Raw genomic sequence first — 225,866 nt, forward strand, 5'->3', positions numbered from 1 at the left:
AACTCTCCACCGCCGAGTTCAACCTCACCTCCAGCGTCATGCCCTACTTCGAGTCCTACGGCGACGTCGCCGCCATTCCGTTCCCCACCGCTTCGTCCAGCGCCCCCCTGGGACTGACCGTGGGCGCGGGAATGATGTGCGTACGTCAAAGCAGCAAGCGCAAGCAGGAAGCCGCCCTGCTGCTCGACTTCCTGCTGAACGACCCGGAAGCCGGCGCCATCCTTGGCGTGGTGCGGGGACTGCCGCCGAACAGGCACATCATGAACCGGATCGCTTCCGGCCTCAGTGGCGGCAACCGGATGGTGTACGAGTACGTGAGCGCACTGGAGAAGAAGTTTGCCTCGTCTCCCATGCCCCCGTCCGGTTCCGACGAGGACAAGGCAGGGTTCAAGCGGGTCAACGAGGACGTGCTGTTCGGCAAGAAGAGCGTGCGGGAGGCGGCGGCCGAGATGTTCGAGAAGTACAACACGACCGTCCCGCAGGGCTGAGGCCTGCGCCCGAGACTGCCGGAAGGCTTTCGCACATGATCATCCAGGAAGTGCGCATCACACCTGTCGCCTTCGCCGACCCCCCGCTGCTCAACGCCGACGGCGTGCACCAACCCCATGTCCTGCGCGCCATCGTCGAACTGGTCGTGGCCGACGGCAGGGGCGGCGAGGTGACCGGCCTCGGGGAATGCGCCGGGCACGCCTGGCAGCTGGACTGGCTGGAGCTGGTCGGCTCGCGGCTGCCCGGCACCAGCGTGTACGAGACGGGAAAGCTGGCCCTGCTGGTACGGGAGCTGCTGGCCGGGCGCGCGAGCGGCGTGGAGTACGGGCCCGACGCGCCCTGGCGACGCTGGGCCGACCGTGTCGACCCGCCCGAGTCGCGCGGACCGGCACCGGTTCCCGCGCCCGCCTTCGACGTGCGGCGCGTGTACGCGGCGCTGGAGGTGGCGTGCCTGGACGCGCAGGGGCGGTTGGCGGGTGTACCGGTCGTGGACCTGCTGGGCGGCCGGGTGCGGGATGCGGTGCCGTACAGCGGCTACCTGTTCTACAAGTGGGCCGGACACCCGGGCTCGGGCGCGGACGAGTGGGGCGCGGCCCTGACCCCGGACGGCGTCACGGCCCAGGCGAAGAGCATGGTGGACCGCTACGGCTTCCGATCGCTGAAGCTCAAGGGCGGGGTGTTCCCGCCGGACGAGGAGATCGCCGCCATCCGCGCGCTGCGGGCCGAATTCCCCGACCACCCCCTCCGCCTCGATCCCAACGCCGCCTGGACCCTGGCGACCGCCCTTGCGGCGGTCGGCGAGTTGGCGGACGTCCTGGAATACCTGGAGGACCCGGTGGCCGGGGTCGAGGACATGGCCGCCGTCGCCTCGCGGACACCACTCCCGCTCGCCACCAACATGTGCGTGACCTCGTTGGAGAACGTACGCCCCGCCGTGGAGCGCGGCGCCGTACGGATCGTGCTCGGCGACCACCACATCTGGGGCGGCCTCCGGGCCACCGTCGCGCTCGGGGACGTCTGCCGGGCCGTCGGCTGGGGGCTGTCCATGCACTCCAACTCCCACCTCGGGATCAGCCTGGCCGCGATGACCCACGCGGCGGCGGCCACGGCGGGCCTCGACCACGCCTGCGACACGCACTACCCGTGGAACGCGGCGGAGGACGTCGTGGTACCCGGCGCGCTGCCGTTCATCGACGGCTCGGTCCCGGTGCCGCGCGGCCCCGGCCTCGGCGTCGAACTCGACCGCGCCGCCGTGGACCGGCTGCACGCCGTGTACCTGACCCTGGGACGCGAGCACCGGAACGACAAGGCGTACCTGCGGAGTGTGCAGCCGGAGTTCGATCCGGCGCTGCCCCGCTGGTAAGCGCAGCTTTCTCTCGGCGTGTCCCGCACCGGGCACAGCCGTGGCCAGTGAGGGGCACTCGCCTACTGCCGCTCGATCACAGCCGTGGACCCCCGTACCACCAGGTGCGTCGGCAGCACGCGCTGCAGCGGCTGCGCGTCCTCCTCGGCGGGCGTCCCCAGCATACGGAACAGCAGGTCGACCGCCGCCCGCGCGGCGTGCGCCTTGGGGACGTTAACGGTGGTCAGCGGCGGGGCGGCCATCCCGGAAAGGGCGATGTCATCGCAGCCGACCACGCTCATCTCGTCCGGCACCCGGACCCCGCGGGCGATGAAGCGGCTGATCAGGCCGAAGGCGACGATGTCGTTGAAGGCGACCACCGCGCTGGCGCCGCTGGCCAGCACCACGTCGGCGGCGCCTGTGATGCCGCCGTCGAAGTGCGGGGCGACGCTGCCGACCTGGACGATCTCGACCTCGCTGGAGGCCGCCATGGCCTCGATCCCGGCGGCCCGCTCCTGGGCGGTCCAGGTGCTGCGGGGGCCGCCGACGTAGGCGATCCGGCGGTGGCCGAGGGCGTGGAGGTGGGTGAGGGCGTCGGTCATGCCCTCGACCATGTCGGCGGTGACGCTGGCGAAGCCGGGCTCCTTGCGGTGCAGCAGCACGACCGGCTTGTGGGTGAGTCGGTCCAGGGAGCGCAATTCCTCGCTGCTCAGGTGCGGAGCGCACAGCACGATGCCGTCCACCTCCGGCGCCATCGTACGGATCGCGTCCAGCTCCAGGCCCTCGTCCCGCTCGGCGTCGCTGACGAATACGGCGTGGCCGAGGCCCCGGGCGCGGGCCTGCACGCCCTTGCAGATCTCCGCGAAGAAGGGGTTGAGCAGGTCCGGGACGATCACCCCCAGGTGGCCCGTACGGCCGGTGATGAGGCCGCGGGCAGCACGGTTCGGCTGGTAGCCGAGCTGGTCGGCGACGGCCTGGACCCGGTCCCGGGTGACCGCGCTGACCGTCCCGCCCAGCGCCAGCGCCCGGGACACCGTGGACGGGGAGACCCCGGCCGCCTTCGCAACTTCTCGAATCGTCACCTGCACGTGCCGAGGTTGACACCCCCGTCCACGAGCGTCAATGCAAAGGCTCGGCGAGCACGCTCGTCGCTTCCTGCGCGCGGTCCTGCTCGCGGCCGCGTCGGCGGCGGCCACGGGGCGGCCGGTGGTGCGGCGGTCGGACCAGCGACCAGCGGAGCCCTGGCTGATCTCGTCTATGCCCCGTCGTTTCACGCTTTCCCCCGAACGCGTTACTCAACTCTTCTGTTGTCACCATCGTTGAACGGCATGATGTCGATGCGGCCGAGCGGGCCGGGGGGAGATCCGGTGGAGACGGTGCGAGTGGGCGCGGGCGGCGTTCCCGAAGGGAAGCCTGGCAAAGGAGACGTCATTGAGTGAGCGCCTCAGGATCGTGCTGTTCTCGCACTCCGCCGACGGCTTCGCCCTCGCGCACAGCGCATGCGAGGCGGCTGGCCATCAGCCGGTCGCGTACGTGTACGCGCGTGCGTCGCGGCCTGGACGCCGCAGTGGTCCGGGGGCGCCGGCCGCGGTGGCCGGCATCGTGGAGTCCCTGCCTCCGGGGGTCGACCTGCTGTTACCTCGCAGCGCCGGGAGCGTGTCCCAGGCAACGCCCATCCGTCCCTGCTGCCGCGCCACCGCGGCCCCATCCCGATCAGGTGGACGGCCGCTGGGTGTCGGTGCTGCGGACGCGTACCGGGCCGGATGAAGGGGGCGTACGGATCGAGTGCGCGGACGGTCCGCTGTGGATCGTCGAGTGCCAGGTTGTGGAGCCAGCGGAGTAGCCAGTCATGGCCTCTCGAGGGCTCGACTGATCCGGGTATGGCGTTCAGCGGCTCGCGCGTCCTCGTATCCGGCTGTCAGGGTCAGCGCCTCGGACCAGTGCGCGCGCGCCTCGTCGGACCGGCCCGCCGCGTCAAGCGCGCCGGCGAGCCCGTCGAGGGCCAAGGCCAACTGCCAGCCGTCGTTCAGGTCGCGATGCGTGGCCGCCGCGCTGCGGTGGAAGTCGGCCGCCTCGTCGAACCGCTCGAGCTGCTGGTACGCCTCTCCGGCGCCCTGCCAGGCTCGCGCCTCGCGTGAGCGGTCACCGAGCCGCCGCTGGATGACGGCGGCCCTCTGGTACGAGGCCAGGGCGTCCTCGGCGTGGCCGGTCGCCTGCTGGGCCCGCCCCAGGGTGAGCAGCCAGTACCCCTCCCACATGGTGTTGCGATGGCTCAGCGCGATGTCCACCGCCTGCCGCGCGTATCCGAGGGCCTCCTGTGGCTCTCCCCGGTCGGCGCAGGCGGCGCTGAGCAGCCGAAGGACGTTGCCCTGGCCCCCCTTGTTGTCCAGCGCGCGGAACATCTCCAGGGCGCTCCGGGCGAGGTCGCGGGCCTGCTCCGCCGCTCCGCGTTCGTACGCCACCTCGGCGGCGTTCGCCCTCGCGACGGCCTCCCACTGGGCGGCGCCGATCTCCCGGAAGAGCGTCAAAGCCTCGTCGAAGCAGCTCTTCGCGTCGCTCAACCGCCGTTCCCTGAGGCGGATCAGGCCAATGTCGTTGAGGGAGAGCGACTCGCCCAGCCGGTCTCCGCGCTCGCGGCGGATGGCCAGGGCGGCCTGGTGGAAGTTCGCCGCTTCGGGCAGTCGGTGAGACTGGGTGCAGGCCATGCCCAGGCTTTCCAGGATCTCGGCCTCGGCGCCACGGTCACCGAGCCGCCGCGCGGCCCGCAGCCCGATGTGTCCCATGGCCAGCCAGTCCTCGAACGGGTTGAGCAGCATGTGCACGCTGCGCAGCACGGCCGCCAGCTGCCAGGCGATCTGGTCCAGTCCGGCCGCCTCCGCCTCGCGAGCGACGGCCATCAGGTTCGCCGACTCCAGCTCGTACCAGGACATGGCCTGCTCGTAGCTGTCGAAGGTCAGGGCGGCGACACCAGCGTCCAGAGGGCTGAGCGGGATGTGGGCCTCTCCCGGGTTGAGCTGCCCCTGGGCCGCGTCGGCGGCGTGTACGTACCAGGTGAGGATCCGGCGCACCGCGGCCGCTCGGGTCTCGGGCGTCTCCTCGTACTGGGCCTGGTCGGTCGCATACGCGCGCAGCAGGTCATGGAACTCGTAGCGGTCGGGAGCGGTCTGCTCCAGCAGATGGGCCCCGGCGAGAGAGTCCAGCAGGCGGTGGGCTCGGGCGGTGCTGACGCCGGCGATCGCGGCGGCGGCGGGCACTCCGAAGGCCGGTCCCGGATGCAGGCCGAGCAGTCGGAACAGCGTCGCGGCCTCGGCGGTCAGCGCCCGGTAGGACCACGCGAACACCGTTCGTACGGCGTCGGCTTCCGGCTCGTCGCGCGGGGGGCGGGGTGGCCGGATGGCCACCACCCAAGCCAGGAATCGAGCGATAAGGTTTAGCAAGGTCCACAGCCCTTTCTGTTGGCCGCCCCGGGACGGCCTGCCTGCTGTCCTGGGGCGTTTCTGTACTGGGACGCAGGGGCTCCGCCTGCGGAGGTGCGGGGCCTCTGCGCCTCTTGCGCCGATTACGCGGTGAGGTCCTGCCGCGTAACGAGGATCTGTGGGGCGTGGCGGGCTGGGCGCGGCGGGAGCGGGTCGATGGCGAACACGCGCCGCACACCGGCGACGGACACCCGCAGTTCGTATCTGCTACCCCGGTACAGGGCGAGCGCCACCGAGCGGTAATTGTGGTGCGTGTACCAGAACTTGAACGCGCGGCGTTCGGCAACGGTTAACGGCATGTCCTGGATCGCTCCGGCCATGGCCCGTATCGCCTCTGTCCTGGCGCGGTAGGTCTCTTCGTTTCCGTCGTACGTCAGTCGGTGCACGTGACCTCTTCTGCGATCACGAAACGCGCCCAGACGCATTTGCTGTGTTCCTCGTGCCTGTGGCCCCACGTTTCCGCCAGCTGCGAGACGAGGTACAGCCCGCGTCCGCTCTCTTCGTCCGAGTCGGGGGTCCGGAGTTGGGGGATCTTGTCTCTGTCGGGGTCGGAAACCTCAAGGAGTAGGGCTCCGCCCTCAACAGAGACGGTGATCTCGATCAGAGCGAACGTCACGCGGCAGTGGCGGATGGCGTTGGACACCAGTTCGTCAACCGACAGGGTGACGTCGTCGGCGAGAGTGCCGCTGATCCCCCAATCCGCGAGGGTCTTCCGTATGCGGGTCCGTACACCCGGGACGCTGCGCTTGTGTTTGGAGACACGAAAGGTGTCCCGGCGGTCCGCCGTGGCGGTGGGCATGCGTGCTACCCCCTGACTCATCGTCAAGCTCGCGCTCTGTAGTGGCGCGTGTTCAAGAGGTTAGGGTCGTGTGCATGCGTTGCGCAACTCCTAGTTATGCATGCTTGCATGGCGGGGGCTGTCGTGTTGTCGAGCCGTACAGTGGGCTCATAGTCGCGCTGGGTAGTCAGCAGAGAGGTGGGGAACCCATGCCCGCAGGGGGAAAGCCGACCGTGCGCAGCAGGCGACTCGGTGCAGCGCTCAAGCGGTACCGACTTGCCGCAAAGCTGGATCAGCAGCAAGCCGCGGCAGTGCTCGAAGCCTCGGCAGCCAAGATCAGTCGCGTTGAGTCTGGCCACGTAACCGCTCGCGTTGTCGACATTCGCCTACTGCTGGACGCTTACGGCGTCAAAGACGGTGAAGTGCGGGCGAAGCTTGAGAACTTGGCCAGGAACGCCAACCGTCGCGGTTGGTGGCTCGAGCATGCGGCGCACTTGCGCGAGGACTATCTCGATCACATCGCGATTGAGGATGACGCTACCTTCATCCGGGAATGGCAACCGGTTATGGTTCCGGGCCTCCTGCAAACCCCTGCCTACGCGGAGGCGACTATTGCGGCGGGCCCAAATTGTGTTGATCCCGAACGGGCGGCGCATCTGGTGAAGGCGCGCGAGATGCGACAGGTGAAAATTGAGCCCGGAGGGGCCATGTATACGGCCATCCTTTGGGAACCTGTAATCATTCATCCGCTGGTCGGCGCTGCGGTCCACCGTGAACAGTTGTCCGCCGTACTTGAGGTAGGCGGGAGGCGGAATGTCACCGTTCAAGTCCTGCCATTTACTGCTGGTTTGCTTGCGGGGATTTCTGCGTTTTCTTCGTTCAGCTTCGACTCCGATGCTGCGGTTGAAGCGGTGACCATGGAAAACCTGCGTGGCACCTCTGTGCTTGAGGATCCCGACGACCTCGGCGCTTACGCCAACGCTTTTGACCAACTACGATCGGCGGCACTGGGCCCGGATGCGAGTGCGCGACTCATTCGGGGCGCACTGCGGAGCAGCGAGGAAGAGAGATGACCCCAGAGGTTATTGGACCGTACCGTAAGTCTTCTTACTCCATGCAAGAGGGCAATTGCGTAGAAATCGCCCCAACGGTCATCGGTGGCCGTTCCGTACGGGACAGCAAGGACCGGAGCGGCCCGCGGCTGACGTTCACGGGAGGGGCGTGGCAGGCGTTCCTCCTGGGCGTCAAGACGCGGGAGTTCGACCGCTAGGCAGCTCAGGCGCGCGCGAAGGGCCCCGGCAGGCCGTTGCCGGGGCCTCGTTCCGTGCTCTCGTTGCTCTGGTGGCGAAGTCATGGGTGGGCGGGACAAAAGACGGAGACCCGCGCCGCCCGGGAGGCCGTGGTGGCCGTCAGCCTCCGCTGTGCCGGGGACGAGGGGTGTCTGCCTCGTTCACTGGCGATCGTCCTGCTGTGCCGGGCACGCGGCACCTGGCCCACCTGGACGGTGGGAGTACGGGCCCGCCTGCCGTTCGGCGCCCATGCGTGGGCGGAGGCTGAGGGGCGCATGGTCGAGGAGAGGGCGGACCCCTCCTACTTCCGCCCCCTGTTCTCGGTGCCGGCGGAAGGTGCCTAGTGTCCTGAGGCGGGGATTCGGATGGGTCGGCAGCACTGCTTGATCGCCGGTGTCTTGTGGGTGACGTGTAGCTGTCCAGATCAAGCTGCTCGCCGCGCGACGTCTGGAGGCGGAGACCGTCAGGGCTGAGCGTCGGGAATATCCGGTTTCGCCGAGCTCAGCATCGCACCCGGCAGGATCACCAGCCGCTCGTCCGCGGCGATCTTGACGTCCTCGGGCAACCGGGCCGCGTACGTCTCCGTGAGGTCCCGGCCGATCACCGCGATGTCGCCGTTGTCCAACTGCCAGATGTCGGGGCAGCCGTCGCGGCCACCGGTGGCGTTCAGCTCCTTGGCGGACTTCCCCAACCGCCGCTCGAACGAGGCCGCGGGGTTGGCCTCCCAGGCTCGCTCCATGAGTTCTCCCATCCCGTACCGCAGAAGACAACGGCTACTCACTGTATGTGTGCATGACACTCATGGCAATGGATCGTCTACTCCGGCCGGACCAGCCGGGTGTCGTACGCGAAGATCACCGCCTGGACCCGGTCCCGGGCGCCGATCTTCGCGAGGATGCGGCCCACATGCGTCTTGACGGTGGACTCCGCGACCACCAGCCGCTCCGCGATCTCGCCGTTCGTCCAGCCCCGGCCGATCGCCGTAAGCACCTCGCGCTCGCGGCCGGTGAGGGCCGTCAGCCGGGGGTCGGCCCCGTCGGCCGCTCCGGCCACCGGCAGCTGGTGGGCGTAGCGGTCGAGGAGGCGGCGGGTCAGGGCCGGGGCGACGACCGCGTCGCCGCTCGCCACGGCCCGGATGCCCGCGAGCAGTTCCTCCGGGCGGGCGTCCTTGACGAGGAAGCCGCTGGCCCCGGCCCGCAGCCCGGCGTGGGCGTACTCGTCGAGGTCGAAGGTGGTGAGGATCAGCACGCGGGTGCGGCCGCCGGACGCGACGATACGGCGGGTGGCCTCGATGCCGTCGAGGCCGGGCATCCGGACGTCCATCAGCACCACGTCCGGCTGCAACTCGGCGCACAGCCGCACCGCCGCGGAGCCGGTCTCGGCCTCGCCGACCAGCGCCATGTCGTCCTGGCTCTCCAACAGCATCCGGAAGCCGAAGCGCTGCATGGCCTGGTCGTCCGCGATCGCCACCGTGGTCACTGCTGCTTGCTCCGCTCGGCCGGTAGATGTACGTGTACGCGCCAGCCGCCCGAGGGCAGCGGGCCCGCGTCGAGTGTGCCGCCGTACAGCGCGGCGCGCTGCCGCATACCGGGGATGCCCTGGCCGCCGTCCGGGCTGCCGTCCGGGCCGTTCGAGGCGGTGCCGGAGCCCGTGTCCGTGATGCCGAGGTCGACGCCGTGCGGCGCGTATCCGATGGTCACCTCGGCGTTCGCGCCGGGCCCGGCGTGCTTGAGGGTGTTGGTGAGGGCTTCCTGGACGATGCGGTAGACGGCGAGCTGCAGACCGGGGGAGAGTTCGCCGCCCCGGCCCGAGGTGGTCACCCGCACCGGCAGCCCCGCCTCGCGGACCCGGCCCAGCAGTTGGTCGAGGTCCGCGAGCGCGGGCTGCGGGGCCAGATCGGCGGTCGCGTCCCGCAACATGCCCAGCAGCTTGCGCAGTTCGCCCAGGGCCTCGCGGCTGGTGTCGCCGATGGCCTCCAGGGCCTGTGTCGCGCGCTCGGGGTTCTTGCGGGCCGCGTACGAGCCGCCGTCGGCCAGGCCGGTGATGACGGACAGGTGGTGGCCGATGATGTCGTGCATCTCCCGGGCGATCCGGGCCCGTTCGGCCGCGGCGGCGAGCCGCGCCTGCTGGTCCCGCTCCACCTCCAGCTGTCTGGCCCGCTCCAGCAGCGAGGCCGTGTAGTCGCGGCGGGTGCGGACCGCGATGCCGGCGAGCACCATGACCGCGCACGTCATCAGGTTCGGCACGAGCTGCCGGTCGAAGTCGCCCTCCGGCCACCGCACGGCGGAGACGGTGATCTGGGCGGCGGCGAGCGCGCTCGCCCAGACCAGCTCGGGCCAGGGCCGCCGCACCGCGATCCCGTACAGGACCGCCATCCGGATCGCCCCGGCCTCCAGAGCGATCCCGGTCCAGCTGTCGACGAACCCCGGCACCGCCAGCACGCACATGACGGCGAGGGGCTTGCGCCGCCGCCAGGCCGCCGGCAGTACGAATCCGGCGCTCACCAGCCATGGCAGCCAGCCCGGCACATCCGTCCCGTGCGCCGTCAGCTTCCACCGCGCACCGATGAGGTCGGCCAGCGCGGCCAGGGCGAGTACGCCCGTCAGCAGCAGGTCCCACACCAGCGGCCGGCGGGCGTCGAAGTCCCGTACGCGCCGCACGGCCAGGTGGAAGCGGCGGGTCAGCGACAGGGTGCCGGGGGACCACTCGGAGGTCATGGGCTGTCGCTGGGTCACACGTCGCGGCGCCGCAGCAGCAGCCCCGCCGCGCCGAGCGCGACCGCCACCCAGGCGCACAGCGCCACGAACGCCGCCCCGGGGGAGAGCAGGTCCGCCTCGGAGCCCGTCGTCATCAGGGCCTCCAAGGTCCGGGACGGGAAGTAGGCGACGGCGTCCTCCGCCGCCCCGAACGGCAGCATGCCCACCACCTCAGGGAGGATCAGCACCCCGCCGATGTACGCGCCGATCCCGGCCGGGACGCCGCGCAGCGCGGCGCCCAGCGCGAGCGAGATCACCCCGATGAGGGCGATCCCGGCCGCCGCGCCGACCAGGGCGCGGGCGATCCCCGGGTCGGTCAGCGCGGCCTCCTGGTCGGTGCTGTTGAGGAACGTCTGGGCGAGCATGAAGGTGGCGAAGGTGGTCACCAGCAGCGTGACGAAGGCGGTGGCGCCGAAGACGGCGGCCTTGGCCCACAGCACCGGCAGTCGGCGCGGAACGGCCGCCATGGTGGCGCGGACCATGCCGGTCGAGTACTCACCGGCCGTCACCATGACCCCGAGAACGGCGACGATCAGTTGGCTGAACTGGATGCCGAGGAGGGTGAATTGCACCGGCCCGGTGATCCCGTCCCCGTTTCCCGAGCTGTAGTTCGCCCCGATGAGCGCGCCGATGACGATGGTCAGCAGTGCGGTGGCACCGAGCGCGATCCCCGTGGAGCGCACCGACCACAGCTTGGACCACTCCGAGCGCAGCACGCGCACGCGGGTGACGCGGTATGCGGCCGTGGCGGTCACGCGGCGGCCCCCTCGCGGTACTCGACGGCGTCGCGGGTGAGTTCCATGAAGGCTTCCTCCAGGGAGGCGGTGTGCGGGGTGAGTTCGTGGACGGGGATGCCGTGGCGCGCGGCGGCGCTCCCGATGTGCTCGCCGTCCGCGCCGGTGACGCGGAGCGTGCCGGGCCCGTCCGAGGTGATTTCGACGCCGGGTGCGGCCAGCAGGTCGCGCAGCCGCGCCGCCTCGGGGCTGACGACCTTGACCTCGCCCACCCCCGCGCTCCGGACGAACTGCTCCACGGTGGTGTCGGCCAGCAGCCTGCCGCGCCCGATGATGATCAGGTGCTCGGCGGTGACGGCCATTTCGCTCATCAGGTGGGAGGAGACGAAGACGGTACGGCCCTCGGCCGCCAGCTCCTTGAGGAGTGTACGGATCCACCGCACGCCCTCCGGGTCGAGGCCGTTGACCGGCTCGTCCAGGATGACCGTGGAGGGGTCGCCGAGCAGCGCGGCTGCGATGCCCAGCCGCTGGCCCATCCCGAGCGAGAAGCCGCCCACCCGCCTGCCCGCCACCTCGCGCAGCCCGACCTGGTCGAGGACCTGCTCGACGCGGCGGCGGGGGATGCCGTGGGTGTGCGCGAGGGCCATCAGATGGCCGAGCGCCGACCGCCCCTTGTGGATGGACTTCGCCTCCAGGAGGGCGCCGGCCACGGTGAGCGGGGCGGGGTGCTCCGCGTACGGGCGGCCGGCCACGGTGACCCGGCCGCGGGTGGGGGCGTCCAGGCCGAGGATCATGCGCATGGTCGTGGACTTGCCCGCGCCATTGGGCCCCAGAAAGCCGGTGACCCTGCCGGGCTGGACCGTAAAGGTCAGGTCCTCGACCGCCGTTCTGTCCCCGTACCGCTTGGTGAGCCCTCGTGCCTCGATCACGCCTGCCGCCTCTCGCCGCTGGGTTTCTCCTACGGCTCTTGAACCTAGGCAGCGAGCTGGCCTGACCCGTCCCCCCGCGGACGGAAGTTCCCGGGCCCCGTACGACCGTGGGGGGACGGCCCTTAAGGGGCGGGATCCTTAGGGGGCGGGATGCCTTAAGGGGCGGGGCTTTCTAGCGCACCACCAGGAACGCGTCGGCGTCCCGCGGCGGCCGGGCCGAGGGCGGCGCCGCCGCGCGGCCCACCGCGACCGCCCCCATCGGGTCCCATTCCTCGGGCAGTCCCAGCATCTGACGCACCACCGGACGGCAGAACATCGTCGACGACACCCACGCCGACCCCAGGCCCTCACCCGCCAGCGCGACCAGCAGGTTCTGCACGCCGGCGCCCGCCGCCACCACGAACATCTCGCGCTCGGCGGTGCTCCGCCGGGCGTCGGGGTAGTCATGGGCGCCGTCCGCGACCAGGCAGGGCACGACCAGGTAGGGCGCCTTGCGCAGCACATCCCCGCGCCGCACCCGCTTGGCGATGCTCTCCTCGGAGAAGCCGTCGCCGCGCAGATCCTCGATCCATGCCTCGCGCATCGCGTCGAGCAGCCGCAGCCGCGATTCCTCCGACTCCAGGAGGACGAACCGCCAGGGCGTGGTGTGGTGCGGGGCCGGAGCGGTGATCGCGGCGGCCACGGCCCGGCGCACCGCGGCGCCGTCCACCGGCTCGTCGGTGAACTCCCGCACCGTACGGCGCAGCGTGACGGCCTCCCGGACGGCCTCGGAGGTCCCGAGCCGGAACATGTCGTCGGCGGCCCCGCGGATCAGGGGCCGCGCGCCCAGGTCGGGGTCGGCGGGGGCACTGGTGCTGACAGGGCTTTCGGGGCTGCTGGAGTTGTCCGTGCCGTCAGGGCGCTCTCCTGCGGTGCCTCCCGTACGTACGACATGCGGCAAACCCCGCACCACCGCCACCGGCAGCCCGCCCGCCTTCCCCTTGACCAGGTCGCCCGCCGCGGCCAGTTCGTCGGCCGTGGCGACCACGGTGGCGCTCAGCGGGTTGCCATGGGCGTCGGTGCCGCCGCGCAGATCCTCCAGCACCCGCACCCCCGCCGCCCCGATGGCGACGTCGGTCACCCCGCTGCGCCACGGCCGCCCGAAGGTGTCGGTCACCACCACCCCCACCTCGACCCCGAGCGCGTCCCGCAGCCCGGCCTGGATGCGCCGCGCGGAGGCGTCGGAGTCCTCGGGGAGCAACAGGACGGTCCCGGCCGGGGTGTTGGAGGCGTCGACCCCGGCCGCGGCCATCACCAGGCCGTGCCGGGTCTCGACGATGCGGGTGCGCCCGCGCCTGGCGACGACCCGGACCGCCTCGGCGTCTATGGCGGCCTCGCGGTCCGCGGCCTGGACGACGCGCCCCTCCGCCTTGCTGACGATCTTGGAGGTGACGAGCAGGACATCGCCGTCCGCGAGCCCCGGCAGGCCCTCGGCGGTCGCGGCGTCGGCGATGAGCTTGGTGAGGTCGTCTCCGGGGCGCACCTCGGGGACGCCGGGGAGCGCCCACACCCGGTACATCGGGGCCTGCGTCATGCCCGTACCTCCTCGGCCAGCGCCAGGGCCTCCGCGACCATCCGGGCCGTGGCCTCGACGTCGGTCATCATCAGCGGGACGGCGCGGCAGCGGATCCCGGCCGCCTCGACCTCGTCCACGGCCGCGGCGTCCACGGTGTCCACGAGCCAGCCGTCGAGCAGCCCGGAGCCGTAGTGGCGGGCGACGGCCGAGGCGGTGGACTCCACGCCCACGGCGGCCAGCACCTTGTCGGCCATGCCGCGCACGGGCGCGTCGCCGACGATGGGGGACAGGCCCACCACGGGCACCCCGGCGTCGGCGATGGCCTCCCGGACGCCGGGCACGGCCAGGATGGTGCCGATGCTGACGACGGGGTTGGAGGGCGGGAAGAGGACGACGTCGGCCCCGGCGATGGCCTCCAGCACCCCGGGCGCGGGCTTGGCCTGATCGGCGCCGACGGGGATGACGGCGTGGGCGGGCACGGAGGCGCGCAGCCGCACCCAGTACTCCTGGAAGTGCACGGCCTTGCGGCCGGGACGGCCCTCGGCGGCCCCCTCGGCAGCCTGGGCGTCGGGGTCGTCGATCAGGACGTGTGTCTCGACCCGGTCGTCGGTCATCGGCAGCAGCCGCACGCCGGGCTGCCAGCGCGCGCACAGGGCCTCGGTGACGGCGCTCAGCGGATAGCCGGCGCCGATCATCTGCGTCCGGACGATGTGGGTGGCGAAGTCCCGGTCGCCGAGGCCGAACCACTCGGGCCCGACGCCGTACGCCGCCAGCTCCTCCTTGACGGCGAAGGTCTCATCCGCCCGGCCCCAGCCCTGGTCCTCGTGGATGCCGCCGCCGAGGGTGTACATGACCGTGTCGAGGTCGGGGCAGACCTTCAGCCCGAAGAGGTGGATGTCGTCGCCGGTGTTCCCGATGACGGTGATGTCGGCGTCCGGCGCCGCCGACTTCAGACCGCGGAGGAAACGGGCGCCGCCGATGCCACCTGCCAGAACCACAATGCGCATGCGGACATACTGTCAGCCGCCTAGGACATCCAATGTGTCCGGGGCGTCCGGAACGCGGCCTTCCGCCTGCTCTCGCACCGCGTCCTGCGAGGGGTGCATCGGCATGTCGGTCAACCCGGGGAAGTAGATGTGCAGGCTGACGGCCGGTTCGAGCGCGTCGTTGACGACATCGTGGACATAGCCCGGCGCGAAGACGCGCTGCGCGCCCGCCGTCAGGGTGTGCCGCCCGCCGTGCCCCACCCGCTCGGTCAGCTCGCCTTCGAGGACGGTCAGCACGCCCGAGGACGCGCCGTGGTCATGGGCCCCGCTGCCCTGCCCGGGGACCCAGCTGAGCAGCCACACCTCGTAGCCGGGGCCGGTGCGCAGCCGGTGGTACCAGCGGCTGGTGGCGTCGTACTGGACCAGGGGCGCCCAGCTGTCGCGGTCGGCCGCGATGGAGCGGGCCAGTCCGGCGAAGGCGGAGACGGTGGAGGGGTGTGCGGGGGCGGGCGGCAGCAGATGCGGGATGGCGAGCGGGTCACCGGCGATCTGGACGTCGCTGTTCATGGGGGGTTCCTCGGCGGAAGGCGCGGTGCTTGGCGGGCGCGGGGGCGGCTGCGTAAGACGGCTGCGTAAGGGGGCCGCGAGGGGCGGCGGCCACGAGGGCGGCTGTCGAGATGGCTGGAGCTCAGGGGCTATCGACAGGCATCAACAGCTGGAACAGCGACAGCGAGCCTGCACAGCGCAGCGGAACCCGTGGTCACGGGTCGGCCGGGGCGCGGGGGTCACTGACATGCGGACAAGGAGACCGGGTCGCCGACCCCTGTGTCAACTTGACGTCCGGATGGTGGGCGATGTTTCACCTCATCCGGTTACCGGAGCGGCAGAAAGGTTTGTGCCGGCCGGGAACGGGTCAGATGGCGCAGCACCTGGAATCCCCCTGGGGCGCAACGGGATCGGCCTTCATGACGTCCTCCTGTGTGAGCAAGAGGAGGGGCAGGGGTGACGGTCGGGGAAGCTGTCAGCTTTAGGCCGATTTGAACACTTTCTGCGTCACCTTGGTTCCGCAGAGTGAATAAGGGGCTCAATAGCAGATCTCGGCTTGACTGGCCCGGATCGGCACACTTGTAATTTCACTCGTGTCGTTTTGCCGCAGGACCGACGGCAGCAGGCGCGGGGACGCAATGACAGACGAGGGGCGCACATGACCGAGTTGTTCCAGCAACTGCTGGTCGAAGAGGCGGACGAGGAGCTCGGTTGGCAGGAGCGCGCGTTGTGCGCCCAGACCGATCCCGAGTCGTTCTTCCCGGAAAAGGGCGGATCCACCCGAGAGGCGAAGAAGGTCTGCCTCGCCTGCGAGGTCCGTTCCGAATGCCTCGAGTACGCCCTCGCCAACGACGAACGCTTCGGCATCTGGGGCGGTCTGTCCGAGCGGGAGCGCCGCCGTCTGAAGAAGGCCGCCGTCTGACATCACGCACTACGCGCGCAGAACGCACGGTCCGCCCCCCGCTCCTTGGCGCCGGGAGGCGGACCGCCGTGTACACAGCCGTTAGTGTGGGGCCCCGTCCGAGACGCGCGGGCGCCGCCAAGGGCGCGCACGTCCACTGCAGTCCAGCGAACCGGGGCCCGTACCTCGATGTCCGTGCACAGCCACCAGGCGGCCCGATACCCGGCCGCCAACGCCGAGTTTGCGCCCGCTCAAAGCGCCGTGCCCGCTCCCGCCCACGCTCCCACGCACCTACCCGAGTTTCCCCGGCATGTCGTCACCGCCGTGCTCGTCGCCCACGACGGCGCCCGCTGGCTGCCCGACGCGCTGGCCGGGCTGCTCGGCCAGGAGCGGCCCGTCCAGAGCGTCATCGCCGCCGACACCGGCAGCGCCGACAACTCGGCGCAGCTGCTGACCGACGCCCTCGGCCCCGACCGGGTGCTCCACCTCGCCCGCCGCAGCGGCTTCGGCACGGCCGTCGCCGAGGTGGTCCGCGGCGCCGAGGTGCTGGGCCCCGACGAGCTGCCGTACCTCAAGCGCCCCAGCGGCTGGGACCCCGTCAACCGCGCCTGGCGCGACGACGCGTACGACATGCCGGAGCTGCCCCACGGCGAGCCCGTCCAGTGGCTGTGGCTGCTGCATGACGACTGCGCCCCCGCCCCGGACGCCCTCGCCGAGCTGCTGCGGGTCGCCGACGACCACCCGCGCGCCGCGATCGTCGGGCCCAAGCTGCGCAGCTGGTACGACAGCAGGCAACTGCTCGAAGTCGGCGTCAGCATCGCCCGCAGCGGCCGCCGCTGGACCGGCCTGGAGCGGCGCGAGCAGGACCAGGGCCAGCACGACCAGGTGCGGCCGGTGCTGTCGGTCTCCAGCGCCGGCATGCTGGTGCGCCGCGACGTCTGGGAGGAGCTCGGCGGCTTCGACCCCCGGCTGCCCCTCATGCGCGACGACGTGGACCTGTGCTGGCGCGCCCAGGCCGCCGGCCACCAGGTGCTGATCGCGCCGGACGCCGCGCTGCGCCACGCCGAGGCCGCCGCCCGCGAGCGGCGCCCCATCGACTGCGTGGGCCGCTCCGTCGCCGGCCCGCACCGCGTCGACAAGGCCGGCGCGGCCTACACCCTGCTGGTCAACAGCCGCGGGGCGGCGCTTCCGTACGTCATGCTGCGGCTGGTGCTCGGCACGCTGCTGCGCACCCTCGCGTATCTGGTGGGCAAGGTGCCCGGACAGGCGCTGGACGAGGTCGCCGGGCTCTTCGGCACGCTGCTGCGCCCCGAGAAGATCCTCGCCGCGCGCAAGCGGCGCGGGCGGCCCGTGGCCGAGAAGGGCGAGCTGCGGCCGCTGTTCCCGCCGCCCGGCGCCACCGTGCGGGCCACCGCCGAGCAGATCGCGAGCAACTTCGGCGGACGGTCGGAGCCCGAGCTGTCCTCCGGCGGGCGGCACGGGGCCGTGGAGTCCGGGCCGGGCGGCGACGACGCCGACTTCCTGGAGGTCGAGCAGTTCGCCCGGCTGAAGCGGATCGCGCGCAAGCCCGGGCCGATGCTCTTCGTCGTGCTGCTGCTCGTCTCGCTCGTCGCCTGCCGCGACCTGCTCGGCGGCGGGGCGCTGTCGGGCGGCGCGCTGCTGCCCGCGCCCGACAGCGTCTCCGAGCTGTGGGCACGCTATCTGGACGGCTGGCACCCGGTGGGGACCGGCGGGACGCAGAGCGCCCCGCCGTATCTGGCCGTGCTCGCCTCGGTCGCCACGCTCTTCCTGGGCAGCACCGGCTTCACGCTCACGCTGCTGCTGGTCTGCTCGGTGCCGCTGGCCGGCTTCACCGCGTACTTCGCCTCCCGGCCGCTCGTCGAGTCCCGGCTGCTGCGCGCCTGGGGAAGCGTCGCGTACGCCTTCCTGCCGGCCGCGACCGGGGCGCTGGCGAGCGGGCGGCTCGGCACCGCCGTACTCGCCGTCCTGCTGCCGCTGATGGCCCGCGCCGCGGTCGCGGCGAGCGGGCTCGGGCTCGGCGAGCGGGCGCGCCGCGGCGAACGGCCGAGCTGGCGCGCCACCTGGGCGTACGCCCTGCTGCTGACCTTCACCATGGCGTTCACGCCGATCGTCTGGCCGATCGCGCTGATCCTGGGCCTCGGGGTGCTGGCGGTGCGGTTCGCGGAGAGCCGCACCGAGCAGCTGACGGCGTACGGGCTGCGCTTCCTCGCCGTCGTCCTCACCCCGCTCGCCGTGCTCGCGCCCTGGTCGGCCGATCTGCTGACCGACCCGGGCCGGTTCCTGGACGAGGCGGGTCTCGGCTACACCACCGGCTCCGCGTCCGCCCTGAACCTGCTCGCGCTGAGCCCCGGCGGCCCCAAGGCCGGCGGAACGCTTCTGCTGCTCGGCTTCGTGCTGGCGGCCCTCGGCGCCCTGATGCGCGGCGAGCGGCAGTCGGCGGTCCGTACGGCATGGGCCGTGGCCCTCACCGGCTTCCTCTTCGCGGCGCTCGCGAACGGCTCCGGCTGGGCCGGGCCCGCGACCCTCGTCTACGGGCTGGCGCTGCTGAGCGCCGGCGTGGTGGGCGCGGAGGGCGCGCGGGAGCGCGTCGCGGCGCAGAGCTTCGGCTGGCGCCAGCCGCTCGCGCTGCTGATCGCCGCGGCCGCGGCCGCCGCCCCCCTGTGGGCCGCCGCGGGCTGGATGCTGAGCGGCGCGGACGGCCCGGTCGGGCGGCGCGACTCCGACCAGGTCCCGGCCTTCGTCGCGGCCGAGAGCGGCACCCGCGACCAGGCGCGCACCCTCGTCCTCGACGGCGACGCCGCCCGCGCCGACTACGTCCTGGTGCGCGGCTCCGGCGCCCGGCTCGGCGATGCCGAGCTCGCCGGCGCGGCCGGCGGCGACAGTCGGCTCGACCGGGTCGTGGCCAACCTGATCGCGGGCTCCGGCGCCGACCAGACCAGCCAGCTCGGCGGCTACGCCATTCGGTATGTGGTGGTGCGCGACAGCGCGCCGCGCCAGATGAGCCGGGTGCTGGACGCCACACCGGGGCTCACCCGGCTCAGCCAGGAGGACGGCAGCGCCCTGTGGCGGGTCGACCAGCGGATCTCGCGGGTCGCCATCGTCCCCGGCGCCCAGGCGGGCGAGGCGGGCGGGCAGGGCTCGACGGCCGGGGCCCGGACGGCCCCGGTGAATGTCCCCTCCGGCGCTGTCGAGGCGCACACCACCGTCCCGGCCGGCCCGGCGGGGCGGGTGCTGCGGATCGCCGACAAGGCGACGCCCGGCTGGCAGGCCACGCTCGACGGCAAGCCGCTGAAGGCGACGACCGTGGACGGCTGGGCGCAGGGCTTCGAACTGCCGGCGAACGGCGGACGGCTGGACCTGAGCTACGACACTCCCGTCACGCACACCGCCTGGGTGTGGGCCCAGGGGCTGCTCGCGCTGGTCCTGGTGGTGCTGGCGCTGCCGGGCCGCCGCCGTACGGTCGACGACGACCTGCCGGAGGCGGAGGCCGCGGCGGTCACGGCCGAGGACCTGGCGGGCGACGGGCGCCGGGCGCGGCGGCTGCGGGCCGCCGCGGAGGCGGAGGCGGAGGCGGCGGCGCAGGCCGCGCAGCAGCAGACGGCTGACGAGCAGACGCCCGACGCGCCGGTGGCGGCGCCGCCGGCGGATCAGGCGAGCCAGGCGGCCCAGGAGGCCGCCGCCGACCCGTACGCGGCGGTGCCGCAGCAGCAGTACGGCGAGTGGGAGGCCCAGCCGTACGCGGGCGCGGGCTACGGCCAGTACGCAGGCGGCCAGTACGCAGGCGACCAGCACCAGGGCGGCCAGTACCAGGGCGAGCAGTACCCCGGCGGTGACTACTCCGGCGCCGGCTACCAGGGCACCGGTTATCAGGGCGACCAGTACCAGGGCGGCGAGTACCAGGGCGCGGGCACCGGCTATCAGGGCGACCAGTACAGCCAGGACCAGTACAGCCAGGATCAGTACGGCCAGGACCAGTACGGGCAAGGGCAGTACGCCCAAGGCCAGGGCCAGTACCCGGCGGACCCGTACGCGAGCGGCCAGTACGCCGATCCGTACGCCTACGACCAGCAGCAGCCTTACCCCGACGGCGGCACGTACCCCCCGCAGGGCGACACGACCCCCTCGCAGGGCGACACGACGTACGGCGGCGCCGAGCCCGAGGACCGCCGCGACGGGAGCGAGCAGCAGCGATGAACCGCACCATCCTGTCCCTGATCGGCGCCGCCACGGCGCTCGCCGCCGTCACCGGCGTCGCCTCGCTGACCGCGGGGTCGTCCGACGGCACGGCACCGGCGGCCAAGGCGGCCACGAGGCTGCCCGTCGAGCGCTCCACGCTCCTGTGCCCGACGCCCACCTCCTCGGACGTGGGCAGCACCACCTACACCGCGTTCACCCCCAAGGGGGCGGGCGCGCAGGGCACGAAGAACACGAAGAAGGGGACCGCCGGGCTGCTGCCCGCCCAGGGCCCGCAGGACGACTCCCGGAAAGGCACTCGGAAAGACAAGGCGAGCAAGCCCGTCGTGCCCCTGAAGGAACCGGGGAAGCCGGTCACCGCCGAGACCGACCGCTCGGACGCCCCCGCGCTCATCGGCACCGCCGACGGCGCCCTCGCCCCCGGCTGGACCGTGCAGCAGACCACCACGGTGGCCGCGGGCAGCGGGCGCGGCGTGCTGGGCACCGCGTGCACCGCGCCCGACACGGACTTCTGGTTTCCCGGCGCGAGCACCGCGAAGGACCGGCAGGACTATGTGCACCTGACCAACCCGGACGACAGCGCGGCGGAGGTGGACCTCAAGCTCTACGGCGAGAACGGCCGGCTCAAGCCCTCGACCGACGAGGCGATCACGATCCCGGGGCGGTCCACCGTCCCGGTGCTGCTCTCCACCCTGACGGACGTGCAGGCGGCCGACGCGACCCTCAGGGTGTCGGCGCGCACCGGCCGGGTCGGGGCGACCGTACAGGCGGTGGACGAGTCGTTCGGCAGCGACTGGCTCCCGGCCTCGGCCGAGCCGTCGACCAGCCTGGTGCTGCCCGGCATCCCGGCGGACGCGACCTCGGTGCGCCTGGTCGTCTTCGCGCCCGGCTCGGACGACGCGGACCTGAAGGTGCGGCTGGCCGGGCGCAGCAGTTCGATCACCCCGGCCGGGCATGAGTCGCTGCACGTCAAGAGCGGGATGACGGCGTGGGTCGACTTCGGGGACGTCACCAGGGGCGAGCCGGGCTCCCTCGTGCTCACCCCGGAGGGCGGGGAGGGCCGGGCGGCCCCGGTCGTGGCCGCGCTGCGGGTGACCCGCGGCAAGGGGAGCAGCCAGGAGACGGCCTTCATCCCCGCCACCACGAGCATCGAGCGGAGCGCCACCGCCGCCGACAACCGCGCCAAGGGCTCGACGCTGTCCCTGGCGGCGCCGAGCGCGGCGGCGAAGGTGCGGGTCACCGCGTCGGCCGGGAGCGGCGGCGGCAGCCCCGTCACCAAGACCTACGACGTCAAGCGCGGCACCACCATGGCCGTGGAGCCGCCGCACCCGGCCTCGGGCAAGGGCGGATACGCCGTGACGGTCGAGCGGGTCTCGGGTGGACCGGTGTACGCGTCCCGGATGCTGGCGCTGCCCCAGGGCGGCGTTCCGATGTTCACGATCCAGGCGCTGCCCGACGACCGGGGCACGGTCGCGGTCCCGGCGGCGCGCCAGGACCTGTCCCTGCTCAATGACGGGAAGCAGTGAGCGCTCTGCGACGGGAGGCAGCGAGCGCCGCTCAGTCCTGCCCGTAGCGCGGGTCCACCAGCTCCGGGGCGAGCCCGAGCAGCTCGGCGACCTGCTCGACGACGACCTCGTGGACGAGCAGCGCGCGCTCGTCCCGGGTCTTGGCGCGGATCTCGACCGGGCGGCGGTAGATCACGATGCGGTCCGGGCTGTCGCCGCGTGCGGCGATGAACCGGCCGAGCGGCACGGATTCGCCGTCCCAGCCGTCCCAGCCGTCCCGGCCGCCGTGTCCGCTCAGGGTCGGCACATCGAGCACGGCGAAGTCGACGGCGGACAGCTGGGGCCAGCGTCTCTCCAGCCGTTCCGCGGACTCCTGGACGAGGTCCACGAAGGACTCCGCGCGGCTGACCGAGAGCGGCACCTGTGGCGGCGCGATCGGACCGCGCATCCCACGCCCGTGCCGATCGCGGCGGCGCGGGCGCGGCTCGGACTGGTGGGGTGGTACGGGCCTGGTCATCACTCATGAGGGTAGCCGTCACCGCCCCCTGGGCACGCGCTTACCGGACAGTGCGTCCGTTGCCCGCGCCCTCGTCGAGCCGAGGCCGCTCTCGTGCCGCCATGAACGCCGCCATGAACGCCGACATGAACGCCTCCATGAACGCCGCCACTCCTGTCGCCGTTCATGTCGCCGAATGAACATTCCGGCCATGCTTCCGCCCAAAAACAGTCGCCTCTTGAGACGGCTTTCTGACGCAAGATGATCTATATCGGATCGAGCCGTGACCGGATTCGTTCCCGCCGGTCATCGCCCCCCGTCGGAGTCCGCGCTGGTCAGCGCCGATGTTCACGTATGGGACGCACGGGGCGAATCGTGACGACACGGCGGAGTGAGCTGGTGGAGAGTCGTCGCGGCCCGCTCAAGAGTGCGGTACCGTCCAACGTCGTGAGCCCTGTACGTCGCTGTTCGCGCACCGCGTGCGGCCGCCCCGCCGTCGCGACGCTGACGTACGTCTACGCGGACTCGACCGCAGTCCTCGGGCCGCTCGCCACCTATGCCGAGCCGCACTGCTACGACCTGTGCTCCGAGCACTCCGAGCGGCTGACCGCTCCGCGCGGCTGGGAAGTCGTCAGGCTCGCCGTCGACACCGGCCCGCCCCGCCCCAGCGGTGACGACCTGGAGGCGCTCGCCAACGCCGTGCGCGAGGCGGCCCGCCCCCATGAGCGCCCGCCCGGCGGGCCGTCGGGCCCGGGGTCGAGCGGCCGGGAGGGCGACCCGAGAGAGGTCTCCCGCCGTGGCCACCTGAGGGTCCTGCGCTCGCCCGACTCCTGAGCCCCTGTCCGGCGGCTCTCCCACGCGCTTCCGGCCGCATGCCACCCTGAGCGCGCCGCGCGACGGGCTTCACAGTTGTCCCCCAGGCCATGCGGGTAGGTTTTGAAGTCCAGAAGCCTCCGAGAGGCTCTGAGCGCCCAAAACGCAGAGACCTCCAGAAGTAGAGACCTCGAGAAGGGACTGCTGTGACCGACTTGTCGCAGATCGTGAAGGCGTACGACGTGCGCGGTGTGGTCCCGGACCAGTTGAACGAGCCGCTCGCCGAGCTGTTCGGCGCCGCCTTCGCCCGGGTGACCGGCGCGCGTGCGATCGTCGTCGGCCATGACATGCGCCCCTCCTCGCCGGGCCTGTCGCGGGCCTTCGCGACCGGGGCCGCCGCCCTCGGCGCGGATGTGACCGAGATCGGCCTGTGTTCGACCGACCAGCTCTACTTCGCCAGCGGTCACCTCGGCCTGCCCGGCGCGATGTTCACGGCCAGCCACAACCCCGCCCAGTACAACGGCATCAAGATGTGCCGCGCGGGCGCCGCCCCCATCGGCCAGGACACCGGGCTCACGGAGATCCGCGCCCTGGTCGAGGAGTGGTCCGCGGGCGGCGCGCCCGACCCGGTCGCCGACCGCGGCACGATCACCCAGCGGGACGTACTCGACGACTACAGCGCCCACCTGCGCTCGCTCGTCGACCTCACCGGCATCCGCCCCCTCAAGGCCGTCGTCGACGCGGGCAACGGCATGGGCGGCCACACCGTCCCCACCGTCTTCGACGGGCTCCCCGTCGAGCTGGACCCGATGTACTTCGAGCTGGACGGCACCTTCCCCAACCACGAGGCCAACCCGCTCGACCCCAAGAACATCGTCGACCTCCAGGCGCGCGTCCGCGAGACCGGCGCCGACATCGGCCTCGCCTTCGACGGCGACGCCGACCGCTGCTTCGTCGTCGACGAGCGCGGCGAGCCGGTCTCCCCGTCCGCGATCACCGCCCTGGTGGCCGCCCGCGAGCTGGCCAAGCACCCGGGCGGGACGGTCATCCACAACTGCATCACCTCGTGGTCGGTACCCGAGGTCGTCAAGGAGCACGGCGGCACCCCGGTCCGCACCCGCGTCGGGCACTCCTTCATCAAGGCCGAGATGGCCCGCACCGGCGCGATCTTCGGCGGCGAGCACTCCGCGCACTACTACTTCCGCGACTTCTGGAACGCCGACACCGGCATGCTGGCCGCCCTCCACGTCCTGGCCGCCCTCGGCGAGCAGGACCGCCCGCTGTCGCAGCTGGTCGCCGCGTACGACCGGTACGCCGCCTCCGGCGAGATCAACAGCGTCGTGGACGACCAGGCCGGGCGCATGGCCGCGGTCAAGACCGCGCACGAGGGGCGCGACGACGTCGAGCTCGACGAGCTGGACGGGCTGACCGTGACGGCCGCCGACTGGTGGTTCAACCTCCGCCCCTCCAACACCGAGCCGCTGCTGCGCCTCAACGTGGAGGCGCGCGACTCGGCAACCGTGGCCCGCGTCCGCGACGAGGTCCTGGCCATCGTCCGCGCCTGAGCGCCCTTTTCCCCGGGCTCGGTTCGCCGGCGGGCCGGGCCCGATTCAATCTAAAAGAAGCTGGTTCAGCCTAAAGAGGGGGAGGGGGCGCGCTGCCGCGCCGCTCCCTCCCCGGCGGTACGCTGACTGCGCTGGACTCAAACCGAAGGGACGACACCCCATGCCGCTCGAAGCCGGTCTGCTGGACATCCTCGCCTGCCCGGCGTGCCACGCGGCGCTGCGCGAGGAACAGGGGCCGGAGACACCCGAGCTGGTGTGCACGGGCAAGGGGTGCGGCCTCGCCTACCCGGTCCGGGACGACATCCCGGTGCTGCTCGTCGACGAGGCGCGCCGCCCGGCCTGACGGGCATCCCGCGCAGTTCCCGCACCGCACCGCCCCGCCCACGGTGATCGGAGGCCGAAGCACCATGCTCGACGAATCCCTCCTCGACGCCCCCGAAGCCCTCGCCCGCGCAGACACCCGCGGGCTGCTGCGCGGGGCGGCGGGATCCGGCGCCCGGGTGCGCACCGCGGCCCGGTACGCCGCCGAGTCAGGGGTCGCCAACCTCAAGCCGGACGGCCGGCCGCGCGCCGTCCTGGTCGCGGGCCCGGGCGCGGCGGGGAGCTGCACCGCCGACCTCCTCGGCGCCCTCAGCGGGAACAACTGCCCGGTCAGCCTGATCGCGCCGATGGGCGTGGCGCCCGCCCCGGGCGCGCTGCGCTGGACGCTGCCCGGCTGGGCGGGCCCGCTCGACCTGCTGCTGCTCGTCACGCCGGACGGTGCGGAGCCGGGGCTGCCGCCGCTGGTCGAGCAGGCGTACCGGCGGGGCTGCTCGATCGTCGCGGTCGCGCCCGCGCACTCCCCGCTGTCCGCCGCCGTCGAACAGGCGCGCGGGCTGACGGTCCCGCTGGCCACCGGCCCGGACAACAACTCGGCGCCGTACGACACGGCGCCGCCCGCCCCCGCCGGGTCCCCGCAGACCGAAGGGCAGCACACGGAACCGACGGGCACGGCGCCGGACGAGGTGACGGGGCCCGCCCTGCCGGGCACCCTGTGGGCGCTGCTCACCCCGCTGCTGGTCCTCGTCGACCGCATCGGCCTGGTGGCCGCCCCGCCCAGCGTGCTCCAGCAGGTGGCTGACCGGCTGGACCAGGTCGCCGAGCGCTGCGGCCCGGCCATCGCCACCTACACCAACCCCGCCAAGGCCCTCGCCGCCGAGCTCGCCGGCTCGCTGCCGCTGCTGTGGACCGAGGGGCCGGTCGCGGCTGCCGCCGGGCGGCGCTTCGCGAGCCTGCTCGCGCTGCTCGCCGGGCGCCCCGCGCTCGTCGCCGAGCTGCCCGGGGCGCTCGCCGCCCACAGCACGCTGCTGGCCGGGTCGCTCGCCGGCGGCGCCGACCCCGACGACTTCTTCCGCGACCGGGTGGAGGAGGCCGAGGCGCTGCGGGCCAGGGTTGTGCTCTTGTACGACGAAAAGGTGGGCGCGCTCTCGGCCGTGCCGACCGCCCGGGAGCTCGCGCTCGCCCACGACACGGCGCTCAGCGAGCTCGAACCGGGCGGGGGCGGCGTGCTGGAGAACGCGGCGGAGCTTCTCGCCATCACGGATTTCACCGCCGTTTACCTGGCGCTCGCCTCAGCGGAGAGACCATGACGGAGTAATCCCGTCCTTCCGTACGTACAGTCAGGAACCGCACCGCATGGACCGCCTCGTCAACACCATCCGCCCCTACGCCTGGGGCTCCGCCACCGCCATCCCCGAGCTGCTGGGCACGGAGCCGACGGGCGAGCCGCAGGCCGAGCTGTGGATGGGGGCGCATCCCGGGGCGCCGTCCCGCGTGGACCGCGGCGAGGGCCCGGTGGCCCTCTCCGACGTGATCGCCGCCGACCCGGAGAGCGAGCTCGGCCCGGACGCCGTACGCCACTTCGGGCCGCGGCTGCCGTTCCTGCTCAAGGTGCTCGCCGCCGCCTCGCCGCTCTCGCTCCAGGTGCACCCCGACCTGGCCCAGGCCGAGGCGGGCTTCGCGGACGAGGAGGCGCGCGGCGTCCCCATCGACGCCGCCCACCGCAACTACAAGGACGGCAACCACAAGCCCGAACTCATATGCGCGCTCACCCCCTTCGCCGGGCTGTGCGGCTTCCGCGACGCTGACGAGGCCGCCGGGCTGCTGGCCGCCCTTGAGGTGAACTCGCTCAAGCCGTACGTGGACATCCTGCACGCCCACCCGGAGTCGCACGCGCTGCGCGAGGTGCTCACCGCCGTACTGTCCGCCGACCGCGAGGCGATGGCGGACACCGTCCACCTGGCCGCTGCCGCCGCCGAACGGCTCGGCGCGCAGGGCGGAACGCACGCCCCCGCGTACCGCGCGTACGCCTCCATCGCCCGGCACTACCCGGGCGACCCCGGCGTGATCGCCGCGATGCTGCTCAACTACGTACAGCTTCAGCCGGGCGAGGCGCTCTACCTCGGCGCGGGTGTGCCGCACGCCTATCTCGACGGCCTCGGCGTCGAGATCATGGCCAACTCCGACAACGTGCTGCGATGCGGCCTGACCCCCAAGCACATCGACGTCCCCGAACTGCTGCGCATCGTCCGCTTCGAGAGCGAGGCGCCCGGTGTGCTCCGTCCTGAGGCGGATTCCTCGGGCGAGGAGGTGTACACCACCCCGATCGACGAGTTCCGGCTCTCGCGCTACGTCCTGGCCGAGGGGACCGGCCCGCGCCCACTGCCCTCCCGTACCCCCCAGATCCTGCTGTGCGCCTCGGGCACGGCGGTGCTGCACGGGAACGGCGCAGACGGTGGCGACGGCGGAGACGGCGGCGAGGCGGCCGAACTGCGGCTGGCGCAGGGGGAGTCGGCCTTCGTGTCGGCGGGTGAGGCCGTGGCGCTGTCCGGGCCCGGCACTGTGTTCCGGGCCACAGTCGCCGCCTGACGCACCGCCGTTTGGCGGGGCTGCAACAATGGCCCGCCGTGACGCAGTAAAGCAACGGCAAAGCTGCCGTGCGACGGAAGGGACATTCGGCACAAAATGAGTGCATCGGGCGGAACCAAGGCGATTGTTGCCGCGCTGGGCGCCAACCTGGCCATCGCCGTAGCCAAGTTCGTGGCGTTCGCGTTCAGCGGCTCGTCGTCGATGCTCGCCGAGGGCGTGCACTCGCTCGCCGACTCGGGCAACCAGGGCCTGCTGCTGCTCGGCGGCAAGAAGGCCAAGCGCGAGGCGACCCCGGAGCACCCCTTCGGCTATGGCCGGGAGCGCTACATCTACGGCTTCCTGGTCTCCATCATCCTTTTCTCCATCGGCGGCGTCTTCGCCCTCTACGAGGGCTACGAGAAGATCAAGAACCCGCACGACCTGGAGCACTGGTACTGGCCGGTCGGTGTGCTCGTCTTCGCGATCATCGCGGAGGGCTTCTCCTTCCGTACCGCGATCAAGGAATCGAACGAGATCCGCGGCAAGCTGTCCTGGTCGCAGTTCGTACGCCGGGCCAAGGCCCCCGAGCTGCCGGTCGTCCTGCTGGAGGACCTCGGCGCCCTGGTCGGCCTGGTCCTCGCGCTCGGTGGCGTCGGCCTCGCGGTGATCACCGGCGACGGCGTGTGGGACGGTATCGGTACGGTCTGCATCGGCGTGCTCCTGGTCGTGATCGCCCTCGTGCTTGCGGCCGAGACGAAGTCCCTGCTGCTCGGCGAGGCCGCGGACGTGGACCAGGTCGCCAAGATCCGCGAGGCCGTCGTGGACGGTGAGACGGTCACCGGCCTGATCCACATGCGCACGCTCCACCTGGGCCCGGAGGAGCTGCTGGTCGCCGCCAAGGTCGCGGTCCAGCACGACGACACGGCGGCAGAGGTCGCCCGCGCGATCGACGCGGCGGAGGCCCGCATCCGCGAGGCGGTCCCCATCGCCCGCGTGATCTACCTGGAGCCGGACATCCTGCGCACCACCTCCGCGTAAGCGCCTCGCGGCGCCCGCTCCCCACAGACGACGTCGGCCTTCGCCCCCGCACCGCGGGCGCGAAGGCCGACGTCGTCTCCGGCCGGGGCGAGCGGATCCGCGAGCTACTCGATCTCGCCGAGCACCCGCAGAATCGCCGCCTCGTCCGCCGCCCCCAGCAACCGCTCCCGGAACTCCGCACTCATCAGCTTCCGCGAGAGCAGCGCCAAGATCCGCAAGTGCTCATCTCCGGCCGCCGCCTCCGGCACCGCGATCATGAACACCAGCTTGGCTTTCGTGCCGTCCAGCGCGCCCCACTCGATGCCCTCCGGCGACCGCGCGAAGCCGATGACGGGCTCGGTCACCGCGTCCGTCTTGGCGTGCGGGATCGCGATCTCCTCGCCGAGGCCGGTCGTGCCCTGCTCCTCGCGGGCCAGCGCCGCCCGGACCAGCTCCGCCACATCGGCGACCTTGCCGGAGGTGGCGAGCAGCTCGGCCATCTCGCGTATGGCGGCCTCCTTGCCGTCCGCCGCCAGCCGCTCCCGTACGGTCTGCCCGGTCAGATATCCGGACAGCACCTGATCCGCCCGTTCCGCCGGATCCACCTCGGACGCTGCGGCAGGAGCGGCAGAAGCGGCAGGAGCGGCAGGAGCGGCAGGAGCGGCCGCAGGCGCCCCCGCGGCCGACCCCTCCGCCGCGACCCCCACCAGCGCCGGCTCAGGCGCAGGCGTGGGCGCCGGCGCGGGAACGCCGGCGCCGCCGGCCGCGCCCGGCCGCGAAGTCTCGTCGTCGCCCTGGGCGGCACCCCTGCCGAGCGACATCAGCGCGATGGTCGTGACCGCCGTGGCCGCCGTACCGATCACGACGGCGACGAAGAACATCGGCACCCCGCCGACCGCCCCGAGCAGGGCCACGATCGGACCGCCGTGCGGCACGTTGTCCTCGACCGACGCCAGCCCCGCCACCGCACCGGCGACCGCGCCGCCGAGCATGTTCGCCGGGATGACCCGCGCCGGGCGCGCCGCGGCGAACGGGATGGCGCCCTCGGTGATTCCGAAGAAGCCCATGAACAGCGCGGCCAGGCCGGTCTCCCGCTCCTGGTCGTCGAACATCCGGCGGCGGATGAGCGTGGCCAGCCCCTGACCCAGCGGCGGGACCGGAATGGCCGCCGCGCACATCCCCATGACCTCGGGGTTTTTGGAGACCAGGCCGGCGCCGAAGAGGAAGGCGGTCTTGTTGACCGGACCGCCCATGTCGAACGCGATCATCAGGCCGAGGATCGTGCCGAGCAGCGCCGCGCTGGTGCCGGTCAGCCCGCCGAGCCAGTCGGTGAGGTTTTCGAAAACCCACGAGATCGGCTCGCCGAGCACATAGATGAAGAACAGGCCGAGCGCCGAGGTCGCCACGATCGGGATCACGATGATCGGCATGATCGGCTGGACGAACTTGGGCACCTTGACCATCTTGATCCAGCGCACCAGATACCCGGCCAGGAAGCCGGTGACGATCGCGCCGATGAACCCGGCGCCCGCCTCGCTGTCGTACAGCTCGCCGTGCGCCGCGATCCAGCCGCCGACCATGCCGGGCACCAGCGCCGGCCGGTCGGCGATCGCATAGGCGATATAGCCGGAGAGCACCGGGATCATCAGCTGGAAGCCGATCACGCCGATGTCGTTGACGGACTTCCAGAAGGAGTCGTCGGGGATGACGATCCCCTTGGGCGTCGTGTCGCCGCCCAGCGCGAGCGAGACCGCGATCAGCAGCCCGCCGACCACGACGAACGGGATCATGTACGAGACCCCGTTCATCAGGGCCTTGTACGTGATGCCGCGCCCCTTGCCGCCGGCGGAGCCCCCCGCGCCACCGCTGCCCGCCGAGCCCGCACCCGCGGCGGAGCCGTCCCCGCCGTACACCGGCGCGCCGCGGACCTGCTCGATCAGCCGCTCGGGGTGGTGAATGCCCTCCGCGACGCCGACGACAAGCACCCTCTTGCCGACGAACCGGCTGCGGTCGACGTCCTTGTCCGCGGCGATGATGATGCCGTCCGCATCTCTGACATCGTTGTCAGAGAGTACGTTCTCGGCCCCGATCGAGCCTTGTGTCTCCACCTTCATGGCGTGCCCGAGCGACTCCGCGGCCTGGGCCAGCTTTTCCGCGGCCATATAGGTATGCGCGATGCCGGTCGGGCAGGCGGTCACGGCGAGCAGCTTGAGCCCTGGTCCGCTGGCCCCCGCGCCGTTGGGGGGATCGGCTGGACTGGTCACGTGGTTCTCCTTTGAAGCGCGTTGAGCGAGCGCGGGAAGGTGCAAGGGTCCCCGCGCCGAACGCATCCTGCAAGAGGTGCGGACCGGATCAGAACCCGGGTCGGCAATCCGCCGGAACCCCGGCCTCCGTGATCGTGCCCGAGAACCGGCCGAAGAAAGCGTCCACGGATTGAAGAAAGCGGCCATGGACTGGGGCTCGCTGCGCCGATCGGTGTAGATTCGTGACCGAGCCAGACGTCGCTGCTGATGGCGGTCGGGCGGTCCGCTCCGCGGACCGGCCGAGGGAGAGAGGGCCTCCGACGGACTGCGCACTGCGAGCAGGGGACCCGTGTGTCCGGCCCGTGCCCATGTGTCCATGGTGCCGGGGGATCGCTGTCGCATGCCCAGCCGAAACCACTCTCGCTCGACACCGATCGATGAGGAGCAGCACATGACGAATGCCGTCTCCGGTCAGGACTTCAAGGTCGCTGACCTGTCCCTGGCCGCCTTCGGCCGCAAGGAGATCACCCTCGCCGAGCACGAGATGCCCGGTCTGATGGCGATCCGCCGGGAGTACGCCGCCGACCAGCCGCTCGCGGGCGCCCGGATCACCGGCTCGCTGCACATGACGGTGCAGACCGCGGTCCTGATCGAGACCCTGGCCGCGCTCGGCGCGCAGGTCCGCTGGGCCTCCTGCAACATCTTCTCCACCCAGGACCACGCGGCGGCCGCGATCGCCGTCGGTCCGAACGGCACCTCCGAGGACCCGCAGGGCATCCCGGTCTTCGCCTGGAAGGGCGAGACCCTGGAGGAGTACTGGTGGTGCACGGAGCAGGCGCTGACCTGGCCGGGCACCGCCACCGGCGGCCCGAACATGATCCTGGACGACGGCGGTGACGCCACTCTCCTGGTCCACAAGGGCGTCGAGTACGAGAAGGCCGGCGCCGCCCCGGACGTCTCCACCGCGGAGAACGAGGAGCACCGCGTCATCCTGGAGCTGCTGAACCGCACCCTCGCGGAGAGCCCGCAGAAGTGGACGCAGCTCGCCTCGGAGATCCGCGGCGTGACCGAGGAGACCACCACGGGCGTCCACCGCCTGTACGAGATGCACCGGGACGGAACGCTGCTCTTCCCGGCGATCAACGTGAACGACGCCGTCACCAAGTCGAAGTTCGACAACAAGTACGGCTGCCGCCACTCCCTGGTCGACGGCATCAACCGTGCCACCGACGTGCTGATCGGCGGCAAGGTCGCGGTCATCTGCGGCTACGGCGACGTGGGCAAGGGCTGCGCCGAGTCGCTGCGCGGCCAGGGCGCCCGGGTCATCATCACCGAGATCGACCCCATCTGCGCACTGCAGGCGGCGATGGACGGCTACCAGGTCGCCACCCTGGACGACGTGGTGGAGACCGCGGACATCTTCATCACCACGACCGGCAACAAGGACATCATCATGGCCTCCGACATGGCCAAGATGAAGCACCAGGCGATCGTCGGGAACATCGGCCACTTCGACAACGAGATCGACATGGCCGGTCTCGCCGCGATCCCCGGCGTCGTCAAGGACGAGGTCAAGCCGCAGGTCCACACCTGGACGTTCGCCGACGGCAAGACGATCATCGTGCTGTCCGAGGGCCGTCTGCTGAACCTGGGCAACGCGACCGGTCACCCGTCGTTCGTGATGTCCAACTCCTTCGCGAACCAGACCATCGCCCAGATCGAGCTCTTCACCAAGCCGGAGTCCTACCCGACCGACGTCTATGTGCTGCCCAAGCACCTGGACGAGAAGGTCGCCCGGCTCCACCTGGACGCCCTCGGCGCCAAGCTGACCACGCTCCGCCCGGAGCAGGCCGCCTACATCGGCGTCCCGGTCGAGGGCCCGTACAAGCCCGACCACTACCGCTACTGATCACCTACTGATCGCCTGCCGATCAGCTACTGATCACACCAGCAGCCGGTAGCCGGCCCCCGCCTCGGCGGGGGCCCAGGGCCCGCCCGGGCCGGTTCGGCCGGGGCGGGCTCTTCGCACGTCAGTCAAGGACCAAGACCATGCCCCGCGGCCGTTACTCCCTCCACGACCCGCACGATCACACCCCGCTCGGCGAGGAGCACTTCCACTGCGCGACCGGACCCTCCGGCTGGCGCTATGTCTCACAGCTCACCACCCCCTCCGGCGATCACGGCGGCTCCGTGGACCTCACCCTCGACGAGCTCGGCCGCCCCCTCCGCCTGGAGCTGAACGCCGCGAGCTGGCGTGTCCGCGGCGCGGCGCTGGACGGCGTCACCTGGGTCCGTACCGACCCGGCCGGAGAGCAAGCGGCGGAGGGCAATGTCGCCGCCCATGCCTTCACCGGCACCTCGCCGGCCTTCCTGATCGCCACGGCCCGCCTGCTGCACCTCGCCCCGGGCGCCCCCGCCACCCGCGTCCGCCTCGTCGCCTTCACCGCCCCCGTCCTCGCGCCCCGTACCCTCGACCAGTCCTGGGCCCTGCTGGACAGGGCGGCACACCCGACCGACACCGGCCTGCTGACCGTGGACGAGTACCAGGTCACCGCCCTCGACACGGGTGAGCGGCACTCGGTCCACATCGCGGGTGACGTGGTGCTGGCGGCGCCGGGAATCGAGCTCGAAGATCTCGAGAACCCACCGTCGTCCTTCTCTGAACCCCTCCCTGAACCGGACGCTTGACCCCCGGCTCCTGCGGAGTTACAAAGACAGTCGCTGGTTGCTTCATATGGATGGTCGAGACGTCTGGATGGTCGAGACGTCGCGCAGACGTCGAGACACCGGGTCGACGCACCGCCCACTACGCGTGGCGCGTTGTGCATGGACCCCCTCTGACCTGCTACTGTGCTCATCTCGCCCAGGCCCCTTGACGGGGGCTGTCGGGGGAGGTAGGTTTTAACGGTTGCGGCGTGCAGGGTTTGCGCGTAGGCAACCGTTAGCACCAAGATCGCCTGGGCTCTGAATTCCGATTCGAGCGAGGCACTTTCGATCCCGTAGGAATCGCGAAGCCGATTAGGTCGGCCGATGCGAGTCTGCTAAAGTCGAAACAGCCGAAAGGCAAAGGCCACTCCAATCGGCCACCAGAAATGGAAATCCGGACCGGGAACGGAACGGAAAACGGATCTGGTAAGGTTGGAAACACCGAAGGGAAGCGCCCGGAGAAACCGGTGAAACGGTTTCGAAGGAAGCGTCCGTTCCTTGAGAACTCAACAGCGTGCCAAAAGTCAACGCCAGATATGTTGATACCCCGTACGATCGGCCGGTTCAATCCGGATCGGTTTGGTCGGACGAGGTTCCTTTGAAGAAAACACACAGCGAGGACGCTGTGAGCGGGCTGGATTATTCCTCCGGTTCCGCTCCGCTCTCGTGGTGTTGCCGGGATAGCCCGGAAGCATTCACGGAGAGTTTGATCCTGGCTCAGGACGAACGCTGGCGGCGTGCTTAACACATGCAAGTCGAACGATGAACCGGCTTCGGCTGGGGATTAGTGGCGAACGGGTGAGTAACACGTGGGCAATCTGCCCTGCACTCTGGGACAAGCCCTGGAAACGGGGTCTAATACCGGATATTACCTGGTGAGGCATCTTACTGGGTGGAAAGCTCCGGCGGTGCAGGATGAGCCCGCGGCCTATCAGCTTGTTGGTGGGGTGATGGCCTACCAAGGCGACGACGGGTAGCCGGCCTGAGAGGGCGACCGGCCACACTGGGACTGAGACACGGCCCAGACTCCTACGGGAGGCAGCAGTGGGGAATATTGCACAATGGGCGAAAGCCTGATGCAGCGACGCCGCGTGAGGGATGACGGCCTTCGGGTTGTAAACCTCTTTCAGCAGGGAAGAAGCGAAAGTGACGGTACCTGCAGAAGAAGCGCCGGCTAACTACGTGCCAGCAGCCGCGGTAATACGTAGGGCGCAAGCGTTGTCCGGAATTATTGGGCGTAAAGAGCTCGTAGGCGGCTTGTCACGTCGGATGTGAAAGCCCGGGGCTTAACCCCGGGTCTGCATTCGATACGGGCAGGCTAGAGTTCGGTAGGGGAGATCGGAATTCCTGGTGTAGCGGTGAAATGCGCAGATATCAGGAGGAACACCGGTGGCGAAGGCGGATCTCTGGGCCGATACTGACGCTGAGGAGCGAAAGCGTGGGGAGCGAACAGGATTAGATACCCTGGTAGTCCACGCCGTAAACGTTGGGAACTAGGTGTGGGCGACATTCCACGTCGTCCGTGCCGCAGCTAACGCATTAAGTTCCCCGCCTGGGGAGTACGGCCGCAAGGCTAAAACTCAAAGGAATTGACGGGGGCCCGCACAAGCGGCGGAGCATGTGGCTTAATTCGACGCAACGCGAAGAACCTTACCAAGGCTTGACATACGCCGGAAACATCCAGAGATGGGTGCCCCCTTGTGGTCGGTGTACAGGTGGTGCATGGCTGTCGTCAGCTCGTGTCGTGAGATGTTGGGTTAAGTCCCGCAACGAGCGCAACCCTTGTTCTGTGTTGCCAGCATGCCTTTCGGGGTGATGGGGACTCACAGGAGACTGCCGGGGTCAACTCGGAGGAAGGTGGGGACGACGTCAAGTCATCATGCCCCTTATGTCTTGGGCTGCACACGTGCTACAATGGCCGGTACAATGAGCTGCGATACCGTGAGGTGGAGCGAATCTCAAAAAGCCGGTCTCAGTTCGGATTGGGGTCTGCAACTCGACCCCATGAAGTCGGAGTCGCTAGTAATCGCAGATCAGCATTGCTGCGGTGAATACGTTCCCGGGCCTTGTACACACCGCCCGTCACGTCACGAAAGTCGGTAACACCCGAAGCCGGTGGCCCAACCCCTTGTGGGAGGGAGTCGTCGAAGGTGGGACTGGCGATTGGGACGAAGTCGTAACAAGGTAGCCGTACCGGAAGGTGCGGCTGGATCACCTCCTTTCTAAGGAGCACATAGCCGACTGCGAGCGCATGACTCGCACGGTTGCTCATGGGTGGAACGTTGACTACTCGGCACAGTCAGGTGTGAAAGCCTCTAGTACTGCTCCTTCGGGGGCGTGGAACAGGGTTTTGATCATCGGGTTGTGTCGGGCACGCTGTTGGGTGTCTGAGGGCACGGGCGAGAGCCTGCTTCCTCATTGACGCCGGTCCCGGTGAACTGCCCTGATTGTGGGTGGGTGACGGGTGGCTGGTCGTTGCTTGAGAACTGCACAGTGGACGCGAGCATCTGTGGCCAAGTTTTTAAGGGCGCACGGTGGATGCCTTGGCACCAGGAACCGATGAAGGACGTGGGAGGCCGCGATAGGCCCCGGGGAGCTGTCAACCGAGCTTTGATCCGGGGGTGTCCGAATGGGGAAACCCGGCAGTCGTCATGGGCTGTCACCCATACCTGAACACATAGGGTATGTGGAGGGAACGCGGGGAAGTGAAACATCTCAGTACCCGCAGGAAGAGAAAACAACCGTGATTCCGGGAGTAGTGGCGAGCGAAACCGGATGAGGCTAAACCGTATGTGTGTGATACCCGGCAGGGGTTGCGCATACGGGGTTGTGGGAGTGTGCTTGATCAGTCTGCCGGCTGGTCGGAGAGTCAGAAACCGTTGTGATAGGCGAAGGGCATGCGAAAGGCCCGGCGTAGAGGGTAAGACCCCCGTAGCTGAAATCATGACGGCTCTCTTGTGTATTTCCCAAGTAGCACGGGGCCCGAGAAATCCCGTGTGAATCTGGCGGGACCACCCGCTAAGCCTAAATATTCCCTGGTGACCGATAGCGGATAGTACCGTGAGGGAATGGTGAAAAGTACCGCGGGAGCGGAGTGAAATAGTACCTGAAACCGTGTGCCTACAAGCCGTGGGAGCGTCGCGCAAGGACTTTGTTCTTGCGTCGTGACTGCGTGCCTTTTGAAGAATGAGCCTGCGAGTTTGCGGTGTGTTGCGAGGTTAACCCGTGTGGGGTAGCCGTAGCGAAAGCGAGTCCGAATAGGGCGGTTGAGTAGCGCGCCCAAGACCCGAAGCGGAGTGATCTAGCCATGGGCAGGTTGAAGCGGAGGTAAGACTTCGTGGAGGACCGAACCCACCAGGGTTGAAAACCTGGGGGATGACCTGTGGTTAGGGGTGAAAGGCCAATCAAACTCCGTGATAGCTGGTTCTCCCCGAAATGCATTTAGGTGCAGCGTCGTGTGTTTCTTGCCGGAGGTAGAGCACTGGATAGGCGATGGGCCCTACCGGGTTACTGACCTTAGCCAAACTCCGAATGCCGGTAAGTGAGAGCGCGGCAGTGAGACTGTGGGGGATAAGCTCCATGGTCGAGAGGGAAACAGCCCAGAGCATCGACTAAGGCCCCTAAGCGTGCGCTAAGTGGGAAAGGATGTGGAGTCGCAGAGACAACCAGGAGGTTGGCTTAGAAGCAGCCATCCTTGAAAGAGTGCGTAATAGCTCACTGGTCAAGTGATTCCGCGCCGACAATGTAGCGGGGCTCAAGCGTACCGCCGAAGTCGTGTCATTGCAGCATAAGGCCTAACGGCTGTTGTGATGGGTAGGGGAGCGTCGTGTGCCGGGTGAAGCAGCCGCGGAAGCGAGTTGTGGACGGTTCACGAGTGAGAATGCAGGCATGAGTAGCGATTCACACGTGGGAAACGTGTGCGCCGATTGACTAAGGGTTCCTGGGTCAAGCTGATCTGCCCAGGGTAAGTCGGGACCTAAGGCGAGGCCGACAGGCGTAGTCGATGGACAACCGGTTGATATTCCGGTACCCGCTTTGAAGCGCCAGCGCTGAACCAGGCGATGCTAAGTCCGTGAAGCCGCCCTGGATCCTTCGGGTGAAGGGGAGTGGTGGAGCCGACGGACCAGACCTGTATTAGGTGAGTGATGGGGTGACGCAGGAAGGTAGTCCAGCCCGGGCGGTGGTTGTCCCGGGGTAAGGGTGTAGCCCGAGGGGTAGGTAAATCCGTCCCTCATAAGGGGTGAGACCTGATGCCGAGCCGATTGTGGTGAAGTGGATGATCCTATGCTGTCGAGAAAAGCCTCTAGCGAGTTTCATGGCGGCCCGTACCCTAAACCGACTCAGGTGGTCAGGTAGAGAATACCGAGGCGTTCGGGTGAACTATGGTTAAGGAACTCGGCAAAATGCCCCCGTAACTTCGGGAGAAGGGGGGCCATTGCTGGTGATGAGCTTTGCGCTCGGAGCTGGTGGTGGCCGCAGAGACCAGCGAGAAGCGACTGTTTACTAAAAACACAGGTCCGTGCGAAGCCGTAAGGCGATGTATACGGACTGACGCCTGCCCGGTGCTGGAACGTTAAGGGGACCGGTTAGTCACATTTCGGTGTGGCGAAGCTGAGAACTTAAGCGCCAGTAAACGGCGGTGGTAACTATAACCATCCTAAGGTAGCGAAATTCCTTGTCGGGTAAGTTCCGACCTGCACGAATGGCGTAACGACTTCTCGACTGTCTCAACCATAGGCCCGGTGAAATTGCATTACGAGTAAAGATGCTCGTTTCGCGCAGCAGGACGGAAAGACCCCGGGACCTTTACTATAGCTTGATATTGGTGTTCGGTTCGGCTTGTGTAGGATAGGTGGGAGACTGTGAAGCTGTGACGCCAGTCATGGTGGAGTCATTGTTGAAATACCACTCTGGTCGTGCTGGATGTCTAACCTGGGTCCGTGATCCGGATCAGGGACAGTGTCTGGTGGGTAGTTTAACTGGGGCGGTTGCCTCCTAAAGAGTAACGGAGGCGCCCAAAGGTTCCCTCAGCCTGGTTGGCAATCAGGTGTTGAGTGTAAGTGCACAAGGGAGCTTGACTGTGAGACCGACGGGTCGAGCAGGGACGAAAGTCGGGACTAGTGATCCGGCGGTGGCTTGTGGAAGCGCCGTCGCTCAACGGATAAAAGGTACCCCGGGGATAACAGGCTGATCTTCCCCAAGAGTCCATATCGACGGGATGGTTTGGCACCTCGATGTCGGCTCGTCGCATCCTGGGGCTGGAGTCGGTCCCAAGGGTTGGGCTGTTCGCCCATTAAAGCGGTACGCGAGCTGGGTTTAGAACGTCGTGAGACAGTTCGGTCCCTATCCGCTGTGCGCGTAGGAGTCTTGAGAAGGGCTGTCCCTAGTACGAGAGGACCGGGACGGACGAACCTCTGGTGTGCCAGTTGTCCTGCCAAGGGCATGGCTGGTTGGCTACGTTCGGGAGGGATAACCGCTGAAAGCATCTAAGCGGGAAGCCTGCTTCGAGATGAGGGCTCCCACCCACTTGATGGGGTAAGGCTCCCAGTAGACGACTGGGTTGATAGGCCAGATATGGAAGCCGGGTGACCGGTGGAGTTGACTGGTACTAATAGGCCGAGGGCTTGTCCTCAGTTGCTCGCGTCCACTGTGTTGTTCTGAAGTAACGACCATTGAGCCCTGCGAGGGTTCTGGTTGTTTTCTTCATAGTGTTTCGGTGGTTATTGCGTTAGGGAAACGCCCGGTTACATTTCGAACCCGGAAGCTAAGCCTTTCAGCGCCGATGGTACTGCAGGGGGGACCCTGTGGGAGAGTAGGACGCCGCCGAACAATTTTTAGCCTCGGTCCCGAGTATCGAAAGATACTCGGGACCGAGGCTTTTTTATTTGTCGTGGTCCGGGCCCCCGGCGGTACGGGCGAGCTCCAGGTCGAGGGCCTCATGGCGGATGCGCTGATCCACGTAAAGGAGCGCAGTGACACCCGCGCTGATCGGCAAGGTGATGGTCGAGGCGATGACCCCGCCGATTCCGATGGTCACCAGAAATGTCCAGCTGACGGAGACGGACTCGCCGGACAGCCAGTCCATCGCATTGTCGCCGCCGACGGCCATGCCGACGATGCTGGTCGGGATCTCGACGACGGCGGAGACGACAAAGGCGATGAGAAGCGCGAGGAGCTGGATGCCGAGCATGCGCCACCATGCGCCACGTACGAGTTTGGCGGAGCGGCGCATGGCCGCGCTGAGGCCCCGCTTCTCCAGCATCAGGGCGGGCGCGGCGAGGCTGTAGCGGATCCAGAGCCACAGGGCGGCGGCCATTGCACCGAGCCCGCCCAGCAGGGCCAGCGCCGCGCCCTCGCTGTCCGCTCCGGCGGCGACGAGCAGAAGTCCCGGCGCCAGGCCGGCGGCGAAGGCGGCGGCCACGAGTGCGGGCAACAGGAGCAGCAGGCCGCACAGCTGGAGCAGGCGCGGGCGGGCGTCGCGCCACACCTCGCCGGGCGACACCGACCGCCCCAGCACGGCCCGGCCGACCACGATCGTCAGCAAGGCCGTGGTGACGATGGTGCCGAGGACTCCGGCCGCCAAGGGGACCGCGCTGCCCTCCAGGGTGTGGCCGAGGGTGCCCAGTGCCTCTCGCGCGGTCGGGCTCGGGTCGTTGTCGAGCGCGTCGAGCCCGTTCGAGTCCCGGAACCACAGTCCGGTGGCGGCCGTGGCCACGGCCTGGGTGACGAGGGCGACGACGAGGGAGACGCCGAGCGCCGGCCGCCAGTGGGCGCGCAGGGTGGACACCGCCCCGTCGAGGACCTCGCCGACGCCCAGGGGCCGTAGCGGGATCACCCCGGGCCGGGGCGCGGGCGGCGGCTGTGTCCAGCCGGCCCCCCAATGTCCGTACGAGGCAGGGCCGGCAGGACCGCCGCCCGGACCCGCCGGACCCGCCGGGCCTGTCGGCGGGGCGGGTGGCGGCGTGGGGGCGCCGCCGGAGTGCGCCCCCCAGCGCCCCGCGGGCGGTTGCCGCTCCGCCCACTTCGCGCCCCACAAGGGTCGGTCCGTCGTCCCTTGGCCGGCCACAGGGCGGTTGTCCGGCCCGGGCTGGTCGGGCAGGACGGGGTCCGGGCTCGGTTCGGCCGGGCTCTGTGCGGTCTGGTCGGCCGGGGCGCCTGGCGGCTGGGGGTGCTGGTGCGGTTCGTCGGTGGGGGACGGTCCGGGCGGTGCCCAGCCCGGAGAGTCGTTCATCGTCGCTCCGTAAGGTCGGCCCGTAAGGGCGGTCGTCGGGCTGTCGCGGGTGTGGCGGCGGCCAGTTGCCAGTCATCGTGCCACGGGGTACCCGGCCGGACGGTGGGCGTCCGGCGTGGCGAACCACTTCAATACTTGGGGTCACAGAGGGCAGACTGGACGAATGGCTGATCAGGACTCAGGGGACCGGGACACCGTCGTATCGTCCGCCGCCCTCGCCTTGCGCTGGGAGGAACCGCCGGAAGGTCCCGTGCTGGTGATCCTGGACCAGACGCGACTTCCCGCCGAAGAGGTCGAGTTGGTGTGCACCGATGTGCCGGTGCTGGTGGAGGCGATCCGCTCGCTCGCCGTCCGGGGTGCCCCGCTGCTCGGTATCGCCGGGGCCTACGGCGTCGCCCTCGCCGCGGTGCGCGGCTTCGATGTGGACGAGGCCGCCGAGTCGCTCGCGCACGCCCGGCCCACGGCCGTCAACCTCGGCTACGGGGTGCGCCGCGCCGCCGCCGCGTACCACGCGGCGGCCAAGGGCGGGGCGGACGCCGAGGGGGCCGCGGCCGCGGCCCTCGCCGAGGCTCGCGCGCTGCACCGGGAGGACGCCGAGGCCAGCGAGCGGATGGCCGAGCACGGTCTGGCCCTCCTCGGCGAACTGCTGCCCGCGGGCGGCTACCGCATCCTGACCCACTGCAACACCGGTGCGCTGGTCTCCGGCGGCGGGGGGACCGCCCTGGCCGTGGCCGCGGCGGTGCACCGCGCCGGGCAGCTGCGGCGGCTGTGGGTGGACGAGACCCGCCCGCTGCTACAGGGCGCGCGGCTGACCGCGTACGAGGCGGCCCGCGCGGGCATGGCGTACACGCTGCTCACCGACAACGCGGCGGGCTCGCTGTTCGCGGCGGGAGAGGTGGACGCGGTCCTGATCGGCGCGGACCGGATAGCCGCGGACGGCTCGGTGGCCAACAAGGTCGGCAGCTATCCGCTCGCGGTGCTGGCCCGCTACCACCATGTGCCGTTCGTCGTGGTGGCCCCGACCACCACGCTGGACCTGGCCACCCCGGACGGCGCGTCGATCGAGGTCGAGCAGCGCCCCGGGCATGAAGTGACGGACATCACAGTCCCCTATGCTCCGGCCGCGGGGGCGCAAGCGGGCACCGGGATACCGGTCGCGCCGCTGGGCACACAGGCCTACAACCCGGCTTTCGACGTCACGCCACCGGAGTTGGTGACGGCCATCGTCACCGAGGCAGGGGCCGTCTCGCCCGTCACCGCGGACGCCATCGCGGAGCTGTGCGCCAGGTCACGATCGGGTAATGGGATGATGTCGATATGAAGGGACGCGTCCTTGTCGTCGACGACGACACCGCACTGGCAGAGATGCTTGGCATCGTGCTGCGCGGCGAAGGCTTTGAACCGTCGTTCGTGTCGGACGGCGACAAGGCTCTCGCCGCTTTCCGCGAGACCAAGCCGGATCTGGTACTGCTCGACCTCATGCTCCCCGGGAGGGACGGCATCGAGGTGTGCCGGCTGATCCGGGCCGAGTCCGGGGTGCCGATCGTCATGCTGACCGCCAAGAGCGACACGGTCGATGTGGTGGTCGGGCTGGAGTCAGGAGCGGATGACTACATCGTCAAGCCGTTCAAACCGAAGGAGTTGGTGGCACGGATCCGCGCGCGGCTGCGGCGGTCGGAGGAACCGGCGCCGGAGCAGCTGGCCATCGGCGATCTGGTGATCGACGTGGCCGGCCACTCGGTGAAGCGGGACGGCCAGTCGATAGCGCTGACGCCGCTGGAGTTCGATCTGCTGGTCGCGCTGGCGCGCAAGCCGTGGCAGGTCTTCACCCGTGAGGTGCTGCTCGAGCAGGTGTGGGGCTATCGGCATGCCGCCGACACCCGGCTGGTCAATGTGCATGTGCAGCGGCTGCGCTCGAAGGTCGAGAAGGACCCGGAGCGGCCGGAGATCGTGGTGACCGTGCGCGGCGTCGGCTACAAGGCCGGGCCCAGCTGAGATGCCGGAGGTCGGCTCGGCTCCGCCCGGCGGCAGACCGGCGGGCGGAGCCCCGGAGGGCGCGCGTCCGGGGCGGCCCGTCGACCCGACGGGTGAGATTCCGCTGTTGCGGCGGTTGTGGAGCGGTGGGCATCTGCTGCCCGACGGGGCGTCGGGCGGGCCCGCGCATCCGCTGATCCGGCTGTTCGGGCGGTGGGTGCGCCGTCCGCTGCTGCCCGCTGCCCGGCTGTGGCGGCGCAATATCCAGCTGCGGGTGGTCGCGACCACCCTGCTGATGTCGCTCGGTGTGGTGCTTCTGCTCGGCCTCGTCGTCATCGGGCAGGTGCGCAACGGGCTGCTGGACGCCAAGCGTCATGCGGCGCAGGGGCAGGCCACCGGCGGGTTCCAGGTCGCCGAGCAGATGGCGGACCGCACCAGCGACAGCCGTAACGGGGACGGGGCCGACGCCGGTAGCCGCGGCGGCCAGGACGCCGGAAGCTGGCTGAACAAGCTGGTGGAGCAGCTGGCCAGTGGCGGCAAGGGCGCGTACTCGGTGGTGGCGCTCAGCTCCGCCTCGGGCGACACGCCGCGCGTCGTCAGCCGTGGGCCGCGCGTCTCCGGCGACGTCAAGCCGGACAGCGTCCCGGACGAGCTGCGCGAGAAGGTGGACGAGGGACGGACCACGACGTACGAGCGGTACGGCCGGATCCTGCACAAGGGGTCCAAGAAGTCCGAGGCCGCGCTGATCATCGGCAAGCGGCTCGACGACAACCGCGGCGATCCGTACCAGCTCTACTACCTCTTCCCGTTCACGCAGGAGGAGAAGTCGCTGAGCCTGGTGACGGGGACGCTGGCGACGGCCGGGGTGTTCGTGGTGGTGCTGCTCGGCGCCATCGCCTGGGTGGTGGTCCGGCAGGTGGTCACGCCGGTGCGGATGGCCGCCGGGATCTCCGAGCGGCTGGCAGCCGGTCTGCTGCAGGAGCGGATGAAGATCACCGGGGAGGACGACATCGCGCGCCTCGGCGAGTCGTTCAACAAGATGGCGCAGACCCTCCAGGTCAAGATCCAGCAGCTGGAGGAGCTGTCCCGGATGCAGCGCCGGTTCGTCTCGGACGTCTCCCATGAGCTGCGGACGCCGCTGACGACGGTACGGATGGCGGCGGACATCATCCATGACGCGCGCGAGGACTTCGACCCGGTCACCGCGCGCTCCGCCGAGTTGTTGTGGGGCCAGGTCGACCGGTTCGAGTCGCTGCTGTCGGACCTGCTGGAGATCAGCCGGTTCGACGCGGGCGCGGCCGCTCTGGAGGCCGAGCCGATCGATCTGCGCGATGTGGTGACCCGGGTGGTCGACGGGGCCGAACCGCTCGCCGAGGCCAAGGGCACCCGGGTCGTGGTGCGGGGTGCCGAGCAGCCGGTGATGGCGGAGGCGGACGCCCGGCGGGTGGAGCGGGTGCTGCGCAACCTCGTGGTCAACGCCGTGGAGCACGGCGAGGGCCGGGGTGTGGTCGTGCGGCTGGCCGCGGCGGGCGGGGCGGTGGCGGTCGCGGTGCGCGACTACGGCGTCGGGCTCAAGCCGGGCGAGGCGACTCGCGTCTTCAACCGCTTCTGGCGGGCCGATCCGGCGCGTGCCCGTACGACGGGTGGCACGGGCCTCGGCCTGTCGATCGCGGTGGAGGACGCGCGGCTGCACGGCGGCTGGCTACAGGCGTGGGGCGAGCCCGGCGGCGGCTCGCAGTTCCGGCTGACCCTGCCGCGTACGGCGGGCGACACGCTGCGCGGCTCGCCCATCCCGCTGGAGCCCGAGGACTCCCGGCGCAACCGGGCGTCGGGGCAGGGCGCGGCGGGGCAGGGCACGGGGGCTCAGGGCACTGGGGCTCCAGGGGCGGCTTCGCAGGGCGCGGCTTCGCGGGGCTCGGAGGAGCGGCTGGCGGCCGTACCGGCGCAGCCGAAGTCCGCGCTGTCCGGCGCCGACCTGCCGCTGCCCCCCAGCGGCAAAGGCCTCCCCACGCCGACGGCCGACCCCACGGCGCTGCCCGGCAACGGCGCCCGCGTGGTGCCCCGGGGCGCCGCGCAGGGCGGCCCGCAGCGCCAGCCGAGCCCGCAGGGCCCGCGGCCGGGTGCGGCCGATACGGCGGCCGACGCGGCACACACGACACCGACCGAACGGGAGGGCCGCCCTCGTGGGCGCTGACCGCTACCGCTTCCGCCGTACCCGCCGGCTGGGCGCGCCCGCGTTGCTCGCCTGCGGCGCGCTGCTGCTCTCCGGCTGCGCCTCGATGCCCGACAGCGGGGATGTGCGCCGGGTGGACTCCTCGCCGCGTACGGACGTCGATACGCAGGTGCGGGTGTACGGGGTGAGCCCGGGCAAGGGCGAGCAGCCCGCCGAGCTCGTCAACGGCTTCCTGGAGGCGACGACCAGCGGCGAGGAGAACCTGGCCACGGCCAAGGAGTACCTGAGCAAGGGCGCCTCCCGGCAGTGGGACCCCTTCGCCGCGACCACGGTGCTCGCACAGGCCCCGGAGGTGCGGGTGGAGGCCGATCCGGGGGACCGGGACGGCGACGGGAGGACCGTGGTGCTCTCGGGTAAGCGGATCGCCACGGTGGACGCCACGCACGCGTACCGGCCCTCTGAGGGCGACTACGTGGAGCGCGTCCATCTGTCGAAGGTGGGGTCGGAGTGGCGGATCGACCGCCTGCCGCGCGGCCTGGTGCTGGGCGAGCCGGACTTCCAGCGCATCTATGAGTCGGTCAACAAGTACTACTTTGCCGAGCTGGGCCCGGACGCCGGGAACTCGCGGGCGGGGCAGGGCGTCCTGGTCGCCGACCCGGTCTATCTGCGGCAGGGCGGCGACCCGGTCACCGCGGCCGTGAACGCCCTCCTGGACGGCCCGACGAGCTGGCTGGACCCGGTGGTCAGCACCTCTTTCCCCTCCGGTACGGAGCTGGGCCGCCGGGACGAGAAGATGACGCCGGACGACTCGAACGCGCTGAAGGTGCGGCTGAGCGACCGCGCGGCGCACGTGGGCCAGGCGCGCTGCGCCCGTATGGCGGCCCAGCTGCTGTTCACGGTCCAGGCGCTGGGGCAGTCGGCGTCGGAGGTCGGCAGCGTACGGCTGGAGCGGCAGGACGGCTCGGAGCTGTGCACGCTGTCCCGCGACGCCGCGCGCTCGTTCGCTCCGGAAGGGGTCAACGGCCGGGGGGACCATCAGTACTTCGTGGACGCCGACCACCGGGTGGTTCGGCTGTCCGACGACGCGCGGGAGCCGCAGGCCGTGCCGGGGCCGTTCGGCGAGGACGGCATCGGTCTCGGGTCGGTGGCGGTGTCCCGGGACGAGCGGCTCGCCGCGGGGGTCACCGAGGACGGCCGCTCGCTGTATGTGACCGAGCTGAACTCCGGCGTCCAGCTCGGCAAGGCGAGGCTGCGCAGTCAGGGCGGCAGCGCGGAGCACGGGCTGTCGGCGCCGAGCTGGGACGGCCTCGGCGGCCTGTGGGTGGCCGACCGCAATCCGCAGCGGCCCAAGCTGCTGCGGCTGCGCGAGGGCGAGGAGAAGGCGGACGAGGTCCAGCTGCCGGATCTGAAGGGCGGCGTGATCACGGCGCTGCGGATGTCCGCGGACGGCACCCGGATCGCGATGCTGGTCAAGCGCGCCGGGCATACGACGCTGCAGCTCGGCCGCGTCGAGCGGTGGGGCGGCGAGGCCGCCCCCGAGCTGTCGGTGCGGGGGCTGCACTCGGTCTCCCCGCGGCTGGAGGACGTGGACGCCGTGTCGTGGGCCGGGGGCAGCCGACTGGTGGTCGCGGGCCGTGAGTCGCGCGGGGTGCAGCAGCTGCAGTACGTCGGGACGGACGGCTCGCCGGCGGATGTCCCGGCCGTGCCCGGGCCGAACGGGGTGGAGGCGGTCGCGGCCTTCGAGGGCCAGAACCGGGCGTTGATCGCCGAGACGACGAACGACGGGATCGTGCGGCTGCTGCCGAACACGGACTGGACGACCGTGGCCAAGGAGGGGTCGCTTCCGGTGTATCCGGGATAACTGTCCGCGATAAACCCGACTGTCACCCGGATGGGTGTCCGTTCACCCGGATGGGCGTCGGCCACAGCGTGGTCATCCCGCAGTTATCCACAGGGTTGTCCACAGGGGTGGCGGGTCCGTGAGGGTGACGGGACAGTGGGCCCATGTGGATCTGGTGGCGGGAGATCGCCGGGCTGGTGCTGCCGGCCGGCTGCGCGGGATGCGGCCGGGCAGGCGGCGCGCTGTGCGGGCGGTGTCGCGCGGCGCTGTGCGGGGCCGGGGCGCGGCCGGTGCGGCCGAGCCCGCCCCCGCCGGGGTTGCCGCGCGTCCATGCGGCGGTGGCCTACGAGGACGAGGCCAGGGCGGTGCTGCTCGCGCACAAGGAGCGGGGGGAGCTGCGGCTGGCGGCGGCGTTGGGCGAGGCGCTGGCGGGGGCGGTGAGCGCGGCCTGTCCCTGTCCTCGCCCCCCTTCTCGGGCCTGGCCCGGCGGCGGGCGGCCGCTGCTGCTGGTGCCGGTGCCCTCGGCGCGGCGGGCGGTCGCGGCGCGCGGCCATGACCCGGCCCGGCGCATCGCGCTGACGGCAGCGGGGGTACTGCGGCGCGGCGGGCGGCCCGCGCGGGTGCTGCCGGTCCTGCGGCAGCTGCGGGCGGTGACCGATCAGGCCGGGCTGGACGCGCGGCGGCGGCTGGAGAATCTCACCGGGGCGCTGGGCGCGGCGCCCGGCTGCGGGCGGCTGCTGGCCGAGGGTCCCGTGGTGCTGGTGGACGATCTGATGACCACGGGGGCGTCGCTCGCGGAGGCGGCGCGGGCGGTGCGGGCGGCGGGCGGCCTGGTCGCCGGGGCCGCCGTCGTGGCGGCCGCGACCCGCGCGTTCCCCACGGCGGCGACGCGCGCGTTCACGACGGCCGCGGCGCCCTCGCCAAGTGGAACTGATTACGAACGCGCATCGTTGCTGATGATAAGAGGACGTAAACACCTGATCGGAGGTACGTGCCGGTAGGGGGTGCCGACTTCGGGCCGGGCGAGCTATGTTCGGTTGTGAGGAAGGGCGAGCGCTATGGCTCGCATTATCCGCTTGGCGTGCTTCGTGTGCCTTTTCGCTTTTATTGACAAGAAGGAATGGCGATCTTGGCCATCGGGGAGGAGGGGGTGAAAGCCGCCAGGCAGCAAGCTCCGGAGAAATTCCGGAGCCCAGTGCACAACGGATGAGCTCCGACTTTGACGGAGCGACCCGGGAACGGAGTTCTGCGTGGACATCGTCGTCAAGGGCCGTAAAACAGAGGTGCCCGAGCGGTTCCGGAAGCACGTGGCCGAGAAGCTGAAGCTGGACAAGATCCAGAAGCTCGACGGCAAGGTGATCAGCCTCGACGTCGAGGTGTCCAAGGAGCACAACCCCCGGCAGGCCGACCGTTGCGATCGAGTGGAGATCACCCTCCGCTCCCGCGGTCCGGTGATCCGGGCGGAGGCCGCGGCTGCCGATCCGTACGCAGCGCTTGACCTGGCAGCCGGCAAGCTGGAGGCGCGCATGCGCAAGCAGCACGACAAGCGGCACACGCGTCGTGGCAACGGCCGCATCCCCGCCAGCGACGTGGCCGTGACGGTGCCGAACGCGGCCCGCATCAACGGCTATGGGGAAATCGCCGCCCAGCGCACGCCGGAAGCCGTCCCCACCACCAGGATGGGGCCGCTGGAGGTCCAGGGCGAAGGTCCCCTGGTGGTCCGGGAGAAGACCCACGCCGCCGCCCCCATGACGCTCGACCAGGCGCTCTACGAGATGGAGCTGGTCGGGCATGACTTCTATCTGTTCGTCGACTCCGACACCGGCCAGCCCAGCGTCGTCTACCGGCGCCATGGCTATGACTACGGGGTCATCCACCTCAAGCCCGAGGCGTTCGTCGGGGAGGAGCCCGGCGGCGCCGGTGGCGCTCTGGGAGGCTGATCAGAACGGGCGGGACCGTGTGGTGGGCGTACCGCGCGGTCCCGCTGTGGTGGGGGGTCGCACCTGGGGTGATGCCCCGGTGCGTGGTCGCACCTGGCGTGATGCCCCTGAGCACCCATGCGCCCCCGGGGCACCACCGTGCGACCACGGCGGCACCACAGCGTCCTCCAGGCATGAAATCATGGCTCAGCGGCCAACCCTCGTATCGAGAAGACCGGTTGACGCCGCCGTATAGGACCATGCACAGCCAAGTGCGGACAGCAGGGGCCATGGCCTTCAGGGGGAGGAACGATGGCGGACAGCTTCGGGCCCGCGACCGATGGCGATGACCACGGTGTCGGGTCGGACAGGGGCGAGCCGCGCAAGGAGCCGATCCGGGTCCTCGTGGTGGACGACCATGCGCTCTTCCGGCGCGGCCTGGAGATCGTCCTGGCCCAGGAGGAGGACATCCAGGTCGTCGGCGAGGCGGGGGACGGCGCCGAGGCCGTGGACAAGGCGGCCGATCTGTTGCCGGACATCGTGCTGATGGATGTGCGGATGCCCAAGCGCGGCGGGATCGAGGCGTGCACCTCTATCAAGGAGGTGGCGCCGAGCGCGAAGATCATCATGCTGACGATCAGCGATGAGGAGGCGGACCTCTACGACGCGATCAAGGCGGGCGCCACCGGCTATCTGCTCAAGGAGATCTCGACCGACGAGGTGTCCACCGCGATCCGGGCGGTCGCCGACGGGCAGTCGCAGATAAGCCCGTCGATGGCGTCCAAGCTCCTCACCGAGTTCAAGTCGATGATCCAGCGCACCGACGAGCGGCGGCTGGTGCCCGCGCCCCGGCTCACCGACCGGGAGCTGGAGGTGCTCAAGCTCGTGGCCACGGGCATGAACAACCGCGACATCGCCAAGGAGCTGTTCATCAGCGAGAACACCGTGAAGAACCACGTCCGCAACATCCTGGAGAAGCTTCAGCTGCACTCCCGGATGGAGGCCGTGGTCTACGCGATGCGGGAGAAGATCCTCGAGATCAGGTGAGCGGTCGGGGCACGGTCAGGTGAGCGGTCAGACGACGGTCAGCAGACGCTGAGCCAGGCGACCGCCGCCGTGAGCGCGGCGGCGAGCTCCGGGTGGTCGACGCGTTCGATCCGCACGGACTCGCACCCCACCCACCCGGCCGCCTCCAGCAGCGCCTGGGCCATGGGCGCCACGGCCTTGGGCCCCTCCAGCGACACCTGCCGGGCCACCAGGGTCTTCCCCTCGCGGGCCGGGTCGACGCGGCCGAGCAGCCGCCCGCCCGACAGCAGCGGCATGGCGAAATAGCCGTGGATCCGCTTGGGCTTGGGCACATACGCCTCGAGCCGATGGGCGAAGCCGAAGATCCGCTCGGTGCGGGCGCGGTCCCATATGAGGGAGTCGAAGGGCGACAGCAGGGTTGTGCGATGGCGGCCGCGCACCGGGGCGGCCAGCGCCTCCGGGTCCGCCCAGGCCGCCTTGTCCCAGCCGGCCACCGCCACCGGCACCAGGCCCGAGTCCGCGATCACCGCGTCCACCTGCTCGGCCTTCAGCCGGTGGTAGTCGGCGATGTCCGCGCGGGTGCCGACCCCCAGGGCCCGCCCGGCGAGCCCCACCAGCCGCCGCAGGCACTCCGCGTCGTCCAGGTCGTCATGGCGCAGGGTGCCCGGCACGGCGCGCTCGGCCAGGTCGTACACCCGCTTCCAGCCGCGCCGCTCGACGCACACCACCTCGCCGTACATCAGCGCGCGCTCCACGGCGACCTTGGCCGCCGACCAGTCCCACCACGGGCCGCCGTTCTTGGCCCCGCCCAGCTCCGTCGCGGTCAGCGGGCCGTCCTCGCGCAGCCGCTTCACGACCGTCTCGTACACCCCGTCCGGCAGGTCGTGGTACCAGTGCGGGCGGGAGCGGTAGGCGCGGCGCCGGAAGGCGAAGTAAGGCCACTCCTCGATCGGCAGCACACAGGCGGCGTGCGACCAGTACTCGAAGGCATGGGTCCCGGTCCAGTACGCCGACTCGACCGCGGTCCGGCCGACCGCGCCGAGCCGCGCGTACGGAATGAGCTCGTGGGAGCGGGCCAGCACCGAGATGGTGTCCAGCTGCACCGCCCCCAGATGGCGCAGCACCCCCCGCACCCCGGCCCGCCGGTCCGGCGCGCCGAGCAGTCCCTGGGCGCGCAGCGCGATCCGGCGCGCCTCATCGGCGGACAGTGCGACCTCGGGCTTGGGGCCGGACGCGGACTTGGACGCTGCAATCGTCATGCCGGACACCGTAGAGGGCGCCACTGACAGCGAGGGCCGACTGGAGCCGGGCGGGACCGGCTGGAGGCGGGCGAGGTCGGGGCTCAGGGCTCAGGCAGGGTCCGCGACGGCCGTCCGCTCGTGGGCCGGCGGGTTCTGTGCGGGCGGATTCTGTTCGGGCGCGGGCAGGTACGGCGTCGTCGACGGCAGCCCCCAGTCCGAGGGCAGGACCGCGGCCCGCCAGGCGTCCCGCCGGGTCCCGTTGTGGATGATCCGCGCCCGGTCGATCCCCTCCATCCTGAACCCCGCCGCCAGGGCCACCGCCCGCGAGCCCTCGTTGCCGACCTGGGCGCACCACTCCAGGCGCTCCACCCCCAGCCCCGTGAAGGCCCACTCGACCACCGCCCGCGCCGCCTCGCCGGTGTACCCGCGCCGCCGGTGCTCCCGCACCGTCCAGTAGCCCAGCTCCGCCTGGCGCTCCTCGGTGCGCAGCCAGGCCAGGCGTACCAGGGCCATGGCGCCGACCAGCGCGCCGCCGTCCCGGGTCACCACGGCGAAGCGGTAGCCGATGTCGTCCCGCCATTCCTCCTGGCAGATCCGCCGGACGAATTCCTCGGCGTCCGCATGCCTGTACGGAGTGGGCACGGGGGTCCAGCGCTGGATGTCCGGATCCTGGCAGGCGGCGTGGACCGCGTCGGTGTCGGAGAGCTCGAAGGGGCGCAGCAGCAGGCGCTCGGTGGTGAGGGTGACAGGTTCCATGGCCCGAGTCTGAGCCGCCGGCGAGGGGGTCGCAGCAGTTTTGCCGGTTCAGGGGCACGTGGGGCGCGCCTCGTACGTTGACACAGAGAGGTGACACCGGTTCCTCGTAGTGACGGACCTCCCGGCGTGGTGGGGTCCTGTCTTACGATGGCCGTTGCGGCGGGGCCTGTGCCCCTTGATAATGCCGCGCCAGCGCACCCGACCGTGCCAGGCCCGACCGGCAAGGAGTCAGCCTACGTGTCCGTCCTCAACAAGCTCATGCGTGCAGGCGAAGGAAAGATCCTGCGCAAGCTGCACCGCATCGCGGACCAGGTCAATTCCATCGAAGAGGACTTCGTCAACCTCTCCGACGCCGAGCTCCGCGCCCTGACCGACGAATACAAGGAGCGGTTCGCCGACGGCGAGACCCTTGACGACCTGATGCCCGAGGCCTTCGCCACTGTGCGCGAGGCGGCCAAGCGGGTGCTCGGGCAGCGCCACTACGACGTCCAGCTGATGGGCGGCGCGGCGCTGCACCTGGGGTATGTGGCCGAGATGAAGACCGGTGAGGGCAAGACCCTCGTCGGCACGCTCCCCGCGTATCTGAACGCGCTGTCCGGCAAGGGCGTCCACCTGATCACGGTGAACGACTACCTGGCCGAGCGCGACTCGGAGTGGATGGGCCGGGTGCACAAGTTCCTCGGCCTCGAGGTCGGCTGCATCCTGGCCAATATGACGCCCGCGCAGCGCCGTGAGCAGTACGCGTGCGACATCACCTACGGCACCAACAACGAGTTCGGCTTCGACTATCTGCGCGACAACATGGCGTGGTCGAAGGACGAGCTGGTGCAGCGCGGCCACAACTTCGCCGTCGTCGACGAGGTGGACTCGATCCTCGTCGACGAGGCCCGCACGCCGCTGATCATCTCCGGCCCGGCCGACCAGGCCACCAAGTGGTACGGCGACTTCGCGAAGCTGGTCACCCGCCTGACCAGGGGCGAGGCCGCGAACCCGCAGAAGGGCGAGGAAGAGACCGGGGACTACGAGGTCGACGAGAAGAAGCGCACCGTCGGCATCCACGAGTCGGGCGTCACGAAGGTCGAGGACTGGCTGGGGATCGACAATCTGTACGAGTCGGTCAACACCCCGCTGGTCGGCTACCTGAACAACGCGATCAAGGCCAAGGAGCTCTTCAAGAAGGACAAGGACTACGTCGTCATGGACGGCGAAGTCATGATCGTCGACGAGCACACCGGCCGTATCCTCGCCGGCCGCCGCTACAACGAGGGCATGCACCAGGCGATCGAGGCGAAGGAAGCGGTGGAGATCAAGGACGAGAACCAGACCCTCGCCACGATCACCCTCCAGAACTTCTTCCGCCTCTACGACAAGCTCTCCGGCATGACCGGTACGGCGATGACCGAGGCCGCCGAGTTCCACCAGATCTACAAGCTCGGCGTCGTCCCGATCCCGACCCACCGCGCGCTCGCCCGCCTCGACCAGTCCGATCTGATCTACCGCACCGAGGTGGCGAAGTTCGACGCGGTCGTCGAGGACATCGTCGAGAAGCACGAGAAGGGCCAGCCGGTCCTGGTCGGCACCACCTCCGTGGAGAAGTCCGAGTACCTCTCCCAGCAGCTCGCCAAGCGCGGCGTGCCCCACGAGGTGCTCAACGCCAAGCAGCACGACCGTGAGGCTTCGATCGTCGCCCAGGCCGGGCGCAGGGGCGCGGTCACCGTCGCCACGAACATGGCCGGCCGCGGCACCGACATCAAGCTCGGCGGCAACCCCGACGACCTCGCCGAGGCGGAGCTGCGCCAGCGCGGCCTCGACCCGGTGGAGCACGCCGAGGAGTGGGCGGCCGGGCTGCCCGCCGCTCTGGAGAAGGCCGAGGCCGCGGTCAAGGCCGAGTTCGAGGAGGTCAAGGAGCTCGGCGGGCTGTATGTGCTGGGCACCGAGCGCCACGAGTCCCGCCGTATCGACAACCAGCTACGCGGCCGCTCCGGCCGCCAGGGCGACCCCGGCGAGTCCCGCTTCTACCTCTCGCTCGGCGACGACCTGATGCGGCTGTTCAAGGCGCAGATGGTCGAGCGCGTCATGGCCATGGCCAACGTCCCCGACGACGTCCCGATCGAGAACAAGATGGTCACCCGCGCGATCGCCTCCGCGCAGTCGCAGGTCGAGCAGCAGAACTTCGAGACCCGTAAGAACGTTCTGAAGTACGACGAGGTGCTCAACCGCCAGCGCGAGGTCATCTACGGCGAGCGCCGCCGCGTCCTGGAGGGCGAGGACCTGCACGAGCAGGTGCGCCACTTCATGGACGACACCATCGACGACTACATCAAGGCCGAGACCTCCGAGGGCTTCGCGGAGGAGTGGGACCTGGACCGGCTGTGGGGCGCGTTCAAGCAGCTCTACCCGGTGAAGGTCACCATTGATGAGCTGGAGGAGGCGGCCGGCGACCGCGCCGGGCTGACCGACGAGTTCATCGCCGAGGCGGTCAAGGACGACATCCACGAGCAGTACGACGCCCGCGAGGAGCAGCTGGGCTCCGACATCATGCGGGAGCTCGAGCGGCGCGTGGTGCTGTCCGTACTGGACCGCAAGTGGCGCGAGCACCTCTACGAGATGGACTACCTCCAGGAGGGCATCGGCCTGCGCGCGATGGCCCAGAAGGACCCGCTGGTCGAGTACCAGCGCGAGGGCTTCGACATGTTCCAGGCGATGATGGACGGCATCAAGGAGGAGTCCGTCGGCTACCTGTTCAACCTGGAGGTCCAGGTCGAGCAGCAGGTCGAGGAGGTCCCGGTCGAGGAGGGCGAGAAGGAGGCCGTGACGGCCGGCGAGGGCGTCCAGGACGCGGTCCCCGCGGCCGTGACGGCCGGATCGCCCAACGGTCGCCCCGAGATCCGCGCCAAGGGCCTGGAGGCCCCGCAGCGCCCCGACCGGCTGCACTTCTCCGCCCCGACGGTGGACGGCGAGGGCGGCATCGTCGAGGGCGACTTCTCCAACGGCGACACGCCCCCCGCGCCCCGCTCCGAGTCGGACGGCATGACGCGCGCGGAGCGGCGCAAGGCGAACAAGGGCGGTCGTCGCCGGAAGAAGTGACCCGGTCGGCCCGGCAGCACGACTTGGGCTGATACGGGAGGCTGATACGGCTGCGGACGGGCCGGGACTCGCGCGGATGGCGTGGGTCCCGGCCCGTCGGCGTGTGTGCGGGGCTGCTCGCCGCGGTGGTGCACGCGGCGGACAGCGGAGCGCGGTGGGCGGCTCTCCCGGCCGCCTGCCGCGCGCTCAGGGACCAGAGGCGGTACTGGGCCACTCCGGGGCCCCAGGGCGTAGCTGCGGCCCTCGGGGGCTGCCGCAGGCCCCTCCCGGCCGAAGGGTGGGGCGGGCGCTGCTCGGCTTTCGGCCAACGCAGCGAGAGGAGGCACCTCCCAGCGGTGGCTGGGGGCGCGTGCCGGGGCGGCGAGCGGGGCAAACCTTGGCTGCTGACGCTAGGCGGTCGGGCCGATGTCGACGGCGGCACAGCGCCAGCGGGCGTCGGGGCCGAGCTCCAGGCGGAAGGCCAGCGCCCGCAGCCGGTCGCCGCAGGCGATCCGGGCGAACACCTCGATGACCCCCTGCCGCGGCTGGTACTCGCCGCAGCGCTGTACGACGGGGGCGCTGTCGCGGGCTCCGGACGGCCGCAGCGGCGCCTGGGGCGCGAGCTCGATCAGCCGGTCGTACGCCGCCGGGAGGGTGTGGCCGAGCAGCGTGTGGACGGGGCGCTGGCCGCTCAGGGTGAGCAGCAGCTGGTTGGCGAACCAGTAGCGGGGAAGCCGCTCGCGTTCCCTGCGCCGCGCGGCGACGGCCGCCGTACGCGAAACGGACCCGGGCGCATGCGAGACGGGCCCGGGGCCCGTCGGCCGCCGCGAGTCACGGCGCCGCGGCGGCCCGCTCTGGACCGGCCCGCTGCGCGCCGGTCCACTCCGTGCCGGCTTGTCTGGCCCCGGTCCGTTCAGCGGCGTCCCGTTCCGCCCCGACCGGTTCGGCCCTGGCCCGCTGTGCGCTGGCCCGTTGCGCGCCGGTCCACTCCGTGCTGGTGCGTTCTGTGCCGCTCCGCTGTGCACCGACCCGGTGGGCGCCGACCCGCTCCGCGTCGGCCCGCTGAAGGCTGGTCCGGTGTGCGCTGGTCCGCTGCGTGCTTGTCCGTTCGGTCCTGGCCCGCTGAGGGCTGGTCCGCTCCGTGCCGTTCCGCTGCGCGCCGGCCCGCTGACGGCCGGCCCGTTGAACGGCGGCCCATTCCGTGCCGCTCCGCTGTGCGCTCGTCCGGTGTGCGCCGGCCCGTTGAGCGTCGGCCCGTTCGTCCCTGGTCCGGTGTGCGCTGGCCCGCTCTGCGCGGGTCCGTTCGTCCCTGGCCCGCTCCCCGTCGGCCCGCTTCGCGCCTCGTCGCTGCCGGGGTGGGTGTTCTCGTCGCTCGTGGGTGTCGTGCCGCGCGTCGGGGCGCTTTCCGTGGCGGCTCCGGTTGGGGGCGTCGTTCGGGTGGTCCTGTGCATGTGCCTCGCCGCTCTCCCGGGCCCGGTGAAGATACCGGGCAGTAGCTTGGGTTGGCAGTCTTCTATCGGCGCCGTTCCGGCACCGGCAAGGAGCGTCGGTCCGCGCGCGGCCGGGTCTGCGGGATTCACCTATCCGGGTGGCCCGGCATCCGGAGCCGGGTCCGGCTACCGCCGCGCCCCGCCCGTACGGGCCCCTGGCGGACCGTTCAGTGCCCCCTGGCCAGGGCGGACTCGCTCCCGGCCCCGGTGTGGCCGGCGGGCGGCCGGCGCTCGCCGTGCGGGGCGCCGTGGGGCCGCGTGGGCGGCGGGTCGGGGTCGGGATTACCCCCAATGGGGGACCGTATGGGGGCTGGGCGCGGGTGCCGGCCCACAGGGCACCAGCGCCCCCGGGTTGGGCCCGGGGGAGGGGGCGGCGAACGTATGCTGGCTGGCAGCTACAGGAAACTTCAGGAACTCCAGGAAGCGGCAGCCATGCGCGTCTACGTCCCCCTGACCCTCCCCGGTCTCGCCGAGGCGCACAAGGCGGGGGAACTGGGCCCGGCCCCGCTGATCGCCTACGGGGTCACTCCCGCGCTGCGCGAGTGGTATGTCTCCGACGACATCGAGGAGCTGGAGTACGCCGCGCTGAGCCGCGCCGCGCAGGCGTCGCTGCGGCATCTGGCGGTCGACCGGCAGGCGCCCCGGCGGCGGGTCGTGGTGGCGGTGGACGTGCCCGACGCGGATGCGGTGGCGGACCCGGACCGCGGGCTTGACCACTCCTCGCTGGGGGAGGTGCGGATCGCGTTCCCCGTGCCGCTGGCCAAGGCCGCCGCGGTGCACGTGGACTCCGACGACGCCGAGCGGGACGTCGCCGCCGCGGCCGAGGCGCTGGGCGCGGCGGACGTCGGGGACGACGACGCGCAGTTCACGGTGGACGGCGCGGACGATCATGAACTGCTCTGGTACGACGCCAAGGAGATTCCCGATCTCGTCGGGTGAGGGTGAGGGTGAGGCAGGGCGAGGCAATCGGATGAGGCGGTCGGCGGCCCGGCCCCCGCGCCGGGACCGTCATCCCTGTCGGACCCTTTGGGTACGGTCGTGAGGTGGGGAAGAACGTGACGCACATCGTCTGGGACTGGAACGGCACCCTCCTGCACGACAACGACGCCGTGATCTCGGCGACGAACGCGTCGTTCGCCGAGCTCGGTCTCCCCCCGATCACCCTGGAGCGCTACCGCGAGCTGTACTGCGTCCCGGTGCCGCGCTTCTACGAGCGGCTGATAGGGCGGCTGCCCACCGACGCCGAGTGGCAGGTCATGGACGAGGCGTTCCACCGTCACTACTGGGTCCTGGCGGAGGGCGCCGGACTGGCGCTCGGGGCCAAGCAGCTGCTCGCCGAGTGGCAGGCGGCCGGGCTCACCCAGTCGCTGTGCTCGCTGGCCGAACACGAGCGGCTGATCCCCCTGGTGCGTACACACGGCATCGAGCCGCACTTCATGCGCGTGGACGGGCGCACCGGCCAGAGCGACACGGGCAAGGCGGAGCAGATGGTGCGCCATGTGGCCGCGCTGGAGGGCGTGCCGCCGGAGCGCATCGTGGTGATCGGGGACGCGCTCGACGACGCCGTCGCGGCGCAGCACGCGGGCGCCCGTGCTGTGCTGTACACGGGGGGCTCGCACAGCCGGGCCAGCCTGCTGGCCGCGGGCGTGCCGGTCGTGGACACCCTGGAGGAGGCCGTCGCCGAGGCCGGCCGGCTGGTCGACTGACCGGCAAGGCCGGCGGGGCCGGCCGTACGGATCACGCATCCGCACCGCGCCGGCCGTACGGACCCGTGAGCCCGAGCCCGAGCCCGGGCTCGGATCAGCAGCGGCCTCAGATCACCGGCGCCTTCGCCCGCAGCACCGCCAGGAACTCCCGCATCCACGCCGGGTGGTCCGGCCACGCCCGCGAGGACACCAGCGTTCCGTCGACCACCACCTCCGCGTCCTGGAACTCCGCCCCCGCCGACTGCATGTCCGGCTCCAGCGCCGGATACGCGGTGACCCGCCGCCCGCCGAGCCCTCCGACCGCCGCCGTCAGCAGTGGCCCGTGGCAGATCTGGGCCACTGGCTTGTCCGCGTCGAAGAAGGCCTTGAGGATCTTGCGTAGCTCGGGGTCGTTGCGCAGATATTCGGGGGCCCGCCCGCCGGGGATCACCAAGGCGGCGTACTCCCCGGGGTCGACCTCGGAGAAGGCGAGGTCGGCGGGCCAGGTGTAGCCGGGTTTCTCGGTGTACGTGTCGAAGCCGTCCTCGAAGTCGTGCACCACGAACCGCAGCGTTTTGCGGGTCGGGGCCGCCACATGGACCTCGTAGCCCTCCTCGCGCAGCCGCTGGAGCGGGTAGAGCACCTCCAGGGATTCGGCCGCGTCGCCGGTCACGAGCAGGATCTTCGCAGGCAAGCCGCCCACCTCCACAGGTCACGTCGACCGCCGGACGTCACGCCGGGCGCCGGATGCGGCACACCGCGTGCCGGGTGCGACACGCCGACAGCCGAACAAGCCTCGCCAATCACCGTAAAGGCCACAGTGCATCCGCGGCCGAGCTTTGCCAAGAGGCCGCGCGGGACCTGCGTCGCTGTCCATAACGTCAAACTTCAGGGCCCGGTTTTGTACACGAACGGCTCATGACGCTCCCCTGGGGCGGGGCGATAGCCTTACTGCGTGATCAGCGCGATAGGCCGTGGGGGCGATGAGGCCCCCGCACCGATCCCGGGCTCCCACCGGGCTCGGGCCGCCGCTGACCTGTGCCGCTTGGGGCGTTGGTCACTTCCGGCCGTGTTCGCCCCGGCCATCCCCCACACGGGCATATCGTCGTCCCAGACCGGATATCCCGCGTCGCGACGTCATGCCACCGCTATCGATGTCACGCAACGGCGCGCGACAGGAGCCAGAGGACATGCAGACCAAGCTGGACGAAGCCAAGGCCGAGCTGCTCACACGGGCCGCCCGGGTAGCTGAGAACAGTCCTGCCGGGGGACAGCAACCGGTACAGGGACCAGGGCCCGAGACCCTGACCGCCTACCTTCAGCACTACTACCAGCACACGCCGCCGGAGGACCTCGCGGGCCGCGACCCGGTCGATGTCTTCGGCGCCGCGCTCTCCCACTACCGCCTGGCCGAGTCGCGCCCGCAGGGCACCGCGAACGTCCGGGTGCACACCCCGACCGTCGAGGAGCACGGCTGGACCTGCAGCCACTCCGTGGTCGAGGTGGTCACCGACGACATGCCGTTCCTGGTCGACTCCGTCACCAATGAGCTGACGCGCCAGGGCCGCGGCATCCATGTCGTCGTCCACCCGCAGATCCTGGTCCGCCGCGACATCACCGGGAAGCTGATCGAGCTCCTGGACGTCTCCCCTGACGGCCGGCCCGAGAAGCTGCCGCACGACGCGGTCATCGAGTCCTGGATCCATGTCGAGATCGACCGCGAGACCGACCGCGGCGACCTCAAGCAGATCACCGCCGACCTGCTGCGCGTGCTCTCCGACGTCCGCGAGGCCGTCGAGGACTGGGAGAAGATGCGCGAGACGGCGCTGCGCATGGCCGAGGGCCTGCCCGAGGAGCCCACGGCCGGCGAGGTGCGCCCCCAGGAGATCGAGGAGGCCCGCGAGCTGCTGCGCTGGCTGGCCGACGATCACTTCACCTTCATCGGCTACCGCGAGTACGAGCTGACGCAGGCGCCCGCCGAGTCCGGTGGCGAGGAGGACGTGCTGAGCGCCGTGCCCGGCACCGGCCTCGGCATTCTGCGCTCCGATCCGCACCACCGGGACACCGGCGAGAGCGCGCACGCCGGTCTGCCGGAGCCCGCCGACGGCACCGCCCAACGCCCCGTCTCGCCGTCGTTCAACCGGCTGCCGGCCGACGCCCGCGCCAAGGCGCGCGAGCACAAGCTGCTGGTCCTCACCAAGGCCAACAGCCGCGCCACCGTCCACCGCCCCTCGTACCTGGACTACATCGGCGTCAAGAAGTTCGACGCCAAGGGCAATGTGATCGGCGAGCGGCGCTTCCTCGGCCTGTTCTCCTCCGCCGCGTACACCGAGTCCGTGCGCCGGGTCCCGGTGATCCGCCGGAAGGTCGAAGAGGTCCTGGAGGGCGCCGGGTTCCTGCCCAACAGCCACGACGGCCGGGATCTGCTCCAGATTCTGGAGACCTACCCGCGCGACGAGCTGTTCCAGACCCCGGTCGACCAGCTGCGGTCCATCGCGACCAGCGTGCTGTATCTGCAGGAGCGCCGCCGGCTGCGGCTGTTCCTGCGTCAGGACGAGTACGGGCGCTACTACTCCGCCCTGGTCTACCTGCCGCGCGACCGCTTCACCACCGAGGTGCGGCTGCGCCTGACCGACATCCTGCTGGAGGAGCTGAGCGGCCGGGTGCCGGTCGACTTCACCGCCCTGCACACCGAATCGGTGCTCTCCCGGCTGCACTTCGTGGTCCGCGTCCAGCCCGGCACCGAGCTGCCGGACCTCACCGACGCCGATGTCGAGCGCATCGAGGCCCGGTTGGTGGAGGCCGCCCGCTCCTGGGCCGACGGCTTCGCCGAGGCGCTGACCTCCGAGGTCGGCGAGGAGCGCGCCGCCGAGCTGCTGCGCCGCTACCAGCACGCCTTCCCCGAGGGCTACAAGGCCGACCACTCGCCGCGCGGCGCCGTCGCCGACCTTCAGCACCTGGAGCGGCTGAAGGAAAGCGAGCAGGACTTCGCGGTCAGCCTGTACGAGCCGGTGGGGGCGGCCCCCGCCGAGCGTCGCTTCAAGATCTACCGCGTCGGCGAGCAGGTCTCGCTCTCCGCGGTGCTGCCGGTGCTCACCCGGCTCGGCGTCGAGGTCGTCGACGAGCGCCCGTACGAGCTGCGCTGCTCGGACCGCACCAGCGCCTGGATCTACGACTTCGGGCTGCGGCTGCCGCGCCACGACGGCGACGGCCTCGCCGACGACGCCCGCGAGCGCTTCCAGAACGCGTTCGCCGCGGTGTGGACCGGCCGGGCGGAGAACGACAACTTCAACGAGCTCGTGCTGGGCGCCGGACTGACCTGGCGCCAGGCGATGGTGCTGCGCGCGTACGCCAAGTACCTGCGCCAGGCCGGGTCCACCTTCAGCCAGTCGTACATGGAGGACACCCTCCGGACGAATGTGCACACCACCCGGCTGCTGGTGAGCCTGTTCGAGGCGCGCATGTCGCCGGAGCGGCAGCGGGCCGGCACGGAGCTGACCGACGCCCTGCTGGAGGAGCTGGACGCGGCGCTGGACCAGGTGGCCTCGCTGGACGAGGACCGCATCCTGCGCTCCTTCCTCACCCTCATCAAGGCCACCCTGCGCACCAACCACTTCCAGAAGGACCAGGACGGGCAGCCGCACGCGTACCTGTCCATGAAGCTGGACCCGCAGGCCATCCCGGATCTGCCCGCGCCGCGCCCGGCGTACGAGATCTGGGTGTACTCCCCGCGGGTGGAGGGTGTGCATCTGCGGTTCGGCAAGGTCGCGCGCGGCGGTCTGCGCTGGTCGGACCGGCGTGAGGACTTCCGTACCGAGATCCTGGGCCTGGTCAAGGCGCAGATGGTGAAGAACACGGTCATCGTGCCGGTGGGCGCCAAGGGCGGCTTCGTCGGCAAGCGGCTGCCCGACCCGGCGGTCGACCGGGACGCCTGGCTGGCCGAGGGCATCGCCAGCTACAAGACCTTCATCTCCGGTCTGCTCGACATCACCGACAACATGGTCGGCGGCCAGGTCAAGCCGCCCAAGGACGTCGTCCGCCACGACGGTGACGACACCTATCTGGTCGTCGCCGCCGACAAGGGCACCGCGACCTTCTCCGACATCGCCAACGAGGTCGCCCAGGCGTACGGGTTCTGGCTCGGAGACGCCTTCGCCTCCGGCGGTTCGGCCGGCTACGACCACAAGGGCATGGGCATCACGGCCCGCGGCGCCTGGGAGTCCGTCAAGCGGCACTTCCGCGAGCTCGGCCACGACACCCAGACCCAGGACTTCACCGTGGTCGGCGTCGGCGACATGTCCGGCGACGTGTTCGGCAACGGCATGCTGCTCAGCGAGCACATCCGGCTGGTGGCCGCCTTCGACCACCGGCACATCGTCCTCGACCCCAACCCGGACAGCGCGGTCTCCTACGCCGAGCGCCGCCGCCTGTTCGAGCTGCCGCGCTCCTCGTGGGCCGACTACGACACCTCGCTGCTCTCGCAGGGCGGCGGCATCCACCCGCGTACCGCCAAGGCCATCCCGATCACCGCACAGGTGCGGAAGGCCCTCGGCATCGAGACGCGGGTCGCCAAGATGACCCCGGCCGACCTGATGAAGGCGATCCTCAAGGCCCCGGTCGACCTGCTGTGGAACGGCGGCATCGGCACCTACGTTAAGGCCTCCACCGAGTCGCACGCCGATGCGGGCGACAAGGCGAATGACGCCATCCGGGTGGACGGCCAGGACCTGCGGGTCAAGGTCGTCGGCGAGGGCGGCAACCTGGGCCTGACCCAGCTGGGCCGGATCGAGTTCGCCCTGAACGGCGGGCGGATCAACACCGACGCGATCGACAACAGCGCCGGTGTGGACACCTCCGACCACGAGGTGAACATCAAGATCCTGTTCAACGAGCTGGTCCGCGAGGGCGATATGACGGTCAAGCAGCGCAACAAGCTGCTGGCCGCGATGACCGACGAGGTCGGCGCGCTGGTGCTGCGCAACAACTACGCCCAGAACGTCGCGCTCGCCAACTCCGTCGCCCAGGCCCCCAGCCTGCTCCACGCCCACCAGCGGGTGATGCGCCGACTGGCGCGCGAGGGGCGGCTGGACCGCTCGCTGGAGTTCCTGCCCACCGACCGCCAGATCCGGGAGCGGCTGGCCGCCGGGCGCGGGCTGAGCCAGCCCGAGCTGGCCGTGCTGCTCGCCTACATCAAGATCACGGTGGCCGAGGAGCTGATCGCCACCAGCCTGCCGGACGACCCGTATCTCCAGCGGCTGCTGCACGCGTACTTCCCGCAGGCGCTGCGCCAGAAGTTCGCCGAGCACGTCGACGGCCACGCGCTGCGCCGGGAGATCGTCACCACAGTGCTGGTCAACGACACCGTCAACACCGCCGGTTCGACCTTCCTGCACCGCATGCGCGAGGAGAGCGGCGCCTCCACCGAAGAGGTGGTGCGCGCCCAGACCTCGGCCCGGGTGATCTTCGAGCTGGGCGGGGTGTGGGACGAGGTCGAGGCCCTCGACAACATCGTCCCCGCCGATGTCCAGACCCGGATGCGGCTGCACTCCCGGCGCCTGGTCGAGCGCGGCACCCGCTGGCTGCTCGGCAACCGCCCGCAGCCGCTGGAGCTGGCCGAGACCATCGAGTTCTTCGGCGAGCGGGTCGCGGCGGTCCGCTCCCAGCTGCCCAAGCTGCTGCGCGGCGCGGATGTGGAGTGGTACCAGAAGATCCACGACGAGCTGACCGCCGCCGGGGTGCCGGAGGAGCTGGCCACGCGGGTGGCGGGCTTCTCCTCCGCCTTCCCGACGCTGGACATCGTCGCCATCGCCGACCGGGTGGGCAAGGATCCGCTGTCCGTCGCCGAGGTGTACTACGACCTCGCCGACCGGCTGCGGATCAGCCAGCTGATGGACCGGATCATCGAGCTGCCGCGCGCCGACCGGTGGCAGTCCATGGCCCGCGCCTCCATCCGCGAGGAGCTGTACGCGGCGCACGCCGCCCTCACCTCCGATGTGCTGTCGGTGGGCGACGGGGGTGCCACGCCCGAGCAGCGCTTCAAGGCCTGGGAGGAGAAGAACGCGTCGATCCTGCAGCGGGCGCGCACCACGCTGGACGAGATCCAGGGGTCGGAGACCTTCGACCTGGCGAATCTGTCCGTCGCCATGCGCACCATGCGTACGCTGCTGCGCAGCCAGCGCTGACCGGAGCCGCCAAGCGCCGTGAAGCGCTGATCGGCACAGGTACGCGTTGAGCCATTTGCCGCGCCGCCCGGGGCCCGCCCCGGGCGGCGCGGCGTGCTGTGCGGCGGGCTCCTGTCGGCGGGTTCGCGATCTTTTCACCCCAAATATGGTTCTATCGGGCCTATCGGGACACATCACCCTATAGTGGGCAGACGGTGAGCGCTGTTCTCTCCTGTCCGGAGGTGTCCCATGCCCCGATTCAGCATCGTCATCGCCGCCTATCGAGTGCAGGGTTTTCTGAGCAGCTGCCTGGACTCGGCGCTGACCCAGTCGTTCGGTGACATCGAGGTGGTGGCGGTCGACGACTGCTCTCCGGACCACTGCGGCACGATCGTCGAGGAGTACGCGGCGCGGGACAGCCGGGTCGTCCCCGTCCACCAGCCGGTCAACTCCGGGCCCGGCCACGCCCGTAACGCCGGAGTCGACCGGGCCACCGGCGACTATCTGCTCTTCCTGGACGGCGACGACACCCTCGCCCCCGGCACCCTGGAGGGCCTCGCCGACCGGCTGGCCCTCTGCGAGGACCCGGACATCCTCTACTTCAACCACGTCCGCACGTACTGGTGGGACCGCGCGGAACCCAGCCTCTTCGGCGGGCTGCTGGCCTCGGCGGGGACCGATGTCTTCGCCATCCTGGAGCGCCCGGAATTCCTGCGGATATTCGCGATGTCGTCCAATCGCGTCTACAACCGCGCCTTCTACACCCGCCACGGCTTCGCGTTCAGCGAGGGCATCTACGAGGACGCCCTGCTCTCGTACAAGACGATGCTGACGGCCGAACGAATAGCCTGCGTGGACCTGGTGGGCCTGGAATACCGCCAGCGGCGCGTCGGCGCCAGCACCGGCAGCCCCGGCGAGAAACACTTCGCCATCTTCAAGCAGTACTCCCGCCTCTTCGAATTCCTCGACGGCAAGCCGCATCTCGAGCCGCTGCGCCCGCAGCTCTTCGAACGGGCCGTCTCGCACTTCCTGTTCTGCCTGGGACGCCGCTCCCGGGTGGCGGCCGAAGACCGGCCCCGCTTCTTCGACCGGGCCGCCACGTGGTACCGGAGCCACATACCCGACGGATTCACCCCGCCCGCCGACGCCGAGTGGCGCTTCGAGGCGCTGGCGCGCGGCTCCTTCGTCCGTTACCGGGAGCACGAGCTGTCGGAGCGGGCGGCGGCCGGGGCCCGCAAGCTCAAGCGGATGACCCGGCGGCCCCTGGCCGCCCGGGCCAAGCGGAGCCTGTACCGGGTCCACCGGCGCCGGCCCGTCGACCCGAACCTGGCCGTGTACTCCGCGTACTGGGGCCGTGGAGTGCTGTGCAACCCGGCGGCGATCTACTACAAGGCCAAGGAGCTGGCCCCGCATGTGCACGGCCTGTGGGTGGTGCGCAAGGCGGCGGTCGACTCGCTCCCCGAAGGCGTCGACTACGTCATCTCGGGAACCCGGGACTTCTACTGGGCGATGGCCCGCGCCAAGTACCTCATCAACAACGTCAATTTCCCCAACGACGTGGTCAAGCGGCCCGGAACCGTGCATCTCCAGACCTTCCACGGCACGCCGCTCAAGTGCATGGGCCTCGACCAGCAGCGCTATCCCGCCGCGGCGTCGGGGATGAGCTTCGGTAATCTCCTCAAGCGCGTCGACCGCTGGGACTGCGCGCTCTCCTCCAACCGGCATTCGAGCGAGGTGTGGGAGCGCGTCTACCCCGCCTCGTACCGGCTGCTGGAGTACGGATATCCGCGCAACGACGTCTTCTTCTCGGCCTCCGCCGAGGAGGTCCGGCGCATTCGCAAAGAACTCGAGATCCCGGACGGATCCCTCGCGGTCCTCTACGCCCCCACGATCCGCGACTACCAGAAGGGCTTCACGCCCCGGCTGGACCTCGAGCGCTTCAGCCGTGCCCTGGGCCCGGACGCGGTGCTGCTGGTGCGGGCCCACTACTCGTACCAGCCGCAGGCCGGGCTGCGGCAGCTCCAGGAGGAGGGGCTGGTGGTCGACGTCTCACGCCACCCGTCGGTGGAGGAGCTCTGCCTGGCCGCCGACGTGCTGATCACGGACTACTCGTCGATCATGTTCGACTACGCCAACCTCGACCGGCCCATCGTCGTCTACGCGGACGACTGGGACGTCTACCAGGCCACCCGCGGCGTCTACTTCGACCTGCTCTCGGGGCGGCCGGGCGACACGCCGGGGCCCGTCGCCCGTACGGAGGACGAGCTGATCGCCGTCTTCCGCGAGGGCCGCTGGCGCGACGACGACGCGACCGCGCTGCGCGCCGCCTTCCGGGCCCGCTTCTGCCAGTTCGACGACGGCCACGCGGCCGAGCGGGTGGTACGGACCCTCATGCTGGGCCAGGACGCCGCCGATGCCGCCGACGCAGCTCATGCCGCCGATGCCGCACAGCCGTCGCAGCCGCCGGTGTCCCAGCGCGATGACTTCCCCGTCAAGCGAGGCCTGATCACCGGCGTGCCGCCGCACGCGGCGCGGCCCACACCGCTGTCTCCCGATCACAACTGATCCCGTAGCTGATCCCGCAGCTGATCCCGTCAACCCCGGATCCCGGAGCCCCCATGCCCTCTGCGCCCCCTCCCCGTGTCAGCGTGATCGTTCCCGCCTACAACGCCATGCCGGAGCTGACCCGCGCCATCACCTCCGCGCTGGACCAGACGCTCGGCCTGGACCGGCTCGAGATCATCGCGGTGGACGACGGCTCGACCGACGGCACCGGCGCGGAGCTGGAGCGCCTCGCCCAGGGGTGCCCCGCGCTCCGCGTCGTCCACCAGGAGAACTCCGGGTGCGCGGGCGGCCCGCGCAACACCGGCCTGGACCTCGCGCGCGGCGACTTCGTCTTCTTCCTCGACTCCGACGACTACCTGGGGCCGGACGCGCTGCGCCGCATGGTCGCCATGGCCGACGAGAACGGCACCGACGTCGTCCTGGGCAGGATCGCCTCGGTCGGCGGGCGCGCCGTCCCCCGGGCCGTCTTCAGCCACAACCAGCCCCGCACCGACGTCTTCTCCTCGGCCGCCTATCTGACCCTGGGCCCGTGGAAGCTGTTCCGCCGCTCCCTCATCGAACGGCTGCGGCTGCGCTTTCCGCTCTACCGCAACTGCGAGGACAAGCCGTTCAGCGCGGCCGCCTACCTCAACGCCTCCGGTATCTCCGTGGTCGCCGACTACGACTGCTACTACGTCCGCTACCGCGAGGACCGCAGCAACCTCACCCTCACCGCCGGCGACCTCGTCCACCGCATGGACGGCATCGGGCTGTGCTTCGAGACCGTGGCCCGCTATCTGGAACCCGGCCCGCGCCGCGACCGCATCATGCGCCGCCACGTCGAGTGGGAGCTGTGCGGCCCGCTGCGCGGACTGCTGCCCCGCGAGAGCGAGCAGGACGCGCGCGAGCGCTTCTATCCGCGGTTCCGGCACTGGGCGCGGACCTGGGCGAGCGACGTGATCTGCCGGCAGATCGACGCACCCGACCGGCTTCTGATCCATCTGCTGCGCGCCGACCGCTTCGAGGACGTCATGACGGTCGCGCGGAACGCCAAGGAGGACGCGCGGCGCGGCCATGTCATCGACAAGGGCCGCGTCTACTGGGCGCACCCCTTCTTCCGCGACCCGGCCGCGGCCGTCCCCGACGACTGCTTCGACGTCACCGACCGGCTGCCGGTCCACCACCGCCTCGACGCGGCGCGATGGCGCGACGGCGGCGTGCTCCGGCTGACCGGCCATGCCTACATCGAGCATGTCGCCGCCCTCGACCCGCGCACCGAAGTGGTCCTGCGCAGGTACCAGTCCGACCGCCCCGAGGTCCGGGTGCCCGTCACCCCCCGCGCCGTCACCGGTCTGCCCGGCGACGGCGCGTACGGGAACGCGGGCTTCACCGCCGAGATCGACCCGGCCACCGCCGACGGCGGGGCACCGCTGGAGCGCGGCCTGTGGAACATCTACCTGGACGTGTGCGCGCAGGGCGTCAGCCGGACCGTGCGGTTCGGCGGCAACCGCGAGGGCGACGAGGCCACCCGCCCGAAGCCGCGGAGCGTCACGGCGGGGTCCGACGGGCGGACCACCGTCGTCACGCCGTACTTCACCCCGTACGGCAACTTCTCCCTCGACGTCGGCGGGGTCGCGCACCATCTCGACGCGCCGTGCGAGGTCACCGAGGCCTCATGGCACGGGACGAGGAGCGGCGTCCTGGCCGTCAGCGGGCGGCTGACCGGCGCGGACCCGGGGGAGGGCGGCGTGAGGCTGCTGCTGCGCGCGGAGAACGGAAGGGGCGCGGTGCGCGAGGTGCCGGTGCGGTACGCCGAGCTGTCATGTGTTTTCACGGTCCGGCTGCCCGTCAGAAGGCTCTCGCGGGGCCTGTGGACGCTGAGCTTGGTGATGACGGGCGACGATGACGATGTCCGCGAGCCGTGCCGCGCCGCGGTCCTGCCCCGCTTCGGCCACCTGGCCGGGACCCGCTGGTTCCGCTTCGGCCGCCCGTACTACGCCAAGCCGCTGTCCTGGGGGCCGGCCATGGCGCTCGCCTTCGAGGTGGCGCCGGTCAGGGTAGCCACGGCCGCGCGGCGGCGACTGCGGCGACTGCTGCGTCGTCCCTGTGGTGTCGCCGTCGGGACCGACGGGACAGGCGGATCGCCCGTACGAGGTACGGGGTGAGCGCCAGCAGGGTGAGCAGGCAGGCCCCGGTGGCGGCCGTCAGCCCCGCCACCACCCACCGGGCGTCGCCGGTGGCCAGCGTTCCGGTGAGGCCGAGCAGGGCGGTCAGCTCGTACACGAGCAGGCGCTGTCCCGGCCATTCGGTGAGCGACCGCAGCGGCCGGTCGGCGATGCCCGGAAGGCGCGGGGCGATGTCGCAGGCCGCGAGCGGAAAGCGGAGCCGCCGCCGGATCATCGTGCGCATCGCGGAGTGCAGCGCCTGGCCGCCCAGCAGGCACATGACCAGCGTGATGGCGGCGGTCAGGCCCGTGTGGCCCGCCAGGTCCAGCCGGGCGAGCAGCATCAGCAGCACGACGCTGCGCACCTCGAAGCGGTGGGTCTCGCCGACGTGCAGCCGGCTCAGCCGGTCCATCAGCCCGGGTTCGGTGCGGTGCAGGAACAGGTCGCACCCCACGCCGAGCAGCGCGGCCGCGGCGAAGGGCCAGCCCGCGCCGCACAGGGCGGTGAAGGGTATCGCCGCGAGGCAGCCGGTCATCACGAGGAAGGCCGCGAGGCCGAGGGTGGTTCGTATGCCAAGGCGCTCCATGGTGCTGTGCCCTTCGCTGTGGATCAGGCGTACTCACGGAAACTTTAGGTGAATGATCTGCTCTATACCTTTTATGTAGCTCTAGAGGGGTATGGGGTTGCAGCATTGGTGTGACAAGCACTGGCCCTACGGCCCCGGCGCGCGGCGGGCCAGGGCCGCCAGGCTCGCCACGCCCGCGCGGAGCCTCCGTGCGGCGTACCGGCGGTACGGGCCCGGCCCGCGGGCGGGGCGGCGGCCGGGCGGCGGGTACGGGGCGTTCCAGCCGCCGGGGAAGGGCGAGCCGGCGGGGGTGAGGAGGTTCGTCGTCTCGTCGCAGGCCAGGATCGCGATCAGCCACCGCCGTACGGCCCGGTGGAAGCCCGGGGTCAGCGGGGCGGGGGCGAGCAGCCAGTCGCGGCACTGGCCGCTGACGGCGTGCCGGTAGCCGCTCTCGTCGTAGCGGAGCCAGGGCGCCTCGGGGGTGATGGGGTGCAGACCGTACCCCCGCGCGACCAGCGGGGCCAGGGCCCGGCGCAGCGCGTCGTGGTCGGCGCTGGGCAGCAGCTCGCAGACGATCCAGGGGCGGTGGCGGTCGACGGTGCGCAGCGCGCCCTCCAGCACGGCCGCCTCGAAGGTCTCCACGTCGATCTTGACGAGGTACGGGGCGGCGCCCCGCTCCGCCGTGAAGGCGTCGACCGTGGTGACCGGGACCCGTACCGAGCTGCTGTGCTTGCGGTGCGCGCTGTTCAGCGAGTTCGAGGACTCCGTCTTCTCGGACAGATACAGCTCGGCGGTCCCGGGTGCCGAGGAGACCGCGGACTCCACCACCTCGTAGGACAGCCGGTTGCAGGCGCGGATGCGGCGGCACAGCCCGGCGGTGTCCGGCGTCGGCTCGAAGGCGTACGTCCGCAGCCTGCCGTGCCCGTAGACCGCGCTGATCAGCGCCGAGTACAGCCCGATGTGCGCGCCGATGTCGTACACCGCGCTGCCCGTCGGCGCCCGCTGGGCCAGGGCCAGCAGCGTGGCCTGCGTGGTCGGCTCGTACCCGGCGAGACCCGCCCGGCGCAACTGCCGCTGCACCGCCGTCTGTTTGCGGCTGAGCACGTTCAGCGCCCGCGGGTAGGGGCCCTCGGCGGCGATGACGTCCGGATTCAGCGGGAGGGTGATGGCGAGGGGCATGGCTGACGGGCCTCCTGACGGGCGATGGCCCGCTCCAGCGGGCTGGGGACCGGGAAGTAGGCGTCGAGGAAGGGGCGGAGCAGCGCCAGCTGGTCCGCGAGATCCCGCTCGCACGAGACCGTGTCGTTGAGGCAGAACGCCTGGCAGTGCCGGGACCGCAGCAGCCGGGCCAGCCGGGCCGGGATGCCGGGCTGGGCCAGGTCGAAGTAGTCGTAGCGCAGCGGCGCGGGGACGGCCCGGCCGGTCAGGAAGGCGTAGTAGTGGTGGAGCGCGGAGGTCAGGGAGATGTCCGAGGCGCTGCGCACCCGGCTGGCCATGGTGGCGCGGTACGGGTCGGGGAACTCGCGCTCGATCTCGGCGAGGACGCTTCTGCGCAGCGCGTGCGGCGTGTGCTTCAGCTTCTGGGTCACCGTCGCCCCGAACCGCCCCTCCAGCAGCGCCCGGTTGTTCTTCCCGGCGGCCGAGACCGGGACGTCGCCGGGGTGGGCCGGGCCGAGCGGGATCAGCGCGCGGGAGAGGAAGAACTTCGTCATGCCGTTGGCCAGGAAGAAGTCCTGCGGGGTCACCGGCGAGCCGAGGAACACGTCGTCGTTGAAGTACAGGAAGTGCTCGGCCAGCCCGTCGATGTGGTGCAGCCGGGTCTCGATGGCCTGGGAGTTGAAGGTGGGCAGGACCCGCGGGTCGTCGAAGATGTCGCGGTGGTCGACGACGGTGATCCCGGGGTGCGAGCTCACCAGCCACGGCGGCACCTGGTCGTCGGTCACCAGGTAGATATGGCGCACCCAGGGGGCGTACATGTGCAGGGAGCGCAGGGAGTAGCGCAGCTCGTCCCGGTTGGCGTAGCGGGCCTCGTTGGCCGCCTGCTCGTGGTACGGCTCGCCTGCCTCGACGCCCGTCCACTCGGCGCGGCGGCTGCGCCACGCCGGGTCGGCGCCGTCGACCCAGGTGTAGACGACGTCGATGGGGAAGCGGACCTCGTCGGGCAGGCGGGTGGTGAACTCGGGGCGGGTGCGCACCAGCGGCCCGGCCTGCCAGCCCTCGGCCGGGGCCAGCCGGGTGAACAGGTGGCCCGGGGCGTGCACGGCCGTGCACGCGGCGGGCACGAAGGCGGTGGTGCGGTTGGGGCGCGGCGCGAGCAGCAGGTCGCCGTCCCCGCCCCCGCCCCCGCCCTGGCCCTCGGCCCCGTCGTCGGCCGTGCCCCGCCGCCAGAACTCGATGTCGCAGCCGTGCGCCACGCCGAGCACCAGGCCCGCGCCGCTGCCGGGGCCCGCGCCCGGGCCCGTCCCGAGGCCCGCGCCAGGGCTTGCCCCGGGGCTCGCGTAAAAGCGCGTGAAGCGGACGACGGGGGCGGTGGACAGCCGCCGCCAGGCCCGGGCGGTCCGGCCGGGCCGCGGCACGGACCCGGAGCGCTTGCCGCGCGCGGGCAGCGACACATAGCCCGCCTCCCGGGCGCACAGCTCGGTGAGCGCCGCGACCACCCGGGGCCGCTCCTCGGCGGGCACCCCGACGGCGGAGGAGACATTGCCGTACGCGCGGACCACGAAGTGGTCGATCCCCGCCTGCTCCAGCGCCTCGCACACCAGCCGCAGATTCTCGGCGCGCGCGTGCAGCGGGGTGGGCACGGTGGTGACCTGGGCGACCCGCGGGCCGTGCCGGTCGACGACCACGATCCGGTCCGGCGCGGACAGCAGCCCCGCCCGGCGCAGCCGTCGCCGTCCCCACCGCAGCCGCAGCGCGCCGGACGCCGCCGAGAGGCGGCCCAGGCCCCGCATGGCCGCCCGGCGCAGCCCGGCGCCGGTCACCGCGACGAGTGCGCGGCGGATGCGGAGCGGGACCCGGCGCCGGTAGCCGCGCACCAGGGGCGGGACGTCGGCGTGCCAGGGCAGGTGGGGGGCGGGCGGTGCGGTACGGGGCATCCTGGGTCCTGGTTCTTGCGTCAGGGATGGCGGCGGGGGGTGCGGATACGGCCTGGGGCGGCCGGGCGGGTCACGAGGGCACCTGGGCCGAGGCCGATGCGGATGCCGGTGCCGGGCGGCACGCGGCGGGGACGGGGCGGCGGTCGGCGAGCGGGACGACGGGCGGCAGGGCCTCGGACGCCGCGCCGAGGAAGATCCGCCGCACCACGCGCTCGGCGGCCCGCCCGTCGTCGTGCGGGCAGAAGCGCGCCCGGAAGGCGGCGCGCGGGGCGTCGTAGCGGGGATCGCACCAGGCGGAGGTGGCGAAGACGTCGATCAGCTCGTCCTCGGAGCGGGAGACCGGGCCGGGCGGGGCGGTGGTGATGTCGAAGTAGGTGCCGCGGGCGGCGCGGTAGACGTCCCAGTCGTCGGCGTGGACGACGATCGGGCGGTCGAGGTTGGCGTAGTCGAACATGATCGACGAGTAGTCGGTGAGCAGCGCGTCGGCGGCCAGGCACAGCTCCTCGACGCCGGCGTGCCCCGAGACGTCGATGACCCGTCCGCTGCCCGCGCCGTCCCCGGCGCAGTACGTGTCGTAGAAGTAGTGCGGCCGCACCAGGAAGGTGAAGCCGGGGCCCAGCGCGCGAGCCACCCGCTCCAGGTCCAGGCGCGGCAGATAGCCGCGCTGGTAGTCGCGGTGCGTGGGCGCGTACAGCACGGCCGTGGTGCCCTCCGGGACGCCGAGCCGCTCCCGCAGCCGCGCCACGTCCTCGGGGGTGGCGCGCTGGAAGACGTCGTTGCGCGGAAAGCCGTACTCGAGCGTGGCGTAGCCGGACGGGTAGACCCGCTCCCACACCAGGGTGGAGTGGCGGTTGGCGGAGAGGCTGTAGTCCCAGCGGTCCACCCGCTCCAGCAGCTCATTGAAATCAATGGAGCGGGACGCGGCCGGGCGGTCGAGCAGGTCCAGGCCCATGTGCTTGAGCGGGGTGCCGTGGTGGGTCTGGAGATGGATCTGCCCGGGCCGCTTGCGCAGCCGGGACGTGAAGTTGACGTTGTTGATCAGGTACGCGGCGCGCGCGAGCGCGGTCCAGTACGCGGGCGAGCCGGGGTGCAGGCGGCGCACGCCGGGCGGCAGGGTGTGCGCGTACTCGCGGGTGGTGACCCAGGCGGTACGGATATCCGGCGCGAGCTCGCGGACCTTCGCCTCGATGGCCGCCGGATTGCAGGCGTAGCCCTTGTGCCAGTACGCCGCGAACACCGCGAGCCTGCGGTCGAGCGGGCGCAGCCGCTGGAGCCGGTAGTGCGCCCGCAGCGCCACCGTGCGCAGCCGCACATACGCGGCCGCCCCCAGCTCCCCCGCCCGCCGCCGCAGGCGGTCGGCGCCGCGCAGAAACTGGAACACCCGGCGGGCCCCGATCCGCAGCAGCAGCCCCCGCCACCAGGCGCGCCCCGGCGGGCTGGTCGCGCCGCCGGGACGGTAGCGCCGGTGGTGTGCCCCGGCCCGGCGGAAGAACTCGGCACGCGCCCCGCGCGGCAGCCGCCCGGGCGCGGTGAACACGGCGGCGAGGTGGTCCAGCATCCGCTGGAACAGCGCGGGCCGCCAGTGCGCCAGGTCCGGGCGGCTGTCCAGAAACCGGAAGACCCGGTCGTACTGGTCGAAGACGTCCAGGTGGCGGCGGCTCGGGGTACGCAGGATGCCACCGCGCCGCCGCTGCCGGTAGTGCACACACACCCGGTCCAGCACGGCGAGCGAACGGGCGGTCAGCAGCACGGGGTAGGTCCAGGGCGTGTCCTCGTAGTACCCCGGCGGGAAGGTGAACTCCTCCCGCTCCAGGAAGTCCCGCCGGTACGCCTTGTTCCACGCCACCATCAGCAGCCGCAGCAACTCGGGCCGGTCATCCAGCCGGAACGTCTCGGGCCCGCTCTGGCGCAGCAACTCCGCCCGCACATTCCGCACCGCCCGCCCCGTCCAGTACACCCGCGCATAGTCGAACAGCAGCAGCTCCGGATCCCCCGCCGCCGCCAACCGCTCGGCCACGGCCCGTAGCGCCCCGGGCGCGAGCGTGTCATCGCCGTCGAGAAACAGCACGTAGTCCCCGGTGGCCCGCCCCATCCCGGCGTTACGGGCCGGTCCGAGCCCCACGTTGTCGCTCAGATGCACGGGCCGCACCCGCGGATCCCGCGCCGCGGCGTCGTCGATGATCGAGCCACAGGCGTCGGGCGAGCGGTCGTCGACCGCGATCAGCTCGAAGTCGGTGAAGTCCTGCGTGAGCACCGACCGGAGGCAGTCATGGAGGTAGGGCTGGACCTGGTACGCGGGCACGATGACGCTGAACCGGGGCAAAGCGCATCCCATCGGTCGAGGCGGTGTGGATGTGGTTTATCAGCATCATCGGAACGTACGCACAATGCGGGGCGACGCGTGCCGGGGAGGCGCGGAAAGCAACCCGTTCGGCGCAGCAGTCGTCGGCCTTGGTGGGCGACAGCCGACGGCGAGGGGACGTGGCGATACAGACGCGATCGCGTGCCGGCATGACCAGGCGTTTGGGGTTGGGTGAGTGCCCGTACCAGCGCAGCCGGCGCGATCGAGGGACTACTGGCCAGGAACCGACACCGGCAGCGGACGCAATGGCACCGGCGTCGACACCACAATCGACGTGGTCGTCTGCCCGAAGAGCAGGAACTTGTCGAGGGTGTCCTCCAGGCCCTCGATCGACGGGGCGTGGATTTTGAGGTGGAAGCAGTCTTCCCCGGTGATCCGGTAGCACTCGACGACCTGCGGGGTGCTGCGGGCGGCCTCGGTGACGTTCGGCAGCTGGCCCGGCCCCGGGCGGATGCGGACGAGAGCGGTCACCGGCATGCCGAGCGCGGCCGGGTCCACGTTCATCCGGTAACCGGTGATGACGCCGAGCCGCTCCAGGCGCTGCACCCGTTCGGTGACCGCGGGCGCGGACATCCCGACGCGGCGGGCCAGCTCCGACATCGACAGGCGCGGATCGCCGTGGAGTTCGGAGAGGAGACGCACATTGACCGCGTCCAGCAGCCTGGCCCGCTCGCTGAAGGCATTCTGGCCGTTCGGCCTTATTTCTCCAGGCATCTGACGCCTCCCAGCTTCAAAGACCCATTCAACTTGGCTATTCAGCCCTGCAAGATACCCCGCATGGCCCGCATGACAGCGATTCCGGTCCCAGCACCGGCGTACTTCGGGGTCAGCGCGGTCTTCCACTACCTCGGCCCGGCGCTGGCCGTACTCCTGTTCCCCCACGTGGGCGTACTCGGCGTCGCCTGGCTCAGGATCGTCAGCGCGGCCGTCGTCTTCGCGGTGTGGCGCAGGCCGTGGCGGCTGACGAGGCAACTCACGCGGACGCAGGCCCGGGACCTGGTCGGGCTCGGCGCGGTTCTGGCCGCGATGAACACGGTGTTCTACCTGGCCGTGGCGCGACTCCCGCTGTCCACGGTGGGCGCGATCGAGTTCCTCGGGACGATCGTGCTGGCCGCCGTTGGCGCGCGGACGAGACGCAATGTGCTCGCGCTGTGCCTCGCCGTCAGCGGCGTGCTCATCCTCACCGACATCCGGCTCGCCAGGGAGCCGTTGGGGTTCGTCTTCGCGTTCGCGAACTGCGCGTTGTTCGTGCTGTACGTGGTCCTCGGTCACCGTATCGCCAACGCGGGCACCCGTCGGCAGCCGGGCGGGATCGACCGGCTCGGCGGCGCCATGCTGATCGCGGCGGCCGTCGCGACACCCGCGGGGATCGGCCAGGCCTGGACGGCGTTCACCCATCCCGCCTGGCTCCTGGCCGGTGTCGGCGTGGGCGTATGTTCCTCGGTCGTCCCCTACGTGGCCGACCAACTCACCATGGCCCGGCTGCGCCGGTCCACGTTCGCACTCATGCTCGCCATCCTGCCGGCGACCGCCACCATCATCGGCCTGGTCGTGCTCGCCCAGCGTCCCACCGTCTCGGACCTGGTGGGCATCGCGCTGGTCGCCGCCGGAATAGCGTTCCACCAGCAAGCAGCCCCACCAGGGCAGCAGTAAGCAAGATCGGGAGAAGCAACGACATGAAGTACACCAGGCTGGGCTCGACAGGGCTGAAGATCTCGCGGGTCTGTCTCGGCATGATGAGCTACGGCGATCCCGCCCAGTGGGCGTGGTTCCTGGACGAGGAGGCGGCCGAGCCCATCGTCCGGCGGGCGGCGGAGGCAGGGGTGACGTTCTTCGACACCGCGGACATGTACTCGCGCGGCGTGAGCGAGGAGATCACCGGGCGGCTGCTCGACAAGCTCTTCCGCAACCGTGACGACTACGTGCTCGCCACGAAGGTCTACTTCCCGATGGGCTCCGGACCCAACGACGGCGGCCTGTCGCGCAAGCACATCCTGTCCGGCATCGATGCCTCGCTGCGCCGGCTGGGGACCGACCATGTGGATCTGTACCAGATCCACCGGTGGGACTATGAGACGCCGATCGAGGAGACCATGGAGGCGCTGCACGACGTGGTGCGCTCCGGCAAGGTGCGCTACATCGGCGCGTCCTCCATGTTCGCCTGGCAGTTCGCCAAGGCACAGCACGTCGCGGAGACGCACGGCTGGACGAAGTTCGTGTCGATGCAGAACCACTACAACCTCGCCTACCGCGAGGAGGAGCGCGAGATGATCCCGCTCTGCCTCGACCAGGGAGTGGGCTGCATCCCGTGGAGCCCGCTGGCGCGCGGGCTGCTCGCCGGTTCGCGCGAACGCGGCGGCAAGCAGCTCACCGTCCGCGCGGGCAGCGACCAGCGCGCCGAGGAAATGTACGGGGACGCCGACTTCGACGTGGTCGACGCGGTGCGCGAGGTCGCCGGTGAGCGGGGGCTGCCACCCGCGCGGATAGCCCTGGCGTGGCTGCTCGGCAAGTCTGCGATCAGCGCACCGATCGTGGGTGCGACCAAGCTGAACCACCTGGACGACGCGGTCGCGGCGGTGGAGGTGTCCCTGAGCGAGGAAGAGATCGCCCGCCTGGAGGCCCCGTACCGGCCCCACCGGGTCCTCGGGCACTCCTGAAGTGACCGCCGTCAGCGTGAGTCACCCGTCGACGGGGCGCCAGACGGGGCCGTCTCCGCCGGGGCGGACCTGGCCGAACACCACGTCGGCGAAGTGGATGCCGAAGCCGATGGTGTCGGGCTCCTGGAGCTCGGCGACGAGTCGGCGGCGGAAGTCGGTGGACTGGGTGGAGTCGTGGTCGACGACCGAGGACCATTCCGGGTGGCCGACCTGGATCGGCGAGTGCAGGGCGTCGCCGAAGGCGATCAGCCGCTTTCCGCCCGCGGTGATGACGTAGGCGGCGTGGCCGGGCGTATGGCCGGGGATGAACCGGACGCGCACGCCGGGGAAGATCTCCTGGCCGTCCGAGGTGGTCCTGACATACGGCTCCAGCGCGGCAAGTGTCTCCTTGCCGGTGCCGTGGGCCTCGAGGAGGTGGCGCTGGGTCCATTCGGGCTCGGCCACCAGATAGTCGGCGTGGGCGAAGGCGGGGCGATCGCCGCCCGGGGCGGGGTGCCAGGCCCAGCCGAGGTGGTCGGTGTGCAGGTGGGTGAAGGCCAGCGCTTCGATGTCCTCGGGGCGGCGGCCGAGTTCGGCCAGGTTGTCCAGGAGCGCGCCGCCCTGGATGGCGCCGATCGGGCTGCCGGGCTCGGCCGGAAACGACTGCGGCCCGAAGCCGGCGTCGATCAGCAGCGCCCGGCCGCCGGTCTCCACCAGGAGGCCGCCGATGCCCGCCGCGAGATGGCCGGAGCCGTCCAGGTACTCGGGGTGGGCGGTCCACACCGCGTCGGTGGTGTCCGGGAGCCAGCCGCGCGGCGTGAGTTGCACCGCCCCGTCCGGTACGTACGTCACCTTGGTCTCCCCGAGCCGCAGTGACCGGATGATCGACGGCCGGTGCAGCCGCTCGTTCTCGCTCATGGTTGTTCGTTCCTCCCCGATGGCGATGTGGGTCATGACCGCAACCATAAGCATCAAGTTAGAACTATTCAAGCTTGTAATATCCAGGCTTTAGGTACTTGCTAGGATGGGCCGCATGACGAACCCGGAAGCACAGGCCATCGCGGAACGGCAGCTGTGCGGCCTCGTGAACGGGATGGCCGACCGGATCGCGGACCATCTACGTCGGCGCGCGGCCACGCTGGGGCTCACCGCGCCCCAGGCGACCGCGCTGCGCGAGCTGAGCGGGCCGATGACGATGAAAGAGCTCGCAGAACGCATGAGCTGCGAGCCCTCCAACGCCACCTTCGTCGTCGACAAGCTCGAGAAGCAGAGCCTGATCGAACGCCGCCCGCACCCGACCGACCGGCGCGCCAAGCAACTGGTGCTCACCCCGGAGGGCACCGCGCTCCGGGAGCGGCTCCTTGAACTTCTCGGTGGGGACTCCCCCCTCGGGGGTCTCACCCAAGAGGAGCAGCGCACCCTGCACCAACTGCTCGAGCGGGCCATCGCACAACCCGTCACGCAACCCGTCACACAGCACTGAGCCGGCCGGCCCTCGGCGGGCCGACCGGCTCAGTGGTTCTGGCTCAGCGGTTCGGGTCAGTGCGTTCGGGTCACTTCACCGCGCCCGCCATCACCCCGGCGACGAACTGCCGCTGGAAGGCGAAGAAGACGGCCAGTGGGATCACCATCGAGATGAAGGCGCCCGGGCCCAGGATGTCGATGTTGTTGCCGAACTGCCGCACCTGCTGCTGCAACGCCACCGTGATGGGCGGGTTGCCGCTGTCCGCGAAGATCAGCGCGATCAGCATGTCATTCCATACCCACAGGAACTGGAAGATGCCGAGCGAGGCGATGGCCGGCCCGCCCAGCGGCATGACGACCCGTACGAACAGCCGCAGCTCGCCCGCCCCGTCCAGCCGCGCCGCCTCCAGCAGCTCGCGCGGGATCTCCGCGAAGAAGTTCCGCAGCAGGAAGATCGCGAAGGGCAGGCCGAAGGCGGTGTGGAAGAGCACCACGCCCGTCGTCGTCTGGAAGACGCCGATCTCGCCGAAGAGCTTGGCGACCGGGATCAGCGCGACCTGCACGGGGACGACGAGGAGGCCGACGACGATCAGGAACCACCAGTCGCGGCCGGGGAAGTCCATCCACGCGAAGGCGTAGCCCGCCAGCGCGCCGAGCACCACCACCAGGACCGTGGCCGGGACGGTGATCGCGAGGGTGGTCCACAGCGAGTCGGTGATCTGCTGGTTGGACAGCAGATCGTCGTACGCGCTGAAGCTGAGCTGCCCCGGATCGGTGAAGACCTTCCACCAGCCCGAGACGGCCACCTCGGAGGGGTCGCGCAGCGAGGAGAGCAGCAGGCCGAGCGTGGGCATCAGCCAGAACAGCCCGATCAGGATGAGGAAGACCCGCATCACCCCGCCGCCGGCCCGGGCCGCGATCCGCGCGGCAAGCGACTGCTTGGCTCGTACGACCGTGTCCGCGCTGGTCATCGGCGGCTCTCCCTTCGGATCCGGCGGATGTTGAAGAACATGATGGGCAACACGAACACCAGCAGGAACACGGCGATCGCGCTGCCGAGACCCTGGTTGACGTCGGTCCCGAAGGAGGACTGATACAGCTGGAGGGCGAGCACATTGGCCTCGTCCTGGCTGGGCCCCGACGCGATGATGTACACCAGGTCGAAGATCTTCAGGACGTTGATCATGAGGGTGACGACGACCACCGACAGCACCGGCGCCAGCAGCGGCACCGTCACCCGCCGGAAGACCTGCCACTCATTGGCGCCGTCCATCCGCGCCGCCTCCAGCAGCTCGCGCGGCACACCCGCGAGCCCCGCCGCGATCAGCACCATCGCGAACCCGGCCCATATCCATACATAGGAGCCGATGATGGCCGGGGTGACCAGCGACGGGCCGAGCCAGTCAACCCCGTTGTACGGCTGGCCGAAGTTCCAGGCGGGCAGCCGCAGCTCGGCGCCGTCCGCCTTGGCCGGGAGGGTGTACGTACCGTCGGCGCGGGACGTGGTCGTCGCGACGACCTTGCCGTCCTTGACCGCCTCGATCTTGACGTCGGCGAGCGCCTTCTCGCCCTTGTCGAGCACATTGTGCTTGCCGCGGTCGCCCTTGGTGAAGTCGAACCAGACCGTGCCGGTGACCTTCCCCGCCTCCGGCTTCGCGGCCTTGGCGTCCTGCGCGCCGCTCACGTCGTCGCGCTTGGCGGCGACCAGCGGCAACGAGACGGGGCTGTCTGCCTTCGCCGTCGCCTCGGTGGTGAACGACCCGTTCGAGGACTCGGTCATCCCGGCTCCGGGCCGTGGATGGGCGCCGGGGAAGGGTGGCGACTCGTTGAAGGTGTCGTGCACGCTCACCCAGACGGCGTTGGCCACACCCCGGTCCGGGTCGGCCTCGTACACCAGCCGGAAGATGATGCCCGCCGCCAGCATCGAGATCGCCATCGGCATGAAGACGACCAGTTTGAAGGCCGTGCCCCAGCGCACGCGCTCGGTGAGCACGGCGAAGATCAGGCCGAGGGCGGTGGCCACGGAGGGGGCGACGATGACCCAGATGATGTTGTTCTTGATCGCCGTCAGGGTCGCGTCGTCGCTGAACATCTCCTGGTAGTTGTCCAGCCCGACGAATCCGTCGCCCGACGCGTCGAAGAGACTGCGGTAGACGGAGAAGCCGATCGGGTAGACGACGAGCGCGCCGAGCAGCACCAGCGCGGGCAGCAGGAAGATCCCCGCCACCCACAGGCGGGTGCCCGTGATGCTTTTCTTCTTCTTGTTCTTTTCCTGCGCAGGCGTTACGCGGCCCGGTGCTGCCGCGCCGCCCGCTGTCGCGGTCGACATGATGTGGATCTCCCGGTCGCGTCGTCAGTTCCCGTACGCCTTGGCGGCATCGCGTTCCAGTTGGCGCTGAGTGCCCTCGACGTCCTTGGGGTTCTTCAGGAAGTCCTGGAGCGCTTTCCACTCGCCCTGGGCCGGCTTGCCGCCGAACGAGGCCGGGGCCTGGTCGGACATGTCGAAGCGGAAGTTGTCGCCCGCGCCTATCACGGCCTTGGCGATCTTGCGCAGCGGCTCGTTGGGGTAGACGCTCAGGTCGAGCTTCTTGTTCGCCGAGATGAAGCCGCCCGCCTGGGCCCAGATGTGGGCGGCGTCGGGCGAGGCCAGGAAGGTCAGCAGCGCCTGCGAGGCCTCACTGTCCTTCAGCGCCACGGCCACATCGCCGCCGGTGACCACCGGGGCGGTGTCGCCCACGGCCGGGAACGGGAAGACCTTCGCCTCCGAGCCCAGCTTCGCGCCCGCGTCGGAGACGTTGGCCGCGGCGAAGTCCCCCTCGAAGACCATCGCGGCGTCCGGCTCGGCGGCGTTCGAGAAAGCCTTGACGACCGAGTCCGGGAACGCCGTCTGCAGCGCCCCCGACCTGCCCCCCGCGAGCAGCCCCTTGGCGCCCCACAGCTCGGCCAGCGTGGTGAGCGCCTGCTTCACCGAGGGATCGGTCCACTTGATCTTGTGCTGGGCCAGCAGATCGTACTTCTCCGGCCCCGCCTGGGAGAGATAGACGTTCTCGAACCAGTCGGTGAGCGTCCAGCCGTCCGCGCCGCCGACCGAGACCGGGTCGGTCCCGGAGTCGGAGATCAGCTGCGCCTGGGCGAGGAAGTCCTTCCAGGTCTTCGCCTCCTTGGCGCCCGCGTACTCGAACGCGGAGGTGTTGTACCAGATCAGCGACTTGTTGCTGACCTTGAAGTAGACGCCGTACTGCTTGCCCTTGTACGAGCTGAGCTCCTGCCAGCCCTTCGAGAAGTTCTTGCTCAGCTGCGCCTTGGTGGCGGCGTTGACCGGTTTGGCCCAGCCCTTCTGCGCGAACTCGCGCAACACGCCGACCTGACCGACCAGCGCCACGTCGGGCGGCTGGCCGCCCGCCATCTTCGAGCCGACGAAGCCCGCCATGTCGTCGCCGCTCGGCACGAATGACACCTTGGCGCCGGTGCGCTTCTCGAATTCGTTGAGCACCTTGGTGAAGTTCTTCTGCTCGGTGCCCGTCCACACGGCCGTGACCTCGAGCTGCTTGCCCTTGAGGTTGGGCAGCTTGACGGTCACGGGTGGCGGGCTGCCGCTGTCGGCCTCCCCGTTGTCGGTGCCGCAGCCCGCGACGGTGAGCATGAGCGCCCCCGCCGAACAGAGGGCCAGCGCGGCTCGCGCCGAACGCTTCGTGCGTTTCGTGCGCTTCCTGCGAAGCGGTGTGAGCATCCCCGTTGTCCTCCCAAATCGGCCGTCCCCCGCCGCGGCCGTGTCCCGTGCCGACAGTCCTACGCCCGGTCACGGTCCGTCGCAATACCGTTTTCTGCGGTAACTCTCTGATTGTGACCGGGCCGTGATGAACAGTCAGGAAGGAACGGGGCAGGGCGGTCAGACAGGAGGATGGGACGATCGACTCCGAAAGTCGGACGGGTCGGATGGGGGAGGGGCGTTCTGGCCGGGCTTGGACGGTGAGGTTTGGACGGTGAAACTGGACCCCTGCGGTTTGGACCGTAGCGGGTCAGATCAGCGCGGGCGCGGTCGGCGCGCCCGCCGACTGCGCCGCGCGCTGAAGCGCGCTGGCGAGCAGGGCCAGGTCCGTGGGCCCGTTGCCCAGTTCCCGCACCGGGCGCCGGGCGGGCGGGTCGCCCATCCGCTCCCAGTCGACCGCCACGACGGTGGGACGCTGCGTCGCCGTACGCGGTATCCGCCCGGTCACCCGGCCCGCCTGGAACGGCGTGGAGGGGCTGGACGCGCCCTCGCACCGCCGGTACAGCTGCCCGCGGCCGGGGGCGGGCGCGGGGTGGGCGGCGGCCTCCGCCGCCCCGGAGCCGCCGCCTGATTCCGCGGGGCCGGTGGGCGCCGCAAGCGACTGGGGGTGGGCCTCCAGCGTGATCCACAGACCGGCGTGCTCGGCCGCCGCCGTGCCCGCCGTACGGTCCGGGCGGCCGGACGCCGCGACCAGGTGCACCCCGAGGCGCGCGCCGTCGCGGGCGACCGCCTCCAGCGCCCGCACGACCGAACCGGCCGCAGGCCGGCCGGTGCTGCCCAGGGAGGGGGCGACCAGCGCGTCGAAGTCGTCGACGAGAACGACGAGCCGGGGCAGCGAGGCCGCTGCCGCCGCCTGCGCGTCCTCCCTGCCGGGCTGAGTGCGCAGCCGCAGGGTGCCGCTGGAGGCGGAGTCGAGGTCACCGGCCCGCCGCGGCGCGACCACCCGCGCGCCGCCGCTGTCGCCGCCCGCGCTCACGCCCCCGGCCGAGCCTCCCGCCGGGCCGCCGCCCAGGTGCCGCGCCGGTGCGCTGCCGGGGCCGCCGCTGCTGCCCGGGTGCCCGCCGCCGGCGCCGCGGGCCGTGCCGCCGGTGTGTCGGGCCGCGGTGGTGTCGGCGCTCGCGTCCGCGGGGCCGCCCAGTCGTCCGCTGGCGCTCCGCGCCGAGGTGTCGCCGGCGCCGCTGCCCGGGTGCCCGCCGCCGGCGCCGCGGGCCGTGCCGCCGGTGTGTCGGGCCGCGGTGGTGTCGGCGCCCGCGTCCGCGGCGCCGCCCAGCCGTCCGCTGGTGCTCCGCGCCGAGGTGTCGCCGGCGCCGCTGCCCGGGTGCCCGCCGGCGCCGCGGGCCGTGCCGCCGGTGTGTCGGGCCGCGGTGGTGTCGGCGCTCGCGTCCGTGGCGCCGCCCATTCGTCCGCTGGCGCTCCGCGCCGAGGTGTCGCCGCCGGTGCCCGCGTGCCCGCTGACGCCGCTCGTGCCGCCGCCCACGCTCCGGTCCGGGGCGTCAGGGTGTCGGGCCGGGCCGCCGTCGGCCCCCGCGTACGCGCCGGCGCCCGTGCTCCGGGCCTGGGTGTCGGGACGTCGGGCCGTACCGCTGTCGGCGGCGGAGCCCGCGGCGCCACCCGAGCGCGTGCCCTCGGTCAGGTGCCCGCCGACGCCGCTCGCGCTCCGCGCCGAGGCGGCGCTCACGCCCGCGCTCCCCGCGCCGCCGCCCGCGTGCCAGGTGAGGAAGTCCTCGTCGCCCAGCAGCTCGGCGCGGTGCTTGAGCTCCGAGCTGAGCGCTTGGGCGAACTCCCGCATCCGTACCGGGTCGGAGGCCGCCAGATACGTCGAGACCTGCGGCAGGTCCGTGCACACCCGCAGCCCCTCGCCGCGCTCCGCGCCGCCGCCGTCGACGAGCACGAGTCCGAGGCGGTCCGGGCGCTCGGCGGCCGCGAGCGAGGCGGCGAGCGACCGCATCAGCTCTGTCTTGCCGGTGCCGGGCCCACCGCCGATCAGCAGATGCGGGCCGTCGGCCACCAGGTCGACGGCGAGCGGGCCGCGCGGGCCCGCGCCCAGCACGGCCAGGGCCCGGCCGCCGGCCGGGACCTCGTCCGCGGCGGCCGCCCAGCGGGCCAGCAGCGAGGCGGGCGTGGCCCGCGCCAGCCCCAGTTCGTCCAGCAGCCGCGACGCCCGCGGCAGCGGGGCGGCCGCCGGACGGCCGGAGCCGGGGCCGCCGCCCTCCAGGGCGGAGTCGGCCGGGCGCAGGGGCGCCAGGGCCCGCGCGAACCGCTCGGCCCACGCCGCCGACACCGCGTCCACGGTCGCCGCCGCGCCCGCCGCCCCGTCGTGGCCGCCGCGGCGCACGACCTGAAGCCCCGTCGCCACATCGCCGCTGAGCAGCGCCGCCATCCCGCACGCGGCGAACACCGGAGACGCGGAACGGGCGGCCCCATAGCTCGCCGACAGCGGAGACGCAGGGGACGCGGCGGGCGCCTCCACCAGGGACAGGAGGTGGATCCCGGCCGCCGGACCGCCCAGCGCCAGGGCCGCGAGCGTTTCGCGCAGGGCCGCGGGGCCGGGGTCGCCGTCCACGATCACCAGGGTGTACGGGCCGGAGTGCCGGGCCGCGGCGGCGGCCACGGCCGCCGGGGACGCGGTCGCCCAGCCCGGGCCGGGCCGCCCGTCCTCCAGCCTCCGCACCAGCTCGTTCGTACGGGCCGTGGCCTGCTCCGGGTCGTAGGCCAGAAGCAGTCGGCAGTCCTGCCCGCGCAGCGGCTGAAGGTGCGGCAGCCAGCCGAGCCACGACCACTCCGCGAGCCGCTCGGCGATGGCGCGCCGGTGGTCCGTGCTCACCAGGATGATCTCCAGCGCGGCGGGCGAGTGCAGGGCCGCCAGCTGCGCCACGACGGAGCGGGCGAGCCCGGCCAGGCGGGCGCGCGGGCCCGCCAGGCCCAGCGAGCCGGCCTCCCGCACATCGACGGTCACGGGTGCGGCGGGCAGCAGCCCGCCGCCCGCGGTGGGCCGGTCGGCCGACCCCAACCGCACGCTCAGCGCGTCCGGGTGCCCCGGGCCGCGCTCCCACAGGCGCGGGCCCGGACCGAGCGCCGTCATCAGGACGGCGGCCGGGTCCGGCCACCGCAGGTGCAGCGCGGCGGCCTCGGCGGCCGCCTGCCCCGCGGCGTCCCTGCCCGGCCCCTCGCCGCACGCCTCGTCCCGCTCGCCGGCGGCGAGCCCCGAGGCGAGCCGCCGCGCCCAGGCCCCTATGCCGCCCCGCCGCCGCACCTGCGCCCCGGCGACGTCATAGCCGCCCGGCCGTCCGCCACGTGCTCCGGCGCCCCGGTCGTCCTGCGCGGCGCCGCCCGGGTGGGTACGGGGCAGGCCCGTGTGCGAACGGCCTGCGTCGCTGCCTGTGGTCTGTCCGCCGGACGTTCCCCCGCCAGAGGTTCCCCCGCCCGGCCGCGCCGGATCGTCGGCCCGGTCGTGCCCCGGAGCGGACTCCGCCCACGCCGCGCCTCCGCCGGTGGCGGCCCACGGCCCCTGGCTCATCCCGGCGGCGCCGAAGTGCGTCGGGCTCTCGTCCGTCCCCGGCAGGGCGCGGTCGTCGGCGCGCCACCCGCCGTCGCCGCGCTGACCGGCGCGGCCTTGGCCGCCCGGGTCGGCGCTGGCATACGGCTCGCCGTGTGTCGGCGTCGTGCCCCGGCCTCCGGGCGCGGCTGGACCGCCGCCGGGCCGGCCGGGCGGGTTGCCGCCCGGCGCGGGATGGCCGTGTGCGGCGGCTCCGCCCACGGACGCCTGCCGGCCTCGGCCGCCGTGTCCTCGGTCGCCCTGGCCATGCGCAGGCCCGCCCGCGCCCCCGCCCGTCGCCGGGTGGCCCGGCATGCCGCCGTATGCGGCCGCTCCGCCCGGGGACGGCTGCCGGCCGGCGGGGAGCCAGTCGCCCTGGCCCCTTGTGGTGGCGGCCGGGGCGGGGCCGGAGGCGGGGGGTTGGGGGGTGACCTGTAGGTGGCCCTCGCCGTCCGGGTGGGCCGGGAGCCGCTCGGGCGGGGCGGGGGAGGGGGACGGGGTGCGCAGGCGCAGGGCGGATTCGCCGATGCGCAGGAGGGCGCCCGGAGGCAGGGGGACGGCGCGGGGGCCGACGGGCGCGCCGTCGACCTCCGTGCCGTTCGTCGAGCCGAGGTCGGTGATGGTGACCCGGCCGTCGTCGGCGACCGTCACCGCGCAGTGCAGGCGGGACACGTCGGGGTCGTCGAGGGGGACGTCCGCGTCGGCGGAGCGGCCGATGCGGACCTGGCCGCCGTGCAGCAGGTGGACGCCGCCCGCGTCGGGCCCCGCCACCACGTCGAGCCGGACGGCCGCGTCCGGCGCGGCGGCCTCCGGCAGGCCCGGGTAGCCGGGGTAGCGGTCGGGGTCGGCCGGGGCGTTCAGCGCGAGGATCGCGCCGTCCACCAGGGGCGGCTCGCCGAGCGCGCAGCGCTGCGCGTCGAGCCGCTCGGCCCCCGCGTACAGCACGGCGGCGCCGCTGCCGCCCGTGTCGCAGCCGGCGGCGGCGAGGGCCGTGGCCAGGCCGCCGGTCACCGAAGCGAGGGCGGTGCCGGCCGGGGCGGTCACCAGCACGTCCACGGCGCAGGGTCCGGTGTGAGCGTGGCCGGGCGCGGGCTGGCCCGGACGGCCCGGGTGGGCGCTGCGCGGCCCGAGGACGGTCAGCCGAATCTGCATAGCCGTCAACGGTCCCTTCTGTCCGGGGGGCCGGGCAGGGGCGCCGTTTCCCCCACCGCCCCCAGGCGCGTCGGCACGTACAAGCTCCGTACGGGCGCACGGGCACGGGCGTACGGGCACGGCGCGCGCGGGTCCCCCCGGCTCCCCACCGCATCCGTGCTGCGTGCATCCTCGCACCTGCCGCTGACATTCCGCCCGCCGACCGTCGCTTCATGATCTTGATTGGTCGACTGACTGGCCGAAACTGGTTGATTGTGACCGGGTCGGGTGTTCGTCGGGTGTCCTTTGTGGCGTCGGGTGGAGTGGATCCGTCCGTCCCTTGGCAACCATCTGTCCGGATGGTGCGTCTTCCCGCAAGCCACAGACGCCGCGGCTCATCCGCGGCTCGTACGGAGATCAGTACGGCATGTCGTACGGCCCCACTACAGTGGGGCCGACGCAGGCGATGCCGGCGACGCGAACCAGCCGTCGGCGGAAGCAGACACCGTAGAAAACAAGGACCACGACCAGGGAGCGCATGACGTGCGGCCGGTAGGCAGCAAGTACCTGCTCGAGGAGCCGCTCGGACGCGGAGCCACGGGCACCGTCTGGCGAGCCCGCCAGCGGGAGGCGGCGGGCGCTGAGGCCGCCGTGGCCGGGCAGGCCGGCGAGACCGTCGCGATCAAGGTCCTCAAGGAGGAGCTCGCGAACGACGCGGAGATCGTGATGCGCTTCCTGCGCGAGCGCTCCGTGCTGCTCCGGCTCACCCACCCCAACATCGTCCGCACCCGCGACCTGGTCGTCGAGGGCGATCTGCTCGCCCTGGTCATGGACCTGATCGACGGCCCGGACCTGCACAACTACCTGCGCCGCAACGGCCCGTTCACGCCCGTGGCCGCAGCCCTGCTGATGGCCCAGATCGCCGACGCGCTCGCCGCCAGCCACGCGGACGGCATCGTGCACCGCGACCTCAAACCCGCCAACGTGCTGCTGGCCGGCACGGGCGAGGGCGAGGAGATGCACCCGATGCTGACCGACTTCGGCATCGCGCGCCTCGCGGACTCGCCCGGTCTCACCCGCACCCATGAGTTCGTCGGCACGCCCGCCTATGTGGCGCCCGAGTCGGCCGAGGGCCGCCCGCAGACCTCCGCGGTGGACATGTACGGCGCCGGGATCATGCTGTACGAGCTGGTCACCGGCCGACCGCCGTTCGCGGGCAACACCGCGCTCGAGGTGCTGCACCGGCACCTGAGCGAGGAGCCGCGCCGCCCCACCACCGTGCCCGAGCCGATGTGGACGGTCATAGAGCGCTGTCTGCGCAAGAGCCCGGAGGAGCGGCCCAGCGCCGAGAACCTGGCCCGCGCGCTGCGCGTGGTCGCCGCGGGCGTCGGGGTGCACGCCACGCCCGCGCAGGCCGAGGCCGCGCTCGGCGTCGGCGCGCTGCTCGCCCCGGACCCGGCGCCCGCCCCGGTGCCGGGCGCCGACCCGGCAGGCGCCGCCGACCCGACCCAGGTGCTCCCCTCCAACGCCGCGGGCGGCCCCGGCGCCGCGTACGACCCCGCCGCGGCCACCAGCGTGCTGCCCCAGACCGGCGGCCCCGGCGGCGGCCCGAACGCCGACCCCACCCAGGTGCTGCCCGCGGGCTCCGGCCCGGCCGCCGGCGCCGACCCGACCCGTGCGATGCCGCCCGTGCCGCCCGGCGGCCAGGGCCCGGGGCAGGACGACCCGCACCCCTGGCAGAACCAGCTGCGCGCGGCGCGGGACCGCAACGAGCAGACGCAGGTCCAGTACCTCGACCCGAGCCAGGACCCGCTGCGCCGCCGCCCGCAGCGCCGCCCCGCCCCGCAGCAGCCGCAGCAGTACCAGCAGCCCCAGCAGTACCAGCCTCAGCAGCCGCAGCAACCCCAGCAGCCGCCGCGCCGGCAGCAGAGGCGCCAGCAGCAGCCGCCGCCCCCGTACGCCCAGCAGCAGCCCCAGAACTACGCCCCGGCGCCGCACCACCCCCAGCAGCCGCAGCCCCAGCACTACGCGCCGCCGCCCCAGCAGCCGCAGCAGCCCGAGCCGCGCCAGCCCCGGCAGCGCAGCTCCAGCCCGATGAAGATCCCCGGCATGGGGTGCCTCAAGGGCTGTCTGTTCGTGATCGTGATCCTGATCGTGGGTTCCTGGCTGATCTGGGAGCTGACCCCGCTCAAGGACTGGATCGCCGAGGGCAAGAGCTACTGGGACGCGGTCACCGACTGGATCACCGAGGTGAAGGACTGGATCTCCAAGCTCGGCGGCCCCAGCTGACCCAGCCGCTCGACGACGCGGGGCACCGCGCCCAAGAGCCCCGCCACTAAGGGGATTTGTCGACATCTGAAGGGTGTTTTCCGCGCAGAAGCGACAGTTGACGCTGTCCGTGGCCCCCAACGCGCCGGTAGCCGCGTAGCTTTGTCGCCAACGCGCCCCTGTCGGAGGAGTCGGAGCAGTCTTGTCACGGAAGATCGGCAGCCGGTACACCGCCAACCAGGTCCTGGGCCGCGGCAGTGCCGGCACGGTGTGGCTGGGCGAGGGCCCCGAGGGCCCGGTCGCCATCAAGCTCCTGCACGAGGAGCTCTCCTCCGACCAGGAGCTCGTCGGCCGCTTCGTACAGGAGCGCACCGCGCTGCTGAGCCTGGACCACCCCCGGGTGGTCGGCGTGCGCGACCTCGTGGTCGACGGAAACGACCTGGCCCTGGTCATGGACCTGGTGCGCGGCACGGATCTGCGCACCCGACTCGACCGCGAGCGGCGGCTGGCCCCCGAGGCGGCGGTCGCCATCGCCACGGACATCGCCGACGCCCTGGCCGCGGCCCACGCGGCCGGGATCGTGCACCGCGACGTCAAGCCGGAGAACGTCCTGCTGGACATGCAGGGCCCACTGGGCCCCGGCGGCTCCCACCCGGCCCTGCTCACCGACTTCGGCGTGGCCCGCCTCGTGGACGCGCCGCGCCGGGCGCGCCCGCAGTCCAACGCCCAGGGGCGGGTCCAGAACCCGCGCAGCGTCATCGGCACCCCGGACTACCTCGCTCCCGAGATCGTCGAGGGGCTGCCGCCGCGGGCGAGCGTGGATGTGTACGCCCTCGCCACGGTCCTGTACGAGCTCCTGGCGGGCTTCACCCCCTTCGGCGGCGGCCACCCCGGCGCGATCCTGCGCCGCCATGTGACGGAGACCGTCGCGCCGCTGCCCGGCATCCCCGACGAGCTGTGGCAGCTGCTGCTCCAGTGCCTCGCCAAGGCGCCCGCCTCCCGGCTGCGCGCCTCCGAGCTGGCGGCGCGGCTGCGCGAGCTGCTGCCGTCGCTGGCCGGCTACCCGCCCCTGGACATCGACGAGCCCGACGAACCCGGGGCCGAGCCGGAGGGCCGGTACGACGAGGCGCCGGCGCCGCGCCGCGCCCCGGCCGCCGAGGAGCAGCCGCGGCGCCGCGGTGCGGTGCCGCTGGTGCCCGGGGCGGTGCCCGACTCCAGCCGGGAGACGCACACCAGCATGCGGGTGCCCAGCGCGGACGAGCTGGCCGGGGGCCCGCACGGCACCGCGCGCGCCCCCCGGGTCAGCGGCCAGCGCCGCGCGGGCTCGGCCCGCAACCGGCCGGTCTCGGAAGCGGTGCGCCGCCGCCGGGTCAGGCTCGCGGTGGTCGCGGGCGCGCTGCTGGCCGCGGTGGGGATCGGCGGCTGGCTCGCGTCGGGCGGCGACGACGACGGCGGTGAGACGCCGAAGGGCGGCGAACACTCGGCCCCCGCGGACCCCGGCGCCCCCTGAAAAGGGGCGCCGGTCGCCCGTGCGCCCGGTCGCCCGTCCGGCCGGTTACGCTGGTGCCGTGGCAGTCGTCGATGTATCCGAAGAGCTGAAGTCCCTCTCCTCGACCATGGGGTCGATCGAGGTCGTCCTGGACCTCGACAAGATGAGGGCCGACATCGCCGTGCTCGAGGAGCAGGCGGCGGCCCCCTCCCTCTGGGACGACCCGGAGAGCGCGCAGAAGATCACCAGTCGGCTCTCCTATCTGCAGGGGCAGCTGCGCAAGGCGGAGGAGCTCCGCGGCCGCATCGACGACCTCGAAGTGCTCTTCGAGCTCGCTGAAGCCGAGGACGACGCCGACACGCGTGCCGAGGCCGAGGCCGAGCTGGAGTCGGTGCGCAAGGCGGTCGACGAGATGGAGGTGCGTACCCTCCTGTCCGGCGAGTACGACTCCCGCGAGGCGCTCGTGAACATCCGCGCCGAGGCCGGTGGCGTGGACGCCGCCGACTTCGCCGAGCAGCTCCAGCGGATGTATCTGCGCTGGGCCGAGCGCCATGGCTACAAGACCGAGGTGTACGACACCTCGTACGCGGAAGAGGCCGGCATCAAGTCGACCACCTTCGCCGTCCAGATCCCGTACGCGTACGGCACCCTCTCCGTCGAGCAGGGCACCCACCGCCTGGTGCGCATCTCGCCGTTCGACAACCAGGGCCGCCGCCAGACGTCCTTCGCGGGCGTCGAGGTGCTGCCCGTCGTCGAGAAGACCGACCACATCGAGATCGACGAGTCCGAGCTGCGCATCGACGTCTACCGCTCCTCGGGCCCCGGTGGCCAGGGTGTCAACACCACCGACTCCGCGGTGCGCTTGACCCACATCCCGACCGGCATCGTGGTCTCCTGCCAGAACGAGCGCTCGCAGATCCAGAACAAGGCGTCCGCGATGAACGTCCTCCAGGCCAAGCTGCTCGAGCGGCGCCGCCAGGAGGAGCAGGCCAAGATGGACGCGCTCAAGGGCGACGGCGGAAACTCCTGGGGCAACCAGATGCGTTCGTACGTCCTGCACCCGTACCAGATGGTCAAGGACCTGCGGACGGAGTTCGAGGTCGGCAACCCCCAGGCGGTGCTCGACGGCGAGCTGGACGGTTTCCTGGAGGCGGGGATCCGCTGGCGTAAGCAGCAGGAGCAGCAGAAGTAACGCCAGTTGGTCACAGTCCTGTACCCATGCATCCGCCAACCACCTCCATAGCGGACATGTCGTGCGCAATGACCTTGACGGTCATATGAAAAATGGGAAAGCTGACGCGCGGCATGCGTATGACTGGGGCGCGTGTGAACGGGGCTAGCGGACCGCCTTGTGTGGCCGGTCCCGCGGATCAGAACTCCCCGCAGATCGTTGCTCCGTGCATAGCTGCTCCATTGACGAGTACAGCTACTGGGGGTAGCAGGCAGATGACGAAGAAGACGCGGCTCCGCGTCGCGCGGATCGCGGCCGGCGCCGTGATAGCCGCCGGCGCGTCGCTGACGGCGGCGGGCGCCGCATCGGCCGTAGGCATCGACGTCGGCATCGGCGGCGTGGAGGCTTCGGTCAACGCGGACGACAAGGGCGTGGACATCGGCGTCGGTGTCAAGAACCCGACCGACGACCCGACGGTGATCCCGACGGGCGACCCGACTCCGACGGACGAGCCGACGGACCCGCCGACCACCAACCCGCCGACGGACGACCCCACCACCAACCCGCCCACGACGAACCCGCCGACCGGCGACCCGACGAAGCCGCCGACCGGCGAGCCGACGGGCAAGCCCACCGGCAAGCCCACCGGCAAGCCGACCGCCGAGCCGACCAAGTCGCCCGGCACCGGCGGTGGCGGCGGCAGCGACGACTCCAACACCTGCACGGTGGAGCTCGACGGCACCGCCTGCGAGGACAACACCGACACCGACAGCGCCGGCGCCAAGCCGGTCGAGCAGAGCAAGCCCAAGGAGGAGCTGGCCAAGAAGGAGGAGCTGGCCGAGACCGGTGCCTCCGAGACCACCTTCCTGCTGGTCGGCGCCGCGACGATGATCGCGGGCGGCATCGGCTTCCGCCTCATGCCGCGTCTGGTCAACCGCAAGACCGCGGCCTGATCGCGCACCCGGCCGGACCGGGTGCGGCGCAGCGACGCGAAGGGGCCCGGAGTGCGGCGTCACTCCGGGCCCCTCGTACGTGTTAGGTCAAACACACAGCTGAAAACACACAGCTGAAAACGCACCTCTGAAACGCACCGCGCTCAGCCGTGAGGGTGCCTAGCGCACCCGAGCCGCTACAGTCAGTTACACCGTGGCGACCTGGTGGGCGAGCAGGGCCACGGCGATCAGCGTCACCAGCAGCGCTATCAGGGCGGCCGGCGTCAGCCCGCCGAATCCGCCGGCCTGCTGCAGACGCTCCCTGTTGGCCCGGCAGACCGGGCAGCGGCCCTCGCTGACGGGGCTCGCGCAGCTGGCGCAGACAAGCCTGTCATACGTCATGCGCTCTTCTCCTCCCGCGCGGCGATGCCGCAGTAGACATGGGGCCAACGCTCTGGGAAATGTGTTGGTTCCCCTTCCACTGTGCCAGCTTCCGCCCGGTTCGGCGCGCCCCGCACGATTCCGCACCGCATCCGTACCGGTTCCGTAGCTGTTTCGGACAGCCCAGCGGGAGGGTTGTCAACCGTTTGCCCCCAATAGTGCCGTGAATAAGCGCACCAACCCCCGAACGGCGACTGCAAGCTCGCGCGCGGTTCGCGTATGGTCACGCTCACCGACGGGAGCCGCCGCGCGGCCACCCGTACCCCTACCCAGGTCGACCGTGGTGCTTCAGTGATCCGATTCGACAACGTAACCAAGACCTACCCCAAGCAGAACCGTCCCGCACTCCGGGATGTCTCTCTCGAGATCGAGAAGGGGGAGTTCGTCTTTTTGGTGGGCTCCTCGGGGTCGGGCAAATCCACCTTTCTGCGCCTGTTGCTGCGCGAGGAGCGCGCCAGCCATGGCGCGGTCCATGTGCTGGGCAAGGACCTGGCGCGGCTGTCCAACTGGAAGGTGCCGCAGATGCGCCGCCAGCTGGGCACGGTTTTCCAGGACTTCCGGCTGCTCCCCAACAAGACGGTGGGGGAGAATGTGGCCTTCGCGCTGGAGGTGATCGGCAAGCCCCGCGTCGCCATCCGTAAAACCGTCCCCGAAGTGCTGGACCTGGTGGGACTGGGCGGAAAACAGGACCGTATGCCCGGCGAGCTCTCCGGCGGTGAGCAGCAGCGGGTCGCGATCGCCCGCGCGTTCGTCAACCGGCCGATGCTGCTGATCGCCGACGAGCCGACCGGAAACCTGGACCCGCAGACCTCCGTCGGCATCATGAAGCTGCTGGACCGGATCAACCGGACCGGGACCACGGTCGTGATGGCCACGCACGATCAGCAGATCGTCGACCAGATGCGCAAGCGCGTGATCGAACTTGAAAAGGGCCGTCTCGTGCGCGACCAGTCCCGCGGCGTTTACGGCTACCAGCACTGAAAGGACGCCATGCGCGCCCAGTTCGTCCTGTCGGAGATCGGCGTCGGTCTCCGCCGCAATCTGACCATGACCTTCGCGGTGATCGTCTCCGTCGCGCTCTCGCTCGCCCTGTTCGGCGGGTCCCTGCTCATGCGCGAGCAGGTGAGCACGATGAAGGGTTACTGGTACGACAAGGTCAACGTCTCCATCTTCCTGTGCAACAAGCAGGACAAGGAGACCTCGCCCAACTGCTCGAAGGGCGCCGTCACCGACGCGCAGAAGAACGAGATCCGCTCCGAGCTCAAGCAGATGAACATTGTCGAGAGCGTCCAGTTCGAGACCGCGGAGCAGGCGTACAAGCACTACAAGGAGCAGTTCGGCGACTCGCCGCTGGCCGACTCGCTGACCCCGGACCAGATGCAGGAGTCCTTCCGGATCAAGCTCAAGGACCCCGAGAAGTACAAGGTGATCTCCACCGCCTTCGCCGGCCGCCCCGGAGTGCAGGAGGTCCAGGACCAGAAGGAGCTGGTCGACGACCTCTTCAACCTCCTCAACGGCATGAACTACGCGGCGCTGGGGGTGATGTCGCTCATGCTGATCGTCGCGCTGATGCTGATCGTCAACACGGTGCGGGTGTCGGCGTTCTCCCGCCGCCGGGAGACCGGGATCATGCGGCTGGTCGGCGCGTCCAGCTTCTATATCCAGATGCCGTTCATCATGGAGGCCGCCATCGCGGGCCTGCTGGGCGCGGGCTTCGCCTGTGTGCTGCTGGTGAGCGGACAGTACTTCCTGGTCAACAACTGGCTGGTGAACCGGATCGACGTGATCAACTTCATCGGCTGGGACGCGGTGCTGGCCAAGCTGCCGCTGGTGCTGGCGATCGGGCTGCTGATGCCCGCCCTCGCGGCGTTCTTCGCGCTCCGCAAGTACCTCAAGGTGTGACATTCGTCCAGGGCGCCGTACCTCACAACCGCCGGTACGGCGCCCCGTGTTGCCCTACACTCACCGGCATGTCGGGCCCGTGTTTGTTCGTCCGGCCCCGCCGCATTCGCCGTGGGGCCACCCTGACGGTGGTCTTCGTGAGCGTGCTGGCCACGGGGGCCGCCGTCGGCTCCTGGGGTGCCGAGGCCGAGGACGGCCGGGACCCGGCCGCCGCCCGGATACCGTCCCGCTCCGTGTCGAGCACCGTCGAGAGCGACGAGGTCAAGGCGGCCGCGGCGGAGGCCGAGGAGGACGGCAAGTCCGGCTCCAAGGCCGCCAGGGAGGTGGTCAGCCGCAGCGGGGACCGATGGGGCGCGGTCTACAGCGCCCGCGAGTACGAGGGCTTCCGCCGCAATCTGGACGGCGAGTACGTGGGCGTGGGGATCTCCGCCCGCCTGGGCCCCGCCGGCCGGATCGTGGTGGACCGCGTCCAGCCCGGCAGCCCCGCCCAGAAGGTCGGCATCCGGGCCGGTGACCGGCTGCGCACCGTCGACGGCCGGCCGGCGACCGGCCGCCCGGTCACCGAGGTGGTGTCCTGGCTGCGCGGCGGCGCGGGCGAGGCCGTGGGCAGCCGGGTCGAGGTCGGGTTGCAGCGCGGCGAGCGCGGCTGGCAGCAGACGCTGCGGCGGGCGCGGCTGGCCACCGAGCCGGTGACCGTCGACCGCCTCGCCGATCAGCGTCCCGCCGCCGTCCGGATCAAGGTCGAGGCCTTCACCAGGGGCGCGGGCGATCAGGTCCGTCGCGCGGTGCGGGCCATCCCCGAGGGCGAGGGGATCCTGCTCGACCTGCGCGGCAACTCCGGCGGCCTGGTCTCCGAGGCCGTCACCACCGCCTCCTCCTTCCTCGACGGCGGGCTGGTCGCCACCTACGACGTACGGGGGGAGCAGCGGGTGCTGGAGGCCCGGCGGGGCGGCGACACCGGCTCCCCCCTCGTCGTCCTCGTCGACGGCGGCACCATGAGCGCCGCCGAGCTGCTCACCGGCGCGCTCCAGGACCGCCGCCGCGCCGTGGTCGTCGGCTCCCGGACCTTCGGCAAGGGCTCCGTACAGATGCCCAGCGAGCTCCCCGACGGCTCGGTCGCCGAGCTCACCGTCGGCCACTACCGCACCCCCACCGGGCGCGGCGTCGACGGCAAGGGGATCACCCCCGACCTGTCCGTCCGCGGCGACGACGAGAAGAGCGCCGAAACGCGCGCGCGGACAGTATTGAGTGGCCTCGGGGGCGGGTCATAGTGCGAGAATGACAGCGCTATGGCTAAAGAGACGGGGCGCAAGCTGATCGCGCAGAACAAGAAGGCGCGGCACGACTACCACATCCTTGACACCTACGAGGCCGGCCTGATGCTGACCGGCACCGAGGTCAAGTCGCTGCGGCAGGGTCGGGCCTCGCTGGTGGACGGCTTCGCGCAGCTCGACGGCGGCGAGGCGTGGCTGCACAACGTGCACATTCCGGAGTACAGCCAGGGCACGTGGACCAACCACGCGGCCCGCCGCAAGCGCAAGCTGCTGCTCCACCGCGCGGAGATCGACAAGCTGATCGTGAAGACCCAGGAGAGCGGGCACACCCTGGTCCCGCTGGCGCTGTACTTCAAGGACGGCCGGGCCAAGGTCGAGATCGCCCTGGCCAGGGGCAAGAAGGAGTACGACAAGCGGCAGACCCTACGGGAGAAGCAGGACCGGCGCGAGTCCGACCGGGCGATCTCCGCGGCGCGGCGGCGGCAGCGGGCCTGACCGGGGGGAATACGCTGGCATGGTCGTGCGTTGTTCGCGTACGATGAGGCTGCACCCCCGGTAGAGGAGTGCGGCAACACCTTGAAAAAAACACATGGGGATGATCGGTTTCGACAGCGGCTGTCGAAGCAGGGGAAGCGAGCCGAGGAAGCGGCAATGATCTCGTTAACCATATGCCGAAACCTATAATCGCCAACACCAAGCGCGATTCCTTCGCCCTCGCTGCCTAAGTAGCGACTTGCGAAGTGTCAGCCCGGGGCTGTTCCCGACCCGGATCCTGGCATCAGCTAGGGGACTAAACCACTAGGTCCGGCCACGGGGCCTGGTGGGAAATCAAACAGTGGCTGAGCCCGTCGGAGACTTGTCCGCGTGATCTCCGGGGCTGAGAAAAGCACAGCGGACTGCGCTCGGAGAAGCCCTGGTTCCGCACCGTTGGACGCGGGTTCGATTCCCGCCATCTCCACTCATCCCATGTACGACGAGGGCCCCGCGGTCAGCAGACCGCGGGGCCCTCGTCGCGTTGTCTCGCCGCTCTACTGCGGTTCAGCCGGTCGGGCGGCTCGTATCCCGCCTACCGGCGTGTGTGCGAACTGTTCGTGGTGACCCGAGGGCCGGCGATCGCGGCGAGCTGCAGCTTGGTCTCGTCCGCGCTGCCGGGCACGGCAGTCATGACCACAATCTTGAGCTCGGAATCACCGTCGGTCAGCACATCGCAGTCCACTGTGACCGGCCCCACCGAGGGGTGCTCGATTGTCTTATGGTCCTCACGGTGAGCGGCCACCGTACCGTTCGCCCACAGTTCGGCGAATCGCTGGTTGCCCGCACTCAATACGCGAATCAGCTCTGCCAGGCGCGTGTCGTGAGGGAAGCGGCCGGTGGCGCGGCGCAGGTCGGACACGACGGCGGCGTCGGTGGCGTCCCTGTCCAGTTCGGTCACAGGCCATAGGCCGAGGCGAACAGGACCTGTAGCTACCGGGAACCTCTCACGGGCGAAATTGCGCAGCTGCGGCGGCACCGACGAGGGATCGCCGAACAGCGCGGCCCAACTGCGGTTCCACCAGATCAGCTGCCAGTCCGCCGCGAACACGGCGACCGCGACGTCCCCGAGCCGGGTGAGCACGCGGTGAACGCCGGGTGGGATGTGGCCGGAGATCGCGCCGTCCGCCGGCGGGACGAGCTGGGCCAGCCGGTACAGATGATCCCGCTCAGCGGTGGACAGCTGCAGGGCGCGGGCCACAGACGCCACCACCTGTGCCGAGGGCGTCGTGGCCCGCCCCTGCTCCAGGCGTACGACATAGTCGACCGACACGCCGGCGAGTTCGGCGAGCTCCTCGCGGCGCAGCCCGACCGCGCGGCGTGCCGGGCCCACCGGCAGCGCCGCGGCCGACGGGGGCAGCCGATTCCGCCACGTACGGATCATTGCCCCCAGCCCGGCCCCGGGTGTCGTCGTCATGATGTCCATCTTCCTGCGTCTCGGTCATCGAGGGTGGTGCCGATGGTGGTACTGCTGTTCCTACCGTTGAGGCGTCCCTGGCCGGGTGCCACGGGTGGACGAACACTGGATGCATGACGATCACCTTCATTACAGGAGCGAACAAGGGGCTTGGTCGCGAGACCGCCCGCCGCCTGATCGAACTCGGTCACACCGTGCTTGTCGGAGCCCGCAACCCCGAACAGGGCGCGGAAGCCGCCGCCGCGCTCGGCGCGCGGTTCGTCCCCATCGACGTGACCGACGACGCATCCGTCACCGCCGCGGCCGCGGATGTCGCCGAGCACGAGGGCTCGATCGACGTTCTGATCAACAACGCCGGCATCCACGGCCCCGCCGGTGATCCCAGGACCCTGACCGGTGCCGACGCCCTCGGTGTCCTCGACGTCAACCTCGCCGGTGTGGTCCGAACGACCACCGCGTTCCTGCCGCTGCTACGCCGATCATCAGACCCGGTCATCGTCAATGTCAGCAGCGGAATGGGCTCGCTCGCCTTCACCCACGACCCGTCGCGGGTCGAGTCTGTTGCCATCGCGCCGCTCTACAGCGCCTCGAAAGCGGCGCTCACGATGCTGACCACCCAATACGCCAAAGCGCTGACAGACATCCGCATCAATGCCGCCGATCCCGGCTACACGGCGACCGACCTCAATGGCCACAGCGGCCCCCAGACCGTCACCGAAGGGACGGACGCGATCGTCGGCCTCGCAACCGAAAAGCCCGGCGCCGGCTCCGGGCGCTTCGTCGATCGAACCGGTGAGATCGCCTGGTCGTGAACCCGGAAGACATGTTGCTCGGCGGGCCTCGGTGTCGTAGTGGTTATCAGCCCGGATCGCCCGCCCAGAACTCGAGCCGACGATTGCGGGGACTTCCACGGTCGCGGTGAAACCGGGTCGGCGGTTGGCCGACCGAGGCCAGGGCCACGTTCTGTGTTTGTGACCTTCGGTGTACCCAGTATTGCAGTTCGTGTATGACGAGGGCCCCGGTCAGCCGACCGCGGGGCGCTCGTCGCGTTGAGCTCAGCTGAGGCGGTGTTCCCAGCGCAGCGTGGGCTTGTCACCGATCCAGTATGTGTGGGAGCGGGGGGTGACGCGGAGCCGCACGGTGCTGATGTCCGGGCATCCGGCGTCCTGCCAGGCGAGGAGCGCCTGCTCGATGTCGTCCCACAGCGCCACCGGTCCGCCCTGCCGGACGGTCCAGCCGGAGCCGTTCTCGATGAACGCGGCGAAGGATTCACGGTCGGCGTCGAACACGTAGAGCCGCTGGGTGCCATCGCCCCGGGCGGCGCGGACGAGCTGGGCGCCGGGCGCGGCGAGCTGGGTGAGGAAGGCGGGCATCCATTCCTCCAGCAGCGTCGGCGGCACCTTCGCCTCGCGCTCGCTGTCGGCGTAGGCAGTACGCGCCGACAGGTCTCCCGCGAGAGGTGCGGTGGCCTGGGAGCGGGCCTGCATGAACGACGACTCCCCGATGATCTGCCCCTCGGCCGTGCCGTCCTCGTTCACGGTGACCTTGGCGAGGCCGGTGCCGTACGCCCACGCACTGGGGGCGAGGGTGGTGAGGATGATGCCGCCCGGTTTGGTCTGGCGTACCCAGGTGTGGGGGACGCGGCGCACCGCGCACGTGGCGATGATGCGGTCGTAGGGCGCCCGGCGAGGGTGGCCGAGGAGCCCGTCACCGATGATCGTCCATGTGGAGTATCCGGCGGCTTCCAGGGCGGCATCGGCACGGGCAGCCACGCTCGGGTCCACCTCGACCGTGGTGACGCTGTCTTCTCCGAGCCGGTGGCACATCAGGGCGGTGGAGTAGCCGGTGCCGGTGCCGATCTCCAGGGCGGTGTGACCGTCCTCGACGTCCAGGGCCTCGATCATGCCGACGACCGTCACGGGCGTGGTGGACGACGACGTAGGCACGCCGGGGACGGGCTCGGCGGCCTGGTCGGCGGTGAGGTGCCCGTCCAACTGCGTCACGAGGGACTCGTCGCGGTAGGCGATCTCGGCCCATTCCTTCGGGTCGGTACCGAGCGCGGTCACGGGCCGCCAGCGCCCGCCGTCGACGGGCAGGAACACGCCGGGCTGGAGGAACAGCTCACGGGGCACGGCCTCGACCGTCGCGCGCCACTTCGGGTGGGTGAGCACTCCGGCCTCCTGGAGCCGGGCGGCAAGGGCGCGCCGTTCAGGGGCAGTCTCGGGCGTCATCGGGATTGTCTCCTTGATCGAGTAGGTCAGCGAAGGCGGCGGCCATCGGCAGGCCGGTCTTCTCCTCCAGCCACCCCCATTGGCCGTTCGGGTTCAGCTCCAGCCAGTGGGGTTCGCCGTCGCGGTCGAGGGCGAGATCAAAGCTCCCGGACGGGAGGCCGAAGTGGTCGAGGCAGGCGAACAGCGCCTTCTCCAGCCGACCCGGCAGGTCCACCACGCTGTACGACAGGGCGGAGTAGTCCTTGCGCCAGTCCAACAGGCTGGAGTCGATGCGGACGGCGAACGACCGCCGGCCGACGACCAGCACCCGCAGGTCCGCCGCCTTGTCCACACGGGCCTGGAACAGGTGCGGCGCCACGGCCACGGTGTCGTCCACTTCGTCGGCGGTGACCGGCTCGGCCCAGCTCGTAAGGCCGACGCCGTCTCGCTCGTACGGGGTCCATCGCAGCGTCTTGGTGATCACATGCCCGTGCGCGATGAACCGTTCTACCTCGCCAGGGTCGTTGGTGACCAGGGTTGCGGGCACGGTGAGGCCTAACCGTACGGCTACGGCGAGTTGGGCGGGTTTGTAGTCGGCTGCCGCGATCCGGGCGGGGTGGTTGACCCACAGGGGACCGTCGAGGGCGTAGAGGGCGCCCGCGAGCCCGTAGCGGACCTGCGCGGCGGCATAGCGCGCGTCGCCCGCATCCAAGTGCTCGAAGGCGGGCCAGACGGGGCGGCGCCAGTACACCGCTCGTACGTGCTCCAAGTCGGCGGTCCTCGACGGGGTACGGAACCGCCCGGCCACTGGGGAGGAGGCCGGGCGGCCACCGAACCGAGCCGAGACCGTCAGCTCCCCGGCCGGGAGGTCTGCGGGGTTGAAGCGGACCACCGGAACACCGCGCTCGTTGAGGTGAGTGATCACCATGTCGGCAGTGATGTCGAGCGGTTCCGTGACCACCAGGACCGGGCTCGTGTCGGCCATCGGGGTCAGTCCTGCTGGGAGTCCTGGTCGTGGCCCGCGTCGTTGCGGGAGTCCAGGTTCGTCACGGTCGATGTCGATGTGGCGGAGCTGGTGCCGTGCTTGCCCATCTCGACCACTAGGCCGTCGCCGTCGCGGAACACGCCGGTCTGGGTGTCCGGGTCGATGGTGACAGTGGTGAACGGCATGTGCGCCGATGTGGGGTACGGGCCGAGGCGACGCAGGCCCCAGGGGCGGATGGAGGCGGGGTGGCTGGGAGCGGTGCACGTGGTCATCGCTTCTCCGATCGGGTGGATTGGATGTGGCGTGCGTGGGTGGATCGTGGCGGCGGTGGGCGCGGTGGCGCACTCGGCCCATACGCCTTTGCCCCATGGTCTGGTGACGACGCCCCACCGGCTGGAGAGGGCTTCCACCACAGCCATGCCGCGCCCGGACTCGGCCGTCTCACTCGCCTGGCTGACGCGGGGGACGGTGCGGGACCGGTCGAACGTCGAGATGCGGACCAGGTGATCGCCGGGGCGTTCGACCTTGAGGCGGAAGCAGCCGCGCTGCTCGGGATCGGGGATGGAGCGGGTGGCGTGTCGGATGGCATTGGTGGCCAGCTCGGAGGCGATCAAGCGGGCGTCGTCCACAAGGTCCTCCAGCCCCCATGCGCGCACGGTTGCAGCGACAGAAAGGCGTGCGATGCCCACGGACCTCTCGGTGCACGGGAGCGACTGGGAGTAGGCCGGATGGCCTGTACCGGTGTGGGCGAGCGGTGGGGGATTCCTGGTCATTGTCGCGGTCATTTCGTGGGTCTTCTGGTGAGTGGGTGCTGCGTAACACTCAGTAAATGCACGGGAGCGCACCGCGTTTAGGGCATGGCCAAACCCCCCGCCCGCACGCACCCGGACTTTTTTGTCAGCCCTTGACCCGGTTTCTTGGCGGGCTGTGCGCGCCTGTCTACCGTGGGGGCATGGGAAACCAGGCGCTTCAAATGGCCATGGATGATGCTGGATTAACACAGGAGAAGCTGGCCGAGGCGGTCAACAAGGCCATCGAGGCGATGACCGGCAGACCCGGCCGGATCAGTGACCGGGTGGTGCGGCGGTGGCTGAGCGGCCAAACCCGCTGGCCCCACGAACTCCAACGCCGCGCCCTCGCAGCGACACTGGGCCGGGAACCGGTGGACTTGGGGTTCGTTCCCCCGCCGGGCCGTTGCCCTGTCGCCCCTCGGGAGGACAACGTGAACCGCCGCCAAGCCCTCGCCACAGGAGTCGTCCTGGGCGCAGTTGTAGCCGCACCGGCAACTGCCACCCCCTACCGCGTCGGCATGAGCGACGTACGGGCCCTGCAAGGCCGGTTCGCCAAGCTCGTCGCCGCCGACCACAAGAAGGGCGGGGACAAGGAGACTGAGGCCGCTGCCCTGACCTTGGCGGATGAAGCCCTTGCCCTGCGGCAGCGCGGCTCGTGCTCCCAGCGCGTCAGGCGCGTCCTGTACGCCACGGCCGCCGCCTGTGTGTCCAGCGCCATGTGGGCCGCCACCGATGGACGTCGTTTCGACGCGGCCCTACGGCATCACGAGCGGGCGGCCAGCCTTGCCCAGGAGTCCGGCGACCAGGCCATCCTGTTCCGCATCTGGTCCCACAAGGGCAGTCTCTACCGCCACCTGGGCCGACCCGCCGATGCCCTGGACGCCAAGGACGTTGCCCGCCGCCTGTCCATCACCCGCCGCGACCCGCTGTTCGCGTCCCTCGGCCATGCTCGGCACGCCGCGATCCTCGGCCTGGCGCGGGACAAGGCGGGCCTGGACCGTGCCTTGGGCCGTGCCCGGGATGCGATGCTTCGGGCTGACCCCGGCGAGTGGCGACCCCTTTGGTTGACCGCTTTCTACGACGAAGCCGAAGTGCACAGCCTGGCTGCTACCGCGTACCTGGCCGCCGGCCGGGGGGCCGAAGCCGAGGCGCACGCCCATGCCTCTCTCACCTTGTTCCGCCCCCATCTCGTCCGCTCCCGGTCCATCACGACCGCCCGCCTGGCCCGCGCCCAGCTCGGGCAGGGGGAGGCGGAGCGCGCCGTGGCCACTGCCGCATCCATCGACGCGGAGCACCCTCGGGTGCGGGCCATGCTCGACTCGTTCACCTGTGACCTCCGCCGGGTCGCTCCCGGCCCCCTTTACGACTCGTGGGAGCAGCGGTGGAAAGCAGCGTGAGCCTCGTCCGCATCGGCGACGCCGAGTCCGTGTGGGATGACCTGGTAGGCATCTACAAGGAGTGCTGGGCGCACAAGCTCCACCTACCGCACTACGCCCCCGAGACGTTCGGAGAGCGGCTGCGCCGACACGCCGCCGAACCGGGTTGGGAGGCCGTGGTGGCGTACGACTCGGGCGAGCCCATCGGCTACCTTTACGCCAACCGGCTCGTCGGAGCGGATGACCGCTGGTGGCGCCGCACCCGCCCGGAGCCCGAGCCGACCGTTACGGGGGCTTTTACGGTCGCGGTGAAAGAGATGATGGTCCGCCAGCAGTGGCGCAGGCAGGGGCTCGCCCGCAGGCTGCATGACGAGCTTCTGGCCGGGCGGCTCGAGACGCAGGTGTCCTTGATGGTGAACCCGCTGAACCAGGGAGGGAAGGTGCAGACCCTCTACGTGTCGTGGGGATACCGAGCGGTGGGCGCTGCGCGGTCTTCGCCGGAGGCGCCGGTCCTGACGGTGATGGTGCGCCCTGTGCGGCCCGAGGTGGCCTCCGGGTAGTACGGAGGCCTGTCCCCGCAGCACATCTTCCATCTCGTGGTCCTCGCAACACCCCGGTTCAAGGGATGTGATGGACTTCAATATCCGGGAGATCCGGCATAGGGCCAGGTGTCGCGGGTCATTTGAACGCCGCGATGTTGCGTGTCGCCCATTCGGCGAAGGCTCGGGGCGGGCGGCCGAGGAGCCGCTCGACGTCGGGGCTGGCGCGCTGCTCGGCGGCGGATGGTGCGCCGAGGGCACCGAGGGTGGCCTCCACGACCGGCTCGGGCATGTATCCCAGCATCTGGTTCCGCGCCTCCGCGCGGCTCTGCTCAACGAACCGCACCGGCTCGCCCAGGGCGTCCCCGATCGCCGCGGCCTGCTGCCGGGGTGAGATCGGTACCGGTCCGGTCAGCGTGTAGATGTTGCCCCCGTGGCCTGGCTCTCGCAGTGCGACGGCGGCGACTTCGGCGATGTCGGCCGGGTCGATGGCCGGCAGCGCGACGGCGCCGAACGGCGCCGCGACCACCCTTTGTGTGCGGACGGAATCGGCCCATTGGAGCGTGTTGGAATTGAAGTTGCCCGGCCGCAGCATCGTCCATTCCAGCCCCGACCGCTTGACGGCGTCTTCCAGAACCGAGGGGTGGCGTTGCGTGCCCACGCCCTGGGAGGACAGCAACACGACCCGCCGGGCGCCGACCTCCCGTACGACGGTCATGACGTCGCTGAGATCGCCGTTCGCCATGAAGTCGGGGGAGGTCAACAGGAACAGCGCTTCGGCTCCATGGAGGGCGGGCTTGAGGCTCTCCGGCTCGGCCAGGTCGGCCTGGTGGCACCGAACCCCCGCCGGTACTTCGCTCACCTTCCGAGAGACGGCCGTCACTTGCTCGCCCGCTTCGACGAGGGCCTGTACGAGCGGCCGCCCGACATTCCCCGTAGCTCCCGTCACCACAATCATGTTCGCTCTCCTGTCCCGAGTTCCGTGCTGTGCCGGACTCGGCGAGGCTACTGTCGAAGAGCTAGTAGGTACCTATAGGAAAGTGAGGGTGGCGTGATCAAGAACACAGCAGAGGTCCCTCCGGAGCAGGCCTGCCCGATCACTCCCGTGGTCGATATCGTCTTCAGCCGGTGGACCACGCCGATCCTGTGGGTGCTCAACGCGTACGGGCGGCAAAGGTTCGTGGAACTGGAGCGCCGCATCACCACGATCACGCCCAAGGTGCTGACCCAGCGGCTACGACGGCTGGAACGCGACGGGCTTGTCGTGCGTACCTATTACCCCGAGGTCCCACCCCGGGTGGAGTACGAGATCAGCGACCTGGGGCGCAGCCTGGCACCACTGTTCGCGACACTCGCCGAATGGTCCGTCAACCTGGACAAGGTCGAGCAGGCACGCCTGAACTACGACGCCAAGCAACAGTAGGCCGACTCGAGCACGGGGCGTTCCTCCCCGCCGAGCCTTTGGTCAGCGGACCGCGGGGCCCTCGTCGCGTTGTGGGACGGCGTACAGCCTCGCCATCAGCAGGGCGACGCACTGCTCGGCGAGGTCGCCGGACCGGCCGTCGCCGGGATCGCCGGGGTCGGGGAGGCTGGGGTCCGGGAGGACGACGCAGACGGGTCCGGCCGGGCCGGTGGTGTCCCCGGCGTTCAGGGAGCCGACGAGGACGCAGGGCCGCCCCCGGCCGCGCAGCAGTGGCAGCTGGGCGTCGTGGGGGCGGGCGTCGGTGATGATGAAGCCGTCCGCCATGGCGCTGTCCGCGACCCGGCGCAGCCCCTCCTCGCCCTCCTCCTGGGTGAGCAGCAGGACGTCGTGGTCGTGGCGGCGGGCGGCGGTGACGACCTGGGCGGCGAACCGCATCGCACCCGCGATGTCGCCGCCCTCGCGCAGCGGGGTGACCAGCGCCAGCACCCGGGTGCGGCTGCCGGCCAGGGCGCGGGCTCCGGCGTGGGGGCGGTAGCCGAGCTCGCGGATGCTGGCGTGGATCCGCCGCCGGGTGGCCTCGGAGATGGGCCGCTTGCCGCTGAGGGCGTAGCTGACGGTGCTGGGCGAGACCCCGGCGTGCCTGGCCACGTCCGTTGCCCCGCCGGAATCGCCATGTGGCCTTCGTCTCGTTTCGGGGTCTCGGCGCGTTCGTCGGCATCTCGTCCGCCGGTGACGACAGCGGCGCGTACAAGCCGTTGGAGGAGGTCACAGCGCTGTGAGCGGAAAGGCTCGACGGCAACACCGCACCCCGGAAAACAATATCTGTGGTTGCGAAGTGAGAAACCGACGCGGCGCGCGAGAAATATTCCTGAGGCGGCAGGCGGTGTGGAATTTTTCACCGCGCAGGGCCGATGTCGACGTGCTACTGTCCACATGAGTTGCAGGTGTGGTTGCCAGAAGATTTTTCCGACGGCTGATCATCACGGCGACACGGAATCCGCACAGGGCGTATTCCTGACACCGCCTCCGAAGGAGAAACAAATGGCTACTGGCACCGTGAAGTGGTTCAACGCGGAAAAGGGCTTTGGCTTCATCGAGCAGGACGGCGGCGGCGCCGATGTCTTCGCCCACTACTCGAACATCGCCGCCCAGGGCTTCCGCGAGCTGCAGGAAGGCCAGAAGGTGTCGTTCGACATCGCGCAGGGCCAGAAGGGCCCGACGGCCGAGAACATCGTTCCCGCCTGACGCACCGGCACTGACGCTTACTTCGCCGTTGGGGCCCGCACCTTGGGGTGCGGGCCCCAGCTCGCTTTATTTTCAGGGTGATTCACCCCTGCCATTTCCGGCTCGTTCTCGCGATTCTCTGCGCCGCTCAGTTTGCTGCGGGAATTCCTTGATACGTGCCCACGTCGAGGAAGGTTCCGCATGAACCGCACCCGCACCGCTCGCGCACGCACAACTCGCACATATGGCCGCTTCGGAGGAAGTACTGTCGCAGGCCGCTCCGGCGTTCCGCGCCGTTCCAACGGTTACGGAAACCGACAGGCCGCGCAGGGCGAGTTCGCGCTGCCGAAGACGGTCACGCCCGCGTTGCCCGCTGTCGAGTCGTTCGCCGATCTCGTCATGCCGGCGCCGTTGCTGACCACGCTCGGCCACGAAGGCGTGACCGTACCGTTCCCGATCCAGGCGGCGACCCTGCCGAACTCCCTGGCCGGCCGTGACGTACTCGGTCGCGGCCGCACCGGGTCGGGCAAGACCCTCGCCTTCGGCCTCGCGGTACTGGCCCGTACGGCGGGTCGGCGCGCCGAGCCGCGCCGGCCACTGGCCCTGGTCCTCGTCCCCACCCGTGAGCTGGCCCAGCAGGTCACCGACGCGCTCGCTCCGTACGCCCGCTCCGTGAGCGTGCGGCTCGCCACCGTCGTCGGCGGAATGTCCATCGGCAGGCAGGCCGGTGCGCTGCGCGCCGGTGCGGAGGTGGTCGTCGCGACGCCCGGTCGGCTCAAGGACCTCATCGACCGGGGCGACTGCCGGCTCGTCGACGTCGGCATCACGGTTCTCGACGAGGCCGACCAGATGACCGACATGGGCTTCATGCCCCAGGTCACCGCCCTGCTCGACCAGGTGCGCCCCGAGGGTCAGCGGCTGCTCTTCTCGGCCACCCTGGACCGCAACGTCGACCTGCTGGTCCGCCGCTACCTGACCGACCCGGTGGTCCACTCCGTCGACCCGTCGGCCGGTGCCGTCACCACGATGGAGCACCACGTACTCCACGTGCACGACGCGGACAAGCACCGCACGACCACCGAAATCGCGGCCCGGGACGGCCGGGTCATCATGTTCCTGGACACCAAGCACGCCGTGGATCGGCTGGCCAAGCACCTGCTGAACAGCGGTGTCCGCGCCGCGGCCCTGCACGGTGGCAGGTCCCAGCCGCAGCGCACCCGGACCCTGGCGCAGTTCAAGGACGGTCACGTCACGGTCCTGGTGGCCACCAATGTCGCGGCCCGCGGCATCCACGTCGACAGCCTCGACCTGGTCGTCAACGTGGATCCGCCCAGCGACCACAAGGATTACCTGCACCGTGGCGGCCGTACGGCCCGCGCCGGCGAGTCCGGCAGCGTCGTCACCCTCGTGACCCCCGGCCAGCGCCGCGCCATGAGCCGGCTGCTGGCTTCGGCCGGAATTACCCCGCACATCACCCCGGTCCGCTCGGGCGAGGCGGAGCTGAGCCGCATCACAGGTGCCCAGGCGCCCTCCGGCGTCCCGGTGGTCATTGCCGCGCCGGTCGTGGAACGCCCCCGCCGCACGTCTTCGCCCTCTCGAGACCACCGGGGCCGCACCGGCAAGGGCCGACCCGTCGGCGCGGGGGTGCGCCGCAGGGCACAGCGGCGGCCCGGCAACGACTCGGCTGCCTAGGCCCGGCGCGGTCCCCGGGGCCACGGTGGCCTCCCTGGAGCCGCAATGGTCACCAAGCCGATCAGCCTTTACCGTGGGAGCACTCTTGACGCCAGCTCAGACGCAGTACCGCATGCCGGACCCCGCCCCCGCGACCGTGGTCGACGACATCGAAGCGTACGGGCCTCGGGTTTGTGACGACATGACCGTCGAGGTGGCTCTGGCCGTCATGGCGGGTGCCCGTGTCGAGTACCTGACCGTGTGCGACAGGGACGACCAGAGCACGGGCTTGATCACCCTGGTCCGGCTCACCGTTCTCCGCGACAGTTCCTCGTACACGGACCGGATCCGTCTGCGGGACGTCCTCGACGGATCGCTGCCCTCGCCCGGCGCCCGCCCCGGCGGCGTTGGTGAAGTACGGCCGAGTTCCGGGCGTCTCCTCGCCCTCTTCCACTGATCCGCCCCGCCCCGGACAGCCCGTTCGCCTTCTCTCCGCGACTTCTCCCCTGTGAGGCATCATGCGCTGTGTCATCGCCCGGTACCCGTTCGACCTGACCAAGACGGGGGTGCTGGCCTTGATGAAGGGCGTCAGGCCCGAGCTCGTCACGGGTGAGTCCGTGACTATCGGCCGCCGCCGCTACCCCGTCAAGCAGGTGGGCCACGTCATCACGCGACAGGACCGCCGTGACTTCACCGTCCGCGAAGTCACCCGGGCCATGGCGCGCCTCGGCTTCACCTGCCACGACCGCCCCGATGCCGCGCCCGTGGGCGTGGGCGTTCCCACTCCGCTCCGGACCGCGTCGGCACTGCTCGGCGGCGCCGGCCCCGTGGGCGTATGAGGACGGGCGGGAAACCGCCCTCAGGATCCCGGTGGGGCCCTGCCGACGCGCGTCGGCAGGGCCCCACCGCTGTGTCGTCGTCCGCTCGGAAACTCCTGGCCGGGCAACGGGGCAAAGACAGCATCTCACCGGTCGAAGTAGCTGAGATCGCCCACGGTCCATGCGCTGACGTCCTTGATCGCGACTCTGTACATGCCGCCCGTCTCTGGGATCCCGAGGCTGCCCTGCAGGATCCGGGCGAGATGAAAGTGCAGATACGTGGGCGCCTCGCCGCGACCGGGCCGGTTCTCTCGCGGCCCGCGGGCGAAGACGTCGGAGAACGGGCCGAGACGGTCCGAGTCCTCGAGGACCTCCGCCACCCGCTCCCTCCACACGGCCTCGGGAGCCAGCCGACCGGTGATGACAGCACCACCGACGACCACGGTCAGCGACATCTGATTGCTTCGTTCGGACTCCACCGCGGCGGAGATGGCGACGAGCAGCTCATCAGGGTTCGACATGACAGCACAGCTTATTCAGCCGACTGTCCCCGAACCGCCCCGCGGGCGTGAAGCGGTTGCGCGGGCGACAGAAGGCGGCTCCTGATCAAGCGGTGAGGGCCGATCCGCCGCCGTATCGCCGAGCGCGACGACTTGCGTGAGTCATTGTGGCAGGTGGCAGGGTTCTTCTCCCACCGGGATAGCAAAACCTACTCTTGGCAGAGTAGACATTCGGCCCTGTCGTGGTTACGCTTCATCTCGTAGACAGACACGGTCGAATGAGACCCGCCAGACACGAACTGGCGGGTGGCTGAACACGAAGTTCGCAGGTCAGTGCGGCTCTCGAGCCTCGAAGCCAAGGTGTTCCCAGAACGGTGACGGGACTGGGAGCCGTACTGGGCGGCTCGCACGTCGAGGAGCTGCCAACAGCAGTACCGGTTCACGCAGTGGTTGGTTCGGAGAGGAACGGAGGAGCAGACGCCATCAGGATCGCCCGGCCCGAGAAGCACTCGGCCCGGGTACCGCAAGACCCCGGAATGGATGGTGGTCCCCGGTCACGCAGCTGCGATCCCCCGCTCCCTCCCCCTCTGTCGGGCCGGGTAGCGGAAACAGAAGGTCGGCACAGCAGTAGGGCCGACAGATGGTGTTGAATTCCCTTCGGGGCCCTGGTGCCGTACGGCACCAGGGCCCCTCGACGCGTTGCACAGCGAGGTGACATGACAGCGGACAACCCTCTTGGTGATCGTCTGGACGACGACGACTACCCCGCATACACGATGGGCCGGGCAGCCGAGATGCTCGGCACCACCCCGGGCTTCCTCCGAGCCATCGGTGAGGCTCGTCTGATCACTCCGCTCCGCTCGGAGGGAGGACATCGCCGGTACTCCCGCTACCAACTGCGGATCGCCGCTCGCGCCCGCGAGCTCGTCGACAGGGGGACCCCGATCGAGGCTGCCTGCCGCATCGTCATCCTTGAGGACCAGCTCGAGGAAGCTCAGCGCATCAACGCCGAGTACCGCCGTGCCGCGAGCGAGGCGGCGGGCGGTTCCGGTTCCGGCTGATCACGTGGTCGCGGGCCGTATCGAGACGGCGGCCTTGTCGGTCACGTCCATCTCGAGCGGGAGCACCACGTCGCCGTAGGTGGCGGCCAGCTCGTCAAGGCTTCCGGTGTTCCGGGCGGTCGCGGCCACCTTGTCGCCGCGAGACAGGGCGGCCCCGACGAAGCGGCGGCCCAGGCCGCGCGACGAACCGGTGACGAACCAGATCTTGCTCACGATGTCTTTCCGCTCTGTCGTTGCCGGCTGTTGCGCCAGGTACCTGATCGACCACGAGACACCGGCGACGGATCCCCGTGACAGCGCACCTATGTGACGCGCGCCATACACAGGCGCCGACGGCCAGCCGGGTGTTCGGTCAGCTGGCCGCGGCGTCCTCGTCGCGTTGGGGAGCTCGGAGGGCGGGGGCCAGCCCGGCCATCAGCAGGGCGACGCACCGCTCGGCGAGATCACCGGGCTCGGGCGGCCCGGGCCGGGCCCCAAGGCGGCCGTCGCCGGGGTCGTGGGGGGCGCCGGGGTCGTCGAGGCCGACGCAGACGGGTCCGGTCGGGCCGGTGGTGTCCCCGGCGTCCAAGGAGCCGACGAGGACGCAGGGCCGCCCCAGGCCGCGCAGCAGTGGCAGCTGGGCGTCGTGGGGGCGGGCGTCGGTGATGATGAAGCCGTCCGCCATGGCGCTGTCCGCGACCCGGCGCAGCCCCTCCTCGCCCTCCTCCTGGGTGAGCAGCAGGACGTCGTGGTCGTGCCGCCGGGCGGCGGTGACGACCTGGGCGGCGAACCGCATCGCCCCCGCGACGTCGCCGCCCTCGCGCAGCGGGGTGACCAGCGCCAGCACCCGGGTGCGGCTGCTGGCCAGGGCGCGGGCTCCGGCGTGGGGGCGGTAGCCGAGCTCGCGGATGCTGGCGTGGATCCGCCGCCGGGCGGCCTCGGAGATCGGCCGCTTGCCGCTGAGGGCGTAGCTGACGGTGCTGGGCGAGACCCCGGCGTGCCTGGCCACGTCCGTGATCCTGACCATGGAGCCCCCTCCTCGGCGGGGTCACTTCACCGCGCCCACGGCGATGCCGCGGGTCAGCGTCCGCTGGAAGATCAGGAAGAACAGGAACGCGGGCAGCACTCCGAGCAGGGCGGCCGCGTTGGTCATGGTGGCGTCCATCAGCCGCTGGCCCTGGAGAACGCCGAGCGCCACCGACACCGTCTGGTTGTCGTTGGAGATCAGCATGACCAGGGGCAGCAGGAACTCGTTCCAGGTCCAGATGAAGAAGAAGACCAGCAGCACCCCGATCGTGGGCCGGCTGACCGGGACCACGACCCGCCACAGCACCTGCCACTTGTTCGCGCCGTCGATCCGGGCCGCCTCGATGACCTCCTTGGGGAAGGCGCCGAGGACGGAGGAGAGCAGATAGGTGCCGAAGGCCGACTGGATGACGGTGAACACCAGGATGACGCTGAGCCGGGTGTCGTACAGGCCCACCTCCTTCAACAGGTAGTACATGGGGTAGACCAGCGCCTCCTGCGGCAGCATGTTCGCCAGCACGAAGAAGGCCAGCACCCAGGGGCGGCCCTTGATCCGGCCGATGCCGATCGCGTACGCGTTGAGCACCGACAGCACCACCGCGAGCACCGCCACCGAGCCGGAGATCAGCACGGAGTTGACCAGCTTCTGGCCGAAGTCCACCCGCTCCCAGAAGTCCTTCAGCCCGTCGAGATACAGCCCGTCGGGCAGGCTGAGCGGCCCGCCCGCGGAGTACTCGGCGGGCGACTTGACCGCGTTGAGCCCGACGATCAAGAACGGCGCGACCATGAAGAGGGCCGCCACGACCAGCGCGGCCAGTATTGGGTATCGCGTGACGGCCTTCACCGGTCCTGGTCCTCCGCCCGGGTCTGCAAGCGCAGCGCCACCAGGGCCAGCGCCAGGATGAGTACGGTCAGCACGGTCGACACCGCGGAGCCGTAGCCGACCTGCGTCTTCTCGAAGAAGCTCTGGAAGGAGAAGTACGAGGGCACATTGGTGGCCCCGCCGGGCCCGCCCTTGGTCAGTACGTACACCGCGCCGAAGACCTTGAGCGCGGCGATGGTGCACCACAGCAGCACGACGTAGATCTCCGGGCGAATCTGCGGCAGCGTCACATGCCACAGCCGCCGCCACCAGGAGGCCCCGTCCAGCTCGGCGGCCTCGTGCAGGGCCGGGTCGGCGCGCTGCATCCCGGCCATGAAGACCACCAGCGGAAAGCCGAGCTGGACCCACACCATCACGCCCATCACGCTGTAGAGCGCGAAGTCCGGGTCGCCCAGCCAGTCGTGGCGCAGCGAGCCGAGCCCGGCCGCGTCCAGCAGCTCGTTCAGCGCGCCGTTGTCGGGGGCGAGGATCCAGCTCCATACGATGCCGGCCACAGCGATCGGCAGCACCTGCGGCAGATAGAAGCAGGCGCGCAGCACGGTCGCGATACGGGTGCCGATGTGCTTGGCGATGTAGTCGAAGAGCGCGGCGGCCAGGACCAGGCCGAGGGCGGTGGGGATCACCGCCATCGCCAGGACCATCGCGAGGCTGTGCCGGAAGGACTCCCAGAAGGCGGAGTCGTCGAGCAGCGTGCGGTAGTTGTCGAGCCCGGCCCAGGAGGGGGTGCCGACCCCCTGCCAGTGGGTGAAGCTCAGCCCCGTGTTCATCAGGAACGGGACAACGATGACGGCGAGGAAGGCGAGGGCGCCGGGGATCAGGAAGAGCGCGTACGGGTACTCGCGCGGCGGCCGTCCCGCGCTCTTCACGGCGTCGGCGGGTTTGGTGGTTCCGGCTGTTTTCATGCCTCCGGCGCGTTTCACGCTTTCGGCGGGTTTCATGTCTTCGGCGCGCCCGACTCGTACGCTTTCTTCAGCGCGTCCAGATAGTCGTCGGGATCCGTGCTGTCGGTGATCAGCTTCTGTGTCTCGGAGACGAGGGTGTCGTAGAAGCCGGAGACCGGCCAGTCCGGGTAGAAGGCGAGCCCGTCGTTCTTGGCGAGCTTGTCGAAGTTCTCGATCAGGCTCTTGGACTGCTTGTCGGTGATCGCCGAGGAATCGGCGGCCACGGGCACGCCGCCTTTGTCGCCGAGCAGGTTCTGGATGCCCTTCTTCATCGTGATGTCGATGAAGTCGTAGGCGAGCTTCTTGTTCTTGGCGCCCTTGGGGACCACCCACAGATTGCCGCCGGAGCCGAGCGTCAGCTTGGAGCCGGGCCACAGGAAGGTGCCCCACTGGTCCTTCATCTCCGCCTTGAAGCGGCCGAACCACCAGCTGCCGGAGAAGAACATCGGGTACTTGCCCGAGATGAACGCCGTCCCCGCGTCCTCGGCCTTGGCGCCGCTGGAGCTCTTGGCGATGTAGCCCTTCTTCACCCAGTCGGCGAAGGTCTCGGCGCCGTAGGTCCACGCCGTGTCATGGAAGTCGGGCTTGCCCTTGTAGAGCTCGTAGGAGTCCACCCAGGAGCGGTCGGCCTTGCTCAGGGCCAGCTGGTAGACGTACTGGTGGGCGGGGTATTCGGCGCCCGCGTTCGCCAGCGGGGTGACGCCCTTGGAGGTGAAGGTGTCCAGGGCCGCGGTGAATTCCTCGAAGGTGGTCGGGACCTTCACCTTGTACTTGTCGAAGAGGTCCTTGTTGTAGAAGACCATCGTGTACTCGGCGTAATTGGGCACCCCGTACCACTTGCCGGAGCCCATCGCGCCCTGCGCGTCGTACCGGCTGGTGGTCTGGACCCCGGCGTTGAGGGGCTTGTCCCAGCCACGCTTGGTGACCTCGGGCGTGAGGTCGGTGAGCAGGCCCTGTTTGGCGGCCAGACCGGCTGTGGCGTTGCCCTTGTTGTACTCCAGGACGTCCGGGGCGTCATTGGAGTTGAGCACCATCGAGGCCGTCTTCTGGATCTGTTCGAAGCCCTTCTCCTCGAACTTCACCGTGACGCCCGGGTGGCTCTTCTTGAACTCCTCGATCGCCTGTTTCCAGGCCACGCCCATCGCGCTGTTGGGGGCCTCGTAGTGCCAGAGCTTGAGCGTCTTGCCGTCGCCGTCCCCGCTGTCCGAGCCGCACCCGGTGAGCGCCGCGGCTCCCACCAGGGCGGCGGCCAGGAGGGCTGCCGTCCGTTTCCGTGCCTTCAACATCCGCTGCCTCCGGGAAGGTTGGAGGGATCACGCACGATCGTCGAAGCGCTTCGATGGAGGAAGGTAGGTGGGGCGTCGGAGGTACGTCAATGGCGTTGACAAAATGACTGGGTGTATCCCGGCTGTCGGTCGGGCTGCCGTCGGCGGCGCGGACCGCACGGGCGGCGCCGGCCAGGCCCAGTTGTGTTCGGAGCCCAGGGCAAACGCTTCGTTCTTCTGGTGCTCCAACTCGCCCGCGAACACACACGCGAGACCTCAGCCCGCGCCCAGGGCCCGCCGCAGCCGCCCCGCGCCCCCCGCCGCCGCCAGCAGGGCCAGCGCCGCGGCCGTCGCGGGGGCCGTGTAGCCCGCGGCCGGGCCCAGGTGGTCGATGGTCCAGCCGCCCGCCGCCGCGCCTGCCGAGATGCCGATGAGGAGGCCGGTGTACGCGGTCGTCATGCCCTCGTTCAGGCGGGCGGGCGGGGTCAGCCGGTGGACGAGGGTCATGCCGCTGATCATCGTCGGGGCGGTCGCCATGCCCGCGACGAACAGCAGCGGGGCCAGCGTCGCCGGCCCGGTCGCCGCGAGCAGGGGGAGGACGGCCACGGCCATGGCCGCCACCCCCGCAAGGAAGCGGGCCGCCGCCGACCCGCGGACCGGCAGCGCGCCGAGGACCAGGCCCGCCGCGCAGGACCCGGCCGCCTGAAGTGCGAGGACCGCGCTGCTCGCCGAGGTGTGGCCGTACGAATCCACGGCCGCGACCGTCGCGACCTCCATCGAGCCGAAGACCGCGCCGGTCGCCAGGAAGGTGACGACCACCACCCGCAGCCCCGGCGAGCGCGTCAGCGACCCGCCGGCCGCATCCGTACGCGGCTGGGGCGGCGGCTCGGTGCGGCGCTGGGCCGCGAACAGCAGGGTCCCCACGACCATCAGCACCGCCGCCGTCGCCGGCCCCGCCTCCGGGAACACCGCCGTGCACAGCACCATCGCGAGCGCCGGACCGGCCATGAAGCAGACCTCGTCGACGACCTGCTCGAAGGAGTTGGCGGTGTGCCGCGCGGCCGCGTCGTCGCGGTGGACGGACGCCCAGCGGGCGCGCGTCATCGCGCCGAGGCTCGGCACGCCGGAGGAGCCCGCGGCGCAGACGAACAGCGCCCACGCCGGGGCCTCGTAGTGGACGCACAGCAGCGTCCCCGTGGCCCCCAGCGCGAACACGCCGACCGCCGGGACCGCGACCCGGGCCTGCCCGTGGCGGTCCACCAGCCGGCCCAGCAGCGGCCCGGTCACGGCCGTCACCGCGATGCCGGTGGCCGAGACCGCGCCCGCCAGGGCGTACGAGTCGCGCACGGTGGCGATCATGACCACCATGCCGACCCCCATCATCGCCCCCGACACCCGCCCCACGAGCGCGGCGAGCGTGAACGCGGCCGCCCCGGGCGCGGCGAACAGCCGCCGGTAGGGCGCGAGGAACGACCGGCGGGGCGGGCGGGGGCCGGGCGCGCTGTCCGTCGCGGCACGGGGCGCGGAGGCGCCGTCGGCCGGGTGGGGCGGTGAGGTGGGGGCCGGGTTCGGCGTGCGGGCGGCTGCCGTACCGCCGCCCGCACGGCGCGCCGCACCGCCGCCCGTACGGGCCGCCGCACCGCCGCCCGTACGGGCCGCCGCACCGTCGCCCGTACGGGCCGCCGCACCGTCGCCCGTACGCGCCGCCGCACCCGAGCCGCGCGGCGGCGCCGCGGGCACGGCGCGCGCCGCGCCGCGCCACGTACGGCGGCCGGTCGGCACGACCGGCCTGGAGGCGAGGAAGAGGATCACCCCTCCACGGTCGTGGGCGGGCCCGGGTCCGGTCCAACACCTGATGCGCGGCCGTTCACGCGCCTGTGTTGTGAATCGCGCGCGTGCTGTTGACTGCACGGCATGCCCCAGGACATCGAGCCGCGCCTGCTGCGCGCCTTCGCCGCCGTCGCCGACGAGCTGCACTTCACCCGCGCCGCCGCCCGGCTGTACGTGGCCCAGCAGGCGCTCAGCCGCGATATCCGGCGGCTGGAGCGCGAGCTGGGCGTCGAGCTGTTCGTACGGACGACCCGGCAGGTGGTGCTGACCGCCGAGGGGGAGCGGCTGTTGCCGTACGCGCGGCGGGTGTTGGCGGCGCAGGAGGAGCTGGCCGCCGCGTTCGGGGGCGGCGCGGCGGGGGCCGGGCGGCCGCTGGTCGTGGACGTCGGCGCGCCGGTGTCCACCGGGAGCGAGGTGCTGGCCGAGGTGCGCGGGCGGACAGCGCCCGAGGTGGAGTTCGTGGCGCACTTCCACAGCGGGCTGGCCGGGGCCGCCGCCGAACTGCTCGCGGGGCGGCTGGACGTGTCGTTCGGGCGGGTCGGCGGCCTCGACCCGGCCGTGCTCGCGCGCCTGGACCACCAGCTGGTCCGCTATGAGCGGATGGCCGTGGTGCTGCGCGAGGACCACCGGCTCGCCCGGCTCCCCGAGGTCCCTCTGGACGCGCTCGCGGGGGAGACGCTGTACGCGGCCGCGGGCAACGCCGCCACCACCGAGTGGACGGACCTGGCGGCGCAGCTGTTCGCGGGGCGCGGCATCGTGATGGCCGAGCCGTTTCCGCAGATCGAGGGCGTTGAGGAGTTCACCCGGGTGGTGGCCAAGCGGCGCTGGTCGGTGCTGGCGAGCACGGTGTTCATCGCCATGCCCGGCGCCGTGCTGCGGCCGCTGACCGGCCCCGTGCCGCTGTCGCCCGTCTCCATGGTCTGGCGGCGCGGGCTGCGCCACCCGGGACTGGACGCCCTGCGGGCGGCCGCGGCGGTGCTCGGGGCGGCCGGGGGCTGGCTCGATGCCCCGCCGGGCAGCTGGCTGCCGAGCCCGGAGGCGGCCCTGGTGGAAACCCTCACCGCGCCCCGCGCTTCCGGGTGAGAGCAAGGTTTCGTCCGCGTCACCTGCCGCCACAGCCCGGAAATCCGTACTTCCTACCGTCAACGACAGCGAGACCGAGCACTGGGCCCTGTCTCCCCGCAGAGATCGGGGAGACAGGGCCTGGGGCGACATCCGAGAACTGTGGAGGCGTGATGACTGCCCCGACCACCACCGCCGCACGCAAGGGGGGCCGCTGGATAGAACAGTGGGACCCGGAGGACGAGGCCTTCTGGAAGGAGAAGGGCGAGAAGATCGCCACCCGCAACCTCCTGTTCTCGATCCTCTCCGAACACATCGGCTTCTCCATCTGGAGCCTGTGGTCGGTGATGGTCCTGTTCATGGGGCCGGAGTACGGGGTGGACCCGGCCGGGAAGTTCTTCCTGGTCGCGATGCCCACCCTGGTCGGCGGGATCCTGCGCGTCCCCTACACGTTCGCCGTCGCCCGCTTCGGCGGCCGCAACTGGACGATCGTCAGCGCGGCGCTGCTGCTGGTGCCGACGATCACCGCCGCCGTGGTGATGAAGCCCGGCACCTCGTACACCACCTTCATGGTCGTCGCGGCCCTCACCGGGGTCGGCGGCGGAAACTTCGCGTCCTCCATGACGAACATCAACTCCTTCTACCCGCTGCGGAAGAAGGGCTGGGCGCTCGGCCTCAACGCGGGCGGCGGCAACATCGGCGTGCCGGTCATCCAGCTGATCGGCCTGCTGGTCATCAGCACGGCCGGCGCGGCCCACCCGCGCGTGGTGCTCGGCGTCTACATCCCGCTGATCGTGGTCGCCGCGCTGCTCGCGGCGCTGTTCATGGACAACCTGGCGCCGGTGCGGAACGACGCGGGGGCCGCGAAGGAGGCGGCCCGGGACGCGCACACCTGGATCATGTCGTTCCTGTACATCGGCACCTTCGGGTCCTTCATCGGCTACAGCTTCGCCTTCGGCCTCGTGCTGCAGAACCAGTTCGACCGCACCCCGCTCCAGGCCGCCTCGCTCACCTTCATCGGCCCGCTGCTCGGCTCCCTCATCCGCCCCATCGGCGGCCGTCTCGCCGACACCTACGGCGGCGCGCGGATCACGCTGTGGAACTTCGCCGCCATGTCCGTCGCGGCCGTGGTGGTCGTCTACGCCTCCGCGGAGAAGTCCCTGGCCGTCTTCCTCGTCGGCTTCATCGCCCTGTTCGTCTTCAGCGGGCTCGGCAACGGCTCCACGTTCAAGATGATCCCCGGCATCTTCCATGCCAAGGCGGTCGCGCGGGGCCTTGAGGGCGAGGAGGCCGCGGCGTACGGGCGGCGGCTGTCGGGGGCCGCGATGGGGCTGATCGGCGCGGTCGGCGCGCTGGGCGGGCTCGGCATCAACCTGGCCTTCCGGGAATCGTTCCTGAACGCGCACACCGGGACCCCGGCGTTCGTGTCCTTCCTGGCCTTCTACGCCCTGTGCTCCGTCGTCACCTGGGCCGTATACCTCCGCGGGGCCCGGCCGGCCGGTCGGCCCGCCACGGCGGAGGCACCTGAGCCGCAGGGCGCGCGGCAGCCCGCGTACGCGGACGTCTGAGCCGGCGGCCCTGATCGGACGGGGAGCGTACGGGCGCACAAGGCGCGCGCTCCCCGTCCGTACGCTCCGTTACACCCGGGAAACCTCCGCGAACCGTCACCGTCACCGGGCGGCCACAGGATGGCCGTCGAGATGAGGTCGCGGAGGGCGCCCATACGACAGCGGATCGGGACGAGAACCATGCACCGAGACCACAGCGCCGCGACCACGGACTCGACGGAGCCAGGGGCAGCAGGCCCCGCCACCGGGCCCGCCACGCCCACGCCCGCGCCCGCCGCCACCGGGCCCGACACGCCCACGCCCGACACGCCCACGCCCGCCACGCCCACGCCCGCCACGCCCGCGCCCGACACGCCCGCGCCCGCCGCCACCGGGCCGCTCGCCGGGTTCACCGTCGGCGTCACCGCCGCCCGCCGCGCCGACGAGCTCGGCGCGCTGCTGCGGAGGCGGGGCGCGGCCGTCATGCACGCGCCCGCGCTGCGCATCGTGCCGCTCGCCGACGACGCGGAACTGCTCACCGCCACCAAGCAGCTGCTCGACCACGCCCCCGACGTGGTGATCGCGACCACCGCCATCGGCTTCCGGGGCTGGGTCGAGGCCGCCGACGGATGGGGTCTCGGGGACGCCTTGCTGGCCCGGCTGCGCGGCGCCCGGCTGCTGGCGCGCGGGCCCAAGGTGCGGGGCGCGATCCGGGCCGCCGGGCTGACCGAGGAGTGGTCCCCGGGGTCCGAGTCGCTGGCCGAGGTGCTCGACCGGCTGCTGGAGGAGGGGGTCGACGGCAGCCGTATCGCGGTGCAGCTGCACGGCGAGCCGCTGCCCGGCTTCGTCGAGTCGCTGCGCGTGGCGGGCGCGGAGGTGGTCGGCGTACCGGTGTACCGGTGGATGCCGCCCGAGGACATCGCCCCGCTCGACCGTCTCCTCGACGCGACCGTCGCCCGCGCCCTGGACGCCGTCACCTTCACCAGCGCCCCGGCCGCCGCGAGCCTGCTGGACCGGGCCGAGCGGCGCGGCATGCGCGGGGAGCTGCTGGACGCGCTGCGCCACGACGTGCTGCCGGCCTGCGTCGGGCCGGTCACCGCGCTGCCGCTCGAGGCCCATGACATCCCCACCAGCCAGCCCGAACGCTTCCGCCTCGGCCCGCTCGTACAGCTCCTGACCCGCGAACTGCCCGGCCGGGTAAGGCCGTTGCCGGTCGCCGGGCGCCGACTGGAGATCCGCGGCCACGCGGTCCTGGTCGACGGTGAGCTGCGCGCCGTGCCGCCGGCCGGCATGGCCCTGCTGCGAGCCCTGGCCCGCCGCCCGGGCTGGGTCGTCGCCCGCGCCGACCTGCTGCGCTCCCTGCCGGGCGCGGGGCGCGACGAGCACGCGGTCGAGACGGCGATGGCCCGCCTCCGTACGGCCCTCGGCGCCCCGAAACTCATCCAGACGGTCGTCAAGCGCGGCTACCGGCTGGCGCTGGATCCCGCCGCGGACACCAAGTACGCCGACGCCTGACCGCGCCGGCGCCTGGCCGCCCGCCGGGGCCGGGGCCCCGAACTCCCTTGTGCGGTGGGGGAGATGGGCGGGCCCGTGGGGGTTCCGGGCTCGGGCCGGGGCGGGCACTCTGGATTGCGCGCATGTCCGCGTGACCGCTCAGCCCCGAAGGAGTGACAGGAACATGGCGTTGGCGCCGGCCTACGACCTGCGGTTCGACTCCGGGCGGCTCTGTCTGGACCTGGTGGCCACGGTCGGCGGGCGGCTGAGCGAGGCGCCGGTCGAGCGGCTGGACGGGGTGGAGCGGCTCAAGGCCTGGCTCGTCGGCGCCGGTCTGGTGCCCCGCGGCACCGCCCTCGACATCGTCGACGGCAGCTGGCTCGCCCGCTTCCGCGCCGCCCGCGACCTGCTCCACCGCATTGTGCACACCGAGGTCGAGGGCCGTGCCGCGGGCGCCGACCTGGAGCGGGTGAACGCCCTGGCCGCCACCGCCCCGCCCGCCGTACGGGCCGTACGCACCGCCGACGGCACCCTCGTCCGCAGGCTCGCCGCCGTGCCCGACTGCGGCGCGCTGCTGGCGCAGGTGGCGCGGGACGCCGTGGAGTTGCTCACCGACCCGGTGGCGCGCGGGCAGTTGCGGCAGTGCGAGGGGGAGACCTGCTCGCTGGTCTACCTCGACACCTCGCGCGGTCGCCGCCGCCGCTGGTGCTCCAGCGAGGTCTGCGGCAACCGCGAGCGCGTGGCCCGGCACCGCCGCCGGGTCACCCGGGCCTGACGGACACAACGCCTGACTGACGCGACGTCACCCCAGGTCGGCGTAGCGGGCGTGCGTGCGATTAGACTGCTGTATAGCGCAATTGAACATACAACGCGGCGTTTTTGTTGAACATGGAAGTGTTACCGCACGTACCCCCTCGACCGCGCGGCAGTGATTACGCAAGGATGCTCCCGTGACCGAGAGGACGACACCGGACGACGCGCTCATGCGCGCGCTCTATGAAGAGCACGCGGGCCCGCTTCTCGCCTTCGTCCTGCGGCTGGTCGCGGGCGACCGGCACCGGGCGGAGGACGTGGTCCAGGAGACGCTCCTGCGGGCCTGGCGCAACGCCGACCAGCTGCGGAGCACCGGCGGATCGCTGCGCCCCTGGCTGGTGACCGTGGCCCGGCGCATCGTCATCGACGGTCACCGCGGCCGCCGGGCCCGCCCCCAGGAAGTGGACGCAAGCCCCCTGCACGCCGTACCCGCCGCCGACGAGATCGACCGGGCGCTGCGCATGATGACGATCTCCGACGCGCTCGCCGACCTCACCGACGCGCATAGGGAGGCCTTGGTCGAGACATACTTCAAGGGTCGTACGGTGAACGAGGCGGCTGAGGTACTCCGCGTACCGCCCGGGACGGTCCGGTCCCGGGTCTTCTACGCGCTGCGTGCCCTGCGGCTCTCGCTGGAGGAACGGGGGGTTACGGCATGATGCCGGCAGCGGAGGATCAGCAGCACACCGCCGTCGGCGCTTACGCCCTCGGCGTCCTGGACCCGGCGGACGCCGCCCGCTTCGAGGAGCACCTGCTCGGCTGTGACCGATGCGGCGCGGAGCTCGACCAGCTGATGGGCATCCCGCCGCTGCTGGCCGAGTTCGCCACCTCCACCGACGGCCGGACCGTGCTGGACCCCGCCACCATCACCGCCCGCCCCGGGCCCGAGCTGCTCGGCCGGCTGATGGACGACGTCGCCACGAGCCGCCGCGGGCGCGGCAGGCGCCGCCTGTACCTGGTGGCCGCGGCCGCCGCGCTGATCATCGGCGGTCCGTTCGCCGGTGCCGCGCTGACCTCGGGCGACGGCGGCGGGGGCGGCGACAAGGTGGTGGCCAGCCCCGCGAAGGCGGCGTTCGACCAGGGGCGGAAGACCGGCTCGGTCGACCCCGCCACCAAGGTCGACGCCACCGTCTCGCTACAGCCGAAGGGCTGGGGCACGTCGGTGGCCCTCAAGCTCGGCAATGTGAAGGGCCCGAAGTCCTGCGACCTGGTCGCCGTCGGCAAGGACGGCCACGAGGAGACCATCACCACCTGGGCCGTGCCCAGCACCGGCTACGGCATCAAGGACGGCGACGCGTCCCGCTGGAGCAAGGAGCCGCTGTACGCCCTGGGCGGCGCGGCCATGAACCCCGACCAGATCGACCGCTTCGAGGTCCGCACGCTGGACGGCGAGCGGCTGGCGGTCGTGAAGGTCTAGGCGGTGAAGGTCTGCGGCGTGTTGTGAAGGTGTACGGTTGACGGCTGCCCTACGCACACAGAAGGGGGCTTGGGTGGCCGCGCACAACGCCACGCACGCGAGCCGGAAGGCGAGACCGGACCTCTCCGGCGAAGCTGAGAAGCGGGACGCCGGTAGCCGGGACGCCAGTAGCCGGGACGCCGGAAACCGGGATAGCCGAATCGGGGACGTCGGGGACGGGATCCGCGAGCGGGAGATCCGGATCGAGCAGGCACATCTGGACCGCGTGTACCGGCGCCTCGAGGAGAAGATCCACGAGGCGGAGTTCCTGATGAACGACGCCGCCAAGCGCGGCCAGGTCGGCACGCCCGGCGCGCTCGCCGAGCGGGACGCCCAGGTCTTCCGGGCCGGGGTCCACCTCAACCGGCTCAACAGCGAGTTCGAGGACTTCCTCTTCGGCCGCATCGACCTGCTGCTCGGCAAGGACGGGGAGCGCGGCCCGGACGGCGCCTACACCTCCGTCGAGCCCGCCGACGGCGCGATCCGCCCCGGCGAGGACGGCGGCGGCCGCGCGGAGATCGCCGAGACGCTGCACATCGGCCGCATCGGCGTCCTGGACGCCGACTACGCCCCGCTGGTCATCGACTGGCGCGCGCCCGCCGCCGCGCCCTTCTACCGCTCCACCCCCGTCGCCCCCGGCCGGGTCGTGCGCCGCCGGGTCATCCGCAGCAAGGGGCGGCGGGTGCTCGGCGTCGAGGACGACCTGCTGCGCCCCGAGCTGACCGCCACCTTGGACGGGGCGGATCTGCCGGTCGTCGGCGACGGCGCGCTGATGGCGGCGCTCGGCCAGGCCCGCGGCCACACCATGCGCGACATCGTCGCCTCCATCCAGGCCGAGCAGGATGTGGTGATCCGCGCGCCCGCCGCCTCCGTCACCGAGGTGGAGGGCGGCCCGGGCACCGGCAAGACCGCGGTCGCGCTGCACCGCGCCGCGTATCTGCTGTACCAGGACCGGCGGCGGTACGCGGGCGGGATCCTGGTCGTCAGCCCGACCCCGCTGCTGGTCGCGTACACCGAGGGCGTGCTGCCCTCGCTCGGCGAGGAGGGGCAGGTCGCGATCCGCGCCGTCGGGTCGCTGGTGGACGGAGCCGAGGCCACCACGTACGACGAGCCGGCCGTGGCCCGCGTCAAGGGCTCCTCGCGGATGACGCGGGTGCTGCGCAAGGCCGCGCGCGGCGCCCTGGAACTGCCCGCCGGCCCCGGCCGGGCGGCCGTGCCGCCGGAGCGGCTGCGCGTCGTGGCGTTCGGCGCGCGGATCGAGCTGGACGCCGAGGAGCTGCGCCGGATCCGGCAGGCCGCGCTGGGCGGCACCGCGCCCGTCAACCTGCTGCGCCCGCGCGCCCGCCGGCTGCTGCTGGACGCGCTGTGGGCCAAGTCCGCGATGTCCGGGGGTGCCCGCCGCTACACCGACCCCGAGCTGGCCGCCGAGGCGCGCGAGGGGTTCGACGAGGACATCTCCACCGAGGACGACTTCCTCCGCTTCCTGGACGCCTGGTGGCCCGAGCTCACCCCGCGCGCCGTGCTGGCCGCGATGGCCGACGAGAAGCGGCTGGCCCGCTGGTCCCGGCGGGACCTCAACCAGCGCGAGGCGCGCCGGCTGGCCCGCTCGCTGACCCGCCTGGGGGCGGACGGGAAGGGCCCGCTGTCGGTGCATGACGTGGCGCTGCTGGACGAGCTGTACACCGTCCTGGGCGCCTCGGCCCGGCCGACCAGGCCCCGCGAGGTCGACCCGCTGGACCAGCTGACCGGGCTCGATGAGCTGACGACCTTCGCCGACCGCTCCGCGCCCCGCCGTACCCGCGCGGACCGGATGGAGCAGGAGCGTGTGGACTACGCCCACGTGATCGTCGACGAGGCGCAGGACCTGACCCCGATGCAGTGGCGGATGATCGGGCGGCGCGGCCGCCACGCCACCTGGACGGTGGTCGGGGACCCGGCGCAGAGCTCCTGGTCGGCCCCGGAGGAGGCGGCCGAGGCCCGCGCCGAGGCGCTGGGCAGCCGCCCGCGCCGCCGCTTCACGCTGACCGTGAACTACCGCAACCCGGCGGAGATCGCCGAGCTCGCCGCGAAGGTCCTCGCGCTCGCGATGCCCGGCGCCCGGGCGCCCGAGGCGGTCCGCTCCACGGGACTGGTGCCGCGCTTCGCGCCGATGCCGGATGGCGACGGGGCGGCCGACGGGGCCGACGGGGGCCTGGGCGTGCGGGTGCGCGAGGAGGCGAAGCGCCTGCTGGACGAGGTGGACGGCACGGTCGGCGTGGTCGTCGCCATGCGGCGGCGGGCCGCGGCGCGCCGCTGGCTGGAGGGGCTCGGCAGCCGGGCGGTGGCGCTGGGCAGCCTGGAGGCCAAGGGTCTGGAGTACGACGCGACGGTCGTGGTGTCGCCGGCCGAGATCGCCGACGAGTCCCCGGCGGGGCTGCGGGTGCTGTACGTGGCGCTGACGCGCGCGACGCAGCGGCTGACCGTGGTGCCGGGGGAGCGGGACGACCCGGACGAGCACGGCGTCCCCGATCTGCTGCGGGACTGAGACCGGACGGCGGGGCGGACGGCGGGGTGGCATCGACCCGCGAAATCAACCGTGGGGGAGGGAATCACTTCCGGGGATGGTTTGTTAGCCTTGCTGTGGCACCGGCTCGATCCAAGCCCCCGGGCCCAACCTTCGTCGCTTCGAGCGACCACTTGCCGCGAGGCGAGCATGGCGGGTCGGTGCCACCTAAAGACTGTGAAGAGGTCCGCGTCAGCTGTTGAGGGCGCGGGCCTCTTCGTCGTCTTCGGCGGGCTGAACAATATCTCCGAAAGTCGAGCCCGGTTACGCGGTACCGGAAGGTAGGTGTAACCATCTGAAGACCACGGCCCGGGCGGTCCGGCGAACCACCACCACCGCGGCCCGGGACAACCTGAAACAAGGGAAAGCAGAGGAAGTCGGCCATGGCAACGGCGCCCAGCGTCTCGTACTCGATGACGGTCCGGCTGGAGGTCCCCGCGAGCGGCACGGCGGTCAGCCAGCTCACCACGGCCGTGGAATCCTCCGGTGGCTCGGTCACCGGCCTCGACGTGACCGCCTCCGGCCACGAGAAGCTCCGGATCGACGTCACCATCGCCGCGACCTCCACCGCGCACGCCGACGAGATCGTCGAGAAGCTGCGCGGCATCGAGGGCGTCTCACTCGGCAAGGTCTCCGACCGTACGTTCCTGATGCACCTCGGCGGCAAGATCGAGATGTCGTCGAAGCACCCGATCCGCAACCGTGACGACCTGTCCATGGTCTACACCCCGGGCGTCGCCCGCGTCTGCCAGGCCATCGCCGAGAACCCCGAGGACGCCCGCCGCCTCACCATCAAACGCAACAGCGTCGCGGTGGTCACCGACGGCTCCGCGGTCCTGGGCCTGGGCAACATCGGCCCCAAGGCCGCGCTGCCCGTCATGGAGGGCAAGGCGGCCCTCTTCAAGCGCTTCGCGGGCATCGACGCCTGGCCGCTCTGCCTGGACACCCAGGACAGCGATGAAATCGTCGCCGTCGTCAAGGCCATCGCCCCCGGCTTCGCGGGCATCAACCTGGAGGACATCTCCGCCCCCCGCTGCTTCGAGATCGAGGCACGGCTGCGCGAGGCGCTGGACATCCCGGTCTTCCACGACGACCAGCACGGCACCGCCATCGTGGTGCTCGCCGCCCTCACCAACGCGCTGCGCGTGGTCAACAAGAAGATCGGCGATGTGCGCGTGGTGATGTCCGGCGCGGGCGCGGCCGGCACCGCCATCCTCAAGCTGCTGATCGCCGCGGGTTTGCGCCACGCGGTGGTCGCGGACATCCACGGCGTGGTGCACGCCGGGCGCGAGGACCTGGCCGGCGCGAACGGCAGCTCCGACATGACCGCGCTGCGCTGGATCGCCGACAACACCAACCCCGAGGGCGTCACCGGCACCCTCAAGGAGGCCGTGCGCGGCGCCGACGTCTTCATCGGCGTCTCGGCCCCGAACGTGCTGTCCGGCGACGACGTGGCCGCCATGGCCGACGACGCGATCGTCTTCGCGCTGGCCAACCCCGACCCCGAGGTCGACCCCGCGATCGCCCGCCAGACCGCCGCCGTGGTCGCCACCGGCCGCTCCGACTTCCCGAACCAGATCAACAACGTGCTGGTCTTCCCGGGCGTCTTCCGTGGCCTGCTGGACGCGCAGTCGCGTACGGTGAACGACGACATGATGCTGGCCGCGGCCCGGGCGCTCGCGGACGTCGTCCACGACGACGAGCTGAACGCCAACTACATCATTCCGAGCGTCTTCAACGACAAGGTGGCGGGCGCGGTGGCCGGCGCGGTGCGGGTCGCCGCCAAGGCTGTGACCGGTACCACGGGAGTCTAGGCCGGGCTCGGCGCGTCGTACGGCGCGTCGCGCGGCGTTCAGCCGATCGGGCCCCCATAGGGTGTCGGGCAGAAAACGGCCGCCACGGCGCTTTTCGCGCGACTCACCAGGGCGCCGGATTGGCTTTCCCGCCACAGGTGGGGGCAGGATGCGTTCCGGGCGCGAGGGTCTGAACAGCAGACCCGGGTCCGGGGACTGTCCGAGGGCCCTGGCAGCATCGGCTTCGATCTCACGCCTAATGGCAAGATGAACACGGGAGTACAACATGAACCGCAGTGAGCTGGTGGCCGCTCTGTCGGAGCGCGCCGAGGTGACCCGAAAGGACGCCGACGCCGTTCTGGCCGCCCTCGCCGAGGTGACCGGAGAGATCGTCGCCAAGGGCGACGAGAAGGTCACCATCCCCGGCTTCCTCACCTTCGAGCGCACCCACCGTGCCGCTCGCACCGCGCGCAACCCGCAGACCGGTGAGCCGATCGAGATCCCGGCCGGCTACAGCGTGAAGGTCTCCGCGGGCTCCAAGCTCAAGGAAGCCGCCAAGGGCAAGTAAGACCCCATACGAAGGGGCGGCCACCTCATCGGAGGGTGGCCGCCCTTTTCGGCGTTCCTGCGGCCTCTGGAGGCCTTTCCCGGGCCTTTAGGAGGCTCCCTCGGCGCCCGGCAGCTCCACCTTGGCGCCCAGGTCCACCAGCTTGCTCATGCTGTGCCTACCCGGGGGCTAACCCCCGGACCCCCAGCCGGGGGCGGCGATGTGGCTCAGCCGGTCTTTTCGGCGCCCGGCAGCTCCACCTTGGCGCCCAGGTCCACCAGCTTGCTCATGAAGTTCTCGTAGCCACGGTTGATCAGGTCGATGCCGTGGACCCGGGACGTGCCCTGGGCCGCCAGGGCCGCGATGAGGTACGAGAAGCCGCCGCGCAGGTCGGGGATCACCAGGTCGGCGCCCTGGAGTTTGGTCGGGCCCGACACGACCGCCGAGTGGAGGAAGTTCCGCTGGCCGAAGCGGCAGGCGGAGCCGCCCAGGCACTCGCGGTAGAGCTGGATGTGCGCGCCCATCTGGTTCAGCGCGGAGGTGAAGCCCAGGCGCGACTCGTACACCGTCTCGTGGACGATGGACAGCCCGGAGGCCTGGGTCAGGGCCACGACCAGGGGCTGCTGCCAGTCGGTCTGGAAGCCGGGGTGGACGTCCGTCTCCAGGGCGATGGCGTTGAGCTTGCCGCCCGGGTGCCAGAACCGTATGCCCTCGTCGCCGATGTCGAAGGCGCCGCCGACCTTGCGGTAGGTGTTCAGGAAGGTCATCATCTCGCGCTGGCTGGCGCCGCGCACATAGATGCTGCCCTCGGTCGCGAGCGCCGCGCTGGCCCAGGAGGCGGCCTCCAGGCGGTCCGGCAGGGCGCGGTGGTTGTAGCCGTCGAGCTTGTCGACGCCGGTGATCCGGATCGTACGGTCCGTGTCCATGGTGATGATCGCGCCCATTTTCTGCAGGACGCAGATCAGGTCTTCGATCTCCGGCTCGACGGCCGCGTTGGAGAGTTCCGTCACACCCTCGGCGAGCACCGCCGTCAGCAGCACCTGCTCGGTGGAGCCGACCGACGGGTACGGCAGGCGGATCTTGGCACCGCGCAGCCGGTGCGGGGCCTCCAGGTACTGGCCGTCCGCCCGCTTCTCGATCGTGGCGCCGAACTGGCGCAGCACGTCGAAGTGGAAGTCGATCGGCCGGCCGCCGATGTCGCAGCCGCCCAGGCCCGGGATGAAGGCGTGGCCGAGGCGGTGCAGCAGCGGGCCGCAGAAGAGGATCGGAATGCGCGAGGAGCCGGCGTGCGCGTCGATGTCGGCGACGTTCGCGCTCTCCACGTGGGTCGGGTCCAGCACCAGCTCGCCGGCCTCGTCACCTGGGCGTACCGTGACGCCGTGCAGCTGCAGCAGCCCGCGCACCACCCGCACGTCGCGGATGTCGGGGACGTTGCGCAGCCGGCTCGGCCCGCTGCCGAGCAGCGCGGCGACCATGGCCTTCGGCACGAGGTTCTTCGCACCTCGGACACGGATCTCGCCTTCGAGCGGGGTGCCGCCATGGACGAGCAGGACATCGTTCGAGCGGGTCATCTGGTCTCGCGTTCCTGGGACGGTCGGGGGCAAGAGGCAAGAGTAATGGCCGCGGAGCGGGCCTCCGTATGGCCGACCTACCCACCGAACGGACATGAATGTGTCACCACACGTTCGGTTCAGAGCAGAAAGCGTACGGTTACGTGCGCCGTTCCTGCTGTCGTACGCCCCGACCTGCTCTCACATGGGACTCGTCTTCCACTCCCCCTCCGGGGCGAACATGCGGGATCATGTGTCCATGACCGAGGTGTCCTCGCTCACAGGACGGCTGCTTGTCGCGACACCGGCGCTGGCGGACCCGAACTTCGACCGTGCGGTGGTGCTCCTCCTCGACCATGACGAGGAGGGGTCGCTGGGCGTCGTGCTCAACCGCCCGACTCCGGTGGGGGTCGGCGACATCCTGGAGTCCTGGGCCGCGCTGGCCGGGGAGCCGGGGGTGGTGTTCCAGGGCGGCCCGGTGTCGCTGGACTCCGCGCTGGGGGTCGCCGTGGTCCCCGGCGAGGCCGGGAGAGCTTCGGAGGCCGGGAGAGCCTCCTCGGCCGGGCGAGTCACCTCGCCGGCCGAGGACGGCCCGCTCGGCTGGCGCCGGGTGCACGGCGCGATCGGGCTGGTCGACCTGGAGGCGCCGCCCGAGCTGCTGGCCGCCGCCGTCGGCTCGCTGCGGATCTTCGCGGGCTACGCCGGATGGGGTCCCGGGCAGCTGGAGGAGGAGCTCTCCGAGGGCGCGTGGTATGTCGTGGAGTCCGAGCCGGGCGATGTCTCCTCGCCCGCCCCGGAGCGGCTGTGGCGGGCGGTGCTGCGCCGCCAGCGCAGCGAACTGGCGATGGTCGCCACGTATCCGGACGATCCCTCGCTCAACTGAAGGCAGTGCTTGCGAGGTGGGGCGACACCGGGCGAGACACCGGGCGAGACACCGGGCGAGACACCGGGCGACGCGGCGGGAGGCGCTGATCCCTCGTTCGCTCCGGGCGTGAGTACCCTAGGTCTGTATGAGCACTCTTGAGCCCGAGCGCGGGGCAGGCACGGGGACCCTCGTTGAGCCGACACCTCAGGTGTCGCACGGTGACGGCGACCACGAGCGCTACGCCCATTACGTACAGAAGGACAAGATCATGGAGAGCGCGCTCTCCGGATCTCCGGTGGTCGCACTCTGCGGCAAGGTCTGGGTCCCGGGCCGCGACCCGAAGAAGTACCCGGTCTGCCCGATGTGCAAGGAGATCTTCGACGGCATGGGCGCCGGCGGCGACAAGGACAAGGACGGCGGCGGCAAGAAGTAGCCCCTCCGCCCCGGCGCCACCCGCCGGAGCCCCGCGCGCGGCACGCCCGGCCCGCGCCCCCCGGTCGAGGGGGCGCGGGCCGGGCGTAGCGCTCCTTATTTGAGGCTCGGTTCGCCTCCGGGGCGCCTCAGCCCCTGTCGACGGTCGACCGTGCTCGGCCCTTCGTTCCTCAGGGCCTCCGCGCGCTCTCCCTTTCGACAGGGTCGCGCCCCTTCGGCTCACTCGCCGGCAGAACGGGGCCGGGGCCGCATGCCGCGCCGCCGTATTTGGCATATGCCGCGCACGTGACGGCGTAACGGCCCCGGCGGCGCGGGGTGCGCCATTAGGGTCGCCCCTATGAGCGGGCGCGGGGAGAGCGGTGCCGAGCGGGCGGCGTACCTGGTGTTCGGGGCGCGGGAGGTCGACGAGCCCGACGGGGAAGGGGCGGCCGGGTACCGCCAGTTCGAGAAGGACTGGGACGCCCAGCTCCAGCGGTGCGAGCGGCTGGCCGCCGAGCGCGGCTACCGCCCGGCGGGCAGCTGTGTCGTCTCGGCCGCCCAGCCCACCCTGCCCAGGCTGCTGGAGTGGGCCGACGAGCCGGGCTGCGAGATCGTGCTGATCGCCGGGCGCGCGGTGCTGGAGCGGATGCGGAGCAGCTGGCCGGACTGGGAGCAGATGGTGGTCCGCCTGGCGGCGGCGGGCGCCCGGGTGGAGGCCGTGCCGGATCCCGAACCGGTGGTTTCGGCCGCGGAGTTGCCGGCGGCTGAGCGTCGCGGACCGCGACGGGCCGTGAAAGGGTGAGCCTCGCCCTGAACCCCCCGCCTGCCCCCGCCTGCCCCCCGCCCTGAAGCCGCCCGCCTGAAGCCGCCCCCATGGAGCCATCCGCCGTGAAGCCCCCTGCCATGGAGCCGCCCGCCATGAACGACCCTGCGGATCTGATCCCGGCGCCCCGCAGCGCGTACGAGCTGCTGTCCGGCGCGCGCTACCTCCTGGACGCCGAGACCCTGCTGGACGCCGGCCCGGGCACCGAGGGCACCGCGCGCTGGCTGCGGGCCACCGTCGGCGCCGCGACCGGCCTGCCGCTCGCGCCCGGCGGCGCCGACGACAACCGCGCCAATGGCGTCCTCCTCCGGATCAGCCCCGAGATCGAGCGGAAGCTCGGCCCCGAGGGCTATCGCATCACCGCCGACGGCTACGCGATCCAGATCGAGGGCGGCGGCCCGGCCGGGGTCTTCTGGGGCGCGCAGACCTTCCGTCAACTGCTCGGCCCCGACGCCTTCCGCCGGGCGCCGGTCGCGACCAGGGAGGAGTGGACGGTGCCCTGCGGGGTCATCGAGGACGCCCCGCGCTTCGCCTGGCGCGGCCTCATGCTGGACGTCGCACGTCACTTCATGCCCAAGGCCGACGTGCTCGCGTACGTCGACCTCTTGGCCGCGCACAAGCTCAATGTGCTGCATCTGCATCTGACCGACGACCAGGGCTGGCGCCTGGAGATCCGCCGCTACCCCAGGCTCACCGAGGTCGGCGCCTGGCGCGAGCGCACCAAACTCGGGCACCGCGCCTCACCGCTGTGGGACGAGCGCCCGCACGGCGGCTACTACACCCAGGACGACATCCGCGAGATCGTCGCCTATGCCGCCGAGCGGCACATCACCGTCCTCCCGGAGATCGACATCCCCGGCCACTCGCAGGCGGCCATCGCCGCGTACCCGGAACTGGGCAACGCCGACGCCGTCGACACCGCCTCCCTCGGGGTCTGGACCACCTGGGGCGTCAACCCGAACGTACTCTCACCCGCCGACACCACGCTGCGCTTCTACGAGAACGTCCTCGACGAGGTCCTGGAGCTCTTCCCGGGCACCTTCGTCCACCTCGGCGGCGACGAGTGCCCCAAGGAGCAGTGGCGGGCCTCCCCGGCCGCCCAGGCCCGCATCCGGGAGCTGGACCTGGCCGACGAGGACGAGCTGCAGAACTGGTTCCTGGGCCACTTCGGCCGCTGGCTGGCCGGGCGCGGCCGCCGCCTGATCGGCTGGGACGAGATTCTGGAAGGCGGCGCGGACAGCGCCCTGGGAGTTGATCTGCCCGAGGGGGCCGCCGTGTCGTCCTGGCGCGGCTACGCGGGCGGCATCGCGGCGGCCCGCGCCGGCCACGACGTGGTCATGTGTCCAAAACAGCAGGTCTACTTCGACTACCGCCAGGCCGCCGGCGACGACGAGCCGGTCCCCATCGGCTACGTACGCACCCTGGAGGACGTCTACCGCTTCGAGCCGGTTCCACCCGAGCTCACCGGCGCGGAGGCGGAGCGCGTGCTCGGCGCTCAGGCCAACGTCTGGACGGAGGTGACGGAGGACCGGCGGCGCGTCGATTATCAGACCTTCCCGCGCCTCGCCGCCTTCGCCGAAGCCGTCTGGTCGCCGCTTCCGCCCCCGTCCGAGCGGGACTTCACGGGCTTCCAGGGGCGCATGACGGCTCACTACGCGCGCCTGGACGCGCTCGGCGTGGACTACCGGCCCCCCGGGGGCCCGCGCCCCTGGCAGCGGCGCCCCGGCGTATCCGGACGTCCGATCGACGGGTCGCCCCCGATCGTGTGAGGCACGCCGGAAGGTGCGCCCTGAGGCGGCGCACCCCTGGGACTGTGGTCCCCGGCTCAACCCCAAGTCGTACAAGGGTCCCTGAAACGTGGCAATCCACACCTGGCGGAGACGTCGTCCTAAACCCGTACCATCCCCCTGGTCGGGGACGGATCCATGCTTCACGGACCCTCGCGACGGCGGACTCGGAAGATGTGCCAGAGTTGCCACGTCCGGGCTGTCAGCACGTACCGTACGGCGCAACAGCCGGGACACCGGGGAAGGGGCAGCTGGGTTGACCACGCACGCACCGCAGGCGGCGCACACGGTGACGTTGCCGGGCACGCTCGACGAGGCCGTGGCGGCGCTGGCCGCCATGCCCGCCGCCGTACCCGTCGCGGGCGGCACCGATCTGATGGCCGCCGTCAACTCCGGGCTGCTGCGGCCCGCCGCACTCGTCGGCCTCGGCCGGATCAGCGAGATCCGCGGCTGGCGCTACCTGGACGGCCACGCCCTGCTCGGCGCCGGACTGTCCCACGCCCGCATGGGCCGCCCCGACTTCGCCGCGCTCATCCCGGCGCTGGCCGCCGCCGCGCGCGCCGCCGGGCCGCCGCAGATCCGCAACGCCGGCACTCTCGGCGGCAACATCGTCACCGCCGCCCCCACGGGCGACGCGCTGCCGGTGCTCGCCGCGCTGGAGGCCACGGTCATCATCGCCGGGCCCGAGAACTCGCGCCGCGAGATCCCGGTCAGCCATCTGCTGGCCGGAGTCGAGATGCTGCGGCCCGGCGAACTCGTCGGCTTCGTACGCGTACCGATCCTGCACGCCCCCCAGGCGTTCCTCAAGGCCACCGGGCGCACCGGCCCGGGCCGGGCCACGGCCTCGGTCGCCGTCGTCCTGGACCCGGCGCGGCGGGGCGTGCGCTGCGCGGTCGGCGCGGTCGCGCCCATGCCGCTGCGGCCGCTGGAGGCCGAGCGCTGGGTCGCCTCGCTCATCGACTGGGACGGCGACCGGGGGCGCCTGGACCCGCAGGTGACGGCGGCCTTCGGCGAGTACGTCGCCGCCGCCTGCATTCCCGACCCGGCTCCGCCGGCGGACGGCTCCGAGCCGGTGCCCCTGCCGCCCGCCGCCCTCCATCTGAGGCGTACGGTGTCAGCCCTGGCCCGCCGAGCATTGGGGAGGGCACTCGCGTGAGTGACGAACAGCAGCCGCACCGGCCGGAACCCGGGAGCGGGTGGCAGCCGATGCCGAGCGGTCCCGAGTACGACGCGGAGGCCACCGGCTTCGTGCAGCTGCCGCCCGACCACTCGCACCAGGACCCGGCCGCCCTCGCGGGCGGGTGGGACCCGCTCGCGGCCCCCGGCACCGGCTACACCCCGCCGCCCATGACGGGCGCGCCCGGCGCGCCTTCGCACGGCGGCCAGTGGCAGCCGACGGCCCACGACCCCGGCGCGCCCACCGACCCTTCCGGGACCGGGCACTGGGCCGTGCCGATGGAGGCCGGCGCCGACGACTCCGGCCAGTGGGGGCAGCCCGGCCCGGGCGGCGACCCGGCGGGCGGATCCGGCGACTCGGGCGAGTACGCGTACGGGGAACACCAGAACCCGCACGCCCCGCATGGCTCACCCGACCCGCACGGCCCGCACGCGACCGCGCAGTGGCACCTGCCCGACGCGGAGCAGCACCCGGGGCAACCCGGTCGGACCGGGCAGTGGTCGATCCCGTTCGCCGCTGATGACAGCGTCGACGAGACCGGGGTGTACCCGGTCAACGACCCGGCCGCCGCGGCCCAGTGGCAGGTGCCCGAGTCGGCCGGCGGCCAGTGGACCGTCCCGGCCGCGGGCGGCGACGGCGTCGTGGAGACCGGCGAATTCCGTACCGACGACCATCCCGGCCCGGCGAGGAGCCCGTACGGCGGGCATGACACCGGGCAGTGGACGACGCCCTTCGCGGACGGTGCGCAGGAGCAGCAGATCCAGCAGGGCCTGCACCCCGACCAGCGGCAGGGGCAGCAGGCGCAGCAGCACGGCCGGACCGGCCAGTGGTCGATTCCGGTGGCCGGTGACGACGGCGCCACCGAGGACTCCGGCGAGTACGCGCTCGGCGACCACGCGCCCCGCGGCCCCGCGGCCCCGACGCAGGCTGGCAGGGGCCCCGCCCGGCGGCGCCTGAGACTCCCCGGCGGCGCCGACGTGCCCGTCGAGCACCTGGGCGCCCCCACCCCGCCGCACGGCAGCGCCGCGTCCGGCGCGCTGTCCACTCCGGCGGCGGGCACCGAGGTGCCCGAGGTGGACGACTGGCCCGAAGAGTTGACGCACGGCGGCCAGGGCGGCCCGGCCGGGGCCGACGGCCACGCGGGCCAGGCGACCCCGCCGCACGGCGTGGCGCCCGTGGGCGGCCAGGGCGGGTTCGTGGACGACGGCTACGACGGCCATGACGACCCGGCAGTCGACGGCCCGGCCGGGGCCGACGGCCACGCGGCCCAGACCACCCCGCCGCACGAGGCGGTTGAGGTTACCCAGGCCGGCCAGGCGCCTGCCGACCCCGTACCGGCCGAGGAATCGGCCGAGTTGGCGTTGGACGGCCACGGCGCGCCCCTCGCCGGAGCCGGAGCCGACCCGTCGGCCGAGGATTTCGAGGGCGCCGCGTACGCCGAGCCCTCCGGCGGCGAGGAGCGGCCCACCGCGGAGACGGCCCTCGAGGCGCCGTCCGTCGCCGAGGCCGAGCAGCCCTCCGCCGCAGGCGACCCGACCGACACCGCAGACGCCCAAACGGACCCCGACACAGCACCCGCCACGGCCCCCCAGGCCGACAGCGAGCACCCCAGCGCCTCCTACGTCCTGCGCGTCAACGGCACCGACCGCCCCGTCACCGACTCCTGGATCGGCGAGTCGCTGCTGTACGTGCTGCGCGAGCGCCTGGGCCTGGCCGGGGCCAAGGACGGCTGCTCGCAGGGCGAGTGCGGGGCCTGTTCCGTCCAGGTCGACGGGCGGCTCGTCGCCTCGTGCCTGGTGCCCGCCGCGACCGCCGCGGGCTGTGAGGTCCGTACGGTCGAGGGCCTGGCCGTGGACGGGCGGCCCTCGGACGTGCAGCGCGCGCTGGCCGCCTGCGGGGCGGTGCAGTGCGGGTTCTGCGTACCGGGGATGGCCATGACCGTGCACGACCTGCTGGAGGGCAACCACTCCCCGACCGACCTGCAGACCCGGCAGGCGATCAGCGGCAACCTGTGCCGCTGCTCCGGCTACCGCGGGGTGGTCAACGCGGTCCGCGAGGTCGTCGCGGGCCGGGAGGCGGCGGCCGCGGCCGCCGCGGAGGAGGACGCGGCGCCGGACGGCGGGCAGGACGCCGCCGCCCGCATTCCGCACCAGGCGGGCCCGCCGGGGATGAACGGCACCGGCACCGGCGACTTCGACGGCAGCGGCAGCGGCACGGGCAGCGGGAGGGCGACGGCATGACTGGAATCGCGGACGGCACCGGCGCCGCCACCGCCACCCCCGCCGCAGGAGTCCCCCTCACGCCCAAGGAGCCGCCGACCATCGGCCTCGGGATGTCGCTCCAGCCCGCGGACTCGGCGGCCAAGACCTCCGGCACCTTCCCGTACGCCGCCGACCTGTGGGCCGAGGGGCTGCTGTGGGCCGCCGTGCTGCGCTCCCCGCACCCGCACGCCCGCATCGTCTCCATCGACACCGCGTCCGCGACCCAGATGCCGGGCGTCCGGGCCGTGGTGACCCACGCCGACGTGCCCGGCGACGCCGCGCACGGCCGCCGCGTCGCCGACCGCCCCGTCTTCGCCAAGGACCTGGTCCGCCACCACGGCGAGCCGATCGCCGCGGTCGCCGCCGACCACCCCGACACCGCCCGGCTGGCCGCCGCGGCCATCGCCGTCGAGTACGAGGTGCTGGAGCCGGTCACCGACCCCGAGCAGGCGTTCGCCGCCGAGCCGCTGCACCCCGACGGCAATCTGGTCCGCCACATCCCGCTGCGCTTCGGCGACCCGGACGTGGTCGGCGAGGTCATCGTCGAGGGCCTGTACCGGATCGGCCGTCAGGACCCGGCGCCCATCGGCGCCGAGGCGGGCCTGGCCGTGCCGCGCCCCGACGGCGGCGTGGAGATCTACACGGCCTCCACCGACCCGCACGCCGACCGCGACCTGGCCGCCGCCTGCTTCGGCCTGGAGCCGGAGCGGGTCAAGGTCGTGGTCACGGGCGTGCCCGGCGCCATGGGCGAGCGCGAGGACCCGGGCATGCAGCTGCCGCTCGGCCTGCTCGCCCTGCGCACCGGCCACCCGGTCAAGCTCGCCGCGACCCGCGAGGAGTCCTTCCTCGGCCACGCCCACCGCCACCCGACATTGCTGCGCTACCGCCACCACGCCGACGCCGAGGGCAAGCTGGTGAAGGTCGAGGCGCAGATCCTGCTGGACGGGGGCGCGTACGCCGACTCCTCCGCGGACTCGCTGGCCGCCGCGGTGTCCTTCGCCTGCGGCCCGTACGTCGTGCCGCACGCGTTCATCGAGGGCTGGGCGGTACGCACCAACAACCCGCCCTCCGGCCATGTCCGCGGCGAGGGCGCGATGCAGGTGTGCGCCGCGTACGAGGGCCAGATGGACAAGCTGGCGGCCAAGCTGGGCCTCGACCCGGCCGAGATCCGGCTGCGCAACGCCATGGCGACCGGCGATCTGCTGCCCACCGGCCAGACCGTCACCTGCCCGGCCCCGGTCGCCGAACTGCTGCGCGCCGTACGGGACACCCCGCTGCCCCCGCTCCCCAAGGACGACCCCGAGGAGGAGTGGCTGCTGCCCGGCGGCCCCGAGGGCGCGGGCGAGCCGGGCGCGGTGCGGCGCGGCGTCGGCTACGCCCTGGGCATGGTGCACATGCTCGGCGCCGAGGGGACCGACGAGGTCTCCACGGCCACGGTCAAGGTCACCGGCTCGGTGGCCACCGTCATCTGCGCGGCCGTCGAGACCGGCCAGGGCTTCACCACCCTGGCCCGCCAGATCGTCCAGGAGGTCCTCGGCATCGAGGAGGTTCATGTCGCGCCGGTCGACACCGACCAGCCCCCGGCCGGGCCCGCCTCGCGAGGCCGCCACACCTGGGTGTCGGGCGGCGCGGTCGAGCGGGCCGCGAAGATGGTCCGCACCCAGCTGCTACAGCCGCTCGCGCACAAGTTCGGCATGTCGACGGAGCTGCTGACCATCGCCGACGGCAAGATCACCTCGTACGACGGGGTGCTCAGCACCACCGTCGACGAGGCCCTGGAGGGCAAGGAGCTGTGGGCCACCGCGCAGTGCCGCCCGCACCCCACCGAGCCGCTGGACGAGACGGGCCAGGGCGACGCGTTCGTCGGCCTCGCCTTCTGCGCGATCCGCGCCGTGGTCGACGTCGACATCGAGATCGGCGCGGTGCGCGTGGTGGACATGACGATCGCCCAGGACGTGGGCCGGGTGCTCAACCCCCGCCAGCTGGCCGCCCGGATCGAGGCGGGCGTCGCGCAGGGCATCGGCGCGGCCCTCACCGAGAACCTGCGCACCTCGCGCGGCGTGGTCCGCCACCCGAACCTCACCGGCTACACCCTGCCGACCGCCGTGGACGTCCCCGACGTCCACATCGTCAAACTCGTCGAGGAACGGGACGTGGTCGCCCCCTTCGGCGCCAAGGCCGCCAGCGCGGTGCCGGTGGTCACCACCCCGGCGGCGGTGGCCGCCGCAGTCCGCTCGGCATCCGGCCGCCCGGTCAACAGGCTGCCGATCCGCCCCCAGGCGGCGGCCGTCAACAGAACCTGATCACGGGCTGAGTCTGAAGCTGAGGCTGGGTCTGAGGGGGAGGCTTTGAGCGCGCGCATCCTGGTCGCCGAGGACGACGAGAAACAGGCGCGGCTGATCCGGATCTATCTGGAGCGGGAGGGGAACGCCGTCCAGACCGTCCACGACGGCCGCTCGGCGATCGACCGGGCCAGGATCTCCCGCCCCGACCTCGTCGTGCTCGACGTGATGATGCCGCAGGTCGACGGCCTGGACGTGTGCCGCATCCTGCGCACCGAGTCCCAGGTGCCGATCCTGCTGCTGACCGCGCGCTCCACCGAGGAGGACCTGCTCCTCGGGCTCGACCTCGGCGCCGACGACTACATGACCAAGCCGTACAGCCCCCGGGAGCTGACCGCGCGCGTCAGAGCCCTGCTGCGGCGGTCCCGGGCCACCGCGGGGGAGCCGACGGTCATCAGGGCCGGGGCGCTGGAGATCGACACCGCGCGCTTCGAGGTGCGGCTGGCGGGCGAGGTGATCGCGCTGACCGGCAAGGAGTTCGCCATCCTGGCCCTGCTGGCGGGCGAGCCGGGGCGCGCCTTCACCCGGGCGCAGATCGTCGACCAGGTCTTCGGCTTCGAGCAGAACGTATTGGAGCGCACGGTGGATGCCCATGTCATGAACCTGCGCCGCAAGCTGGAGCGCGGGCCCGGAGCGCCCCGCATGGTGGAGACCGTCTACGGGCGCGGCTACCGGCTGGCGGACCCGGCGCGGTGAGCTTCCGACTGCGGGCCCTCGCCCTGGTCATGCTGCTCGTGGTCGCCGCCACCGCGGCCACCGCCTGGCTGACCCTGCGCCAGGCATCGCGGCAGGCGAACGAGACCGCCGCCGCGGGCCGGGCCGACATCAGCCGCGTCACCGGCGAGCTGCGCCGGTACGGCCTGCGGCACGGCACCTGGGACGGCGTCGCGCCCGCCGTGCGCGAGCTGGCCGCCGACACCGGGCAGCGCATACGGGTCACCTCCACGACCGGCTCCGACGAACCGCTGGCCGACTCGGACGTCCTGATGGGCCGTAAGCCCCGCAGGACCGGCACGGGCGCCCCGCTCCTGGTCGACCCGCGCCCCGAACTGCGGCTGCCCGACGACCCGCGGCCGGTGCTTCTGATCAAGATCACCTCCCTTGAGATCGCCCGGTACCGCACCGGGACGGCGTACGCCGCGTGTCTGACCCGTTCCGGCACCGAGGTGACGGTCGGCCAGGACGAGCGCGGCATCCCGACGTACTCGGCGCGCGGGGAGCGCGGCGGCGGGGACACGGCGAGCGGGGAAGGCTCGGCAAGCGGCGGGAAGACGGCACATGGGCGCTGCGAGCGGCCACAGATATCTGCGGCGCTGGTCGACCGGTACACCCGGGCCGGGTCGGACTCCTGCCGATCGGCCGGGGCGGAGGGCGCCGTTCCGTGCCTCCAGCGTCTCTTCGCGGAGCAGATCAGCGATGTCGCCCCGCCGCCGCTCCAGGTCCGCCTCGGCGCCCTTGACGAGCCCCCGTCCGCACTCGCGGCCGCGCCCGCGGTCACGGTGGCCGTGGCCGTCGCGGTGGCGGCCATCATCGGTGCGCTGCTGCTCAGCCGGACGGTGCTGCGCCCCGTCAGCGCGCTGACCGCCGCCTCCCACGGCCTCGGCGAGGGCGACCTGGCCCGGCGGGTGCCCGTGACCGGCCGGGACGAGATCGCCGAACTCGGCCGGTCCTTCAACCGCATGGCCGAATCGCTACAGGCCAGCGAGGAGCGTCAGCGCCGGCTCGTCGGCGACGTCGCGCACGAGTTGCGCACCCCGCTGGCCAATCTGCGCGGCTATCTGGAGGCGCTGCGCGACGGCGTCGTCGAACCGGAACCCGAGCTGCTGGACTCGCTCCACGAAGAAGTCCTGCTTCAGCAGCGGATCGTCGACGACCTCCAGGACCTGGCGCTTGCCGAGGCCGGGGCGCTCACGTACCACCGCGTCCCCGTCGACCTGGGCGAACTGCTGGAGACCTGCCGCACCGCCCACCGGGCCCAGGCCGAGCGAGCCGGCGTCGCCCTCACCGCCCCGACGCCGCCCGGCGACCCCGTGTACGCGCACGCCGACGCGGACCGGCTGCGGCAGGCCGTCGGCAATCTGGTGAGCAACGCCGTACGGGCCACCGCGCCCGGCGGCACCGTCCGGCTGTCCCTGGCGCGCCGTGAGGCCGAGGCCGTCGTGCGGGTGAGCGACACCGGACACGGCATCCCGGCCGAGCATCTGCCGCATGTCTTCGACCGCTTCTGGCGGGCCGACGCCGCGCGGGGGAGGGCCACCGGCGGCAGCGGGCTCGGGCTGTCCATTGCCCGTCAGATCGTGCATGACCATCAGGGGACGATCGACGTGGAGAGCGAGGCCGGGGTCGGCACGGTGTTCACCCTCGTGCTCCCCACGACCGCCGCCCCCACTGCCTGATCCGCCCCCACTGCCTGATCCGGCCGCCTGCCTGATCCGGCCGCTCAGGACCCGGCGGTCGCGCTGGTGACCGGGCCGGTCAAGACCCGGCGAGCGCCTGGGTCGGGGCCAGCCGCCCGGCCCGTATCGCCGGATACAGCCCTGCCAGCGCCCCGATGGCGAGCGTGACCCCGACCCCGGCCGCCGTGGCCCACAGCGGCACCTCGGTCGGCCAGCCCCGCACCGTCGCGTACACGGCGGTGATGCCCGTGCCCAGCACCGCCCCGGCCGCCCCGCCCAGCGCGCACAGCAGCAGCGACTCGGTGACGAACTGCCCGCGGATCTGCCCGCTGGTGGCGCCCAGCGCCCTGCGCAGCCCGATCTCCGGGCGGCGCTCCAGCACGGAGATGACCATGGTGTTGCCCACCCCCACGCCCCCCACGAGCAGCGCCACCCCGCCGAGCCCCAGGAGCAGCCCGGTCAGCGCCGACTCGGCAGCCTCGCGCGCGGCCAGCGCGTCGGAGGGCCGCGAGACCACCACCTGGTCCGGATGCTCGGGGTTCGCTGTCGCCGCGAGCACCTCGCGTACGGCCGTCACCCGGCTGTCCTCCGTACGGACGTACACGGTCGACGGGTGGCCGTCGAACCCCAGATACCGCTGGGCCGCGGGCCAGCCGACCAGCGCCGCCTGATCGATCTCGGGCGCCAGCGGCACCCGGTCCACCACGCCCACCACCGAGAACCAGGTGCCGCCCAGCCACACCCGGGTACCCGGGGCGTGCACATCCAGCCGCCGGGCCGCATTCCGGCCGAGCACCACCCCGGGGTACTCGGCGGTGGCCGAGTCCAGCCATCTGCCCGTACGAACCTTCCCGCCCACCGCGGCCAGCAGCCGCGGCTCGGCCGCCAGCACCTCGATGCTGCCGGTGCGCCCGCTGGGGATGTACTCGTTCCGGTACACCTTGGCGTCCTCGACCGCGCCCGTCGCCGCGACCTGCCGCACCGGCCCGATGCGCCGGACCATCGCCGTGGCCCCCTCGGGCAGCCGGGCACTCTCGCCCTGCGCGGACTGGCCGCCCTGGCCGGGGACGACGCGCAGCAGGTTGGTGCCCAGCCGGTCGATCCGGCGGTCCACCTCGGCCCGCCCGGACATGGAGATCCCGACGACCGCGAGCATCGCGGCGACGCCGATCGCGATGCCCAGCGCGGACAGAAGCACGCGCAGCGGTCGGGTGCGCAGCCCGGTACCGCCCAGCCGGACGAAGTCGGCGGGGCGCAGCCGGGCGGGGTGCAGCCGCCGCCGCGCCGCGGTCTGCCGAGGCTTTTCCGCCGCTCGCCGTCGGGTCATGACAGCCCCCCGAAGGAAGCAGCATCCGCTGTGGCTGACGGTGTTGCCGGGGCTGCCGGGTGGGTTGGGGCTGTCGGGTGGGCCGGGGGTGCCGCGCCCGCCGGGGGTGCCGCGCCCGCCGGGGGTGCCGCGTCCGTCCCGCCCGCCCCGCTGTCGGCGACGATTCGCCCGTCGCGGACCTCCACCCGCCGGTCCAGCGCCGCGGCCAGCTCCCGGTCGTGGGTGATCACCACCACCGTCGTACCGGCCGCGTGCAGCTCCCGCAGCAGCTCCAGCACCGCGGCGCCCGAGGCCGAGTCGAGATTGCCGGTCGGCTCGTCGGCCAGCAGCAGCGCGGGCTCCCCGATCACCGCCCGGGCCACGGCGGCCCGCTGGCGCTCGCCGCCGGACAACTGGTGGGGCAGATGGCCGGACCGGTGGTCCAGCCCCACCCGGGCCAGTGCCGCCGAGGCCCTGCGCCGGCGCTCCCGCAGCGGCACACCCGCGTACAGCAGCCCGTCGGCCACCGTGTCCAGGACCGGCACCCCGACGGCCAGGTGGAACTGCTGGAACACAAAGCCGATCCGCTGTGCCCGCAGTGCGGAGAGCTCCCGGTCGGACAGCCGCGCCACGTCGTGGCCGTCGATCGTGACGCGCCCGGCGGTCGGCCGGTCGAGCGTGCCCATCAGGTGCAGCAGACTCGACTTCCCGGAGCCGGACGGGCCCACGACGGCGACCAGTTCCGCGGAGCGGATGAGTAGATCCGCGTCACGGACCGCCGCGACCCCGCCGGGGTAGGTCTTCGTGACCCCCTCGAAGACGACGACGGGTCTCATTCGGGGACCCTCACCTTCATGCCCTCGCGCACGGCGGACCCGCTGACCTCGACCTTGCCGTTCGCGAACAGACCGGTCTCGACGGCGACGAAGCGACTGCCCTTCTTGCTGCCGCTGCCGCTGCCGCTGCCGCTGCCGCCGCCGCCGCTGCCGCTGCCGCCGCCGCTGCCGTCGCCGTCGCCGTCGCCGCCGTCGGCGAGTTCGAGCCCGTGACCGCCCTCGGCGAGCGCCACCAGCGCGGCCACGGGCACGGTCAGCACGTTCTCGCGCTTGCGGCCGACGTAGCGGACGGTCACCGGGGAACTGTCCAGGCGCCCCAGTGCCTTCTGGTCGCTGATGCGGATGAGCACCGGAACGGTGGCGCTCTTCGCCCCGCCCCCGCTTCCTCCCCCGTCTCCGCCCTCGGCCCCGGCGCCGCTCCCCGTGCCCTGCGGCGCCGGGGAGGCGTCCTGGCCGACCTCGGCCACGCGCCCCTTGACCGAACGCCCGTCCGGCAGCTCGACGGTCACCTGACGGCCCCGCTCCGCCCAGCCGGTGTCCCCGGCCGACGCGTCGACGGTGACCATGCGCGAGGTGCTCGTATAGCTCAGCACGTCTCCCGTGGCCTGGCCCCCCACCCGCGCGCTGGTGCGCGCGACCCGGATCGGGCCGGGCACGTACGCGATGTCCCCGATTCCCACCTTGCCGGTCCTGGGCCTGCCCAGGGCCTTCTGCCAGCGCTTGACGGCGTCGGCGGTCAGCTGCGAGTACGTGTCGTCCACGGTGAATCCGGAGTAGCCGAGCGCGGCCAGGTTGGACTCGAACTGCCGGACGTCCAGGCCTTGGAAGGGCCGGTCAGTGTCCCGGCTCACCGCCAGCTCCCGGTACATCGGCAGGTTCCCGTAGAGCAGCGCGACGGGCCGCTCGTCCACCCGCAGCAGCGTCTCGCCGCGCGCCACGGTCTTCTCCGGCTTCGGCAGCCAGGTGATGGTGCCCTCCGCCCGCACCTGGAAGGGCACTTCGGCCCCGTGGTCCAGCGTCCCGTCGACCGCGGTCTCGTCGACCAGCGTCCCCCGCGTGACCCGTACCGTCCCGCCACCGCGCCCGGAGTCCGACCCGCCGGACCCCGAACCGTCCCCGCCGCCCAGTCCCAGCGCGCCGGCCACCGCCACGGCGGTGACCACCACGGCGCCCGCCGTCACGAGTACGGACCTGCGCCCGATACCCATCAGCCCTTGCCCTTGCCGTCGGCCGGGGCCCCGATGATCGGCCCACAGGTGCGGGTGGCCCGCTTGGCGCCCGCCGACGTCTGGTTCCACACCTTGTCGTCGAAGTGGCCGTCGTCCCCGGCGTCGGGGAAGTCGGGGGCCCCGTTGTCCTGCATGCACTTCGCGTAGCGCTTCTGGGTCGCGATCTCCTTCGCGGACAGCTCCGGGCGCGCGTCCTTCTCCAGTTCCTCGGGCACCGGGAGCGAGAACTCCGAGCACTGCTCCTGTGCCCTGCGGAACTTCGGGTCCGCCTTCAACTCCCGGGCATCGCCGAACTCGATCCGCCCCTTCGCATCGGGGTCGGGGACGTCGAGCCCCTCCTCACGCAGGCACTTGACGTACTTGCGCTGCCCCTCGACGTACCGCGCGACCTCGCCCTCGCCCGCCTTCGACGCACCGGACGCGCGCTTGCCGTCCTGGGCCGAGGCCACCTCGTCACCGCCCCCGCCGCCCCCACCGCACCCGGCCAGCCCCAGTGCCACCACCGACACCACCACGGCCGGCCACACCCGGGCCGCGAACCGCCGCCGCGCACATGCCTTCATGGATACAGATCCCTCAATCACTCGTGACCGCCCGGACGCTGGTGCGGCCGGGCGGGCTCGAACGTATGAGGGGCCCTATGAAGAACCTATGAAGAAGCCATCAAGAACCGACGCGCGAGCCATCAGCACAGCTGGCCACAGAGGCACATCACTGCATCCAGGCGCTGAAGGCCTCCTGAGTCGCCGTGCGCAGCAGCTCGTCCTCCACCGCCCGCAGCCTGCCCCCGCCGGCCACCGGCGACGCCCCGTACGGCCGCCCCTTGGCACGCCACAGCTCCCTGGCGCCGGGTGCCCGCCCCGCCGCACACGACCACAGTCGCGCCCGGCGAGACCGGAACCAGCCACTTCACGAAGCTGAGATCACCGCCACTATTGCCACGGCGACCAGCACGCAATTGCGGAACGTCGCCTTTTCGCGCCGCAGCCGCTCGTAAACCGTTCCTGAGCAGTGAGCGGGAGTGAGTCCGCGCACTGGCACGCCCCGAACGGTTTTGGGCGCACTGGTCTCCGGCGTACTCGTCCCCGGGGCGGCGACACGGATCCTGTCCGTGGTCCGTTCCCGGGAGGCCGGTTCCCTGTGCGACCTGGCCTGTGGGCTCGGTCAGGGGCGACGGGGAGGCCCTGAACCATCACTCCGGTGGAGCAGGGGCCCCGCACGCTGGCACCGAACTCGGCGTCCCAGACCGCGACTTCGCGCTACCCCGCCCCGCAGGGGACACCGTAAGCCCGGAAGCCGACCATCACACGATCGAGCTACAACGACCCTATGCGCACTCCTCGGCCAGCAGCTGCCAACGCCTCGGAGCACCTGGTGTCACCAGATGTCCGGGGTCGGGACGGCCCGGCCGAAGTCGCCGGCGCGCAGCGCGTCGGTGGGAATCGCCCAGTGCATCCAGCCGCCGTCGCCGCCGATGGACCACTCGTCGTGCCCGGACAGCTGCAGCAGGTGGCGGTAGCGGTTCGGGTCTTCGCCGAACGGCACCATCGGCGAACTGCCCGTGGGGAACTGCGGCCATCCGAAGGCGATGTCCTCGGAGTCGAGCGCGCCCGGCCGCTCCGACCACTCGGTGAGCCGCTCCTCCACGTAACTCCCGGGCATGGCCCTGGCCATGTCGTCGGCATCGGGCCCCACATCGAAGCCCTTCCAGGCCGGGTCCCAGGTGTCGGGGAAGGCGAACCCGGGCGTCGCCACCCACGACATCGGGTCGAAGACGCTCGACCGGGCGGGCGGGTTCGCCTCGACGGCGTGCGCGGAGCGGGCCGCGATGACGCTGCTCACCTCCACTTCGTAGTGGCCGTATTTGTACATCAGGTCGTAGGACTCGGGGTCGCACTGCTCGGATTCGGCGTCGAGATAGAAGAAGTTGAGCAGGCCCGTCCCGGCGGGGAGGACATCACCGAGCCACGGGGCCAGGGCGTCGGTGTCGAGGACGGCTATCAGACTCAGCGGAAAGCCGTCACAGGTCGGCCAAGGGGTGCCCGGTTCGAGCATCGCTCTGCCTCCGAACCGACTGAGCCCGGCGGCCTCCCCTGGGTTCTGGGCCGCGGTGAGCGCGAAACCGGGCCGCGCCAAGTCGACATAGCGGGCGGCGACTTCCGGGCCGAGGCGCTCGGCGCAGAAGTCACGAAGGGCGGAGAGGGTGCTCTCGGGATCCATGCCCGCATTCAAGCAGCCGCCCCTGACAGGCCCGGTGTCCCGGACTGTCCGGGACACCCATGACCAGGGGTGATCCGGGCTCGCCGGGGATACCTTCCCATTGGAAGCAAAAAACCTGGAAGCAAAAAACGGAAAACGGGGAAGCGCCGGGACCGCCGTGGTCCCCGGGCCCATTCCGGTCACGGAGGTTTTTGGTGCGCAGGCAAGTGATCATCGCGAGTGTGCTGTCGGCGGGCCTGGCTCTGCTGACCGCCTGCGGAAGCTCCTCGGACAGCGAGTCCGGCCGGCCGGCCGCGTCGGCCCCGCCCGCCCCGTCTGATGCGATCAGCCAACCCGCGAGCGACGACGGCGGGACCTCCCGCAACCCGTCCTCGTCGGAGCTGGACTTCACCTGGTTCCCGGACGGCGGCTCGACCCTCTCCCCGCTCGGAATCCGGCATGGCGAGGCCATGTTGCCGGGCGTGAACCAGTGCGACGGCAAGGTCACCTTCGGGCAGAAAGTAACCATCTCCTTCCCCTGCGGGACCGAGCGCGCCCAAGGCACGCTGCGCGTCAACGAGTCCGCCGACAAACTCTCGATCTCCTGGACCAGCGGCGTCACCGACAACTTCGTCAAGCGGAGCGACCTCACCGTCCCCGACCCGACGATCACGGGGACGCCCGACATGGAGGACCTTCAGCGGCAGCTCGACGAACTGAAGGACCTCGTGGACGACGGAAGCGGCCTCACCGGCTGAACGCGTCAAGCGACAGCGCGAACGCTTTCGGCTCCGCTCGGCAAGTAGGGGGTGTGACCGCCTACTTCGACGGTCGGAGACGGAGGCCCTGTGATCAGGGAAGCACATACGGACACAGCTGCCGGCCGACATACGGATACGGACGATCAGCTGCTGCTGCGCTCGAAGCAGGACCCGACGGCGTTCGAACCGCTGGTGGCCCGCCACTCGGCGGCGCTGCACGGCTATCTCGTACGGCGCGCCCCGGGCGCGGCGGACGACCTGCTCTCGGAGCTGTGGCTGCGGGCGTACGCGGGTCGGCACGGCTTCGACGCGGCGCGCGGGACCCCCAGAGCCTGGCTGTTCGGGGTGGCCAGACATGTCCTGGCCGCGCACTGGCGCCGACTGGAGACGGAGGCGCCGCCGGGCTCGGCGCAGTTCGCGGAGGGCATCGCCAGCGACCCGTGGCAGGCCGTCGACCAGCGGCTGGACGCCGCGGCGGTCGCGCCGGCGCTGCGCCACGCCCTGACCAAGCTGCCGGTGGTCGAACGGGAGTTGATGCTGCTCATCGCATGGGAGCAGCTCACCCCCACCGAGGCAGCCTCGGTCGTCGGCGTCCCCCCGGGTACCGCCCGCTCCCGGCTGCACCGCGCCCGTACCCGGCTGCGCGAGCGGCTTGGCTCCCTTGTGCCCTCTGTCCACATGTCCAAGGCAGGAGAATCCGCATGACCCGCACCAGCAACCTCGGCGCCGAACGCCCGCAGGACCACCTCGACTTCCCCGGAGCGGAGACCCTGGTGACCGCGGGCCGGGTGGAGCCGGCGAAGGCCGAGACGGTGGCGGCGGCGCAGGCCGTCCTCCGCGCGGCGATCGAGCGGGACATCGAGGCCACCGCCGCCCCCGCCCCCGCCCCCGGCACCCCGGGTGCGCGCCCCCGCCGCCGTGTGGGTCTCGCCGGGCTGTTCTCCCGCCCCCGCTTCGCCCTTACGGCGCTGGCCGCGGCTGTCGCCGCCGGGGTCGTCGCGTACCCCGCCCTCACCTCGAACGACGCCGCACGGCCGCAGCCCCCGCAGGCCGCCTCGGCCAAGGCGTTCCTCAACGACATGGCCCAGGTCGCGGCCTCCGCCCCCGCCACCAAGGCCCCGTACTGGAAGACCACCCTCAACCTCGCCGTCCCGGCGGACGGCGAGAAGGAGAGCACGCACACCAGGTATCTGGACCGGAAGGGGAAGTCCACCGAGGTGAACCCGGACGGGTCCACCAAGGTCGCCGTCACGGCCCGCGCGTACACCGTCGGCGACCGGACCCTCGGCTGGAACCAGCTCGACAAACTCCCCACCGACCCCAAGGCCCTCGCCGCCCTGCTGCCCAGCCCCAACTCCGCCGACGGCAAGGCCAAGAGCACCTTCGACAACGCCACCGCCCTCCTGGGCGAGTCCCCGGCCCGCCCCGACCTGCGCGCCGCGCTCTACCGCGTCCTGGCCGACCTCCCCGGCGTCAAGGTCACCGGCCCCGCCAAGGACGCCACAGGCCGCACGGGCACGGCCCTGGAATGGAACACCACGTCAGCCACCGTCCGCGTGATCGTCAACCCCAAGACCGGAGACCTCCTGGAGGAGACGGAGACCGCCCCCAAGACCGGCGCCCTCCAGGCCCGCTACACCTACCTGACCAACGCCCCCACGGACAGCATCGGCTGACCCGCCCGCCGACCGTGCCCGGTGCTCACGGCGCGGCTGAGCGGGTCGCGGCCAGGGAGGGGAGGCCGCGACCTGCCGGTGCGGTGCGGCGAGCGGTGCGGCGAGGTGTCCCTGGCCGGAATCGGCCCCCTGGGCCGCCCGGCCGCACCGGTCGCCGCGGAGGACACCGCCACGGTGCTCGCCCACGTCGGTGCCGCGTGACGTTCGGACGGAAGGCAGCAGTCCGACGCGGCATTGGGCGCCTTGCGCCGCGAGTTGGGCGACGGATGGACGGTCGAGGACCGACGCTGACCGTCGCCGCGTCGGCCACCGCCGTCGGCTGGAACCAGGCTGCGAGTAGGATCGGGGCCCATGGCCCTGACCATGAACGACGTGGACCGGTTCGAGGCCTCCAGGCCCCGCCTGGAGGCCATCGCCTACCGCCTCCTCGGCTCCGCGAGCGAGGCCGAGGACGCCGTGCAGGAGACGTTCCTGCGCTGGCAGGCCGCCGACGTCGATCGCATCGAGGTCCCCGAGGCCTGGCTGACGAAGGTCCTTACCAACCTGTGCCTCAACCAGCTCACCTCGGCCCGGGCGCGGCGCGAGACCTATGTGGGCCAATGGCTCCCCGAGCCGCTGCTCGCCGGGGACCCCATGCTCGGCCCGGCCGACACCGCCGAGCAGCGCGAATCGGTCTCGTACGCGGTCCTCACTCTCATGGAGCGCCTCTCCCCCAACGAGCGGGCGGTGTACGTGCTGCGGGAGGCCTTCGACTACCCGCACCGGGAGATCGCCGCGATCCTCGACATCACCGAGGCCTCCAGCCAGCAGATCTTCCACCGCGCCAAGAAGCACGTCGCGGACGGCCGGGCCCGCACCGAGATCGACGAGGCAGCCGCCCGGCGGATCGTCGAGGAGTTCCTCGCGGCCGCCACCAGCGGCCAGACCGAGCCGCTCGTGCGGCTGCTCACCCAGGACGCCATCTCGATCGGCGACGGCGGCGGAAAGGTCCCGGCCCGCGCCAAGGCGTTCGAGGGCGCCCTCGCGGTCGCGAAGTTCATGTGGGGCCTGTTCAAACCCAGCAAGGCCAAACGCGCCATAGTCGGCGGCACGGCCGAGTTCTACGCCACGATCGCCAACGGCGATCCCGCCGTCGTGGCGGTCGTCGACGGCCGGGTCGTCGGCGTCATGTGCCTGGAGGTCACCGCCGAGGGCATCGCCGCGTTCCGCAACCAGGTCAACCCCGACAAGCTCGAACGCGTGACCGAGCGGTGGGCGGCCGCCGACCACGGGGAGCCCCTGCTCACCGCCTTCTGACCCGATGTGAGGTGCTTCACATCGCGTTCCTGTCAGGAAACGGCGGGCCGCCCGGTTCAAGGGGCGACTCGCTGAAGACAGGAACAGACAGGAGCAAGGACATGCAGCACCGCATCGTTGTCCTCGGAGCCGGATACACCGGAGCCATCGCCGCCGGGCGCCTCGCCAAGCGGCTGAGCCGCGAGGACGTCGCCATCACCCTCGTCAACGCCGAGCCCGACTTCGTCGAGCGAGTGCGGATGCACCAGCTGGCGGTCGGCCAGGACCTCAAGCTCCGGCCCTTCAGCGAGATGTTCGCGGGCACCGGCGTCGAACTGAAGCTCGCGAAGGTCACCGGCGTCGACGTCGACCGCAAGACCGTCGCCGTCGTCGACGCGAACGGCGCCGAGGAGCTGGCGTACGACACCCTCGTGTACGCCCTCGGCAGCGGCTGGAACAGCCAAGGGGTCCCGGGCGTCGCCGAGCACGCCCACGAGATCGCCGGCCGCCCCGGGACGCTCCGGCTGCGCGAGCGCCTGGCCCGCCTGGACGCCGGACAGCCCGTGGTCGTGGTCGGCGGCGGCCTCACCGGCCTGGAGGCCGCGACCGAGATCGCCGAGGCTCGCCCGGACCTGGATGTCGCCCTCGCCGCCCGCGGCGGCCTCGGCGACTGGCTCTCGCCCAAGGGCCGCCGGCACCTGTGGAAGGTTCTCGAGAAGCTCGGCATCACCGTGTACGAGCACGCCGCCGTCACCGGCGTCGAGGCCGACCGCGTCGTCACCGCCGACGGCGAGGCCATCCCGGCCGCGGTCACTGTGTGGACCACCGGGTTCGCGGTCCACCCGATCGCGCAGGCTACCGCCCTGGAGGTGACCGGCACAGGCCAGATCGTGGTCGACGGGACCATGCGCTCGGTCTCGCACCCGGACGTGTACGCCATCGGCGACGCGGCCATGGTGATGGGCCCTGGCGACAAGCCGCTGCGGATGTCGTGCGCCTCGGGCACCCCCACCGCGTGGCAGGCCGCCGACGCCATCGCGGCGTGCCTGACCGGCGGGAAGCTCCCGAACGTGCCGCTCCGCTACTTCAACCAGTGCATCTCGCTGGGTCGCAAGGAAGGCCTGATCCAGTACGTCACCGCCGACGACCGCGCCGTCCGGGCGGCCCTGACCGGACGGCTCGCCGCCGTCTACAAGGAGCTGATCTGCAAAGGCGCGGCCTGGAGCGTCGCCAACCCGACGCTCGGGATGCCGGCTCGGCGCCGCCGCGTCGTGCGGGAGCGGGTCCAGGTGGCAACGGCCGTCTGAAGGAGCACGCTACGGTGCTCGCTGCGCGAGGCCGGCGTGGTCCGGGTCCGGGTGGCCCGTCGCGCCGGCCCCATACCCCCTCCCGGCTACCCAAGGCCGCCGTGGAAACAGGTCTCGCCGTCGATCCGGACCGGCCGTCCGGGCGGAAGGGGCGGGTCCAGCGGCTCGCCCTCGGACAGCCCCGACCAGTCGATGAGGAACGACGCGTCCAGGGGCTCGGCCGGGAAGCGGGTGACAGGCTGTTCCGGCCGATGGATCTCCAGGGTCAGCTTCAGCATGCTCGGCAGGTCCTCAGGAGTGAAATCCCCGTTGGCGCAGGACTTGAGAATCTCGTCGGCGTCGCGACGCGCCGCGGCGACCGAGCCGTAAGCGCACGTGATCGTGGACCACTCCGAGTTGCTGATCCGGGCCTCTTCGCGCACCAAGGCGAACGCGTAGCGGTCGGGCGACCCGACATCGTCGACATCGTCTTCCTCGGGCACCTCTTCCCCGAGCTCGGCGAGGCTGTCCTGCGCGACATGGTCTCCCGGGTCGCGCCGCAGTGCCTCGGCGTACGCGGTGGCGGCGCCGTCGCGGTCCCCGGACCAGCACAGCGCATGGCCCAGCTGAAGGGGCACCAGGGGATCGCCGGTGTCGGCCTCCAGGGCCGCGCGGGCCGCCTCGACCGCCCGCGTGACCAGCGGCTCGCTGAGGCCGTCGTCGTCGTACTCCTGCATGTCGCCGAGGTACGGCCCGTCGCTTCCGTCCTCCCACGACCAGTCGCAGTCCAGCTCATCGAGAACGCACCGCTGCAGGGCCAGCGCCGCTACCGTCGAGCGTCCTACGGCAACGGTAGCGGCGGTCTCGCCGTCGTCGGCGCTCAGCTTCCGCGCGACGGCGTCGTAGCAGTGGGTCGCCTCCGCGAGCAGGTGCGGGACTGTGTCCGTCTCGGCACCGTCTATCAGCCCTTCGCTGCTGTCGCGGAGCAGCGAACTGGCCTTGATCAGCAGAGCGTTCGTCGCGTCATCGTCCGTCATGGACCGGCACGTTACTGCTCCGCGGAGGCGTGCCGGGTGGTGGCCTGGACGAGGCTGTGTTCGATCCGGGTCAGGGCGTCGATGGCTTCGGTCTGCTGGTCGGGGGTCAGGCTGTCGGCGACGTAGTTTTCGAGTTCGGACCAGATGTGTTCGACCTCGCGGCGCAGGGCGAGGCTGGCGGTGGTGGGTTCGATGATGAAGGCGCGTTTGTCGGTGGTGGAGGGGCGGTGGCGGACGAAGCCGGCGTGTTCGAGGCGTCGGATCGTGCGGGTCATGGTGGCCGCGTCGGAGCCGAGCAGGCGCACCAGGTCGGTCTGACGCTGGGGGCCGCGGTCCCACAGCTGCATCATGACCAGTTCCTGGCCGGGGTGGAGGCCGACGCGGCGCAGGAGTTGCGCGGCGAGCGCGCGGTGCAGGCGGGCGACGCGGAAGATCGCGTGGGTCATGGCACCGGCCTGGACGGAGGGCGGCATCGACATCTCAGCCGTCGCGGCGGCTTCGGCGGCGGCCGACTGGGAGTCGGACGTGTCCTTCGGCTGACTCATACGTCCCTCGCTGCGATGTGTAGCTGCGACCAACTGCCGGTCGGCCCCTCCGCGGTGGCGCCGCAGGGGCAGGTGTTCACCCATGAGGGCCCCAAGGACTTCGTCACCCCCAGGGAGCTGGCCGAGGTCGAGATCGCCCAGACCGTCGACGACTTTGCTGCCGCGGCGCGCAACGCGGTGGCCGCCGGGTTCGATGGATCAGTGACAGGATCATCTTCGACAAGCTTCTGCAACTGCTGCGCTTCGGCTGTTCCTACGAGGCGATCGCCGACACGACATGCTCGGCCACCACGATCCGCAACCGTCGCGACGAGTGGATCCGACTTGGCGTCTTCGCCCGGCTCAAGCAGATCGCGTTGGAGTCCTACGACCGGATCGTCGGCCTCGTCCTCGACCAGATCGCCGTCGACGGCTCCATCACCAAGGCTCCCGGGGGCGGCGAGGTCGCCGGACGCTCACCGGTCGACCGCGGCAAACAGGGTTTGAAACGCTCGGGCATGACAGATGGATACGGCATTCCGCTGGGCCGCGTCCTGGCGGGCGCCAACCGCCACGACTCCCCGCTGCTCGCCCCGACCCTGGACCGCCTGGACGACCTCGGGCCGTTGCCCGACGACATCACCGTGCACCTGGACGCCGGCTACGACTCGGACACCACCCGCACTCTGCTCAGCGAACGCGGCCTCCGCGGCCGCATCGCGCACAAAGGCGAGAAAGCACCGATCCAGGCCAGTCGGCGTTGGCACGTCGAGCGCACGCACGCCTGGCAGAACGCCTTTCACCGACTGGCCCGCTGCTACGAACGCCGCGCCACCGTCATCGACGCCTTCTTCGACCTCGCTGACACGATCATCACTGTACGCAGCCTGATCCGACGAGCATGGACAACCCACCGCTGGGACGAACGCCCGAACCGCCGACCCTGACCACACGCCTATCCGCCCTCATAAATGACCTCTACAACGGAAATTCCCAGAGGTGGACTGAGTCGCAGTGCGCACTACTGATGATCACAGGGCGGCTGTCGAGATCGGCCACCCGCAGCCCGAACACCTCGCTGCTGTGCCCCTGGAGCGGCTGGCCCAGCAACCGGCGCTCGGCCAGGTCCCACACGCAGATGCTGCCGTCCCTTGCTCCGGTGACGGCGAACAGACGACCGTGCACGGTGCCGGCAGTCAAGCAGCTGATTTCGTCCCCGGGCACGGTGAGGGGTTCGCTCCACTCGTTGGATTCGGGATCTCCCAGCACGAGACTCTGCCCACCCGCTGCGACGACCCGTACGCGCCTGTCCACCGAGGCCAGGGCGAACTCGGTGAGCGTCTCGTCCAGGTCGTCAAATTTGGCGAGGTGCCGCTCTTCCTCGATGTCCCACACGAGCACGCCGCCGTGCCGACCACCGGCCACCACGACCGGCCGCCCTGCCAACAGTCCCGCCGCGGCAGCGCTACTGGCGCCCGACTGGCATTCCAGCTCCTGAATGTCCACGAGAGAGTCGTAAGGCGAGGGCTGCTCCGGCTCTGTCACCGAATCGTCCTCGTCGTCAAGGTCGGCATCGTCGTCATGCCCGTCCTCCGGCTCGGCAACGGACGGGTCCCACAACTCCACGCCCCACGTGCCCGCGAATCCCACGAGCAACCTCGAGCGGTCACCGAAGTCGGCCCTGACTACCGAGGCCAGGCCGCCCTCCTGTGCGCTCAGCCGTACCTTGCCCGTCTCCAGGTCCCACATGGCGAAGCCTTGGTGGTCACCTCCGCCGCCGATCACGATCCGGCCGTCCACCACTGCGGCACCGAGCGCAGTGAGGTCCGTGCGGGGGAAGTCCTCGTCCGGGACGTCGAGTTCGAACTGGGTCCAGCGGTCGCTGGCCGGATCCCAGGTGCAGGCACGCCGGTCTCGGTCGGGGCTGCCGACGAGGATCAGCCGACCGTCGAGGGTGACGAGGTCGAAATCCACGATGTGGTGGCAGGACGGAGGCAGGCTGGAGATCAAGGGAGAGTGAACTGACATACCGACACCTTGCCAGCTCGCTCTGGCACTCGGCTCGCCAACGGTCTGCCCAGCACACCGGTCCGGACGGCGGCCAGCCGCCTATCCGCGCGACCTCTAAGTCGCTGAAGTTCACACCGCGGCTGCCGGGCGAGCGGAGGCCAACTCGAAGAAGGCAGCCTCCCACACATCACGGATCGCGCGGCTGATCAGCATGCGAAGGACGGGCCATTGACCGATCAGGAGGTCCCGGTTCAGCAGGGCGATGAGGTCGGTGTGCTGCCCTTCGGCTAGCACCGTGCGGTACATGCTCATCCGCGACCGCGGCCTGTCGAGATCGAACCGTGTCAGCCCAGACCAGGCCACGTGCAACGGCAGCTGAACGGCGCCATGCGTCGGCCCGGCCAGGTTGCTGAGTGAGCCGGGAAGCCTTCTCGCATAGCGCTGCCGCAGCACCTCTGCGACAGGCTGTGACGGTTCGGCGGCAGACATCGCGGACATGCGGACAAGTATTGCGTACTCAGGCAAGCGGCGAGGTCTCTGGGAATGCCGTGCAGGTTCAGCGAGAACTTCGTTGTCGGTACCGGTCTGGGCGGCTGGCATTGGGGTCTCCTGAGGACGGGCCTCTACGCGGCGAGGGCCGGGGCCTCGTTCGCCTCTCGGCAGTCGCGGCAGCAGCCGGGGCTGGGGGCGCGGAAGGCGCGGTCGCAGCCGTCGCAGTTCTGGAGGGGGACGACTGGCGGGCGTGGTGTGGGCTCGGCCAGCAGGTCCGCTGGGAGAGGTGGCGGGAGCAGCGCGGTGAGGCGGTGGGCGAGGAGGGCGGCGGGGTGGCGCAGGTCCGGCGGAAGGCCGGTGGCCAGGGCGTGGCGTACGGCGTCGGGGGTGGCGCCGCGCTCCAGCCAGGCGGCCACGGCCGGGGCGAGGCGGCGTACGTCGCGCTCGGAGAGCAGTAACCGGTCGTCGTCGCGGCGCAGAGCGGCGAGCAGGGCGGCGGCGGTGCGGGTGCGCTCGGGCGCGGGCGCGTTGGGCTGGGGGAGAGACGGCGGTGGTACGCGGTCGGTGCGGGGCTGCGGTGTGGGATCTACGGCGGCGTTGGCGTCAGAGGCGGGGGTCTGGGCAGAGACGGGGGCCGGGTCGGGGTCGGCGTCGGCGTCGGGAGCGGCGCCGGTGCGGGTGCTGGAGCCGGACGGAGAGCCGCTGGTCTTCGGCTTCGGTGACTTCTGCAGCGACGGTACGGCCCGTAGGGGAGCGAGGCGCGCGGCCTGCGCCTCGCGTTCGCGGCGGGCGCGGGTGGCCTCGGGGAAGTTGTACGAGAACGTTCGGGTGATGATCTGCCCTTGGGGTGTGCGCTCCCGGATCCGCTCGATGTAGCCGTGCGCCTCCAACTCCCGCAGCGCGGCAGCGATCTTGCTCCGGCCCTCCGGGAACTTCTCGGCGAGCGTCAGGATGTCCACCGGTGAGCCATCGGGCAGCGACAGGATGTGCGCTCCGAGGCCGATCGCCGTCAGGGACAGATCGTTGTGCTGGGAGAGGTGGTGGCCGATGATCGTGTACTGGGCAGGCTGGTATTCACTCACTGAGGTCACTCCGCTAGCGGATCGACGAACCAGGAAACGGGCGCGCGGAGGCGCGCTAAGCTGCTGCTCAGCCATCGGGAAGGTCTCTCTTCCTCGGTGGTCAGGCCCTCGATCGGGATTGCGAGTCCCGGCCGGGGGCCGTCGCATGTCTGGGGTTGTCAAGACCGAGCCTGCCTCGCCAATCGGCAGCTGCGCCAGCCGAGTTGGGCGGATTCACCTATCCGGGTGATGGGTGTGAGGTTTGGTTGGGTTGGGTTGGTTCTTTCTTGAGGTTCTTTGTCTTTGACCGCCCGCCCCACCAGCGCGCGCAGCACCGGAGTCAAGGTTTCCGGCCTCCGGTGGGGCGAGGCTCAGCGAGGGAAAGTGAGTTCGGCCCACACCGTTTTGCAGATCAGCTCGGGCACAACACCCCAGCGGTCCGCCAACTCCTTCACGAGCAGCAGCCCATGCCCCGATTCGCCGCCGGTCTCCCCGCGTCGGCGGACGGTTGGTAGCTGTTCCGTGCGCGGGTCCCGTACCTCGATACGGAGCGTCGCCGTCGGGCCGTTGGCCGCGACGGCCAGCGTGAGGCGGAAGTTCCGGCCCGGCACGCGGCCGTGCAGCGCCGCGTTGGCGCTCAGTTCGGCGATGACGAGTGCCGCCGTGTCGTGCGGCAGCCCCCATGAGCGGAGTCGTTCGGTGGCGAGGAGGCGGGCCAGGCGGGCGCCCTTGCGGGTGGCGGAGAGCAGGACGGTGAAGTGGAGGGCGGTGGGTGGGGGTGCGGAAACGGAAGTGTCTGTTCGAGTGAAATGTCGGCTCACATCACTCAGCGTGGTCGCGAGTAACTAGGCTTGAAAGTAGCGACGCCAATACGGACGGTGACCGTCCGGTAGTGCTCCGGCTGCGGTCCGGCGCTTGTCCGGTCCGTACGCCGTGACGCGTGCTGGGCGGGCGACGTTGGGCACGGACACGTCGGAGGTGGGCAGATAGATGAGTGAGATCCAGGGAGTCGAAGAGGACGACAGCGGTGCGGTGATGAGGGCGGTCGGTCGTCAGATCAAGTTGTGGCGTGAGGCGGCGGGGCTGAAGCAGGCGGAGTTGGGGGCGGCGATCGGGTATGGGGAGGAGTTGGTTTCGGCCGTCGAGCGGGCTCGGCGGATTCCCAGGCCGGAGTTCCTGGACAAGGCGGATGAAGTGCTGGGGGCGGGCGGCAAGATCGCGGCGATGAAGAAGGACGTCGCGGAGGCGCGGTATCCGAAGAAGGTGAGGGATCTGGCGAAGCTGGAGGGCGAGACGGTCGAGCTGGGTGCGTACGGCAACACCGTTGTGCATGGTCTGCTGCAGACGGAGGATTACGCCCGCGCCTTGTTTGGCCAGCGACGTCCGTCGTATAGCCAAGACGAGTTTGAACGCCTGGTATCCGCGCGTATGGGACGGCAGACGATTTTCGATCAGCCGCATGCCCCACTGCTGACCTTCGTCCAGGAAGAGGCGGTGCTGCGGCGCCCGATCGGGGGCAGAATGGTGTTGCGGCATCAGCTCGAACATCTGCTTGGGCTTGGGAAGTTGCGACACGTCGAAATCCAGGTGATGCCCACTGAGTGCGAGGATCACGCCGGGCTCGGTGGTTCCCTCCAAGTACTGAAGCTCAGGGACGGTACGACGGTTGGACACAACGAAGTGCAGCTCACCAGCCGTCTGATCTCCGATCCCAAAGAGGTCCAGGTCCTTGAGATGCGCTACGGCATGATCCGGGCGCAGGCTCTCAGGCCACGGGAGTCGTTGGCCTTCATCGAGAAACTACGGGGAGAGACATGACCCTCAAGCCCTCCGAGTGGACGAAGAGCAGCTACAGCACCAACGACGGGCCCGAGTGCGTCGAGGTCGCCCTCACCCCCGACACCATCCGCATCCGCGACTCCAAGCACCCTCACGGCCCCCAACTCGCCGTCACCCCAACCGCCTGGACCGCCTTCCTCACCTACGCGGGCCGTCGCTGAACGAGACGGCTACGACCGTCCACCGTGGAAACAGGTCTCCCCATCGAACCGAACGGGCCGTCCGGGCGGAAGGGGCGGGTCCAAGGGCTCGCCCTCCGGGATGCCTGACCAGTCGATGAGGAAGACCCCCTCGCGGGGCTCGGCCGGGACGCGGTCGATGAGGTCGAAGCGGGTGACGGGCTGGCCTGGGCGGTGGACTTCGAGGGTCAGCCTCAGCATTTCGGAGAGCTCTTCTCGGGTGAGATCCGCGTCGGCAAGGCTTTTGAGGACCGCGTCGGCGTCGCGTCGCGCGGCGGCGACCGAACCGCAAGCGGTCGCGACCGAGGACCATCCCCAGCTCGCGTTCCCGGCCTCTGCGCGGACCAAGGCGAACGCGTAGCGGCCCGGGGACGGGGACCCGATGCCGTCGAAATCGTCGTCCTCGGATACCTCTTCCCCGAGCTCGGCGAGCCTGTCGCGCGCGACATGGTCCTCCGGGTCACGCCGCAGCACCTCCGCGTACGCGGCGACCGCACCGTCCCGGTCGCCGGACCAGCACAGGGCATGGGCCAGATGAAGGCGCACCAGAGGGTCGCCGGGGTCGGCGTCCAGGGCGGCGCGGGCCGCCTCGACGGCCCGCGCGACGAGTGGTTCGCTGATGCCGTCGTCGTCGAACTCCTGCATATGGCCCAGGTACGGCCCGTCGCTCTCGTCCTCCCACGACCAGTCGCAGTCCAGCTCGTCCCAGGCGCACTGGTGCAGGGCCAGCGCCGCTACCGTCGAGCGCCCCACGGCGACGGTGGCGGCGGTCTCGGCGTCATTGGCGCTCAGCTTCCCCGCGACGGCGTCGTAGCAGCGGGTCGTCTCCGCGAGCAGGCGCGGGACCGCGTCCGTCTCAGCGTCGTCCATCAGCCGCTCACCGCAGTCGCGGAGCAGCGCACCGGCCTTGATCAGCAGGGCGGGCGTCGCGTCATCGTCCGTCATGGTCCGGCACGTTACTGCTCTCCGGCTGGAGCAGTTTGCCGAGGATCGCGCTCAGTTGGCCGCGCTCGTCGGGGGTGAGGACGCGGAAGGTGTCCGCAAGGAACGCGGGGATCGAGGCCTGGGCCTCGGCGAGCCTTTGGCGGCCCCAGTCGGTGATGGTGACGGCGTAGGAGCGCCGGTCGCGCGGGTTGCGCTCCCTGCAGATGTGGCCCGACTGCTCCAGGTCGTCGCAGATGCCGACCATGACGCTGCGGTCGATCCGCAGTTCCTCGCTGAGCGCCTGCTGGGAGCAGGGGCCGACGGCGTCGAGCATCTGGAGCACGAGGTGTTGCCCGACTCCGAGCCCTTCCCCGGTGGCGTGCGCGTCGGCGGCGCGGGCCACGGCGGCCGAGGCCCGGCACAGCGCGATATCCAGCCGCTCGGCGGCGAGTTGCGCGAAGTATGCCGGCCGGGCGCGGTCGGCCGCCCTGTTCGTCGTCGCCATCGCTCTCCTCTTCCGTGTGCCATCAGGCTACAGCAGATCAATCTCCCCGAAGATTGTTTGACAGCAGATGATTGGCGGTCATACGGTCCAGATCATCTGTCCGTCAATTGTTTGCACGCAGATGGAGGCCTGCTGTGACGCTCGACCTCACCCCTGACGAGCTGCTGAGCACGACCCGCGCAGTACGCAAGCGCCTGGACCTGACCCGCCCGGTGCCCCGTGCCCTGATCGAGGAGTGCGTGGACCTGGCCGTGCAGGCGCCCACCGGGCGCAACCGGCAGCGCTGGCACTTCCTCGTTGTCACCGAGCCGAAGCAGCGGCGGGCGGTGGCCGACCTCTTCCTGCGCGCCCTGCCCCTGGTCGCCGGGCAGCCGCTGACCGAGCGTGACGTACGGCGCATGAACTATCACGCCCGCTCCACCGAGCGGGTCTTCGACGGCCTGCGTCACCTGGCCGACAACATCCACCGGGTGCCCGCGTTCGTCATCCCCGGCGTGGAGGGGCGGACCGACCGCGCTCCGGTGCCCGTGCAGGCGGGGGCGTGGGGATCGATCCTGCCCGCGGTGTGGAGCTTCATGCTGGCCGCCCGGGCGCGCGGCCTGGGCACGGTGTGGACCACCGCGCAGGGGCCGCTCGAACGCGAGCTGGCCCAGGTGCTCGGAGTGCCGTACGAGGAGGTCATGCTGGCGGCGTTCATCCCGCTGGCCTTCACCATCGGCACCGACTTCAAGCCCGCTCCTCGCATCCCGCGCGAGGAGGTCCTGCACTGGGACCGCTGGTGAGCGCATCGGCCGGGCAGCGCCCGAGGTGGACAGCTAAGGTGAGGCCGTGGCTTCTCCAGACGCTGAACTCGCCCGGCTGGGCGCGAGCAAGTACGTGCTGGTTACCACCTATCGCAGGGACGGGCGTACCGTGCCGACCCCGGTGTGGGTGGTCCGTGACGGCGACACCTTGGGTGTGTGGACGCGGGCCGACTCCGGCAAGGTCAAGCGCATCCGCAATCGGGGCGATGTCCTGGTCGCGCCGTGTGATCTGCGCGGCAACCGACGCGGCGACGACGTCCCCGGTCGCGCCGAGGTCCTGTACGGGGCCGACGTCGAGCGCTATCGCGGGCTCCTGCGCCGGAAGTACGGCCTGACCGGGCGGCTCACCGTGTGGGGGAGCGTGCTGCGCCGCGGCCGGGAGGGCACGGTGGGTATCCGCATCACGCTCGGCGACGCCATCGGAGAGTGACCCCGGGGGAGCAGTCAATCAGCCGATGAGCGCCTCGGTGATCTGGCGGGTGGTCTGCGCGGCGACCCGGGGGTTGGCGGCGGCGTAGTGGGTGTAGGCGTTCAGTCCAGTGGCCAATGCCCAGCCGCGGCCCCGGGTCCAGGTGGCGTCGTCCACGCCGAGCGCGGTCCGGAAGGCGGCCCGGCTCCCGGCCGACATCAGGGTGAAGGCGATGGTCAGGTCACAGGCCGGGTCGCCGATGCCGAGTCCACCGAAGTCGATGACCGCGCTGAGGCGGCCGTTGACGGTCAGCAGGTTGCCGATGTGGAAGTCGCCGTGACACCAGACCGGAGGGCGGTCCCATCCTGGGGCGTTCAGCGCCGCGTCCCACAGCTCGGTCATGGCCGCCGTATCGAACGCGCCGTCGACCTCCGCGATCGCGGCCCGGGTCGCGCGGTCCCGGTCGGCCAGCGGCCGGACGGTGAGGTCCAGGTCCTCGCGAGCGTCCTCGACCTGGATGTTCTCGGGCACGAACTGCTGAAGGGCGGTCAGGAACTCCGCCAGTTCGACGGCAGCCCTGGAGGAGTCGGCCAATGCCTCAACGGTCGCCACCTCACCATCCAGCCAGCGGGACACCGCCCACGGCCACGGATAGTCGAAGTCAGGCTCACCCACCCCCACCGGTACCGGGACGGCCAGGGGCAGGTGCGGGGCGAGCCGGGGAAGCCACTCGGACTCCTTCTCGGCCTGCCCGGCTGCCCCGGCGTGGCGGGGCAGCCGGACGGACAGCTCCTCGCCCAGCCGGTAGATCACATGGTCCGAGCCGGCCGGGTCGAGCCGCTTGAGAGGCAGGTCGGCCCACTGCGGGAACTGCGTATCGACGAGGCGCCTGGCCAGTGCGGCATCGATCGCGGGGCGGGGGTCCGCGGTTCTCCCGGGTGCCAAGAGCAGCTCCTGCCGTCGGCCCGCTCCATGCGGCGGGCGGTCGGAGCCATCACAGTGCGTCGCGGACTTGTCTGTCGATCGGTTTTCTCGGCACCGGACCCCTAGCGCGTGGGGACGGCGACGCGGTTCACCTCTCCCTCGATCTCGGTGCGTTGGCCGCCGATCTCGACATAGAGGAAGTCCCGGTCGCGGACACCGGGATGGCTGAGGATCGCCGTGGCACCTGCGGCCAGTCGGTGTGCCTGGCTGGCCGGGTCGGCGTCCGCGGCAACCCACCGGTCATCCGCGAGCCGGCGCTGCACGCCGTTCATGGTGTCTTCCTTCTCGGCGGGTTGGAAGTAGACGTTCAGGGCGCCCTCGGGGTCCCACCACATTTCGCCGACGTACCCGTCGCGCGTGCTGCACTTCGCGCCCGCCGCGGCCTTGACCGGGCGGGTCCTGCCCTCGCCGGACCCGACGTTCACCACGGTGACCGTGGCACAGGATTCGGCTTCGTCACCTGCCAGCGCCACCCGTGTGCCGTCAGGGCTGAACTGCGCCGACTCGACGGAGTCCTGCCGGTGCGGCGCCAGTCGGCGTGGCCCGCCGTCCAGTGTCACCAGGTACACCGGCCCGGTCTTGCTCGACAACGAGTCCGTGTATGCGGCCAGCACGGTGCCGTCGGTGCCAGCGAGCAGTTGCGGGGCCGCCTCGTCCCAGTCATTGCGCCAGGTGGGAACCGTCGTGGCCGTTCGCCGCGGCGTCGGTGCCTTGGCCGCGAGGTCGGCGAGCATGAGGTGGTTGCCCTTGTCGAGCCAGGCGACCTTGCCGGCGCCGATGGGCACGACCGTTTGGCATTGGCATTTCAGGGAGCGGTCCTGGCATCCGTCGCAGGCAACCTTCGTCACCTTGCCGGTTGTGGCCGAGATGGCCAGGATGCGGTCGCCGACCGTCGTGAACACGTAGCGGCCGTCGGTGGTGAAGGCGGGGTCGGTGCCGAGCCAGCCGAAGGAGGCGCGGCCGATCTGTTTGGTGCCGTTCATGGCGACGAGTTCGCTGCGCGTCTGTGTCCAGTCCTGGCCGAAGTCGACCGTCATATAGGCGTAGACACGCGGCGGTCCCGGCCGCTTGGCCTCGTCACCGCCTGATGGGGCGGCGCTGCCCGAGGGGGCCGATTGCTTGAGCACGATACCGAGAGCGGTCACAGCTGCCAGCACGAGCCCGGCCACGACGAGCATGACCGTACGCTTCGACATCACATACACCTCCGAACCCGACTGCACGTGAGGTGTATACGCGCTCCGCGGTGGGACCGGTCCCGACACGGCCCTGCCGACGGCACGTAAAACAGGTCAAGCGGCGCCGGTTCGCGCCGCGGTGATCACCACCGCGGCGTAACGCATCGTGAAGCCGCCCCCCATCGCGTCGATCGCAGCCCCGGTGCCCGCCAGCAGCTCCGCCAGCTCGGCCGGTGCCAGCTGGCTCGCGTCGCCGCCGGTACGGAGCTGATCCAGCCACTCCTCCCGGGTGTAGCCGCGCTCCCAGTCGAACCGTCGCTGCTCCGGCTCGCCGAACGCGCCCGTCTGCCGTATCCCGTCGACCGCCCTGGTGAACAGCGTCGAGTAGGGGTCGAGCGCGGACTTCGTCCAGGGGTTGCGGGGCGAGTCGGGCAGGACCCGGCGGTAGATCTCGGCGAAGGCTTCCGCGATATCGGGCGAGGGCTGGAATACGTTCCAGAACACGGCCAGCCGACCGCCGGGCCGTAGCACCTCGGCCGCCTTGGCCGCTCCCGTGACCGGGTCGATCCAGTGCCAGGTCTGTCCGGCGATGACCGCGTCGAAGGTTCGGCCGGCCGGGTCCCAGGCCTCGAAGGCCGCCACCTCGACGTCGAGTCCGCCGCCGCGGCGCGCGAATTCGGCCATGCGGGCGTCCACATCGACGCCCAGCACGGTGCAGCCGGCCGCCTGGAACTGCCGGGCCGCGATGCCGGTCCCGACGCCGACGTCGAGGACGTCGGGCCCGGGGCTCGCGGTGGTGATCGCGTCGACCATGGCGTCGGGGTAGCGGGGCCGGGCCCGGTCGTAGCGTTCGGCGTCCGAGCCGAATGACTCCGCCATCTCGCGGGCTTGATGGGACTCGCGTGCGGAGAGAGGCGCTTGCTCAGATCCTGTAGTGGGCATGTGCCCACTATGAGTGGGCGAGCGCCCACTCGTCAACCGGGTACAGTCCCACCAGTCCCACCGAGACAAGGAGGAGGTGCCGAGGATGCCGACGGGGGTGGCTCTCCGCGACGCGCGCGAGCAGCTGTTCGGCGCCGCCGAGCGCGTCCTGCTCCGGGACGGGCCGAGCGCGCTGACCAGCCGGGCGGTGACCACGGAGGCGGGCTGCGCCAAGGGGGTCCTGCACCGGCACTTCGCCGACTTCGACGCCTTCCTCGCCGAGCTCGTGCTCGACCGCATCGCCCGGATCGACCACCAGGCCGCCGCCCTGCGCGAGTCCGCCGGGACCGGCGCCGTCGCCGACAACCTCACCCGCGCGCTGACGGAGCTGTTCGGGTCGGTCGCCGTGGCCGTCGTCGGCCTCATCATCTCCCGCGACGACCTGCGCGCCCGGCTGCGCGAGGCCAGGCCGACCGGGATTCCGGTCCTGACGGAGGCCGCCGCCATGGTCGCCTCCTACCTCGCCGCCGAGCGCGACCTGGGCCGTATCGCGGCGGACGCGGACGTCGACACGCTCGCCCCCACCCTGATCGGGGCCGCGCATCTGCTGTTCGCCGACCGGAAGGGCACCCCGCCCGAGGCCGGCGCCGTCCGCAAGGTCGTGACCACGGTCCTCGCCGGAGCCTGAACCGCCCAGCGGTTCCGACAACCGCATCGTTCGACACGTCACCCGCGCCTGTGCGACGATCGCCGCGACAGAATCCATGAGGTTCGTCGACGCCAGGTTGGTCGGTGGAGCGCGTCGGCGTGCTCGCTCGTCGCGAGCACGGCCCGGCTCCGCCCTGCGCGTTGTCAGGTCGTTCTCGGGACTGAGCCCGTCCCGAAAGGACCTTTCGTGACCACCGACCAGTTCGGAATGACCGACGGCGACTACGTTCCCGATCCCGAGCGCGACACAGCGATGCTTGTCGACGGTTTCTTCGACCACATATCCGCGACATCGCGAGAGCAGGCGCTCCCCGGCGACCTCGTCTCCGCGATGCGCGAGCGGCACGCGGCGCTGGAGGCGGCGAACGCGCACCTGGTTGTCGACGAGCCCTCGCGGTACAACCTCCGCATCACCCTGGCGGTGGTCGCGGCGTACGAGACGCTGCTCCCGCGGCTGGGCGGCGACGCCGCCACCCGCGCGGTACGGGCCGCGCTGGTCGAACCGCTCGGAGAGGCGGTTTACGCGAGCACCCGGGCCATGCTGGACGCCGCGCCGGATCCGTTCAGGGCGATGGTGGACGTGTCGAAGTCCCGTGAGGAGTACGCCTTCGGCAAGGCGTTCACCTTCCAGCGCACAGCCGATGACGATCAGCGTTATCTGCTGGACGTTCACCGGTGCTTCTATCACGAGGTGCTGGTGGCGAACTCCGCCCCGGAGCTGACCCCCGTCATGTGCGCGTTCGACGGGAACTGGATCGAGGCGATCGACCCGGATCGGCACGGGTTCCGCTTCGAGCGTGCCACCACCATCGGCCTGGGCGGCGCCCGATGCCCGTTCCACTTCACCCGCACCGCGCCCTAGGCGACGGCCCGGGGCGGCGCCCGTTGGGGGCGGATCGGCTCAAGTAAGTCAAGACTTACTTTCTCGGGAGTTCAGCCGCATAGTGGTGCGGCTGAACCGAGAGGAGTCCTGTGTTGTCGCAGGTCCCGGGCACCGCCGCGCGGCGCCAGGTCGAGTTGGAGCAAACCCATGTGTCCGCCCTGTACGGACTGGTCAACGAGCGGATCGCCGACGCGCGAACGCAGCTGGCCGAGGTGCTGAAGGCATCGGCCGACAGCACGGGCGAGGTGTACGAGCGCGAGGTCGCCGCCGGGCGCCTGGCGAGGGAGGTGCGCAGGCTGGAGGGGGCCGAGGAGGGGCTGGTCTTCGGCCGGATCGACGGTGTGGACGGTACCGCCCTGCGCATCGGACGTCTCGGCCTGCGCACGGACGAGGGCGACCTGCCGCTGCTCGTGGACTGGCGCGCGGACGCGGCGCGGCCCTTCTACGAGGCGACGTCGATCCACTCGATGAGCCTGCGGCGCCGCCGTCACCTGCGTCTGAAGGGCCGCGCGGTGGTCGCGGTGAGCGACGAGCTGCTGGACGGCTCCGCCCCCACCGCCGACGACGTCGTGGGCGACGGCCCGCTGACGGAGGCGCTGCGGGCGCGGCGTACGGGACGGATGCGGGCGGCGGTCGCGACGCTTCAGGCGGAGCAGGACGCGATCGTCCGGTCCCCGCACCGGGGGGTGACGGTGGTGCAGGGTGGCCCCGGCACCGGCAAGACGGTGGTGGCGCTGCACCGGGCGGCCTATGTGCTGTACGCGTTCCCGCGCGCCGCCGAGCACGGTGTCCTGGTGCTCGGGCCGAACGCGCGGTTCCTGGACTACATTTCCCAGGTCCTGCCGTCGCTGGGGGAGAACGACGTCGTCCTGGCGACCTGTCAGGAGCTTGCCGGGGCGGGGCCCGGGGTGGGGCCCGGGGCCGTGCCGGACGCCGTGGAGCCGATCGATACGGCGCTCCTCAAGGGCAGTGCCGCGCTGGCCGACGCGCTGGCGGACCTGGTGCGCTTCCGGCAGGCACCGGGCGGTGACTTCACCGTGCGGGTGGGACAGGAATGGGTCCGCTTGGAGGACGGGGATGTCGCCAGGGCACGCGACGCGGCCGTGACAGCCGGCCTGGGGCACAACCGCGCGCGCCAGGTGTTCAAAGAGCTGTTGGTCGACGCCGTCACGGACGCGCTGGAACGCGGCACGGCCGAGACCTTGGAGCGCATCGAGGTCGAGGTCGCGCAGCTCATCGACCTCGACCTCGACCAGGCCGCTGCGGCCGACCTGCGCCGACTAGGCCTCGACGACGCACCGGCCGAGGGGGCGGCCGATGAGTTCGATGCGGACACCGTCCGGGCGAACCTCCTGGACGACGCCCATGTCGACCGCGCCGTGGAAGCGCTCTGGCCGCGACTCGCGCCCGCCGATGTCGTACGGGCCCTCCTGACGGACCCCGGCGCGCTCGCCGAGCATCTCCCGCAGCTGACCGATGACGAGCGGTCCCGGCTGCTGCGCACCCCCGACGCCGACGCCGACGCCGACGACGCCGACGCCTGGCGGTGGACCGACGCCGATGTGCCGCTGCTGGACGAGGCGACGAGTCTGCTGGACGGCCCGCCCGAGCGGACGTACGGACACGTCGTCGTCGACGAGGCGCAGGAGCTGACCGCCATGCAGTGGCGGATGATCGTACGCCGGTGCCCGGCCAGGTCGATGACCCTGGTGGGCGACTTCGCCCAAGCGGGCCCGGCGTCGACCGCACGCGACTGGAGGCAGGCGCTGAACCCCCATGTCGGCTCGCGGTTCCAGCTGCACACGCTGACGGTCAGTTACCGCACCACGCAGGAGATCCTGGCCACCACCCGGGACCTGCTCGCACGCATCGCCCCCGGCCAGACGCCAAGCCGCTCGATCCGCCGCGGCGAGGCGCCCCGTACCCGCACCGCGCCCCCGCGCACGCTTGCCGCCACCGTTACGCAGGAGCTCCGGGCCCAGACAGCGGCGCACCCCGGCGAACTGCTCGGGGTGATCTGCGCGGACACCAGGCTGGACGAGCTGACGGCTGCGGGGATCGCGCGGCAGGCGAGCCTCGTACCGGCGTCGGAGGCGCGCGGCCTGGAGTTCGACGCGGTCGTCATCGTGGGCCCGGAGGAGATCACCGCGGCCCGCTCCAGTGGCGAGCGGGACCTGTACGTCGCCCTCACCCGGGCCACCAAGCGGCTCTGCACGATCGCCGTCCGGTCCGTGTGAACCGGGCGCCGGCCCGGCTCCCTCAGGGCTTGTAGACCTTGCCGGCCTCGGGCTTCCCGGGGGCCATCAGCTCGGAGACGGTGACGACCGTGTAGCCGCGCTTCTTGAGTCCCTCGAGGATCCCCGGAACGGCGGGCACGGTGCCCTTGTAGATGTCGTGCAGCAGGATGATGCCGTCGCGGTCCACCTGGTCGAGCACCCGCTTGGTGATGAGCGCGGAGTCGGTCGTCTGGTAGTCCTTCGCGGTGACGCTCCACAACACCTGCGCGATGCCGAGCTCGCGGCAGATCTTGGTGACCCGGTCGTCGGTGCGGCCCTGCGGCGGGCGCATCAGGAGGGGCCGCTTGGAGCCGGTGATCTTGGATACGGCGTCCTGGGTGCGGGTGATCTCGTCGCGCACCTCGTCGTCGTCGGACTTGGTCAGGATCTTGTGCGTCCAGGTGTGGTTGGCCAGTTCATGGCCCTCCGCCGCGATGCGGCGCACCATGTCGGGGTGCTTGAGGACGTGGTTCTTGCCGAGCATGAAGAAGGTCGCGTGCGCCTTCTCCTGCTTCAGGATGTCCAGCAGGCGGGGCGTGTTCTCGCTGGGCCCGGCGTCGAAGGTGAGGGCGACGCACTTGGCCTTCGAACAGTCGACGGCCCCGGCCTTGACTTCCTTCCCGTCGGCCGAGGCGCGCTCGCGGGCGCTGCTCGGCGCGGTCGCGTCGTACGAGGCGCCGCCGCAGCCGCTGAGGGCGAGCGCGAGGGAGGCGGCCGTCAGAAGCCCGGCTATCGGCTTGGCCTTGCGCTTCCGGTCCGTCGATATGTTTTTACGTTTATACACACGGGGGAGACGGTTCACTTGGGGTTCAGGTTGACTGCCGTGACCAAAAAGCGATCAGGCAGCAACCCTCGTGATGTCACAACGACCCTTGCGAGGTCACAGCGACCCTTGCGAGGTCACAGCGACCGGGCGAGCCGGAAGCCGAGGTCGTCGATGCGCAGGGTCGGGTGGCTCTTGCGGCGGCACGACGCCCGGCACCCCCGAGGAGGGTCGTACGCGCCCCCGCCACGGAAGACCCGGTACGGGCCGTAGACGCCGGGGTCGTACAGGTCCCAGCACCACTCCCACACGTTGCCGATCATGTCGTGGAGACCCCACGCGTTCGGCGCCTTGGCCGCGACCTCGTGCACCCGGTCGCCGGAGTTCCCGCGATACCACGCGATCTCGTCCAGCTCGCCGTAGCGCACACCGGAGTTCCCGGCCCGGCACGCGTACTCCCACTCCGCCTCGGAGGGCAGGCGATAGCCGTCGGCCGCCCAGTCGCAGTCCACGTCCTGCGCGTCGGGGTCCTTGCCGCTGCCCAGTGAGTAGCAGGGCGTGAGCCCGGTCGCCTCCGAGAGGAGGTTGCAGAACCGGACGGCGTCCCGCCAGGAGACCTCGGTCACCGGCGCCCGCGGCCCCGCCACGACGCTCGCGGGCGCCTCGCCTCGTACGGCGCGGTACAGCTCGCGGGTCACGGGATACGGCGCCAGCCGGAAGGCCGCGACCTCCACCTGCCAGTTCGTCCGCGTGCCCTCGTCCCGCAGGACGATCTCCCCGGCGGGGATCTCCACCATGTTGGTGCTCGTGTTCATGGAGGCCGTGACCGGAATCGAACCGGCGTAACTCGCTTTGCAGGCGAGTCCCTCAACCACTCGGGCACACGGCCAATGTCGTGCTCGTGTCCTCGACGATAGGGGCGGGGCCGGAGGGTCACAACGGTGCGGCGGGCGCTGCCATGCGACTGACATACGGCGTTCATGAAGGGCGTGACGGGCCGGAGGCGGCTTTCAGCCGTGGGTGAGGAACTCCTCGACCACCGGGCGGAAGAGATCCGGCTCATCGACCCACGGGTAGTGCCCCACCTCGTGCAGCGGCCGCACCCGCCCGTTCGGGAAGGACTCCGCGACCAGCTCACCGGCGCGCATGCCGGTCACCGCGTCCCGGTCCCCGGTCACCACCAGGACCGGGCACCGCACCTCCCGCAGCCGCACCAGCACCGCCCGCCGCGCCGCCTCGTCCACGCCCTGCCAGAAGCCCGCGCGCGGCACCGGGCCCAGCTGTTCGCCCTCGCTCGCGGCGTGCGCGCGCTGGGGCTCGTCCCAGCGGCCGTACGCCATGGGGGCGGCCTGGAGCAGCAGCTTGCGCACCTCGGTCAGGTCCGTGGTGTCGGGCAGCATCTGGACCGCGGTATAGGCGTCGGGCCACCACGGCTCGGTGGCGCGGGCCTCGAAGATCTCGCGGGCGTCCTGGGGGAGTTCGCCCTGCATCCGCGCGCCGGGGCAGACCAGGATCAGGTGCGTCAGCCGTTCGGGGTGGGCGGCGGCGTACGCCTGGGCCGTCGCGGCGGCCGCGTCGTGGGCGAGCAGCGCGAACCGCTCGAGTCCGAGGTGGCCGCGGAGCGCTTCGAGGTCCTCGGCGAGGCTGAGGAAGGCGTAGCCGCTCGGGTCGGCGGCGGGCGGGGACTCGCCGGTGCCCCGGCTGTCGGGGACGATCAGGGTGCGGTCGGCGTCGAGCCCGCCGAGGTCGCCCAGATACGCGGCGTTCCGCCCCGGGCCGCCGGCCAGGCAGACGAGCGGCGGGCGGGCGGCTCCGCCGCCGGTACGGGCCTCAAGGACGCGGTAGGCGAGTTCGGCGTCGTCGTACGAGGTGTAGTGGGGCATTGGTCCAGCTTGCCTGATTGCGCCGGTCGCCGTGTCGAGCGGCTCGCGCGTGCTCCCGGTGCCCGCCCCGGCGCCGGGGTGTGAGTTCTACGGCGCGTAAATCGCCTGGTCTTTGGCGGTGTTCGCGGCGGCTTCGCTGAGGGCTTCCGCGCTCAGGCCCGCCTCGTCGAGCACCGCGGCGGCCACCCCGCGGCCGATCTGGGCGAGTCCGAGGAGCAGGTGGTCGCAGTCGATGTGTGCCGAGCCCGCCTCCTCCGACCGCTCCTCCGCGAGGGCGATGGCCTTGCGGGAGTAGGGGGTCCAGGCGATCCGTTCGGCCGCCTGTGACGCTCCCATGCTCAGCCGGTCCCCGACGGTCCTGTGCAGGGATTCGGGCGACGCGCCGGCGGCGCTCAGGAGGCGGGTGGCGCTGTTGTCCTCGGCGGTGAGGCCCCAGAGCAGATGCTCGGTCCCGATGTAGTTGTTGCGGTGCTGCACCGCGGCCCGCTTGACGTGTGTCATGGCCTGGCGGAGTTCGTCGCTCATCGTCTCGGGGCCGTAGCGCTTGTGGGGTGCGTGGAAGCGCTGCTGCACCGCCTGCCGGGTCACGCCGAGGGCCGTTCCGATGTCCGTCCAGGAGCGGCCGTGCATCCGGCAGTGCTCGACGTAGTCCTCGACCAGGTCGTCGGCGAGGGCCTGGAGCCGGCCGGCCAGGCCTGCCGCGGTGGTCAGGAGGGCCAGCCAGTCGGGCTGTTCCTGTTCGCCGGGGCGGTGGGCGGTGGCGCACGTCCGGTCGACTTCCGCGATGAGATCGTCAAGATCGGGAACTGTCATGAGGCAAGTACGCCTTGACAGTTTGGAATTGTCAAGGCGTACTTGCGTTGAGGGCTGCCCTGAGGTGGGGAGATCCAAAAGCGGGGGAGGGGAGATGTCCCCGGACTCCAAGTTGCGCTTATGATTCAGGGGTGTTCGATTCCCGGCACATCAGGACGTTCCACGAGGTGATCCGCGCCGGCTCGTACTCCGCCGCCGCCCGCGCCCTCGGCTATACGCAACCGGCGATCACGCAGCAGATGAAGGCGCTCGAACGGGAAGTCGGCAGCCCGCTCTTCGTCCGCGTAGGCCGCGGCATGCGGCTCACCGAGGCGGGGGAGACCCTCGCCCGCCACGCCGACATCATCCTCGACTCCATCTCCGCCGCCCGGCAGCAGCTCAACGCCATCACCCGGCTGCGCGCCGGCCGGGTGCGCCTCTGCGGCTTCCCCAGCGCCAACGCCACCCTCATCCCCGAGGCGATGGCCCGCCTCGCCGCCGCCCACCCGGGGGTGCGGGTGGAGCTGCTCGAAGGCGAGCCGCCCGAGTCGCTGGGGCGGGTGGTGCGCGGCGAGTGCGACATCACGCTCGCCTTCACCTACCCCGGCCTGCGCGAGCAGGCCCCCGCCGAGCTGGTCGAGATCCCGCTCCTCGAAGACCAGCTGACGGTGCTGCTGCCCACCGGCCACCCACTGGCCCGGCGGCGGGCCGTCAAGCTCGCGGAGCTGAGCGGGGAGCGGTGGATAGCGGGCTGTCTGCGCTGCCGCGCCAACTTCCTGCACGAGTGCGCGGAGCAGGGGTTCGCCCCCGACATCGCCTTTACGACGGATGACAATCTGGTCATCCAGAGCATGGTCGCGGCGGGGCTCGGTGTCGCGATGATGCCCGGGCTCGTCCTGTCTTTCCTCTGCCACCAGAAGGTCACCGGCCGCGCCCTGGAGCCCGCCTCGCGCCGCCATGTCTCGGCGTATGTGCTGCGGGAGCATCTGCGGGTGCCGGCGACGGAGGTGGTGTTGGAGGAGCTGAAGGCGGTGGCGGCGAACCGGGTCGGCTGCTGAGGGGCCATGCCGGACTGTACGGGACCCATAAGCAGCTGTTGAGGTCGGCGAAGAAACCGTCGTTGGACGCCATGGTTCGGGCGGCAGGACGCTGCGGCCATGACCACTCAGACCGCCTCCGCGCCGCCTGCCTCCGCGCCGCCCGCCCTGTGCCGCACCCCGCGCGTCAGCGCGTTCGTCGACGAGGTACGCGAGGCCGTCGGACGCGGTCTGGCGCCGGACCTGACGGCCCATCTGGTGGCCGAGCGGCTCGCTCCCCACCTCGGCGCGCCCGATCTGCTCACCGCTGCCCAACGGCAGGGCGACCCCGCGAGCTACCGCCAGCACCTCCTGCACGCCGAACCCGACGGCAGCTTCTCCGTCGTCGCCCTCGTCTGGCTGCCCGGCCAGCACACCGCCGTCCACGACCACGTCTCGTGGTGCGTGGCCGGCGTCCACGAGGGCCAGGAGCGCGAGCGCCGCTACGCCCTCGTCCCCGACGGCACCACCTCCCGCCTGGTCGCGGTGGCGGAGGTGACCAACCCACGCGGCTCGGTGGCCGGGTTCGCGCCGCCGGGAGATATCCACAGGGTGTGGAACGCGGGTGCGGGTACGGCGATCTCCATCCACGTGTACGGCGCGGATGTCGGGCGGCTGGGCAGCAGCGTCCGGCGCGTGTACGCCCTGCCGGAGGGCGAGGACCTGTGAGCCCGCGCCGCCACGGAACAGTGGCTGTGCCCGGCCGGTGCGGAACGGCGGCTGTGCCCGGCCGGTGCGGGTGGGCCGGACCATGGCGCTGACCGACGCGCGCGGCGGCCCGCCCAGCGCCGACGGCCCGCCCGGCACCGACGGCGCCCCGGGCTTGGACACCCCGGGCCGCAGCGCCCCGGGCCTCGACACCCCGGGCCGCAGCGCCCCGGCGCAAGCTCCACACCCGCCCGGCCCGACGACAGCGCCCCCGGCGCCCCGCCGCGCGGCACGGATCCGGGTCCTCCTGCCCGGGCTGGGGATCGGCGCGCTCGGGGTGGCGGTGGCCTGGGCGGTGCACCGGGCGGTGCCCGGGGTGCCGATGCTGACCGTTGCCGTCGTGCTGGGCATCCTCGCCGCGCATCTGCCGGGCACGCGTGGCCTCGTACGGGGCGGCGGCCGGGCCGGGCTGTCGTTCGCGGGGAAGCGGCTGATGCGCCTCGGTGTGGTGCTGCTCGGGCTCAAGCTCAGCCTGGACGATGTGCTGGGCCTCGGCTGGGCGAGCGTGGCGATGATGTGCGGCGTGGTCGCGGCCACCTTCTTCGGCACGTGGTGGCTCGGCCGCCGGATGGGCCTGCGTGGCGACCAGCCGTTGCTGGTCGCCACCGGCTACGCGATCTGCGGCGCGTCCGCGATCGGCGCGGTCAGCGAGGTGTCGGACAGCGATGAGCGCGACGTCGCGACGTCCGTGGCGCTGGTGACGCTGTGCGGGACGCTCGCCATCGCCGTACTGCCGCTGCTCCAGCACCCGCTGGGGCTGAGCGACGCGCAGTTCGGCCGGTGGGCGGGGGCGAGCGTGCACGACGTGGGGCAGGTCGTGGCGGCCGCGCAGACGGCCGGGCCGTCCGCGCTCGGCGAGGCGGTGCTCGTGAAGCTGATGCGGGTGGCGCTGCTGGCGCCGCTCGTCGCGGCGGTCGCCGTGTCCGTACGGGCCCGGCAGGCGCGGGGGGCCCGGCAGGCTCGGCTCGGCGATGAGGCCGGAGGTACGGCCCGCGCGCGGCGGCCACCCCTCGTGCCGCTGTTCGTCCTCGGCTTCCTGGCCATGGTCGCCCTGCGCAGTACGGACCGGCTGCCGTCCGCCGCGCTCGACACCGCCGCGACCGTCCAGGAACTGCTGCTCGCCACCGCCCTCTTCGGCCTCGGCAGCGCGGTGCACCTGCCCTCGCTGGCCCGTACGGGCGGGCGCGTGGCGGCGCTCGGGCTGTGCGCGTGGGTGGTGGTCGCGGGCGTCGGCTACGGCGGCGTGCTGCTCACGACGTAGCGGCCGCCGAAGCGGTGGCGTGGGGCCCGGCGCGGCGGCCGGGGGCCCGGCGCGGTGGCCGGGCCCCATGAGCCTCGAGCCGCCTCACGACGCGTAGATCTCGGTCATCTCTGTGATCTTGCCGTTGGAGTCGACCGTGATTTCGTAGAAGTTCAGGCCCCAGCAGTCACTGGTGTCCGCCTTCGTCTGCCCGCCGTCGTACTGCTTGCCCGTCGGGTCCGCACACGTCTTGACGTGCGCGATGCCGCCGTTCTGGGCGGTGAGGGCCTTCTGCCCGGAGTTCTTCCTGCTGATGATCGTCACCTCGGCGTTGCCCGAGGCGACGGAGTAGGTGTGCAGCGCCCCGATCGGCTGGTATGCCGCGCCCTGGTGCGACTTCGGGTTGCAGCTCCGCTTGGCGTTCTTGGCGATGATGTTGTTCATCGCGCCTTCGACGTTGTTGACCCAGATGACCTTGCGGCCCCTGGCGGTCGTCGGGCAGTCGCCGTTGCCCTTCTTCGCGCTCTTCGCGCTCTTCGCGCTCTTCTTGATCTTCTTGCCGTTCTTCTTGCTGGACTTCTTCGCGGCGTGGCTCCGCGAGGAGTGCGAGCTGCCGCTGTTGCCGGGGCCACAGGCGGTGAGTGTGAGCGCTGCGGAGACAAGGACGGCGGTGGCGAAAAATGAGCGGATAGAAGGCACGATTCCCCCGTGGTGCGGGCCTGATCGTCCGTGACCGGGCAAGTAGTGAGGCTGGGGTCGACCGTCGCGGGAAAGGCGGTGCGTCAACCTGGCTGAAAGTCTATGGGTGTGAGCATGACGAGCTGATGTTGCTTACCGAATCCTGGGAGACCGGTTTCCAATCTGTGACGCTGATCGCGGCGGCGTGCCGAGCCTAGGACCGAGGGCCGAGGACATCTCCGTCCCGCGCCAGGTGTCACACCCGCAAACGCCTCTTACGCTGGCGTAATGACCGCTATCGACCCGCGCGACACCGACGTCGCGTACAGTCCCGCCGCACCAGCCGGAGCCGAAGCAGAAGCTGAAGTCAACGCCGAAGCCGAGGCCGACGGCGGCGGCTCCGTACTCGGGCGGCGCTTCCGCGCCCTCACCCTCGGCATCGTGTCCGTCGTCTCCCTCATCGCCTTCGAGGCGAGCGCGGTCAACACGGCGATGCCGGTCGCGGCCCGCGCCCTCGACGGGGTCGAGCTGTACGCGTACGCCTTCTCCGCGTACTTCACCGCGAGCCTGTTCGCAATGGCGCTGTCGGGGGAGTGGTGCGACCGCCGGGGGCCGCTCGCGCCGCTGTTCGCCGGGATCGCGGCCTTCGGGGCCGGCCTGGTGGTCTCCGGCTCGGCGCAGGACATGTGGACGTTCGTGGGCGGGCGCGCGGTGCAGGGCATCGGCGGCGGGCTGGTGATCGTCTCGCTGTACGTGCTGGTCGGCCGCGCCTATCCGCAGCGGCTACAGCCCGCCGTGCTGGCGTCCTTCTCCGCCGCCTGGGTGCTGCCGGTGATCGTCGGGCCGCTGGTCGCCGGGACGGTCACCGAGCAGGCCGGATGGCGCTGGGTCTTTCTGTCCATCCCGGTGCTGATACTGCTGCCGCTCGCGGTGATGCTCCCGGCCCTGCGCAAGGTGGACCGGGGCGAGCGGTCCCCCGCCATGAACCGCCGCCGCATCCTCCTCGCCCTCGCGGTCGCGTCCGGCGCGGGGCTGCTTCAGTACGCGGGCCAGGACCTGGCCTGGGTCTCCCTGATCCCCGCCGCGGCGGGGCTCGCGCTGCTCGTCCCGTGCGTCCTGCGGCTGCTGCCCACCGGCACCTTCCGGGCCGCCCGCGGGCTGCCGTCCGTGGTGCTGCTGCGCGGCATCGCGGCGGGTGCCTTCCTCGGCGCGGAGAGCTTCATTCCGCTGATGCTGGTCACCGAGCGCGGCCTGTCCGCGACCGCGGCCGGCCTCTCGCTCACCGGCGGCGGGCTGACCTGGGCGCTCGGCTCGTACACCCAGAGCCGCCCGCGCCTGGAGCCCCACCGCGAGCGGCTGATGGCGGCCGGCATGGTGCTGATGGCGACGTCCATCGCCCTCGTCCCCCTGGTGCTCGTCGACTCCGTTCCGGCGTGGCTGGTCGCCGTGGCGTGGGTGATCGGCGGCTACGGGATGGGGCTGGTCATCTCCAGCGGCAGCGTGCTGCTGCTCAAGCTGTCCGGCCCCAAGGAGGCGGGCAGCAACTCCGCCTCCCTCCAGGTCTCCGACGCGCTCGGCAACATCACGCTGGTGGGGCTGAGCGGGGTCCTGTTCGTGGGCTTCGGGGGCGGCTCGGTGGCCGCGGCGGACCACACGGCCGCGGCGTCCGCCACGGCGGGGACGGGGACGGGGCACGCGGGGGCGTTCGCCGCGGTGTTCGTGGCGATGGCGGCGGTGGCCCTGCTGGGGGCGGTGGTGACGGCGCGGCTGCGGCCCGCCGCCCAATAGAGTGGTACCACTTTGGCCCCACCAGTGGTACCGTTTTGGTATGGCAATGAATCTCCGTCTGCGCGACGACCAGCAAGAGGCGCTCAAGCGGCGGGCCGAAGAGGAGGGCCGCAGCATGCACGCCATAGTGCTTCAGGCGATCGACCGGTATCTGGAGCAGGAGGCCGACCGGGAGTCCGTCCGGCGCCTGGGGGCAAAGTACGCGGCACGCCACGCGGACCTGCTGCGGAGGCTGGGGGAGTAAGTGAAGTACCTGACGGTCCAGGAAGTGCTGGACCTGGCGGAAATCGCCTGTGGGGGGCAGCGGATCGCGGTGCGTGATCTGGGCCTGCTGAGCTCGGCGGTGCACCGCCCGCAGTCGCAGATGTTCGGTATCGAGGCCTACACCGACCTGTTCGAGAAAGCGGCCGCGCTGCTCCAGTCGCTCGCTGTCAACCACCCCTTGGTGGATGGCAACAAGCGCATGTGCTGGATGTCCACAGTCGTCTTCCTCGACATCAACGGCACGGAGATGCTCGACGTCGACCAGGACGAGGCGTACAAGCTCGTCGTCGGCGTGGCCTCGGGCGCGATCGAGGACGTCGACGACATCGCGGGCGGACTGCGCGCGCTGCGCGAAGCAATGTGAGCTGAATCCCACCTCCGGGTGGACCCGGGGCGTAGCCCCCAAGCGTGAAGGACGGCACCGGTAGGCTGACGCGGTCCCACCCCCGCCGCCGACTCAGCCCGACGGAGACCGTGACTACTACCGCCTCCTCCACGACCAGCCATCACCTCTCGCCCGCCTTCCCCGGCCGGGCTCCCTGGGGTACCGCGAGCAAGCTGCGCGCCTGGCAGCAGGGCGCGATGGAGAAGTACGTACAGGAGCAGCCCCGCGACTTCCTCGCCGTCGCCACGCCCGGCGCCGGCAAAACCACCTTCGCGCTGACGCTCGCCTCCTGGCTGCTGCACCACCACGTCGTGCAGCAGGTGACGGTCGTCGCGCCGACCGAGCACCTGAAGAAGCAGTGGGCGGAGGCCGCGGCCCGGATAGGGATCAAGCTCGACCCCGAGTACAGCGCCGGGCCCCTCGGGCGGGAGTACCACGGCGTCGCCGTCACCTACGCGGGCGTCGGCGTGCGGCCGATGCTGCACCGCAACCGCTGCGAGCAGCGCAAGACGCTGGTCATCCTCGACGAGATCCACCACGCCGGCGACTCCAAGTCCTGGGGCGAGGCGTGCCTGGAGGCGTTCGAGCCGGCGACCCGCCGGCTCGCGCTGACCGGCACCCCCTTCCGGTCCGACACCAACCCCATCCCCTTCGTCGTCTACGAGGAGGGGAACGACGGCATCCGGCGGTCGGCCGCCGACTACACGTACGGATACGGCAGCGCCCTGAACGACGGCGTCGTCCGGCCGGTCATCTTCCTCTCCTACAGCGGCAACATGCGCTGGCGGACCAAGGCCGGCGACGAGCTCGAAGCCCGGCTCGGCGAGCCGATGACCAAGGACGCCGTCTCGCAGGCATGGCGCACCGCGCTCGACGCGCGCGGCGACTGGATGCCGAACGTGCTGCGCGCCGCCGACCAGCGGCTCACCGAGGTCCGCAAGTCCATCCCGGACGCGGGCGCCCTCGTCATCGCGACCGACCAGGACTCGGCGCGCGCGTACGCCAAGCTGATCCGCGAGATCACCGGCACCAAGGCCACCATCGTGCTGTCCGACGACTCCGGGGCCTCACAGCGCATCGAGGACTTCAGCCACTCCGAAGACCGGTGGATGGTCGCGGTGCGCATGGTGTCGGAGGGCGTGGACGTGCCGCGCCTGGCCGTCGGCGTCTACGCGACCACCATCTCCACCCCGCTGTTCTTCGCGCAGGCCGTCGGCCGTTTCGTACGGTCCCGGCGGCGCGGCGAGACCGCCTCCGTCTTCCTGCCCACCATCCCCATGCTGCTCGGCTTCGCGAACGAGATGGAGGTCGAGCGCGACCACGTCCTCGACAAGCCCAAGAAGGAGGGCGAGGAGGAGGACCCGTACGCCGAGGAGGCGAAGCTCCTCGAGGAGGCCGAGAAGCAGCAGGACGAGGACACCGGCGAGCAGGACATGCTGCCCTTCGAGGCGCTGGAGTCGGACGCGGTCTTCGACCGGGTGCTCTACGACGGCGCCGAGTTCGGCATGCAGGCGCACCCGGGGAGCGAGGAGGAGCAGGACTACCTCGGCATCCCCGGGCTCCTGGAGCCCGACCAGGTGCAGATGCTGCTCCAGCGGCGGCAGGCGCGGCAGATCGCGCACAGCCGCAAGAAGCCGGACGCCGAGGCCGACCTGCTGGAACTCCCGGCGGAGCGGCGGCCGGTGGTCACCCACAAGGAGCTGCTCGAGCTGCGCAAGGAGCTCAACTCCTTGGTCGGGGCGTACGTCCACCAGAGCGGCAAGCCCCACGGGGTGATCCACACCGAGCTGCGCCGGGTGTGCGGCGGGCCGCCGAGCGCGGAGGCGACGGCCGGGCAGCTCCGGGAGCGGATCAAGAAGGTCCGGGAGTGGGCCACGCGGATGAGGTGACGGCGGCGGTGACGCCGTACGTCGGCGGAAGGGCTTCCCTGTAAGCCCTTCCGACCCGCCGAACCGGGATAAAAGCCCACCGTCCCGGCGTGCGCGAGGCCCTCGGCCCGGGAGCCCTGCTCGGATTCTGGACAAACTCTTCCGCTTAGCGGACCGGCTCGCTACCGTTCCGGCCAACGCACACGCCCCGTGGCAGCGCCGCCGCGGAGCGCAGCCGGTGCGTGCGAACACGACCGGCGGCCTCTGGCGCGCCGTCGTCGGGACCCGGCGGCGCCCTCCGCGAAGAGCCGCCACTCATACGGAGGAGGGGGCGTCGTGACCGCGGAGACCTCCCAGACGCTCGACCGGGGACTGCGCGTCCTCAAACTGCTCGCCGACACCGACCACGGGCTGACCGTGACCGAGCTGTCCAACAAGCTCGGCGTCAATCGCACCGTGGTGTACCGCCTGCTGGCCACGCTCGAGCAGCACTCCCTCGTACGCCGCGACATCGGCGGCCGCGCGCGGGTCGGGCTCGGCGTGCTACAGCTCGGCCGCCAGGTCCATCCGCTGCTGCGGGAGGCGGCACTGCCCGCGCTGCGCGCCCTCGCCGATGACATCGGCGCCACCGCACACCTCACCCTGGTCGACGGCACGGAAGCGCTGGCGGTCGCGGTCGTCGAGCCGACCTGGACCGACTACCACGTCGCCTACCGGGCCGGCTTCCGGCACTCGCTGGACCGCGGCGCCGCGGGGCGGGCCATCCTGGCCGCCCGCTCGGGCCGGGGCGGCGACCCCGGCTATGTCCTTACCCACGGCGAGCTGGAAGCGGGCGCGAGCGGCGCGGCCGCGGCGCTGGTCGGGGTGACCGGGCTCGAGGGCAGTGTGGGGGTGGTGATGCTCTGCGACGCGGTGCCGGAGCGAGTGGGGCCACGCGTGGTGGACGCGGCCCGCGAGGTCGCGGACGCCCTGCGCTGACGCCTGACGCCTGACGCCTGACGCTGACGTCTGACGCCCACGCCTCGCGCCGTACCCGCGCTCCTACGCCCGCGAGTGCCCTTGCCGGCGGCCGCCAGCCGTCGCCTGCCGCCCGCCTGCCGCCCCGCCGGTCGGACACCGGTCGCCCGTCGGCCGTCGGCCGTCGGCCACGGCGTCCGGCGCCCGGCGTGTGGGGTGGCGCCCCTCGTGTGCCGGCGGTCAACTACATTCACACCATGCCTGCCGTCTCCCCGCGCGCCCGGGTCATCGCGATCTGCTCCGCGCCCGTTCTCGCCCTCCTCGCGGTTGCCGCCTTCGCGCCGCTGCCCTACTCGGTGGCGGAGCCCGGCACGACCGTGAATGTCCTCGGTTCTGACCACGGCGGGCCGGTGATCAAGATCTCCGAGGCGAAGTCCCGGAAGACCACCGGGCAGCTGAGGATGACGACGATCGCGGCGACCGGGCCGGACGCCACGGTTCGGCTGAAGGACGTCATCGGCGGCTGGTTCGACACCGATCGCGCCGTGATGCCGCGCGACTCCGTCTACCCCGTCGGCAACTCGACCAAGGAGATCGAGGCGCACAACGCCGAGGAGATGCAGGAGTCCCAGGACGACGCCACCAGCGCCGCGCTCGGCTATCTCCACCTCTCCGCCAAGGACGTCAAGGTGCGGCTGCGCCTCGCGGACGTGGGCGGGCCGAGCGCCGGGCTGCTCTTCTCCCTCGGGATCGTGAACAAGCTGGACGGGGACGGCCGCGGCGGCGACCTCACCGGCGGCCGTACGATCGCGGGCACGGGAACGATCACGGCGGGCGGCAAGGTCGGCGCGGTGGGCGGGGTGCCGCTCAAGACGCAGGCCGCCAAGCGGGACGGGGCGACGGTCTTCCTGGTCCCGAAGGCGGAGTGCTCGGACGCCAAGGCCGAACTCCCCAAGGGGCTGCGGCTGATCCCCGTCACCACACTGAAGGGCGCGGTGAACTCGCTGGTGGCGCTGAAGTCGGGCGGCCAGGTGCCGCGCTGCTGAGTGGCTGCCGAGCGGCCTTCCACACACCCGGGGCCGACTGTCGTAGGGCCCTGTCATAGTCGGCCCATGTCCAAACATCCACTTGTGTGGGTTCCGGCCGTGGGCGGTCACGAACTGGCCTTGGACGGGACCACCCTCACCTGCCGTAACAGCAGTGGACGGATCCTGAAGTCGGTCCCGAAAGCCGTGCGCACGAGCCCGGCGGGCGAAAATCTGTCGGAGCTGCGCGACCGGCTGTTACGGCATGAGGCGGAGTGCCGGGCCACTGTGGACTCATGGCTGCTGGCCGGCGTGCCGATACCCGCCGCGCTCCTGGCCCGCGTGTGGCCGGACCCGGGCTGGCGCGCCTGCCTGCGGCATCTGGTGGTGATCGTGGACGGGCAGACCGGCGTGTTGACGGAGGTGAGCGAGGCGGGCCGTACGCGCCTGACGGGCAAGGACGGCACCCCGTACACCCCACCCGTGGGCCCGGTGTCCGTGCCGCACTCCGCCCTGCTGCCCGACGTCGCGGCATGGCAGAGCGCGCTGGACGCGGCGCAAACCGACCAGGGGATACCGCAGTTGGCCCGGGAGGTTCACCACCGCCCGGCTGATGCCGACCCCGAGGCCACCAGCATCGACGACTACTCGGGTGGCTACTTCGAGGAGCTGCGCCACGCCACGGCGCGCGCCGCCCAGCACGGCTTCGTCATGCGCGGCGGCTTCGCGGTGATCCGGACCGCAGACCGGACTGTCGACCCGGGCGCAGACCGGACCGTCGACCGGACCGTCGACCGGACCGCAGACCGGACTGTCGACCAGGGCCCCGCCGTTCAGGCCCGTTACTGGCTGGGCGCCGACGACCCCGGCCTGCCCGCCGAGACCGGGCGCCTGATCTGGGTCGACGAGGCCGAGCGCCCCGTTCCGCTCGGTGAGATCGGCCCGGTGGCCTGGTCCGAAGGGATCCGCATGGCCGCACTGATCTACGGGGGAAGGCAGATCCATGACCAGTGACCGCGGCGACCGCGAGCCCAGCGCCCCGATCGCGCTCGACGCGGGCCTCGCGCCCGTCGGCACCCCGGGCGGCGAGCCGATCACCGCCCGCCGCTACGACCACCCGCTGCTCGGCGGCCGGCCCGTCGTCCGGCTGACCGGGGAGGCCGCCGCACCCGGCGAGGACCGGCTGCTGGCCGCGGCCGGGTTCGCCGCCCCCGACGTCGGCCCACCGGTGGCGGCCGGGCGCCGCCGCGAGCTCGGCTATCCGGCCTGGGCCCTGATCCACGACCCCGGCAACGCGGACGTCGCACTGGCGGCGGCGCCCGAGATGGAGCGAGCCGAACGGCTGGTCAAAGCCAAACCCGGGCCCGCGCTGGAGATGTACGAGCGCCTCTGCGAGAGGCTTCCGTACGACCATCACCCGCCCTACTGGGAACAGGTCGGCCGGGCGATGGTCGCGGCCGGACGGCACAAGCAGGCCGCGATCATGTTCGGCAGGGCTCGGACGGCCGACCGTCACGCCACGGCCGTCGATCCCGCCCGGCGCCGCGCGGTCTTCCTGGAGTTCGCCCTCGCCGGGGCGCTCTCGGTCAAGGACATCAAGGCGTACGTGGCCGAACTGGCCCGAGGCGCCAACTCCGCCGACTCCTACCGCGAGCTGCGCGAGCTGGCCGTCCGCCGTACCCTCGGCGGCCTGCCGCCGTGGCCCGATATGCTCCCGCACCTCGCCAAGCTGGCGAAGGCCGCCGGTCTGGACGTCGTGGCCGAGTTCCGGCTGCTGCTGGAGACCCTGGTGGACGCACCGGCCCTGTGGCGGGCGGCGGACGGGTTCTGGACGTCCCCCTCCCAGCGCAAGCACCTGGCATCCGCGATCGCCGCGTCCGCCACGCTGCGGGAACGGCTGCTGTGGCAACTGACCGACCTGCCGCGCTCGGACCTGGACGCCTGGTGGACGGCCCTGCTGGAAGAGACGGGCGCCTTCGATGAACTGGCCGCCGCCGCCGACGCCGCCGACTGGCTGACCGCCACGATGGCCCGATACCGGGGGACCGGCCCCCGCGCCTGCCCCAAGGTCCCCGAGGAGCTGCTGCGGCTGCTCCCCGGGCTCGCGGATCGCATCCGTGACGCCGGCCCGCCCGTACGGTTCGGCGGCGGTTCGCCGGACCGACACTGGATCGACGCCGCCGCCCCCGGCCGCTGCCTGGCCGTCGGCATCCCGGTCGCGGGCCTCGATCCACACCAGCTGTTGGCCCACTGGCGCGACGCCGCCCGCGTCCCGCTCGAAACGCTGGCCGCCGACGCCCGGTTCGCGGATGCGCTCACCCGGTCCATCCGGTACGAGACCCGGAACGAGAGCTTCGGCGACCTGTGGACGGTCGAACCGCTGCGGCCCCTCCTGTGCGACATCGTCGACACCTGGCTGCGCGACGCGCGGTCCGGCGGCCTACAGGGCGCCCTCGACGCGCTCACCGCCCTCGACCACAGCATCGCTCTCGGCCGGCGGGCGCTGGCGGCGATGCCGGACCTGGCCGCCCGGATCGAGGGCATCGACCTGGTGGCACCGGTGACCCGGTCGCTGCGCGCGGGCATTCTCGACGAGGTGGGATGGCAGGCCCTGGACGAGGCCGCCGACGAGCTCAAGGGGGAGACCTACTGCCGGGCGAGCTGGCCGGTGCTGACGGCGCATGACCGGAGCCGTGCCATCGCGGTGGGGCCCGACGGCCGGATCGCGGAGCACGGGTACCGGGCGCCGCGCGGGGCGCGCCGGTTCGACTACGACGTCGAAGTCTTCTTCTCCGGCGGACAGTTCCTGGTGTGCCACTGGGTCAACGGCGAGTCCACGATCTACTGGTCCGACGCTCCGGACGACCAGTTCGCGGTGTCGTACCCGATGTGGAGATCGCACTACAACGAGCCCCCGCGCCGCGGCTATACCTTCCTGGCCCCGGACGGCCGCCGGTTCATGGGCCACCGCCCCCTCGCCCCGGACGACCGGCGGGTCGGGCCGAACGGCCATATGTTCCACGACGGCCGGACCTTTTGGTGGCACACCGAGACCGGATCCGAGCCCCGGGTGCGGCGGATCGACCTGGACGCCGGGGAGCTCGGCGAACCGGGCCTGCCGGACTTCCTCGATCCGTCCCTGCTGGGCGAGGGCGAGCACTGGGTCGTCAAGTCCTCGTCGCTGGCACCGCTGCCCGACGGCGTCACCGCGTCACCGCTGGGCACCGACGGCACCCACGTGGGCCTGCGGGTCGCCCGGGACCGTAGCACGGGGCGGTTCCGCTACCACCGCATCGACGGCGTCGACGGCGTGATCGACCTGCCGCCCGGCTCGAAGGGACCCTGGGGCTTGCTCGACATACCGGGCGCGGCCGGCCGCCTGCTGCTCGAAGGCGACCACGAAGTCACCGCCCGAGACCCGGAAACGGGTGCCCCTCACTGGCGGGTGGGGATGAAGAACCGCTCCTGGATGTCTTCTGAACCATCCCCGATGGCCGAGGGGACGTCGCGCATGCCGCCGTCCGCCTTCTGGCACTTCCTCACCCCCCGGGACCCCGCCGGGTCACGGGCCCTGAGGGAGATCTCCGAAGACACGGTGCGCCGACTGCTCGCGGCCGCGGCCACCTCGCAGGCGGCGCTGACCACCGCCGTCCAGTCGCTGCTGCCCGAGGTGGGCCACCCGCTGCTGCTCCGGGGAATCGTCGGATTCGTTCAGGAGGCGGCCCGGGGGGTCCGCACCCGGGACAAGATCCTCTCGCGGCTCAAGAAGGCTGGGACGGGTGCCTGACCGGCCGGGACGGTCACAGCCTGGCCGCCAGGCCCGGCTGTTGCCCCGGCCGGGGGCGCGGCGTCGCGAGGCGCAGGCCCACCTCGACCAGCGTCCAGCCGAGACGGTTCCGCAGCCGACGGGGCTGACGTGGCCGGCGGGGTGGGCGGCGCGGGCGGGCGCGCTGGGCCTCGCGGCGCAGCCGCTCGGCCCGGATGCGGTGCAGCCGCAGATGGATGTCGTCGCCGTACATGGTCGTTCCCCCCAGGGGTCGGTCAGCCCTCGTCGCGCGGGAAGGCGTGCAGATGGACGCGGAAGCGGGCCGAGTCCTCGGCATCCTGGCCCACTTCCTTCTCGCGGTAGCTATTGATCACCTCGTGCACCTTGTCGCGCATCTCCGCGGCGAGCTCAGGGGTGAGACGGATGGTGAAGTCGCTGATGTCCCAGGCGCGGCGCCACTCCTCGGGCCACTCGCGCCAGCTGCCGAGCCAGGTGGATATCTCCTGGCCGTGGGTGGTGGCGAGCTCGTACAGCATGGTGCTCATCGCGCCGCGCACGGATGGGTCGGCGTCGCGCAGCAGCTCGTCGACACCCATTTGGATGCCGCGCTGTGCGCTCTTCCACCACCGCTCGCGCCCCTTGCCCCGCTCCGTGTCCTCCACGACGAAGCCGTATGTGGCCAGCTGCCGCAGGTGGTAGCTGGTGGCGCCGCTCGACTCGCCGAGCCGGTCGGCGAGTTGGGAGGCGGTGGCCGGGCCGTACTCGCGCAGTGCGTCGAGCAGGCGCATCCGCAATGGGTGCGCCAGTCCGCGTAGGGAGCGGGCGTCGAGCACCCGTACGTCGTCGGGCACCGGCTTCTCGTTCTCGGCCATGGCAGCAGCGTAAGCATGCAAAGACTCTGTTGCAAGGGTTCCTTTGCAACAGAGTCTTTGGAAGGTCGGGCGCCCCCGGATCAGTCCTCCGCCGCCTGCTTGACCAGGGGGATGATCCGCAGCGGCACGGCGTTCTCCATCACGATCGTCGTCGAGGCCCGCACGATGCCCTCGAACCCCACCACCCGGTCGATCACCCGCTGAAGATCGGCGTTGGAGCGGGCGACCAGGCGGCAGAGCATGTCGCCGTGGCCGGTGGTGGTGTGCAGCTCCAGCACCTCCGGGACGCCCGCCAGATGGCTCCGTACGTCCGGGCCCTGGCCCTGCTTGATCTCCAGGGTCGCGAACGCGGTGACCGGATAGCCGATGGCCGCCGGGTCCACCTCGGGTCCGAAGCCCCGGATCACGCCCTGGGCCTGGAGCCGGTCCAGCCGCGCCTGTGCCGTGCCGCGCGCGACGCCGAGCCGGCGGGACGCCTCCAGCACGCCGATCCGGGGCTCCTCGGCGAGTAGTTCGATCAGTCGGGCGTCGAGCCGGTCGATTGCCACGGTGATCCTCCTGTCGAGAGCGTGAGGGTGGTCACTGTGTACAGATTGCCTGGCGACTCCCCGCAATGGCTACACAGACTGCCCAGCGAATCAGCGAACTGTTGCGCATCCTGAGTCATGGAGTCACGGTGAAGATATGACTGAGACCTTGGATCACACCCTGGCCGTGACGGGAGAAGGCGCGCGTCGGGCGGACCCCTTCCCGGTGAAGGGGATGGACGCGGTCGTCTTCGCCGTCGGCAATGCCAAGCAGGCCGCGCACTACTACTCCACCGCGTTCGGCATGAGGCTCGTCGCCTACGCGGGGCCCGAGAACGGCAGCCGGGAGACCGCGAGCTATGTCCTCGTCTCCGGCGGCGCCCGCTTCGTGTTCACCTCCGTCATCAAGCCCACCACCGCATGGGGCGCCTTCCTCGCCGAGCATGTCGCGGCCCATGGTGACGGCGTGGTCGACCTGGCCATCGAGGTGCCGGACGCGCGCGCCGCGTACGCGTACGCCACCGCCCACGGCGCCTCCGGCATCGAGGAGCCGCACGAGGTCAAGGACGAGTACGGCACGGTGGTGCTCGCCTCCATCGCCACGTACGGCGACACCCGCCACACCCTTGTCGACCGCTCCGGCTACACCGGCCCCTATCTCCCCGGCTTCGCCCCCGCCGACCCGCTGGTCGAGCCGCCCGTCCGCCGGAACTTCCAGGCCATCGACCACTGCGTGGGCAATGTCGAGCTGGGCCGGATGAACGAGTGGGTGGCCTTCTACAACGACGTCATGGGCTTCACCAACATGAAGGAGTTCGTGGGCGACGACATCGCCACCGAGTACTCCGCGCTGATGTCGAAGGTCGTCGCGGACGGCACCCGCAAGGTGAAGTTCCCGCTCAACGAGCCCGCCGTCGGCAAGAAGAAGTCCCAGATCGACGAGTATCTGGAGTTCTACGGCGGCCCCGGCGTCCAGCACATCGCGCTCGCCACGAACGACATCGTCGCGACCGTACGGGCCATGCGCGCGGCCGGTGTCCAGTTCCTGGACGCCCCCGAGTCGTACTACGACACGCTCGGCGACTGGGCCGGCGAGACCCGGGTGCCCCTGGAGACGCTGCGCGAGCTGAAGATCCTCGCCGACCGCGACGAGGACGGCTATCTGCTGCAGATCTTCACCAAGCCGGTCCAGGACCGCCCGACCGTCTTCTTCGAGCTGATCGAGCGGCACGGCTCGATGGGCTTCGGGAAGGGGAACTTCAAGGCGCTGTTCGAGGCGATCGAGCGCGAGCAGGCCAAGCGCGGCAACCTCTGACGACCCCTTTGTCCCTGACCCTGCCCCCGGCCCCTTGCGCGAAAGTACGAACTAAAGCTGTTACGAACTTCGGACCGTCTACACTCGGCGCGTTGCTATCCATTACAACCCCGCGTGGTGTATGGGGAGTTGTCGAGGTTCGAATGGTGCAAGACGTGCAGGACATATACGCCAAAGGGCGGCTGACCAGGAATAAGTTCGCCCTCGGGGGAGGGAAGGCCACCGCCTCGGGCGCGCTGGGAGTGCTCGCTGTCCCCGCGCCCGAGGCGACCGTGGACGAGGCGCCGGCCGCCGAGGGCGGCCCGCGGGAGCTGCCGGCCCTGACGGCCCAGGAACAGCCTTAGGTCGTAGCTCCGGCGCCGACCCAGGCACCCGCTCCCGGACCACCGCCGCCGTGCCGATCTTCCTTCCTGGACGGTCGGGTGCGAATCTGGAGCCATGGCTGACCTGATCGAAATGCTGCGGGAGGGCCTCCCCTCCGAGACCGTCGTGACCGACCCCGACGTCATGAGCTCGTACGCCAACGACATGGCGAGCTTCTGCGAGGCGGGCACCCCGGCCGTCGTCGTCCTCCCGCGCAGCGTCGAGCAGGTGCAGCACGTGATGCGCACCGCGACCCGCTTGCGCGTCCCGGTCGTCCCGCAGGGGGCTCGTACGGGCCTGTCGGGCGCCGCCAACGCCTCCGACGGCTGTATCGTCCTCTCCTTGATCAAGATGGACCGGATCCTGGAGATCAACCCGGTGGACCGGATCGCGGTCGTCGAGCCGGGCGTGGTCAACGCCGTCCTGTCGCGCGCCGTCATGGAGCGTGGCCTCTACTACCCGCCGGACCCCTCCAGCTGGGAGCAGTGCACCATCGGCGGCAACATCGGCACCGCCTCCGGCGGCCTGTGCTGTGTGAAGTACGGCGTCACCGCCGAATACGTACTGGGCCTGGACGTCGTCCTCGCCGACGGCCGCCTGCTGAAGACCGGCCGCCGCACCGCCAAGGGCGTCGCGGGTTATGACATGACCCGGCTGTTCGTCGGCTCCGAAGGCAGCCTCGGGATCGTCGTCCGCGCCGTGCTCGCCCTCAAGCCCGCCCCGCCCGAGCAGCTGGTTCTCGCCGCCGAGTTCCCCTCCACCGCGGCCGCCTGCGACGCCATCTGCAAGATCATGGAGCGCGGACACACGCCCTCGCTCCTCGAACTCATGGACCGCACCAGCGTCCGCGCGGTCAACGCATCGGCCAACATGGGCCTGCCGGACTCCACCGAGGCCCTGCTCATGGCCGCCTTCGACACCCCGGACCCCGCCGCCGACCTCGCCGCCGTCGGCGAGCTGTGCACCGCCGCGGGCGCCACCGAGGTCGTCCCCGCCGAGGACGCCGCCGAGTCCGACCTGCTGCTCCAGGCCCGCCGGCTGACCCTCCCGGCTCTGGAGGCGGTCAAGGGCGTCACGATGATCGACGACGTCTGCGTCCCGCGCTCGCGGCTCGCCGCCATGATCGACGGGACCGCCGCGATCGCCGAGAAGTACGCCCTGACCATCGGCGTCGTCGCCCACGCCGGCGACGGCAACACCCACCCGACCGTCTGCTTCGACCCCTCCGACCCGGACGAGTCGCGGCGCGCCCGGGAGTCCTTCGACGAGATCATGGCGCTGGGCCTCGAGCTGGGCGGCACGATCACGGGGGAGCACGGGGTGGGGGTGCTCAAGCGCGAGTGGCTGGCGCGGGAACTCGGCCCGGTGGGGGTGGAGTTGCAGCGCGGCATCAAGCAGGTCTTCGATCCGCTGGGCCTGCTGAATCCGGGCAAGCTCTTCGTGTAGCCAGTCCGTGCGGCTGTTCCTTCGGGCTATTCCTTTCCCCTGGCTCGGTATGCCTCCCACGCCATCCAGTGGAGGAGCTGGTCCCTGACCTTCGCCTTGGCGGCGGGCAGTGACGCGAAATCCGCTTTGGTGATGTCGAGCCTGGCGAACTCGCATCGCGGCCTTTCCCCGTAAGGCAGCTCCATGGGGTGCGGAAAGGCCGCGATGAGGCACATCCAGCTCTTCACGGGGGAAGACTCCAGGAGATACGGGATCACCACAAAGCTCTCCCCGGCTTCCAGGTCGAGGCTGTCGCCCTTCCTGCTGAAGCCACTCGTCCGCGCGGTTTCCACCAGTTCCCGCATCCGGGACCGCGACGCCGTCCTGACGGCGGCCGGGACGGGCCAGCCGAGCCCGGACTGGACCGACCGGGCCCGGCCGGCTCTGCGCAACCAGTTCCTCATGGCACAACCCAGACCTCTGTATCGGGGGTGATGCCTGGAGAATACGGGTCGTGTATGCGATCCAGGGCTTCGCCGATGCGATGGTTTCCGTTATCCAGTGCCCCGTCTCTGATAACGACTACGCCGCCCACCTCATCCGGGTTGTTGATTGATTCCAGCAGGCGTTCGTCGTCCATTCCGCGGATGGCCGACAGTTTCTCCGGGTCTCCGCGGTCGGGCAGTCTGAGGTCTTCCAGATCGCCGAGTCTCATGGGGACCCGCTTGGCCCTCATCGCCGCGTCGGCCATTTCCTCAGCGCTGGGTTGGCGGGTGAAGACCTTGCTGAGGAATCTCCCGATTCCGGAACGAGTTTCGCCGTCGGGGTACGGCCCGAGCCCGAGCGGGTCGCTCCAGGTGTGGGGGTTGTGGACGTAGGTGGCGGGGTTGGGGGCGGGGAGCAGGCCGAGGGGGTCGGGGGTGAGGTAGCGGGCGGTGGTGGGGTCGTAGTAGCGGTGGTGGTTGTAGTGGAGGCCGGTTTCGGGGTCGTAGTACTGGCCGGGGAAGCGGAGAGGTGTGTAGGTGGTGCTGGTGGCGGCCCAGGTGGTGGTGCCCCACAGGGTGGTGCGGGCGTGCCAGGCGAGCTCTCCGGACTCGTCGACGAGGTGGGTGGGGGTGCCGACGAGATCGGTGACGATGGCGAAGAAGCGCTGGTCGACCTCGCGTTGGGTGGTGGTGTCGGTGATCCGCTCGGTCTGGGCGATGGGGTGGCGGCCCTGGTGGTCCCAGGTGAGGGTGATGGGGCGGGGGAGGCCCGGTGTGCTGGTGGTCTGTTCGATGAGGGTGGAGCCGTCCCAGGTGAAGTCCACCTGTTCCAGGACCGTTTCGGCGTCGTCCGCCAGGCGTTGTTTGGCGGTGCGGCGGCCGAAGGGGTCGTACAGGTAGCGCCACACGGTGCCGTCGGGGGTGGTGACCGTGGTCAGGCGGTCCTCGGCGTCCCAGGTGTAGTGCCAGGTGTCGGGCTTGCGGGAGAGGCGGGTTTTCTGGCGGAGGGTGAGGCGGCCCGCTTCGTCGTGTTCGTAGCGGATGTCTCCGGCGCGGGTGATCCGGGTGCCGGTGTAGGCGCGGGGGCCGGTGGTGTCGGTGCCGGGGTGGCGCTCCGGCCAGCCGGCGTGGGTCTGGTTGCCCGCCTCGTCGTAGGCGTAGCTCTCGGTCCAGTTCGGGGCCCGGACGGTGGTGACGCGGCCCGCCGCGTCGAGGTCGAAGGCGCGGTGGCCGGTGAGCCGGTCGTCGATGCCGGTGAGGTGGCCGTCGGGGCGGTAGGTGTAGGCCCGGTGGTGGAGGGGATCGGAGGCGGCGGGGCCGGTGAGGGTCTGTTCGGTGAGCCGGCCGAGGGGGTCCCGGACGGTGGTGAGGGTGAGGGCCCCGCTGATGTGGCGGCTGGTCTCGCGGCCCGCGGCGTCGTGGTCGAAGTCGAGGGTGTGGCCGGAGGCGGTGAGGGCGGTGCGGTGGCCCGCCGCGTCGTAGGCGTACGCGGTGGTGGCGCCGGTGGGGGTGGTGCGGCGGGTGAGGCGGCCCAGGGCGTCGTAGGTGTGGGCCAGGACCCGGCCGCCGATCATCTCGGATTTGACGCGGCCCATGCGGTCGCGCTGGTAGACCACCTCGGTGTCGGGTCCGGTGGCCGAGGTGAGGCGTCCGGCGGGGTCGTAGGCGTAGGCGGTGGTCCGGCCGTCGGCGGTCTTGCGGACGGTGCGGCCGAGCGCGTCGCGCTCGAAGGCCACCGTCTGACCGAGCGGGTTGGTGCGGGCCGTGAGCTGTCCCGCCGCGTCGTGGGCGTAGGTGTGGGTGCGGTCGTCGAAGTCGGTCTCGGCGACCAGGCGTCCGGCCGGGTCGTAGTCGTACGACCAGGTCAGGCCCTGGGGGTTGGTGACCTGGGTGAGGCGCAGCGCGGTGTCGTGGGCGAACTCGTAGCGCACCCCGTCCGGGCCGGTCCGGGCGGTGAGCAGGTCGAAGTGCGTGTACTCGTAGGTGGTCGTGGAGCCGACCGGGTCGGTGTGGCTGGTGCAGTTGCCCTCACCGTCGTACGCCCAGCTCTCCTGGGACCCGTCGGCGTTGGTGCGGCGCGCGAGTCTGCCCTCGACTGTCCACTCCAGCCGGGTGGCGTGGCCGAGCGGGTCGGTGATCGTGGTGGGACGGCCGAACGGGTCGCGGCGGTAGTGGGTGATGGCGCCCAGCGGGTCCGTGATCTCCACCGGCAGGCCCGCGGCGTCGCAGCGGAGGTGGGTGGTCCCGCCGAGGGCGTCGGTGACGGCGGCCAGGTGGCCGTGGTCGTCGTACGCATAGCGGGTGGTGTGGCCGGCCGGGTCGGTGAGGCTGGTGGGGTGGCCCGCCTCGTCGTAGGTCTGCCGCCAGGTGGCGCCGTCCGCGCCGGTCAGGGTGAGGGGGAGGCCGAGCGCGTCGTAGGTGGCGGAGGCCTCGTGCCCGTCGGGGTGGGTGACCTTGGTGAGGTGTCCGTCCTCGTCGTAGGTGTGGGTGGTGGTGTGGCCGAGCGGGTCGGTGCGGGTCAGGGGCCGGTGGTGGCGGTCGTACGTGGCGCGGGTGGTGTGGCCGAGGGGGTTGGTCGCGGCGGTGACCTGGCAGGCGTCGTTGATGACGTAGCGGCTGGCGTGGCCGTCGGGGGTGGTGACGGTGGTGATGCGGTGGCCGGTGGTCTGGTCGGCGTCGTGGTAGTCGATACGGACCGATATGTGGCCTGCTTCGCCGCCTTCCGCGATGCAGCGGTCGCGGTTGTCGTAGACGTAGTCGTAGCGGCGGTCGTTGGTGTCGGTCCAGGAGATGACGCGGGCTTCGTCGTCGTACTCGAACCGCAGGGGGAGGCCGGAGGAGTTGATGACCTCGGTGAGGTTGCCGTCGGTGTAGCGGTAGCGGAGCAGCTCCTGGTCCGAGCCGTCGGGCGCGGCACCGGCCAGGTGGAGGGCGGTGATCCGGCCGTTGTGCGTGGTCAGCTTCAGGTGATAGCCGGCGGAGTGCACGATGCCGGTGGGCGCCCCGTCGCTGTCGTGGTCGAAGGTGATGAAGTGGCCGCTTCGGTCCGTGATCCGCTCCAGCCGCGCGACCCCGTCACCCCTGCCCTCCGGGCCGGTGAAGTGGAGGGTGCCGCCGGTGGCGGGGTCGGTGAGGGTGTAGTCGCCGTCGGCGTCCCGCTCCAGCGGCCACCGCGGACCCGCCACCGGGAGCGTCGGCAGGCCGGGGGCCGGGTGCGGATAGGACAGCAGCAGCCCGTCCTCGCTGACGAACACGACGCCCTCGGCGTCGATCTCCAGCCGCTGGTCGGCGGTGCTCGACCACGACGGCCCGAACCAGCCCCCCGCCGCATACCCGGACTCCACCCGGCGCCGGAAGACCAGCGGCAGCTCGCCCGGCAGCGCCACATCCGTCTGCGGCAGGAACATCTTCCCCGTCGCCAGGTCCACCGGATCCGTGCCGTTGCAGGTCTTCCCGGCATCCTTGCGCGCGAAGGGATGCGACCCCTCCTTGCGCAGCGCCGCACGCGCCGCGTCCTCCCCGCCCCGGGCGTACTTGGCCGCCGCCATGCCCTCCCGGGCCATACCGAGACCCTTGGTCCCGACCAGCTCGGGCACCAGACGCCCCAGCCCCTCCGCCGGGTCCTTGGCGAAGGCGTCGAGCATGTTCTTGCCCGCACCCACCGGGTCATTGGCCACCGTGACCAGCCCGGCCGCGGTGCTGTTCAGATTCGTGACGTACTCAGCCGGGTGCGTGATGTTGTACAGGTCCAGCGGATTGAGCTGGCGGGCGAAGTTGACCAGGCCCGCCGTCCCCTTCACCACACCCCCGACCAAGTGCGACGAGTCCAGCTGCAGGCCCTCCAGGCCGTCCCCCACCTGCTCGGCGTAGGAGGGCTTGGGCGGAGCGGCATCCCGCGCCTGCGCCACCGCCTTCACCGCCGTCTCCTCCGCCTTGTTCCGCTGCCGCCGCGCCTCGTCCAGCTTCTCCTGCGCCGCCTTGGCCTTGGCGGGTCCCGGGTCGGCGAAAGCCGCCGGCTCCTTCGGCTTGGCCCCCGGCTCCTTGCCGTCCTCCACGGCGGCCTTGTACTTATCCACCGCCGCGTTGTACGTGTCCACCTTCCCGTTGTAGGCCGACCGCGCTTCCTCCGATGCCTTCTTGGCGGCCTTGTAGGCGTCGATCGCCTCCTGTGCCTGGCCCTGTGCCCACTCGACGGTGCCCGCGAAGCCTTCCAGTGCCACCGCGGCTTTCTCGCAGGCGTCGGCGGCTTTGAACCACTTCTTCGGCTCGATGGAGACCTTGTCGCGGAAGGCGTCCGCGCTTTTGCCCTTGAGGTGGGAGGCGTCCAGCCCTTTGAGGCCGTTGCCGACCTGGTCGAAGGCCTTCTGGAAGTCCCGCAGATGTGTGGCGGTGGACCGGAGCTTGCCGGCGCTGCCGAAGATGAGTTTCTTCGGGTCCTCGGTCTCGTCCAGCCGCATCTCGGCGACATCGGCGCCCAGGGCGTTCGCCGCCGAACGGGACTTGTCACGGACCCAGTCCGCTCCGCTCTCCCATCCGACCTTGTCCAGACCCTCTGCGGTCTTGTTGCCCAGCCACTCGACACCGTCCCCGACGGCCTCCGTGCCCGACTCGACCGCGTCGTCCAGCCAATCGGGGGTCAGATCCCACCCCATCAGCGGGACGCCTTGGACACCTGGAACAACTTGAACACCTGGAAAGGCCATCTAGGCCGAGATTCGGCCATGCACCCTAGCAGCCCCATGACGCCCCCGTCTCCCCGGTCAAACACTGAGCACTGCACGACAGTATTCACAAAAGAGGAGGTAGCCGCTATCGCAAGGTGCCGTTAACGGACGGTGGCGGCTTTAATCCGTTCGCCTCGCAAACCTGGCGGATCTAGCATCCATCGGATGACGACCCTGGCCGAGACCATTCGCCCGTTCCGCATCGACATCCCCCAAGCCGAGCTGGACGATCTGCACGCGCGGCTCGACCACACACGATGGCCCGACGAACTCCCGGGCGTGGGCTGGGCGTACGGCATCCCGCGCGACTATCTACGGGAGCTCGTACGGTACTGGCGCCACACATACGACTGGCGGGCCGCCGAAGCCCGGCTGAACCAGTGGCCGCAGTTCACCACGACGATCGACGGGGCGAACATCCACTTCGCCCACATCCGCTCCCCCGAACCGGACGCCACCCCGCTGATCATGACGCACGGCTGGCCGGGCTCCATCGTCGAATTCACCCAGGTCGTCGGCCCCCTCACCGACCCACGGGCCCACGGCGGCGACCCCTCCGACGCGTTCCACCTCGTCCTGCCGAGCATCCCGGGGTTCGGCCTCTCGGGGCCGACGCGGGAGACCGGCTGGGAGTACGAGCGAGTCGCCGCCGCGTTCGCCGAGCTCATGGAGCGCCTCGGCTACCGGCGATACGGCGCCCAGGGCGGCGACTACGGAGCCGCCATCTCCCGCGAACTCGGCCGCACCCACCCCGACCGGATCATCGGCGTCCACCTCAACCTCATCCCCGACTCCGCCGTCACCGAGGAACCCGACCCCACCCACCTGGCCACCCTGCCCCCGGCCGAACGCGCCCGCACCCTCGCCTCCTGGGAACGGGCCCAGCAGTGGGCCCGCGACCGCCAGGGCTACGCCGACATCCAGTCCACCCGCCCCCAGACCCTGGCCTACGGGCTCACCGACTCACCGGTCGGCCAGCTCGCCTGGATCGCCGAGAAATTCAAGGAATGGACGGACTCCCGCGACCACCCCGAAGACGCGGTCGACCGCGACCAGCTCCTCACCAACGTCATGCTCTACTGGCTGACCGGCACCGCCGGCTCCTCGGCCCGCATCTACTACGAACGCCGCCACGCCCCCTACTGGGGCACACCCCCCAAACTCTCGACCGCCCCGACGGCCCTCGCCGCCTTCCCCCGCGAGAACTTCATCCCGCTGCGGCATATCGCGGAGCGGACGAACAACATCGTGCGGTGGACGGAGTACGAGCGGGGCGGCCATTTCGCGGCCATGGAACAGCCGGACCTGCTGGTCGCGGACATCCGCGCGTTCTTCCGCGACCTCGGGTGATGGGGGCGCGCCGGGGCGCGGGGGCTCCGGCGGCGGATGCGACCCCCGGCCCTCGTCACTGGCCCACCCTCCCGTCGATGCACTCGCGCAACAGGTCGGCGTGTCCGCAGTGGCGGGCATACTCCTCGATCCTGTGCACCATCAGCTCCCGGACCGCGATCCCGTCCTTCCCCAGACGCTCGCTCAGATCCGGGTGCTCGGCCAGCGCGGCGTCGGTCGCGGCCTGCTCCCGCTCCAGAGCGGAGTACGCAGCGTCGACCTCGGCCTGCTCGGCGACAGCTCCGTCGAAGTCCCCGTCACCCTCGCCGTACAGCTTCGGCAGCGGATCACCGTCGCTGATCCAGTTACGCCAGTCCCGTTCCACCTCGACGAGGTGCCGAACCAGGCCGAGCAGCGACATCGTCGACGGCGGAACCGACCGCCGGGCCAGTTGCTCCGCGTCCAGGCCCTCGCACTTCATCCGCAGGGTCATGCGGTAGTTCGTCAGGAAGTCCTGAAGCGTCGCAGCCTCGCCGTCCGGACTGACACCTTCGCTGTTGCGGGGGTCGTCGTCCGGGTCAGCCCACATGTCGGGGTAGACAGTTGCCCGGCTCCATCGTGCGGGTTGGTCACTCATGCGTTCCATGTTCGTCGGTGAGGGCCCAAGCTCGCCAGTGCCCCGCGTTGCTTCGGGTGCTGCTTGTGGGCGGCGTAGTTGTCAATCAACTGGGCCCGTTGGCGCGCCCGGCGCTCCGGCTGCATCCCCGCCCCGGTTCTCCGTCGCCGTACGACAGTTCGGTCGGCGGACCGCTGCTGTGGCCCGCCGAAGAGCCGTGGCCGTACTGCGACGAGTGGCACGAGGGGCCGGTCGCCATGCTGCCCGTGGCCCAGCTTTACGTGCGCGACGTACCCTTGCTGCGACCGCCCGGACAGGCCGATCTGCTCCAAGTGCTGTGGTGTCCCTTCGAGCACCCGCCGGAGTACAAGCCTCCGACCGCGCTGTTCTGGCGATCCGCCGCCGAGGTCACCGACGTCCCCTCGCCGCGCCGCCCGAGCCGTCTGAGGTGGAGTACGACACCTACGTGCCGGAGCCCTGTGTGCTCGCGCCGGAGCAGATCACCGAGTATCCCAACCTGCTGGCGAGCCGTGAACGCACCTCACCTCGTCGCCCTCGTCCGCGCCGGAGCCCACTTCGAACGCGGTCACCTCGTCGAACGCACTGAAACTCTCGCGGCATGAACATTCTCAACCGGCGGATAAAATCTGGCACTTGCTCGCTGCTGGACTTCCTCAACAACCAGGTGGCCAATCGTGGGTGAATCGCACCCGCTTCTGACTTTCTTCATGGACGCTGCCGACGACTGCTTCCCGCCGGTCGACGGCCGGGTGACGGTGCTGCCGCCCCTGCCCGGGGGTCTCGAATGCTCGGTCGCCTTTACGGGTCACGCCGTCGTCGCCACCGCCATGACCGGCCAGGCCGTATACGCCCAGGGCCCAGACGGTTTCGGCGAGTCGCTGTCTGCGGACTTCCTGCGCCACCTCGCCGGGCCCGCGGGGTGGATCGGCGTCACCGACGCCACACTCACGGCCCGCGGCATCGGCGGCCTCCCGCGCCTGGCGAACCTGACCGACGCAGACGACCATCCACGTGTCCGCCACGCCCGGTGGCTGCGGACAAACGTCCAGGTCTACGGTGACGAACGTGGCCTCATTACCTTGGCCAACGGCCTTGCCGGGCGGCGTGAGCTGAGCATCGAACTCCACCGCACTCAGGACAGCAGCCGAGGGCATGGGCGGTCGCTCCTCTTCGATGCCCTTTCGCTGGTCCCAGAAGGCGAACCGGTCTTCGCCGCCGTTTCCCCGGGCAACGCCCGTTCCTTGCGCGCCTTCCTCGCCTGCGGATTCACGCCCATCGGCAGCGAGGTTCTGGTGCGTCCCCAGCGGAGGTAACCGGCCTCGGCTACGAGAACCGCACGACACCCGCATTACTGTGCGATGGCTGTGCACGGCGTCCTCAAAACCAACCGGTCGACAGGTATTGACAATTGCTCCCTGCTGGCTCTGAGCAAGGAGTCGCAGCATCAGCTGGCGGACTGGAGCACGTGGCAGGCGGCCGGCGTCGCGGTGGACGATTCCTATGAGATCGCTCCGGAGGAGTTCTACCTGAACGAGCCGTCCGTCGCCCCCGGCTGGAAGGTCGGTGGCTGGCCCCCGCTCCAGGGGCAACCGTCTGCAGCTCTGCGTCTGCCCGGAGTCCCCCGATCATCCGCACACCGACCTGATCCAGTGAGCCATTGCTGAAGTCCTCCGCGACGCCACGTACACCACGGGAGTGGTGGGTGAGATTCGCCCAACGCAGCACCGCGAAGCCTGTAAAAGCCTGGGCATAGGGATCGGCGCCGCGATCGTCTCTCCAGTCAGCAGCCTTATTCAACGACCAGATGACACAAACGACGGGCCCTAGGCCTCCCGCTGTGGGAAGTGCCCTGGCAAGACCGCAAGGCTTTCCTGGCAGCGTGCGCCCGACGCCAATTCGCCCGGCACTCCCCTGATGGCGGTTTCCAGATGCCGGAGGCGTACCAACGCGTAACGGATTGGGCTGCAGCTGAGTGAAACGCAGACCCCAGCGAACTCACCGGCTGGTCATCCATGCGGTGAATGCGGATCCGCCACAGGTAGCCAGGAGCATGAGAAGTCGCACGGGGACTCGCTGAATGGTCATACGGAATCCACCGACCCGGATGTCCAGTGCAGGCATGCCGCGATCGACTTGCGCGGCGTTGCGGTTGCTCATGGTTACCCCTCCGTCAAGTACCCCACGGGTCACGGCTGGTGAATTGCTCTGGCTGTCTCTACCATCCCCCATTTGGCTCAGGAGAGTGCACTCGGGGTCGCCCATTAGGTCTATTGTCGGCACTGAGTGCCAGTGATTAACTCTCCTTGCCCCTGCCTCGTCCACCTTGCCCGCGCGCGTCCTGGCCGTGGCCCGCAGACCTCATTGGGGCTTGATGCCCTCGCGCGCCGGGTATTGCAGGCGCATGCAGGCATGGGGAGAGGCCGTGTGGACGGGACCCCGGGTGGAGACATTTCTGCGGGGCGTGGTGCGGCGGGTGCTGGCGAGAGATGCGCCGCAGCCATGGTGGATCCCGCGGCGCGTGCTGACCGTGGTGTCGGCCGATGTCGACGCCACTGCCGGTGTCGGGGCGATCTGGATCGTGTGGCGTCCGAAGTCATCGCGCACGCGTGAGCACATTGCGCTCCTGGAGTGGTACGAAGAACAGTGGCGGTACGTGGGGGGCGGCAGCGGCCCCGGAGAAGATCCTTTCAACGTCGATGTGCTCGACGTTCGCAACGGCGCAGGCGTCCTCAGGCTCACGCGCAGCATTGACCCTCCACGCTCCATCACCGCAGCACCGTGGATCAGTTGCGTCAAAGTGAGCCTCGGGCGGGACGTGGGTCACGTTCTCGTTGGTGCCCGCCGGATCCAGAATCCCGAGCACTGCAAGCTCATCGCTGTGTGGACGTCCCCCTACACCAGCCGCGGAGCCCGTCCCGTCATTGTGGCCCTGGGGCGCGACGGCGCCGAGCTCTCCCGCATTGGCCCCCATGACAGCCTGGACACTCATACCTGGGCGCGATTGAGAGAGGATTTATAGCCAGCCTGCTTTGAGACGGCAGTCTCGGAGGATCTTCCAGGTCTTCATGCGGGCGAGGCGTGCTCAACCCGCGCGCCGACCTTGCGGTGAGAGGCGTTGTGTTCCTCTTTCCAGGCCGGGAGTTCGCCCTGACCTGGTTCGCGTCGGTGCGGGATTACGAGGCCGGTGCCTCGGTAGCCGCCGTCGGCTATCACCGCGGCGCGGCCGGCAGCTGCCTTGGCGCCGGACAGTTCCCATGCCTTGCAGTCGCTGCGATTGCCGGGGACTGGCTTGCCGACGGCGACGCGAGACGGGTGTCAGCGTCCAGTACGCGGTGACCAGCAGAACCCGGTCCTGCAGTGGCAGGCTCCACGGCCTGCCGCTGCAAGTCGGGCCCGGGGCTTCGGTGTAGTCGGGTGGCGTCCGATTCGCGCGCTCAAGCGAGGCCGACTTCGGCAAGATCAAGGCGGTCCGCCCCAGCGCTTGCTTTGCCTATCGAAAGTCGATAGATTCCTATCGCAACTCGATGGAAGGATGGGTCGTGGGGAAGCTGACAGTGCGTGCGCTGTGCGCCGTGCTCGTGGTGGTGCTCGCCGGCACCGTGTTCGTACAGGCATTGATGGTGTGGGCGTTGGTCAGCGGGAGTGACCCGGAGGACGGGGCGCTCCCGCTGGCCCCGCTGCGCGTGATCACGATCCTGGGCATGGTGTCGGTCCAGGTCGCCCTGGTCTGCGTATGGCGGCTGGTGACGATGGTGCGACGCGGAACTGTGTTCTCCCACGCCGCCTTCCGGTACGTGGACGGCGTGATCGGCGCGATCGTGGCGGCTGCCCTGGTGTGGTTCGCGGTCACGGTCCTCAATGCGCCGGGCCAGCGGGCCGACCCTGGCGTCACCGTCATCATGGGCGGGGTTGGCGTGGCCATCCTGGGGGTCGCGCTCATCGTGCTCGTGCTGCGGATGCTGCTCGCCCAGGCCGTCGCGCGCGACGGCGAAGCGGCGCAGATGCGGGCCGAGTTGGACGAGGTGATCTGATGCCGATCGCCGTCGACATCGACGTGATGCTGGCCAGGCGGAAGATGTCCGTGGGCGAGCTCGCGGACCGCGTAGGGATCACGCCTGCCAACCTGGCGGTACTCAAGAACGGCCGCGCCAAGGCGGTGCGCTTCGCGACGCTCGCCGCGCTCTGCGAGGTGCTCGAGTGCCAGCCGGGCGACCTGCTGCGCTGGGAGGCCGAGGACGCCGCCGGCGGATGACGTGCCCCAGGGCGGGCGTGAAAACGCCTGGCACCACCGGCCCGTGACACGGCACATGGACGGCATGGACGTGGATCGCCGATCACCCGCAGCGCCGTCCCGACCCCGCTGGGCAGATTCAGGCTGACCTGCACCGCGCCAGAGTGGACCGCAAGAGCGGCAAGGTCAGCATCAAGACCGTCTACGCGGTCACCAGCCTCACTGCGGAACAGGCCACACCCGCCGAGCTCGCCCGGCTGATCCGCAGCCACTGGAAGATCGAAGCCCTGCACCACGTCCGAGACGTGACGTTCGCCGAGGACGCCTCCCAACTGCGAACCGGCTCCGCACCCCGCGCCATGGCGACCTGGCGTAACCTCGCCATCGGCGCCCTTCGCCTCGCCGGGAAGAGCAGCATCGCCGCCGGCCTCCGGCGCAACGCCCGCGACGCCGGCCGACCGCTCTCCCTCCTCGGACTCATCTGATCATGAAACGGGCGTCACGCGACTACGCCGAAGCCCTGAAGTCGGGCCCGCGCCGGCCCCTACGACACCACGAGTTCAACCTCAGCAACTGACCGAACGCCGTGGATCGTCGATATCGACAGTTATTTCGATGCCTGAGGTTGAGATGAAGGAAGCGGTCTTACTGGATAGCTGAATCTCTTGGAACGGATTCGATTCACTGAAGAAGATCGCCCATATTAGTGACCGTTCGGGAGTCAAACGCGCCAAGAATCCTTCCGAGCCGTGTGAACCTTCCCCACCCCAGAGGAAACCTCCCTGAGTCAGCCCTATGGATTTAAGCCCATCGACCTCAGACGTCCAATCCTGTTCGCTTTTGAGTGTCTGACGCAGATCGAAGGGCTCGAGCACCCTGAATCCGTTCGGTGTGCCGGGCGAGAGAGTCACGTCGTAAGAATTTCCGTCGGCGAGATAGAGCGCATCCCGGATCGGGAGCCGGAAATCTTCCCATAGGCGTTCAATCTCATTCATGTGCTGTTTTCCACCCCTCACTGGATCTATGCGTTCGCCACCGCAACATGGCGCGTCGGCGTGGGATGTCTCAACGCCATGGAGTCGGGTACCCGAGTGGCTTACGGCAAGGTGAGACCGGTTCGGATTGGTTCGGATCGGCCGCTGACCAGCCCATATGCCACTCCGATCGCTGGAGAGAATCATGACTGACCTTCCCGACGACAGCACCGTCTCCGCCACTCAACAGGCCCTCGGCGAACTGGCGGCCAACCGAGCGGACGATTCGGCGCTGGACACCCTTGCCAACAGCGAGGTGCTGCTTCCCGCTCCCGAGGGCACAGACGATACGGACCCACAGGCCGTGACCCTCCCCGTGCTCGAACAGGATGACGGCGCTCAGCTGGTGCCGGTCTTCACCACCCCGGACCGTATGCACCAGGCCCTGCCCCAGATCCACCGCTACCACCGGGTGCCGCTGGGCGCACTGGCCCAGGGCTGGCCCTCCGACGAGCTCTCCCTGGCCATCGACGCAGGCGCGCCCGAAGAGGTGACCCTCAGCGGAGGCGGCGTACGAACGCTGCTCACGCGTCCTGGAGGCTGAGCCGACCTGGGACTCCCATCAAACGCTGTGGAACTTGCCGATGGCTGGAGTGCCGTTCCCCTGGTCACGAGGAGGAGTGCGGCGTTCTGCGGCGTCCTCCATCAGCACGCTGAGCAAAGGGCCCTCGACGGTGCTGTCGTCGAGCGCGATACCTATGTGCGCGACGACTGCCTCGATGACGGGCGTGAGCCCGGGGCAGTCGGTCTCGGTCGCTTCCAGCCGTGCCTGTACGGCGTCCCACCAGGGGTGCGGCTGCGGCGGTCTGGTTAGTGGCTCACCCGGTTCGAACAACCTGATCACCTGACGGACAGCCCGCCCGTGAAGGCGTGAGACTAAGGCGTCACGGGCTCCAGCCGCAGCCGCCGGGTCGGCCAGGGTGCTGGCTCGGCCGGGCCGAACCAGACCCGGGTGTTCTCCCCGGTGCGGACGGGCAGGCGGGGGTAGTCGTTCTCGGCATGCTCGGTGCGGTGCAGCGCATGGCCCGCGCCCAGGTGCTGGGCGGCGTAGGCATCGAAGTCGGCCGCGTCGGTGAGGTGGCAGACGGTCGCGAGCACCTCACGGGCGCCGGGCGGAGGCATGAAGCCCGGGCCGCGCAGCAGCAGGACGTCGTCGCTGTCGACCATGGTGGCGTTGGCCGCGTCGCGGTGCTCCCGCCAGACCGGGCCCGTGTAGAACGCCTCCAGCGCGCGCCGGCGGTGCGCCATGTCGGGGAAGGCGCGCAGCCAGACGAAGCGGTCCGGGTCGTCCAGGTCGCGGAATCGGCCGCCGACGGTGATGCCGACCGCCTGCTGACCGATTACGAACTCGCGCTCGAACAGCTCGATCAGCGCCTCCCGGGCTCCGGGATGCAGGGTGTACTGCCGGAGTTCGACGATGCTCATGCGCCGGCCCGCCCGGTGCGAGTGAGATCCATGGTCCAGTTGAGCTCCCAGGTGCGGCCGTCGTCGGCGGAGAACTCCTGCTCCCAGCGGGCGGTGTCCGGGCCAAGGCGGTACCAGGTGAAGTGCACGCGGATCGGCCGGCCATCGTAGGTGTCGTCGCCGTGGAAGTCGCCGCGGGCGCCGGTGAAGCCACCGACCACCGGCGGATCCAGTCGGCCCGTCCGACTGTCGGACCAGTGGATTGACCAGCGTTCCGCCTCCCGGTCGAACAGCCGCAGGGTCACGCCCTGGCGGCCGAGAGTGGGGAAGGTGATCTCGTCGATGTTGCCGGCACCTCCAAACAGCGGCCGGACCACCGCGTATCCGGGGAACTCCACCCAGGTGCCGGGGCCCGGGTCGAACAGTGCGGTGAGACGGCGGTTGGCCACGTCCCAGGAGCCGTGCAGGAAGTCGAAGTCGTCCATGCGCCGCAGGTTAGGGCCGGTCTGCTGACATCCACTGTCAGTGGATACTGAGCGGCATGCGCGCGAGCCGGCTGGTCACCCTGCTTCTGTTGCTCCAGAACCGGGGCCGGATGACGGCCCGCCAGCTGGCCGAGGAACTGGAGGTCTCCGTCCGGACGGTCTACCGGGACGTGGAGGCGCTCGGCGCCGCCGGTATCCCGCTGTACGGTGACGCTGGGCACGCGGGCGGGTACCGGCTGGTCGACGGCTACCGGACCCGGCTCACCGGACTGACCGCGGACGAGGCGCAGGCCGCGTTCCTTGCCGCACTCCCCGGCGCCGCCGCCGAGCTCGGCTTCGGCGAGGCACTCGCCACCGCCCAGCTCAAGCTGCGGGCAGCCCTCCCGGCGGAGCTGCGCGAGCACGCCGAGCGGATCCAGGAACGCTTCCTGCTCGACGCCCCCGGCTGGTACGGCGATGCCGACCATACGCCTCACCTGGCCGCGGTCGCCGCCGCGGTGTGGGCGCGGCGGGCGATGGTACTGCGGTACCGGCGCTGGCGGGCGCCGGAGGAGATCGAGCGGCGGGTGGAGCCGTACGGGCTCGTCCTCAAGGCCGGCCGCTGGTACCTGGTCGCCGGCGGGCCATCCGGGATCCGCACCTACCGGGTCGACCAGGTACTCGAAATCCGGCCGCTGGAAGAGGAGTTCGCCATCCCGGACGGGTTCGACCTGGCCGGGCACTGGAACGGCTATCTGGCCGACTTCCGAGCGCGACTGCACACCGGGGAGGCCCTGGTGCGGCTTACCCCGGAGGGCGCCCGCCGCCTCGGCGTGACACACACGGGTGACGGATGGACGGAGGCCCGGGTGCCCATCGAGTCGATCGACCACGCCCACGGAGAATTCCTGCGGCTGGGCACCGACGTCGAGGTCGTGGCACCGGCCGAACTCCGCGACCGCATCGCCGAGACGGTACGAACCCTGGCCACCCGCTACGAGGGATGACCCTGGGCAGGAGGTTTTCTCCCGACCGGGGCACCGGCCACCCGCACGACTCTAGACGCGTATGTGGCGGCCGTAGTGCTGGGCCAGCGCGTGGAAGGCTTCCTTCGACTCCCAGTGCCAGGCCGGCGTCGGGTCGTCGAAGGTCTTCCAGATCGGCTTGACGATGCCGTAGCTCGCCAGATCGAGGTCGTAGCGCGGGTTGGTCCGGTGCGGGGCGTCGGGGGTGACGAATTGGTACGCCATGGCCGCGTAGAGGTTCATGGACTCGAAGACGGCGAGCAGGTCGGTGAGGTATGCGGCCTGGGTCCGCTCGCTGCGGACCAGATCGCCGATGATCTCGGGCGGCTCCTTGTCGTAGTCGACGACATACCAGCCCATGCCGCCCTGCACCGGGGCGCCCTTGAAGGTGCAGGTACCGAACTCGGAGATGACGATGGGTTTCCGCCAGCGCAGGAACGGTGTGAGCTCGCGGACGTAGTCGGCCCGGTTCGGGAAGTACGAGTAGTAGTCGACGCTGACGATGTCGAACAGGTTCCAGTCGACCTCTTCGTCCTGCGCCGCGCCGTACGTCATCTGGCCCTTGAAGACGGACCTGCCGACCTTCGCGGCCCGCGCGGTGAACTCGCGCAGGCGACGGGCCATCTTCTCGGGGTCGAAGTTTCCGCTGAGCATGTTCTTGACGCGCTCAAGAGCGTTGTCACCTGGGACGATGCCCGGCACGAACAACCAGAACTCGCAACCCACACTGAGGTGGACCCGCGCGCCCTGGCGACGCAGGCGCTCGGCGTGCCTGCCGGTCTCCGCCAAGTGGTCAAGGATGTCCTGGTGGGAGACGTCCGCCAGACGCGGCTGGAGCCAGACGTGCAGCCCGCGCTCCGCCGCCTCCGACGACGTGGCCTTGAGCCGGTCGACGCCGGTACCGAAGACCGAGACCGAGCCGGCGTGCAGGTCGTTCTTGATGACCTGGATGTCCTTGCGCATCCGTGTGGCATTCCAGCTCGTCGCCGGTGTCTCGCCGTCGATGACCTCGTACGACACGCCCCGATACGTCAGGCCGCCCGGGCCGCGGCGGCTCGCTGCCTCGGCCCGGCTCGGCCTCAGCAGCGCCCCCGATGCCGCCGCGGCCCCCACGGCCCCCGCCCCCGCCAGAAAGCGCGCTCGGCTGATCCCCTTGCTCCGCACTGTGCCTCCCCCGTGTCCGGTATCGCTCTCTGCGACCCATGACCAGTTTCGGGAGCGGCGGCCCGCCCTGTCGTCAGCCGATGGTCTTCGCCTGCGCGACTTAAGTCGTACCCCGTCGGCCGCCTCCGCCGGACGACCACTTGTTGAGCTTCCGGACGGTTTCCTTCAGCTCGTCGCGCTTGGCGTCCTGGCCACTGCCCTTGGGTGCGGGGGCCTCGCTCTTCTGGTCGGGCATCAGAGTCCCCACCGTGCTCGTTGCCGGTCCCGCTGCCGCTGACCCATGCCGGGGAAGGCACGCTCGTTGAGCAGCCGGGTGAGTTGCGCGTTCATCAGCGACGCGTCGTCGATCGAGATGAGCGCCAGTTCGGTGCCGATGTACACCTCGCCCCGCAGCACGCGGACCCCGACGACGAACTGGCCGTCGTGCAGCCGCACATCGCCGCTCAGTTTGAGAGTGCGGGGGAGTGTTTCGTATCGGTGGCCGCTCACTGCGTCTGCCTTTCTGGGGGGTGTTGCTGTCTGTGCCTCCATGCTTACGGAGCGGCGCTACAGTGGGTAGACCTGCGGTTTTCGTGGTGCGAGATCGGAAACGGGGGCGATGATGCCTGCGCCGAAGGAACTTGACCCGTCTACGTCACTGGCCGCGCTGTACGGCGCGAAGCTTCGCAAGCTTCGGTTGCGTGCGGGGTGGACGCAGCGGGAGCTGGGGGAGAAGGTTCCGATCGCGCACAGCCGGATCGCGCAGTTCGAGCTGGGCAAGGAGATCCCGCCGAAGGACGTGAACGACGTGTTGGACGCGGTGCTGGGGGCGGATGGGGATCTGTGTGACCTGTGGGAGCACGTCAGGAGGACGCCGCTCGCGGACTGGGCTCGGAAATTCGTGCAGTACGAGGCTCGGGCGAATGCGATGCGCAAGTTCATGGTGCAGTACGCCCCGGGCCTGCTGCAGACGGAGGCGTACGCTCGCGAACTGCTGAGGCTTGGCCACCCTTGGTGCACGGTAAGCGAGATCGAGGAGAAGGTGCGGGCTCGGCTCGACCGGCAGAGCTTGCTGGCCAGCCCGATGCCCCCATTTCTGTGGGTCGTGCTGGACGAGTCGGTACTGCGGCGGCTCGTCGGGGGACCGGCGGTCATGCGCGAGCAACTGGCTTGCCTGGTCGAGGCAGCCAGCGCTCCGAACATCGAGATCCAGGTTCTGCCGTTCAGTGCAGGCGGGGAAACCTTGGGTGGCTCGCTGACGTGGCTTTCGTTCGAAAGTGCGCCCGATGTCGTCTACCTTGAGGGTGTCTCCGGCGAGTTGGTCGAGAGCGGAGCCGCTGTGAGGAGACTGTCCCACCGATACGATCTTCTGCGTGCCATGGCGTTGCCCCTGGCCTCGTCAACTGCCCTGATCCAGCAGGCAATGGAGGACTTCAACCGATGCGAGCCGAACTGAGCACCGCTAGATGGCGCAAGTCCACCCACAGCAATGCGACCGGAGGCGAATGCCTCGAAGTCGCCGAAGGCTTTCCTGGCGCTGCCAGGTGGCGTAAGTCCACCCACAGCGGGGGAGGCGGCGGTGACTGCCTCGAAATCGCGGAGGGCTTCCTGGGCGCTGCCAGATGGCGTAAGTCCACTTACAGCAACCCTGGCGGCGGCGACTGCCTAGAGGTCGCCGACAACCTCCCCGGCATCGTCCCCGTCCGTGACAGCAAGAACCCCCACGGCCCCACCCTCATATTCTCCGCAAACGCATGGTCGGTCTTCGTGGCGACCATAGCCACGAAGACCGACCAAACCACCTATTAGCCCTTCAGAGACGCGATATCGATCACGAACCGGTACCGCACATCGCTGCTCACGACCCGCTCGTAAGCCTCGTTGATCTGGTCACCCGAGATCACCTCGATCTCCGCGCCGAACCCGTGCTCCGCACAGAAGTCCAGCATTTCCTGCGTCTGCCGGATGCCTCCGATCTTCGAGCCCGCCATCGACTTACGGCCCATGATCAGCGAGAACTGGTGGAAGGAGCTCGGGAACTCCGGGCCGCCCACGTGCACCATCGTGCCGTCGCGCTTGAGCAGCGAGAGGTACGCGTCCAGCGGGAGGTTCGCCGAGACCGTGTTGATGATGAGGTCGAAGGTCCCGGCCAGCTCCGCGAAGGTCGACTCGTCGCTGGTCGCGTAGAAGTGGTCGGCGCCCAGACGCAGGCCGTCGTCCTTCTTACGGAGGGACTGGCTGAGGACGGTGACCTCGGCGCCCATGGCGTGGGCGATCTTGACACCCATGTGGCCGAGGCCGCCGAGGCCGACGATGGCGACCTTCTTGCCGGGGCCGGCGTTCCAGTGGGCCAGGGGGGAGTAGAGGGTGATGCCGGCGCACAGCAGCGGGGCGGCGACGTCGAGGGACAGGCCGTCGGGGATGCGCACCGCGTAGTTCTCGTCGACCACGATGTGCGTGCTGTAGCCGCCGTGGGTGGGGGAGCCGTCGTACTCCTTGCCGTTGTACGTCGGAACCTCGCCCTTGAGGCAGAACTGCTCCTCGCCCGCCAGGCAGTTCTCGCACTCGCGGCAGGAGTCGACGAAGCAGCCGATGCCGACCCGGTCGCCGACGGCGTACTTGGTGACGCCGGAGCCGACCTCGGTGACGATGCCCGCTATCTCGTGGCCGGGCACCATCGGGAACAGGGCGGAGCCCCACTCCTCGCGGGCCTGGTGGATGTCGGAGTGGCAGATGCCGGCGTACGCGATCTCGATCAGGACGTCGTGCTCGCCGACCGGGCGGCGCTCGATGGTGGTGCGCTCCAGCGGGGCCTTGGGGGCGGGGGCCGCGTACGCGGTGACGCTGGTGGTCATATCAGTGATCTCCGTGAAGGGGGTTTCGGGGTATGGAGGGAGAAGGGGAGGAATGAGAAGGGGAGGAGGGGGAAGAGGGCGAGGCGCGGTCGGCGGGCGGCGTCGCGGTCCAGGTCGCGAGTAGCTGCAGCGCCGTCTCGGAGGGCGATCCGGGCTCGACCGTGTAAACGCACATCGCCTGGTCGTCATCGCCGGGGAAGGTCACGTTCTCGTAGGACAGCGTCATGTCCCCGACCACCGGGTGGTGGTAGATCTTGACGCCGTGCGACTTCTCCCGCACGTTGTGGTCGGCCCACCACGTACGGAACTCCGGGCTCTTGATCGTCAGCTCGCCGACCAGCTCGGTGAGGGCTGGGTCATCGGCGTGGCGACCGGCCTGGAGCCGGAGGCCGGCCACCATCTCCGCCGCGTATGCGTCCCACTCGCCGTAGAGCTCGCGGGCTGCCGGGTCGAGGAACATGAAGCGGTGCATGTTCCGCTCGCGGTACGGCAGCGCGTCGAAGTCGGTGATCAGCGCGCGGGCCAGCCGGTTGGAGGCCAGCACCTCACCCCTGAGTCCGAGCACGAAGGCGGGTGAGACCGCCGTGTCCAGCATCTGCAGCACGCGGTACACCCCGGGCCGCACCCGCTGGGGGCGGGGCGGTCGGCGGCGCTGGGTGCGGCGGGGCCGTGGCTTGGCCAGCTCGAAGAGGTACGCGCGTTCGGTTTCGTTGAGGTGCAGGGCCCGGGCGACGGCGTCCAGCACCGCCTCCGAGACATTCAGGTGGCGGCCCTGTTCCAGCCGTGTGTAGTAGTCGGTGCTGACCCCGGCCAGGTGCGCCAGCTCCTCGCGGCGCAGCCCGGGCACCCGGCGGGGGCCGGCGGTGGTCATGTTCACGCCCGCGTCCTCAGGGCGCAGCCGGGCCCTGCGGGTCCGCAGGAACTCGCTGAGCTCGGTGTTGCGGTCCATGGCTTCCAGTATTCGCGGCTGAAAAGGTTCGCGGCCGCGTCAACGTAGGTCTGCTGGACCTAGGCGGGCTGGACCCAGCCAGGGGGTTCGCGGGTGCGCGGCGGGAACGGTCCGCTCGTACGGCGCGGGGCGTCCGCTCGTACGGCGGCGGCGCGCTCGCACGGGAGAGTGGTGCGTACCTGGGTACGGGTACGGGCCCGGTGCCGGTCTGATAGACCTTGACAGCACGCTCCGTGTTGCACTGCGGCTCTTGTACGGCAGACTGCTTGTCGCCCCCCACCGCGACGCACCGCACAGGCGCGGCGCAGCACAGCACGGCCGAGCAGATACGGGACATCGGAGATCATGAGCGCCCCTACCTCAGGATCCGCGGACGGCACCTCGATTCCTGGCTTTTATCCTGATCCGTCCATCCCTGGCTATATCCGTTACTGGAACGGTGCCGCCTGGGTGCCCGGCACCAGCCGGCCCGCGCCGAACGAGGGCGAGGGCATGCCCGCGCCGCCGCCCGGGGTGACCTACACGCAGGTCACGGCGTCGGTGCCGGACGAGACCGGGCCCATGTACCTCGATGAGGAGCCCCCCTCTGCCGGGGACAGCAGCGGACGGGCGCTGCCGGAGCTGCGTCCGCGCGGTGAGATGGATGTACGGAGCGGGCCGGGGCCCGAGCCGGTGCCGCCGGGTGGGGCACCCGGTGCGGCTCCGGCCGCCATGGACTGGAACGACCCGCAGCGGCTGCACGGCACCCGGCCGGAGCCCGCGTCGGCCTGGCAGGCGGACTCGGCCCGGCAGTCCGGTTTCGGTGGGGAGCAGGACCGCCGTGTCTCCTGGGGCTCGAACCCGCCGGGGGCGGGAGCGGGGGCCGGGGGCGAGGCCGGGGGTCCGGCTTCCGGTGGGCCCGTCAGGCCGGGGGTGCCCGATCCGCGCCGGGCCGTCAGCGGACCTGGCAATTCCGGCGGACCCGGCGGACCCGGCGGGCCCGGCAGCTCCGACCGCTCCGGCGGGCCTGGGGTTGCCGACGCGCCCGCGTCCGCGCAGGCCCTGCCGCCCGCGCGGCGGGCTGCGGAGCTGCCCCCGGCGGAGCCGGGCCCTGGCGCGGGTGCCCCCGGCGAGGGTGCCGGCGGTGATACGGACGTGCCCGGCGGCGGGCGTACGACTGGCGGGGACGGCACGATCTCCATCCGCGCGATCCGGCCCGGCCAGGCCGGGCCGGGGGGCGCCTCGGCGGGTGGCCCGGCGGGGCAGGCGGGCGCCGGCGCGCCCACGCGGGACGACGGCACGATGACGATCCGGGCCCTCGGGCGCGGTGCGCCGAAGCAGAGCGGCGGTACGGCGGCGCCCGGGCAGCCGCGACAGTCGGGGCAGCCGCAGCAGCCGCAGCAGCCGCAGCAGCCGCAGCAGCCGCAGCAGCCGGGGCAATCTGGCTGGTCCGGGCAGCCCGGCGGGGCCGCTCCCGTGCAGGGCGCGGGTGCGCTGCCCCCGCAGGGTGGCGTTGTGCTTCCCGGCGGCGGTCCTGCCGCGCCCGCCGGTGGCGCTCCCGTACAGGGCCAGGGCGGGCTGCCCGGCGGTGGCCCTGCCACGCCCGGAGCCCAGCCTCAGCCTCAGCCCCAGCCCCGTCCCCAACCCCAGCCTCAGCCCCAACCCCAACCCCAGCCCGGCTGGCAGCAGCAGGTGCGGCAGCTCGCCCAGCAGCCCGCACCTGGTACCGCCCCGGGCCCCGGTGTACCGGGCGGTTCCCCCGGTGGTGCGCCGGAAGGCGTCATTCCGTGGAAGCCTCCCGTCGACAACCCCTTCCTTCAGGCCGCCCAGGCCCAAGGCCGGCCCGCCTCCCTCGGCCGCCGCCTCCTGGCCCGGCTCATCGACTCCGCCGTTCTCCTCGGGGCCGTCGGCGCGGCCGCGTATCCCCTGTGGACCAAGGCGAGCGACCACTTCGACGAGAAGGTGGAGCGCGCCAAGCTGACCGGGGAGACCGTCACCGTCTACTGGCTGGACGGCACGACGGGCGTCTACCTCGGCGTGGTGCTCGGCCTGCTGCTCGTGATCGGGCTCATCTACGAGGCGTTTCCGACCGCGAAGTGGGGCGCCACGCTGGGCAAGAAGCTGTGCGGGGTGCGGGTCCTGGGCATCGAGGGGCACGACACCCCCTCGTTCGGCGCCGCGCTGCGCCGCTGGTTGGTGTACTGGGTGCTCGGGCTGCTGGTGATCGGGGTCTTCAATGTGCTGTGGTGCCTGTTCGACCGGCCCTGGCGGCAGTGCTGGCACGACAAGGCGGCACGCACCTTCGTGGCGGGGCGCGGCTAGCCGCACGCCGGTGCCGGGTCGTTGAGGGGCGGGGGCCGTACGGGGCGCTGACTCGTACGGTCCATCCCGGTCGCCCGAACGGAGCGCGCCGGATGCGGCGGCTCCGGCTCCGGGGTCGACTCGGGCCATGAGCACCGACCAGCCGACCCCGGGGCCTGACGAACCCCGGCCCGAGGAGCCCCGGCCCGACGAGCCGAGCCCCGACGAGCCGAGCCCCGAGGAGCCGCGGCCCAGCGAGCCTCGGTCCGAGGAGCAGCCAGAGGGCGACGCATTCTCCAAGCAGCAGCCGCCTCCCTCGTACGGCTCGCCGTACGGAGGCGAGCACGGAGGTGAGTACGGCGCCGCCGACCCGCTCGCGGGCATGCCCCCGCTCGCGAACCGCGGCCGCCGCCTCGTCGCCCGGATCGTCGACGCGCTGATCGTGGGCATCCCGGTCGGTCTGGTGATGGCGGTGCTCGTGGGCGACTACGACCCGGTGAACAACAACGACGAGGCGACCGCCATGACGATCGTCTACGCCCTGGTGTACTTCCTCTACGAAGGGCTGATGCTGACCAAGTACGGCCAGACGGTGGGCAAGAAGCTGATGAAGATCCGCGTCGCCCTGCTGGAGAACGGGGAGATCCCGGCCGGTCAGCCGGGCTGGCTGCGCGCCGGTACGTACGCGCTGCCCGAGATCGTGCCGTGCTGCGGCTTCATCTTCTGGCTGATCAATGTGTTGTGGTGCACCTGGGACCGGCCGTACCACCAGTGTCTGCACGACAAGGTCGCCAAGACGGTCGTGGTCGCCGTGCCCTCCTGATCGACCGCCCCCGATCCGCCGCCCACGCTCCGCCCCCGACCCGCCCCCCGAAACTGTTGCCCCCGAGCTACCTGCCGTCCGCGCCCTGCTGGTGTAATCGGGACATGAGCCCCGACCAGCTGTCGTATCCGCAGGACACCCGCCCCGTAGGAATGCCTCCGCCGGCGACCCCCGGTCAGCGCTTCGTCGCCCGGCTGGTCGACACCCTGATCCTCGGCCTCATCTGGACCGTGGCGCTCGCCGCGACCGGTGCGCTCAAGTACGCCTATGACCACCCGGGCGAGCAGGACGTGGGCAAGGTGACCGTCTCGCTGGTGATCACCATGGCCGTCTACTTCGTCTACGAAGGCGTGATGCTGGCCCGCAGCGGCCAGACGCTCGGCAAGAAGGCGCTGCGCATTCGCGTGGCGATGCTGTCCGACGGCGATATGCCGGGCCGCCAGGGCTGGGTGCGGGCCGTGGTGTACGTGCTGCCCGGGATGCTGATCCCGCTGCTGGTGGGCACCCTGTTCTGGCTGGTCAATGTCCTGTGGTGCACCTGGGACCAGCCGCTGCGCCAGTGTCTGCACGACAAGGCGGCCAAGACCGTCGTGGTCGCGGCCTAGCCGCACACACCGGGCCGGGCGTACGGGCCGTCCGGGCGATACGGGTTGGCCCGGCGATAGGGGTCAGCTGTGCAGTGAGTGCTCGCTGACCCGCGGCTCCACCGGCTCGGCGTGAGCGTGGGCGGGGGCGGGGGCGGGGGTGCGTGGCTCGGCGGGGATCGCCACGCCGGCCACACCGGCCGAGCGCGTCGCGCTCGTCGCCCGGACCGGCACGGTCCGGTTCGTCCGCGCCGCCGCCGCGCGGCCGGCGCGCGGGGTGCCGGGCATCGGCACCGTGACGGCGACCAGGAGCCCGAGCACCAGCCCGGCCACGGCGATCACCGTGACTCCGAGGCCTGATCGCGTCTGGGACAGCAGCAGCATGGCGAAGGTCGAGAAGACGACGGTGGCCGAACCGTAGGCGAACTGAGCAGGAGTCGGACGCGGCATGGCTGGATCCGTCCTCGAGGCATCGACTATGCGGGGGGCATGAGTCACACAGGTGTGCACCGGCAAAATGACTCTACGGTGCTGAATGCCCGAGAGGAAACGCAAGTAAGCGTGACCTGACCCACGAGGCCGTTGCATGGGGGGCGCAGGGGCGCACACGGTCTTACGCCGTCCCAACTGGTGAGATCCACGCGCCCGTTGGCGTCCGGAATCCGGTAAGGGCGGGCCGGGAAACGTACTTGTCCCCCTCTGTCCAAGTCAAGGTCTGTTTTTTCTCCTGCCTCTCCGGTCAAATGTCCCGCACTGGTGTCACTGGGGAGGACTGGAGAAGCGTGAGCAGTCAACGGAGGGCCGTGAGAACGGCCGCCATCGCCACCGTGGTCGCCGCGCTCGGCGCGGCGGCGCTGTCGACGGGCATAGCCCAGGCGGACAACGGATCGTCTACGCGCGTTGAGCGACGCGATCCGGCGCCCGCGAAGACCGACGTCGAGCACGACCTGGCCGGGCCTTACAGCAAGCAGCAGGAGGCGCAGCGCCAGGAGGCGCTGCGGCAGGTCATATCCGGGGACGCGAAGGCGGACCGGCGCGGTGCGTCGCAGGTGGTGAAGCTCGGCAAGGGCAAGTACGTCGAGCTGGCCCGGGAGAAGACCGACAAGATCTTCACCATCCTGGTCGAGTTCGGCGACAAGGTCGACGACACCACCATGTACGACCCGGACGGCGCGGACGGCCCCGAGCCGCCGGTGAAGAAGTACGGCGGCGAGCCGGGCCCGGCACACAACACGATCGCCGAGCCGGACCGTGGAGGCGACAACAGCACGGCCTGGCAGAAGGACTACAACCGCCAGCACTTCCAGGACCTCTACTTCTCCGCCGAAAAGGGGAAGGAGTCGCTGAAGAAGTACTACGAGAAGCAGTCCTCGGGCCGCTACTCGGTGGACGGCGAGGTCTCCGACTGGGTCAAGGTCGGCTGGAACGAGGCCCGTTACGGCTCCAACTACTGCGGCGACACCAACTGTGCCAACGCCTGGGACCTGATCCGCGACGGCGTCAACCAGTGGGCGAAGGACCAGAAGGCGGCCGGCCGCAGCGACGCCGAGATCAAGGCGGACCTGGCGAAGTACGACCAGTGGGACCGCTACGACTACGACGGCGACGGCAACTTCAACGAGCCCGACGGCTACATCGACCACTTCCAGATCGTCCACGCCGGCGAGGACGAGTCGGCGGGCGGCGGCGCGCAGGGCACGGACGCGATCTGGGCCCACCGCTGGTACGCGTACGGCACCGACGCAGGGCAAACCGGCCCCGGGAGCAACAAGGCCGGCGGCGCGCAGATCGGCGACACCGGCATCTGGGTCGGCGACTACACCATGCAGCCGGAGAACGGCGGACTCGGCGTCTACGCCCATGAGTACGGCCATGACCTGGGCCTGCCGGACGAGTACGACACCACCGGCAAGGGCGAGTCGTCCGTGGCCTTCTGGTCGCTGATGTCCTCCGGCTCCTGGCTGGGCACCGGCAAGAACGCGATCGGCGATCTGCCCGGCGACATGAGCGCCTGGGACAAGCTCCAGCTCGGCTGGCTGGACTACGACACGGCGAAGGCCGCCACGAAGTCCCGGCACACCCTCGGGGTGGCCGAGTACAACACCAAGAACCCGCAGGCGCTGGTGGTCCAACTGCCCGACAAGGCCAAGACCACGGAGATCACACAGCCCGCCGAAGGCTCCAAGCAGTGGTGGAGCGGCATGGGCGACGACCTCAAGAACACCCTGACCCGGTCCGTCGACCTCACCGGCAAGTCCAAGGCGAGCCTGGACCTTCAGGGCTGGTGGGACATCGAGGAGAACTACGACTACCTCTATACCGAGGTGTCCACGGACGGCGGCGCCAACTGGACGCCGGTGGACGGCACGGCGGACGGCAAGGCCATCCCGCGCGACGCCGGCGACAAGCCCGCGCTGACCGGGACCTCGGGCGCGTACAAGAAGCTCTCCATCCCGCTCGACGCCTACGCGGGCAAGAAGATCGACCTGCGCTTCCGCTACCAGACGGACGGTGGCGTCGCCCAGGCGGGCTTCGCGGCCGACGCGATCACGCTGACGGCGGACGGCGCGCCGGTGCTGACCGACGGCGCCGAGGGCGACGACAACGGCTGGACCGCGAACGGCTTCTCGCGCATCGGGGCGTCCTTCACCAAGGAGTACCCGCAGTACTACATCGCGGAGAACCGCCAGTACGTGTCGTACGACAAGACCCTCAAGACCGGTCCGTACAACTTCGGCTGGCTCGACAGCCGGCCCGACTGGGTCGAGCACTTCCCGTACCAGAACGGCCTGCTGATCTGGCTGTGGGACACCTCGCAGCCGGACAACAACGTCGGCGATCACGCCGGCTCCGGCCAGATCCTGCCGATCGACGCGCACGCCACCCCGCACACCTGGGCGGACGGCACGCTGATGCGCAACCGCATTCAGGCGTACGACTCGCCCTTCAGCTGGTACCCGACGGACGGCTTCACGCTCCACAAGAACGGCGCCGCCGCGAAGGTTCCGGCAAAGCGGGGTGTACCGGTCTTTGATGACCGTAAGGGTACGTACTGGTACGGATCGAATCCGACGGGCGGGGTGAAGGTTGCTGACACCAACACCAAGATCAGCATCCTGAGGGAGCTTCCGGGCGCCTCCACGCTGACCGTCCAGGTCTCCCCGTCCGCTTCCTAGATCAATAGATCTGCCATCGTCGCAGGTCAGAGCGGCATCGGCCGTCGCCCCCTGGCGGGCGGCGGCCGTTCGCGTTTAGATGCCCCTACGACCTTTCTTGCTGACACGACGTCTCACGGGGGACATGGACACATGGCCGATGGAGGATTCACCAAGCTGCCGGGAGGCAGCGTGGTCGTGGCACTGACCCTGCCGCGACCGCTGGGCGAGGGCGGCGTACGGGTGCTGGTGCACGCCGTGAACCGCCAGCGCGCCCTGACCAGGCTGCGCAACCTCGGACTGCGGGCGGTGTACCTGCGGGGGAACAGCGCGCCGCCGACACCGGACGAGGTGACGGCGGTGCTGCACCATCCGGACGGGCTGGTGTGGCGTACGGCGCCCTACGGGGTCGGGGAGCTGTGGCACCCCATCGCTGCCCTGCTGCGGCCGCCCGCGACGGCGTAGCGCAGGTCAGGCCACCGGCTCAGACCACCGACTCAGGCCGCCGGCTCAGACCACCGGCTTGCCCGAGAGCTCCACGCCCGCCGCGCGGAGCTCCTCCAGGGCGCGCTCCGTGGTCGCCTCGGCGACCCCGGCGGTCAGGTCCAGCAGGACGTGCGCCGCGAACCCCTCGCGGCGCGCGTCCAGGGCCGTGGCCCGCACACAGTGGTCGGTGGCGATGCCGACCACGTCCACCTCGGTCACGCCGCGCTCGCGCAGCCACCGCACCAGCGGGGTGCCGTTCTCGTCGGCCCCCTCGAAGCCGCTGTACGCCGCCTCGTACGCGCCCTTGTCGAAGACCGCGTCGATGGCGCCGGAGGCGACGGCGGGCGCGAAGTTCGGGTGGAAGCCGCTGCCCTCGGTGCCCGCCACGCAGTGCGGCGGCCAGGTGCGCTCGTAATCCGGATTGTCCGAGAAGTGGTCCCCGGGGTCGATGTGGTGGTCGCGGGTGGCGACGACATGGCGGTAACCGGGCGTCGCCTCCCCGATGAGATCGGTGATGGCGGCGGCGACATCCGCGCCGCCCTGGACCGCGAGGCTGCCGCCCTCGCAGAAGTCGTTCTGGACATCGACGACGATCAGTGCCCGGTGCATGGCGTGCGCCTTCCGGCTGGGATCAGAGATGAGGACCGGGAAGCGACTCGGCCCGAAGCTGTGTGGTGTGCGGAAGCGGTCTGATGTGCTAGTGAGCTGCTAGCTGGTGGGGATGTCACCGAGGGTAGACACTCGGCCAGGTTTGCGGGAGTGGGCCGGAGCCGGACGCCGGACTGGCGGAATCGTGCTCCGGCACGATACGGCGGCCGGGCGCGAGGCCAGGCGCACGCGCCGCATCGGCCGGTGCGCACGCCGTCTCGGCGCGCCGCGTTGCGCCCTGGCGTGCGCCCTATCCGTGCGCCTTGGTCATACGTCTTACCCATGCGCCTTACCCATACGGCCGCACCTATGCGCCTTACCCATACGGCCGCGCGCGGCATCGCGTCCCACGCACGGCCGTCCCGGACCCAGGGCCCCGGTCTGCGGGGGCTCACCCCATCACGTACTCCGTCGGGATGACCGGCTCGCCGCGCGACAGCTGTGTCGCCGACAGCGGCAGCCCCGCCCGCGCCGTCACATGCCGGTCCCGCGCCGTGTCCAGCGGCTCGCGGGTCACGACCTCGCCGCCGCGCACCAGCTCGACCAGCAGTTGCCGGTCCGCGAGCCCCGGCGGGACCGCACCGCTGCCGACCACCTCGGCCTCGGCCACGCCGTCCTCGTCCAGCCGCCGGGCGGCCCACTTCCGGCCGCCGACCGAGGTCTTCGAGCCCATGGACTTCTTCGCCACGGGGCGCAGCGGCGCGGCGTCGGAGTCGGCCCGGGCGACCAGCTTGTAGACCATCGCGCAGGTCGGGTGCCCGCTGCCGGTGACCAGTTGGGTGCCGACCCCGTACGCGTCCACGGGCGCGGCCGCGAGCGAGGCGATGGCGTACTCGTCGAGGTCGCTGGTGACCACGATCTTGGTGTTCTTCGCGCCGAGCTCGTCGAGCTGGTGGCGCACCCGGTGGGCGAGCAGCAGCAGGTCTCCGGAGTCGATCCGTACCGCGCCCAGCTCGGTGCCCGCGACCTCGACGGCGGTGCGCACCGCCGAGACGACGTCGAAGGTGTCGACCAGGAGGGTGGTGGCGCTGCCGAGGGAGTCGACCTGCGCGGTGAAGGCGTCCCGCTCGGTGTCATGCAGCAGGGTGAAGGCGTGCGCGCTGGTGCCCACGGTCGGGATGTTGTAGCGGAATCCGGCGGCGAGGTCGGAGGTGGAGGAGAAGCCTCCGACATACGCGGCGCGGGCCGAGGCGACGGCGGACAGCTCGTGGGTGCGGCGGGCGCCCATCTCGATCAGCGGACGGTCGCCGGCGGCCACGGACATCCGGGAGGCCGCGGCGGCGACGGCAGAGTCGTGGTTGAGGATGGAGAGGATCACCGTCTCCAGCAGGACGGCCTCGCCGAAGCTGCCTTCGACGCGCATGATCGGCGAGCCGGGGAAGTAGACCTCGCCCTCCGGGTAGCCCCAGATGTCGCCGTGGAAGCGGTAGTCGGCGAGCCATTCCAGCGTGGGCTCGTCGACGATCCGCCGGTCGGCGAGGAAGTCCAGTACGCCGCTGTCGAAGCGGAAGTTCTCCACGGCGTCCAGCACCCGGCCGGTGCCCGCGACGACGCCGTACCGCCGTCCCTCGGGGAGGCGGCGGGTGAAGACCTCGAAGACCGAGCGGCGATCGGCGGTGCCGGCGCGCAGGGCGGCCTGGAGCATGGTCAGTTCGTACCGGTCGGTGAACAGCGCTGTCGAGGGCACGTCCACCGGCAGTCCGAGGTGAGCGGTGTTCATGGACGATGATGTTACCTCCGATACTCGTCAAGGTGACGATTTCTGGGTGCCGGTTTAGGTGCCGGTTTAGGTGCCGGTTTATGCGACGGGCCATGCCGGGTGGCAGCATGGGGGGTGTGAGTGCGACACCGGTGGAGATCGAACGTCCCCAGTCCAGCGAGGCGCCTTCGGCGGTACCCGAACCCGACGTTCCATGGGTCACCGTTGTGCATAACGACCCGGTCAACCTCATGAGCTATGTCACGTATGTCTTTCAGACGTACTTCGGCTATTCAAAGGACAAGGCGCACCGACTGATGCTGGACGTCCACCACAAGGGTCGCGCGATGGTCTCGAGCGGTACCCGCGAGGAGATGGAGCGTGACGTGCAGGCGATGCACGGGTACGGACTGTGGGCGACTCTCCAGCAGGACCGCTGATGGCGGGGCACTTCGAGCCGCTGCCCGGCGGCGGGGCCGTGGTGGCCCTGGATGATGTGGAGATCTCCATCCTGCGCAGCCTGGCGGTTCAGCTGCTGGAGCTGATCGGTCCCGGTGCGGAGCCGGTGGAGGGGCGCGACCCGCTGGACGCGATCTTCGCCGAGGGGCCCACCAAGCCGCCCGCGGACCCGGCGCTGGCCCGGCTCTTCCCGGACGCGTACGGCGGCCCGGGCCAGAAGCTGGGGGCCGACGAGGAGGCCACGGCGCAGGCCGCCTCGTCCGAGTTCCGCCGCTACACCGAGAACGACCTGCGGGCCCGCAAGCGCGAGGACGCGCTCGCGGTGGTGCGCGGCCTGGACGCCCTCGAGGGGGTGGAGGCCGAGGGTGCCGAGGCCGGAGCGGGGGTGCTGGAGCTGTCGCCCGAGCAGTCCCGGCAGTGGCTCGGTGCCCTGAACGACCTGCGGCTGGCCATCGGCACCCGGCTGGAGGTCACCGACGAGGACGACGGCGGCGAGCTGTTGCGGCTGCCGGACTCCGATCCGCGTAAGCCCATGGTGATGGCGTATTTCTGGCTCGGCGGTCTCCAGGAAACCCTCGTTGAAACCCTGATGTCCTGATCGCTGAGTGTTCGTTTAGAGGATGCTCAAGTCCGGATAACGATCGTGTCACCATGACTGAGGCCTTTGTCGACTTAAGTGGCTTTTGTCCGCTTCTTCCTGTGGTGTACTGCACATCTACCCGTGTGGATCAGTGTTGCGGCCGTGATAAATCTTCACGATCGCCAGCCCCCCACAGGTAGAAAGGCGTAGGAACCATGACCTCAGCGCGGGTCGATCGACCTGGAGACGACGCTGTCGGCAATGCGGCCGTGGGCACCACTTCCGAAGAGGGATACGAACGGGGCCTGGGCAGTCGCCAGGTCCAGATGATCGCCATCGGCGGAGCCATCGGCGTCGGGCTCTTCATGAAGGCCGGGGCGAACATCGCCAAGGCCGGGCCCAGCATCATCCTCATGTACGCCCTCGCCGGCGTGGTCATCTTCTTCATCATGCGAGCGCTCGGCGAGCTGCTCCTGTACCGGCCGGTCACCGGCTCCTTCTCGGAGTACGCCCGGGAGTTCCTCGGCCCGTTCTTCGGCTTCGTCACCGGCTGGACGTACTGGCTGATGTGGGTGGTCACCGGCATGGCCGAACTCACCGCGGCCGCCATCTACATCCACTTCTGGTTCCCGTCGATCCCGCAGTGGGTCAGCGCCCTGGTCTTCCTGGTGGTGCTGTTCGGGGTCAATCTGATCTCGGTGAAGATCTTCGGCGAGGTCGAGTTCTGGTTCTCGATGGTCAAGGTCACCGCGATCATCGGCATGATCGTGATCGGTCTGGGCGTGCTCACCCTCGGCTTCTCCGAGGCCGGTGACACCGCCGCCGTCTCCAACCTCTGGTCGCACCACGGCGTCTTCCCGAACGGCATCGGCGACAGCCTGATGACCTTGCAGGGCGTGATGTTCGCCTACCTGGCCGTCGAGCTGGTCGGCGTCACCGCGGGCGAGTCCGAGGACCCGGAGAAGACCCTCCCCAAGGCGATCAACACCCTGCCCTGGCGCATCCTCATCTTCTATGTGGGCGCCCTGCTGGTGCTGCTCTGCGTCGTCAAGTGGACCGAGTTCTCGGCGGGTGAGAGCCCCTTCGTCCACGCCTTCTCCGTGATCGGCATCCCCTTCGCCGCGGGCATCGTCAACTTCGTGGTGCTCACCGCCGCCCTGTCGTCCTGCAACTCCGGCATGTACTCCACCGGCCGGATGCTGCGCGACCTGGCCGCCAACGGCGAGGCCCCCAAGGAGTTCGGCAAGCTCAACGCCCGTAAGACCCCGGCCGTCGGCATCACCCTGTCCGTCGCCCTCATGGGCATCGGCGTGATCCTGAACTACCTCGTCCCGGAGAAGGCCTTCGAGTACGTCACCTCGGTCGCCACCGCCGCGGGCATCTGGGCCTGGGCGATGATCCTGGTCAGCCACATCCGCTACCGCGGCGCGGTGCGCGCCGGCCGGCTCCCGGCCTCGTCCTTCCCGGCCCCCGGCGGCGCGGTCTTCAGCTGGGTCGCGCTGATCTTCCTGCTCTTCGTCACCGGCCTGATCGCCTACGACAAGGACGCCCGGATCTCGCTGTACGTCGGCGCCGGCTGGGCCGTGTGCCTGGCCATCGGCTGGGCGGTCCTCAAGAGCCGCGGCCCGCGGGCGGCCGACGCGGCCCCCGAGCGGGAGTACATCGCGAAGTAACGGCTGACCCGTCTCGATGGGCGGGCTCCGGATCTCAGGGTCCGGAGCCCGCCTTGTTTTTCGCGTCTTATTCTTTGGCCATGCTGACCATCACACAGGCCCTCCATGACCAGATCGTCGCGCACGCCCGCGCCGACCACCCCGACGAGGCGTGCGGCGTGATCGCCGGCTCGGCCGGCAGCGGCCGCCCCGAACGGTTCATCCCGATGCTCAACGCGGCCCGCTCGCCCACGTTCTACGAGTTCGACTCGACCGATCTGCTGAAGCTCTACCGCGAGATGGACGACCGGGACGAGGAGCCCGTGGTCATCTACCACTCGCACACCGCCACCGAGGCCTACCCGTCCCGCACCGACATCTCGTACGCCAACGAGCCCGGCGCGCACTACGTGCTGGTCTCCACCGCCGAGTGCGGCAACGACGAGGGTCCGGTCCAGTTCCGGTCGTTCCGGATCGTGGACGGCGAGGTCACCGAGGAAGAGGTCAAGGTCGTCGAGGCGTACTAGAAGGCGTACTAGGCGTACCAGGCGTACTGGAAGGCGCCCGCGTCTCGCATAGTGGTCGTCGTCCGCCCGTATCGCGGGACGGCCCTCCGAGGGCGGGACGGGGAATCGATACGATGACTCCATGGTTGTCGATGATGTGAGCGAGAAGACGCCGGGCATGCTGCTCGTGGCGCGCCTCCACGTCGACCTGTGCCGGCTCGCCAGCGCGATGTGTCCGCGCCGGGCCGCCGCCTGACCGCCGCGGAGTCACGCCCTCCGCCCGCGCGCCGTGCGCACCGACCCTCCTTCCGGACGCCGTCCGGGAGGGCCCTGAATCCCCGCCCTCCGACAGGAGCCCACACATGGCCATCGAGGTCCGCATCCCGACCATCCTCCGCACCTACACCGACGGCCAGAAGGCGGTCGAGGCCAGCGGGAACACGATCGCCGAGCTCTTTGCCGACCTCGAGGCCCGGCACACCGGGATCCAGGCGCGTCTGGTCCAGGACGGCGAGCTGCGCCGCTTCGTCAACGTCTACCTGAACGACGAGGACGTGCGCTTCCTCGACGGCGTCTCCACCAAGCTCTCCGACGGCGACAGCGTGACCATCCTCCCGGCCGTCGCGGGCGGCGCGGTCTGATGCGGTACGACAGCCCTCTGGCAGCGGTCGGCAACACGCCGCTCGTCAGGCTGCCGCGGCTCTCGCCCTCCGCCGACGTCCGCGTCTGGGCGAAGCTGGAGGACCGCAACCCGACCGGCTCGATCAAGGACCGCCCCGCGCTCCACATGATCGAACAGGCCGAGAAGGACGGCCGGCTGACACCGGGCTGCACCATCTTGGAGCCGACCTCCGGCAACACCGGCATCTCGCTCGCCATGGCGGCCAAGCTCAAGGGCTACCGCATCGTCTGCGTCATGCCGGAGAACACCAGCGAGGAGCGGCGCCAGCTGCTCGCCATGTGGGGCGCGGAGATCATCTCCTCGCCCGCCGCCGGGGGCTCCAACACCGCCGTACGCGTCGCCAAGGAGCTCAGCGCCGAGCACCCGGACTGGGTGATGCTCTACCAGTACGGCAACGCGGACAACGCGGGCGCCCACTACGCCACCACCGGCCCGGAGATCCTGGCCGACCTGCCGTCGATCACCCACTTCGTCGCCGGGCTCGGCACGACCGGCACGCTGATGGGCGTCGGCCGGTATCTGCGCGAGCACGTCCCCGGGATCCAGATCGTCGCCGCCGAGCCGCGCTACGACGACGTCGTCTACGGCCTGCGCAACCTCGACGAGGGCTTCGTCCCCGAGCTCTACGACGAGACCGTGCTGACCACCCGCTTCTCGGTCGGCTCCGAGGACGCGGTGGCCCGCACCCGGCAACTCCTCGCCGAGGAGGGCATCTTCGCGGGCGTCTCGACGGGGGCCGCGCTGCACGCCGCGCTCGGCGTCGCCCGCAAGGCGGTGCAGGCCGGCGAGAGCGCCGATGTGGTCTTCGTGGTCGCCGACGGCGGCTGGAAGTACCTGTCGACGGGCGTCTACACCGCCGCCACCACCGAGGAGGCCATCGAGACGCTGCACGGCCAGCTCTGGGCGTAGGCGGGCACGGGTCGGAGCCCCCGGAGCCGGGGTTTGGGGCTGTGGGGGCGGGTGGACCGGACTGGGGCCGCCGGGGGCCGAGTTCCCGGCCGTCCTGGTGATTCCGCCCACAACGAGGGCTTGCAGAGGGGCGACCAGGGCTTTAGCGCTTTACGCTCGTGGGCACCGCATGACCCCCGCACCCGCCCATGGCCTTCGGCATGGGGACCCCCCGAGGAGGTTCCTGCTTCATGAAGCTCACCGTCGTCGGATGCTCAGG

Annotated in this window: 198 protein-coding genes, 1 tRNA gene, 3 rRNA genes, 1 other RNA gene and 6 pseudogenes (2 of these 209 running past the window's edge); 123 read left to right on the forward strand and 86 right to left on the reverse strand. The window is 71.1% G+C overall.

Annotated features, from left to right (window positions below; all coding sequences use genetic code 11):
* A protein-coding gene (locus tag ACWY4P_RS32250) for an ABC transporter substrate-binding protein (RefSeq protein WP_456204018.1) crosses the window boundary here: on the forward strand, positions 1-488 show its final stretch. 871 nt of this gene lie to the left of the window's left edge; only the last 488 of its 1,359 coding nucleotides appear in the window; the start codon falls outside the window, past its left edge; it ends in the stop codon at positions 486-488.
* A 35-nt stretch (positions 489-523) separates the two neighbouring features.
* A complete protein-coding gene (locus tag ACWY4P_RS32255) occupies positions 524-1,852 on the forward strand; it encodes an enolase C-terminal domain-like protein (protein ID WP_456204019.1) in 1,329 nt (442 codons plus the stop codon).
* 62 nt (positions 1,853-1,914) lie between these two features.
* Here the strand turns inward: ACWY4P_RS32255 and ACWY4P_RS32260 are convergent, their stop codons facing one another.
* From ACWY4P_RS32260 to ACWY4P_RS32275, 4 genes are all read right to left on the reverse strand, one after another.
* Positions 1,915-2,919, reverse strand: a complete 1,005-nt coding sequence (locus tag ACWY4P_RS32260; protein WP_456204020.1) for a LacI family DNA-binding transcriptional regulator — start codon at positions 2,917-2,919, stop codon at positions 1,915-1,917.
* 759 nt (positions 2,920-3,678) lie between these two features.
* The gene (locus tag ACWY4P_RS32265) at positions 3,679-5,232 is read right to left on the reverse strand and encodes a tetratricopeptide repeat protein (RefSeq protein WP_456204022.1); all 1,554 of its coding nucleotides are present in this window, start codon (positions 5,230-5,232) and stop codon (positions 3,679-3,681) included.
* 158 nt (positions 5,233-5,390) lie between these two features.
* Positions 5,391-5,693: a hypothetical protein gene (locus tag ACWY4P_RS32270; RefSeq protein ID WP_456204024.1), complete on the reverse strand. Its 303-nt coding sequence runs from the start codon at positions 5,691-5,693 to the stop codon at positions 5,391-5,393.
* Positions 5,681-6,106: an ATP-binding protein gene (locus tag ACWY4P_RS32275; RefSeq protein ID WP_456204026.1), complete on the reverse strand. Its 426-nt coding sequence runs from the start codon at positions 6,104-6,106 to the stop codon at positions 5,681-5,683. Before ACWY4P_RS32275 ends, ACWY4P_RS32270 begins: the two co-directional genes overlap by 13 nt.
* 188 nt (positions 6,107-6,294) lie before the next feature.
* On the opposite strand from ACWY4P_RS32275, the gene ACWY4P_RS32280 reads away from it, so the two are divergent.
* From ACWY4P_RS32280 to ACWY4P_RS32290, 3 genes are read left to right on the forward strand one after another with little or no spacing between them, the layout of a single operon-like run.
* Positions 6,295-7,158, forward strand: a complete 864-nt coding sequence (locus ACWY4P_RS32280) for a helix-turn-helix domain-containing protein (protein WP_456204028.1) — start codon at positions 6,295-6,297, stop codon at positions 7,156-7,158.
* Between the two features lie 41 nt (positions 7,159-7,199).
* Entirely contained in the window at positions 7,200-7,355 is a 156-nt protein-coding gene (locus tag ACWY4P_RS32285) for a DUF397 domain-containing protein (RefSeq protein ID WP_456204029.1), read from the forward strand.
* A 54-nt stretch (positions 7,356-7,409) separates the two neighbouring features.
* Entirely contained in the window at positions 7,410-7,718 is a 309-nt protein-coding gene (locus ACWY4P_RS32290) for a lasso peptide biosynthesis B2 protein (protein WP_456204031.1), read from the forward strand.
* A gap of 119 nt (positions 7,719-7,837) precedes the next feature.
* On the opposite strand, the gene ACWY4P_RS32295 is transcribed toward ACWY4P_RS32290, so the two are convergent.
* The 8 genes from ACWY4P_RS32295 to ACWY4P_RS32330 form a co-directional block, all read right to left on the reverse strand.
* Positions 7,838-8,113, reverse strand: coding sequence for a hypothetical protein (locus tag ACWY4P_RS32295; protein WP_456204032.1), 276 nt, complete (start codon positions 8,111-8,113; stop codon positions 7,838-7,840).
* Positions 8,114-8,190: 77 nt separating this feature from the next.
* Positions 8,191-8,853, reverse strand: a complete 663-nt coding sequence (locus ACWY4P_RS32300; protein ID WP_456204034.1) for a response regulator — start codon at positions 8,851-8,853, stop codon at positions 8,191-8,193.
* Positions 8,850-10,091, reverse strand: a complete 1,242-nt coding sequence (locus ACWY4P_RS32305) for a sensor histidine kinase (RefSeq protein ID WP_456204035.1) — start codon at positions 10,089-10,091, stop codon at positions 8,850-8,852. The genes ACWY4P_RS32300 and ACWY4P_RS32305 overlap by 4 nt, the downstream gene beginning before the upstream one ends.
* Positions 10,092-10,105: 14 nt before the next feature.
* Positions 10,106-10,885 carry an ABC transporter permease gene (locus ACWY4P_RS32310; RefSeq protein ID WP_456204037.1) on the reverse strand — a complete coding sequence of 260 codons (780 nt, stop codon included), beginning with the start codon at positions 10,883-10,885 and terminating at the stop codon, positions 10,106-10,108.
* Entirely contained in the window at positions 10,882-11,793 is a 912-nt protein-coding gene (locus ACWY4P_RS32315) for an ABC transporter ATP-binding protein (RefSeq protein WP_456204039.1), read from the reverse strand. Before ACWY4P_RS32315 ends, ACWY4P_RS32310 begins: the two co-directional genes overlap by 4 nt.
* A 172-nt stretch (positions 11,794-11,965) precedes the next feature.
* The gene (locus ACWY4P_RS32320) at positions 11,966-13,366 is read right to left on the reverse strand and encodes a coenzyme F420-0:L-glutamate ligase (protein WP_456204041.1); all 1,401 of its coding nucleotides are present in this window, start codon (positions 13,364-13,366) and stop codon (positions 11,966-11,968) included.
* Positions 13,363-14,355: a 2-phospho-L-lactate transferase gene (cofD, locus tag ACWY4P_RS32325; RefSeq protein WP_456204042.1), complete on the reverse strand. Its 993-nt coding sequence runs from the start codon at positions 14,353-14,355 to the stop codon at positions 13,363-13,365. The genes ACWY4P_RS32320 and cofD overlap by 4 nt, the downstream gene beginning before the upstream one ends.
* A 12-nt stretch (positions 14,356-14,367) precedes the next feature.
* Positions 14,368-14,901 (reverse strand): cysteine dioxygenase, encoded by a 534-nt coding sequence (locus tag ACWY4P_RS32330; RefSeq protein ID WP_456204044.1) that lies wholly within the window; start codon positions 14,899-14,901, stop codon positions 14,368-14,370.
* 637 nt (positions 14,902-15,538) lie between these two features.
* Here ACWY4P_RS32330 and ACWY4P_RS32335 point away from each other — a divergent pair.
* The 3 genes from ACWY4P_RS32335 to ACWY4P_RS32345 all read left to right on the forward strand — a co-directional run bounded on the left by ACWY4P_RS32335 (position 15,539) and on the right by ACWY4P_RS32345 (position 21,522).
* Positions 15,539-15,802: a WhiB family transcriptional regulator gene (locus ACWY4P_RS32335; protein WP_004952403.1), complete on the forward strand. Its 264-nt coding sequence runs from the start codon at positions 15,539-15,541 to the stop codon at positions 15,800-15,802.
* Between the two features lie 168 nt (positions 15,803-15,970).
* Positions 15,971-19,996, forward strand: coding sequence for a glycosyltransferase (locus tag ACWY4P_RS32340; protein ID WP_456204048.1), 4,026 nt, complete (start codon positions 15,971-15,973; stop codon positions 19,994-19,996).
* Complete coding sequence (locus tag ACWY4P_RS32345) at positions 19,993-21,522, forward strand: DUF5719 family protein (protein WP_456204049.1); 1,530 nt, start codon at positions 19,993-19,995, stop codon at positions 21,520-21,522. The genes ACWY4P_RS32340 and ACWY4P_RS32345 overlap by 4 nt, the downstream gene beginning before the upstream one ends.
* Positions 21,523-21,553: 31 nt before the next feature.
* On the opposite strand, the gene ACWY4P_RS32350 is transcribed toward ACWY4P_RS32345, so the two are convergent.
* Positions 21,554-21,949, reverse strand: coding sequence for a metallopeptidase family protein (locus tag ACWY4P_RS32350; protein WP_456213138.1), 396 nt, complete (start codon positions 21,947-21,949; stop codon positions 21,554-21,556).
* A gap of 447 nt (positions 21,950-22,396) precedes the next feature.
* On the opposite strand from ACWY4P_RS32350, the gene ACWY4P_RS32355 reads away from it, so the two are divergent.
* The 6 genes from ACWY4P_RS32355 to ACWY4P_RS32380 all read left to right on the forward strand — a co-directional run bounded on the left by ACWY4P_RS32355 (position 22,397) and on the right by ACWY4P_RS32380 (position 28,299).
* Positions 22,397-22,831, forward strand: a complete 435-nt coding sequence (locus ACWY4P_RS32355) for a DUF3499 domain-containing protein (RefSeq protein ID WP_456204050.1) — start codon at positions 22,397-22,399, stop codon at positions 22,829-22,831.
* 185 nt (positions 22,832-23,016) lie between these two features.
* Positions 23,017-24,375 (forward strand): phosphomannomutase/phosphoglucomutase, encoded by a 1,359-nt coding sequence (locus tag ACWY4P_RS32360; protein ID WP_456204052.1) that lies wholly within the window; start codon positions 23,017-23,019, stop codon positions 24,373-24,375.
* Positions 24,376-24,535: 160 nt separating this feature from the next.
* On the forward strand, positions 24,536-24,718 hold the full coding sequence (locus ACWY4P_RS32365; protein WP_456204053.1) for a Trm112 family protein: 183 nt from the start codon (positions 24,536-24,538) through the stop codon (positions 24,716-24,718).
* Between the two features lie 64 nt (positions 24,719-24,782).
* A complete protein-coding gene (locus tag ACWY4P_RS32370; RefSeq protein WP_456204054.1) occupies positions 24,783-26,003 on the forward strand; it encodes an SIS domain-containing protein in 1,221 nt (406 codons plus the stop codon).
* 46 nt (positions 26,004-26,049) lie between these two features.
* Entirely contained in the window at positions 26,050-27,282 is a 1,233-nt protein-coding gene (gene manA, locus ACWY4P_RS32375; protein WP_456204055.1) for a mannose-6-phosphate isomerase, class I, read from the forward strand.
* A 96-nt stretch (positions 27,283-27,378) separates the two neighbouring features.
* The gene (locus tag ACWY4P_RS32380; protein ID WP_456204056.1) at positions 27,379-28,299 is read left to right on the forward strand and encodes a cation diffusion facilitator family transporter; all 921 of its coding nucleotides are present in this window, start codon (positions 27,379-27,381) and stop codon (positions 28,297-28,299) included.
* Positions 28,300-28,403: 104 nt separating this feature from the next.
* Here the strand turns inward: ACWY4P_RS32380 and ACWY4P_RS32385 are convergent, their stop codons facing one another.
* The gene (locus tag ACWY4P_RS32385) at positions 28,404-30,542 is read right to left on the reverse strand and encodes a fructose-specific PTS transporter subunit EIIC (RefSeq protein WP_456204057.1); all 2,139 of its coding nucleotides are present in this window, start codon (positions 30,540-30,542) and stop codon (positions 28,404-28,406) included.
* Between the two features lie 430 nt (positions 30,543-30,972).
* Between ACWY4P_RS32385 and ahcY the strand changes: the two genes are divergently transcribed.
* The 5 genes from ahcY to rrf all read left to right on the forward strand — a co-directional run bounded on the left by ahcY (position 30,973) and on the right by rrf (position 39,056).
* Positions 30,973-32,430: an adenosylhomocysteinase gene (ahcY, locus tag ACWY4P_RS32390; RefSeq protein WP_456204059.1), complete on the forward strand. Its 1,458-nt coding sequence runs from the start codon at positions 30,973-30,975 to the stop codon at positions 32,428-32,430.
* 140 nt (positions 32,431-32,570) lie between these two features.
* Positions 32,571-33,209, forward strand: coding sequence for a hypothetical protein (locus ACWY4P_RS32395; protein ID WP_456204061.1), 639 nt, complete (start codon positions 32,571-32,573; stop codon positions 33,207-33,209).
* A gap of 712 nt (positions 33,210-33,921) precedes the next feature.
* Positions 33,922-35,449: ribosomal RNA gene (locus ACWY4P_RS32400) — 16S ribosomal RNA — on the forward strand.
* 289 nt (positions 35,450-35,738) lie between these two features.
* Positions 35,739-38,859 (forward strand): 23S ribosomal RNA (locus tag ACWY4P_RS32405).
* Positions 38,860-38,939: 80 nt separating this feature from the next.
* Positions 38,940-39,056, forward strand: a 5S ribosomal RNA gene (gene rrf, locus ACWY4P_RS32410).
* The 16S, 23S and 5S rRNA genes sit together here, the layout of an rRNA operon.
* A 52-nt stretch (positions 39,057-39,108) precedes the next feature.
* Here the strand turns inward: rrf and ACWY4P_RS32415 are convergent.
* Complete coding sequence (locus ACWY4P_RS32415) at positions 39,109-40,458, reverse strand: glycerophosphoryl diester phosphodiesterase membrane domain-containing protein (protein ID WP_456204063.1); 1,350 nt, start codon at positions 40,456-40,458, stop codon at positions 39,109-39,111.
* Positions 40,459-40,621: 163 nt separating this feature from the next.
* Between ACWY4P_RS32415 and mtnA the strand changes: the two genes are divergently transcribed.
* The 7 genes from mtnA to ACWY4P_RS32450 all read left to right on the forward strand — a co-directional run bounded on the left by mtnA (position 40,622) and on the right by ACWY4P_RS32450 (position 49,411).
* Complete coding sequence (gene mtnA / locus ACWY4P_RS32420) at positions 40,622-41,779, forward strand: S-methyl-5-thioribose-1-phosphate isomerase (protein WP_456204064.1); 1,158 nt, start codon at positions 40,622-40,624, stop codon at positions 41,777-41,779.
* The gene (gene mtrA, locus ACWY4P_RS32425; protein WP_014061181.1) at positions 41,776-42,453 is read left to right on the forward strand and encodes a two-component system response regulator MtrA; all 678 of its coding nucleotides are present in this window, start codon (positions 41,776-41,778) and stop codon (positions 42,451-42,453) included. Before mtnA ends, mtrA begins: the two co-directional genes overlap by 4 nt.
* A 1-nt stretch (position 42,454) precedes the next feature.
* Positions 42,455-44,626 carry an MtrAB system histidine kinase MtrB gene (mtrB, locus tag ACWY4P_RS32430; RefSeq protein ID WP_456204066.1) on the forward strand — a complete coding sequence of 724 codons (2,172 nt, stop codon included), beginning with the start codon at positions 42,455-42,457 and terminating at the stop codon, positions 44,624-44,626.
* Entirely contained in the window at positions 44,616-46,466 is a 1,851-nt protein-coding gene (locus ACWY4P_RS32435) for an LpqB family beta-propeller domain-containing protein (protein ID WP_456204067.1), read from the forward strand. The genes mtrB and ACWY4P_RS32435 overlap by 11 nt, the downstream gene beginning before the upstream one ends.
* Before the next feature lie 143 nt (positions 46,467-46,609).
* A complete protein-coding gene (locus tag ACWY4P_RS32440; protein ID WP_456204068.1) occupies positions 46,610-47,446 on the forward strand; it encodes a ComF family protein in 837 nt (278 codons plus the stop codon).
* A gap of 249 nt (positions 47,447-47,695) precedes the next feature.
* Positions 47,696-48,385: a ribosome hibernation-promoting factor, HPF/YfiA family gene (hpf, locus tag ACWY4P_RS32445; protein WP_456204069.1), complete on the forward strand. Its 690-nt coding sequence runs from the start codon at positions 47,696-47,698 to the stop codon at positions 48,383-48,385.
* A gap of 291 nt (positions 48,386-48,676) precedes the next feature.
* Entirely contained in the window at positions 48,677-49,411 is a 735-nt protein-coding gene (locus ACWY4P_RS32450) for a response regulator (protein ID WP_456204070.1), read from the forward strand.
* Positions 49,412-49,449: 38 nt separating this feature from the next.
* Here ACWY4P_RS32450 and ACWY4P_RS32455 read toward each other — a convergent pair whose 3' ends face one another.
* Together ACWY4P_RS32455 and ACWY4P_RS32460 are read right to left on the reverse strand one after the other, a co-directional pair.
* Positions 49,450-50,649 carry a winged helix-turn-helix domain-containing protein gene (locus tag ACWY4P_RS32455; RefSeq protein ID WP_456204071.1) on the reverse strand — a complete coding sequence of 400 codons (1,200 nt, stop codon included), beginning with the start codon at positions 50,647-50,649 and terminating at the stop codon, positions 49,450-49,452.
* 90 nt (positions 50,650-50,739) lie between these two features.
* Positions 50,740-51,387 carry a GNAT family N-acetyltransferase gene (locus tag ACWY4P_RS32460; protein WP_456204072.1) on the reverse strand — a complete coding sequence of 216 codons (648 nt, stop codon included), beginning with the start codon at positions 51,385-51,387 and terminating at the stop codon, positions 50,740-50,742.
* A 237-nt stretch (positions 51,388-51,624) separates the two neighbouring features.
* On the opposite strand from ACWY4P_RS32460, the gene secA reads away from it, so the two are divergent.
* Positions 51,625-54,474 (forward strand): preprotein translocase subunit SecA, encoded by a 2,850-nt coding sequence (secA, locus tag ACWY4P_RS32465; RefSeq protein WP_456204073.1) that lies wholly within the window; start codon positions 51,625-51,627, stop codon positions 54,472-54,474.
* A 389-nt stretch (positions 54,475-54,863) separates the two neighbouring features.
* Here secA and ACWY4P_RS32470 read toward each other — a convergent pair whose 3' ends face one another.
* Complete coding sequence (locus tag ACWY4P_RS32470) at positions 54,864-55,478, reverse strand: Rv3235 family protein (RefSeq protein ID WP_456204074.1); 615 nt, start codon at positions 55,476-55,478, stop codon at positions 54,864-54,866.
* 897 nt (positions 55,479-56,375) lie between these two features.
* Here ACWY4P_RS32470 and ACWY4P_RS32475 point away from each other — a divergent pair.
* Together ACWY4P_RS32475 and ACWY4P_RS32480 are read left to right on the forward strand one after the other, a co-directional pair.
* Positions 56,376-56,882, forward strand: a complete 507-nt coding sequence (locus ACWY4P_RS32475; RefSeq protein ID WP_456213139.1) for a DUF6912 family protein — start codon at positions 56,376-56,378, stop codon at positions 56,880-56,882.
* Positions 56,883-56,986: 104 nt separating this feature from the next.
* Positions 56,987-57,649, forward strand: coding sequence for an HAD family hydrolase (locus tag ACWY4P_RS32480; protein WP_456204075.1), 663 nt, complete (start codon positions 56,987-56,989; stop codon positions 57,647-57,649).
* A 106-nt stretch (positions 57,650-57,755) separates the two neighbouring features.
* On the opposite strand, the gene ACWY4P_RS32485 is transcribed toward ACWY4P_RS32480, so the two are convergent.
* Entirely contained in the window at positions 57,756-58,322 is a 567-nt protein-coding gene (locus ACWY4P_RS32485; RefSeq protein WP_456204076.1) for a DJ-1/PfpI family protein, read from the reverse strand.
* Between the two features lie 496 nt (positions 58,323-58,818).
* On the opposite strand from ACWY4P_RS32485, the gene ACWY4P_RS32490 reads away from it, so the two are divergent.
* From ACWY4P_RS32490 to ACWY4P_RS32500, 3 genes are all read left to right on the forward strand, one after another.
* Positions 58,819-63,810 carry an NAD-glutamate dehydrogenase gene (locus ACWY4P_RS32490; RefSeq protein ID WP_456204077.1) on the forward strand — a complete coding sequence of 1,664 codons (4,992 nt, stop codon included), beginning with the start codon at positions 58,819-58,821 and terminating at the stop codon, positions 63,808-63,810.
* Positions 63,811-64,038: 228 nt separating this feature from the next.
* Positions 64,039-66,354, forward strand: a complete 2,316-nt coding sequence (locus ACWY4P_RS32495) for a bifunctional glycosyltransferase/CDP-glycerol:glycerophosphate glycerophosphotransferase (RefSeq protein ID WP_456204078.1) — start codon at positions 64,039-64,041, stop codon at positions 66,352-66,354.
* Positions 66,355-66,437: 83 nt separating this feature from the next.
* The gene (locus ACWY4P_RS32500) at positions 66,438-68,498 is read left to right on the forward strand and encodes a glycosyltransferase family 2 protein (RefSeq protein WP_456204079.1); all 2,061 of its coding nucleotides are present in this window, start codon (positions 66,438-66,440) and stop codon (positions 68,496-68,498) included.
* Here the strand turns inward: ACWY4P_RS32500 and ACWY4P_RS32505 are convergent.
* From ACWY4P_RS32505 to ACWY4P_RS32525, 5 genes are all read right to left on the reverse strand, one after another.
* Complete coding sequence (locus ACWY4P_RS32505) at positions 68,386-69,084, reverse strand: hypothetical protein (RefSeq protein WP_456204080.1); 699 nt, start codon at positions 69,082-69,084, stop codon at positions 68,386-68,388. The genes ACWY4P_RS32500 and ACWY4P_RS32505 overlap by 113 nt on opposite strands.
* Positions 69,085-69,210: 126 nt before the next feature.
* Complete coding sequence (locus tag ACWY4P_RS32510; protein ID WP_456204081.1) at positions 69,211-70,242, reverse strand: FkbM family methyltransferase; 1,032 nt, start codon at positions 70,240-70,242, stop codon at positions 69,211-69,213.
* Entirely contained in the window at positions 70,215-72,158 is a 1,944-nt protein-coding gene (locus tag ACWY4P_RS32515; protein WP_456204082.1) for a stealth family protein, read from the reverse strand. The genes ACWY4P_RS32510 and ACWY4P_RS32515 overlap by 28 nt, the downstream gene beginning before the upstream one ends.
* Before the next feature lie 70 nt (positions 72,159-72,228).
* The gene (locus ACWY4P_RS32520; RefSeq protein WP_456204083.1) at positions 72,229-74,481 is read right to left on the reverse strand and encodes a bifunctional glycosyltransferase/CDP-glycerol:glycerophosphate glycerophosphotransferase; all 2,253 of its coding nucleotides are present in this window, start codon (positions 74,479-74,481) and stop codon (positions 72,229-72,231) included.
* A gap of 249 nt (positions 74,482-74,730) precedes the next feature.
* A complete protein-coding gene (locus tag ACWY4P_RS32525) occupies positions 74,731-75,234 on the reverse strand; it encodes an Lrp/AsnC family transcriptional regulator (protein WP_456204084.1) in 504 nt (167 codons plus the stop codon).
* A 63-nt stretch (positions 75,235-75,297) separates the two neighbouring features.
* On the opposite strand from ACWY4P_RS32525, the gene ACWY4P_RS32530 reads away from it, so the two are divergent.
* Complete coding sequence (locus tag ACWY4P_RS32530; protein WP_456204086.1) at positions 75,298-76,173, forward strand: EamA family transporter; 876 nt, start codon at positions 75,298-75,300, stop codon at positions 76,171-76,173.
* A gap of 23 nt (positions 76,174-76,196) precedes the next feature.
* Positions 76,197-77,177, forward strand: coding sequence for an aldo/keto reductase (locus ACWY4P_RS32535; RefSeq protein WP_456204087.1), 981 nt, complete (start codon positions 76,197-76,199; stop codon positions 77,175-77,177).
* A gap of 21 nt (positions 77,178-77,198) precedes the next feature.
* Here ACWY4P_RS32535 and ACWY4P_RS32540 read toward each other — a convergent pair whose 3' ends face one another.
* Entirely contained in the window at positions 77,199-78,110 is a 912-nt protein-coding gene (locus ACWY4P_RS32540; protein WP_456204089.1) for an MBL fold metallo-hydrolase, read from the reverse strand.
* A 79-nt stretch (positions 78,111-78,189) separates the two neighbouring features.
* Between ACWY4P_RS32540 and ACWY4P_RS32545 the strand changes: the two genes are divergently transcribed.
* Entirely contained in the window at positions 78,190-78,639 is a 450-nt protein-coding gene (locus ACWY4P_RS32545) for a MarR family winged helix-turn-helix transcriptional regulator (protein ID WP_456204091.1), read from the forward strand.
* Between the two features lie 70 nt (positions 78,640-78,709).
* Here the strand turns inward: ACWY4P_RS32545 and ACWY4P_RS32550 are convergent, their stop codons facing one another.
* From ACWY4P_RS32550 to ACWY4P_RS32565, 4 genes are all read right to left on the reverse strand, one after another.
* A complete protein-coding gene (locus ACWY4P_RS32550) occupies positions 78,710-79,591 on the reverse strand; it encodes a carbohydrate ABC transporter permease (RefSeq protein ID WP_456204093.1) in 882 nt (293 codons plus the stop codon).
* Positions 79,588-80,949, reverse strand: a complete 1,362-nt coding sequence (locus ACWY4P_RS32555) for a carbohydrate ABC transporter permease (protein WP_456204094.1) — start codon at positions 80,947-80,949, stop codon at positions 79,588-79,590. Before ACWY4P_RS32555 ends, ACWY4P_RS32550 begins: the two co-directional genes overlap by 4 nt.
* 24 nt (positions 80,950-80,973) lie before the next feature.
* Entirely contained in the window at positions 80,974-82,350 is a 1,377-nt protein-coding gene (locus ACWY4P_RS32560) for an ABC transporter substrate-binding protein (RefSeq protein WP_456204096.1), read from the reverse strand.
* 289 nt (positions 82,351-82,639) lie between these two features.
* Complete coding sequence (locus tag ACWY4P_RS32565; RefSeq protein ID WP_456204097.1) at positions 82,640-87,076, reverse strand: FHA domain-containing protein; 4,437 nt, start codon at positions 87,074-87,076, stop codon at positions 82,640-82,642.
* 522 nt (positions 87,077-87,598) lie between these two features.
* Here ACWY4P_RS32565 and ACWY4P_RS32570 point away from each other — a divergent pair.
* The 4 genes from ACWY4P_RS32570 (at position 87,599) to ACWY4P_RS32585 (ending at position 92,936) form a co-directional block, all read left to right on the forward strand.
* Positions 87,599-89,344: a serine/threonine-protein kinase gene (locus tag ACWY4P_RS32570; protein WP_456204099.1), complete on the forward strand. Its 1,746-nt coding sequence runs from the start codon at positions 87,599-87,601 to the stop codon at positions 89,342-89,344.
* A 181-nt stretch (positions 89,345-89,525) separates the two neighbouring features.
* Positions 89,526-90,833: a serine/threonine-protein kinase gene (locus ACWY4P_RS32575; RefSeq protein WP_456204101.1), complete on the forward strand. Its 1,308-nt coding sequence runs from the start codon at positions 89,526-89,528 to the stop codon at positions 90,831-90,833.
* Between the two features lie 58 nt (positions 90,834-90,891).
* On the forward strand, positions 90,892-92,004 hold the full coding sequence (prfB, locus tag ACWY4P_RS32580; protein ID WP_456204102.1) for a peptide chain release factor 2: 1,113 nt from the start codon (positions 90,892-90,894) through the stop codon (positions 92,002-92,004).
* Between the two features lie 254 nt (positions 92,005-92,258).
* Positions 92,259-92,936 carry a hypothetical protein gene (locus tag ACWY4P_RS32585; RefSeq protein ID WP_456204104.1) on the forward strand — a complete coding sequence of 226 codons (678 nt, stop codon included), beginning with the start codon at positions 92,259-92,261 and terminating at the stop codon, positions 92,934-92,936.
* Between the two features lie 186 nt (positions 92,937-93,122).
* On the opposite strand, the gene ACWY4P_RS32590 is transcribed toward ACWY4P_RS32585, so the two are convergent.
* Complete coding sequence (locus ACWY4P_RS32590) at positions 93,123-93,317, reverse strand: hypothetical protein (RefSeq protein WP_456204106.1); 195 nt, start codon at positions 93,315-93,317, stop codon at positions 93,123-93,125.
* A 330-nt stretch (positions 93,318-93,647) separates the two neighbouring features.
* Here ACWY4P_RS32590 and ftsE point away from each other — a divergent pair, with 330 nt between their 5' ends.
* The 5 genes from ftsE to ssrA all read left to right on the forward strand — a co-directional run bounded on the left by ftsE (position 93,648) and on the right by ssrA (position 97,493).
* Positions 93,648-94,337, forward strand: coding sequence for a cell division ATP-binding protein FtsE (gene ftsE / locus ACWY4P_RS32595; RefSeq protein WP_456213140.1), 690 nt, complete (start codon positions 93,648-93,650; stop codon positions 94,335-94,337).
* A 9-nt stretch (positions 94,338-94,346) separates the two neighbouring features.
* Positions 94,347-95,258 carry a permease-like cell division protein FtsX gene (ftsX, locus tag ACWY4P_RS32600; protein ID WP_456204107.1) on the forward strand — a complete coding sequence of 304 codons (912 nt, stop codon included), beginning with the start codon at positions 94,347-94,349 and terminating at the stop codon, positions 95,256-95,258.
* Between the two features lie 68 nt (positions 95,259-95,326).
* Positions 95,327-96,529, forward strand: a complete 1,203-nt coding sequence (locus tag ACWY4P_RS32605) for a S41 family peptidase (RefSeq protein ID WP_456204108.1) — start codon at positions 95,327-95,329, stop codon at positions 96,527-96,529.
* An 18-nt stretch (positions 96,530-96,547) separates the two neighbouring features.
* Positions 96,548-97,027 carry an SsrA-binding protein SmpB gene (gene smpB / locus ACWY4P_RS32610; RefSeq protein ID WP_456204109.1) on the forward strand — a complete coding sequence of 160 codons (480 nt, stop codon included), beginning with the start codon at positions 96,548-96,550 and terminating at the stop codon, positions 97,025-97,027.
* Positions 97,028-97,123: 96 nt separating this feature from the next.
* Positions 97,124-97,493: a transfer-messenger RNA gene (ssrA, locus tag ACWY4P_RS32615) on the forward strand.
* A 105-nt stretch (positions 97,494-97,598) separates the two neighbouring features.
* On the opposite strand, the gene ACWY4P_RS32620 is transcribed toward ssrA, so the two are convergent.
* Positions 97,599-98,489, reverse strand: a complete 891-nt coding sequence (locus tag ACWY4P_RS32620; RefSeq protein ID WP_456204111.1) for a helix-turn-helix transcriptional regulator — start codon at positions 98,487-98,489, stop codon at positions 97,599-97,601.
* Positions 98,490-98,593: 104 nt separating this feature from the next.
* Between ACWY4P_RS32620 and ACWY4P_RS32625 the strand changes: the two genes are divergently transcribed.
* Positions 98,594-99,292: an SDR family NAD(P)-dependent oxidoreductase gene (locus tag ACWY4P_RS32625; RefSeq protein WP_456204112.1), complete on the forward strand. Its 699-nt coding sequence runs from the start codon at positions 98,594-98,596 to the stop codon at positions 99,290-99,292.
* 243 nt (positions 99,293-99,535) lie between these two features.
* On the opposite strand, the gene tgmC is transcribed toward ACWY4P_RS32625, so the two are convergent.
* Genes tgmC through tgmA form a run of 3 tightly spaced genes read right to left on the reverse strand, consistent with a single transcriptional unit; the run spans position 99,536 to position 102,460 of the window.
* Complete coding sequence (gene tgmC / locus ACWY4P_RS32630; RefSeq protein WP_456204113.1) at positions 99,536-100,711, reverse strand: ATP-grasp peptide maturase system methyltransferase; 1,176 nt, start codon at positions 100,709-100,711, stop codon at positions 99,536-99,538.
* Complete coding sequence (gene tgmB, locus ACWY4P_RS32635) at positions 100,689-101,675, reverse strand: ATP-grasp ribosomal peptide maturase (RefSeq protein WP_456204114.1); 987 nt, start codon at positions 101,673-101,675, stop codon at positions 100,689-100,691. The genes tgmC and tgmB overlap by 23 nt, the downstream gene beginning before the upstream one ends.
* Before the next feature lie 5 nt (positions 101,676-101,680).
* Complete coding sequence (gene tgmA, locus ACWY4P_RS32640; RefSeq protein ID WP_456204115.1) at positions 101,681-102,460, reverse strand: putative ATP-grasp-modified RiPP; 780 nt, start codon at positions 102,458-102,460, stop codon at positions 101,681-101,683.
* A 437-nt stretch (positions 102,461-102,897) separates the two neighbouring features.
* On the opposite strand from tgmA, the gene ACWY4P_RS32645 reads away from it, so the two are divergent.
* Together ACWY4P_RS32645 and ACWY4P_RS32650 are read left to right on the forward strand one after the other, a co-directional pair.
* On the forward strand, positions 102,898-103,863 hold the full coding sequence (locus tag ACWY4P_RS32645) for a hypothetical protein (protein WP_456204116.1): 966 nt from the start codon (positions 102,898-102,900) through the stop codon (positions 103,861-103,863).
* Complete coding sequence (locus ACWY4P_RS32650) at positions 103,860-104,402, forward strand: N-acetyltransferase family protein (RefSeq protein WP_456204117.1); 543 nt, start codon at positions 103,860-103,862, stop codon at positions 104,400-104,402. Before ACWY4P_RS32645 ends, ACWY4P_RS32650 begins: the two co-directional genes overlap by 4 nt.
* Positions 104,403-104,520: 118 nt before the next feature.
* Here ACWY4P_RS32650 and ACWY4P_RS32655 read toward each other — a convergent pair whose 3' ends face one another.
* Positions 104,521-105,339 carry an NAD(P)H-binding protein gene (locus ACWY4P_RS32655; protein ID WP_456204119.1) on the reverse strand — a complete coding sequence of 273 codons (819 nt, stop codon included), beginning with the start codon at positions 105,337-105,339 and terminating at the stop codon, positions 104,521-104,523.
* Between the two features lie 93 nt (positions 105,340-105,432).
* Between ACWY4P_RS32655 and ACWY4P_RS32660 the strand changes: the two genes are divergently transcribed.
* Positions 105,433-105,804, forward strand: coding sequence for a winged helix-turn-helix transcriptional regulator (locus ACWY4P_RS32660; RefSeq protein WP_456204120.1), 372 nt, complete (start codon positions 105,433-105,435; stop codon positions 105,802-105,804).
* 230 nt (positions 105,805-106,034) lie between these two features.
* On the opposite strand, the pseudogene ACWY4P_RS32665 reads toward ACWY4P_RS32660, so the two are convergent.
* Positions 106,035-106,452, reverse strand: a pseudogene (locus ACWY4P_RS32665) (LacI family DNA-binding transcriptional regulator); the annotation flags it as partial.
* Positions 106,453-106,845: 393 nt separating this feature from the next.
* Here ACWY4P_RS32665 and ACWY4P_RS32670 point away from each other — a divergent pair.
* From ACWY4P_RS32670 to ACWY4P_RS32685, 4 genes are all read left to right on the forward strand, one after another.
* Positions 106,846-107,049 (forward strand): cold-shock protein, encoded by a 204-nt coding sequence (locus ACWY4P_RS32670; protein WP_030224351.1) that lies wholly within the window; start codon positions 106,846-106,848, stop codon positions 107,047-107,049.
* Between the two features lie 180 nt (positions 107,050-107,229).
* Positions 107,230-108,720 carry a DEAD/DEAH box helicase gene (locus ACWY4P_RS32675; protein WP_456204121.1) on the forward strand — a complete coding sequence of 497 codons (1,491 nt, stop codon included), beginning with the start codon at positions 107,230-107,232 and terminating at the stop codon, positions 108,718-108,720.
* A gap of 85 nt (positions 108,721-108,805) precedes the next feature.
* Positions 108,806-109,156 carry a CBS domain-containing protein gene (locus ACWY4P_RS32680; RefSeq protein WP_456204122.1) on the forward strand — a complete coding sequence of 117 codons (351 nt, stop codon included), beginning with the start codon at positions 108,806-108,808 and terminating at the stop codon, positions 109,154-109,156.
* 61 nt (positions 109,157-109,217) lie between these two features.
* Positions 109,218-109,538, forward strand: coding sequence for an SCO5918 family protein (locus ACWY4P_RS32685; RefSeq protein ID WP_456204123.1), 321 nt, complete (start codon positions 109,218-109,220; stop codon positions 109,536-109,538).
* Between the two features lie 125 nt (positions 109,539-109,663).
* Here ACWY4P_RS32685 and ACWY4P_RS32690 read toward each other — a convergent pair whose 3' ends face one another.
* Complete coding sequence (locus ACWY4P_RS32690; RefSeq protein ID WP_456204124.1) at positions 109,664-110,038, reverse strand: hypothetical protein; 375 nt, start codon at positions 110,036-110,038, stop codon at positions 109,664-109,666.
* A gap of 695 nt (positions 110,039-110,733) precedes the next feature.
* On the opposite strand from ACWY4P_RS32690, the gene ACWY4P_RS32695 reads away from it, so the two are divergent.
* Positions 110,734-111,078 (forward strand): MerR family transcriptional regulator, encoded by a 345-nt coding sequence (locus ACWY4P_RS32695; protein WP_456204125.1) that lies wholly within the window; start codon positions 110,734-110,736, stop codon positions 111,076-111,078.
* On the opposite strand, the gene ACWY4P_RS32700 is transcribed toward ACWY4P_RS32695, so the two are convergent.
* The 6 genes and pseudogenes from ACWY4P_RS32700 to ACWY4P_RS32725 form a co-directional block, all read right to left on the reverse strand.
* Positions 111,079-111,291 (reverse strand): SDR family NAD(P)-dependent oxidoreductase, encoded by a 213-nt coding sequence (locus ACWY4P_RS32700; protein WP_456204127.1) that lies wholly within the window; start codon positions 111,289-111,291, stop codon positions 111,079-111,081. It abuts the gene before it with no gap.
* 301 nt (positions 111,292-111,592) lie between these two features.
* Positions 111,593-112,084: pseudogene (locus ACWY4P_RS32705) on the reverse strand (LacI family DNA-binding transcriptional regulator); the annotation flags it as partial.
* Positions 112,085-112,105: 21 nt separating this feature from the next.
* A complete protein-coding gene (locus ACWY4P_RS32710) occupies positions 112,106-112,870 on the reverse strand; it encodes a carbohydrate ABC transporter permease (protein WP_456213141.1) in 765 nt (254 codons plus the stop codon).
* 53 nt (positions 112,871-112,923) lie between these two features.
* Positions 112,924-113,868: a carbohydrate ABC transporter permease gene (locus ACWY4P_RS32715; RefSeq protein WP_456204128.1), complete on the reverse strand. Its 945-nt coding sequence runs from the start codon at positions 113,866-113,868 to the stop codon at positions 112,924-112,926.
* 32 nt (positions 113,869-113,900) lie between these two features.
* Positions 113,901-115,193: an ABC transporter substrate-binding protein gene (locus tag ACWY4P_RS32720; protein WP_456204129.1), complete on the reverse strand. Its 1,293-nt coding sequence runs from the start codon at positions 115,191-115,193 to the stop codon at positions 113,901-113,903.
* 255 nt (positions 115,194-115,448) lie between these two features.
* Positions 115,449-116,984, reverse strand: coding sequence for an MFS transporter (locus ACWY4P_RS32725; RefSeq protein WP_456204131.1), 1,536 nt, complete (start codon positions 116,982-116,984; stop codon positions 115,449-115,451).
* A gap of 102 nt (positions 116,985-117,086) precedes the next feature.
* Between ACWY4P_RS32725 and ACWY4P_RS32730 the strand changes: the two genes are divergently transcribed.
* The 9 genes from ACWY4P_RS32730 (at position 117,087) to ACWY4P_RS32770 (ending at position 128,277) form a co-directional block, all read left to right on the forward strand.
* Positions 117,087-118,085: a LysR family transcriptional regulator gene (locus tag ACWY4P_RS32730; protein WP_456204132.1), complete on the forward strand. Its 999-nt coding sequence runs from the start codon at positions 117,087-117,089 to the stop codon at positions 118,083-118,085.
* A 152-nt stretch (positions 118,086-118,237) separates the two neighbouring features.
* Complete coding sequence (locus ACWY4P_RS32735) at positions 118,238-119,632, forward strand: nitrate/nitrite transporter (protein ID WP_456204133.1); 1,395 nt, start codon at positions 118,238-118,240, stop codon at positions 119,630-119,632.
* Positions 119,633-119,812: 180 nt separating this feature from the next.
* Positions 119,813-121,126: a uroporphyrinogen-III synthase gene (locus ACWY4P_RS32740; RefSeq protein WP_456204134.1), complete on the forward strand. Its 1,314-nt coding sequence runs from the start codon at positions 119,813-119,815 to the stop codon at positions 121,124-121,126.
* 163 nt (positions 121,127-121,289) lie between these two features.
* The gene (locus tag ACWY4P_RS32745; RefSeq protein ID WP_456204136.1) at positions 121,290-121,880 is read left to right on the forward strand and encodes a CGNR zinc finger domain-containing protein; all 591 of its coding nucleotides are present in this window, start codon (positions 121,290-121,292) and stop codon (positions 121,878-121,880) included.
* Positions 121,881-122,088: 208 nt separating this feature from the next.
* Positions 122,089-122,577, forward strand: coding sequence for a sigma-70 family RNA polymerase sigma factor (locus ACWY4P_RS32750; RefSeq protein ID WP_456213142.1), 489 nt, complete (start codon positions 122,089-122,091; stop codon positions 122,575-122,577).
* A complete protein-coding gene (locus tag ACWY4P_RS32755) occupies positions 122,574-123,335 on the forward strand; it encodes a zf-HC2 domain-containing protein (protein ID WP_456204137.1) in 762 nt (253 codons plus the stop codon). The genes ACWY4P_RS32750 and ACWY4P_RS32755 overlap by 4 nt, the downstream gene beginning before the upstream one ends.
* A gap of 199 nt (positions 123,336-123,534) precedes the next feature.
* Positions 123,535-125,898, forward strand: a complete 2,364-nt coding sequence (locus tag ACWY4P_RS32760) for a HelD family protein (RefSeq protein WP_456213143.1) — start codon at positions 123,535-123,537, stop codon at positions 125,896-125,898.
* Between the two features lie 401 nt (positions 125,899-126,299).
* A complete protein-coding gene (locus ACWY4P_RS32765; protein WP_456204138.1) occupies positions 126,300-127,730 on the forward strand; it encodes a malic enzyme-like NAD(P)-binding protein in 1,431 nt (476 codons plus the stop codon).
* A gap of 265 nt (positions 127,731-127,995) precedes the next feature.
* Positions 127,996-128,277, forward strand: a complete 282-nt coding sequence (locus tag ACWY4P_RS32770) for an HU family DNA-binding protein (RefSeq protein ID WP_014179130.1) — start codon at positions 127,996-127,998, stop codon at positions 128,275-128,277.
* Positions 128,278-128,483: 206 nt separating this feature from the next.
* On the opposite strand, the gene murA is transcribed toward ACWY4P_RS32770, so the two are convergent.
* Positions 128,484-129,827 carry a UDP-N-acetylglucosamine 1-carboxyvinyltransferase gene (gene murA, locus ACWY4P_RS32775; RefSeq protein ID WP_456204139.1) on the reverse strand — a complete coding sequence of 448 codons (1,344 nt, stop codon included), beginning with the start codon at positions 129,825-129,827 and terminating at the stop codon, positions 128,484-128,486.
* 238 nt (positions 129,828-130,065) lie between these two features.
* Between murA and ACWY4P_RS32780 the strand changes: the two genes are divergently transcribed.
* The 9 genes from ACWY4P_RS32780 (at position 130,066) to ACWY4P_RS32820 (ending at position 141,868) form a co-directional block, all read left to right on the forward strand.
* A complete protein-coding gene (locus ACWY4P_RS32780; protein WP_456204140.1) occupies positions 130,066-130,689 on the forward strand; it encodes a YqgE/AlgH family protein in 624 nt (207 codons plus the stop codon).
* 127 nt (positions 130,690-130,816) lie between these two features.
* Positions 130,817-131,104 carry a DUF3039 domain-containing protein gene (locus ACWY4P_RS32785; protein ID WP_353594903.1) on the forward strand — a complete coding sequence of 96 codons (288 nt, stop codon included), beginning with the start codon at positions 130,817-130,819 and terminating at the stop codon, positions 131,102-131,104.
* A 336-nt stretch (positions 131,105-131,440) separates the two neighbouring features.
* Positions 131,441-131,884: a hypothetical protein gene (locus tag ACWY4P_RS32790; RefSeq protein WP_456204141.1), complete on the forward strand. Its 444-nt coding sequence runs from the start codon at positions 131,441-131,443 to the stop codon at positions 131,882-131,884.
* A 116-nt stretch (positions 131,885-132,000) separates the two neighbouring features.
* The gene (locus ACWY4P_RS32795; RefSeq protein WP_456204142.1) at positions 132,001-133,674 is read left to right on the forward strand and encodes a beta-N-acetylhexosaminidase; all 1,674 of its coding nucleotides are present in this window, start codon (positions 132,001-132,003) and stop codon (positions 133,672-133,674) included.
* A gap of 274 nt (positions 133,675-133,948) precedes the next feature.
* Positions 133,949-134,848 carry an FAD binding domain-containing protein gene (locus ACWY4P_RS32800; protein ID WP_456204143.1) on the forward strand — a complete coding sequence of 300 codons (900 nt, stop codon included), beginning with the start codon at positions 133,949-133,951 and terminating at the stop codon, positions 134,846-134,848.
* On the forward strand, positions 134,845-137,109 hold the full coding sequence (locus ACWY4P_RS32805) for a 2Fe-2S iron-sulfur cluster-binding protein (RefSeq protein ID WP_456204144.1): 2,265 nt from the start codon (positions 134,845-134,847) through the stop codon (positions 137,107-137,109). The genes ACWY4P_RS32800 and ACWY4P_RS32805 overlap by 4 nt, the downstream gene beginning before the upstream one ends.
* A complete protein-coding gene (locus ACWY4P_RS32810; protein ID WP_456204145.1) occupies positions 137,106-139,433 on the forward strand; it encodes a xanthine dehydrogenase family protein molybdopterin-binding subunit in 2,328 nt (775 codons plus the stop codon). The genes ACWY4P_RS32805 and ACWY4P_RS32810 overlap by 4 nt, the downstream gene beginning before the upstream one ends.
* 45 nt (positions 139,434-139,478) lie before the next feature.
* Positions 139,479-140,168, forward strand: coding sequence for a response regulator transcription factor (locus tag ACWY4P_RS32815; RefSeq protein WP_456204146.1), 690 nt, complete (start codon positions 139,479-139,481; stop codon positions 140,166-140,168).
* Positions 140,165-141,868 (forward strand): sensor histidine kinase, encoded by a 1,704-nt coding sequence (locus tag ACWY4P_RS32820; RefSeq protein WP_456204148.1) that lies wholly within the window; start codon positions 140,165-140,167, stop codon positions 141,866-141,868. Before ACWY4P_RS32815 ends, ACWY4P_RS32820 begins: the two co-directional genes overlap by 4 nt.
* Positions 141,869-141,947: 79 nt before the next feature.
* On the opposite strand, the gene ACWY4P_RS32825 is transcribed toward ACWY4P_RS32820, so the two are convergent.
* The 5 genes from ACWY4P_RS32825 to ACWY4P_RS32845 form a co-directional block, all read right to left on the reverse strand.
* Positions 141,948-143,195: an ABC transporter permease gene (locus ACWY4P_RS32825; RefSeq protein ID WP_456204149.1), complete on the reverse strand. Its 1,248-nt coding sequence runs from the start codon at positions 143,193-143,195 to the stop codon at positions 141,948-141,950.
* Positions 143,192-144,010: an ABC transporter ATP-binding protein gene (locus ACWY4P_RS32830; protein WP_456204150.1), complete on the reverse strand. Its 819-nt coding sequence runs from the start codon at positions 144,008-144,010 to the stop codon at positions 143,192-143,194. The genes ACWY4P_RS32825 and ACWY4P_RS32830 overlap by 4 nt, the downstream gene beginning before the upstream one ends.
* Complete coding sequence (locus ACWY4P_RS32835; protein WP_456204151.1) at positions 144,007-145,218, reverse strand: peptidoglycan-binding domain-containing protein; 1,212 nt, start codon at positions 145,216-145,218, stop codon at positions 144,007-144,009. Before ACWY4P_RS32835 ends, ACWY4P_RS32830 begins: the two co-directional genes overlap by 4 nt.
* Entirely contained in the window at positions 145,218-145,802 is a 585-nt protein-coding gene (locus tag ACWY4P_RS32840) for a hypothetical protein (protein ID WP_456204152.1), read from the reverse strand. Before ACWY4P_RS32840 ends, ACWY4P_RS32835 begins: the two co-directional genes overlap by 1 nt.
* 814 nt (positions 145,803-146,616) lie before the next feature.
* On the reverse strand, positions 146,617-147,459 hold the full coding sequence (locus ACWY4P_RS32845; RefSeq protein ID WP_456204153.1) for a DUF1963 domain-containing protein: 843 nt from the start codon (positions 147,457-147,459) through the stop codon (positions 146,617-146,619).
* A gap of 194 nt (positions 147,460-147,653) precedes the next feature.
* On the opposite strand from ACWY4P_RS32845, the gene ACWY4P_RS32850 reads away from it, so the two are divergent.
* From ACWY4P_RS32850 to ACWY4P_RS32870, 5 genes are all read left to right on the forward strand, one after another.
* A complete protein-coding gene (locus ACWY4P_RS32850) occupies positions 147,654-148,196 on the forward strand; it encodes a hypothetical protein (protein WP_456204154.1) in 543 nt (180 codons plus the stop codon).
* Between the two features lie 90 nt (positions 148,197-148,286).
* Complete coding sequence (locus ACWY4P_RS32855; protein WP_456204156.1) at positions 148,287-148,904, forward strand: RNA polymerase sigma factor; 618 nt, start codon at positions 148,287-148,289, stop codon at positions 148,902-148,904.
* Positions 148,901-149,875, forward strand: a complete 975-nt coding sequence (locus tag ACWY4P_RS32860; protein ID WP_456204157.1) for a hypothetical protein — start codon at positions 148,901-148,903, stop codon at positions 149,873-149,875. The genes ACWY4P_RS32855 and ACWY4P_RS32860 overlap by 4 nt, the downstream gene beginning before the upstream one ends.
* A 351-nt stretch (positions 149,876-150,226) precedes the next feature.
* A complete protein-coding gene (locus tag ACWY4P_RS32865) occupies positions 150,227-151,171 on the forward strand; it encodes an RNA polymerase sigma-70 factor (protein ID WP_456204158.1) in 945 nt (314 codons plus the stop codon).
* 101 nt (positions 151,172-151,272) lie between these two features.
* Positions 151,273-152,457: an NAD(P)/FAD-dependent oxidoreductase gene (locus tag ACWY4P_RS32870; protein ID WP_456204159.1), complete on the forward strand. Its 1,185-nt coding sequence runs from the start codon at positions 151,273-151,275 to the stop codon at positions 152,455-152,457.
* A gap of 86 nt (positions 152,458-152,543) precedes the next feature.
* Here the strand turns inward: ACWY4P_RS32870 and ACWY4P_RS32875 are convergent, their stop codons facing one another.
* Together ACWY4P_RS32875 and ACWY4P_RS32880 are read right to left on the reverse strand one after the other, a co-directional pair.
* Positions 152,544-153,473: a tetratricopeptide repeat protein gene (locus ACWY4P_RS32875; protein ID WP_456204160.1), complete on the reverse strand. Its 930-nt coding sequence runs from the start codon at positions 153,471-153,473 to the stop codon at positions 152,544-152,546.
* Between the two features lie 11 nt (positions 153,474-153,484).
* Complete coding sequence (locus ACWY4P_RS32880) at positions 153,485-153,946, reverse strand: MarR family winged helix-turn-helix transcriptional regulator (protein WP_456213144.1); 462 nt, start codon at positions 153,944-153,946, stop codon at positions 153,485-153,487.
* Positions 153,947-154,051: 105 nt separating this feature from the next.
* Here ACWY4P_RS32880 and ACWY4P_RS32885 point away from each other — a divergent pair.
* Positions 154,052-154,216, forward strand: a pseudogene (locus ACWY4P_RS32885) (alkene reductase); the annotation flags it as partial.
* A pseudogene (locus tag ACWY4P_RS32890) lies at positions 154,195-154,944 on the forward strand (IS5 family transposase); the annotation flags it as partial. The pseudogenes ACWY4P_RS32885 and ACWY4P_RS32890, both read left to right, overlap by 22 nt.
* Before the next feature lie 31 nt (positions 154,945-154,975).
* Here ACWY4P_RS32890 and ACWY4P_RS32895 read toward each other — a convergent pair.
* The 4 genes from ACWY4P_RS32895 to ACWY4P_RS32910 form a co-directional block, all read right to left on the reverse strand.
* On the reverse strand, positions 154,976-156,025 hold the full coding sequence (locus ACWY4P_RS32895; RefSeq protein WP_456204161.1) for a hypothetical protein: 1,050 nt from the start codon (positions 156,023-156,025) through the stop codon (positions 154,976-154,978).
* Between the two features lie 111 nt (positions 156,026-156,136).
* Positions 156,137-156,496 (reverse strand): hypothetical protein, encoded by a 360-nt coding sequence (locus ACWY4P_RS32900; RefSeq protein ID WP_456204162.1) that lies wholly within the window; start codon positions 156,494-156,496, stop codon positions 156,137-156,139.
* A 134-nt stretch (positions 156,497-156,630) separates the two neighbouring features.
* Positions 156,631-157,581, reverse strand: a complete 951-nt coding sequence (locus tag ACWY4P_RS32905) for a helix-turn-helix domain-containing protein (RefSeq protein ID WP_456204163.1) — start codon at positions 157,579-157,581, stop codon at positions 156,631-156,633.
* Positions 157,582-157,931: 350 nt separating this feature from the next.
* Entirely contained in the window at positions 157,932-158,381 is a 450-nt protein-coding gene (locus ACWY4P_RS32910; protein WP_456204165.1) for an ATP-binding protein, read from the reverse strand.
* Between the two features lie 169 nt (positions 158,382-158,550).
* On the opposite strand from ACWY4P_RS32910, the gene ACWY4P_RS32915 reads away from it, so the two are divergent.
* Positions 158,551-159,378, forward strand: coding sequence for a helix-turn-helix domain-containing protein (locus ACWY4P_RS32915; RefSeq protein ID WP_456204166.1), 828 nt, complete (start codon positions 158,551-158,553; stop codon positions 159,376-159,378).
* Positions 159,375-159,560 carry a DUF397 domain-containing protein gene (locus ACWY4P_RS32920; RefSeq protein WP_456204167.1) on the forward strand — a complete coding sequence of 62 codons (186 nt, stop codon included), beginning with the start codon at positions 159,375-159,377 and terminating at the stop codon, positions 159,558-159,560. The genes ACWY4P_RS32915 and ACWY4P_RS32920 overlap by 4 nt, the downstream gene beginning before the upstream one ends.
* Before the next feature lie 9 nt (positions 159,561-159,569).
* Here ACWY4P_RS32920 and ACWY4P_RS32925 read toward each other — a convergent pair whose 3' ends face one another.
* Together ACWY4P_RS32925 and ACWY4P_RS32930 are read right to left on the reverse strand one after the other, a co-directional pair.
* Positions 159,570-160,523: a tetratricopeptide repeat protein gene (locus ACWY4P_RS32925; RefSeq protein WP_456204168.1), complete on the reverse strand. Its 954-nt coding sequence runs from the start codon at positions 160,521-160,523 to the stop codon at positions 159,570-159,572.
* A complete protein-coding gene (locus tag ACWY4P_RS32930; protein ID WP_456204169.1) occupies positions 160,510-161,007 on the reverse strand; it encodes a MarR family winged helix-turn-helix transcriptional regulator in 498 nt (165 codons plus the stop codon). Before ACWY4P_RS32930 ends, ACWY4P_RS32925 begins: the two co-directional genes overlap by 14 nt.
* Before the next feature lie 134 nt (positions 161,008-161,141).
* On the opposite strand from ACWY4P_RS32930, the gene ACWY4P_RS32935 reads away from it, so the two are divergent.
* Positions 161,142-161,789, forward strand: a complete 648-nt coding sequence (locus tag ACWY4P_RS32935; RefSeq protein WP_456204170.1) for a nitroreductase family protein — start codon at positions 161,142-161,144, stop codon at positions 161,787-161,789.
* Positions 161,790-161,835: 46 nt separating this feature from the next.
* A complete protein-coding gene (locus ACWY4P_RS32940; protein ID WP_456204171.1) occupies positions 161,836-162,240 on the forward strand; it encodes a PPOX class F420-dependent oxidoreductase in 405 nt (134 codons plus the stop codon).
* Between the two features lie 18 nt (positions 162,241-162,258).
* On the opposite strand, the gene ACWY4P_RS32945 is transcribed toward ACWY4P_RS32940, so the two are convergent.
* From ACWY4P_RS32945 to ACWY4P_RS32955, 3 genes are all read right to left on the reverse strand, one after another.
* Entirely contained in the window at positions 162,259-163,164 is a 906-nt protein-coding gene (locus tag ACWY4P_RS32945; protein WP_456204172.1) for an aminoglycoside phosphotransferase family protein, read from the reverse strand.
* A 101-nt stretch (positions 163,165-163,265) separates the two neighbouring features.
* Entirely contained in the window at positions 163,266-164,399 is a 1,134-nt protein-coding gene (locus ACWY4P_RS32950; protein WP_456204173.1) for a hypothetical protein, read from the reverse strand.
* A gap of 96 nt (positions 164,400-164,495) precedes the next feature.
* Positions 164,496-165,260 (reverse strand): class I SAM-dependent methyltransferase, encoded by a 765-nt coding sequence (locus tag ACWY4P_RS32955; protein WP_456204174.1) that lies wholly within the window; start codon positions 165,258-165,260, stop codon positions 164,496-164,498.
* Between the two features lie 148 nt (positions 165,261-165,408).
* On the opposite strand from ACWY4P_RS32955, the gene ACWY4P_RS32960 reads away from it, so the two are divergent.
* From ACWY4P_RS32960 to ACWY4P_RS32970, 3 genes are all read left to right on the forward strand, one after another.
* Positions 165,409-165,990 carry a TetR/AcrR family transcriptional regulator gene (locus tag ACWY4P_RS32960; protein WP_456204176.1) on the forward strand — a complete coding sequence of 194 codons (582 nt, stop codon included), beginning with the start codon at positions 165,409-165,411 and terminating at the stop codon, positions 165,988-165,990.
* A gap of 207 nt (positions 165,991-166,197) precedes the next feature.
* On the forward strand, positions 166,198-166,872 hold the full coding sequence (locus tag ACWY4P_RS32965) for an L-2-amino-thiazoline-4-carboxylic acid hydrolase (protein ID WP_456204177.1): 675 nt from the start codon (positions 166,198-166,200) through the stop codon (positions 166,870-166,872).
* Positions 166,873-166,985: 113 nt separating this feature from the next.
* The gene (locus tag ACWY4P_RS32970) at positions 166,986-169,130 is read left to right on the forward strand and encodes a HelD family protein (protein WP_456204178.1); all 2,145 of its coding nucleotides are present in this window, start codon (positions 166,986-166,988) and stop codon (positions 169,128-169,130) included.
* Between the two features lie 22 nt (positions 169,131-169,152).
* Here the strand turns inward: ACWY4P_RS32970 and ACWY4P_RS32975 are convergent, their stop codons facing one another.
* From ACWY4P_RS32975 to ACWY4P_RS32995, 5 genes are all read right to left on the reverse strand, one after another.
* The gene (locus ACWY4P_RS32975; protein ID WP_456204179.1) at positions 169,153-169,953 is read right to left on the reverse strand and encodes a polysaccharide deacetylase family protein; all 801 of its coding nucleotides are present in this window, start codon (positions 169,951-169,953) and stop codon (positions 169,153-169,155) included.
* Positions 169,954-170,069: 116 nt separating this feature from the next.
* On the reverse strand, positions 170,070-170,747 hold the full coding sequence (locus ACWY4P_RS32980; protein WP_456204180.1) for a formylglycine-generating enzyme family protein: 678 nt from the start codon (positions 170,745-170,747) through the stop codon (positions 170,070-170,072).
* A tRNA-Cys gene (locus ACWY4P_RS32985) sits at positions 170,747-170,821 on the reverse strand. Before ACWY4P_RS32985 ends, ACWY4P_RS32980 begins: the two co-directional genes overlap by 1 nt.
* A gap of 121 nt (positions 170,822-170,942) precedes the next feature.
* Entirely contained in the window at positions 170,943-171,815 is an 873-nt protein-coding gene (locus ACWY4P_RS32990; RefSeq protein ID WP_456204181.1) for an alpha/beta fold hydrolase, read from the reverse strand.
* Positions 171,816-171,902: 87 nt separating this feature from the next.
* Positions 171,903-172,628 (reverse strand): Clp protease N-terminal domain-containing protein, encoded by a 726-nt coding sequence (locus ACWY4P_RS32995; RefSeq protein WP_456204182.1) that lies wholly within the window; start codon positions 172,626-172,628, stop codon positions 171,903-171,905.
* 131 nt (positions 172,629-172,759) lie between these two features.
* Between ACWY4P_RS32995 and ACWY4P_RS33000 the strand changes: the two genes are divergently transcribed.
* The 3 genes from ACWY4P_RS33000 to ACWY4P_RS33010 all read left to right on the forward strand — a co-directional run bounded on the left by ACWY4P_RS33000 (position 172,760) and on the right by ACWY4P_RS33010 (position 175,652).
* Entirely contained in the window at positions 172,760-173,665 is a 906-nt protein-coding gene (locus ACWY4P_RS33000; RefSeq protein WP_456204183.1) for a LysR family transcriptional regulator, read from the forward strand.
* A gap of 99 nt (positions 173,666-173,764) precedes the next feature.
* The gene (locus ACWY4P_RS33005) at positions 173,765-174,352 is read left to right on the forward strand and encodes a cysteine dioxygenase (RefSeq protein WP_456204184.1); all 588 of its coding nucleotides are present in this window, start codon (positions 173,765-173,767) and stop codon (positions 174,350-174,352) included.
* A gap of 82 nt (positions 174,353-174,434) precedes the next feature.
* A complete protein-coding gene (locus ACWY4P_RS33010; protein WP_456204185.1) occupies positions 174,435-175,652 on the forward strand; it encodes a YeiH family protein in 1,218 nt (405 codons plus the stop codon).
* Between the two features lie 84 nt (positions 175,653-175,736).
* On the opposite strand, the gene ACWY4P_RS33015 is transcribed toward ACWY4P_RS33010, so the two are convergent.
* Positions 175,737-176,330, reverse strand: a complete 594-nt coding sequence (locus ACWY4P_RS33015) for a hypothetical protein (RefSeq protein WP_456204186.1) — start codon at positions 176,328-176,330, stop codon at positions 175,737-175,739.
* Positions 176,331-176,597: 267 nt separating this feature from the next.
* Here ACWY4P_RS33015 and ACWY4P_RS33020 point away from each other — a divergent pair, with 267 nt between their 5' ends.
* The 8 genes from ACWY4P_RS33020 to ACWY4P_RS33055 all read left to right on the forward strand — a co-directional run bounded on the left by ACWY4P_RS33020 (position 176,598) and on the right by ACWY4P_RS33055 (position 186,383).
* Complete coding sequence (locus ACWY4P_RS33020) at positions 176,598-178,097, forward strand: MFS transporter (protein ID WP_456204187.1); 1,500 nt, start codon at positions 176,598-176,600, stop codon at positions 178,095-178,097.
* 46 nt (positions 178,098-178,143) lie between these two features.
* On the forward strand, positions 178,144-178,341 hold the full coding sequence (locus tag ACWY4P_RS33025; protein WP_014179215.1) for an Arc family DNA-binding protein: 198 nt from the start codon (positions 178,144-178,146) through the stop codon (positions 178,339-178,341).
* Complete coding sequence (locus tag ACWY4P_RS33030; protein ID WP_456204189.1) at positions 178,342-178,725, forward strand: type II toxin-antitoxin system death-on-curing family toxin; 384 nt, start codon at positions 178,342-178,344, stop codon at positions 178,723-178,725. It begins immediately after the preceding gene.
* Positions 178,726-178,835: 110 nt separating this feature from the next.
* Positions 178,836-180,635, forward strand: a complete 1,800-nt coding sequence (locus tag ACWY4P_RS33035; protein WP_456204190.1) for a DEAD/DEAH box helicase — start codon at positions 178,836-178,838, stop codon at positions 180,633-180,635.
* 315 nt (positions 180,636-180,950) lie between these two features.
* Positions 180,951-181,592, forward strand: a complete 642-nt coding sequence (locus ACWY4P_RS33040; RefSeq protein WP_456204191.1) for a helix-turn-helix domain-containing protein — start codon at positions 180,951-180,953, stop codon at positions 181,590-181,592.
* Between the two features lie 236 nt (positions 181,593-181,828).
* Positions 181,829-182,617, forward strand: a complete 789-nt coding sequence (locus ACWY4P_RS33045) for a S16 family serine protease (protein WP_456204192.1) — start codon at positions 181,829-181,831, stop codon at positions 182,615-182,617.
* 66 nt (positions 182,618-182,683) lie between these two features.
* Entirely contained in the window at positions 182,684-183,610 is a 927-nt protein-coding gene (locus tag ACWY4P_RS33050) for a DUF4132 domain-containing protein (protein ID WP_456204193.1), read from the forward strand.
* On the forward strand, positions 183,600-186,383 hold the full coding sequence (locus ACWY4P_RS33055) for a hypothetical protein (protein WP_456204194.1): 2,784 nt from the start codon (positions 183,600-183,602) through the stop codon (positions 186,381-186,383). Before ACWY4P_RS33050 ends, ACWY4P_RS33055 begins: the two co-directional genes overlap by 11 nt.
* A gap of 13 nt (positions 186,384-186,396) precedes the next feature.
* On the opposite strand, the gene ACWY4P_RS33060 is transcribed toward ACWY4P_RS33055, so the two are convergent.
* From ACWY4P_RS33060 to ACWY4P_RS33070, 3 genes are all read right to left on the reverse strand, one after another.
* On the reverse strand, positions 186,397-186,615 hold the full coding sequence (locus ACWY4P_RS33060; protein WP_456204195.1) for a hypothetical protein: 219 nt from the start codon (positions 186,613-186,615) through the stop codon (positions 186,397-186,399).
* Positions 186,616-186,637: 22 nt separating this feature from the next.
* Positions 186,638-187,234, reverse strand: a complete 597-nt coding sequence (locus tag ACWY4P_RS33065; RefSeq protein WP_456204196.1) for an ArsR/SmtB family transcription factor — start codon at positions 187,232-187,234, stop codon at positions 186,638-186,640.
* A gap of 80 nt (positions 187,235-187,314) precedes the next feature.
* Positions 187,315-187,782 (reverse strand): Lrp/AsnC family transcriptional regulator, encoded by a 468-nt coding sequence (locus ACWY4P_RS33070; RefSeq protein WP_456204197.1) that lies wholly within the window; start codon positions 187,780-187,782, stop codon positions 187,315-187,317.
* A 136-nt stretch (positions 187,783-187,918) separates the two neighbouring features.
* Here ACWY4P_RS33070 and hppD point away from each other — a divergent pair, with 136 nt between their 5' ends.
* The 3 genes from hppD (at position 187,919) to ACWY4P_RS33085 (ending at position 190,885) form a co-directional block, all read left to right on the forward strand.
* Positions 187,919-189,076: a 4-hydroxyphenylpyruvate dioxygenase gene (hppD, locus tag ACWY4P_RS33075; protein WP_456204198.1), complete on the forward strand. Its 1,158-nt coding sequence runs from the start codon at positions 187,919-187,921 to the stop codon at positions 189,074-189,076.
* Positions 189,077-189,231: 155 nt separating this feature from the next.
* Positions 189,232-189,420, forward strand: coding sequence for a hypothetical protein (locus tag ACWY4P_RS33080; RefSeq protein WP_456204199.1), 189 nt, complete (start codon positions 189,232-189,234; stop codon positions 189,418-189,420).
* 94 nt (positions 189,421-189,514) lie between these two features.
* A complete protein-coding gene (locus ACWY4P_RS33085; protein ID WP_456204200.1) occupies positions 189,515-190,885 on the forward strand; it encodes an FAD-binding oxidoreductase in 1,371 nt (456 codons plus the stop codon).
* A 26-nt stretch (positions 190,886-190,911) separates the two neighbouring features.
* Here ACWY4P_RS33085 and ACWY4P_RS33090 read toward each other — a convergent pair whose 3' ends face one another.
* Both ACWY4P_RS33090 and ACWY4P_RS33095 read right to left on the reverse strand, forming a co-directional pair.
* A complete protein-coding gene (locus ACWY4P_RS33090) occupies positions 190,912-191,316 on the reverse strand; it encodes a hypothetical protein (RefSeq protein ID WP_456204201.1) in 405 nt (134 codons plus the stop codon).
* A gap of 8 nt (positions 191,317-191,324) precedes the next feature.
* Positions 191,325-196,001 (reverse strand): putative T7SS-secreted protein, encoded by a 4,677-nt coding sequence (locus ACWY4P_RS33095; protein WP_456204202.1) that lies wholly within the window; start codon positions 195,999-196,001, stop codon positions 191,325-191,327.
* 237 nt (positions 196,002-196,238) lie between these two features.
* Between ACWY4P_RS33095 and ACWY4P_RS33100 the strand changes: the two genes are divergently transcribed.
* Positions 196,239-197,423, forward strand: coding sequence for an epoxide hydrolase family protein (locus ACWY4P_RS33100; protein WP_456204203.1), 1,185 nt, complete (start codon positions 196,239-196,241; stop codon positions 197,421-197,423).
* A 55-nt stretch (positions 197,424-197,478) separates the two neighbouring features.
* Here ACWY4P_RS33100 and ACWY4P_RS33105 read toward each other — a convergent pair whose 3' ends face one another.
* Complete coding sequence (locus ACWY4P_RS33105) at positions 197,479-198,039, reverse strand: DinB family protein (RefSeq protein WP_456204204.1); 561 nt, start codon at positions 198,037-198,039, stop codon at positions 197,479-197,481.
* A 47-nt stretch (positions 198,040-198,086) separates the two neighbouring features.
* On the opposite strand from ACWY4P_RS33105, the pseudogene ACWY4P_RS33110 reads away from it, so the two are divergent.
* Together ACWY4P_RS33110 and ACWY4P_RS33115 are read left to right on the forward strand one after the other, a co-directional pair.
* Positions 198,087-198,541: pseudogene (locus tag ACWY4P_RS33110) on the forward strand (hypothetical protein); the annotation flags it as partial.
* Positions 198,542-198,746: 205 nt separating this feature from the next.
* Positions 198,747-199,352 carry a hypothetical protein gene (locus ACWY4P_RS33115; RefSeq protein WP_456204206.1) on the forward strand — a complete coding sequence of 202 codons (606 nt, stop codon included), beginning with the start codon at positions 198,747-198,749 and terminating at the stop codon, positions 199,350-199,352.
* A gap of 682 nt (positions 199,353-200,034) precedes the next feature.
* On the opposite strand, the gene ACWY4P_RS33120 is transcribed toward ACWY4P_RS33115, so the two are convergent.
* Positions 200,035-200,196, reverse strand: coding sequence for a hypothetical protein (locus ACWY4P_RS33120; protein WP_456204207.1), 162 nt, complete (start codon positions 200,194-200,196; stop codon positions 200,035-200,037).
* A 283-nt stretch (positions 200,197-200,479) separates the two neighbouring features.
* Between ACWY4P_RS33120 and ACWY4P_RS33125 the strand changes: the two genes are divergently transcribed.
* The gene (locus ACWY4P_RS33125; RefSeq protein WP_456204208.1) at positions 200,480-201,058 is read left to right on the forward strand and encodes a hypothetical protein; all 579 of its coding nucleotides are present in this window, start codon (positions 200,480-200,482) and stop codon (positions 201,056-201,058) included.
* A gap of 9 nt (positions 201,059-201,067) precedes the next feature.
* On the opposite strand, the pseudogene ACWY4P_RS33130 reads toward ACWY4P_RS33125, so the two are convergent.
* Positions 201,068-201,368 (reverse strand): annotated as a pseudogene (locus ACWY4P_RS33130) (transposase family protein); the annotation flags it as partial.
* A gap of 210 nt (positions 201,369-201,578) precedes the next feature.
* Here ACWY4P_RS33130 and ACWY4P_RS33135 point away from each other — a divergent pair.
* From ACWY4P_RS33135 to ACWY4P_RS33145, 3 genes are all read left to right on the forward strand, one after another.
* Entirely contained in the window at positions 201,579-202,070 is a 492-nt protein-coding gene (locus ACWY4P_RS33135) for a DUF2975 domain-containing protein (RefSeq protein WP_456204209.1), read from the forward strand.
* On the forward strand, positions 202,070-202,291 hold the full coding sequence (locus tag ACWY4P_RS33140; RefSeq protein WP_030724363.1) for a helix-turn-helix domain-containing protein: 222 nt from the start codon (positions 202,070-202,072) through the stop codon (positions 202,289-202,291). Before ACWY4P_RS33135 ends, ACWY4P_RS33140 begins: the two co-directional genes overlap by 1 nt.
* Before the next feature lie 143 nt (positions 202,292-202,434).
* Complete coding sequence (locus tag ACWY4P_RS33145; RefSeq protein ID WP_456204210.1) at positions 202,435-202,755, forward strand: hypothetical protein; 321 nt, start codon at positions 202,435-202,437, stop codon at positions 202,753-202,755.
* 81 nt (positions 202,756-202,836) lie between these two features.
* Here the strand turns inward: ACWY4P_RS33145 and ACWY4P_RS33150 are convergent, their stop codons facing one another.
* Positions 202,837-203,265 (reverse strand): hypothetical protein, encoded by a 429-nt coding sequence (locus ACWY4P_RS33150; RefSeq protein WP_456204212.1) that lies wholly within the window; start codon positions 203,263-203,265, stop codon positions 202,837-202,839.
* A 184-nt stretch (positions 203,266-203,449) separates the two neighbouring features.
* Between ACWY4P_RS33150 and ACWY4P_RS33155 the strand changes: the two genes are divergently transcribed.
* Complete coding sequence (locus tag ACWY4P_RS33155) at positions 203,450-203,848, forward strand: SseB family protein (protein WP_456204213.1); 399 nt, start codon at positions 203,450-203,452, stop codon at positions 203,846-203,848.
* Between the two features lie 18 nt (positions 203,849-203,866).
* On the opposite strand, the gene ACWY4P_RS33160 is transcribed toward ACWY4P_RS33155, so the two are convergent.
* Genes ACWY4P_RS33160 through ACWY4P_RS33170 form a run of 3 tightly spaced genes read right to left on the reverse strand, consistent with a single transcriptional unit; the run spans position 203,867 to position 205,193 of the window.
* On the reverse strand, positions 203,867-204,139 hold the full coding sequence (locus ACWY4P_RS33160; RefSeq protein ID WP_456204214.1) for a hypothetical protein: 273 nt from the start codon (positions 204,137-204,139) through the stop codon (positions 203,867-203,869).
* A 41-nt stretch (positions 204,140-204,180) separates the two neighbouring features.
* A complete protein-coding gene (locus ACWY4P_RS33165; RefSeq protein ID WP_456204215.1) occupies positions 204,181-204,729 on the reverse strand; it encodes an NIPSNAP family protein in 549 nt (182 codons plus the stop codon).
* Positions 204,726-205,193, reverse strand: a complete 468-nt coding sequence (locus tag ACWY4P_RS33170) for a hypothetical protein (RefSeq protein WP_456204216.1) — start codon at positions 205,191-205,193, stop codon at positions 204,726-204,728. Before ACWY4P_RS33170 ends, ACWY4P_RS33165 begins: the two co-directional genes overlap by 4 nt.
* Before the next feature lie 56 nt (positions 205,194-205,249).
* On the opposite strand from ACWY4P_RS33170, the gene ACWY4P_RS33175 reads away from it, so the two are divergent.
* Complete coding sequence (locus tag ACWY4P_RS33175) at positions 205,250-206,179, forward strand: helix-turn-helix transcriptional regulator (RefSeq protein ID WP_456204217.1); 930 nt, start codon at positions 205,250-205,252, stop codon at positions 206,177-206,179.
* Between the two features lie 51 nt (positions 206,180-206,230).
* Here the strand turns inward: ACWY4P_RS33175 and ACWY4P_RS33180 are convergent, their stop codons facing one another.
* The 3 genes from ACWY4P_RS33180 to ACWY4P_RS33190 all read right to left on the reverse strand — a co-directional run bounded on the left by ACWY4P_RS33180 (position 206,231) and on the right by ACWY4P_RS33190 (position 207,850).
* Positions 206,231-207,361: an abortive phage infection protein gene (locus ACWY4P_RS33180; protein ID WP_456204218.1), complete on the reverse strand. Its 1,131-nt coding sequence runs from the start codon at positions 207,359-207,361 to the stop codon at positions 206,231-206,233.
* A 100-nt stretch (positions 207,362-207,461) separates the two neighbouring features.
* Positions 207,462-207,596 carry a hypothetical protein gene (locus ACWY4P_RS33185; protein WP_456204219.1) on the reverse strand — a complete coding sequence of 45 codons (135 nt, stop codon included), beginning with the start codon at positions 207,594-207,596 and terminating at the stop codon, positions 207,462-207,464.
* Complete coding sequence (locus tag ACWY4P_RS33190) at positions 207,596-207,850, reverse strand: hypothetical protein (RefSeq protein ID WP_456204220.1); 255 nt, start codon at positions 207,848-207,850, stop codon at positions 207,596-207,598. The genes ACWY4P_RS33185 and ACWY4P_RS33190 overlap by 1 nt, the downstream gene beginning before the upstream one ends.
* Positions 207,851-207,959: 109 nt before the next feature.
* Here ACWY4P_RS33190 and ACWY4P_RS33195 point away from each other — a divergent pair, with 109 nt between their 5' ends.
* Together ACWY4P_RS33195 and ACWY4P_RS33200 are read left to right on the forward strand one after the other, a co-directional pair.
* The gene (locus tag ACWY4P_RS33195) at positions 207,960-208,796 is read left to right on the forward strand and encodes a helix-turn-helix domain-containing protein (protein ID WP_456204222.1); all 837 of its coding nucleotides are present in this window, start codon (positions 207,960-207,962) and stop codon (positions 208,794-208,796) included.
* Positions 208,781-209,149 (forward strand): DUF397 domain-containing protein, encoded by a 369-nt coding sequence (locus tag ACWY4P_RS33200; RefSeq protein WP_456204223.1) that lies wholly within the window; start codon positions 208,781-208,783, stop codon positions 209,147-209,149. The genes ACWY4P_RS33195 and ACWY4P_RS33200 overlap by 16 nt, the downstream gene beginning before the upstream one ends.
* Here ACWY4P_RS33200 and ACWY4P_RS33205 read toward each other — a convergent pair.
* Entirely contained in the window at positions 209,146-210,195 is a 1,050-nt protein-coding gene (locus ACWY4P_RS33205) for an NAD(P)-dependent alcohol dehydrogenase (protein WP_456204224.1), read from the reverse strand. The genes ACWY4P_RS33200 and ACWY4P_RS33205 overlap by 4 nt on opposite strands.
* A 1-nt stretch (position 210,196) precedes the next feature.
* Entirely contained in the window at positions 210,197-211,144 is a 948-nt protein-coding gene (locus ACWY4P_RS33210) for a helix-turn-helix transcriptional regulator (protein WP_456204225.1), read from the reverse strand.
* A gap of 345 nt (positions 211,145-211,489) precedes the next feature.
* On the opposite strand from ACWY4P_RS33210, the gene ACWY4P_RS33215 reads away from it, so the two are divergent.
* The 3 genes from ACWY4P_RS33215 to ACWY4P_RS33225 all read left to right on the forward strand — a co-directional run bounded on the left by ACWY4P_RS33215 (position 211,490) and on the right by ACWY4P_RS33225 (position 214,852).
* Positions 211,490-213,445 carry an RDD family protein gene (locus ACWY4P_RS33215; RefSeq protein WP_456204226.1) on the forward strand — a complete coding sequence of 652 codons (1,956 nt, stop codon included), beginning with the start codon at positions 211,490-211,492 and terminating at the stop codon, positions 213,443-213,445.
* Positions 213,446-213,572: 127 nt separating this feature from the next.
* On the forward strand, positions 213,573-214,247 hold the full coding sequence (locus ACWY4P_RS33220; RefSeq protein WP_456204227.1) for an RDD family protein: 675 nt from the start codon (positions 213,573-213,575) through the stop codon (positions 214,245-214,247).
* 104 nt (positions 214,248-214,351) lie between these two features.
* Entirely contained in the window at positions 214,352-214,852 is a 501-nt protein-coding gene (locus ACWY4P_RS33225; protein ID WP_456204228.1) for an RDD family protein, read from the forward strand.
* Between the two features lie 63 nt (positions 214,853-214,915).
* On the opposite strand, the gene ACWY4P_RS33230 is transcribed toward ACWY4P_RS33225, so the two are convergent.
* A complete protein-coding gene (locus tag ACWY4P_RS33230; protein WP_456204229.1) occupies positions 214,916-215,281 on the reverse strand; it encodes a hypothetical protein in 366 nt (121 codons plus the stop codon).
* A gap of 332 nt (positions 215,282-215,613) precedes the next feature.
* Here ACWY4P_RS33230 and ACWY4P_RS33235 point away from each other — a divergent pair, with 332 nt between their 5' ends.
* Together ACWY4P_RS33235 and ACWY4P_RS33240 are read left to right on the forward strand one after the other, a co-directional pair.
* Complete coding sequence (locus tag ACWY4P_RS33235; RefSeq protein WP_456204230.1) at positions 215,614-218,007, forward strand: immune inhibitor A domain-containing protein; 2,394 nt, start codon at positions 215,614-215,616, stop codon at positions 218,005-218,007.
* Positions 218,008-218,139: 132 nt separating this feature from the next.
* Positions 218,140-218,451 (forward strand): hypothetical protein, encoded by a 312-nt coding sequence (locus ACWY4P_RS33240; protein ID WP_065960043.1) that lies wholly within the window; start codon positions 218,140-218,142, stop codon positions 218,449-218,451.
* 45 nt (positions 218,452-218,496) lie between these two features.
* Here the strand turns inward: ACWY4P_RS33240 and ACWY4P_RS33245 are convergent, their stop codons facing one another.
* A complete protein-coding gene (locus ACWY4P_RS33245) occupies positions 218,497-219,081 on the reverse strand; it encodes a nicotinamidase (protein ID WP_456204232.1) in 585 nt (194 codons plus the stop codon).
* A 430-nt stretch (positions 219,082-219,511) separates the two neighbouring features.
* Positions 219,512-220,840 carry a nicotinate phosphoribosyltransferase gene (locus tag ACWY4P_RS33250; RefSeq protein WP_456204234.1) on the reverse strand — a complete coding sequence of 443 codons (1,329 nt, stop codon included), beginning with the start codon at positions 220,838-220,840 and terminating at the stop codon, positions 219,512-219,514.
* A 107-nt stretch (positions 220,841-220,947) separates the two neighbouring features.
* Between ACWY4P_RS33250 and clpS the strand changes: the two genes are divergently transcribed.
* From clpS to ACWY4P_RS33290, 8 genes are all read left to right on the forward strand, one after another.
* Positions 220,948-221,259: an ATP-dependent Clp protease adapter ClpS gene (clpS, locus tag ACWY4P_RS33255; RefSeq protein WP_456204235.1), complete on the forward strand. Its 312-nt coding sequence runs from the start codon at positions 220,948-220,950 to the stop codon at positions 221,257-221,259.
* Positions 221,259-221,876 (forward strand): DUF2017 domain-containing protein, encoded by a 618-nt coding sequence (locus ACWY4P_RS33260; RefSeq protein ID WP_456204237.1) that lies wholly within the window; start codon positions 221,259-221,261, stop codon positions 221,874-221,876. Before clpS ends, ACWY4P_RS33260 begins: the two co-directional genes overlap by 1 nt.
* A 197-nt stretch (positions 221,877-222,073) precedes the next feature.
* Complete coding sequence (locus ACWY4P_RS33265; protein ID WP_456204238.1) at positions 222,074-223,531, forward strand: amino acid permease; 1,458 nt, start codon at positions 222,074-222,076, stop codon at positions 223,529-223,531.
* A gap of 80 nt (positions 223,532-223,611) precedes the next feature.
* Positions 223,612-224,037 (forward strand): Mov34/MPN/PAD-1 family protein, encoded by a 426-nt coding sequence (locus ACWY4P_RS33270; protein WP_456204239.1) that lies wholly within the window; start codon positions 223,612-223,614, stop codon positions 224,035-224,037.
* 121 nt (positions 224,038-224,158) lie between these two features.
* Positions 224,159-224,272 carry a putative leader peptide gene (locus ACWY4P_RS33275; protein WP_014179252.1) on the forward strand — a complete coding sequence of 38 codons (114 nt, stop codon included), beginning with the start codon at positions 224,159-224,161 and terminating at the stop codon, positions 224,270-224,272.
* Between the two features lie 106 nt (positions 224,273-224,378).
* On the forward strand, positions 224,379-224,657 hold the full coding sequence (locus ACWY4P_RS33280; RefSeq protein WP_456204240.1) for a MoaD/ThiS family protein: 279 nt from the start codon (positions 224,379-224,381) through the stop codon (positions 224,655-224,657).
* Positions 224,657-225,607, forward strand: coding sequence for a PLP-dependent cysteine synthase family protein (locus ACWY4P_RS33285; RefSeq protein WP_456204241.1), 951 nt, complete (start codon positions 224,657-224,659; stop codon positions 225,605-225,607). Before ACWY4P_RS33280 ends, ACWY4P_RS33285 begins: the two co-directional genes overlap by 1 nt.
* A 230-nt stretch (positions 225,608-225,837) precedes the next feature.
* Positions 225,838-225,866, forward strand: the 5' portion of a protein-coding gene (locus ACWY4P_RS33290) for an MBL fold metallo-hydrolase (RefSeq protein WP_456204243.1). It continues 724 nt past the right edge of the window; only the first 29 of its 753 coding nucleotides appear in the window; its start codon is at positions 225,838-225,840; its stop codon lies beyond the right edge, outside the window.

This window comes from Streptomyces sp. LZ34 (assembly GCF_053890475.1).

Coding starts and splice junctions, on each gene's coding strand:
- ACWY4P_RS32255 (WP_456204019.1), top strand. CDS start 524: ATGATCATCCAGGAAGTGCGCATCACACCTGTCGCCTTCGCCGACCCC.
- ACWY4P_RS32275 (WP_456204026.1), bottom strand. CDS start 6,106: ATGCCCACCGCCACGGCGGACCGCCGGGACACCTTTCGTGTCTCCAAA.
- ACWY4P_RS32280 (WP_456204028.1), top strand. CDS start 6,295: ATGCCCGCAGGGGGAAAGCCGACCGTGCGCAGCAGGCGACTCGGTGCA.
- ACWY4P_RS32285 (WP_456204029.1), top strand. CDS start 7,200: ATGCAAGAGGGCAATTGCGTAGAAATCGCCCCAACGGTCATCGGTGGC.
- ACWY4P_RS32295 (WP_456204032.1), bottom strand. CDS start 8,113: ATGGAGCGAGCCTGGGAGGCCAACCCCGCGGCCTCGTTCGAGCGGCGG.
- ACWY4P_RS32305 (WP_456204035.1), bottom strand. CDS start 10,091: ATGACCTCCGAGTGGTCCCCCGGCACCCTGTCGCTGACCCGCCGCTTC.
- ACWY4P_RS32320 (WP_456204041.1), bottom strand. CDS start 13,366: ATGACGCAGGCCCCGATGTACCGGGTGTGGGCGCTCCCCGGCGTCCCC.
- cofD (WP_456204042.1), bottom strand. CDS start 14,355: ATGCGCATTGTGGTTCTGGCAGGTGGCATCGGCGGCGCCCGTTTCCTC.
- ACWY4P_RS32330 (WP_456204044.1), bottom strand. CDS start 14,901: ATGAACAGCGACGTCCAGATCGCCGGTGACCCGCTCGCCATCCCGCAT.
- ACWY4P_RS32335 (WP_004952403.1), top strand. CDS start 15,539: ATGACCGAGTTGTTCCAGCAACTGCTGGTCGAAGAGGCGGACGAGGAG.
- ACWY4P_RS32340 (WP_456204048.1), top strand. CDS start 15,971: ATGTCCGTGCACAGCCACCAGGCGGCCCGATACCCGGCCGCCAACGCC.
- ACWY4P_RS32345 (WP_456204049.1), top strand. CDS start 19,993: ATGAACCGCACCATCCTGTCCCTGATCGGCGCCGCCACGGCGCTCGCC.
- ACWY4P_RS32350 (WP_456213138.1), bottom strand. CDS start 21,949: ATGCGCGGTCCGATCGCGCCGCCACAGGTGCCGCTCTCGGTCAGCCGC.
- ACWY4P_RS32365 (WP_456204053.1), top strand. CDS start 24,536: ATGCCGCTCGAAGCCGGTCTGCTGGACATCCTCGCCTGCCCGGCGTGC.
- ACWY4P_RS32370 (WP_456204054.1), top strand. CDS start 24,783: ATGCTCGACGAATCCCTCCTCGACGCCCCCGAAGCCCTCGCCCGCGCA.
- manA (WP_456204055.1), top strand. CDS start 26,050: ATGGACCGCCTCGTCAACACCATCCGCCCCTACGCCTGGGGCTCCGCC.
- ACWY4P_RS32380 (WP_456204056.1), top strand. CDS start 27,379: ATGAGTGCATCGGGCGGAACCAAGGCGATTGTTGCCGCGCTGGGCGCC.
- ahcY (WP_456204059.1), top strand. CDS start 30,973: ATGACGAATGCCGTCTCCGGTCAGGACTTCAAGGTCGCTGACCTGTCC.
- ACWY4P_RS32395 (WP_456204061.1), top strand. CDS start 32,571: ATGCCCCGCGGCCGTTACTCCCTCCACGACCCGCACGATCACACCCCG.
- ACWY4P_RS32415 (WP_456204063.1), bottom strand. CDS start 40,458: ATGAACGACTCTCCGGGCTGGGCACCGCCCGGACCGTCCCCCACCGAC.
- mtnA (WP_456204064.1), top strand. CDS start 40,622: ATGGCTGATCAGGACTCAGGGGACCGGGACACCGTCGTATCGTCCGCC.
- mtrA (WP_014061181.1), top strand. CDS start 41,776: ATGAAGGGACGCGTCCTTGTCGTCGACGACGACACCGCACTGGCAGAG.
- mtrB (WP_456204066.1), top strand. CDS start 42,455: ATGCCGGAGGTCGGCTCGGCTCCGCCCGGCGGCAGACCGGCGGGCGGA.
- ACWY4P_RS32440 (WP_456204068.1), top strand. CDS start 46,610: ATGTGGATCTGGTGGCGGGAGATCGCCGGGCTGGTGCTGCCGGCCGGC.
- ACWY4P_RS32450 (WP_456204070.1), top strand. CDS start 48,677: ATGGCGGACAGCTTCGGGCCCGCGACCGATGGCGATGACCACGGTGTC.
- ACWY4P_RS32455 (WP_456204071.1), bottom strand. CDS start 50,649: ATGACGATTGCAGCGTCCAAGTCCGCGTCCGGCCCCAAGCCCGAGGTC.
- ACWY4P_RS32460 (WP_456204072.1), bottom strand. CDS start 51,387: ATGGAACCTGTCACCCTCACCACCGAGCGCCTGCTGCTGCGCCCCTTC.
- ACWY4P_RS32475 (WP_456213139.1), top strand. CDS start 56,376: ATGCGCGTCTACGTCCCCCTGACCCTCCCCGGTCTCGCCGAGGCGCAC.
- ACWY4P_RS32490 (WP_456204077.1), top strand. CDS start 58,819: ATGCAGACCAAGCTGGACGAAGCCAAGGCCGAGCTGCTCACACGGGCC.
- ACWY4P_RS32495 (WP_456204078.1), top strand. CDS start 64,039: ATGCCCCGATTCAGCATCGTCATCGCCGCCTATCGAGTGCAGGGTTTT.
- ACWY4P_RS32505 (WP_456204080.1), bottom strand. CDS start 69,084: ATGGAGCGCCTTGGCATACGAACCACCCTCGGCCTCGCGGCCTTCCTC.
- ACWY4P_RS32510 (WP_456204081.1), bottom strand. CDS start 70,242: ATGCCCCTCGCCATCACCCTCCCGCTGAATCCGGACGTCATCGCCGCC.
- ACWY4P_RS32515 (WP_456204082.1), bottom strand. CDS start 72,158: ATGCCCCGTACCGCACCGCCCGCCCCCCACCTGCCCTGGCACGCCGAC.
- ACWY4P_RS32525 (WP_456204084.1), bottom strand. CDS start 75,234: ATGCCTGGAGAAATAAGGCCGAACGGCCAGAATGCCTTCAGCGAGCGG.
- ACWY4P_RS32530 (WP_456204086.1), top strand. CDS start 75,298: ATGGCCCGCATGACAGCGATTCCGGTCCCAGCACCGGCGTACTTCGGG.
- ACWY4P_RS32535 (WP_456204087.1), top strand. CDS start 76,197: ATGAAGTACACCAGGCTGGGCTCGACAGGGCTGAAGATCTCGCGGGTC.
- ACWY4P_RS32540 (WP_456204089.1), bottom strand. CDS start 78,110: ATGACCCACATCGCCATCGGGGAGGAACGAACAACCATGAGCGAGAAC.
- ACWY4P_RS32545 (WP_456204091.1), top strand. CDS start 78,190: ATGACGAACCCGGAAGCACAGGCCATCGCGGAACGGCAGCTGTGCGGC.
- ACWY4P_RS32550 (WP_456204093.1), bottom strand. CDS start 79,591: ATGACCAGCGCGGACACGGTCGTACGAGCCAAGCAGTCGCTTGCCGCG.
- ACWY4P_RS32555 (WP_456204094.1), bottom strand. CDS start 80,949: ATGTCGACCGCGACAGCGGGCGGCGCGGCAGCACCGGGCCGCGTAACG.
- ACWY4P_RS32560 (WP_456204096.1), bottom strand. CDS start 82,350: ATGCTCACACCGCTTCGCAGGAAGCGCACGAAACGCACGAAGCGTTCG.
- ACWY4P_RS32565 (WP_456204097.1), bottom strand. CDS start 87,076: ATGCAGATTCGGCTGACCGTCCTCGGGCCGCGCAGCGCCCACCCGGGC.
- ACWY4P_RS32585 (WP_456204104.1), top strand. CDS start 92,259: ATGACGAAGAAGACGCGGCTCCGCGTCGCGCGGATCGCGGCCGGCGCC.
- ACWY4P_RS32590 (WP_456204106.1), bottom strand. CDS start 93,317: ATGACGTATGACAGGCTTGTCTGCGCCAGCTGCGCGAGCCCCGTCAGC.
- ftsX (WP_456204107.1), top strand. CDS start 94,347: ATGCGCGCCCAGTTCGTCCTGTCGGAGATCGGCGTCGGTCTCCGCCGC.
- ACWY4P_RS32605 (WP_456204108.1), top strand. CDS start 95,327: ATGTCGGGCCCGTGTTTGTTCGTCCGGCCCCGCCGCATTCGCCGTGGG.
- smpB (WP_456204109.1), top strand. CDS start 96,548: ATGGCTAAAGAGACGGGGCGCAAGCTGATCGCGCAGAACAAGAAGGCG.
- ACWY4P_RS32620 (WP_456204111.1), bottom strand. CDS start 98,489: ATGGACATCATGACGACGACACCCGGGGCCGGGCTGGGGGCAATGATC.
- ACWY4P_RS32625 (WP_456204112.1), top strand. CDS start 98,594: ATGACGATCACCTTCATTACAGGAGCGAACAAGGGGCTTGGTCGCGAG.
- tgmC (WP_456204113.1), bottom strand. CDS start 100,711: ATGACGCCCGAGACTGCCCCTGAACGGCGCGCCCTTGCCGCCCGGCTC.
- tgmB (WP_456204114.1), bottom strand. CDS start 101,675: ATGGCCGACACGAGCCCGGTCCTGGTGGTCACGGAACCGCTCGACATC.
- tgmA (WP_456204115.1), bottom strand. CDS start 102,460: ATGACCGCGACAATGACCAGGAATCCCCCACCGCTCGCCCACACCGGT.
- ACWY4P_RS32655 (WP_456204119.1), bottom strand. CDS start 105,339: ATGATTGTGGTGACGGGAGCTACGGGGAATGTCGGGCGGCCGCTCGTA.
- ACWY4P_RS32670 (WP_030224351.1), top strand. CDS start 106,846: ATGGCTACTGGCACCGTGAAGTGGTTCAACGCGGAAAAGGGCTTTGGC.
- ACWY4P_RS32675 (WP_456204121.1), top strand. CDS start 107,230: ATGAACCGCACCCGCACCGCTCGCGCACGCACAACTCGCACATATGGC.
- ACWY4P_RS32685 (WP_456204123.1), top strand. CDS start 109,218: ATGCGCTGTGTCATCGCCCGGTACCCGTTCGACCTGACCAAGACGGGG.
- ACWY4P_RS32690 (WP_456204124.1), bottom strand. CDS start 110,038: ATGTCGAACCCTGATGAGCTGCTCGTCGCCATCTCCGCCGCGGTGGAG.
- ACWY4P_RS32695 (WP_456204125.1), top strand. CDS start 110,734: ATGACAGCGGACAACCCTCTTGGTGATCGTCTGGACGACGACGACTAC.
- ACWY4P_RS32710 (WP_456213141.1), bottom strand. CDS start 112,870: ATGGTCGCGCCGTTCTTGATCGTCGGGCTCAACGCGGTCAAGTCGCCC.
- ACWY4P_RS32715 (WP_456204128.1), bottom strand. CDS start 113,868: ATGAAAACAGCCGGAACCACCAAACCCGCCGACGCCGTGAAGAGCGCG.
- ACWY4P_RS32720 (WP_456204129.1), bottom strand. CDS start 115,193: ATGTTGAAGGCACGGAAACGGACGGCAGCCCTCCTGGCCGCCGCCCTG.
- ACWY4P_RS32730 (WP_456204132.1), top strand. CDS start 117,087: ATGCCCCAGGACATCGAGCCGCGCCTGCTGCGCGCCTTCGCCGCCGTC.
- ACWY4P_RS32735 (WP_456204133.1), top strand. CDS start 118,238: ATGACTGCCCCGACCACCACCGCCGCACGCAAGGGGGGCCGCTGGATA.
- ACWY4P_RS32740 (WP_456204134.1), top strand. CDS start 119,813: ATGCACCGAGACCACAGCGCCGCGACCACGGACTCGACGGAGCCAGGG.
- ACWY4P_RS32745 (WP_456204136.1), top strand. CDS start 121,290: ATGGCGTTGGCGCCGGCCTACGACCTGCGGTTCGACTCCGGGCGGCTC.
- ACWY4P_RS32750 (WP_456213142.1), top strand. CDS start 122,089: ATGCGCGCGCTCTATGAAGAGCACGCGGGCCCGCTTCTCGCCTTCGTC.
- ACWY4P_RS32755 (WP_456204137.1), top strand. CDS start 122,574: ATGATGCCGGCAGCGGAGGATCAGCAGCACACCGCCGTCGGCGCTTAC.
- ACWY4P_RS32765 (WP_456204138.1), top strand. CDS start 126,300: ATGGCAACGGCGCCCAGCGTCTCGTACTCGATGACGGTCCGGCTGGAG.
- ACWY4P_RS32770 (WP_014179130.1), top strand. CDS start 127,996: ATGAACCGCAGTGAGCTGGTGGCCGCTCTGTCGGAGCGCGCCGAGGTG.
- murA (WP_456204139.1), bottom strand. CDS start 129,827: ATGACCCGCTCGAACGATGTCCTGCTCGTCCATGGCGGCACCCCGCTC.
- ACWY4P_RS32780 (WP_456204140.1), top strand. CDS start 130,066: ATGACCGAGGTGTCCTCGCTCACAGGACGGCTGCTTGTCGCGACACCG.
- ACWY4P_RS32785 (WP_353594903.1), top strand. CDS start 130,817: ATGAGCACTCTTGAGCCCGAGCGCGGGGCAGGCACGGGGACCCTCGTT.
- ACWY4P_RS32790 (WP_456204141.1), top strand. CDS start 131,441: ATGAGCGGGCGCGGGGAGAGCGGTGCCGAGCGGGCGGCGTACCTGGTG.
- ACWY4P_RS32795 (WP_456204142.1), top strand. CDS start 132,001: ATGAACGACCCTGCGGATCTGATCCCGGCGCCCCGCAGCGCGTACGAG.
- ACWY4P_RS32810 (WP_456204145.1), top strand. CDS start 137,106: ATGACTGGAATCGCGGACGGCACCGGCGCCGCCACCGCCACCCCCGCC.
- ACWY4P_RS32825 (WP_456204149.1), bottom strand. CDS start 143,195: ATGACCCGACGGCGAGCGGCGGAAAAGCCTCGGCAGACCGCGGCGCGG.
- ACWY4P_RS32830 (WP_456204150.1), bottom strand. CDS start 144,010: ATGAGACCCGTCGTCGTCTTCGAGGGGGTCACGAAGACCTACCCCGGC.
- ACWY4P_RS32835 (WP_456204151.1), bottom strand. CDS start 145,218: ATGGGTATCGGGCGCAGGTCCGTACTCGTGACGGCGGGCGCCGTGGTG.
- ACWY4P_RS32840 (WP_456204152.1), bottom strand. CDS start 145,802: ATGAAGGCATGTGCGCGGCGGCGGTTCGCGGCCCGGGTGTGGCCGGCC.
- ACWY4P_RS32845 (WP_456204153.1), bottom strand. CDS start 147,459: ATGGATCCCGAGAGCACCCTCTCCGCCCTTCGTGACTTCTGCGCCGAG.
- ACWY4P_RS32860 (WP_456204157.1), top strand. CDS start 148,901: ATGACCCGCACCAGCAACCTCGGCGCCGAACGCCCGCAGGACCACCTC.
- ACWY4P_RS32865 (WP_456204158.1), top strand. CDS start 150,227: ATGGCCCTGACCATGAACGACGTGGACCGGTTCGAGGCCTCCAGGCCC.
- ACWY4P_RS32870 (WP_456204159.1), top strand. CDS start 151,273: ATGCAGCACCGCATCGTTGTCCTCGGAGCCGGATACACCGGAGCCATC.
- ACWY4P_RS32875 (WP_456204160.1), bottom strand. CDS start 153,473: ATGACGGACGATGACGCGACGAACGCTCTGCTGATCAAGGCCAGTTCG.
- ACWY4P_RS32880 (WP_456213144.1), bottom strand. CDS start 153,946: ATGCCGCCCTCCGTCCAGGCCGGTGCCATGACCCACGCGATCTTCCGC.
- ACWY4P_RS32895 (WP_456204161.1), bottom strand. CDS start 156,025: ATGTCAGTTCACTCTCCCTTGATCTCCAGCCTGCCTCCGTCCTGCCAC.
- ACWY4P_RS32900 (WP_456204162.1), bottom strand. CDS start 156,496: ATGTCTGCCGCCGAACCGTCACAGCCTGTCGCAGAGGTGCTGCGGCAG.
- ACWY4P_RS32915 (WP_456204166.1), top strand. CDS start 158,551: ATGAGTGAGATCCAGGGAGTCGAAGAGGACGACAGCGGTGCGGTGATG.
- ACWY4P_RS32920 (WP_456204167.1), top strand. CDS start 159,375: ATGACCCTCAAGCCCTCCGAGTGGACGAAGAGCAGCTACAGCACCAAC.
- ACWY4P_RS32925 (WP_456204168.1), bottom strand. CDS start 160,523: ATGACGGACGATGACGCGACGCCCGCCCTGCTGATCAAGGCCGGTGCG.
- ACWY4P_RS32930 (WP_456204169.1), bottom strand. CDS start 161,007: ATGGCGACGACGAACAGGGCGGCCGACCGCGCCCGGCCGGCATACTTC.
- ACWY4P_RS32950 (WP_456204173.1), bottom strand. CDS start 164,399: ATGTCGAAGCGTACGGTCATGCTCGTCGTGGCCGGGCTCGTGCTGGCA.
- ACWY4P_RS32955 (WP_456204174.1), bottom strand. CDS start 165,260: ATGGCGGAGTCATTCGGCTCGGACGCCGAACGCTACGACCGGGCCCGG.
- ACWY4P_RS32960 (WP_456204176.1), top strand. CDS start 165,409: ATGCCGACGGGGGTGGCTCTCCGCGACGCGCGCGAGCAGCTGTTCGGC.
- ACWY4P_RS32980 (WP_456204180.1), bottom strand. CDS start 170,747: ATGAACACGAGCACCAACATGGTGGAGATCCCCGCCGGGGAGATCGTC.
- ACWY4P_RS32990 (WP_456204181.1), bottom strand. CDS start 171,815: ATGCCCCACTACACCTCGTACGACGACGCCGAACTCGCCTACCGCGTC.
- ACWY4P_RS32995 (WP_456204182.1), bottom strand. CDS start 172,628: ATGACAGTTCCCGATCTTGACGATCTCATCGCGGAAGTCGACCGGACG.
- ACWY4P_RS33005 (WP_456204184.1), top strand. CDS start 173,765: ATGACCACTCAGACCGCCTCCGCGCCGCCTGCCTCCGCGCCGCCCGCC.
- ACWY4P_RS33010 (WP_456204185.1), top strand. CDS start 174,435: ATGGCGCTGACCGACGCGCGCGGCGGCCCGCCCAGCGCCGACGGCCCG.
- ACWY4P_RS33020 (WP_456204187.1), top strand. CDS start 176,598: ATGACCGCTATCGACCCGCGCGACACCGACGTCGCGTACAGTCCCGCC.
- ACWY4P_RS33025 (WP_014179215.1), top strand. CDS start 178,144: ATGAATCTCCGTCTGCGCGACGACCAGCAAGAGGCGCTCAAGCGGCGG.
- ACWY4P_RS33045 (WP_456204192.1), top strand. CDS start 181,829: ATGCCTGCCGTCTCCCCGCGCGCCCGGGTCATCGCGATCTGCTCCGCG.
- ACWY4P_RS33050 (WP_456204193.1), top strand. CDS start 182,684: ATGTCCAAACATCCACTTGTGTGGGTTCCGGCCGTGGGCGGTCACGAA.
- ACWY4P_RS33055 (WP_456204194.1), top strand. CDS start 183,600: ATGACCAGTGACCGCGGCGACCGCGAGCCCAGCGCCCCGATCGCGCTC.
- ACWY4P_RS33060 (WP_456204195.1), bottom strand. CDS start 186,615: ATGTACGGCGACGACATCCATCTGCGGCTGCACCGCATCCGGGCCGAG.
- ACWY4P_RS33065 (WP_456204196.1), bottom strand. CDS start 187,234: ATGGCCGAGAACGAGAAGCCGGTGCCCGACGACGTACGGGTGCTCGAC.
- hppD (WP_456204198.1), top strand. CDS start 187,919: ATGACTGAGACCTTGGATCACACCCTGGCCGTGACGGGAGAAGGCGCG.
- ACWY4P_RS33085 (WP_456204200.1), top strand. CDS start 189,515: ATGGCTGACCTGATCGAAATGCTGCGGGAGGGCCTCCCCTCCGAGACC.
- ACWY4P_RS33095 (WP_456204202.1), bottom strand. CDS start 196,001: ATGGGGTGGGATCTGACCCCCGATTGGCTGGACGACGCGGTCGAGTCG.
- ACWY4P_RS33100 (WP_456204203.1), top strand. CDS start 196,239: ATGACGACCCTGGCCGAGACCATTCGCCCGTTCCGCATCGACATCCCC.
- ACWY4P_RS33105 (WP_456204204.1), bottom strand. CDS start 198,039: ATGAGTGACCAACCCGCACGATGGAGCCGGGCAACTGTCTACCCCGAC.
- ACWY4P_RS33115 (WP_456204206.1), top strand. CDS start 198,747: ATGGACGCTGCCGACGACTGCTTCCCGCCGGTCGACGGCCGGGTGACG.
- ACWY4P_RS33120 (WP_456204207.1), bottom strand. CDS start 200,196: ATGAGCAACCGCAACGCCGCGCAAGTCGATCGCGGCATGCCTGCACTG.
- ACWY4P_RS33140 (WP_030724363.1), top strand. CDS start 202,070: ATGCCGATCGCCGTCGACATCGACGTGATGCTGGCCAGGCGGAAGATG.
- ACWY4P_RS33150 (WP_456204212.1), bottom strand. CDS start 203,265: ATGAATGAGATTGAACGCCTATGGGAAGATTTCCGGCTCCCGATCCGG.
- ACWY4P_RS33155 (WP_456204213.1), top strand. CDS start 203,450: ATGACTGACCTTCCCGACGACAGCACCGTCTCCGCCACTCAACAGGCC.
- ACWY4P_RS33165 (WP_456204215.1), bottom strand. CDS start 204,729: ATGAGCATCGTCGAACTCCGGCAGTACACCCTGCATCCCGGAGCCCGG.
- ACWY4P_RS33170 (WP_456204216.1), bottom strand. CDS start 205,193: ATGGACGACTTCGACTTCCTGCACGGCTCCTGGGACGTGGCCAACCGC.
- ACWY4P_RS33175 (WP_456204217.1), top strand. CDS start 205,250: ATGCGCGCGAGCCGGCTGGTCACCCTGCTTCTGTTGCTCCAGAACCGG.
- ACWY4P_RS33185 (WP_456204219.1), bottom strand. CDS start 207,596: ATGCCCGACCAGAAGAGCGAGGCCCCCGCACCCAAGGGCAGTGGCCAG.
- ACWY4P_RS33195 (WP_456204222.1), top strand. CDS start 207,960: ATGATGCCTGCGCCGAAGGAACTTGACCCGTCTACGTCACTGGCCGCG.
- ACWY4P_RS33200 (WP_456204223.1), top strand. CDS start 208,781: ATGCGAGCCGAACTGAGCACCGCTAGATGGCGCAAGTCCACCCACAGC.
- ACWY4P_RS33205 (WP_456204224.1), bottom strand. CDS start 210,195: ATGACCACCAGCGTCACCGCGTACGCGGCCCCCGCCCCCAAGGCCCCG.
- ACWY4P_RS33210 (WP_456204225.1), bottom strand. CDS start 211,144: ATGGACCGCAACACCGAGCTCAGCGAGTTCCTGCGGACCCGCAGGGCC.
- ACWY4P_RS33215 (WP_456204226.1), top strand. CDS start 211,490: ATGAGCGCCCCTACCTCAGGATCCGCGGACGGCACCTCGATTCCTGGC.
- ACWY4P_RS33220 (WP_456204227.1), top strand. CDS start 213,573: ATGAGCACCGACCAGCCGACCCCGGGGCCTGACGAACCCCGGCCCGAG.
- ACWY4P_RS33225 (WP_456204228.1), top strand. CDS start 214,352: ATGAGCCCCGACCAGCTGTCGTATCCGCAGGACACCCGCCCCGTAGGA.
- ACWY4P_RS33230 (WP_456204229.1), bottom strand. CDS start 215,281: ATGCCGCGTCCGACTCCTGCTCAGTTCGCCTACGGTTCGGCCACCGTC.
- ACWY4P_RS33240 (WP_065960043.1), top strand. CDS start 218,140: ATGGCCGATGGAGGATTCACCAAGCTGCCGGGAGGCAGCGTGGTCGTG.
- ACWY4P_RS33245 (WP_456204232.1), bottom strand. CDS start 219,081: ATGCACCGGGCACTGATCGTCGTCGATGTCCAGAACGACTTCTGCGAG.
- ACWY4P_RS33250 (WP_456204234.1), bottom strand. CDS start 220,840: ATGAACACCGCTCACCTCGGACTGCCGGTGGACGTGCCCTCGACAGCG.
- clpS (WP_456204235.1), top strand. CDS start 220,948: ATGGGGGGTGTGAGTGCGACACCGGTGGAGATCGAACGTCCCCAGTCC.
- ACWY4P_RS33260 (WP_456204237.1), top strand. CDS start 221,259: ATGGCGGGGCACTTCGAGCCGCTGCCCGGCGGCGGGGCCGTGGTGGCC.
- ACWY4P_RS33265 (WP_456204238.1), top strand. CDS start 222,074: ATGACCTCAGCGCGGGTCGATCGACCTGGAGACGACGCTGTCGGCAAT.
- ACWY4P_RS33270 (WP_456204239.1), top strand. CDS start 223,612: ATGCTGACCATCACACAGGCCCTCCATGACCAGATCGTCGCGCACGCC.
- ACWY4P_RS33275 (WP_014179252.1), top strand. CDS start 224,159: ATGGTTGTCGATGATGTGAGCGAGAAGACGCCGGGCATGCTGCTCGTG.
- ACWY4P_RS33280 (WP_456204240.1), top strand. CDS start 224,379: ATGGCCATCGAGGTCCGCATCCCGACCATCCTCCGCACCTACACCGAC.
- ACWY4P_RS33285 (WP_456204241.1), top strand. CDS start 224,657: ATGCGGTACGACAGCCCTCTGGCAGCGGTCGGCAACACGCCGCTCGTC.